Raw genomic sequence first — 224,957 nt, forward strand, 5'->3', positions numbered from 1 at the left:
GAACCGCAATCCGCGCAACTTCTTCGTCGAGATCGAGCAGGCCGCGTTCGAGCCGTCCAATATCGTGCCCGGCATCGGCTTCTCCCCGGACAAGATGCTGCTCGGCCGCGTCTTCGCCTACGCCGACGCCCACCGCTACCGCATCGGCACCAACTACGCGCAGCTGCCGCCCAACGCGCCGCGCGCCGCGGAGGTCAACACCTACTCCAAGGAAGGCGCGATGCGGTACCACTTCAACGAGCCGGAGGTGCCGGTCTACGCGCCGAACTCCTACGGTGGCCCGCACGCCGATCCGGAACTGGCCGGTGACGGCGGCGCCTGGGAATTCGACGGCAAGGCGGTGCGCGCCGGCTACATCCAGCACGCCGAGGACGGCGATTTCGTCCAGCCCGGCATCCTGGTGCGCGAGGTGCTCAATGACGAACAGCGCGACCGCCTGGTGAGCAATATCGTCGGCCATGTGCTCGGCGGTGTGCAGGAGCCGGTGCTGAGCCGGGTCTTCGAGTACTGGAAGAACGTCGACAGCGAGCTCGGCAAGCGCGTCGAGGAAGGCGTGCGCGCCGGCCTCAACGGCAACGGCTGATATCGCCGGAAAACATTCCGCCCCTGACCATTCCGGTCAGGGGCGGATTTTTCTGTCCAGCGGGTACCGCAGGGTCTTACAGCAGACCGAACCAGTAGATCACGCAGGCCAGCATCCAGACGACCACGGTTTCCATCGACGCTCTCCCAATCTCCTTGCCGTACTTCCATCATGGCGCGAAACGAGCACCCGCGCCGCAAACTGCTCCAGTTTCGCCGATCGCGGCCGCTCGAGCAGGGATTACACGGCTGCAAGTTCTTCTTAAGGGCGCGCCAAGCCGGGGGCGGCATTGTTTGTGTCAACACCGGAACACACCGGAAAGAACAGACCGAAACCCCGAACAGGACGTAATGACGATGATCGGCAAGCTGACCACCGCCCTCGCTCTCGCCACCACGACCACCGCCCTCGTCTTCGGCGCGGGTACCGCCGCGGCCGTCACCGAAGGCGTTCCGGGCGCCGCCGTCACCGGCCAGGCCACCTGCACCCACAAGGGCGACAAGATCCGGATCGAGATCGACTCGCCGGTCGTCTACGCCCAGCCCGGCTACCTGCCCGGTGAGAACCAGCAGATCCGCTACCGCACGGTCATCATCGACGCCGCCCAGGGCACCCTCGCCGGGGCCGGCGAGTGGGAGACCGGCAAGGCCACCGATACCAAGGCCGCCGACATGGACGACACCAAGATGGACGTCCTGCGCAACGATCCCAACGCCTACCTGGTGATCCAGGAGGTCGAGTGGCTCGCGCCGGACGGCGAGAACCCGGTCGCCAAGACCGACCTGCACGCGACCAGCTACCTGATCAAGGACGGTCGCACCGAGCTCGGCACCTTCGACTACTGCCAGTAGTCGCGAGGTCCGAAACGGGGGACGGTGATCGGGCCGGGGAGGGCCCGATCCACCGGACGAGCAGCCGATGCCACCGGGGAGGGGCGGACGCTGCCGGCACCGGACCGGGGAGATCCGGTGCCACCCGAGGCCGGGCCGAGGAGGGCCCGAGGGTATCCGAGCGGAGCAGGCCGGGGAGGACCTGACGGGGACGGATACCGGGGTGGGGCCTCGATCGGGGGATCGGGGGAACGCCGGGAGGGGTGACATCGAGTGCGGGGACTCGGTGTACGGGACCGGTGGGGGAATCGGTGTCCTCCTGACCGCCACGGGGGTGGGCGGTCAGGAGGGACCGAGGGGGATGACTGTGTATCGGCCGGACCGGTCTCGCGGGGTGATCGGTCCGGTCGATACGGGTCAACGCGAGAAGGAACGGCTCTTCCGGAAGCTGAGCAGCAGAGCGACTGCGGTCACGATCCATACGGTGAGCGCGACCCAGGCTTCGCCGCCGCCGAAGGTAACCATCCACTGCTCGCCGATGGCCGAGCCCAATTCCCGGGTGCCAACGCCGTACATGCCGACGGGGAACACGATGCTCCACAGGCCCGGTTCGTAGGCCAGGCGGATGTGCTGGACGAAATGTCGCCACACGCCCGCCACCAGCAGCAGCGGGATCAGCCAGCTGCCGAAGGCCCACAGCAGGACCGCCACCCCGATCAGCACGGGCCGCACCGACGTCAGCAAATGTATGCCGTCCAGGTGCAGCAGCTGGGCCGCGGCCAGCACGCTGATCGCGGTGGCGCCCATGAACACCCAGTAGGCGGGCACCAAGCGCGCGGCGGTGAGGTTGTCGGTGAACAATGTGGCCAGCACCAGCGTCGCGACCAGCAGATACAGCATGGTGCCCACCGACCAGCACAGTAGCGCCGGTACCGCGAAGCGCCCCGCCCAAGGTTGCGGGAGCGCGGTGGCCGCGACCGCCAGCGATTGGGTCGCGACCACCCAGATGAACCAGGTGCCATCGGCGCTCAGGCCGGCCGGACCGCGATGGTGCACCATCAGCAGGGCGGGGATGCCGTAGCCGAGCAGCAGCCAGGCCAGCACGGCCACCGCGAGCAGAATCAAGGCCGCGGCCAGGTGTTCTCGGCGAGACAGCCCGGTCGACATGACCGCGGCCGCGGCGACGAAGGTCAGATAGGTGAAGCCGGTGGCGGGGCTCATCGCGTCGGCGACCGCCGCGGCCCGGTATTTCACCAGGCGGACCAGGGTGGCCGCGATCAGCACCGCGAATCCCGCCAGCGCCAGGTACAGCATGATCGACGACAGGGTGTCCAAGCCGGCCGAGCCGACGGCCCGGGAGACGATGCCGGTCGCCATCACCGAGGCGAACCAGGCGGGCTTGAGATTCTCGACGGGGCTCGTGCGCACTTCGACCATGGCCGTCACCTGGGTCAGTGTGGCACGGCGGCAACCGCTTCGACCGCAACCGCGACCCACGACATGCCGACGCCGGCCACCTCGGTGACCGGCGACGGGAGATCAGCGCGTGGCAGCGGTGGCCGGATATTCGGGCAGGTCATAGGTTTCGGTCTTGGACAGCATCTTCATCATCAGCGGCTTCATGATGCGCGCCGTCATCAGCTTGCTGACCAGCAGTCCGGCCCGGATCCCGAACCGGGTCTTCGGCGTCATCGCGCGCAGGCCGCCGGGCTGCAATTCCTGGGCGAGCGCGACGAACGGACGCAACACCCGCTGGTAGTTCTCCAGGGCGGCCCGCGGATCGTCGCGGTGCGTGGCGATTTCACCGGCCAGCACATACGCGCCGACCAGCGCCATCGCGGTGCCCTGACCGGTGAGCGGGGACCCGCAGTAGCCGGCATCGCCGAGCAGCGCGACCCGGCCCTGAATCCAGCTCGGCATATCGATGCGGGCCAGCTCGTCGAAGTAGAAATCGTCGGCCTCGGGCATGGCAGCGGTGATGGCGGGTGCGGTCCAGCCGCCGCCGGCGAGCCGCTCGCGGATCAGCTGCTGCTGGGCCGCGACGTTGCGGCGCAACGCCGGATCGGCCTCGGCACGGATGACGACCAGGGCCTTGGACGTCGCCGGATCGGCGTCGGGCCGCATGCCGAGCCCGGTGGCGCCGGGTAGCGAATGCATGGTGAACCAGTGCGGTTCGATGCCGGCGGGGGTCGGCATGGTGAAGAAGGACATGTAGCCGCCGAGGTAGGTGCTGAACTGCTCTTCCGGGCCGAACACCAGCCGTCGGGTCGCCGAGTGCAGGCCGTCGGCGCCGATGACCAGGTCGAAGCGTTCGGTGCCGCCCGAGGCGAAGGTGACCACCACGCCGTCGTCGTCCTGGGTGAGCGCCTCGATCCATTCGCCGTAGCGGTAGTCGACGCCGCCGGCCGCCTCGATGGCGTCGAGCAACACCTGGTTCAGGTCGCCGCGGCTGATCTCGATCTCGGCCACGCCGCCCTTGCCGTCGAACATCTCGGCGGGCATGCGCAGCAGTTGCTTGCCGTCGGCGTCGACGTGCACCATGCCGCGCTCGTCGAGCCGGCGGGCGTTGATACCGGGCATCAGGCTCATCCGCTCCGCTACTTCGCGGCTGGGACCGCGCAGGTCGACGGCCTGGCCGCCGGGGCGGGGAGCGGCGGCGCGCTCCACCACCGTGACCGGGATGCCGTACCGGAGTAGTTGCAGCGCAACGGCATTGCCGCCGATGCCGCCGCCGGAGACGAGAACGCGGGGGCGGGTGGTCGGCTGCGAGGTGGGGGTGGCGGGCTGGGTGCTCATCGTTTCGTCCTTCGTTTGCTCGAACGTCTTAGACAAATGTCTAACAGAGCCTTGCACATCTGTCTAGTACAAATGTTCAAGACGTGCGTACAGTGGGGACATGGGAAACAAGGAGGACCTGCTCGCCGCCGCCCGGGCCTGCGTGTACGAGCGCGGATTCGCCGCGACCACGGCGCGCGATATCGCCAATGCGGCGGGGGTGAGCCTGGCCGCGATCGGCTACCACTTCGGGTCGAAGGAGCGGCTGCTGACCGAGGCGCTCACCGCGGAATCCGGCCGCGAGATCGGCGACGCGCTCGACGAGCGGATCAAGGCAGCGAGCAAGGACGGCCGGTCACCGGCGCAGGCCTTTCCACTGGTCTGGAACGACATCGCCGAGGTCTTCGCGCGCAACCGGCAGATGCTGGTGGCGAGTGTGGAGAACATCATCCGGATCCACCGCACGCCGAGCGAGGCGGCACATATGTCCGGGCTGCTCGCCGAGGCCGTCGCGGAAATGGCAGAACTGGTGGCGCAGTCGCACCCGGAGCTGAGCGAGGAGCAGGCGCGGGCGGTCGCGCGGTTGTACTTCGCATTGCTGAACGGGCTGGCGCTGCAATGGATTACCGAGCCCGAGGGGGAGTTGCCCAGCGGGGATGAGCTGGCGGTGGCGATAGCCGCGCTCGCGCCGCGGAATTGACCAGCGGTTATCGGAGTGCTGGTCAGGAGTCGGCCGGCGATCCGCGCGCCGCGACGTGATCAGCGGCGCGCGGATCAACTCAGTTCAGCTGCTCGAGGTACTTCTTCCACCCACCGAACTCGGTGATGTCGGTGGCCGCGACCGCCGCGTCGTAGGTGCAGGCGAAGCCGACGACGGTGCGGCCGTCTTCGAGTTCGATATTGGCCAGCGCCATCGGGGCCGGGAGGGCGGCGAGGAAGGAGCCGAGGCCGGCGGCCGACAAGCCGAACAGTTCGCCGACGATGGGCGCGCCCTGGCCGGGGCCGTGTCGCACCAGGCCGGGTTTGGGTGGGATGGTGTCCAGGGCGGTGAGGCGGTAGGCGTCGGTGGTGCGGATTTCGCCGGCGAAGCGGGCGCCAATCTGTTCCAACTGCCAGTGCAGTGGCTGTCCGCGCAGGTGCGCGCCGAAGACGGCGAGTTCGGCGTCATGGCCGAACAGGGCCGGGGTGGAGTCGGTGCCGACCAGCCGGGCCGCGAGGTCGATGGCGACTTGATCGGCGAAGGCGGGCACAACGACCATGACACCGAAGGGCTGACCGTCCGCGGTGGGCTGTCCGGGAACGGCGACCGCCGCCATATCGAGCAGGTTGCAGAAGTTGGTGAAGGTGCCCATCCGGCGGTTGATGGTGACCGGATCGGCCTGCACGGCGGCAATGCTCGGATGTTCGGTGGTGGTCGGGAGCAGCAGTCCGTCGTAGCCGTCGAGCAGCCGGGCCGCGGCCGCGCGGGCGGTGACGAGGGCGTCGAGATCGGCGGCGAAACCGGGTCCGGTGGTGTGCTCGGCGGCCCCGATGATGCTCGCGACGGTGGGATCGAGCGTCTCCGGCGGCGCGGTGGCGAGGAAGGCGCCGACCGAGGCGTAGCGCTCGGCGACGATTGCGCCGTCGTAGAGCAGCAGGGCAGCCTCGAGCAGGGCCGAGATGTCGATCTCGGTGATGGTCACGCCGGAATCTGCCAGTCCGGCAATGGTTCTGGTGAACGCTTCGCGATACGGCGCGCTCAGCGCGGTCAGGTCCTCGGCACGCGGGACCGCGACCGTCGGCCGCTGCGGCGCGGCGAGCAGCACATCGGCGGGCCGTTTCCGGCTGCGCGGGTCGCGGGAATCCGGACCGGCCATGATCGCGGCCGCCGCCACCGCCCGTTCGAGGTCGGCGGCGAACACCGTGACGGCGTCGAAGTCCGCGCAGGCCGGCACCACACCGTGCACAGGCACCACACCCAGGGTGGCCTTGATCCCGACGATGCCCTGCAAAGCCGCGGGCACCCGGCCGGAACCGGCGGTGTCGGTGCCGATTCCGATATCGGCGATGCCCAACGCCACTGCCACCGCCGAACCCGAGCTGGACCCGCCCGAGACCAACGCGGGATCGAAAGCATTACGCACCGGCCCGTACGGGCTGCGGGTGCCGACCAGGCCGGTGGCGAACTGATCGAGGTTCGTCTTGCCGAGCACGATCGCGCCCGCCGCGATCAGCCGCTCCACCGCGGCCGCGGTGACCTCCGGGGTGTAGGCGAAGGCCGGGCAGGCCGCCGTGGTCGGCAGCCCCGCGACGTCGACGTTGTCCTTGACCGCGACCAGCAACCCCGCCAGCGGCAGCATCTCACCTGCGGAGAGTCGCTGCTCGATCGCGGTGGCGTCGGCGGCGACCTCGCTCTCCGGACGCAGGGTGATCCACACCTCCGGCCGGTCCACCTCCGCGATCCGGCGGTAGGCGGCGGCGACGCGCGCGGTGGGCGAACCGGGGAGGGCGTTGCCGAGTGGGCCGGCGCTCATCTAGTCGACTCCGATCACTGCGAGAGGGGTTCCGGGTTCCACTTTGGCACCCGGGGTGGCCAGGACCTTCAGCACCGTGCCCGCGTCCGGGCACTGTACTGGCAGTTCGAGTTTCATCGCTTCCAGGACGGCGACCGTCGCACCGGCGGAAAGCCGTTGTCCTGCCTCGACTTCCACCCGCCAGACATTGCCGATCATCGGCGCCGTCACCACGGTGGCATTGTCCGGCATGCCCGCGAGCGGATCGTCGACGGTCTCGCTGACGATCTCGGCTCCCGTACCGCGATCGAATTCGCCGGCGGCCTGCCAGGCCTGCTTCTCTGCCTCGAACGCGGCCGCCTGCTTGGTCTCGAATTCGGCGATCGAATCGGCCTCCTCGCGCAGCAGCCGCAGGTGGTCGGCCAGGGCGAAGCTGCCCTCGCTGACCTCGGCGTCGAATCGTCCGGCGGTCGCGGCGGCGCGGTAGTCGAGGAGCTGGTCGGCGCTGACCGGCTCCCAGACGATGCGGTCGAAGAACCGGAACAGCCATGGCGTCCCGGATTCGAACGGGGCGCGCTGACGGTAGCTCGACCAGATCGGCACCGTCCGCCCGATGAGCTGGTAGCCGCCAGGGGAGGCCATGCCGTAAACGCACAGGTACTTGCCGCCGATGCCGACCGCGTCCGACGGCGTCCACGTGCGCGCCGGGTTGTACTTGGTGGTGACCAGCCGGTGCCGCGGGTCGAGCGGAACCGCCAGCGGCGCACCGAGATACACATCGCCGAGGCCGAGCACCAGGTATTCGGCGGCGAAGACGGTGGCGCGCACGTCGTCGACGCTGTCGAGGCCGTTGATGCGGCGGATGAATTCGGTATTGGACGGCAGCCAGGGCGCGCTGTCGCGCACACCGCTGCGATAGCGGTCGATGGCCTCCGTGATCGACGGATCGTCGAACGACAGCGGCAACCGGATGGTGCGGCTGGGCACCACCAGGTCCTGGGTGGCGGGCAGTTCGGCCTCCAGCTCGGCCAGCACGCCGAGCAGCCGATGCTGGGCCAGGACGTCGGGATCGAAGTGGATATGCAGTGAGCGCACGCCGGGCGTCACGTCGATGATGCCGGGCAGCCCGGCTCCGGCCAGGGCCGTGGACAGGGCGTGCACCCGCATCCGCAGACCGAGATCGAGCACCATCTCGCCGTACTCGACCAGCACATTGTCGTCGCCGCCGCGCAGATAGCGGACCGGTGGACGGTCGCCGGTGCCGTCGACGCCGCCGAGGATGCCGCGATCGCTCAGTCCGGCCAGCGGTTTCGGTACCGTCGTGCGGGCCCGCGCGGCGTTCGAGGCGCGCAGCTCGCCTGCGGTGGCGTCGTCCACCGGGACGAAGCGCACGCTGTCGCCCGGTCGCAGCTGGCCCAGTTTCCAGCGGTGCGCCGACACCACCGTCAGCGGGCAGGCGAAACCGCCCAGGCTCGGGCCGTCGGGACCGAGCAGGATCGGCGTATCACCGGAGACGTTGAGCGCGCCGACGCTGTACGGATTGTCGTGCAGGTTCGACGGATGCAGACCCGCCTCACCGCCGTCGGTGCGCGACCAGGTGGGTTTGGGACCTTCCAGCCGGATGCCGGTGCGGTTGGCGTGGCTGCCGACCCGCCACTCGTGGGTGTAGAACTGCGCCATATCGGCGTCGGTGAAGTAGGCGGGCGCGGTTTGCGGGCCCTCGCCGACGGCCAGCTCCCAGACATGACCGAAATCGGGGCGCTCGGCCGGTGGGATCGGGTGCGGTTCTTCCGTTGCGGCGTCGGCCAGGTGCAGTACATCGCCGGTGACCAGCGCTTTACCGGTCACGCCGCCGAAGCCGCCGAGGGTGAAGGTCGACGCGCTGCTGTGATACGACGGTGCGTCGATGCCGCCGCGCACCGCGATATAGGTGCGCAGGCCGGTGTCGGCAGGGGCGCCCACATCCAGCACGCTGCCCGCGGCGACCGTGATCGGCTCCCACATCGGCACCGGTTCGCCGTCCACCTCGACCGGTGCGCCGGCGCCGCTCACACACACCACGGCGGTATCGGAGAACCGCAGCCGCGGACCGTGCAGCGTGCACTCCAGCGCGGGCGCGCCGGCCGGATTGCCCACGGCGGTATTGGCGAGGGTGAACGACAGATCGTCCATCGGGCCGGACGGCGGAATACCGACCTCCCACAGGCCGATTCGGCCGGGATGGTCCTGGATGGTGGTCATGGTGCCCGGGCGTTCCACGTCGATCCGCGCGGCGGTGGGCCGGATATCGGCGAGGGTGGCGGTGATGTGGGCGGCGCGGCGGACCGTGGGGTCGCTCGCGGCGGCGAGAAGTTGCGGCAGGTTGGTCTGCACGCCGTGGACGTGGGTCTGGGTGAGCGCATCGGTCAGGGCGGTGAACGCCTCGTCGCGATCGGCGCCTTGGGTGATGACCTTGGCCAGCAGCGGGTCGTAGTAGGGGCTGACCTCGGTCCCGGTGCCGACCCAGGTATCCACGCGAGCCTGGTCAGGGAAGGTCGTCTCGGTGATCAAACCCGCGCTGGGCCGGTAGTCCTGGCCAGGATCTTCGGCATAGACGCGGGCTTCCACCGCCCAGCCTTCGATCGGTGGACCCGTCTCGGGCAGTTCGTCCAGCATCGCGGAATCGCCGCCCGCCAGCCGCAACATCCACTCGACGAGATCCACGCCGGTCACCGCCTCGGTCACCGGATGTTCCACCTGGAGCCGGGTATTCATCTCCAGGAACGACGCCGCGTCGCGGTCGGCGTCGTAGACGAATTCGACGGTGCCCGCCGAGCGGTAGCCGACCGATCGGGCCAGCTCGCGCGAGACCGACAGCAACTGCTGCGACAACTCGGTCGTGAGTCCGGGCGCCGGCGCCTCCTCGATCACCTTCTGATTGCGCCGCTGCAGCGAACAGTCCCGGGTACCGAGGCTGACCACCCGGCCGAGGCCGTCGCCGAACACCTGCACCTCGACGTGCCGGGCCCGCGCCACGAACCGTTCCAGGAACACACCGGAGGTGGCGAAGTTGGTGGCGGCCAGCCGCTGCACCCGCTGGAAAGCGGCTCGTACTTGGTCGGCGTCGTGGCAGGCCTGCATGCCGATACCGCCGCCCCCGCCCACGGCCTTGAGCATGACCGGGAATCCGATCCGCTCGGCCTCGGCGACCGCGTGATCGGCCGATTCCAGCAGTCCCGAGCCGGGCACCAGCGGCACCCCGACGGCGCGGGCTGCCTCCCTGGCGGTGTGTTTGTCGCCGAAGATCCGCAGCTGGTCCGGGGTGGGGCCGACGAAGGCGATACCGGCCTTGGTCACCTCCTCGGCGAATTCGGCCTTCTCGGACAGGAACCCGTAGCCGGGATGGATCGCCCCGGCCCCGGTGGCCAGTGCCGCCTCGATCACCCGATCGGTGCGCAGATAGGATTCCGCTGCCGCACTCGGACCGAGATATGCTGCCGCGTCCGCCATTTCGACGTGTGCGGCGCCGGCGTCGGCGTCGGAATAGACCGCGACGGTTTTGAGGCCGAGAGTGCGGGCGCTGCGCATGATGCGGCAGGCGATCTCGCCCCGATTGGCGACGAGGACGGTATCGAAATCCAGGCTCACGTCGGGCTCCTGTGTTCAGTTGGGATTAATCGGTGGCCAGTGACATGGCGGCGATCGCGCGGGTGACCCGGTCGAGCACGACATCGAGGGATTCGCCGATATGGGTGTGCAGCAGCCGGTAGGCCAGCGAAAGATCGTCGGCGAGAACGGCATCGAGAATGGCCAGGTGCTCGGAGATGGTGGTCTCGATGCGGTTGTTGACCATGAAGTCGTACATCCGCACATGCCGGATGCGGGAGTTCACCGAGCGCAGCGCCCGGACCATCTCGGCATTGCCGGACGCGGTCAGCAGGGTGACGTGGAATTCCTCGTCACGGACCACGAAACCCGGTTCCTGTTCGGGCGGGTCGGCCTGTAGCTCCAGCCAGGCCTTACGCTCGGCGGTCAGCAGCGCCTTGTCGTGCACCACGTCCGGGTTCTGCATGGCGCGCTGTAAACCGCCCAGCTCCAGGGTGATTCGCAGCTCGTAGAGATCACGCACCAGCGGAATGCTCGGGCGGACCGGCGAGAACCCGTACTCCTCGCGTTGCAGCAGTCCGTCCGAGCAGAGCACGGTGAGTGCCTCACGGACCGGTGTGCGCGAGATGCCGAAGCGTGCGGAGACCTTCGGTTCGGTGAGGCGTTCGCCGAACTTGATGTCGCCGTTCATCAGCTCCGCGCGCAGGGTTTCGTACACCACGTCCCGCAGCGGTTTTCCCGAGGTATCGGCCGGTGTGGCCACCCGTGTCGACATACCTGTATACGCTATGGACCTCGCGTTTCCGTCGAATCACCGTGCGTAACCGGTAGGTAAGCGTGTGCTCACCGCGGCGTTTGTCCGGCGGAGCGTTCCCGGATTTCCGCACGTCATCGCCATCGCACTCGACTGTAGACAAATATGCGATTCTGTCTTACCGTCGGAACATGTTGGCTGAAGAGTATCGCGCGGCTCCGGTGTTCGAACTGCGCTCCGGACCCACCTGGCGGGCGCCGTGGGCGATGTATGCCGCACTGCGCGAACATGATCCGGTGCACCGGGTGGTGCCCGCCGGGCAACCCGACCACGACTACTGGGTGCTGACCCGGCACGAGCACGTCTACGCCGCCGCCCGCGACACCGACACCTTCTCCTCCCGCGACGGGCTCACCGTCGAATACGGCGAGCTCGAGCAGATCGGATTGACCGCCAATCCGCCGATGGTCATGCAGGATCCGCCGCAGCACACCGAGTTCCGCAAGCTGGTCGCGCGCGGATTCACCCCGCGCCAGGTCGCCGACGTCGAGCCGGTGGTGCGCGCCTTCGTCCGCGAACGGCTGGACCGGCTGGCCGAGCAGGGCGGCGGCGATATCGTCAAAGACCTGTTCAAACCGCTGCCGAGCATGGTGGTGGCCTATTACCTGGGGGTGCCCGAGCAGGATCGGGACCGATTCGATGGCTGGACCGACGCCGTGGTCGCCGCCAGCACCGAACGCACCGCCGACGCCCAGCAGGCCTCGATGGAGATGCTCGGCTACTTCGCCGAGCTGATCAAACGCCGGCGCACCGATCCCGGCGACGACACGGTCTCGCTGCTGGTCCAGGCAGGCATGGCCGCCGATGACAGCGATGTCGACGGCCTGGTGCAGATCCTGGCCTACACCTGGACCATGGTCGCCGGCGGCAACGACACCACCACCGGCCTGCTCGGCGGCGCGGTGCAGTTGTTGCAGCAGCATCCCGAGCAGCGCGCCGCACTGGCCGCCGATCCCGCTCGGATCAAACTCGCGGTGGAAGAGTTCGCGCGGCTGACCTCGCCCGTACAAGGCCTGGCCCGCACCACCACTCGTGAGGTGGAGCTGGCCGGCGTCACCATACCCGCCGGACGCAAGGTGCTGCTGGTGTACGGGTCGGCGAATCGGGACGAGCAGGTCTTCGGCGCCGACGCCGCCGAACTCGATATCGAGCGGAACCCGCAGCGCATCATGACCTTCGGACACGGCCCGCACCACTGTCTCGGTGCGGCCGCCGCCCGCATGCAGGCGCGGGTGGCGCTGGAGGAACTGCTGGAACGGTTCCCGAACTATCGCGTGGACATCGATGCGGTGGCGTACGCGACCGGCCCGTACGTGCGCCGGCCCACCACCGTGCCGTTCCGGTGCGCGGGCTGAGAAGATCAGCCGATGAGTGACTGGCTGGCGGGTGGCCGGGCCGAACTGGCGGCCGAGCGGATCCTGGACGCGGTACGTGCCCTGTCGATGGACAAGGGTGTGACCGGCGTCGGGATGGCCGAGGTCGCCGAGGCCGCCGGTTGTTCGCGGGCGACGCTGTACCGCTATTTCGACAACCGGCAGTCGCTGTATGTCGCGTTCGCGGGCCGGGAGGCGCGACTGCTGGTGGAGCGGGTGTGGCGGGCCCACCGCTTCGACGGTCCCGATCTCGAGGGACAGCTGCTCGATGTGCTCACCGCGCTGCTGGCCGAGGTCCGTAAAACGCCGCATCTGGCGGTCTGGTTCGAGCCGGAGAACGCGGGCATCGTCGCGCAGTTGTCGCAGTCGCCGGGCGTCATCGACACCCTCACCGCCGCGTTCGTACACAACTTCCGCCCCGATCTCGACCCGGACGCGGCCGGGCGACTCGGCCAGTGGACCGTACGCACAATGGTGTCGCTGCTGACCCTGCCCGGCCCCGGCGAAGACGCCGAACGCGCGCTCCTGCGCAACTTCCTGCTGCCGTTCCTGCTCGACAACCACATCGAGATCACCTGAACCGGCCCGGAAAAGAAGGAAACCCTGACCAGCCGAGCTGATCAGGGTTCCCATCGTGTCTCAACCACACGAGTCGGGGTGGCGGGATTTGAACCCACGACCTCTTCGTCCCGAACGAAGCGCGCTACCAAGCTGCGCCACACCCCGTGAAGCGGACCTGAGGTAGCTTACAACAGGTCGGGGCCGGACGTTAAACCGGCAGGTCAGTCACCTTTTCAGGGGGCGGATGCTGCTCAGGATGCGCTTGGCGGTGGCGGGGTCGACGGCGTCGGGGACGCCGGTGTCGGCGGCCAGCACCAGCACGATGGTTCCGGTGCGGGCGGGGACGGCGTAGGTGTAGACGGAGAACTGGGCGGCGCAGCCGGGTTTGGCGGAGTCGAGCCGGCCCGTCGTTTCGACGAGCATGCCCTGCTGGGATCCGTCCGCGGAGGTGAGCGGCTGCGCGGCGCCCGGCTTCACGTCGCGGCTGCCGGTGTAGGCGATGGTGGCGGCCTTGGTGCCGGTGTCGGTGGCGGCCTTCGCCGGGTCGGTGGTGTCGGAGCCGGTGAGGAAGGCGACGGTGCGCGTCGAGCCCGGGCAGTAGTCCACCCCGTCGGTGGCCAGGCCGGTGCCGACAACGGCCTCCGGCGGCTGGCCGAACCCGCCGACGTTGCCCTCCGGCGCCACCCGCCACCCGGCAGGTACGTCGTAGGCCGCACTGCGATTGGGGACGGCGACCGGCTGGTACCCGGGCACGATCGGCCCGATTTCGGCGGCGCGCGTGGGTTCGCTCGACCGCGGGCGAGCAGACGTGGACCGCGGTGCCTTGGAGGGTGATTCGCCGGTCGTCAGCGCGCTGACCATGGACGGCGTGGACCCGTCGGAGGCCGAGGCTTCATCGGATCCACTGACGGTCACCGCAACCACCCCGACACCCACGGCAACCACCGCCATCGCCGCCGCACCGAAGGCGAGGAGCTTCCCGGGCCCGCCGCCGGGGGAGCTGTTGCCCGGCGGCGACCCGAACGGTTGAGCGCCCGGCCCGAAGTTCGATGCACCGGGATGCGGCTGAGCCGGCGCCATCCCGGCGTACTGTGCGCCTGCCGTCAGGTTCCCGGCCGCCCTCGCATCGAGTGGCTCCTGGGGTGCGAACGCTGCGTCCGGGCTCGTCCAACCCTGCCCAGCATCAGCGGGAGCGGTCCAGCCCGCCGAGCTACCCGGCCACTGTCCGCCCTGCGTGGGAGCCGCCTCGGGCGCAACAGTCGGCCCCGGCTGCGGGGCTCCCGACATGGTGTAGCTCGGTGTCGGCGCACCGAGCTGCGCCCAGTGACCGCCCTGCGTCGGCGCTGCTTCGGGAGCGACGGGAACGCCCGGTTGCGCCGCAGCTGGAGTGGGGCTCGGTGCAGCCTGTCCGATCTGGGTCGGGGCTGCTTCGGGCGCGATGGGCATCCCGGGCTGCGGTGCGCTCGGCAGCCCATAGGCCGGCTGTCCGGGCGCCGGTGCCCACTGGCCGACCTGCGTCGGCGCGGATGCGGGCCCCTGTGCTCCCGGTACAGCGCCTCTCGGTCCAGTGTCGGGCCCCCACTGCGGGGCGGCCGGATACGCCCCGTTGCTGGGGTCGAATGTGTTCACGGTCGTCCTCTTGCCTGACAGAAGTCTCGGCAAGCGACCCTAGCGGGCGACGGTCTCCGAGGTCGAAACGCCCTGCGCGGTATCGGAGTTGGGGCGCTTCGGCGGGGCGGCGACCAGCGTGAGCAGGGTGGCCTCCGGACGGCAGCAGAAGCGGTAGGGCGCCCACGGTGAGGTGCCCAGGCCGGCCGAGACGTGCAGTCGGGTGTGCTCACCCCACTTCGACGGGCCCTTGACCCGCGAGCGGTCGATATCGCAGTTGGTGACCAGCGCGCCGTAACCGGGCAGGCACAGCTGACCGCCGTGCGTGTGCCCGGCCATCACCAGGTCGTAGCCGTCTTCGGCGAACCGGTCGAGCACCCGCGGTTCGGGCGAATGGGTGAGCCCGATGCGCAGGTCGGCCAGCGGGTTGGGCGCGCCGGCGATGGTGTCGTAGCGGTCGCGGTGCAGGTGCGGATCGTCGACGCCCGCGCTGGCGATGCGGATGCCCGCCACCTCGAGGTCGCGGCGCACATGGGTCAGATCCAGCCAGCCGCGTTCGGTGAAGGCCGCGCGCAGATCCTTCCACGGCAGCGGCGCACCGTGGACGCGACGGTGATCGGTCTTGAAGTACTTGAGCGGGTTCTTCGGCACCGGCGCGAAGTAGTCGTTGCTGCCGAAGATGAAAAGTCCTGGGCGCGAAAGCAATCCGCCCAGCGCCTGCACCACGGCGGGCACCGACTTCTGATGTGAGAGGTTGTCGCCGGTGTTGACCACCAGGTCCGGTTCAAGCCGGTCGAGCTCGCGCAGCCACTGCTGCTTGAGTTTCTGGCCGGGCATCATGTGCAGATCGCTGATGTGCAGCACCCGAAGCGTCGCCGAGCCCGGCCGCAGCACCGGCATCGTCGCCTCACGCAGCACGAACGCATTGCGTTCGATGAGCGAGGCGTAGCCGACTCCGGCCACCGCGGCTCCGGCGGCGCCGAGCGCGGTTCGACGGACAGCGGAGGTCGAGATCACGGGCATTTGCCCAGCATAGGTGACGGTGGTCGCGAACGCGGCGTGTGTTCAGGCACAGATCGGACCGGCCGGGTAAATGTGGTGGGCCCGCTCCGGCGCAGCGGCTACCGTGTGGCTCATGTCGGAACTCAAATCGCAGCTGCGGACGGATATGACCGCCGCCATGAAATCCAAGGACACGCTGCGTCTGGCCACGTTGCGGATGCTGCTCGCCGCCATCCAGTCCGCCGAGGTGGCGGGCCCCGAGGCACGTGAGCTCTCCGACGCCGAGGTCGTCGCCGTGCTGGCCAAGGAATCCAAGAAGCGCAACGAGGCCGCCGAGGTGTACGCCCAAGCCGGCCGCGGTGAGCTGGCGGCCAACGAGCACGCCGAGGCCAGGATCATCGACGAATACCTGCCCACCCAGTTGACCGACGCCGAGGTCGCCGACATCGCCGATACCGCCATCGCGCAGATCGCCGAGCAGACCGGCCAGCGGCCCGGGATGCGCCAGATGGGGCAGGTCATGAAGATCGCCACCGCGCTGGCCGAGGGCAAGGCCGACGGCGCCCGGATCTCGGCCGCGGTCAAGGCCCGGCTGTAGTCGTTCGACCCGTAGACAACCGAAACGCCGACCCGGTCAGACCGGGTCGGCGTTGTCGTTACCGGGGGAACGGTAGCGGGATGGGGATCGGGATCGGTGGCAGCCGCGGCGGCGGCGGAAGCCCCGGCACGCCTGGCGGCGGTCCCTGCGGGCCCGGCGGTGGCGGGGTACGCACGGTGCCGTCGCTGACGTAGATCGTCACCAGCGAGCCCGGAATGGCCGAACCGTTCGGCGAGGACCCGGTGACGGTGCCCTTCGGCGCCGAGCCGGACGACTCCACCGGCGTGACTTTGAACCCGGCCGCGATCAGCGCGGCGGTCGCCTCACCCTGCTTCATCCCGACCACGTCGGGCACCTGGGCGTTGTTGGCGCCGCGCACGTATTTGTCGTCCAGTGGCGGCAACACCGGCGGCGGGAAGTTCCCGACCACGGGTTTGATCGCGTTGAACCAGGTGCGGGCGGGTTCGTTACCGCCGAACAGGCCGTTGGCGTCGCTGGCGCCGCAGTTGCGCAGTGGGAACGAGCAGATCTCGCCGGGCGTCGGGCTGTCGCCGTAGACGTAGACCGCGGCGGCCAGCGAGTTGGTGAAGCCGACGAACGCCGAGGAGCGGTGGCTTTCGGTGGTTCCGGTCTTACCCGACATCGGCAGCGTCCAGCCCGCGTTGGCGGCCGCGGCGAAGGCGGTACCGCCGGGCTGATCGTCCTTGCTCATGGCGTTGGCCAAGGTGTTGGCCAGGCCGGGCTCGACCACCTGCTCGCAGGCCTGCTGGGTGAGCGGGACCTGCTTGCCGTTGCGGTCGATCACTTCCTTGATCGGCGAGGGCGGGCACCACTTGCCGCCGGAGGCGAGGGTGGCGGCCACGTTGGACAGCTCGAGCGGATTGATCGGCACCGGGCCGAGGGTGAACGAGCCCAGGTTCTGGCTTTTGATCATGTCGGCCAGGCTCTGGTTGTTCTCCAGCCCCGAGCTGCCGGGCTCGGTGTAGGAGCGCATGCCAAGGCGCACCGCCATATCCACGGTCGGGGTGACGCCGACGGCCTGGATCAGCTTGACGAACGCGGTGTTGGGCGAGGTGGCCAGCGCCTCGGTCACCGACATCGGCGACTTGTAGCGGCCGGCGTTCTCGACGCAGTAGGTGGCCGGCGGGCAGCCGGGCGCGCCACCGTTACCCATGCCCTGGGCGTTGAACCGGCCGGGCACATCGAGCTGGGCATTGATGCCCATGCCCTTCTCCATGGCCGCGGCGGTGGTGAACAGCTTGAACACCGAGCCGGCACCGTCACCGACCATCGAGTACGGCTGGGCCAGCAGCGTTTCGTGCGCCTCCCGGTTGAGGCCGTAGGTGCGGCTGCTGGCCATGGCGAGGACCGGATGCGAATCCTGGCCGGGCCCGACCACCGACATGACCTCGGCGATGTTCTCCAGATCCGGCGGCGCGGCCTCGGAGACCGCGCGCTTGACCGAATCCTGCACGGCCGGGTCGAGGGTGGTGCGGATCAGGTAGCCGCCCTTGTCGATCTGCTCGCGGCTGATGCCGGCGTTGGCCAGATACTGCAGGGCGTAATCGCAGAAGAAACCACGGTCACCGGCGGCGATGCAGCCGCGCGGCAGACCCTTGGGCTCGGGCAGCACGCCCAGCGGCTCGGTCTTGGCCTTGCGGAATTCGTCGGCGCGGCTGGGGATGTTCTGGATCATGGTGTCCAGCACGGTGTTGCGCCGGGCCAGCACGCCCTCGGGGTTGGTGTAGGGGTTGAGCTTCGAGCTGCTCTGCACCATGCCGGCCAGCATCGCCGACTGCGGCACGTTCAGGTCGGCGGCGTCGATGCCGAAATAGGTCTGCGCGGCGTCCTGGATGCCGTAGGAGGAGTTACCGAACGGCACCAGATTCAGGTACCGGGTGAGGATCTCGTCCTTGGTCAGTTCCTTGTCCAGCGTCAGCGCCATCCGGATCTCGCGGATCTTGCGGGCCGGGGTGGTCTCGATGGCGGCGCGGCGTTCGGCGTCGGTCTTGGCCACCACCAGCAGCTGGAAGTTCTTCACATATTGCTGGTCGATGGTGGACGCGCCCTGCTGCACCTCACCGCTGGTGGTGTTGGTGAGGAACGCGCGTAGCGTGCCCTGCCAGTCGACGCCGTCGTGGTCGGCGAAGCGGCGGTCCTCGATGGAGACGATCGCCAGCTTCATGTCGTTGGAGATCCGGTCGCTGGGCACCTCGAAGCGGCGTTGTTCGTAGAGCCAGGCGATCGGATTGCCTGCCGCGTCGACCATCGTCGACACCGCGGGCACCGTGCCCTCGACCAACTCGGCGGAGACGTTGTCGACGGCGTCGGCGGCGCGGTTGGACACGAATCCGAAACCGCCTGCGAGCGGGAACAACAGCCCGGCGACGAGCACGGCGGCCAGCATGCAGCTAACGGCCAGCTTCGCGAGCGTATGTCTGATCGGCACGGGACCAGACTAAGGGGTGGGTCGGACGCTCTCGCGGGTGTGTTTGTTCCGAATTGCTCGATTGCAGGTCGGGCCGGGTTCCGGAGCGGAAATCCGGCGCTGACGGCGGGCCGGTGAGCGCGGCGTTCGATCGAACGCCGGATAACGGTCGATTCGATGGTGTGTCGCGATTGGGTCACTGGCGTGTCGCGTGGTCGCGGCACGGACGTACCAAAAAATCACAGCTCGGTCTTGCGCTCCCGGCATACCTTTACCTAGATTGAGAACCCAGTGTGATAGAGCTAACACTCAAAGTGGAATGTGGTGCACTTCGCAGCGGGGTTTGGGTTGCTGCGGGGCTGACACGCGATTCCGGAGCGCCGTTGACCCGGTGTTCGGACTGCAAAGGGGCACACCAAATGCACATGACAACCCCCATCGCTCGATTGGACGTAGAGCAGGCCGAAGCGAGGATCGCCTGGGTATCCCAGGCCCGATGCAAGGAAGTAGACCCCGATCAGCTGTTCGTTCGTGGCGCGGCGCAGCGCAAAGCGGCAACGATCTGCAGGCACTGCCCGGTACTGATGCAGTGCGGAGCCGACGCACTCGACAACCGAGTGGAGTTCGGTGTGTGGGGCGGGATGACCGAGCGGCAGCGGCGTGCGCTGCTCAAGCAGCACCCCGAAGTGACGTCATGGGCCGATTTCTTCCAGGCCCAGCGCCAGCATCAGGTGGCTATGTAACCGGCACGGCCGAGCCGGCCGGGGTCCGGGTGAGTTGATCGCCGACCGCGCGCAGCGCTTCGAGATCGGAGACCTCGAAGGGCAGCGCGGTCACCGGCACGATCGGCACCCGGGGGTGGGCTCCGGTGAAGCGCAGCAGCAGATGCTTTTCCCGTTTCGCCGTGGCCACCCGGTGGGCGTGGATGCGCAGCACCGCCGCCGTCAGCGGGTTGGATTCGGTCAACTGGTCGGCGGCGGTCAGCGCGTGATCGGCCGGTAGCGCACTGCGGACCGGGTGGGTCCGGTTCAGCACCAGCCCGGCCAGCGGCATCTTCTCGGTGGAGAGCCGGTCGACGAAGAACGAGGCCTCTCGCAGGGCATCCGGTTCGGGCGCGGCGACCACCAGGAAGTGGGTGCCCGGCTTGGACAGCATCGCGTAGGTCCGGTTGGCCCGGTCCTGGAATCCGCCGAACAGCGATTCCAGCGATTGCAGAAACAGCGAGGCGTCCTTGAGCATCTGGCCGCCGACGATCGTCGACACCCCGCGCACCGCCAGGCTCATGGCCCCGGTGACGAACCGGCCGACACCGCGTCCGGGCGCCATGATCACCCGGATCATCCGGCCGTTGAGGAAATTGCCGAGCCGCTTGGGCGCGTCGAGGAAGTCCAGCGCGTTACGCGAGGGGGGAGTGTCGACCACGATCAGATCCCACTCGCGCCGATTCGCCAGCTGGCCGAGCTTTTCCATCGCCATGTACTCCTGCGTCCCACCGAAGGACGAGGCGACGGTCTGATAGAAGGGATTGGCGAAGATCTGCTCGGCCTTGTCCGGGCTGGTGTGCTCGAGCACCATCTCGTCGAAGGTCCGGCGCATATTCAGCATCATCGCGTGCAGTTCGCCCTTGACCTCGGGGCCCAGCTCCACCCGCTGCGGGGTGTTGCCCAGATCGGCGACGCCCAGCGACTGGGCCAGCCTTCGGGCCGGGTCGATGGTCAGCACCACGACCTTGCGGCCGGACTCGGCCGCGCGCAGGGCGATGGCGGCGGCGGTGGTGGTCTTACCGACACCGCCGGACCCGCAGCACACCACGATGCGTGCGCTCGGGTCGCCGATGATCGTCGAGATGTCCAGCTCGGGGGCGCCTGCCTGCGGCGTGCTCATCGGACTCCCTGTGCGGTGAGGTGTTCGGCCAGCTCGTAGAGCCCGCCCAGATCCATGCCGTCGGTGAGCGCGGGCAACGAGATCCGGGAGACGTCGACCTTGGCGAGTTCGGTGGCGCTGTCGTCCTGGGCGCGCAAGGTGGCCGAATGCTCGACGGTCTCGGTGATCAGGCCCTGGAAGTCGTCCTCGGGCAGGGAGATTCCGGCGCTGTCGAGCCCGGCCCGGATGGTGTCGAGATCGAGATCGCCGGTGGCGGCGCGATTGCGCTGTTCGGCGGGTAGCTGGTCCTGGCTGGCACGGTTGACGATCACCGTGCCGATCCGCAGGTCGGCCTCGGTCAGTTCGGCGATGGCGTCGGCGGTTTCCTGCACCGGCAGCGCCTCGAGCAGGGTAACCAGATGGATCATCGTCTGGTCCGAATGCAGCAGTTTCGACACGCCCTCGGCCTGCGAGGCGATCGGGCCACCCTTGGCGACCTCGGCCATCGCCTGGGTGACGTCGAGGAAGCTCGCGATCCGGCCGGTCGGCGGGGAGTCCACCACGATCTCGTCGTAGACCTGTTTACCGGCCTTGTCGACGCGGACCGCGCACTCCTTGATCTTGCCGGTCAGGATGACGTCACGCAGGCCGGGCGCGATGGTGGTGACGAACTCGATGGCACCCATCCGGCGCATGGCGCGGCCGGCGAAGCCCAGGTTGTAGAACATCTCCAGGTATTCGAGGAAGGCGTGCTCGATATCGAGCGCGAGCGCGACCACCTCGCCACCACCGTCGGCGGTGGCGATCCTGGTCTCGGTGGGTGGCAGCGGCGGCAGGTCGAACAGCTGGGCGATGGACTGTCTGCTTTCCACCTCGACCAGCAGAACCCGGCGTCCACCCGCGGCCAGCGCCAAGGCCAGGGCCGCGGCGACGGTCGACTTCCCGGTCCCGCCCTTACCCGACACGTAGTGCAGGCGGGCCTTCGCCGCGCGTTCCGGCCAGCCGGTCGTCAGCCCCGGATCGGCCGAAACCGGCACTGTTGTTGGTGCTCCCACGTTCGCGAGCCTATAACCCGTTCTGGGATCGCGCCCTAGGGATCCGGATACCCGCGGTGTGGTGTATCAGACAGTGACGTGCGCCTCGCATCACCGGTGACCGGCCCGGCTGCGGTCGGAGCGGCCGGACCGCACCCATTAGGCTCCAGCCATGAGCGATGTGACCCTGTGGGAGTACGCGACCGTTCCGCTGCTCACCCATGCGACCAAGCAGATCCTCGACCAGTGGGGCGCCGACGGCTGGGAGCTGGTGACCGTGCTGCCCGGCCCGACCGGTGAACAGCACGTGGCCTACCTGAAGCGGCCGAAGCAGTAGGGCGGGCGGCCATGGCACTCGAAACGCCCGCTGCCGAGCCAGCAACCTCCTGGCAACGCAATCTGGACCGGCTCGGCCTGAGCCTGCCCGAGGTCGCCGCACCGGTCGCCGCCTACCTGCCCGCGGTCCGCACCGGATCGCTGGTCTACACCTCCGGCCAGTTGCCGTTCGTCTCCGGCGCGTTGTCGGCCACCGGCAAGGTCGGTGCCGAGGTGACGCTGGAGCAGGCCGCCGAGGCCGCGCGGCTGTGTGCGCTGAACGCGCTGGCCGCGGTGCACGATCTGGTCGGCCTGGACGAGGTCGTGCGGATCGTCAAGGTGGTCGGCTTCGTCGCGTCGGCGCCCGGCTTCACCGACCAGCCGCTGGTCATCAATGGCGCCTCGGAATTCCTCGGTGAGGTCTTCGGCGCCGCAGGCACGCACGCCCGCTCGGCGGTCGGGGTGTCGGAATTGCCGAAGAACACCCCGGTCGAGGTGGAACTCATCGCCGAGGTGCGTTGATCAGGAGGTAGGCCCATGACCCTGACCCATCCCGCCTATGGGCAGCTGCGGCAGGTCACGCCGACCGCGGCGGTGCTGCTGGCGGACAATCCGGGCCAGATGACGCTGGACGGGACCAATACCTGGATCCTGCGGGCCCCGGACGGCGCCGGTTACGTGGTGGTCGACCCGGGTCCCAAGCAGCGCGCGCATATCGAGGCGATTGCCGCGGCGACCGGTGGCGATATCGCGCTCACCCTGATCACGCACCGGCATTCCGATCACACCGGCGGCATCGACCGGCTGGTGAAGCTGACCGGGACGCCGGTGCGGGCGATGGACCGCGAGTTCCTGCGCGGCAGCGATGCGGTGCTGACCGACGGCGAGGTCATCGTCGCGGGCGGGCTGCGCATCACCGTGCTGCACACGCCGGGCCATACCGGGGATTCGGTGAGTTTCGTGCTGGATGACGCCGTGCTGACCGGTGACACCATCCTCGGTCGCGGCACCACCGTCCTCGAGTCGGCCGAGGGCGCGCTCGGCAACTACCTGCGGTCGCTGGATCGGCTGGTGGAGGTGGGCGCGGGGAAGGCCCTGCTGCCCGCGCACGGTCCTGATCATCCGGATCTCGAGCCGGTGGCGCGCTACTACATCGAGCACCGGCAGGAGCGGCTGGAGCAGGTGCGCGCGGCGCTGGCCGAACTCGGACCCGACGCCGGGCCGATGGCGGTGGTGCGCAAGGTATATGCCGATGTGGACAAGAAGCTGTGGCTGGCGGCCCGGAGTTCGGTCCAGGCTCAGCTGGAGTATCTGCGCTCGCAACCCTGACGAGGCCTGAGCGCACGTTCGAGGCCCGGTCCGCGCGATGCGGCCGGGCCTCGAACGATCAGCGGTAGGTACCCGGGATCAGCGCGCGCGCCGGGCGAGGCGCTCGGAATCGGAGATCAGCACGCTCTTGCCCTCGAGCCGCAGCCAGCCGCGGTGCGCGAAGTCGGCCAGGGCCTTGTTCACGGTCTCGCGGGAGGCGCCGACCAGCTGGGCGATCTCTTCCTGGGTGAGGTCGTGGGTGACCCGCAGCGCGCCGGCCTCCTGGGTGCCGAAGCGCTGGGCGAGCTGCAACAGCGCCTTCGCGACCCGGCCCGGGACGTCGGTGAAGATGAGGTCGGCGAGGTTGTTGTTGGTGCGGCGCAGACGACGGGCCAGCACGCGCAGCAACTGCTCGGCGATCTCGGGACGCTGGTCGATCCAGGACTTGAGCGCCTCACGGTCCATGGTGACCGCGCGAACCTCGGTGACCGTAGTGGCGGTGGAGGTACGCGGGCCGGGGTCGAAGATCGACAGCTCGCCGAACATGTCCGACGGGCCCATGATGGTCAGCAGGTTCTCCCGGCCGTCCGGGGAACGGCGACCGATCTTCACCTTGCCGGACGTGATGATGTACAGCCGATCGCCGGGCTCACCTTCGTTGAAGATGACATGGCCGCGCGGGAAATCCACGGGCTGCAGTTGTTTGGCGAGCGCGGCCACCGCGGTGGGCTCTACGCCTTGGAAGATGCCTGCTCTGGCGAGGGCCTCGTCCACGAATGTGCTCCTTATGGGAAATGGCTGTAAGTCCTGGACCGAAGTGGGTCGGCCGACAGTGCAGTCTACGCGGCATTCATTGCGCGTAGTGACAGACACCACGTAACGGCCGGATTGTGCGGTGTGAACTTCGCGTCGCGCGGGCTCAGCTGGCCCGGGCGATGTCCATTTCCTCAGCGCGGGAGCGGCGCTTGCGCATGCGGGCCACCGCCGCGGGCAGTCCGAGCTTGGTCAGCTCTTTCACCTCGGCGTTGCTGGCCTTGTCCAAGTACAGCTGAACTTCTTCGTCGGGTTCGAGAAGTTTGCGGAGCCGGTTCTCGACCCGCTCCATGCCCAGGGCGAAAAGCATCAACGCCACTGGGAAGAGCACCACAGCGAGTCCTTGCATGCCGAGCAGTAAACACTGTCGAGGTCTCAGATGGAACACGGCACCAGATCTGGGCAGGCAACGATGTCGGTGCGTTCCGTATGGTGGACAGGTGCGTGTCTCCCCCTCTTCCGCGGCCGGGATCGGACCTTCGGCCACCGCCGCGGCGGCTGATCCTGCGCCGGCGGCCGATGGCGCACCGCAGCGTAAAACCCGCGCTCGACCGGCGGAAACCCGCCTGGGACTGGTGCGCCGGGCGCGCCGGATGAACCGGCAACTGGCCCTGGCATTCCCGGATGCGCACTGCGAGTTGGATTTCACCACGCCACTGGAGTTGGCGGTCGCGACGATCCTGTCGGCCCAGTGCACCGACGTGCGAGTGAACCTCACCACGCCCGCGCTTTTTGCCAAGTACCCTGACGCGCGCGCATATGCCGAGGCCAACCGCGCCGAACTCGAGGAATACATCCGCCCCACCGGCTTCTACCGGAACAAGGCGAACGCCCTCATCGGCCTCGGGCAAGCCCTGCTGGAAAATTTCGATGGTGAGTTGCCTCACACCATGGACGAACTCGTCCGCTTGCCGGGCATCGGGCGCAAGACTGCCAACGTCATCCTCGGCAACGCGTTCGGGGTGCCGGGTATCACCGTCGACACCCACTTCGGCCGGCTGGTGCGCCGCTGGGGATGGACGACCGAAGAAGATCCGGTCAAGGTCGAACAGGCCGTCGGCGAGCTGATCGAGCGCAAGGAGTGGACACTGCTGTCCCATCGGGTGATCTTCCACGGGCGCCGGGTCTGCCATTCGCGCAAACCGGCGTGCGGGGTGTGCCTGCTGGCCAAGGACTGTCCCTCGTTCGGGATCGGGCCCACCGATCCGGATGCCGCCGCCGAGCTGGTGAAGGGGCCGGAAGCGGAGCATCTGCTCGAGCTGGTGGGCCGGTGAGCCGAGTTCCCGTCCGGTGGCGCTGGGTGCTGTCGATCCTGATCGTCGCCGTCGCGCTGGCCGTCGCGCTGTGGCCGCGCGGTGCGGACGAGACCACCCGGGTCGACGACCGTGTCACCACCGCCGCGCGTGTCGATCCGCAGGCGCGCGCTGCGGCCGGTCTCGCGGCGTGCCCGCGTCCGGCCGAGGGCGCGGTGGGTGCGGGCCCGCTGGCCGGCTTATCGCTGACCTGCCTGGCCGACGGTGCGCCCGTCGACCTGGCCGCGGCCCTGGCCGGTAAGCCGGCGGTCTTGAATCTGTGGGCCTACTGGTGCGAGCCGTGCCGCACCGAGCTGCCCATCCTCCAGGAGTACGCGAACCGGGCCGGTCCGGCGGTGACGGTGCTGACCGTGCACAGCGATCCCGCCGAGAACAAGGCCCTCGCCATGCTCGCCGCGCTGAACGACGAGCAGCGCGCCGCCGGAAAGGCGCCGCTGACCATGCCGGGCGTGCAGGATCCGGACGCCGCGGTGCGGGCGGCCGCGGGCGCGCCGACCGCGCTGCCGATCACCGTGCTGATCCGGCCGGACGGGTCGATCGCCGAGTACGTCGCGCGCCCGTTCCACGATGTCGACGACATCGCCGATACCGTTGCCGGGGCGCTGGGAGTGACCTCATGACCGATATTCCGCCCTGGCTGGCCGCTGCCACCCACACTCACGCCGACTTCTCCGACACGCTCTCGAAGGCGCGCGCGCTGCGCCGGGTCATGACGCTGACCTCCGAGCCGCGCCAGGCCGCGGTGCTGGTGCTGTTCGGCGGTTCCGAGGAGCCGGACCCCACCGCACCGGGCGGGCTGCCCGCCGACGCCGAGGTGCTGCTGACCCAGCGCGCCTCCACCATGCGCCAGCATCGCGGCCAGGTCGCTTTCCCCGGCGGCGCGGTCGATCCCGGTGACACCGGTCCGATCGATACCGCGCTGCGGGAGGCGTGGGAGGAAACCGGACTGGACCGCGACGGCGTGCAGCCGATCGCGGTGCTGCCGAAATTGTTCGTGCCGCCGTCCCGGTTCGATGTGACACCGGTGGTGGCGTATTGGCGCACGCCGAGCGAGGTGCGCGTGGTCGACCAGAGTGAAACCGAACGGGTGGTGCGCGTGTCGTTGTCCGATCTGCTCGATCCGGCGAACCGGTTCCTCGTCCGTGGCAGCCTGGGCTATCAGAGCCCGGCCTTCCAGGTGGACGGGATGCTGGTGTGGGGCCTGACCGGCGGCATCCTCGCCGGGCTGATCACCACGCTCGGCTGGGAGCGCGACTGGGACCGCACCGACGTCCGTGATCTGGAGAGCTCGCTGGCCGCGGTGGGGATGACGCTGTGAGCGCATCGACCTGGCTCGATATCGCGGTCGTCATCCTGGCCCTGCTGGCCGCCTCCTCGGGCTGGCGGCAGGGTGCGGTCGCCTCGGCGCTGGCCTTCCTCGGTGTGGTGCTCGGCGCCGTCGCCGGCATCCTGATCGCCCCGCATATCCTCATCCACATCGGTGAGGGGCGCAGCCGGGTGCTGGCCGGTGTGCTGCTGATCGTGGTGCTGGTGATCGTCGGCGAGGTCGCGGGCATGGTGCTCGGGCGGGCCGCGCGCGGCGGAATGCGCCACACCTTCACCCGGACTGTGGACAGCGTCGTCGGTGCGGTGCTGCAAGCGGTGGCCGTGCTGGTGACGGCGTGGCTGCTGGCCCTGCCGCTGGCCACCTCCTCGCAGCCGGCCATCGCGACCGCGATCAATGGCTCGCGGGTGCTGGCCGACGTCAACGATGTGGCGCCGAACTGGCTGCGCAAGCTGCCCAACGAGTTCTCCAAGCTGCTCAACACTTCCGGGCTGCCGGACGTCATCGGGCCGTTCGGCCGGGCGCCGATCGCCGCCGTCGAGCCGCCGGATCCGAGCGTGCTCTCCAGCCCCGTCGCGGCCCGGTTGCAGCAGAGCGTGCTGCGCATTCGCGGGGTGGCGCCGAGTTGCCAGCGGGCGCTGGAGGGTTCGGGCTTCGTCATCTCGCCCGAGCGGGTGATGACCAACGCGCACGTCGTCGCGGGCACGACCAGCGTCACGGTGGACACCGCCACCGGTCCGCTGGAGGCCGAGGTGGTGCTGTTCGATCCGTCCACCGACGTCGCGGTGCTGTCGGTGCCGGGTCTCACGGCGCCGGAGATCCCGGAAGCCGCGGCGCCGGCCCGGTCCGGTGACAGCGCGATCGTGCTCGGCTACCCGGGCGGCGGTCGCTACACCGCGAGCGCGGCCCGCGTGCGCGAGACGCTGGATCTGACCGGCCCGACCATCTACCGCGACGGCACCATCGAACGCGAGGTCTACACCGTGCGCGGACAGGTCCGGGCGGGCAACTCCGGTGGGCCGCTGGTGGATACCGAAGGCAACGTGCTCGGCGTGGTGTTCGGCGCCGCCGTCACCGACGACGACACCGGCTATGTGCTCACCCTGCAGGAGGTCCGGCGTCAGCTGGACTCGGCGGCGGGATCGAACGCGCCGGTCGCGACAGGGCCGTGCATGCTGAGCTGATCGGAGACGCACCCGGCGGCAATGGCGCCGCCGGTTGGACGAGCCGATAGCGATGCGGGACGTCGGCTGTCGCGGCAGGGCCGGTCCCTCGGCGGCTTACGGGAGCACCGCGGCTCGGGGAGTGCGGCGCTCAGCTCAGCAGTTTGGCCAACTCGGTCGTCACCGCTTCCGGGTTCTCCTGATGCGCGAAATGCCCGGCGCCGGCGATGGTGACCACGCTGCGGCGCGGGGAGAGCCGATGGCCGCGATGGATGGTCGTGGTGAGCACGTAGCGGTCCTGTTCGCCGCGCATGGACAGCACCGGAATGTCGATGGGCTTGCGCATGATGGCCATGAATCTGCGACCGTCCGGCCGCCACTGGCTACGGAACGCCCAGCGCTGATATTCCAGCGAGCAATGGGCCGCGCCGGGAATCTGGATGGCCGAACGCATCCGGCGTGCGGTGTCGGTGAATTCGCTGGTCCCGGACCAGGACGCACCCACCCGCTCGCGCAGCAGCCGCTCCACCTCGGCGCCGTCACCGCGGGTCAGCAGGTGTTCGGGGTAGCGGGGCAGCTGGTAGCGCAAGAAATTCGGCAGCCAGGTCCCGCGCTGGTTGCGGTCGCGCAGGATCGCGCTCTTGAGCGCGGCCGGATGCGGTGATCCGATCACCGCGATCGCCCGCACCAGGCGCGGATGCATGACCGCCGTCGCCCAGCACACCAGACCACCGTCAGCGTGTCCGACCAGGGTGGCTTCGGTATGGCCGAGCGCGCGGATGAGCCCGGCGATATCGCCGGCCAGGGTCCAGCCGTCGTAGCCGCGCGGTGGTTTGTCGCTGTCACCGTAACCGCGCAGATCCACTGCGACGGCGCGGTAACCGAGGGCGGACAGCCCGGTCAGCTGATGCCGCCAGGACCACCAGAAGTCGGCGAACCCGTGCAGCAGCACCACCAGCGGCGCGTCCGTGCGTTCGGCCGCGGCCTCCACGACGTGGAAGCGGATGCCGTTGGCGTGAACGTCGCGGTGGGTCCATGGACCCTCATAACGGACGCTGGACGGGTCCGGCAGGAAGTTCGACGCCACGCCGACCGAGCGTAGTAGGCCGGGGCCCGGCGTGTCTCAGCGGGCGGGCTTGTCCATGGCGATCTTGTCGGCGGTCAGCTCGTGCTTGCCGTGCGCGCCGAGCCCGCTGGGCAGCACCGAGCGGGTCTGCTTGAGCGAGTCGATGGTCTTCTCCGGTGCGCGCAGCTTCTTGACCTTGCGGTAGCCGAGGAAGGCGAAGGTGGCGGTGGCGATCACCATCAGCGCGAACACGATCCAGAACGCCGCCCACCGGTACAGCCAGATATCGAGGGTTTCGGCGACCGCGAAAAAGAAGAAGAAGCTGCTGAACAGCAGGATGGTCAGCGCGACGATGAAGAAGACGCTGCCCTGCAGGCCCTTCTTGATCTCGCCGGTGACCTCGGCCTTGGCCAGCTCCACCTCGGCGCGCACCAGCGTCGAGACCTGTTCGGTGGCATCGCGCACCAGGGTGCCGAAACTCGCCGTCGCGGTCGGGTCGACCTCGGACAGGGGGATCGCGGTCACGGTACGTCCGGGATCGTGCGGAGAGCCGTCTCGATGCGCGTCGCGTCCGTTACCGCCCTGTGTGACACTCACTTGGTCGACCCTTCTCCCTGTCCAGGCTTCATTGTTCTCGTTCTAGCGCACGCGCGTCTCGCCGCGCCTGGTGGACACGCCCACGCCGCAACAGTAGCGCCGAACCGGCCAGGGATGCCGCCATAGAGGTCACCAAGATCGCGGCCTTGGCCAATTCCACGGCGGCTTCGTCCTCCAGCGCGAGTTCCGCCACCAGCAGGCTAACGGTGAAGCCGATCGCGCCGAGCACCGACAGGGCGAACATATCGCGATATCCGAGGTGCGCGGGGCGTTTGGCGATGCCGAGCCGGATCGCCAGCCAGCTCGAGCCCATGATGCCGATGGTCTTGCCCAGCAGCAGTCCGGCGATGATGGCCAGCGGCAGCCGCTCGGTGAACAGGTCGCCGAAGACGCTGGAGTTCAACGGGACTCCGGAGGCGAACAGCGCGAACAGCGGCACGCACAGCCCCGCCGAGATCGGCTGCACCAGATGTTCCCATCGGGTGGCGGGCGCTTCGGATTCGCCGGGATCCTTGCGGACTCGCGTCAGCAGGCCCATACCCACCCCGGCCAGCGTCGGATGCACGCCCGCCTCGTGTAGCGCGTACCAGGCCACCAGGGCCAGCGGCAGGTACACCAGCGGGGTGCGGATGCGCCGGTGCTGGGCCAGCCACCAGCCGCCGAAGCAGGCCAGCGCGGCCAGCAGCCACAGCAGCGACAGCCCGGCGGTGAACAGCACCGCGATCAGGATGATGGCCAGCAGGTCGTCGACCACGGCCAGGCTCAGCAGGAAGACCCTGGCGCTGGCCGGCACTCGGGAGCCGGTCATGGCCAGTACCGCCAGCGCGAACGCGATATCGGTGGCGACCGGGATGGCCCAGCCGCGGTCCATGCCCGGCACGCCGTAGCCGATGGCGTAGGCGATGATCGCGGGGGTGACCACACCGCCGATGGCGGCGATGATCGGCAGGGCGGCGCGTTTGCGGTCGGCCAGCTCGCCAACCACGAGTTCGCGTTTGAGCTCGAGGCCGGCCACGAAGAAGAAGACCGCGAGCAGCCCGTCCTTGGTCCAGTCGGCCAGGGTGAGTTCCAGGTGCAGCGGCGGAATCGCCAGCACCGTGTCGGTCATCGTCTCGTAGGCGTGGCCCCACGGCGAGTTCACCCACAGCAACGCCACCGCGGCCGCGATGAGAAGCAGTGAGCCACCGACGGTTTCGGTGCGTAGATAGCGGGACAGCTCCGAGCGCGCCGCTGTGATCACGGGAAACCTCTCGACGGGTCGGTCAGGGACCGCAGACGCGCTGCGAACCGCGAGGGATCCGAAGGTCACGACCGCGCGCCGACCAGACTTCCCGGCACACCTTACGCAATTCTAACGGTTACACCCGGTGACAATCGAACCCACCGGGCGTAACCTGCCGGACTTCGTCTGGATTGCTCAGGTGCGCGAGGCCCGGATCGCCTCGAAGACGTTCGGATCCACCAGCGTCGAGGTGTCGCCCAGTTCGCGGCCTTCGGCCACATCGCGCAGCAGCCGGCGCATGATCTTGCCGCTGCGGGTCTTGGGCAGTTCGGGTACCACATGGATCTCTCGCGGCCGCGCGATCGGGCTGATCTCCCTGGCCACCTCGGCCTTGAGCTCGCTCACCAGTTCATCGCCGGTGTCCTTGGCTTCGGCGGTGAGGATGACGAACGCGACGATGCCCTGCCCGGTGGTCTCATCGCTGGCCCCGACCACCGCGGCCTCGGCCACACCGGCATGCCCGACCAGGGCGGATTCGACCTCGGCGGTGGAGATGCGGTGCCCGGAGACGTTCATGACGTCGTCGACGCGGCCGAGCACCCACAGGTCGCCGTCGGCGTCGAGCTTGGCGCCGTCACCGGCGAAGTACCAGCCCTGTTCGGCGTAGCGCTCCCAGTAGGTGGCCTTGTACCGCTCCATATCGCCCCAGATGCCGCGCAGCATGGACGGCCACGGCTGGTCGAGCACGAGATAGCCGACCACGGCCGAATCACCGGCGGGGCGCACGATGGCGCCCTCTTCGTCGACGACCTTCGCCGAGATCCCGGGCAGCGGGGTCATGGCAGCACCCGGCTTGGCCGCGGTGACGCCGGGCAGCGGCGAGATCATGATCGACCCGGTCTCGGTCTGCCACCAGGTGTCCACGATCGGCGCGCTACCGGAGCCGATGACCTCGCGGTACCACCGCCAGGCCTCCGGATTGATCGGCTCACCGACCGAACCCAGCACCCGGATCGAGGACAGATCGTGCGCGTCGGGGATCTCGCGACCCCACTTCATGAACGTGCGGATCAGCGTGGGCGCCGTGTAATAGATGGTGACGCCGTACTTTTCGATGATCTGCCAGTGCCGGTGCTCATCGGGGAAGTTCGGCGTGCCCTCGTAGACGACCTGGGTGGCGCGGTTGGCGAGGGGGCCGTAGACGATGTAGCTGTGGCCGGTGACCCAGCCGATGTCGGCGGTGCACCAGTAGACGTCGGCGCCGGGTTTGTGGTCGAAGACGTAGTGGTGGGTGTAGGCGGTCTGGGTGAGGTAGCCGCCGCTGGTGTGCAGGATGCCTTTGGGTTTTCCGGTGGTGCCGGAGGTGTAGAGGATGAACAGCGGGTGTTCGGCGTCGAATGCCTGGGCTTCGTGTTCGGGGGAGGCCTGCGCGACGGTCTCGTGCCACCACAGGTCCCGGCCCTCGGTCCACGGCACCTCGACGTTGGTGCGGCGCACCACCAGCACGTGCTCGACGCTGTGTGGTACATCGCCCTTGGCGTAGAGCGCCTCGTCGACGGCCTCCTTCAGCGGTGCGGGCTTACCGCGCCGCCACTGGCCGTCGGTGGTGATGATCAGCCGGGCCCTGGCGTCGTCGACGCGCTGGCGCAGCGCCGAGGGGGAGAAGCCGGCGAAGACCACCGAATGGGTGAGCCCGAGTCGCGCGCAGGCCAGCATCGACACGATGGCCTCGGGGATCATCGGCATGTAGATGGCGACCCGGTCACCGGCCTCGAGACCGAGTTCGGTGAGGTAGTTGGCCGCCCGGCCGACCTCGGCCAGCAGCTCGTTATAGGTGATGGCGCGGGAATCGCCCGGTTCGCCCTCCCAGTGGATGGCGACCTGATCGCCGTGGCCGTCGAGCACATGCCGGTCGAGGCAGTTGAAGGCCACATTGAGCTTGCCGTCGGCGAACCATTTGGCGACCGGAGCGTCCGACCAGTCCAGCACCTGGCTCCACGGCTGATGCCAATGCAGACGGCCGGCCTGCTCGGCCCAGAAGCCTTCGCGGTCGGCCTCGGCGCGGCGATAGATCTCGGCATCGGCGTTCGCGGCGGCGGCGAACTCCGCGCTGGGCGGGTACGAGTCCTGGTGATCGGCGGTGGTTTCGGTCATCTCGTCACTTCCTTCACATCACCTGCGCATGCGGCCGGTTCCGACAGTAGTCAACTGTGACCCTCGCCGCTGCCGTCCGGTCCATCGGGTGGGCACCGAGACGACTCGCCGCGAACGCCTGACAAACCGGTGCCGCGGTCGCTATCGTCAGGCTGCTGATCGGCGGGCGGGGGAAGTCCGCAGGGCCGGTTCGAAACACGGCGGCCGAAACCGCTGCCTTCGAGCCGCGAGACGACGATGATTCCGGGGGTGCGTATGCGGATTCCGGCCTGGCTCGCGACTGTGGTGCTGGCCCTGCTGTGCGTCGCGACCCTGCCCGCCTGCACCATCACCCCGGCCCTCGGCGATTCCATCGCGGTCAACGGCAGCGAACCGCAGAACCCGCTGGTGCCGTCGAATACCAATGAGAACGGCGGCGGCCGCATCGTCGACCGGCTCTTCGCCGGGTTGCGCCGCATCGACGCCGCGGGTCGGCTGCACGACGAGGTCGCCCAATCCATCGAGACCACCGACCAGCAGCACTACCTGATCAGGCTGAAGCCCGGCTGGACCTTCAGCGATGGTTCCCCGGTCACCGCGCACTCGTTCGTCGACGCGTGGAATTTCGGCGCACTGATCACCAACGCGCAGTTGCAGAGCTACACCTACGAGCCGATCGTCGGCTTCGACGACGTACAGGCCGATCCACCACGCGCGCAGACGATGTCGGGGCTGCGGGTGCTCGACGACCTCACCTTCACCGTCGATCTGAAGGCGCCGACCATCGACTTCCGCACCCGGCTGGCCTACGCGCCGTTCTATCCGCTGCCCGAGGTGGCGTTCGACGACATCGAGGCCTTCGGACAGCGCCCGATCGGCAATGGCCCGTACCGCTTCGCCGACGGCGACGCCTGGCAGCACGATGTGAAGCTGGACCTGGTGCCCAACGAGAGCTACCGGGGCGGGCGCCCGGCCAAGAACAAGGGCCTGACCTTCGTGTTCTACTCCAACTTCGACGCCGCCTATTCGGATCTGCTGGCCGGCAACCTCGATGTGCTCGATACCGTCCCGCCCAGTGCGCTCACCGTCGTCGACGACGATCTCGGCGAGCGCGCCGTCTCCGCGCCCACCGCGCAGAGCCAGTGGATCGGCACCCAGCCCGGCCTACCGCATTTCGACGGTGAGGAGGGCAGGTTGCGCCGCCACGCCATCTCCATGGCCATTCAGCGGGAACGCATCGGCGACAAGATCTTTCGCGGTACCCGCAAACCCGCGCGCGACTACACCTCGCGGGTGCTGCCCGGCTACAACCCGAATCTGCCCGGCTCCGAGGTCCTCGAATACAACCCCGAGCGAGCGCGTGAGTTGTGGGCGCAGGCCGATGAGATCTCGCCCTGGAGCGGACGATTCGAGATCGCCTACAACGCCGACGGCGGCCATCAGGCCTGGATCGACGCGGTGGCCAACAGCATCAAGAACACCCTGGGCATCGAAGCGGTCGGCGCCGCCCTGCCGACCTTCAAGCAGCTGCGCGACCACGTCACCGAGCGGACCATCGGCAAGGCGTTCCGGTCCGGCTGGCAGGGCGATTATCCGACCATGTTGCAGTTCCTCGAACCGGGCTTCCTCAGCAACTCCGCCACCAACGATTTCGACTATCACAACCCGGAATTCGACGCGCTGATCGCCGCCGCGGAGGCCGCGCCGTCCGAGGAGCGGTCCTGGGAGCTGGTCGGGCAGGCGCAGACGGTGCTGCTGCACGACCTGCCGACCATCCCGGTCTTCGACTACGTGAACTCCGCCGGGTACTCCGAGCGGGTGCGCAATGTCGCCTTCGCCTGGAACGGCCTGGCCGACTTCGAGAACATCGAACTGCGCCCAGCCGCCGGAGAATGAGGAGAGTCCATGGCCTGGTACGTCGTGCGGCGGCTGTTGCAGATGATCCCGGTGTTCTTCGGCGCGACCCTGCTCATCTACTTCCTGATCTTCAAGGTCTCCGGCGGCTCGGTCGCCGCCCTGGCCGGTGAGCGCACGCTGACGCCGGCGCTGGAAGCCCAGTTGCAGGCCCGCTACCACCTGGACCGGCCCTTCATCGTGCAGTACCTATACTACCTGAAGGGCATTTTCACCTTCGATCTCGGCACCTCGTTCTCCGGCCGTCCGGTCAGCGAAGAACTCGCGCGCGCCTTCCCGATCACCTTCCGGCTGGCCCTGCTCGCGGTGCTGTTCGAGGCGGTGTTCGGGGTGTTCTTCGGCGTTATCGCCGGATTGCGCAAGGGCAAGCTGTTCGATTCGACGATGCTGGTGGCCAGCCTGATCGTGATCGCGGTGCCGGTGTTCGTGCTCGCCTTCCTCGCCCAGTATCTGTTCGGCATCGAATGGGGGATCGCGCCGGTGACCGTCGGCGCCGATGCCAGTTTCACCCGGCTGATCGTGCCGGCGATGGTGCTCGGCGCACTGTCGTTCGCCTACGTCCTGCGCTTGACCCGCAGTTCGGTGGTGGAGAACCGGGACGCCGACTATGTGCGAACCGCCACCGCGAAAGGGTTGTCGCGCCGGCGCGTCGTGGTGGTGCACATTCTGCGCAATTCGCTGATCCCGGTGGTCACCTTCATCGGTGCCGACCTCGGCGCGCTGATGGGCGGGGCCATCGTCACCGAGGGCATCTTCAATATCCCCGGCGTCGGCGGCACGCTCTACCAGGCGGTGGTGCGCGGCGAGGCGCCGACGGTGGTCTCCTTCGTGACGGTGCTGATCGTGGTGTTCCTGCTGGCCAACCTGATCGTCGACCTGCTGTACGCGGCGCTCGATCCACGGATCCGCTATGCGTGAGAAGGGAGTGTGAGCATGGCCGACGAGGGTGCGCGAGCCCGTCCGGGGCAGCAGCGCTGGGTCGCGCCCGCCGACGAGGTCTCCGTCGATGCGGTCGACCGGGTGCGCGTGGCCGGCACGCCGCGCGGGTTCTGGGGTGAGGCCTGGCGCGGGCTGCGGCGCAATCCGCTGTTCCTGGTGTCGGTGGCGATCATCGTGCTGGTGGTGCTGCTGGCGCTGTTCCCCGGGCTGTTCACCGACCAGGACCCGCGCTACTGCGTGGTCGACAACAGTCTGCTGCCGCCCAGCTCCGAGCACTGGTTCGGGTTCGATCTGCAGGGCTGCGATATCTACGCGCGCACCGTCTACGGCGCGCGGGCGTCGGTGCTGACCGGCGTCGGCGCGTCGCTGCTGTTCGTCGCGATCGGAGCCACGCTCGGCGCGCTGGCCGGTTTCTACGGCGGGCTGCTGGACTCGATCATCTCCCGGATCTCGGAAATCGTGTACGCAGTGCCGCTGATGCTGGCCGCGATCGTCGTCATGCAACTGTCGCAGCGCCGGACCATCGCGCTGGTGATCGTCATCCTGGCCGGATTCACCTGGCCGCAGGTGGCGCGGATCGCGCGCGGTGCCGTCATCGCGGCCAAGAACAGCGAATACGTGCTGGCGGCGCGCGCGCTGGGAGTGTCGCGATTCCGGACGCTGCTGCGGCACGTGCTGCCGAACTCGCTGGGTCCGATCATCGTGGTGACCACCATCTGGCTGGGTGTTTTCATCGTCACCGAGGCGACCCTGTCGTTCCTCGGGGTCGGGTTGCCGCCCACGGAGGTGTCCTGGGGCGCCGATATCGCGACCGGCCAGCAGCAGTTGCGCGGCGGTTCGCTGATCCTGTTCTATCCCGCCACGGCGCTGGCACTGACGGTGCTCGGCTTCATCATGCTCGGCGACGCGCTCAGCGATGCCCTCGATCCGAAATCCCGCAGGAGGCGAGCATGAGTGCCGCAGTCGACACCGGCGAACCGCCTCTGCTCGAGATCCGTGATCTGCACGTGGCTTTCGGCTCCGGCGACGACCGCGTCGACGCCGTGCGCGGTGTCGATCTGACGGTCTATCCCGGCCAGACCGTGGCTATCGTCGGGGAGTCCGGATCCGGCAAATCGACCACCGCGCATGCGGTGATCGGGCTGCTGCCCAGCGGCGGCCGGGTGGTGTCGGGGGAGATCCGGTTCGACGGCCGAGACCTGGCGGCGGCGCCGGAATCGGAGCTGGTCGGCGTGCGCGGCAACGGCATCGGCTTCGTGCCACAGGATCCGATGTCGAATCTGAACCCGGTCTGGAAGATCGGCTTCCAGATCACCGAAACCCTGACCGCCAACGGGATCGCGCGAGGTACGCAGGCGCGCGAACGGGCCGCCGAACTATTGCGGGAGGCCGGAATTCCGGATCCGGAGCACCGGATGAACCAGTATCCGCACGAGCTGTCCGGTGGGCTGCGGCAGCGGGCGCTGATCGCCATCGGATTGTCCGGCCGGCCCGATCTGCTCATCGCCGACGAGCCGACCTCCGCGCTCGACGTCACCGTGCAGCGGCAGATCCTCGACCACATCGACGAGCTCACCGCGGAGCTGGGCACCGCGATGTTGTTGATCACCCACGACCTCGGCCTGGCCGCCGAACGGGCCGAGCATCTGGTGGTGATGTATCGCGGCCGGGTGGTGGAATCCGGTCCGGCGCTGGAGATCCTGCGCGATCCACGGCACGAATACACGCGCAGGCTGGTGGAGTCGGCGCCGTCGCTGGCGGTCGGGCGGCGGTCGGTGCGGGTGGCGCGGGCCCGGGTACGGGAGCAGGCCGTTGAAGTTGCCGAGCAGCCGGATGACGTTGTGGGCGAGGAGATCCTGGTGGTCGACAAGCTCACCAAGCGGTACCGGATCCGTGGCTCGGTGCCGTGGAAATCGACCGAACTGCTCGCCGCCGACGAGGTCGGCTTCCGGATGCGGCGCGGGACCACCACGGCCATCGTCGGTGAATCCGGCTCCGGCAAGTCCACCGTCGCCCAGATGGTGCTCGGGCTGCTCGAGCCGACGTCGGGGACGGTGACCTTCGACGGCGCCGATGTCGCCGAGCTGAGCCGCAAGTCGCCCTTGACGTTCCGTCGGCGGGTGCAGCCGATCTTCCAGAACCCGTACGGCTCGCTCGACCCCATGTACTCGATCCATCGCACCCTCACCGAACCGCTGCGCACCCATGGCATCGGCAACCGCGCCGAACGCGACGCCCGAGTGCGCGACCTGCTGGACAAGGTGGCGTTGCCGGCCGATGTGCTGACGCGGTATCCGAACGAGCTGTCCGGCGGTCAACGTCAACGGGTGGCCATCGCCCGCGCGCTCACCCTCGAGCCGGAGCTGGTGGTCTGCGACGAGGCGGTCTCGGCGCTGGACGTGCTGGTCCAGGCGCAGATCCTGGATCTGCTCAACGACCTGCAAGCCGAACTCGGGCTGTCGTATCTGTTCATCACCCACGATCTGGCCGTCGTCCGGCAGATCGCCGACGAGGTCCTGGTGATGTGCGCGGGCCGGGTCGTCGAGGCCGCACCCACCGACGCGGTGTTCGACAATCCGCGCGAGGACTACACCCGCCGCCTGCTCGACGCCATTCCCGGCCGGGGCCTGCTGGTGAGCTGACCGAGGCCGCGGCAGTAGCCTCGTAAGCCGTGACCGATCCGCTCCAGCCCCTCGTCGATCTGCCCGGAGTGCGCGCCGCCGCCGACAAGGCCCGCGACGCACTCGCCGCGGTGCACCGGCACAAGAGCAACCGCCGCGGCTGGCCGACCACCGCGGCCGAGGCGGCGGTGCGGGCCGCGCGCTCGTCGGCCGCCATCGACGGCGGCAGTGTCGAGCTGCCGGCCGACGGCAACGTCAGCGATCCGATCCTGGCCGGATCGCTGCGCGTCGGGCAGGCCCTCGACGGCGACGCCCTGCGCAACCTGGTCAGCACCTGGCAGCGCGCCCCACTGCAAGCCCTGGCCCGGCTGCATCTGCTGGCCGCGGCCGATCTGGTCTCCGACGAGGCCGAACTCGGCCGCCCACGCAGTGACGGCGGGGTCGCGCAGCGACTGGACCTGCTCGCACAGACCGTGCTCGGTTCCTCGGCGCCGGCCCCGGTGATCGCGGCGGTGGTGCACGGCGAGCTGCTGACGTTGAAGCCGTTCGGCACGGCCGACGGGATCGTGGCCAGGGCGGCCTCGCGGCTGGTCGCGGTGTCGAGCGGACTGGACCCGCACAGCCTCGGCGTACCCGAGGTGTTCTGGCTGCGCAGGCGGCAGGCCTACCTGGATGCCGCAGCGGAGTTCGGGACCGGAACCCCGGAGGGGGTCGGCGGCTGGGTGATCCTGTGCTGCGGTGCGCTGGAGGACGGCGCACGAGAGGCGACGTCGATCGCCGACGCCGCCTCTGGTTAGGGGAGCTTTGTTGGGTCTGTAGGGATCGGGGTGGACATATCGAAGCGGGCGGCGTTGCCGTCACCGACCTCACCGCCCGCTAGCACGGACAACCCGGTTACCAAGCGTGCTGAGTGGGTTGTGTTCTTCGGCCTCGGCGATTGATCCGAATCCACCGCGGCTCATCCCCGCAAATGTGCGAGGCGCTCGCCGTCGGCAGCTCGAATGTCGCAGGCCCACAACGCTTTTGCCCTTGTCGCGGCGCGCTCCGCGTGGGTGCCTGGCGTCCGTGCTGGGAAGGGTGGGATGGGGGGCTGAGCCTTCTCTTCCGACTCCGTCCTGGCCTTCCGTCCTTCCGTGCCTTCATTTGTACACTGTGATCGCACTCACATCAAGGGGTCGGAAAACATCGAATTATCGGCGTGTCTCCCGGCGTTTCGTGTTTGAATGCCAGGTCGCGGCGCACTTCGCGATCTTGTACGGGCGTACCGGCTCGGGGCCTGTGGAACCCTCGCGCAGCCCCGCTGCGGAGCCCCCGTCAGCGGCGCCGGCGCAGCAGCCGATAGCTGATCGCACCAGCAAGCACGGCACTCACACCCACCGCCGCCGTGGCCGCCACCGTGGTCGACGACGGTGCCTGGAACCGCGACCACAGCGACACCGGGTTGGAGAAGGTCAGGATCGGCCAGCTCCGGGCCACCGCCTCCCGGCGCAGCCCGCGATCGGGGTTCACCGCCGTCGGATGCCCGACCGCGGACAGCAGCGGCAGATCGGTGATCGAATCCGAATAGGCGTAGCAGCGCGACAGGTCGTATCCCTCGGCGGCGGCGAGCTTTTCGATCGCGGTGACCTTGCCCTCGCCGTAGCAGTAGAACTCGACCTCACCGGTGTACTTGCCGTCCTGCACCACCATCCGGGTGGCGGCGGTGTGATCGGCGCCCAGTGCTTCGGCGATCGGCGCGACGATCTCCTCGCCGGAGGCCGACACGATCACCACATCGTGGCCGCGGATCTTGTGATCGGCGATCAGATCGGCCGCCTCGGCGTACACCAGCGGGTCGACCAGCTCGTGCAAGGTCTCGGCCACAATGGATTTCACCTGTTCCACGTCCCAGCCGGCGCACATGCTGGTCAGATGCGCGCGCATGCGCTCCATCTGATCGTGGTCCGCGCCCGAGAGCAGGAACATGAAATGCGCGTAGCTGCTCTCCAGCACCGCGCGCCGGTTCAGCAGGCCCTGCGCGAAGAACGGTTTGCTGAACACGTAGGTACTCGACTTCGCGATCACGGTCTTGTCGAGATCGAAGAATGCCGCCACCCGTCCGGCCCGCTCAGCGCCGTGGTGCGGGTGTCCGGTCTGCTCGCCGTTCGCCGTCACGGGCTCAAGAATAGGCCGTGCCGCGACCGGTCCGGTGCGGCCGCCGGGGGCCGGAACGTGACGGCGAAACTTCTTCAACATTGGACTTGCGCTTTCGCCGGACCTTGGGTGTAGTATTGCTGGCACCTGGACATGTTCCAGGCGCGTTCAGCCCGACCCCCCGGGGCTGAACCCGACGGCCCCAGCCTCCTCCCCCCCCGGCTGGGGCCGTCCTCTATTTCGGGACCAGTTGGTTGTTGCTCAGCCGGGTCCGTTGCTGACCAGGCGTTTTCCTGAGTTGTCCACAGCAGGCGAGTTATCCACATTCCGGGAATCGGCGCTGTTGCCGGAAGCCGCACTCCGCGACGCTGACCTGCATGGACCTCGAAGCCGCCGACCGGCCACCCGCCGCACCCGCCCTCGCCATCATCGGCACAGCGGGCCTGCGCGAGGAAGTCAAACGCGTCGCCGCCGCGGCCGAACGGCAGATCGACGAACGCACGATGCCCGTCGGCAGGCACGCCTGGGCCGGTGCGCCACTGGTGATCCTCGACACTCCCGCCGCGGTGGCATGCGCGGAAGCCGGGTACCTACGGCGTGGCGGCGTGGTCACCGTCACCGACGGAGAACCGGAACTACTCGACTGGCAGGCCGCCGCCGCGATCGGCGCCGAACGTGTCATCGCGCTACCCGGCGCCGCGGTCGGGCTCATCGAGACCTTCGCCGAACGCGGTGAACACCGGGCGAGCGGCGGCGCGGTGGTCGCCGTCACCGGAGCATGCGGCGGCGCCGGCGCCTCGGTCCTGTCCGCCGCCGTGGCCCTGCGCTCGGCCGGTGCCGGGTTCCGCCGCCACACCTTGCTGGTCGACGGCGCACCACTCGGCGGCGGGCTCGACCTACTGCTCGGCATCGAGAAGACTCCAGGTCTGCGCTGGCCCGATCTCATCGTCGAAGACGGCCGGATATCGGCGGCCGCGCTGCATGGCGCGCTGCCCTCGGCAGCGCCCGGGCTCGCGGTGCTGTCCTGTGGCCGTGGCGCCAGTGCCCGGCCGGGCATCAGCAGCGGCGCCATGCACGCGGTGATCGAAGCCGGCCGCGCCGCAGGCGATCTCGTCGTCTGCGATCTGTCCGCCGATCGCTCGCCGCACGCCGATCAGGTACTAGACGCGGCAGACCTGGTGGTCCTCGTCGTCACCGCGGGCTTACGGGCGGTTGCCGCGGCGGAAGCGGTGTCGGCGCATATCGGACGGCGAAATCCGAACCGCGGGATCATTGTTCGCGGCCCGGCTCCCGGTGGGCTGCGCGGACCGGAGATCGCCGAGGTGCTCGACCTGCCGCTGCTAGCGGCCGTGCGCGCCCAACCTGGTCTGCCGGCGCGCCTGGAACGCCGTGGGCTCTCGGTCGGTCGTGGGCCCTTGCGCGAAGCCGCCGATGCCGTGCTCATGGTGCTCGGCGCTCCTGCGGAGGTCGCGAGATGAGCTGGGGGACAGGCGGTCACGTGAGATCGCACACGGTCTCTTCGCAGCGTGACGAGTACGTAGGCCAGAAGGGGGAACGATGGGTGCGCTGGTGACGGCGGAGCTGCTGGACCGGGTGCGGGAGCGGCTGGCAGGCGCGGCGGGAGATCCCGACCCTGCCGAGGTCGCTGCCGCGATCCGGGCCGAAGCCGGTGGGGTGCTCGGCGACACCGATCTGCTGCGTGCGCTGCGACTGCTACAGACCGAGCTGACCGGCGCGGGCGTGCTGGAACCGCTGCTGCACGACACCAAGGTGGCCGATGTACTGGTCACCGCGCCCGACGAGGTCTGGATCGACCGCGGGCGCGGCCTGGAGAAGACCTCGATCGCCTTCGCCGACGAGGCCTCGGTCCGCCGGCTGGCCCAGCGGCTGGCCTCGGCCGCCGGGCGCCGGCTCGACGATGCCCAGCCCTGGGTGGATGCCACCCTGCCCGGCCGCGACGCGGTGCTGGGCGAATCGTTCGGGGTGCGGCTGCACGCGGTGCTCGCGCCGGTGGCGCACGGCGGGACCTGCCTGTCGCTTCGAGTGCTGCGGCCTGCGACACAAGGACTGGACGCGCTGGTCGCGCTGGGCGCGGTTCCCGGCGTGGCGGAGGTGCTGCTGGAACACATAGTCGCCGCGCGGCTGGCGTTCCTGGTGGTCGGCGGCACTGGCGCGGGCAATACGGCATATGCAAAAAGACACACTTAGCTGCAAGGTAACCGGTGATAGCCAGTCGATAGCTTGACAACCGAATTGCACTGTTGTGCAGGCGTGTTCACGATTGCTAATGTGTGTGCATCGGCTCCAAGATTCCCCGGCCGACACGCAACGCTCCGCGCCGCAGTTCCCCCGGTTCTCCGGGCTCCGGTCCTGCACCCTGGCATCCCGCGCTATCAGCGCGCCGCCGCAACGCAACGCTCCGCAACGCCATTGGGGACCGGTTTCGAACCACGGGAGCGTTCATCTCATGTCCACCCGGACCCTCACCCTGCGCGAAGTCGCGGCCAAGTACGGAGTGCACGTCAACACCGCCCGCCGGTGGGCCGCGTGCGGCGAGCTGCCCGCGCAGCGCATCGGCAAGTGCTACTACGTCAACCCCGACGACCTGGATAACTGGCGCAAGCCCGCGCCGGAGCCCCCGGCCCATGTCTCCGCCCGCACCGATTACGCGGACTACATCGCGCGCGTAGTGGAGGCCGCGCCGCCGCTCAGCCCGGACCAGATCGCGCGGATCACCACGATTCTCAACAGCGGCAAGGCGGTGGCGTAGATGGCGACCACGACCACCGTGCACGGCCGCGAACACCAGCCCGATTACGACGCCGACGACCCGAGGTTCACCGCCGGTAGGGACGCGGCGGAGACGGCCAAGGACGGGGCCGAAGGCTCCCGCGTGAGCGCGGCATCCGACCGGTACGCCATGCTGCGGCACTACAGCGACGAGCCGACGACCGATTTCGACGCCGCCGTTGCCGGTGGCCTCGTCTACGGCGAGCGGCTGTTCTACAGCTGGTCCGCTCGCGGGAACGAGCTGCGCAAGCTCGGGCTCATCGAATGGTCGCGGCACGACACCGGGGCCGTTGTCACGCTCCTCAATTCGGTCACGCGCCGCCCGAACCGTGCGTCGGTTATCACCGCCGCCGGGCGGGCTGTGCTGGCCACGCTGGATTCCGCTGCCGCCTGAGCCATTACAACGCACGTAATCCGTTGCGTTGCAACGCCATTCACTCATTCACAACTGAAATGGCCCGGTGCGCCATCACTCGCACCGGGCCGGGAAAGGAACTCTCCATGAATTCTGGAGACAAGTTTACCGAAGGCGCTGCCGACGAGCGTGCCGATTCCCCTGCCGGGGAGGTATCCGGTGCCAACCTCGCGCGCCTCCTGGGCAAGCCCTGCACCACGCGGCTGGGAGAACTCCTCGGGTTCGAAGAGGCGGAGAGGCAAGTCGAGTGGAACCGGACGCACATCCGGCACGGGCGTCCGTTCCCCGGACCGACCGGCGGGGCGATCACGAACCCGGAGGCGGGAGACGTGCCCGTGATCCTGATGAGCCCGGCCGTGGTCGCGGTACTGGCGGAGCACGGCATCGCGCCGCCCACGCGCCCGGAAGTCGTCGCGCTCTGTGAGGCGGACCGTGAGGAGGGCGGAGACGGACTCGACCCGTTGTCCGAGCGACAGTGGGCAGAGTCCGGGGTGGATCTCGATCTCCCGTTCGCCGAAGACAAGAACGGAAAGCCGGAGGGGTGGATCTGCGGCGTGCCGCAGTCCGTCTACGACTACTTCGGCGCTCCTGGCGGCGATCCCGACAAGGCGCGCCCCCAGGATCAGAAGAGGATCAGCGACGGCAAGGTCATCCCCTCCCCGAACTCCCCGGACTCCGTGGCCCGGTGGCTGACCAGGCATCGGCTCACGAAGCGGCTCCCGTTGCCGGGACAAGGCCGTCGCCGTGCATGGATGCGCATGCTCATCCGGATAGATCAGACGTGGTACCACTACGACCGGCCCGCCGCCGGGGAGCCGCCGCGCTGGATCGCACGCACGGACCCGGAATGGATGCCCGGAATGCTCCGGGAGGCGCTGCGCGGGCATGCGTACGTCCACACGTTCCACTCGAAGAACGGGAACGACTACGAACTCCGGAACTGGAGTCCGAACATCAAGAACCTGGCCGAGGTGGAGGCGGCCCTGTCCGGCCTGCTGCGGGTCGAGGCCGTCGCCGACGAGGCGGGTACCGCCACGCGTGAGATTCCGGACGCATGGGGCACCGTGCACAACGCCTACCGGAGCACGAACGTGCTGTGCCGCAACGGTGTACTCGACCCCGCCACGGGGGCACTGTCCCTGAACACGCCGCTGTGGTTCTCCCTGACGATGATTCCGGTCGATTACCACCACGGCCTCGACCCGTACGCGGGTACCGAGTGGCTGCGGATGCTCCGTACCCAGTGGCCGGACGACCCCGGCGCGGTCATGTGCTTGCAGCAGTGGGCCGGGTACGTCGTGAGCGGCCGGACGGACCTCCAGAAGTGGATGCTCATCATCGGCCCGTCCGGGTCGGGGAAGTCGATCATCGCGGAAGTGCTCGGCGCGCTCACCGGTACCGTCGTCGCTACCCGGCTGGACACGCTCAACTCACAGTTCGGGCTCCAGTCGCTCTACGAGACCGGCGCGCAGCTCGCGCTGATGTCCGACATCCGGTTCGGCTCCCGAGATTCGTCCACGGCGGTCGGCACCCTTCTGGGCGTGACCGGTGAAGACGAGATGGTCGTCGAGCGGAAGCACAAGACGGCCGTTTCCGCGAAGCTCGGAGTCCGGTTCCACGGCTCCGCGAACGAGATGCCGCGCTGGAGTGACAACAGCGCCGCGCTCCAGCGCCGGGCGCTGATCCTGGAGACCACCAGGGGGTTCCGGGGTGCGGAGGACGAGGACCACGGCCTGAAGCAACGCATCCTCGACAACGAACTCGGCTCCGTGCTCCGGTGGGCTGTGGAGGGCCTGGCGCTGCTCAACGCGGCCGGGGGCACGTTCACCGTGTCCGCCCGCGCCGCCGAGCTGGCAGCGGACATGGATTCGCTGTCCTCGCCGCTCCGCACGTTCATCGAGGAGTGCTGCGTCATCGGCACGGCCGACGATTTCGTGGACCTCCGGGAGCTGTTCCGGGTCTGGGGCAGGTGGGCCGAGGTGAACAACACCGGCCGGGGCATGAGCCAGAACAAGTTCCGGGCCGCGCTCCGCTCGCTGTATCTCGAACCGATCCGGCCGGGCCAGAAGAAAGCACCGGACGGCAAGGCCGGTAAATGGCTGGTGGTGTGGGGCATCTCCGAGGCGAAGTTCACCTTTGCCGAACGGGACAGCTTCGGCGATGACCGGGTGCGCACCGTGGGCACCGGCGAACAGCCCGCCCGCGACCCTTACGACCGGTGAGGGGTGGGTTACAAATGGCCCAAAGTGGGTTACTGGGGGTGGGTTACCGGCGGGCGGCTGCGCTGCGCTGCCGCGCCGTGCTCGTCGGCGGCTGCCGGAAGTGGGTTACCGGCTGGGTAACCCGGCAGGTAACGCGGTCGCCGGGGGAACGGTGCGGCGGCGCATTTGTGCAGGCTGTGCAGTGTTTTCGCTCCCTTGGTAACCCAGGTAACCCAGGTAACCCATCAAAACTGTCTATCTCCGAAATCCATGCCACATGCCCTAAGAGCCATAGGGAACAAAGTTCTCGCGGAAATCCGGGTTATCGGGTTACCGGTGCCTCAGCACAGCCCGCGCAACGGCCGCCGTGCGGTCAACCAGGCACCTCAACCCATGTCGCAAACAGACCGTTCAAACCCGACCGATAGGAGAGCTGCGCATGCCCTTCGTCCCCGCCGCACCCGTATCCAGCCCTGAGCCCATAGCCGGGAACCCCTTCGCGCGGGACCCCCGGGTCGCCGTGTTCGTCCGGGATTCCGTGGCTGCGGAGTACGCCGTCCGGACCTCCGCGACGCAATCTCTCGGCCGGACCCTCCGCGAACTCACCGCCGATCCCATGGAGGCGCGGTGGTCGCCCCGCGAAGGGTGCTGGCGGGTCGCCTGCTACCTCTCCGGCCGGTTGGCGGAGCGGCTGCGTACGGACGGCTGGGTCGTCGCCGGTGACCCGACATGGTGAGCCGCCCGTCACCGGGGCCGCGCCGTACCCGGATTCCCGGCAGCACTCCGGAGGAGAGGGCGGAGGCAATCGGGAAAGAGCGGGGCCTCATCGGACCGCTGACGCCGAAACCCGAGCCGGAGGACCCCCGGCCTACCCCCTGAGCCCAGAGCGGCCCCTGGGCGGTCTGCGAACCGTCCAGGGGCCGGGGATCAACACCAGAGAAAGGAACCCCACCATCATGTCAGCCCTCACCTACACCCCACCGTCCCCCACAGAGATCGAGGACGCGCTCGGCGGGTACTTCATGCCCTCCCGCTGCCCCGCGTGTCCAGCGTCCGGCTACGGCCCCTTGTGCGATCACTACGAGGACCCGGCGGAACTGCACTGGCCCGGTGGTTCCGCGTCGGTGCGGTGCCGGTATCTCTGCACCGAGTGCGGCTGCGCATGGACCGACCGCTGGCCGCTGGTCTGGCTGTTCGGCCTCGACGAAATCCCGTGAGCTGCGCAAACAGCCAATTTTGACGATCCGGTCACATTTGGCAACCGGGACATCATTCGCACGGATTCCGTGCCTACACAACAGATTTGAGGAGAGATCACCATGTTCACGAACACCAACGAACTCGGCGTACCGATCACCGACCGCTCCGGACACTTCATCCCGCGCCGGGCGGTGGATATCCGGCCGCACGACCATTCCGCGGATTCCGTGGAGACCCAGCGGGAGCGGCGGCGCACGGGGCTGAGCGTCCACTACGACGAACGGCTCAGCCTGTCCACCGAGCTGGCCGACACGCTCTCCGGTATCCACGCACAGATCAATGCCGACACCATCCCCCGCCGCTGGACCGGTCGCGTCCGTGAAACCTCGGTGGCGATCACGGAGACTCTGGCCGATATCGCAGCGGCGGTGCATCGGCCCGCCCCGGCTGTACCGGAACCGGACCTGGACGCCACGCTGAGCGGCGCATGGGCGGTGGCCCTGGTGAATGCTGCCGGGACCCTGGATGAGGCGCTGAGCGGCGAATTACGGCGTCCGGGCCGGGTGGTAGCCGGTGAACCCATCGGGCTGTGGATTACGGAGCGGCTCCGGGATATCGACCGTGAGGTACGGGCGGTGCGCATTGGCCTCCGGGCTGCGGCTACCACCGACACCCCGGCACCGCGCAGCGCGGAGGGAAACGCATGGGCCGCGCTGAAACGACGCCACGCCGCCGAGGTCCGCGAACTCCGCGACCGCCACCGCGCGGAGACCGCAGCGTTCGGCGCTGCACGGCGCGGCCGGAAGATCGACGGAAAGAAGGAGGTAGCCGGATGAAACTGACCGATGAGCAATACGCACGGGCGGCGAACTGCATTCACGAGGCAGGGCACGCGGTAGCGGCTGTGCTGGCCGGTGCGCAGATCACCGAGTGCTGGGCATCGGCCACCGGTGGCCGCGTCGCGTTCACCGATGCCGCACCGCAGCACCACGCCGGTATCGGGTGGGCCGGGCCGTATGCCGAGCTGCTGTTCGTTCACGGAGGCACCCCTCCGCCAGATGCGCGGCGGGAAGCCTTCGCCAACGCCTCCGATGAGGACAAGGCACTGTTGGACGGCCGGATGGCCCGGCATATCGAGCGGGACGTCGAGTTCGCCATGCCCGCGATCCGGAGGCTGGCCGCGACGCTGTACCGGAAGGGATCGGCCCGGACTCCGGATATCTCCCTGGCTCTCGGGGTCCGGCCCGGCGTCGATCTCGACATGATCCGGCATCTACACCGGCAACGGGTCGCCCCTGGCACGATCCGGCCGGCAGCGGCATGAGCGGGCCGGATATCGCCCAGCCGGACGAGAGGCTGCGCCAGCATGAGGCATTGAAGCTCCGCCTGGCCGGGGTGGCGTATGCGCGCATTGCGGAGCAGCTGGGCTACTCCGATAAGTCCGGCGCGTTCCGAGCGGTGCAAGCCGTGCTCGACCGGCAGGAATCCCATGCGGCAGATGAGCTGCGCAAGCTCGAGGATGCGCGGCTCGATCTGCTGTGGCTGAAGGCGTTCCCCGGCGTCATGGCCGGAGACCTGAAGGCCATCGAGGTAGCCGCGAAGCTCCATGATCGGCGGGTGAAGTTGCACGGCCTCGCCGCGCCGCAACGTGTGGAGGTTCAGAACATCGGCCTGTCGTATGAGGAGTTCGAGACCACCGTGGACGAAGACATCCGCGCGCTGGGTTACCACCCGCGTAACGACGTACCGCTCAGCGACACAGACGACGGCTGGGCGAACACCTGACGGCTTTGTATCTGGGTTTGTACCTTTCTAACCGCCGGTAAGGGTCACTTATCGGCGGTTAGAAATCCGTGCTTTATGCCGTCCGGCGGGCGGCATATCGACCCCGGACACACCACCGCCCCCGACCATGGCAGCCGGGGGCGGTGGTGTGTGAGGTGGGCGTCAGGGCATGGTCAAGTCGATCACGCACCGGTCCGCGAGCTGTACCAGCTCGTCGCCCGGCGAGATGTCCAGTACGTCGGAAGCCTTCGGGAAGATCGAGCCGTGCCGCGCTCCGCCGGTGGAGGCGTACACAAGTCCGTCACGGATGATCCAGACATCCGACCGGTTGTCCATCCGGCCGTCCGGCTTCAGCGTGGTTGCGCCGAAGTAGGTGGTACCCGAGCTGCCGTCGACCACGGTCCCATTGGCCAGGGTGTGTCCGCTCTTGGTGAGCCCGGCCGAGACCAGGGCCACGAGAGTGTCACTCGCCGCCGCGCACCGATGATCGGAGTAGGTCCCGCCCGCAGCCTCCCGAACCGGCGGCGCTACGGGCTCGGTGGTGGGCTCGGGCTCGGTGGCGGGCGGCGCTACGGGCTCGGTGGTGGGCTCGGGCTCGGTGGCGGGCGGCGCTACAGGCTCGGGCTCGGGCGCCGGTTCGGGCGCTACGGGCTCGGTGGTGGGCGGCGCGGCGAACTGAGTGGTCCGCGCGGCGGATTCGTCGGCGGATTCGGTCGGTCCCACCAGAGCGCCGAGTCCGGCGCAGAGCAGGAAGCTTGCGAACAGTACGCCGATCACGATCAAGGTGTTCCGGTTCATACGCTTGCGGCGCGCCATATTCGCTGCCTGGTGCTCGTTCATCGGGTGTGTCTCCTCTGTTTCTGTAGTTACGATCAACGCGCGGAGGACACGGCCGGATAGGTCCCGGCCGTGCCCTTCGCCCTAACTCCCGCGCACGGCTGCGCGATGGGCCAGTCTCCGGCCGTGGTCCGGCGCGGCGCGGCTGCGCTACCGGTTCCGCGATACGGCGTGAGACTCCCCAGCAGGGCCGCCACGGGCAGCGCGACCACGGCCAGCGTGGCAAGCAGACTCAGCACGACCCACCGCCCGCAGCCGCACCGGCAATGGACCACCGGGCGAAGCTCAGGCGCGGATGTACCGTCTCCACGTCGGCAATCTCCATGACCCGGCTCAGCTCCAACGGGGCGATATGGTGCGGCGCGGGCATCAGCACCGTGTCCACGCCGAGGCTGTGGAGCTGCGCACTCACCGGGAGCACAGAAATCTCATCCGGCCAGACCAGCCGGTAGCCGAGACGCTGCGCCAACCGCTCCACCTGCGCCCGGTCCCATTCCGGCGCGGTGCTCGTGTCGTGGTCGATCCAGCCCAGCGCTCTGGGGCGCGTATCCAGCGGATGAACTCCGCCTATGTGTCTATCGGTCATCGGTCTCTCCCGTCTCGGTGACGTATTGGGCACGTATAAGTGTGCCCCTGAGGACACAAATTTGCACGTTTTCCGTTCCAATACAGTTCCCGCATGTATAGGTACGTGGACCTGGGATGACCGGGCAGGGACAGTCGAACGCATCATGTCTGATCCCCTGCGCGTCGTGGTCGGGCGCAATGTGCGCCGTATCCGGGTCGCGCGCGGCTACAGCCAGGAGGGGTTCGCCGACGAGGTTCTGAACGTCAACAGGACATATGCGGGCCGCATGGAGCGGGGGCAGACGAACCTCTCGCTGGACGCCCTCGACCGGCTGGCAAACACGCTGGGCGTCGACCCGCGCGTATTGCTGGACCCGGACATGGAGGTCAGTGTCGAGGTCCGGATTATCGGCCGCGAGTAGCCGCCGAGGTCTACGTCGAAACCCACAACTCCGGTCGTGGGTTTACCGTCCCGGCCAGTCGTACCCATAAGGGCACAACTGTCGGGCGTACGGCCGATCAACCGCACCCATAAGGGCATGGTTGCTACGGCGTAGCGCCGATCTGCACGGCCATGATGGCGCACTCATAGGCCACGGTCACTATGCGCTCGGACAAGCCGTAGACGCTGTTGTTGTGCTCCGGCGTCCCACTGCTCCCTGTGGTCACCACCTGTTCGAACGGCTCATAGCGCCAGACGAACAGCGGGCCGGTGGCAATGAGGACATCCCCGAGCGCGTCCGCATACCCGCCGCCGAACACGTACCCGTGATCCAGCGGGGAGCGGCGCAACGGGCCGGTCTGGTTGTTCCACCGGTACTCACTGAGCGGCGCAGCCCAGCGGCGCGCGGCGTGGATATAGCCCTGGTACCCCTGTTCGCCCAAGAACTCCTCGAGCATCCCCACAGCCGTCTCTACGTCCGGCACGACGGTCGGCGCTCCGGCATCGGCCAGTAGCCGGGCGGCGAAGGCGGATTCCACCAGCAAGGGCTCATGGAGGCGGCGGGTATGCGCAGCTCGGCCCATGACTTCCGCCTCCGTCTGATCCGGCGCGCACTCACTCGCCGCCCACACCACCAGCGGAGAGAACGTCAACGGTGCGCCGCGCTCTCCGGCCGCTTTCACTGCCGGGTCCGTGTCGCAGAGGTCTGTGGAGTACGTCCCGGCCCCGTCGTCGCAGTTGTACGGCCGAACGGTCACGCCGCCCAGTTGCCGCGCCGGGCCGGTCAGATCGAACACGGTGGCGGCGGTGTACAGCCCGTACCCGGACGGATTGAGCGGCGGTGCCTCGAAATCGACCGGGGGCAGCGGGTTCGTCATGGCTTCACGCTACGAACGGACCCGGCACCGGCCGGTGGTCGCGGGAAGACGGGCGGCATCAGCGACTACGCCCGGCGTCTGGGCAAGACCGGCGAGTACGTCGGCCAGCTCCGTAAGGCGGGGGAGGTCTACTCAGAAACGTCAAACTCCGGTTTGGGGTTTACCGACCTCGCCGACAAGCCGAAGGTTCTCTACGAGATCAGCAAGGCACCGCGCGAGAACTGGGCCGTAGAGCGCGCCCGGCAGCGGCCGGTGGTCGTGGGAAGACGGGCGGTATCAGCGACTACGCCCGGCGTCTGGGTAAGGACCACTCGAATGTGGCAAAGCTCCGCTACGACGCGGGGGTTTGGTCAGCAAACCTTGGTCCCGAGACCAAGGTTTCCGACCTCGCCGAGAAGCCGAACGTCCTCTACGAGATCAGCAAGGCACCGCGCGAGAACTGGGCCGTAGAGCGCGCCCGGCACCGGCCGGAGAGATGAGAACGGGCGCGGCCCGATACGCCAGAGGAGACGAACAGAGGGCCGCGCCCTGATATCGACGGTACGGCGCAGCTGCGCAACGGCTCCGGACATGGCGCGACCCCCAGACCGCGAGGGGCTGGGGGCCGTCCGGTAGTCGGACCGACTTGGATCCACTGCCGAGTCTAGGCGGTGGTCCGGAAGGCTGCGATAGAGCTATCGAAATGATAGGAACGGACAAATCGGGCGGCATCATTTCGATGCCGCCCGCTGAAACAGCGCCGAAACAGCCCAGCTAGACGAGGCTCTGCTTCCACGCTATGTCGATGAACTCCGGATCGAAGTACGCACCGGAGACCCGCCGCCCCTTCGGCGCGGGGAGCACTGTCACGGTCACCAGCATGTCCACGATGGCGCGGCGTGAGCCGAGACTCAGACCGTCGCTGCGGTCCTCCTTCGTCCCGAACCACGCCTTACGGATGTCCTTGCCCTTCAACTCATCCAGCGGGGAGCGCATACCGGCCGCCGCCAGTGCCGCGTCTATCTCCGCGATCTTCGCCTTCATCGTCCCGCTCGCCGTGGACAACTGGCGCGCGTCGATGTCTCCGGCGGCGAACAGATCGGCCAGCGAGTCGAGGCGCTGTCGTAGCGCCGTCTGTTCCAGCCGGAGGGCGGCGATATCCTCACCGCCGGAGTCCAGCCCGGCGGAGAGCTGCGCCAGGGCATCGGGCCGCTCCAACCGGGCGACGATGGTCTCCTCCACCAACGCATCCACCTGCCCCGCATCGCGGCTCACGTGCCCTTGACCGGTGGTCTCCCTGCTCCGGCAGCGGTAGGACGGTCTGCGTCCGCTCCCGGACACCCCGGCCCGCAGCTCCGCCTGTCCACACACGCCGCAGAGGTAGACGCCGGACCCCAACCACTTCGGGGTGTTTCCCGGTGTGGTGCGCCGCCCCGGATCACGGAGCACGCCAACCGCCGCCTGCCATGTCTCCTCGCTCACCAGCGCGGGCCACACGGCCTTACCCACGATCTGCCCGTTGTGCACGCTGTGCCCGGCATTACGCGGGTTCTTGATGATGCCGCCCACCGCTACGGAGGTCCAAGGGCCGCGTGCCCGCGCCGTGGGAATCTCCCGTGTGTTGAGGTCCCGGACGATCTGGCGCATGGACACCCCGGCGACGATCTGCTCGTACATGCGGACGATCTCCCGTGCTTCCGCTTGCCGCACCGTCACGCCGTCCGATTCGAACCCGTACGGCCGGATACCGCCGTGGAACCTTCCCTGTTGTGCCTGCTGCACTCTCGCCGCCTTGATCCGCTCGGACTTCAGTTCGCTCTCGTGCTGTGCCACCACGCCGCCGATCCGGGCTTGCATTCGCCCGCTCGCAGTCTTCAGGTCCCACCGCCCGGCCTTGCAGAAGTGAACTACGACGTGGCGGCTGTCGATGAGGTCGATGAAGTCCTCCAGCTCTCGCATCTGCCGGATGAGCCGCGTGTCGTGCCAGGCGACCACCACGTCTATCTCTCCACGCCCGATGGCATCGCACATCGCCCGGTACTCGGGCCGTTTCTTCCGGGTGTACGCGCTCGCAGAGATGTCGTTATCGGTGAACGGCACTATGTGCGCCACTGCTCCGGCCTGAGCTGCGATCTGTTCTGCGAGCTTCCGGCAGTCGTCCTCCTGCCGCGCGACGCCGAGCCCTTCGCCGCTCCGGTCCTGGGATATGCGCAGGTAGATGGCTATGCGAAGGATAGAGAGCTTGCCGGTGGTGGCCTTCTTGGTGGTCATGAAATAAGTGTGCCACAACCCATATGCGGGCAAGACCACGCTCTTGTCCGGATTGCTGGCAACTGTCGATCCCGCCGAACGCATCATCTGCGTCGAGGATGCGGCCGAGCTCGCGCCGCCGCATCCCCATGTGGTGCGGCTGGTGGCACGCACCGCCAATGTCGAGGGAGTCGGCCAGGTGACGGTGCGTGAGCTCGTCCGCCAAGCGCTGCGGATGCGCCCCGACCGGATCGTGGTGGGGGAGGTGCGCGGCGCCGAGGTCGTCGACCTGCTCACCGCCCTGAACACCGGGCACGACGGCGGAGCCGGCACCGTGCACGCCAACTCACCGGGCGAGGTGCCCGCCCGCCTGGAAGCGCTGGCGGCCCTCGGCGGCATGGACCGCGCCGCCCTGCACAGTCAGCTCGCCGCCGCCGTCCAGGTGATCCTGCACGTGCACCGCCGGGCCGACGGCACCCGCGGTCTCCAGGAAATCGGGCTGGTCCGCCGCGACGACACCGGCCACGTCCGCATCAGCGCGGCATGGCGTGCCGACGGCGCCGCCGCACCGGCCGCCGAGGAACTGAACCGGCTGCTGAGCGAGCGGCTCGGGCGATGATCGGCGCGCTGGTGTGTCTGGTGCTCGCGCTGCTGGTAGCGCCGGTGGCGGTGTCACGGCGGCGTTTCGCGGAGCTGTTCGGCGCGGCCGGGCAGCCGCGAATACCGAATCGCGACAGCATGTTCCGTGTCGTGGCCGTGCTGGCATGCGGATGTGCCGTCGTGCTCGGCATCGGTCCGCTGACGGCGGCCGTCCTGCTCGCGGCGACACTGATCTTCCGCGGGCGGCGCAGCGGGCGCGACCGCCGCCATGCCGCCGAATGCGGGTATCTGCTCGACGCGCTCGAATCGGTGATCGGCGAACTCCGAGTGGGCGCACACCCCAGCCTCGCCGCGGAAACCGCCTCCGGTGATGCGAAAGGCCTTGCCGCGCAAGCCTTCGCCATCGGCGCCGCGCGGAGCAGGCTGGGCGGCTCCGGGGCCGATGGTTTGCGCAGGCCGGATTCGGTGATCGCCGCGGAGCTCGACCGGGTCGCCGATGCCTGGCGCGTCGCCGAACATCACGGGCTCGCGCTCGCCGAACTCTTGGCCGCGGCCCGCGCGGATCTGATCGGCCGCATTCGCTTCCGTGGCCGGACAACGGCTGCGCTCGCCGGGGCCAGGGCGACGGCGACGGTGCTGGCCGGGCTGCCGCTGCTCGGCGTCGGTCTCGGCCAGCTCATGGGTGCGGCGCCGCTGGAGGTGCTGTTCACCGCGCCCGCCGGGACGATCCTGCTCCCGCTGGGCACGGCACTGGCCTGCGCCGGGCTGCTGTGGTCGGACGAGATCACTCGAAGGGTGTTGCTGTGAATCGGTCGAATTCCACTGTGTACCAGGAGGTCGGCGATGGGATCGCCCGCTGCGATCGCTTCGATGCTGTTGGCCGTCGCACTGTTGCTGCTACCGGGGCGGCTGGTCGTCACTCGCCGGCTGCGCCCGGCAGCGCAGCCCGAGACGAAGCGCCGGTTTGCCCGCTCCGGGCGCGGACGCGCAGTCGACCCACTGGCGGCGGCCTCGGTCTTCGATCTGCTGGCGGCCTGCCTGCGTGCGGGCATGCCGATCGCCTCGGCGGTGCACGCGGTGGTACCCGGCGCACCGGCCGTGCTGGCCGAACCGCTGCGCCGGGCCGCCGATCTGCTGGCCCTCGGTGCCGATGCGGCGACGGCGTGGGAGCGGGCAGCGCAGGAGGCGACCGACGCGTCCGGGGAGATCGCGGCGCTGGCGCGGCTGGCGCGGCGCTCGGCGCGCTCGGGGTCGTCGCTGGCGGTGGCCGTGGGCGAGCTGGCCGAACAGCGCCGCGGTGCCGTGGAGGATGCGGCCGCGGCGCGGGCCGAACGGGCCGGAGTGCTGATCGGCGGCCCGCTCGGGCTGTGCTTCCTGCCGGCGTTCATCTGCCTCGGCATCGTCCCGGTGATCATCGGCCTCGCCGGCCGCGTGCTCGGTGGTGGGCTGCTCTGACGGCACAGGCGTCGGCGCCGGTATCGGAAACGTTCCCGCGCGGACTCGCCGCGCGGGCTCGCAGGAGAGGGGAACAACATGCGAATCGAGAGGCCGGCGCGGCCGGAGATCGGCGCGGTGTGCTCGATCGGTGTCCACCGCATGCGTGCGGCGGGTGCGGTGATGCGGGCCCGGCTCTACCACCTGATGGCCGACGACCAGGGCATGAGCACCGCGGAATACGCCATCGGCACGATCGCCGCTGCGGCCTTCGGCGCCGTGCTGTACGCGGTGGTAACGGGGGACAGCATCGTCGACGCGTTGACCAAGATCATCGATCGCGCACTCAACACCAACGTCTAGCGATGCACGGGCGGCGTTGGAGCGCACCGATTCTCGGTGACGACACCGGCGCTGTCACGGTCGAGGCGGCGATCGCTTTGGCGGCGATCGTCGTGGCCGTAGTCGCCTGCATCGGCGCACTCCTGGCGGCCTCGACCCAGGTGCGCTGCATCGATGCTGCCCGTGAGGCCGCCCGCCTCACCGCCCGGGGCGACTCTACGGGCGCCATACCGGCCGCCCGCGCCATCGCCCCGCCGGGCGCCGAGATCGTCGTCCGCCGCGACGGCACGCGGATCCTTGCCACCGTCACCGCCGGGACGCCACTGTTGCCACTGCTGGAACTACGGGCCGAAGCCGTCGCGGCTCCGGAACCGGGTGCCGAATCATGAGCGGGCGTGAACCCCGATTCCGGGCGGGCCGCGCGCGAGCACCGCAGTCCCTGCGGGGCGAAGCCGGGGCCGCGACGGTCTTCGCTGCGCTGGCGCTGGCCGGCCTACTGGGGCTGACGGTGTTGGTGGGACAGGTCGGCGCGGCCGTCGTGGCTCGGCATCGGGCGCAGGCGGCGGCTGATCTGGCTGCCCTGGCGGCGGCCGGTGCCCTGGTCTACGGAGCGGCGGAGGCCTGTGCGGAAGGGGGTGAGATCGCGCGCCGGATGCGGATGACGATTCGCGGGTGCGAGGTCGCGGAGTGGGACGTCGTAGTAACCGTGGAAGGAAAAGTACCAATGGGTCTGCTGGGCGACCGAACAGTACGTGCGAGAGCACGCGCGGGACCGGTCGAAGAACTCCCGTGATGGCACCTCCGCCATTTTGTTAACGGCCAGTATTCCCATTTCTTATCGATGAATTAATACCGCGCCGCTGTTAATTCTCCGGGCGCGCGCGGAAAAGGGATGAATAGATCCGCATATGGATACATGAAAGGTCATGGCTATGCACCAGTTAACATGAGAACCGTCCTCTTTAATCGGACCCTGCAGGCGAACCCAGTTACTCGGTCCGCCGGCCGGGCTTCTGGCCCGCATCGTCGCCGGAGATGACCGCTCGGTCACGCCTCGGGCGCGGCGGGGTCACCGTTCGGGTGGGCGGCCGTCACCTGCGCCGATCGCAGCTCGGCCAGCACGGCGGTCAGCAGTCTGGCCGCGCCGGTCTTGTCCAGCGGGCTGTTGCCGTTACCGCACTTGGGTGACTGCACGCAGGACGGGCAGCCCGCCGTGCACGTGCACGTGTCGATGGTCGCCAGCGTCGCGGTCAACCAGCGCTCGAGCTGGGCAAAGCCCCGGTCGGCGAACCCGGCGCCGCCCGGCTGGCCGTCGTAGACGAACACGGTCGGCAGTCCGGTATCCGGGTGCCCGGCGATCGAGACGCCGCCGATGTCCCAGCGGTCGCAGGTAGCCACCAGCGGCAGCAGACCGATGGCGGCGTGCTCGGCCGCGTGCAGGGCGCCGGGGACCCGCGCCGCAGGTATGCCGGCGCGCTCGAGCAGTTCGGGCGTGACGGTGTACAGCACGGCTTTGGTGGGCAGGGTCTGCGGCGGCAGGTCGAGTTCCACCAGGTCGAGGACCTCGCCGGTGGGCAGGGTGCGCAGATACCCGACCACCTGGCTGGTCACGGTGACCTGCGCCGACGCGGTGGTGACAGAACCGTACGCGCGCCGGTCGAGGATCGCGTCGATGGTGAGCGAGGTGGTCTGGCGCGCGCTGGTGGTCCAGCCGGGGTCGCCGGCGTGGACGAAGGCGACCCCGCCGTCGAGGTCGAGTTCGTCCACCACGTAGGTCTCGCCTTGATGCAGGTGGACCGCACCCGCGTGCAGGGTCGCCATGGCGCGGCCGGCGTCCGCGGTGCCGAGCAGCCTGCCGGACTCGCCGTCGACGATCGCGACGGGCGCGCCGATCCCGCCGCGGACGTCCACCGCGTCATGCGGCTGCGTATCAGCGGTGACGTACCACCGCGCGGTATCCGGGCTGCCGTTCTCGCGGCGCCGGATCAGCCCCTGACCAGCGAGATCGGCCAGCACTGGGCCCGCGCCGAGCTCATCGGCTTCGCGGCTGGTCAGCGGCAGTTCGAGCGCCGCGCACAGCAGCTGTGGACCGAGCACGTACGGGTTGGTCGGATCGGTGATGGTGGCCTCGACCGGCTTGTCGAGCAGCGCTTCGGGGTGATGGACCAGGTAGGTATCGAGCGGATCGTCGCGGGCCACCAGCAGGACCAGCGAGCCCTGGGTTCGCCTGCCCGCACGTCCGGCCTGCTGCCAGAACGAGGCCACCGTGCCGGGAAATCCGGACATCACCACGGCGTCCAGCCCGGCGATATCGACACCGAGTTCGAGTGCGTTGGTGGTGGCCGCGGCCAGTAGCGTCCCGTCGGAGATGGCGGCCTCCAGCTCGCGCCGGTCCTCGGGCAGGTACCCGCCGCGGTAGGCCGCCACCCGCTCGACCAGGTCCGGATCGACCTCGGCCAGCAGTCGGCGGGCTTCCATCGCCGCCACTTCGGCGCCGCGACGGGACCGGACGAAGGTGAGCGTGCGCGCGCCCTCGACCACCAGATCGGCCATGATCCGGGCGGCCTCCGAGTTCGCGGCCCGCCGCACCGGCGCCCCGTTTTCGCCGGTCACGGCGGTCAGCAGCGGCGGCTCCCACAGCGCGACCGTGCGGGCACCGCGCGGCGAGCCGTCCTCGGTCACGGCCACGCACGGCGCGCCGACCAGCCGCGACGCCGCGTCGGCGGGATCGGCGGTAGTGGCCGAGCACAGCACGAACACCGGATCGGCGCCGTAGTGGGCCGCCAGTCGCCGCAACCGGCGCAGCACCAGCGCCACATGCGAGCCGAAGACGCCGCGGTAGGCGTGGCATTCGTCGACCACCACATAGCGCAGCCTGCGCAGCACCCTGGCCCAGCGCTTGTGCGAGCGCAGCATGCCCACGTGCAGCATGTCCGGGTTGGTGAAGATCCACCGGGCGTTGGCCCGCACCCACTGCCGGATCTCGCCGGGCGTATCGCCGTCATAGGTCGCGGCGTGGATATCGCGCAGCGGGCCGTCGTGGGTGAGTTCGCCGATGGCCCGCAGCTGATCGGCGCCCAGCGCCTTGGTCGGCGCTATATAGAGCGCGGTGGCCTTGGGATCGTCGAGCAGGTCGCTCAGCACCGGCAGCTGATATCCCAGCGATTTCCCGGACGCGGTGCCGGTCGCCACCACCACGTGCCGCCCGCCGGCGGCGAATTCGGCAGTGCTCACCTGATGCGACCACGGCGCGGTGATGCCGATGCCGCCGAGCGCGGCCACGACTTCCGGGCGCACCCACGCGGGCCAGTCGACGACGCGGGCCGCCCGGGCCGGCAGTTCGGCCACGTGGGTCAGCCGGGAGTCCCTCTCGGCGCCCTGCGTTCGGACACGATTCAGCAACGATCGCCCGTAGCTTTCGCCGTTCGCGGTCGCTGTACGGCTCGTCCGGTCTGCCGGATTCACGCGATCGGACCTCCGGCGTGTCGGGAAAGTGTGAAACGTGTGCGTCCGGAGAGCGTTACCTGCCAATTCGATACCCAATAGCGACCTGGGTCACAGCCCGGTAGCCAGATGCTCGCTCGGTTATCGGGGGGCAAACGTACCGGAAGTCTGGATTCCCCCAATGTGTCCCTCACCTGCGCATTCGCAAGATCAAGTTTTTTGCAAATTGTCGGTAACTCCGCTGTTGAATTGCGCAGAGACATGGTTCACTGGTTCCTGGTCGCAAGCTTCTGTGTTCGAGGGACGGATCCAAAGTCCAAACCGTCGGCAGGATCGATGTTGCGAACGATGTACTTGGTGCTTTCCTTGCAGGGGGAACCAACAGTACAGCGGTCGGAACGGGCCCGGTGGACGAACCCAGTTGTCCGCCGTTCCGGTAAGAAAAGAAGAGGAACAGAATGGCACAGGGAACTGTGAAGTGGTTCAACGCGGAGAAGGGGTTCGGCTTCATCGCGCCCGAGGACGGCTCCGCTGACGTCTTCGTCCACTACTCCGAGATCCAGGGTTCGGGCTTCCGCACCCTCGAGGAGAACCAGAAGGTCGAGTTCGAGGTCGGCCAGGGCACCAAGGGCCCGCAGGCCACCGGAGTTCGCGCGCTCAGCTGAGCTCGCATTCATCCACAGCTCGTCCCTCACCACCGGTAACGGCGGTGAGGGACGAGCTATATCTGGGGTAGGTTCCGCCGCCTGGGCCCCCGCCGCGCGGGACGGCCGGACCGGGGCACTGCATACTGAACCGCGATAGCGCGTACGCTCGGTGGTTCGATCGCAACCACTCGACCGCGCAGCGTCAAGGTATAAACGTGTCTGGTAGCGATATACGACATCGCCACCATTTGCCCTAGCCGTGCGAACGCGAACAGCGGCGCGCGGGTCGAGAAGGAAAGGTGTATTCGCCGGTGGCAACACGAGACCGCGGTGCAGCCGACCAGGGCCGTCCCCTGCGACGTCTCGTGATCGTCGAGTCCCCGACTAAGGCCCGCAAAATCGCGCCCTATCTGGGTCGCAATTACACGGTGGAGGCTTCTGTCGGTCATATCCGCGACCTGCCGCGTGGCGCGGCGGATGTGCCCGCCAAGTACAAGGGCCAGCCCTGGGCGCGTCTCGGCGTCGACGTCGATCACGATTTCGAGCCGATCTATGTCGTCAGCCCGGATAAGAAGGGCAAGGTCACCGAGCTCAAGAGCCTGCTCAAGGACGCCGACGAGCTCTATCTGGCCACCGACCCCGACCGCGAGGGCGAGGCCATCGCCTGGCACCTGCTGGAAACCCTCAAGCCGAAGATTCCGGTCCGGCGAATGGTGTTCCACGAGATCACCGAGCCCGCCATTCAGGCCGCGGCCGCCGACACCCGGGATCTGGACAGCGACCTGGTCGATGCGCAGGAGACCCGCCGCATCCTGGACCGGCTCTACGGCTACGAAGTCAGCCCGGTTTTGTGGAAGAAGGTCATGCCGCGGTTGTCGGCGGGCCGGGTGCAGTCCGTGGCGACCAGGGTGATCGTTCGCCGCGAGCGCGAGCGGATGGCGTTCCGGTCGGCCGAGTACTGGGATATCGCCGCCAAGCTGGACGCGGGCGAGACCGGCGAGGTGGGCAACCCGCGCACCTTCGGCGCCCGGCTGGTCAATGTCGACGGTGCCCGCGTTGCCTCCGGCCGCGATTTCGGTTCCGACGGCCAGCTGAAGGCCGACTCGGGTGTGGTCGTGCTGGACGAGGCCTACGCGCGGCGGCTCGCCGAAGCGCTCGACGGCGCCGACCTGGTGGTTTCCTCCGCCGAAGCCAAGCCGTACTCGCGCAAGCCGTACGCGCCGTTCATGACCTCCACGCTGCAACAGGAGGCCGGCCGCAAGCTGCGGTTCACCTCCGAACGCACCATGCGGGTGGCGCAGCGGCTGTACGAGAACGGCTACATCACCTACATGCGTACCGACTCGACCACGCTGTCGCAGTCGGCCATCAACGCGGCCCGCTCGCAGGCCACCCAGCTCTACGGTGCCGAATACGTGCATCCGACGGCCCGCCAGTACAACCGCAAGGTCAAGAACGCGCAGGAAGCGCACGAGGCGATCCGCCCGGCCGGCGATACCTTCGCCACCCCGGGTGAGCTGCACGCCCGCCTCGACAACGACGAGTTCCGGCTCTACGAGCTGATCTGGCAGCGCACCGTCGCCTCGCAGATGGCCGACGCCAAGGGCACCACGCTCACGCTGCGGATCACCGGCGTCGCGGGCACCGGCGAGGAATGCGTGTTCTCCGCTTCCGGCCGCACCATCACCTTCCCCGGCTTCCTCAAGGCCTATGTCGAGAGTGTGGACGAGGAGGCGGGCGGCCAATCCGACGACGCCGAATCACGCCTGCCCGCCCTCGCCGAGGGCCAGGGCGTCACCGCGGTCGAGTTGAACCCGGACGGGCACAGCACCAATCCGCCCGCCCGCTACACCGAAGCCTCGCTGATCAAGGCCTTGGAAGAACTCGGCATCGGCCGTCCGTCCACGTATTCCTCGATCATCAAGACGATCCTGGACCGCGGTTACGTCTACAAGCGCGGTAGTGCGCTGGTGCCGTCGTGGGTGGCGTTCGCGGTGGTCGGCCTGCTCGAGGAGCACTTCGGCCGGCTGGTCGACTTCGACTTCACCGCGGCCATGGAAGACGATCTCGACGCCATCGCCGGCGGTCGCGAGCAGCGCGGAAACTGGTTGTCCAGCTTCTATTTCGGCGGCGATCACGGTGCCGACGGCTCCGTCGCGCGCTCGGGTGGACTGAAGAAGATGGTCGGCGATCGGCTCGACGACATCGATGCCCGCGAGGTCAACTCGATCAAGCTGTTCACCGATGCCGAAAACCGTGACGTGGTGGTGCGAGTCGGCCGTTACGGCCCGTACCTGGAGCGGATGGTCACCAATCCCGATGATCCGGAAGGTGATTCGATCTCGCAGCGGGCCAACCTGCCCGACGATCTGCCGCCCGACGAGCTGACGCCCGAGGTTGCCGAGAAGCTGTTCGCGACGCCGCAAGAAGGCCGGTCGTTGGGCACCGATCCGGCCACCGGGCACGAAATCGTCGCCAAGGAAGGACGTTTCGGCCCATACGTCACCGAGATCTTGCCGGAACCTGCCGAAGAGCCCGCACCGGCGAAGAAGACCGCGAAGAAGGCGGCGGCCCCGAAGCCGCGCACCGGATCGCTGTTCAAATCCATGGATCTGGCCACCATCACCCTCGACGACGCGCTGAAACTGCTGTCGCTGCCGCGGGTGGTCGGCACCGATCCGGCCTCCGGTGAGGAGATCACCGCCCAGAACGGGCGGTACGGGCCGTACCTGAAGAAGGGCACCGACTCCCGTTCGCTGGCCGACGAGGACCAGATTTTCAACATCACGCTCGACGAGGCTTTGAAGATCTACGCCGAGCCCAAACGCCGTGGCAGGCAGGCCGCCAGCGCCGCACCGTTGCGCGAACTCGGCAACGATCCGGCCAGCGGTAAGCCGATGGTGATCAAGGACGGACGCTTCGGCCCCTACGTCACCGACGGTGAGACCAATGCCAGCCTGCGCAAGGGCGACGAGGTCGAGTCGATCACCGACGAGCGGGCGGCCGAGCTGCTGGCCGATCGCCGCGCGCGTGGGCCGGTGAAGAAGGCGGCGAAGAAGACCACCAAGAAGGCGGCCGCGAAGAAGACCGCCGCCAAGTCCACCGCCGCGAAGAAGACGGCGGCGAAGAAGACCCCTGCCAAGAAGGCGCCGGCTAAGAAGTCTGCGGCTAAGGCGGTTTCGGACTAGCGGAAGGGTGGTCTCGGGCCGGGGCTGGAAGCTCGGTGCCGGTCTGCCGCGGGTCGGCGATGTGTGGTGTTGCCGAGCGCGCTGAAATCGGGCACAGCCCCGTAGCGGCCGGTTGAATGCGTGACGGTCGGCGCTCGCCGCCGCCGACGCAGGGTCAGCCAGCGCCCGGCGACCCTGTCGGTGGCGGCCGCTAGGGTGTACGGCGTGGCGGGTGTCTTCGATCGGTTGGTCGGCCAGGATGCGGTCGAATCCGAGCTGACGGCTGCCGCGATCGCCGCGCGCGCCGGGTCCGTCGAGGGCGCGATGACGCATTCGTGGCTGTTCACCGGACCACCCGGTTCGGGCCGATCGGTCGCCGCCCTGTGTTTCGCCGCTGCGCTCCAATGCACCGATCCGGGCACGCCCGGCTGCGGCCACTGCCATGCCTGCACCACCACCATGGCAGGCACCCACGGTGACGTGCGCCGCGTCATTCCCGAAGGCTTGAGCATCAGCACCAAGGAGATGCGCGAGATCGTGCAGATCGCCGCGCGCCGCCCCAGTACCGGCCGCTGGCAGGTGGTGCTGATCGAAGACGCCGACCGGCTCACCGAAGCCGCGGGCAACGTGCTGCTCAAGGTGGTGGAGGAACCGCCGGACCGCACGGTGTTCCTGCTGTGCGCGCCCTCGGTGGATCCCGAGGACATCTCGGTCACCCTGCGGTCGCGGTGCAGGCACGTCCATCTGGTTACGCCCTCGGTGCCCGCGATCGCGCAGGTCCTGCGTGACCGCGACCAGCTCGATCCGGAGACCGCCGAATGGGCAGCCTCGGTCAGCGGTGGCCATGTGGGCCGCGCTCGTCGCCTCGCCACCGACGCCGAGGCCCGTGAACACCGCAAGCGCGCCCTCGCCCTGGTCTCCGCGGTGTCGCGGCCCGGCGCCGCCTACGCCGCCGCCGACGACCTGGTGAAGGCCGCCGACGACGAAGCCAAGCAGATGAGCGCCGACCGCGACGAGCGCGAACGCGAAGAACTCGCCACCGCCATGGGCGCGGGCGGCACCGGTAAGGGCGCCGCGAGCGCCACCCGCGGTTCGGCCGGTGTCCTGAAAGACCTCGAACGCCGTCAGAAATCCCGCGCCACCCGCACCGGCCGCGATGCCCTCGACCGCGCCCTGATCGACGTCGCCGGCGTCTACCGCGACGCCCTCGCCGTCCGCTTCGCCGCCGGAACCGCTGCGGGCCGTTCCCGCCGCAAACCCAGCGCCGACGGCGTCACCCTCACCCACCCCGACCTGGCCGACCAGATCACCGACCTGGCCGACCGCGTCCCGCCCGAGGGCCTGCTCCGCTCCCTCGAAGCCGTCCTGGCCTGCCGCGAAGCCCTCGACCTCAACGTCAAACCCCGCTTCGCCCTCGCAGCCATGGTCGCCGCGCTCATCGCGGCCCAGTCCGGCTAGTCGGTGGCGTCGGCCCCCGTTGTCCGGTCCTCCGAGCACCCGTTTTCGCGTTCCGCCGTTCGAGACGATAGACTCGCGACGCCGAAAGGCACGCCGCCTTAGCTCAGTCGGTAGAGCGCTTCACTCGTAATGAAATGGTCGGGGGTTCGATTCCCCCAGGCGGCTCAAAACCAAGCCCCTCACCTGCAACGACAGGTGAGGGGCTTTCTCGTTGGCGGCGTCGACCGGCCCGAATCCCTTACTTTCCCCTTACATTCCGGCCCTTACATTCCCGCGGCGTACCGATCCAAGGTCGCGCGCACGTCCGGCCCATGCGTCTGCCGCTGTAGGTAGTGCTGCTCGGTGGTCGACAGCTTCGCGTGCGACAGCTGCTGCTGCGCCCCGGCCGGGCCGAGCTCGTCGCGGATCACCGACGCCACCGTTCGGCGGAAGCTGTACGGCGTCACCCACCCGAGCCCGTCCTGATCGGCGAGCGCTGCCCGCAACGACCGGCGCAGGTTCGCCAAGCTGACCCACCCGCCGCCGCGGCTGGCGAACACCGGCCCATTGATCCCGGATTCACCGACCAGACCGGTAAGGGCCTCGACGGCGAGCCGGGGGAGCACCACGGTATGCGCGGGCGCCCCGCCCTTGCGAATGTCCTGCCGGTGCAGCGCCTTGCCCTTGACCCGGCCATGGTCGACGAGCGTCCCGGTAATCGTCGCGGTCGGCGGATCGGCAAGCAGATCGACGTCACTCCAGCGCAGCGCCAGCACCTCGTTCGGCCGCGCCCCGGTCGACGCCATGACATCCACGAACGCGGGCAGCAGTCGGCCCGGAACAGGTCCGCCGACACCCTCGCGTCGCGTGGCGTACGCGCGGACCGCAGCCCGCACCCGCGCAAACTCGTCTGGGGTGAGGGCACGGGCCGGAGTGCGCTCGCTGGCCGCTCGGGTTACTTCCCGGATCGGATTCACCGGCAGGACGTCATACCGGCAGGCGAGCGCGAACATGCCCAGCAGGATCACCCGCAGGTTCCGCGCCTGCGCGGGCGCCTTCGCCGCAACCTGTTCGATGTGCCGCTCGGCGCGGCTGGTGGGTAGCTCCCGGATGCGCAACGCGCCGATCTGCTGCTCTCCGTGCACCTTCCACACCTGCGCGTAGAGGTCGCGTGTCTGCTGCTTCGTCTTCTTCTTGGTGGCGAGCCACGTGGTGAACAGCTCCGCCAAGGTGGTCTTGTCGTTGACCGTCGCGGCCGCAGTCGGTGCGGTGCGGTCCTTCAACTCCCGCAGCAGGTTCCGGCGGGCATCCTCTTCGCTACGTCCGCTGCGCTCGACTTGGCGCCGCTTGCCGTCGGCATCGCGGACGTAGGTCGTCGCGGTGAACTTGCCGGGGCCGGCCGCGGCGGTCGTGATCTTCCCCCACTCGCCGGGGGCGAGTCGCTGTCTAGGCATCGCTGCCGCCTCTCATCATCTCGTCGATATCGCGAAACGACTGTTCGGCTGCTGCGCGTTGCCGGTCCATCACGGCGTCGATCCCGTCCCGGTCGATGATGGCCTGCACCTCGGCGAGCATCCCGCGGGTTGCGTGGCCACGTTTCGCCTGGGCTGACCGCGGGGGAGTGTCGGCCGTGATACCTGCGCGCTTGTCGCGCTCGGCGAGAAAGAACCGTGTCCCGAACGCTTCCTCGGACAGGTGGCGCAGCAGGTTCCGGTCAATGCCGATGCGGTTGCCGATGCGCTCGAGCTCGTCGGGGTCCTCTGCGCCGATCCGCTGCTCGACATAGGTCTCGGTCTTGATCTCAACCGAACTATATTGCCCGGCAAGGGCTTTGCGTATCTGGCTCAGGGGTGCGCGGTCGCCGTTCGGTAGGTCGATATCGTCGCCGCCATCGAGCAGGCTGCCGACGGGTAGGCCGAATATTGCGCACAATGACGCAACCTCGAGCAGGTGGTCGACGCGCTGGATACCCGCCTCGATGGCTCCCACTGTCGAGCGCGTCCATTGCAGACCTAGCGCGCGAGCGGCGACGGCGACCTGTGCCTGTGTCCACCCCCGTTCTTTTCGTAGCTGGATGAGTCGGGCGCGTATCACGTCGTCGAGTTTGGCCACCCCCGCACGATATCGCCGCCGCGCAAGATTTCCAACGCTTGACGCGTCCGGGTGGCTCGTCTACCGTCCATATCAGGTGCAAGATCCCTTGCGCTTGAAAGAAAGGACGGGCTGCAATGTCTCACCAGCAAGAACGACTCCACCGAATCCCGGAAGCCTGCGGCCGGCTCGGCATCGGCCGCAGCTACCTCTACGAGCTCATGGGCGCCGGCCGGATTCGGTCGGTCAAGGTCGGCCGCCGCCGCCTGGTCCCCGAAAGCGCGATCCGGGAGTTCATCGAGCAGCTTGACGCCGAGGTCGCCTGATGGTCGACGACAACAACGAGAACGGCCCGGGAGCGGTGGCCGCCGCTCACCGGGCCAATCAGAACCGCATCCAGTCACAGGAGGATTCCTTGCACCACGATAACCCGACCGCCGCGTTCCGTCCCGGCGACCGCTGGCGCGTCCGCAGCACCCGCGAGCGCGTGACCGTCAGCCGCGTGGAAATCGTCGCGTGGATCGACGGCCTGGCCGACTCGCACACGTTCGCTCCCGACGACCTCGAGCTGATCGACGAGGCTGCCGACTACGCCGCCGGGGTCGCCGCGCGCATCGCTGGCGACGTAGCCGCGTCCGGGCGCACCGACGCCGATCTTGCCGAGCGCTTGGGCATCGACCCGCATGAGTTCCGGCGACTCGTTGACGGTCGGCTCGACTGGACGGTGCCCAGAGCGATCCGGCTGGCGCACGTGCTCGGCGTGCCGTGGCAACGGTGGTTCGACGACGAGCCGCCGGTCGACCGCATCGCGCGCCGAGCCGCGGAATGGGTGCCGGTGGTGCGGACCATGCGCGAGATCCCGGACGGCGAACACCCGGTTTCCTGCGACGACTGCGGCCGTCTGGTCGCCGTCAGTCCGTATCCCGTGCCGCCCTTGACCATCCACTGCCGCGACTGCGCCTGACCAATGCGAAAGGGCGCCCCGTGTGGTGGGGCGCCCTTCGGAAAGGAGGTCACGCAGTGACCAACACGCACGTACAGCCTATCGTCCAGCGGCTTATCCAAGCCGGGCTGATCGAAGCGGCGCCCGAGGGATTGGAGTTCACCGGCGGCACGCTCGGCGCCCACGCGCTCGAGTACACCCGGGCCGGGCTCGAGGTGCTGCCGCTGCGGGCACAGCAAAAGATCCCGCTTTCCGCGCACGGTTTGAAGGACGCGACCTCCGACGCCGAGCAGGTGGTCGCGTGGTGGCGACGCTGGCCGAACGCGAACATCGGGATACGCCCACCCGCCGGTGTGGTCGTGGTCGATATCGACCCGCGCGACGGTGGCGACACCAACTTCGCCGAGCTGGTCGGCGATCGTGGCATGCCCGAGACGTGGACGGCCGTTACCGGCTCCGGTGGCCTGCATATCTGGCTGCGCCAGCCGGGGCCGCTGCGCGGGAAGCTGTGCGCCGGTGTGGATCTGAAGTCGCGCGGCGGGTATCTGGTCGTGCCGCCGTCGCTGCATCCCAATGGCGCGACCTACGAGTGGATCAACGCCGCGCCGATCGCCTACGCCCCGCGGTGGTTACGGCCGTTGCTGGCGCCGCCGGTCCGCCGTCCCGCCGCGCTGACCAACCACGGCCGCGGTGACCGTGGTTCCGGCCTGGTGCGCACCGTGGCCACCGCTGCTTCGGGCAACAGGAACTCGGTCCTGTTCTGGGCCGCGTGCACCGCGGCGGCTGAGGGGATCTTGCCCGAGATCCGCGCCGACCTTGCCGCGGCCGCCGAATCGGCCGGCCTGCACGCGATCGAGGTCGAACGGACCATTGCCAGCGCCGAAAGGAAGGCGACCCCATGACCGAACGCCCGTCGATCTACGCGAACGCGGCCGAGGTTCCACCCGATCCGATCGAGGAGTTCTGGTCAGCGCGCCCGATTCTCGACCACATCCGCACCTACGCCCGCGCCCGTCGAGCAGGCCCGTGGGCCGTACTCGGTGCCGTGCTGGCGCGTGCGATCGCGGCAACCGAGCCGAATCTGATGCTGCCCGACCTGACCGGCGTTCCGGCGTCGCTGAATCTGTTCGTGGTCCTGGTCGGAAAGTCCGGGGGTGGCAAGGGCGTCGCCGAAGGCGTGGCCCGGCACGCGGTCCAGTTCGCCGACGGGCTCGGCGCCATCGTCACAGATGAGTACCCCATCGGAAGCGGCGAAGGTCTCGCCCGCACCTACATGCCATCGGCGAAGGAGTCGGACCCGCCCCCGCCGACGCGGGCAATCCTGTCCGCGCCCGAGATAGACACCCTGGTCGCGCTCGGCGGCAGGCAGGGCAGCACGCTGATGGCCGAGTTGCGCAAGGTGTACTCCGGCGAGGCCATCGGGTTTGCCAACGCCAACCGCGCTACCCGGACGATCGTCGCGGCGCATGCGTATCGGGCCTGCCTGATCATGGGCGCCCAACCACTCCGGTCGGGGCCGCTGTTCGGCGATGCGGCGGGCGGCACACCGCAACGGTGCCTCTACCTGACCGTGTACGACCACGACGCCCCGGAGGATGCTCCGGCGACACCGGCACCCGTTGAGGTGAAGGTGAAGCGGTACACCGCCGAGCAGGTGCATATGGGATTCCCGCCCGAGGTGCGCGAGGAGTTCAACCGCTACCACTGGGCGCGTGTCCGCGAGGACGACATCGATGAACTCGACGGGCACAAGATGCTGACCCGCGCCAAGGTCGCCGCCGCCCTGGCGATCCTTGAGGAACGCCCCGAGGTGACCACGGAAGACTGGAAGCTCGCCGGAACCATCATCCGGGCATCCGACCGCACCCGCGACGAGATGGTCGCCGCCGTCGCCGAGCAGGCCCGCGAAGCCGCACGAGCGCGCGCCGAGGTGAAAGCAACCGAGGCCGCAATCCTCGAGGACCGCGCCGAGGACCGCGACCGCGACCGCATCAGGGGATCAGTACTGCGGTGCCTCGACCGCCGCGGGTCGGCCACCCGGAAAGACCTCCGCAACAACCTGCGGGCCGCCCTTCGTGACCGGCTCGACGCCGAACTCGCCGAGCTTGAATCCGAGGGGGTGATCACCCATGACGGAACGTCCTACCGACGCGCGTAGGGGTAGGACGGTAGGACAATCGGTCCTACCTGCTGACCAGGGCGAACCGGGTAGGACCGGCGTCCTACCGTCCTACCCCACCGCCGCCGACATCCTGCGCCGCCACTGGTGCACGCCCGGATGCATCGCCGCGGTGTCGGGGCCGCGCGGGTGCCGGTGCGCCTGCCGCGGCCGGTACCACGGGCAGGCCGCAACCATGTTGCTCACCAACATGACCGGGGGTGCGTCATGAGCAAGGGCAAGTGGCCGGTCGCGGTCGAGTGGTTGGCCGGCCTGTTCGACGAGCGGCTCGTCGGCGCCGCGTGCGTCGGCCGGCCGGAGCTGTTCGACGACCACCGCAGCGGCGAGAGCGATCGGCAGGCCACCGCGCGGCATGAGGTCGCGGCGCGGATCTGTCGCCTCTGCCCGGTCCTGGTGCAGTGCGATGCCGCGGCCGCGGAACTCGACGGCGCGGCGAGTGGCGTATGGGCGGGTGTGGTGCGCAATCCGGCGCTGCCGGTCGGCCGCCCGAAACGGGCGAGGAAGGCGAGCGCATGACCGACGACGAGATCCGCGCCGCGCTCTACTGCGCGTCCGAGGTGATCCGTACCCGGCAGCAGCATGCGCAGCCGGTGCCCGATTGGCTACACCGTCACCGCGCGGCACTCACAGCGGCGGTGGAGCAGTCCGTAACCGGACAGGACGCCAGCGGCGCCGGATCACACTCGGAGACAGCCGAAAACCTTATCGGTACCCGTGAAGCGGCAGCGATCCTCGGATGCTCCAAACGGCAGGCCCAACGCCTCGCGGCCGACCTCGATGGCTGGCTCGTCGGGGGCCGGTGGGTGTTCCGGCGGACCGATGTCGACCGATACAGACAGGAGGTAGGGACGTGGCCGATCTGACGATCCTGCGTGAAGCCGCCGCAGCCTACTGCGCGTCTATGACCGTGCCGGAGTGGGAAGCGTTTGCCGCGTCGGTGCGCGAACCATCCGAAATACGAGAGCCGAGCCCGGACGCGAAGAAGGAGCGAGCGGCGCGGATGCTGCGTAACGGCATGAGGCAGGGGATGGGCGTATGAACAGCGCAGCGCAGCTGTGGGAGAGCGTCGCCGCGCATCGCAGCGCGGTCGAACTGTGCAAACAGCTCGAGATCCGGAAAGTAACCCTCCCTGCAAATGTGGTCGAGGCTCGGGAGCGGCTGGACGCGCTCGCAGCCCGCAAGCCCGAGGCGCCCGCGCCCGACCTGGTGTCCACCCTGTACGCGGCAGGCGTCGGCGATGCCGAGATCAATGCCGCGGCCACCGATCGCGTCATCGCCAAGGAGAAGCTGTCGGGGTGGACCGCCGCGCACAATGTGGCCGGCCGCGGTCTGCGCAAGGCCCTGCACGCCGCGTGCGATGACCTGACCGAACAGCTCGCCGCCCTTGCCGAGCCGCTGATCGACGACCTGCACGCCGTCGCCGAGGCAGGGCAGGGTCAGGGCGACCTATCGGCGCTGGTGCTCGACGGCCGCCACGAGGAGGCCGAGCGCATCGCTCGCCTCGACCGCAGCGCGCTGGAACTGAAAGCCCTGTACGACCTGCGGCTCAAGCTCACCCCGCCCGGCTGCGGGTACGCCGTCGGCGTCATCGACTGCGGCATCTGGCGCGATCCGCGGCCGGTCCGCAACGGGCTGGGAGAGCATCGGCCCGAAGGGCTGGCCGAGTTCTACCTCGCCGGTATCCGAGCCGGTGGGCAACTGTGGTTCCCGCACCACCAGGAAGCGGCCGACATGGCGACCGCCATCTACAAGGCCGAGGAAGAGAAGAAGCCCAAGCGGCAGGAGGTCAGCCGCGGCGGCGTGGCCTTCACCTAACCCAACAGGCTCCGGTGCCCGGCTTCCTCTCCGTAGCTCGGGGCACCGGACAGGCAAGCCCGGCGCCGATCTCCGGCGCGCGTGAAATATCCGGCGCCGGGCCTGTCTGATCGACCCCGAGGGGTGGGGGAGGCCCCCTTAGGCTGAGCCGCCCCTCGGCTGGCTTAGGCAACACCCCCCACTTTGGAAAAAACGGTTTGGAACGGAAGTAGGGCGATATGGCCACGATCCGCGATGCCGCGCAGGGCTCCGAACTCGACCTACTGTGCGCGCTGCGCGACAAGATCGCCGCCGACCTCGACGACGGCGTGCCGCCCCATGCGGTCGCGCGTCTGGTCGGCGAACTGCGCAGCATCGACCAGCGCATCCGCGAACTCGGCACCCTCGACCAGGGCAGCGTGATCGCCGAGACCCCCGACGAAGCATGGGACGGAACCGGGTATTGACCAGGCCGTCACGGTGACGTTTCCGCCCCGGCCTGCCGCATCATGTCCAGCGACCAGGACGTGCCGCGGTGCCCCTCCGGCAGGCCCGCGTATCCCTGTTCGGCCGTCCGCACCGCGTCGGCACCCCGCCCCATCGCCGCCAGCACGACCGCACCTTGCAGCGCGAAGAACGGGCGGGTGTACCAGTAGCCGAAGCTCGGCAACGCGATCCCGTCGGCGGCATCGGCGGCCCGGTCGGCCCGATGCAGCGCCCGCGCCGCTGCCTGGTGCTCGCCTTGCAGCGCCAGCAGCTCGGCGCGCTGGTATCGGTCATAGACGCCCAGGATCGGATGCGCGCCCGTGACCGCGATCGCCGCCTCGGTGAGGTCGACAGCGAGCCGGAAGTCGCCGCGGTGCCGCGCGGTGTAGGCGCGGAAGCTGTGCGCGTGCGCCAGCTGATCGCGGTTGCCTGCCTGCTCGGCGAGCCGGGCCGCATCACCGAGCACCCGGTCGGCAAGGTGCGGCCGGTCGGTCGCATGCTCCAACCACCCGCGATATCGGGCCACTTCCGACGCCAGACTCGCCCCGGCGCCGTGGTGGCCGGCCACTGCCCGCGCCGCGCCGTCCATCCCGCGGACGAGTTGCACCACCAGGGCCGGGCCGACCACATCCTCGAGGTGCCGGGTCCGGTCCAGGATCACCGCGATATCGTCCAGGCTCCCCGCACCCGCCCCGGCTGGATCTCGCACCGTGGCCTGTAGCCGTTCCACGTCCACGCCCTCGAGGCCGAGCACCGGATCGGCGAGCACCGACCGATACGCCTCGACCACCGCGGCCGTCACCGGCTTGCACCCGGTCTCGACCAGCGACAGATACCCCGGCGTGAACGCCGTCCGCGCCGCCATCGCCCGCAACCCGATACCGGCGACCGTGCGCAGCTCGCGCAACAGCCCACCCGTCACCGCCCCATCGGTAAACACAGGTAAACGGTAGAGCCCTGCCGTATTCCCTGCTGCCCGAACACGATTACCAGCATGCGAAACGACCCGACAGCGCTCGGCTACCTGCGCCGCGACATCTCCGGCGCCCGCCAATCGTGGGATGAGATCCGGTTACGCAGCCTCGCCAAGCGGTACGGGTACAACCTGCGCAAAACGATCGTGTTCGGGCCGTCGGTGGCCGAACCGCTCGAGCGGCTGGTCGCCGTCGCGTCCGGCCTCACCGTCGACGCCGTGATCGTGCCGAACGTCGACCACTTCGGCGGCGAAGTGCCGGCCGAATTGGTGCGCATCAGCGACGTGATCACCGTCGACGACGAGCGCACGTTCGCGCGCTGGTCGACCGGGCAACTGCCCGGCGGGGTGGGGTAGATCCGAGCTACCCCACCGCTGGGTTGATTCCGAATCATCGCGAGGGGTATCAGTCGGATTGACGCCCTCGACCCAGTGCGGGGGTGTCGGTCTGGCCGACGCCCTCCATCGGTGATCCCGCTGGGTACTCACATCCGAGCACCCCACCACCGATCCATGGCAAGGGTGTGCGAGATTCGCAGCCCGTCGGGAACCGTGCTGCGGAGCAAGGGGGGACCGTCTGGTGGACACCCTTGCCGAGCCGGAATCCCTTACTTTCCCCGTACAAACGCCGCCGAATACTGCCGGATTTGAGCGGACAACGGTCCAGCCGGCGACCGTCTGAATCCGTTGCAGCGCAACACATTTACGGACGCGTTCGGACGTTGGCGAACAGTCGAAAATCGGCCCGAATGTAAGAAAAGGTCAGGGGTTCGATTCCCCTAGGCGGCTCCAGGTCAGAGGGTATTTCCGCTCTCCGCGAGGCGGTTCCGGGCAGGCCAACTTGCCAAGAACTTGCCAACGTGCGGGGAGCGGTTCCATTTACAGCCGAAGAGAGCGGCCCGCCGCCGCCTTCAGCTGTTCGGCGTGGGTGTCGGAGTAGACCGACAGCGACATGGCTGGATCGTGGCGTGCCGGCCCGCGACGATGTGCATCGGGATACCGAGCGCCGGCATCAACGACACCGACGTGTTCCGAAGGTGCTTCAGCGGTAGAGTCCGGCCGACTGGTCCCATCGAACTACTGGCGCGTGTCCGAAGTGGTCTCGGGATAGAGGGCCGGGACACACCGGATGCGGCCATGGTGCGCGAAGCGTTCCGCGACACCTACCGGTTGGCTTAGTGGTCAACGGCGCCTGTCAGCGGCCACTGAAGTTCCCCGGCGTGTGCCAGTTGCGGTCATCTGGCACACGGCCGACACCTTGCCCGTGCGTGCGCTCATGCGGAGTTGAGCGCGTAGCCAATTCTGGTGTCGAATCCGGTGGCACCCAGCCTGCGATGGCACCTTGAAACAAGGTCTGACAGGCTGCCCTGATGACGCATGAAGTCCTTCGTGGTGTGGCGTGGCCATATCCAGACGGTCAATTCCCGCAGCATTTGGGGATCGTGGTCCACCGGACAGTGCTGGAGGGGGAAGAGCCTGCCCGGCTCGTTACCCACTGGGACGACGGCGATTGGACCATGGCCGACGGCGTGAACGATCCGAACGGAAACGCCGCGCTGGTATGTGTGGAGCACATGGTGGCGATGGATGACACCCTTGCGCCTTTGGCGACGATGCCGCCTGGCACCCAGGCATGGCGATGGAAATCGAGTGATCCTTGGACCATCGAGCCTCACGAAATCGAAGCGCAAGCCTAGTGCGGATGTCCGCTGTTGGCCGCACCAACCGATGGTGGGTTTCCGCTGGTCCCGCCGTCCCAGCGTGCCAAGAGCTTGCCAGGACGTACGCGAACACAGTGGACCGGTTGTCACTGCCTGTCACGTCGCCGTCTGCCGTACAACTGGAACGGTGGACATGAGCAACGCTACCGAGCAGGCCGCGCAGACTGCCGAACCGCTGCAATACGTTTCAGACCTCATCGACTCCATCGCGGACCCGAATCCCGAGGCGCGCACGATCACCGATCCGGCCGAAGCCGCCGGGCTGATCGCTGACGAGACCCGGTCGCGGATCGGCGCGGTCCTCGAACGGTTCGGTGGTACCCCGGCGGTGCTGCTGAGCGGTGGGGTCGACTCGATCTACGTGGCGGCTGTGGCTGTCGCGCTGGGCGGCGAACCGGTGGCGGTCACCGTCGTCACCGAGGGTGGGCACGAGGAAACGAACGCGGCGGTGGCCGCGGCGGCGCTCGGACTGCGCCATGACGTCATCCAGCTCGGCGCGGATGACGTCGTCCGGTTCGCCCGCGAGGTGATGGGCCGGCTCGGCACCTCGGAACTGTGGGAGGTGACGGCGGGGATTCCACTCCTCGCGGCCCGCCGAACCTTCGACACGATTCCGGGCCTCGGCGCGATCCTGGGCGGCAGCGGCGCCGACGCCATCTTCGGCGGCGGCCGGAAACTCACCCTCCCGCCCGCCGCACCCGAAGCGCGCATCGAGCTCGATCAGCTGATCAGGGCCGAATCCGCTGCGAACTTCCGCTACCAACGCCTCGTCCCGCACTTCTACCCAGCCTTGCTGGACGAATACGCCGACCGCCTGATTCACGTCTACCAAACTGTCCGCTGGTGGCAGCTAGCCGAAACCTTCGCCCCACCCGCCCTCTTCGGCACCCACGACGGCCGCCCGTTCGACAAGCTCGCCCTACGCCTTGCCTGCGACGCTGCCCTGCCCGCGGATTCGAAACACCTGGCCTGGTCCGCGAAATCACCCATCCAGCGCTCTTCCGGATTGATGGGCGCGCTCGCAGCGGCCGCCAGGACCTACGCCGCCGACCTCCCCGGCGCCCGAACCTACTCCGACCCGATGACCGAAGACGCCGAAGCCGTCGCCACGCGGCTGTATTCGGCGGCCATCGAGAAGGGATAGCGGACGTTCAACCGTTGCACCGCCCTCCCTGTGCGACTCTCGATGTATGCGAAGCGACCGGAAATGGGCCATCGGCATGGCGGTTGCCCCTATCGCCCTGACTGCCGTGTCGATCCTCTCGACCTTTCTTCTCGGTGAGCTGGTCAACAGCTCCATGGCCGCAGACATCGCCGGCTACTGGATGTTCGTCATGTTCTTCCTCGGCCCGTTGTTCATTCCCGGCATCGTCATCACCCTCATCGGCGCGGCAATCCTCGGTCGCCGAGCCGGAGCTGTGCTGACTCTGCTCGGGCTGTTGCTGAACGCGCTGGTCGCAATCCTGCTCGGATACGCAGGCATCGAGGACGCCCTCACACCCAGATACCCGTACGAGCCCAGCTGGACAGCGGACCTCACTCTTACCGGGGCAACCATCTACGCCATCCCTTTCCTGCTCCTGGCAGTGGGCAGCGCCTACGCCATGTGGATCGTCTGGACCGAGTTCGCCGGCAGAGCCGCGACCGCCTCAGCGCGCCGATACTCGTCTGAGACGAGCAAGCCGAGGTAGATACCGCCGAGGCCGCGCCACTGGTAGCGCATCCGGCGGCTGCTGGCCAGCGAGGCGACACTGCTCAACGCCACCCGCTCTCATCCGCAGCGGCCGACCAGCGGTGCCCGCGACGGTAGAACCTCACCGGCGTGATCAGGGCGGCGTGTTCGGTGATGATCAGGCGGTACGGCTCGGCGTGCTCGAAGGTCGGGACGACCACAGCTGTGGCCCGGTGATCGCCCAGATGTTGCGCGAGTGCCATCGCCGCCAGCAGCGGCCGGAGATCGAGCCCGACCGTGAAAACCAGCCGATACCCGTGCCGTTCGGCGAGTGCATTCAAATCGGCCCCGTCCCCGCCGGGTGCTCCGCGCCTCACCAATCCGATTGCCCTCGGCATGCAGTCCATTCCCAACCGCCCCTCTGTTGTGTAGTGGCTCGCTCCCGCCGCCGGGGATTGGTCACCCGGCGGCGGGGCGTGCTGTCGACACTGCTCGCTCGGCGATGTCCGGACGACGACGTGGCGGGCGTCTTCTGGTCGGCAAATAGGGCGACATTTCGGCGTCATTCGAGCTACCGTGGCAGCCATGCGAACGACACCGAACACCGCGCTGCGGGCCGCTCGTACCGCCCGTTTGATGAGTCAAGACGATTTGGCGCGGGCGCTGCGTGAGGCCGGATGCGTCAGTGCCACCAAGCGGCTGGTGCAGCGGTGGGAGTCCGGGGCGACGGCCTACCCGCGGCCGAGTCACGCTCAGGCGCTCGAACGGGTGATGAAGTTGCCGATCGAGTCACTTGGGTTCGGGGCGGTGCGGGCGGGGCGCGGAATCGGCGGCCTCAACGACAACAGCCGCGATGTCGAATCGCCGGTCGGCACATTCGACAGCGCCCCCGCTGCGGCGGCTCGGGTGAACGGCGATCATTCGGGAGTGTGGCTGAGCCGGTACGAGTACTACTCGACCGGGCGCGACGCAACGTTCACCGTCGCCCACTACGCCGTGGTCTTGCATCACGACACCCAGATCACCGTGCGCAGTCTGCCCGGATCCTCGCCCTCGGTCACCGAAATGGATCTGACGGTGGACGGAAACATCGCGACCGGCACCTGGTCCGAACGCACCGCCGTCGACGGGTACTACCGTGGCGCCCGCTATCACGGTGCGGTGCATCTGCTCATCGACCCGACCGGCAACCGGATGGCGGGTAAATGGATCGGTTTCGGGAAGGACTTCGAAATCAACTCAGGGCCATGGGAGTTGGTGCTCCAGGAGTCGAATACCAGCAAGTCGACTCTGGACGCGTATCAGAGACCCGTGGAGCTGTAGTGTGGGTGTTTACCCCGCGAATCCACGTCGGCTACCGCGCCGCGACGCCGTTACTCCATTCGCCTGAGCGTTCGACATACTCGGTACGTTTGGCAAGCATCCTGTCGTGCAACTCGTTGCAGGTCGTGTTCAAAGCCTCGCGGCGCGTTGTCCGCACGCCGGCGGCCCACCAAGCGTCGATGTGGTTCGAGTAGTCGCACATAGCCTCGTATAGCTGCTTCAGTGGTTCGCGCAGTTCTGCGGGACCCGCTAACTCGGGGCCGCCGTGGCCCTCGGTGAACTTGGTCCATGTGTCGAGGTACTCGATGTGCAACCGTGTCAGCGTATCCTCGTTGTCACGTCCGTACAGCGCGTTGACGAGTGCCCGCGCGGCTTCATCAAACCGGTCGAGCCGCACCACGTGATGGCGATGTTCTGCGTACTGGCGATCGCGAAGGTGATGATCTCTCGCGGCGATCGCAAGTTCCTTCTGGTTTCGCGTGGTGACGAGTGTGACGAGAAGTGTTCCGCCCCCGCCGATCAGCGCGCCCGCAAGAGTGAACAACCCTGTTGTGACTTCAGATGGCATGTTGCACAAGGTAACTGATGTTCGAGACAGTCGCTGGAAATTCTGGTGTCCAGACTGCGGGCGCACTGATCACACGGCTGCTCGGTCCGTGCTGGCGAGGCGTGGGGTCACGGCGTCGCGCGTGCGGCGGGTGTGCAGCAGGCGGCGTCGGCTTCGGCGGCGGCTGTGCCGCAACAACGGGCCTCGTCGTCGGTGAGCGATTCCGGTGCCTTGCCGAAGGTTTCGCTGTCGGCGAGGACGGTGTACACCTCCCAGCGCTCCTGGTCGGGGGCGGTGACCCAGACCTTGTCCTGGGTGGCGAAGCAGCAGGTGGTGTTCATTTCTTCCTCGGTGAACAGGCCGGCCTCGGCGAGGCGGGTGATTTCGGTGTGGACGGTGTCGGTGGACTGCACCTCGACGCCGAGATGGTTGACCGAACCGCCGTGGCCTGGATTTTCGATGAGGACGAGCTTCAACGGGGGTTCGGCGACCGCGAAGTTGGCGTAGCCGGGCTTGCGCTTGGCCGGTTCGGTGCCGAACAGGGTCGAATAGAACTGCACCGAGGCCTCGAGGTCGTCGACGTTGAGGGCGAGTTGGATGCGGGACATGGCTGAACCTCCACCTGTGAGACATATATCGAAGAGCTGACACGCATCAGCCTGCTCACCTTTTCGACATATGTCAATACCCGGCGTAGGGTGGGTTCGTGCCGAAAACTTTGCCTCTGGTGGATATGTCGGCGCCGGTGTGCTGTGCGCCGGTGGCCGCCGGGCCTGTCGACGATGCGGCCGCGCTGGAAGTGGCGCTGCGACTGAAGGCGCTCGCGGACCCGGCGCGGGTCAAACTGATGTCACTGCTGCTGACGACCGACGACGGCGCGGAGAGTACCGGCGCGCTGGCCCGCACGCTCGGGCTGGCCGAATCGACCGTCAGTCATCACCTCGGCCAGCTGCGCAAGGCCGGGTTGGTCAGCTCGGGTCGGCGCGGGATGAGCGTGTTCCATCAGGCCCGCCGCGATGCGCTGGCGGCGCTGTGCGTGGTGCTCGATCCGAACTGCTGCTGAACCGCGCGTGAGACCAGAGCTCACCGAGACCGGGCACCGTTGACCGGATCTCGGTGAACCTCCGCTCAGCCCGCGGCTGCCGCGCGCAGGCCGGTGCGGCGGATGACCCGAGCCAGTTCCGCGTTGAACCGGTCGGCCGCTTCGATATTGGTGAGGTGCCCGGTGGGCCAGACGTGGTAGTCGGCGAGGTGGCCGGCACGGTCGAGATGGTCGGCGATGATGCGGGACATGCGTTCGGGCAGCAGATGATCGTGGCTGCCCGCGATGACCGTGGTCGGGACGGTGAGTTTGGTTGCGGCGTCGCCGAGTTCGAGGTCGGCGAGCGCGGCGGCGTGGCGGCCGCGGGCCAGCGGACGGCAGGACCGGACGATGCCGAGCGCGAAGTCCACCTGGTCGGCGGTGGCGGTGGGCGACATGATCCGCGCCTTGAGCACGGCGCGGGCCGCCCATCCGCCGGGGAACGGGACCGGTGCGGTGAGCAGCGTCTCCGCGAAGACGATCGGCATTCGTACGCCCGCGCCGAAGACGGTGATGGGGCGCTCGGCGACGGTCAGCGGCTTGTTCAGCAGCGGCAGCAGGTCGGTGTCGTAGCGGATATTGCCGGAGGTGGTGTTCACCAGCACGGCGGCCCGCGCGCGGCGAGCGACCTGGTCGGGATGGCGGGCGGCCCAGGCCTGCAGGGTGATGCCGCCCATGCTGTGGCCGACCAGCACCGCGCGCTGACCGGGACGCAGCGTGGCGTCGAGAACGGCGGCGAGATCGTCGGCCATGGTGTCGGCGCTGGGGAACAGCGTGCCGGCCTGGCTTTCGCCGTGACCGCGCTGGTCGTAGCTGATCACCCGGTGGGTGTCGGCAAAGGCGTTGATCTGCGGATTCCAGTACTCGATGCTGCAACTCCAGCCGTGCACCAGCACGATCGGGTCGCCGTCGGCGGGACCGTAGGCGTGCACCCGCAAGCGGGCGCCGTCGACAGTGGTGACGGGGATGACCTCGTGGGGTGCGGTGGGCGCGTTCAGCGACGCCGTCTCGAACGTGCGCGACCGCAGTCCGGCGCGAAAGGGGGCGGTCAGGGCGCCGTGGCGGACCTGCGCCAGCGTCTTCATCGACTTCACCAGCATCAGAGCACTCCTTTGTGTCTACCGTCACGGTAAATGCAAGCTGGGGTGCTTGCAAGTGCAAGCGCCGCTTACCGGAAACTCTGACCGCGACGGTCCGCTACACCGGGTGTCGGTCCGGTGCGTAATGCCGTTACCGGGAAAATGCCCGAAATGGGGCCGAAGTATGCCTGCTGTTTGCTGATGTGTGCGTGTCGTTACCGACCGTTGATGTCGGTGCCGGCTGCGATTCGCCCAGCCGGAGTGAGCCGGTGTCGATGGCGGCATCGCGGCGCGCCCCGCTACGGTGAGATTCGTGGACATCACGCAGTCGGAACCGATGGCGCAGCAGCCGCCGCAGGCCGGGTGGCGGGCGTTGGCGTTGCCTGCGGCGGTGGCAGGGGCCGGGGTGGTCGCGGTCGCGGCGGTGCATCTGCGAGATCCGCATGTGGAGGGGTCCTGGGGGATCTGCCCGGTGTACGCGTTGCTGGGGGTGTATTGCCCGGGATGCGGTGGTATGCGGGCAGTACACAACCTCACCGACGGGCAGGTGCTCGATTCGCTGCACAGCAACCTGATCGCGTTGCCGCTGCTGGTGTTGTTCGCGCTGTGGGTCGGCGATTGGGCGATCCGGGCGTGGCGCGGGAAGCCGATGCGGCACTTCGGCATCAATGCCCTCACCATGTGGTCGATCTTCGGCTTCCTCGCGGTGTTCACGGTGTTGCGCAATACGCCGTGGGGTAGCTGGTTGACGCCGGTCTGAGCAGCCCGAACGCCCCCGCTCCCCGGCGAAACGGGGCAAGCTGGAAATAGGGCACCGGCCGGAAAGGACACAGCGCATGATCGACTCACTCAAGGCGCGGGTACGTGCCAAGCTGCTGCGTCAGCTCACCGAGGACGGACCCACCGACTCCGAGCAGGACGATCCCCGGCTGATCTCGGTGGAGAACGATCTCGATGCCCTCGACAGCGTCGCCGAGGACGACCCGCTGATCGAGGAACTCGCCAGCCGCTACCTGGTCTTCTGAACCACAACCGTCAGGCGCCGGTCGAGATCCCACCCGACGGCGGCAGCTGCGGCAACGGCGCGGCCAGCAGCCAGCTGTCCCACAGTGCACGCAACGGCAAGAGGCTGTAGTGCCCGGCCAGATCGGTGAACTCCTCGGTGGTCACCGACGAGTGGCGATAGCGGCGGGTCCATTCGCGCAGCATGTCGAAGAACGCGCTGTCGCCGAGCTCGAGCCGCAATGAATGCAGGCACAGCGCGCCACGTTTGTAGACGCGGTCGTCGAACATCCCGGCCGGCCCCGGATCACCGACGACGATGTCCTGCGGCTCCCGGGCCAGATTGTGCCGCGCGGCCCTGGCCATCTGGTCGGCGGTCGGCCCGCCGGAGGCCTCGGACCAGATCCATTCCGCGTAGCAGGCGAAGCCCTCGTGCAGCCAGATATCGCGCCACTGCCGGATGGTCAGGCTGTTGCCGAACCACTGATGGGCCAGTTCGTGGGCGACGAGGCGTTCGGCGCCGCGGCGGCCGTCGCAGTGGTTGGCGCCGAAGATCGAGATGCCCTGCGCCTCGATCGGGATCTCCAGCTCGTCATCGGTGACGACCACCGTGTACGCCTCGAACGGGTACGGTCCGAATTTGTCGATGAACACCGCGAGCATCTGCGGCTGCCGGGCGAAATCGTGGTCGAAGTTCGCGCGCAGCCGGACAGGAACCAGGGCATGCATGGGAACCGGCCCGCGCGCCGGGGCGATCCGATGTTTGCGGTACTGCCCGATCTGGATCGTCGCCAGATAACTCGACATCGGTTCGGACTGCTCGTAGACCCAGGTGGTCTGGCTGGCCTTGGTCTGTTTGCGCAGCAGTGTGCCGTTGGCGAGGGCGTAGTAGGGCGTGTCGGTGGTGATCGAAATGCGGTAGCTGGCTTTGGAACTCGGGTGATCGTCGCAGGGGAACCAGGATGCGGCGCCGTTGGGCTGGCTGGCGACCAGCGCGCCGTCGGTGAGTTCCTCCCAGCCCACCTCACCCCACGGGCCGCGCACCGGGCGCGGGGTGCCGGCGTACTGCACGGTGATCGCGAGCAGCCCACCGGCCGGGATCCGCTGCTGCGGGGTGATCACGAGTTTGCCGCGCTGATGGCTGTATTTCGCCACCTTGGCGCCGTTGACCAGCACCTTCGACACGGTCAGCGTCTGCGATAGGTCGAGCGCGAAGCGCGGGCGCACCTCGGTCGTGACGGCGGTGATGTCGGCGCGGGCGGCGAGCCGGTTGCTGGCGACCTTGTAGGTGAGGTCGAGTTCGTACCGTGAGACGCGGTAGCCCCGGTTTCCGTTCTGCGGCAGGTACTCGTCGATGGGGGCGTCGTAGAACTTGCCGCTCATCGGCCGGCGGCTCCGGGGTCGGAGGCCGCGGCCCAGGGCGCGATGGGATTGCCCCACCAGCGCGTCGACGGCGGCACGGTGTCACCGCGCATCACCAGCGAGGCCGGTCCGATGGTGGCGCCCGCGCCGATGGTGGCGGCGGGCAGCGCGACGCAGTGCGGGCCGAGGGTGGCGCCCGGCTCCAGGGTGACGGTGTCCATGGACATGATCCGATCGTGGAACAGATGGGTCTGCACCACACAACCGCGTTCCACCGTCGCGCCGTCGCCGAGGGTCACCAAATCCGCCTCCGGTAGCCAATAGGACTCGCACCACACACCGCGACCGATACGGGCACCGAGACCACGCAGCCACAGATTCAGAACGGGAGTACCCGTCGCGGCGCGCGCGAACCATGGTGCGGCAACCGTTTCGACGAAGCTGTCGGAGACCTCGTTGCGCCAGACGAACGAACTCCACAGCGGATGCTCCTCCGCGCCGATCCGGCCGATCAGCAGCCATTTGGCGGTGATCGCGCTCGCACAGGCCAGCGCGCCGGCGACCATCAGCACCACACCGGACAGCAGTGCGGCGCCCGGATAGCCGATGGTCTGCGCCAGCCAGGCCAGGGTGAACAGCACGCCGAGCCCGATCGCGAAGGTCACCAGCACCGGCAGTAACCGGCAGGTCTCCACCACGCCACGGAAGACCCGCAGCCGCAGCGGCGGATCGAAAGTGCGCTCGGTATCGGCGTTCTCGGCGGCGCGGCGCAGCCGCACGGGCGGGCTGCCCAGCCACGACGAGCCCGCCTTGGCCTTGCTCGGGGCCGCCGAGAGGACCGCGACCAGCCCGTTCTTCGGCACCCGGCGGCCCGGCGCGGTCATCCCGGAATTGCCGAGGAAGGCGCGTTTGCCGACCTTCGCCTCGCCGATGCGCAGCCAGCCGCCGCCGAGTTCGTAACTGGCGATCATGGTGTCGTCGGCCAGGAACGCGCCGTCGGCGACGGTGGTGAACTTCGGCAGCAGCAGCACCGTCGACGCCTCCACCCGCTTGCCGATCTTGGCGCCGAGCAGCCGCAACCAGATCGGGGTGAGCAGGCTGGCGTAGAGCGGGAACAGGAAGTTGCGCGCGCCGTCGAGCAAGCGTTCGGTGGCCCACACCTGCCAGCCGACACGGCTGCGGACCGGGTGGTAGCCCTCGGTGAGGCCGAGGCTGAGCACCCGCACCGCGAGCACCGTGGCCACCGCGTAGACGAGCAGGCTCAGCAGGGTGGCCACCGGCAGCATCAGCAGCCCGCGGCCGAGCGCACCGGCGATGGTGGTGGTGTCGCGGACCCACCAGACGATCAGGGCGCCACCGGCCGCCAAGCCGAGGATCGGCATCGCGGCCAGCCCCATCGAGCTGATCGCGAAGGCCAGCACCCAGTGCACCGCCCGCTTCGGAGTGTCGGCGGGCCAGCGATGGCGCGCCTTACCGACCTTCACCGCGGGCGAGCCGGCCCATTCCTGATCCGGCTTGACCTTCCCGGCCACCGCCGAACCGGGGGCGATCTCGGCGTCGCGGCCGATCTTGGTGCCGGGCAGCAGGATCGAGCGGGCGCCGATCACCGCGCCGCGACCGATCACGATGGGCCCGATGTGGACCACGTCGCCGTCGATCCAGTAGCCGGACAGGTCCACTTCGGGTTCCACGCTGCATCCGTCACCGAGTTCGAGCATGCCCGTCACCGGCGGCAGGGTGTGCAGGTCGACGCCCTTGCCGATCTTCGCGCCCAGCGCCCGCGCGAACGGCACCATCCACGGTGCGCCGGACAGGTTCTCGGCGCCACTGGCCTCCGACAACCGCACCGCCGCCCACAACCGCAGATGCACCGAACCGCCGCGCGGATAACTGCCGGGTTCCACACCGCGCAACAGCAGCCGGGCCCCGGCGACGCAGATGCTCATCCGGCCCAGCGGGGTGATGAAGACGACGAACAGCAGCAGCGTCCACCACCACGACAGCTGTGGCAGCCAGGGCAGCGCGCCGGCCCAGCCGGCGAGATTGCCCGCGATGGCCAGCCAGGTCAGCCATTGCAGGCCGGTCAGCGTGGTCAGCGGGATGGTGGCGAGCACCTGGGCGCATTGCGCGGACCGCGGCGTCGGGCGGACGGTTCGTTCGGCGACGGCGGCCGCGGGCGCGGTCTCGTCGAGCAGTTCGGCCAGCGCGCCCAGGCGGGGGTGGTCGTACAGGTCGGCGACGGCGATGCGCGGATACCGTTCGCGCAGCGCGGTGACCAGCTGGGCCGCCGACAGCGAGCCGCCGCCCAGGTCGAAGAAATCGGCGTCGGCGCCGGTGATCTCGGCGCCCAGGATCGAACTCCACAGCTCGGCCACCCACGCTGCCGTACCGGTGAGCCCGTGGTCGACGGTTTCGTCGCTGCCGGCCAGCGGCCAGGGCAGGGCGTCGCGGTCGACCTTGCCGGAGGTCCGGGTGGGCAGTCCGGGCACCACCACCAGGCGGGGGACCAGCGGCGCGGGCAGCTGTTCGGCGAGCTGCGCGCGGGCGGCCTTGAGGTCGTAGTCGGGCGGGGTGCCGGTGAGGTAGCCGACCAGGATCTGATTGCCCGCAGCGGTGGTGCGCACGGCGGCGGCCGCACCGCTCACCCCAGGCAGGTGTTGCAGGGCATTGTCGAGTTCGCCGAGTTCGATGCGGCGCCCGCCCACCTTGACCTGATCGTCGGCACGGCCGATGAAGACCAGTCCGGCCCGGTCGTTGCGCACCAGATCGCCACTGCGATAGGCGCGTTCCCAGCCGAGTGCTGCCAGCGGTGCGTACTTTTCGGCGTCCTTGGCCGGATCGAGGTAGCGGGCCAGGCCGACGCCGCCGATCACCAGTTCGCCGGATTCGCCCTCGCCCACCGGATTTCCGGCGGCATCGACCACGGCCAGATCCCAGCCGTCCAGCGGCAGGCCGATGCGCACCGGCCAGTTCCCGTCCAGCAGCGCCGCGCAGGCGACGACCGTGGTTTCGGTGGGGCCGTAGGTGTTCCACACCTCGCGTTCGGATTCCGGGTCGCCCGCCAGCCGTTCGGCCAGTTCCGGTGGTACGGCCTCGCCGCCGAAGATGAGCAGCCGCACCGGTTCCAGCGCCTCGGCCGGCCAGGTGGCGGCGAGCGTGGGCACCGTGGAGACGACGGTGATCTCGTGCCGCACCAGCCACGGCCCGAGGTCCGCGCCGGTGCGCACCAGCGCGCGCGGCGCCGGCACCAGGCAGCCGCCGTGCCGCCAGGCCAGCCACATCTCCTCGCAGGAGGCGTCGAAGGCGACCGACAATCCGGCCAGCACTCGGTCGCCGGGGCCGATCGGGGCGCCCTGGAGGAACAGCCGGGCCTCGGCGTCGACCAGGGCGGCGGCGTTGCGATGGGTGACCGCAACGCCTTTCGGGGTGCCGGTGGAACCGGAGGTGAAGATGATCCAGGCGTCGTCGGCGGGGGTGGGGAGCTGCGGTCCGCCGGGTTGCCCGTCGGTTGCCGGGCGGGCGTGTTCGGTGGCTGCGATCCCGTCGGCCGTCACGATGGCGGTGACGCGGGCCTCGCCGAACACCAGGCGGGCGCGTTCATCGGGGTCGTCGGCGTCGACCGGCACATAAGCCGCGCCCGCGTGCAGGACCGCGAGAATCGTGACGTAGAGCTCACGGGTGCCCGACGGCATCCGCACGCCGACCCGGTCGCCGCGTCGCACACCGGCCGCGCCGAGGCGTTCGACGGTCGCGTCGATCTCGGCCAGTAGTTCGGTGTAGGTGAGGGCGGTGTCGCCGTCGTCGATGGCGGGAGCGTCCGGGTGGGCGCGGGCGCTCTCTGCGAGGATGTCGACCAGCGTTCGCGCAGGTGGGGCGAGGGATGACCGTAGCAGCGGATCGAGCTCCGGGACCGAACCATCGGTGTCGATCTGCGGCTGGAGCATCACGTCCGGCCCACCTTCCTCAGCACTGTCCGGCAGTAGCCCTGTTCGGCGGTACGGCCTCACCAACTAATTCTCGAAGACGGTTGTTTCATACGAGGGTTACCAGTGGGCAAACGGAAAATGCCCCGGTGACCAGTAGTCAACGGTACCCGCAGGGCACGACGGGTTGACAGCGGCGCGGCCGGTCTGTCAATCTCGCCACAGGTCATGAGTGCCAGCGTCAAGCCCCGGCTTGCTGGCCGGCAACCCTCCTCCGCGGTGGGGTGCTCCGGGTGACGACCGGGCCGCCGCCCGACCGGGCGCGGCAAGCGCGGACTCGACGAATCTCTTGCCTTTCGCGAGTCCCTCAGCCGATGGGATGACGTGATGACCGCTGTGTTCGATCAGACCTGTGCCGCCCTCGCCCGGGTCTCCGGAGACGATCTCCATGTACCCCTCGTCCAGGGCGGGACCTGCACCTATGCCAATTTCGACTACGCCGCGAGCGCACCCGCACTGGCCCAGGTGACCGACCGGGTGCAGCGACTGCTGCCGTATTACGCCAGCGTGCACCGGGGCGCGGGCTATGCCTCGCGGATCTCCACCGAATGCTACGAAGCCGCCCGCGGTTCGGTTGCCCGTTTCCTGGACGCGGCCGACGACCAGGTGGTGGTCTTCACCCGCAACACCACCGATTCGCTCAACCTGCTCGCCGCCTGCGTGCCCGGTGACACGGTGGTGCTCGATGTCGAACATCACGCCAATTTCCTGCCCTGGCAACGGCATGGCCGGCGCGTGGTGCGCGCGGCCGACACGATCGAGGAGACCGTGCGCCGCCTGGTCGCCGAGCTCTGCTCGAAACCGGCTGCGCTGCTTGCGGTTACCGGCGCCTCCAATGTGACCGGCGAGGTGCTGCCGCTGGCCCGGCTGGCCGAGATCGCCCACCAGTGCGGCGCCCGCATCCTGGTCGACGCGGCGCAGCTGGCGCCGCATCGGCGAATCAGCCTGCGCGAGTGCGGGATCGACTATCTGGTGTTCTCCGGGCACAAGCTGTACGCGCCGTTCGGCGCGGGTGTGCTCGTCGGCAAGCGCGATTGGCTCGACGCGGCACCGCCGTATCTGGCCGGTGGTGGTGCGGTGCGCGAGGTGCGCGTCGACGGCACCGAATGGGCGCCCGCGCCGCAGCGGCACGAGGCCGGATCGCCGAATGTGCTCGGTGTGGCGGCGTTGGCTGCGGCCTGCGAGGCGCTGTCGGAGATCGACGCCGAGCGGGTGATCGCGCACGAGCGGCTGCTGGCCGACCGCTTGCGCGACGGGCTGAGCGCGATTGCGGGTGTGCGGCTGTTGCGGCTGTGGTCCGACAGCCCCGACGTCGTCGGGATCGTCGCGTTCACGCTGGACGGTTTCGCTCCCGGACAGGTGGCGGCGTATCTGTCGGCCGAACACGGGATCGGGGTGCGTGACGGTCGATTCTGCGCGCATCCACTGCTCGCGCGGCTCGGGCTCGACGGTGCGCTGCGCGCGAGCATCGGGCTGGGGACCTGCTCGGCGGACGTGGACCGGCTGGTTTCGGCGATCGCCGCGCTCGTGCACGACGGGCCGCGGTGGGACTACGCCTGCACCGACGGGCTGTGGAATCCCGCTCCGGAAACCCGGGCATTCACCGGTGCCGACACCGTCGGCGCGGCGCCCTGCGAGATCGGCTGAGCCTTAGTCCTCATCCAGCGGAGTAGGCCGGTGGTAGCGCCCGTTGTGATACAGCAGCGGCGCGGCCGCCGGCTTCTCCTCGGTGGCGTCGTGCACCCGGGTCACCCGGCCGACGATGAAGGTGTGGTCGCCGATGGGAATGCGCTGTTCGACGGTGGTGCGCAGCCAGATCGGGGTGCCGTGCAGGACCGGCTCGCCGGTGTCGAGCGTGGTCCACAGCGATCGGTCGGTGAACCGTTCCTCGGCGCTGCGCGCGAACCGCTGCGCGATATGCCGCTGGTGTTCGCCGAGGAAGTGGATCACCACCGACTCCGCCTCGCTCATCGCCGCCAGGCTCGACGAGGTGTGCGCGATATTGAACGACACCAGCGGCGGCTCCAGCGACAGCGAGGCGAACGAGGTCGCGGTGAACCCGACCGGGCCCGCCGGCGAACTCAACGTCACCACCGTCACCCCCGACGGATAGTGCCGCATCGAGGACCGGTACTGCTCGGCGGTGATCCCGCTCAGGTCGTCGGGCACCCGCAGGCCGGTGTCCGGTGCGGTCGGTTCCTTCGCGTCGCTCACCGTGTCGATTGTGCCGCTGGGGTCAGTCCACGTCGATCGGCAGCCCCGCCGTGATCCGCACCAATTCGCGGAAGGTGGTGCGGAACACCGCATCCGGATGACCGCCCGCCGCCCACAGTTCGCGGTGGCGGGACAGGGCGTTGTCGACCCAGGTGGGGATATTGGTCGGATGGCCGACGGGGGCGACGGCGTCCAAGGGGTGGCCGGTGACTTCGAGGACGAGTTCGTCCGAGGCGGGGGTGAGGGTGCCTTCCAGGCGGGCGCCGGTGCGGTCCAGGTCCACCTCGTGCGCGCCGGAGACCAGCAGTAGCACCGGATCGTCGTCGAGCAAGTACAGCCGGGCCAGGGTGATGGCGCCGATGTCGACGCCGAGGGCGCGGGCGGCGTCGGCGGCCGCGGTCGGACGATCCGGGTGAGTGACGATGACGCCGTGGTGGCCGCGGGCGATCAGGGTGTCCGCGACCCGGCAGGCGACCGGAGGTAGTGACCTGCGCATGAATCCAGGGTAGAGCGAACCGGTGGCGAGTGCCGGGTGAGTGATAACAGGTTCCCTCCCACACGGTATCACCGCCGTTACCGGCGTGTATACGCTGTACAGATGACTGAATGGCAGGCCTTCACCGTCGAAACCAGCGACCACGTAGCGCAGGTGACCCTGACCGGTCCCGGCAAGGGCAACGCGATGGGCCCGGACTTCTGGCGTGAGCTCCCGGAGATCTTCCACGCCCTCGACGCCGACCCCGAGGTCCGGGCGATCGTGCTGACCGGCTCCGGCAAGCACTTCTCCTACGGCCTGGATCTCCCCGCGATGAGCGGCACCTTCGGCCCGCTGCTGGCCGACAAGGCGCTGGCCGCTCCGCGCACCGACTTCCTGAACGAGATCCGGCGCATGCAGGCCGCGGTGACGGCGGTGGCCGACTGCCGCAAGCCCGTCATCGCCGCGGTGTCGGGCTGGTGCATCGGCGGCGGCCTGGACCTGATCGCCGCCGTCGACATCCGCTACGCCAGCGCCGACGCCAAGTTCAGCCTGCGCGAGGCCAAGGTCGCCATCGTCGCCGACATCGGCTCGCTGCACCGGCTGCCCGCCATCATCGGCGAGGGCCACCTGCGTGAGCTCGCCTACACCGGTAAGGACATCGACGCCGCGCGGGCGGAGAAGATCGGCCTGGTCAACGACGTCTTCGACGATCAGCAGGCCGCCCTGGAGGCCGCGCACGCGACCGCACGGGAGATCGCCGCCAACCCGCCGCTGGTGGTGCAGGGCGCCAAGGACGTGATGTACCAGCGCAATGCCTCCGAGGTAGCCGAAGGGCTGCGCTACGTCTCGGCCTGGAACGCGGCCTTCCTGCCGTCGGAGGACCTGACCGAGGCCATCCAGGCTGTCTTCGAGAAGCGCGCCCCGCAGTTCAAGGGGCGCTGAGCGAGTCGACCCTCAGCGCCGTCGGACCGGCGCCGGTAGCGCTCGCGGGCGGACGCCGCCGGGCACCGTGGACCGATACCGGTAGCGCCCGCGCACTCAGTCAGTCAGCCGGCAGACACCCAGCGCACAAACGCTGAGCGGCACATCACCGAGACCGAGCCCGTCGCAGGCTCTCGGTGATGTGCCGCTCGATCGTTCTCCGGCTACCGCCTGGCGGATCGGCCGTCGATCAGGAACTGTGGCTCAGTGCCCGCCCTGGTCCTTCAGACGCTGAATGGACGCCTCGACCTCGGCTTCGGCCTCGGCGCGGCCGACCCACTCCGAACCCTTGACGTACTTGCCGGGCTCGAGGTCCTTGTAGCGCTCGAAGAAGTGCTTGATCGCGGCCAGCTCGAACTCCGGGACGTCCTTCAGGTCCTGGATGTGGTCCCAGCGCGGGTCGCCGGCGGGCACGCACAGCACCTTGTCGTCGCCGCCTGCCTCGTCGGTCATCTTGTACATGGCGACCGGGCGGGCCTCCACGATGACGCCGGGGAACACCGAATCCGGCAGCAGGACCAGCGCGTCCAGCGGGTCACCGTCTTCGCCGAGGGTGTTCTCGATGTAGCCGTAGTCGGCCGGGTACACCATGGAGGTGTAGAGGAAACGATCGAGCCGGACCCGTCCGGTCTCGTGGTCCACCTCGTACTTGTTGCGCGAACCCTTGGGGATCTCGATGGTGACGTCGAACTCCACGCCAACTCCTTCTTCCGTTGCCTCTGGTGTACTGCTGCTGTTCAGCGGGCCGACGGCCGCCGACGCGCCAGGTCGTTCGGGGGAACGGTAGCCGAACGAGGATAGTCTGGGCCAAGCGGATGTGGCGGGCGTGAGGAGACGGCGGACAACGTGGTGGGTAAGAACATCGGCGGGCTGGCCTCGCGGCGACGGCGCCGGATGTGGATCGGACTGATCACCACGCTGGTGGTGCTGCTCGCGGTCGGTACCGGCGTCGCGGTGACGCTGAAGCCCTGGACCGAGGAGTTCCGCCACGGCGGGCTGACCATCGCCGAGCCGCCGGTACCGGTGCGTCCGTTCCCCGCGGTCGCGCCCGCCCCCGATGACGCACCCGTCCCGAGTGCGGCGGGTCTGGCCGCGGCGCTGGCCCCGGTGGTGTCGAATCCGGATCTGGGCGGTTTCGCCGGTTCGGTGACCGACGCCGACACCGGGACGGTGCTGTGGAGCGCCGATGCGGCCAAGCCGATGGTGCCGTCATCGACCGCCAAGATCCTGACCACCGCGGCCGCCCTGCTCACCCTGCCCGAAGACCAGCGGGTGCAGACCACGGTGGTCGCCGGTTCGGCGCCGGGGGAGATCGTGCTGGTCGGCGGCGGCGATCCGACGCTGACCGCGCAGCCCGACGGCAAGGGCTACTACCCGGGCGGGCCGAAACTGTCGGATCTGGTCGCCCAGATCCGCGCGGCGCAGATCCCGATCGAATCCATCGTCGTCGACACCTCGATGTACTCCGGCCCGGCGATGGCGCAGGGCTGGGATCCGATCGATATTCCTGGTGGTTCCATCGCGCCGATCGAGCCGCTGATGCTCGACGGCGGGCGGCTCGATCCACTGGTCGAATACGCGCCGCGCTCCGATTCGCCGGGCCTGGACGTCGGCCGTCGGCTGGCGGCCGAACTCGGCCTCGGCGCCGAACGGGTGCGGCTCGGTACCGCGCCCACTGGGTCGAAGCAGATCGCGAGCGTGTCCTCGGCCCCGCTGTCGCAGCGGCTGCACGCGATGATGGTGCATTCCGACAACGTGCTCGCCGAGACCATCGGCCGCGAGATCGCCCAGGCCACCGGCCGGCCCGCCTCGTTCGCCGGTGCGGCCGCCGCGGTACGGGCGACGCTCGAGCAGGCAGGCTTCGATATGACCGGCGTCAGCATGCACGACACCAGCGGCCTGTCGGTCGACGACCGCATCTCCGCGCAGGTGCTCGACCGGATCTTGGCCACGGCCGCGCGTGACGACGAGGTCACCGAACAGGCGAGCGCCACCGCCACGACCCGGCCGGGGTTGCGGCCCGGCGGCGTCGTGCGCCCGGGAGCGTCGCCCGCCCAGGGTTCCGGCGCCGAACCGTCGCTGTCGGCCAAGCTCGCGCCGCTGCTCGATGATCTGCCCGTCGCGGGCGCTACCGGCTCGCTGACCAGCCGTTATGTGGTGCGCGACCGGGACGGCGCGGGCTGGGTGCGGGCCAAGACCGGAACTCTGTCGGTGGCCAGCACGTTGGTCGGGTATGTGCTGGACAGTGATGGCCGGGTCCTCACCTTCGCGTTGATGTCGAGCGATCGGCCGCCGGAGGTGAGCAGACCCGCCTTGGATGCCATCGCGGCCACACTGCGTAATTGCGGATGCTCCTGACGGGTGGGTGAGAAATGACGACCGAACAACGCCCCGGCGATTCCGGCGCCGCCGAATCGGGCGGTGCTGCCGTCGACACCGCCAAGCCCGGCGGGCGTACCCGGTTGTCCGGCGCCGTGGACTGGCGGGTCGCCGCCCGCACCGGTGCCGCCCTCGTCCCGTCCGGTCCGCGGACCAGCAGGTATTCCGCCGAACAGGTCGTCAGTGAACTCGCCGACGCCTCGGTGCGCGCCGAAGCGCCGGTGCGGCAGGTCACCGGGATGCTCGACGACGAGCCGGTCCCGCAGGCGCGCATCGTCGACCGGCCGGGCTGGATCGGCGCGGCGGCCGACTCGATGGCCCAGCTCACCGGCACCGGCGTCGGCGAGGGCCGCGGCATGCTCACCGGGAAACCGGCGGGCGTGCAGGCCGGGGCCATGCTGGCATTCCTGTCCACCGCAATCCTCGGCCAATACGACCCGTTCACCGGCCGCGACGGCACCTTGCTGCTGGTGGCGCCCAACATCATGTCGGTGGAGCGCGCCCTCGGCGTGCAGCCCAGCGATTTCCGGTTCTGGGTGTGCCTGCACGAGGTGACCCATCGCGTGCAGTTCTCCTCGGCGCCCTGGCTGTCGGAGTACATGCGCACCAACGTCGACATCCTCGGCGAGGTCGGCGACGAACCGATGGCCGATATGCTCGCCCGCCTGGTGTCGGAGGTGCGCGAACGCCGCCGCAGCGGCACACCCGACGATCCGGCCGCCCGCGGTGTGGTCGGCCTGCTGCGCGCCACTCAACCCGAACCGCAGCGGGAGGCGCTGGACCGGCTGCTGATGCTCGGCACCCTGCTCGAAGGCCACGCCGACCACGTCATGGACGCCGTCGGCCCCTCGGTCATCCCGACCGTCGAGCAGATCCGCGCCGCCTTCGACCAGCGCCGCAAACGCCCCACCAACCCGGTGCAGCGGCTGCTGCGCGCGCTGCTCGGCGTCGACGCGAAGGTGGCGCAGTACGTGCGCGGCAAGGCCTTCGTCGACCACGTCGTCGGCGCCGTCGGCATGGAGCGGTTCAACACCGTCTGGACCGACGCCGGCACCCTGCCCCGCCCGGACGAGATCGAAGACCCGCAACGGTGGATCAGCCGCGTCCTGGGATGAGTGGGGCGGCGACTCCGGCGGCCGGTACGACCCGTCTCGCTGAGACCGAGGCCGTGCTGGAGCTGCGTCACGCCGTACGCGCCTGGCTCACCCAACATGACCTCGGAGCCGAAGTCGCCGTGGCACTGTCCGGCGGCGCGGATTCGCTGGCGTTGACCGCGGCAGCGGTGGTCGAATGCGCGGCGGTCGACGCGCTGATCGTGGACCACGGCCTGCAACCCGGATCTGCGGCGGTGGCGGCGACGGCCGCGGCGACGGCGTTGAAGCTGGGTTGCCGGTCGGCCCACGTGCTGCCGGTGGAGGTCGGCCGCGACGGCGGCATGGAGGCGGCCGCCCGGAAGGCGCGCTACGCCGCGCTCGACGCCGCCCGCGACGGGCTGCCGGTCCTGCTCGGGCACACCCTCGACGACCAAGCCGAGACCGTCCTGCTCGGCCTGGCGCGTGGTTCGGGCCCGCGCTCGATCCAGGGCATGGCGCCCTACACCCCGCCGTGGGGCCGGCCGCTTCTCGGCGTGCGGCGCGGCGTCACCCGGCAGTGCTGCGACGACCTCGGACTCACCCCGCACGAGGACCCGCACAACGATTCGCCGGAGTTCACCCGGGTCAGGCTGCGCACCGAGGTACTGCCCCTGCTCGAAGACGTGCTCGGCGGCGGCGTCACCGAGGCGCTGGGCCGCACGGCCGCCCAGCTGCGCGAGGACAACGCGGTGCTGGACGAGCTGGCCCACGACCTGCTGCGGGTCGCGAGCCACCAGCCCGGCCAGGCGCCCGGCGGCCCTCATGAGGTGACGCTGTCGTGCGAGACCCTCGCCACTGCCCCCGCCGCCCTGCGCCGCCGGGCCATCCGTGCCTGGCTGCTCGACGGCGGCGCGAAAGCACTGACCGGCAAACATTTACACGCGGTCGATCAGCTCGTCACCGCCTGGCGCGGCCAGGGCGCGGTCGCGGTCGGTGGCGGCGAACCGGGGACGAGGTTGGTTGCCGGGCGCGAACATGGCAGGCTGACACTCGCGCAGACCGATCGGGTTCGCCCGGGCGAGCGCGAGTGACGGGCCCCGAGGCGACGGCGCGGCGTGACCACGGACGGCCCGCAGGAGCACCGCGGATCAACGCAGGGAAGGGAACCAGCGCACGTGTACGGGGACGACATCGCGTCGGTGCTGATCACCGAGGAACAAATCGCCGACAAGACCAGGGAACTGGCCGAACTGATCGCCAAGCGCTATCCGCCCGACGCCCCCGAGGGCGATCTGCTGCTGATCGGCGTGCTCAAGGGCGCGATCTTCTTCATGACCGATCTGGCCAAGGCACTGCCCATCCCGACCCAGCTGGAATTCATGGCCGTGTCCTCCTACGGTTCGTCGACCTCGTCCTCGGGCGTGGTGCGGATCATGAAGGACCTGGACAAGGACATCGCCGGCCGCAATGTGCTGATCGTCGAGGACATCATCGACTCCGGCCTCACCCTGTCGTGGCTGATGCGCAACCTGTCCACCCGCAACCCGGCCTCGCTCGAGGTGGTCACCCTGCTGCGCAAGCCCGACGCGCTGCGCACTCAGGTCGAGGTCGCGCACGTCGGTTTCGACATCCCGAACGAATTCGTCGTCGGCTACGGCCTCGACTACGCCGAGCGCTACCGCGACCTGCCCTACATCGGCACCCTGCACCCGAAGGTCTACGGCGGCGAATCCTGAGCTAGGCGGCCGCGAGCCGTTTGGTCACCGGATCGCCGGGCGACACCACGCGTTCCAGCGCGCGCAGATCGGCTTCGAGCGCGCGGAACACCACATAGGTGCCGACGAAGGCGATGATGCCGCCCACGCACAGCACCCGCACCGCGACGATCACCGCCGCGATATCGGTCGGCGGCAGGAACGTCACCCCGGCCACGGCCAGCAGCGGCACCGAGGCGGCCACCGCGAGATAGCCGTTGCAGCGTTTGTCCAGGTTGCGTAGCCAGCCGGCGTCCTCACTGCTGACGTCGCCGTGCCGCAAAAAGATCGGATAGACACAGCGCACAAGGTAGAAGGTGGCCAGGAAGAACGGGTAGGCCACCGCGATGGCGCCGCACACCGCCTGCGAGGCCAGGAAATGCCAGACCCCGCGCGCGGGCAGATCATCGGTGGTCAGCCGCAAGGCGATGGGGAAGGTGAATCCCGCGACCACCCACAGCGTGAACGCCACGATCACCGCCTGATCGCCCAGTCGTAGCGTGTCGCGTCTGGCGCGGCGCAGGGTGTCCGGGTCGTAGCGTTTGCCCTTGCGCAGACCGCGCGTCACCCGCAGCACGTAGCGCGCCATATACAGCACCACCGCGATGCCCACCGGAAACAGCACGGAATTGACGATCCCGGTGATGATGACGAAATTGCGCTGCGCCTCCTCCGACAGCCTGCTGACGATGAGCTGGTGATTGTGCTCGATGTTGTACAGCGAGGCCAGCGCGTTGGGCACACCCAGCGCCAGCAACAGCACCGGCACCATCCAGGCGCGCAACCGCAGCCGCCAGCTGTCCGGCGCCGGATCCACAAGTTCGCGCGCCCTCGGGTCCAGGCAGGTGTCGAACTGCCTGGCCAGCGTCGCGCCATTGGGCCAGCGCCGGTCCCGGTCGGGGTCGAGGCAGGTGAGCAGCACCCGGCGCAGGGCCGCGGGGCAGTCGGGTGGCAGCCGTTCCAGCGCGGTCTCGTCGACGCCGGTGGCGCGCCGCTCCAGCATGGCTTCCAGGGTGGTGTCGTCGCCCTGGTCGCCTGCGCCCGCGGTGGTGTCGTCGAACGGTTTCGCGCCGGTCAGCAGCTCCCACAGCAGCACGCCGAGGGAGTAGATATCGGCGCGGGTATCGAGATCGCCGGCACCGCGGGTGCGGCCGGGATGGCAGGCCTCGAGTTGTTCGGGCGACATGTAGGTCAGCGAGCCGCCGAAGTACGAGACCGGGCTGGTGCCTTCCACATTGCGGCTGAAACTGATGTTGAAATCGGCGAGTTTGGGCACGCCCTCGGCGGTGAGCAGCACATTGGCCGGTTTGACGTCGCGGTGCAGCACGCCGTGCGAGGCGGCGTAGTCCAGTGCCTCGGCCAGCCGCCTGCCCAGCCAGGCCACCGTCTCCGGCCAGCTGAGCGTGGCGATCTCGGCGCGCACGCTGGAATCGGTCGGGCGGATCTCGCCCTTTTCCTCCATCGCGGTGTCGACCGCGTCCAGCAGCAGCCTGCCATTGCGTTCCTCGGGCGGGGTGGCGCGCACCCAGCGCAGCGCGCCGAGCAGGGTGCCGCCGGGCAGGAACTGCATGTACAGGAACCGCAGCCGGCGCGAGCCGCGGGCCCGGCCGGATTCGAGCAGTTGCTGATCGAATACCCGCACGATGTAGTCGTGGTCGAGCTGGGCCAGCGTCTGCGGTTCGGTGCCGTGATCGGCGGAGACCTTCACCGCCACCAGCCGTTGCAGGGAACGCTGCCGGGCCAGGAAGACGCGGGCGAAGGCGCCGCTGCCGAGGCCGGTGAGCAGGTCGAAATCGCCGATGCTGGTGCCCACCTCGATCCGGTCCAGCGCCTCGTCGGTGCCGGGACCACTGCCCGGTCCGGTGTCGAACTCGGTGGCCATGTCGAAGGGCGCGGCGGTGGTGCGGGTGGGCAGATCGGCCTGGGTGGTCGCCTCGCCGTCGAAATCCGGCGAGGCCGCTGCCGCAACGGAATCCGCTGCGGACGGGGGGTCGGGGGTGGTCTCCGGTTCGGCGCTCATGATCCCAAGGGGTTGCTGGGTGGATGCCGTAAAAACGTGCACTGGTCGGCCGACGGGGTTGCCGATAAACTCCGCCACACCCGACGCCATCGAGGCGACCGGTAATCGGAATGATACGTCCACTCGCGGGGTGTCTCACCTGGTTTCGGCAACGTTGCGTCGGGCTACGAGCTGGATGAACGCGGCCGGGCCCGACCACGGGCAGGCCACGGTAGGAGGGCACCGATGGGGGCAAACGAGCCCGCGAATTCGCATGCGGGCAATGACACGATCACTCCACCCGGGCCGGTCGTGACGACCGCGGCGCGGGTGCGCGAGGGCGCGACGACACCGACGGCGGAGGTGGACGCCGCACTGGCCCGGATCGACGCGGGTAATGCCGCGGTCTACGCCTTCGACGTGGTGCGCACCGAGCAGGCGCGCGCGGAGGCGGCCGAACTGGAGAAGCAGGACCTGGACGCGTTGCCGCTGGCCGGTGTGCCGGTGGCGATCAAACACAATGTCGCCGTGACCGGCGAGACCGTGCTGGATGGATCGCTGGCCACCGATCCCACATCCGCCACCAATGATCACCCGGTGGTGGCCCGGCTGCGGGAAGCCGGCGCGGTGGTCGTCGGGCTGACCACGGTGCCGGAACTGAGCCTGTGGGGCATGACCGACGGCCCCGACGGCATCACCCGTAACCCCTGGAATCCCGAGCGCACCTGCGGTGGCTCCTCGGGTGGAGCCGCGGCGGCGGTCGCGTCCGGGCTGGTTCCGGTCGCGCACGGCAACGACGGCCTGGGTTCGGTGCGGATTCCGGCGGCCTGCTGCGGCGTCGTCGGGATCAAGCCGGGCCGCGGGGTGGTTCCCGCCGAGGTCGGCCCCGACTCGTGGGGCGGGATGACCGAAAACGGTGTGTTGGCAACGACTGTCGCGGATGCGGCGCTGGCCCTGTCGGTGATGGCGGGCCGGCCGGAACTGGCCGAGGTGGACGCGCCCGCGCCGTTGCGGGTGGCGCTCGCCGTCGATGCGCCGAGTCCGCTGGTGAAGGTGGACCGGCACTGGACCGCCGCCGCCCGCACCGCCGGATCCGCCGCGGCCGCCGCGGGTCACGCCGTCGATACCGCGAAGCTGCCCTACGGCGACGCGGTGACGGCGGTGATGCTGCGCTGGCCGATGCTGGCGATCCCGGAGGCCGACGAGCTACCGCATCCGGAGCGGTTGCAGAAGCGGACCCGCCGCCATCTCGCGCTCGGCCGGATGCTGGTGCGGCTGAACATGGTGAAGCCCGCGCAGGTGGAGCGGGTGGAGGCGCGGCTGGTCGAGTTCTTCGAGAACTACGACGTGGTGATCACCCCGGCGCTGGCCCTGCCGCCGCCGGCGGCCACGGCCTGGCATGCCAAGGGCTGGCTGACGAATTTCATCAACAGCCCGCGCTATTCGCCGTTCACCCCGATGTGGAATCTGGTCGGCTGGCCGGCGATGTCGGTGCCGATGGGGCTGCATCCGGAGTCCGGGACGCCGGTGGCCGCGCAGCTGGCGGGTCCGCCGGGCAGCGAATCGACGCTGCTGCGGCTGGCGGCCCAGTTGGAGCAGCACCATCCCTGGCCCCGGACGACCGCGGATCGGCCGTCCGGGCAGGACTAGCCCGGCCGGGCCAGGTGGCTCAGACCGCCAGGGCGGGTTTGCTCGCGAACCCGCCCTCGGCGGCGCGGCCGGCGAATTCCAGGATGGTCGGCCGGTTGTCGTCGGCGCGCCAGGCCACCGCCAGCTCGCACGGCGCGAGCCCGGTGACGCGGCGCGCGGTCAGGCCCGGCCACCGGTACATCGGGACGTTGTTCTCGGCCAGCAGGCACACGCCAAGGCCCAGGCTCACCGCTTCCAGCTTGTCTTCCGGGGTGGCGGCCTCGGCGCCGATCTTGGGCTGACGTCCGCCGCGGCCGTCGTTGCCGAGCCAGAACTCCCGGACCGCGCCGGCCTCGGGCGGCAGCGCCACGAACGGCTCGTCCAGCAGGTCGGCGAAGTCGATGCTGTCCTGATCGGCCAGCCGGTGGTTCTCCGGCAGCAGTACCCAGCGGTCCTCGGTGCGCAGCACCTCCCAGCGGTACCGGTTCGGATCCGGTAACGGCAGCCAGACCAGCGCCAGATCGGCCTGGCGGCCGGCCAGACCGCTGGACGGGTCGGTCCAGGAGGCGGCGTGCAGGGCGAGCCGATGCCCGCTCGCGCTCTCCAGATCGTTGAGCAGGCCGCGGCCGAGGGTGGACTGGATGCCGACGCGCAGCACCTCACCGGCCTCTTGCAGCGAGGAGTTGGTGACCTCCCACAGCTCCAGGATTTTGCGGGCGCCGTCGAGCAGTTCCTTGCCCGCGACGGTCAGTGCCACACTGCGCTGATTGCGATCGAACAGGACCACGTCGAGCTGGCGTTCCAGCTGCCGGATCTGGCGCGAGAGGGTGGGTTGTGCGATGTGCAGCCGCTGGGCGGCGTTGGTGAAATGCAGTTCCTCAGCGACGGCGACGAAATACCGCAGGTCGCGCAAATGCGGGTCCATAGCCTATTGCTATCAGAATCGGTGCCGGATTTCCAGCCTAATCAAACCGGGAAGTTCGGAATCTGGGCCCGAAACGGTCAACAGGTTTGTTAGTCACAGCATATGGCCTGTCATGGTCTTGCGCACTATCGGATTCGAGGAGGCTGCGGCGGGCTCGGCTCGCCGCGTCGCAGGGGAGCGGTCGAGGCTCGATGACCAGGGCTGATGCGATCGAGGTCAACGCCGATCGATGTACGCGAGTGTTTCTCCTCGGGACGCCGGATCGGGCGGCTCGCGCGCCCGGGGCGAACCCATTCAGAGGGTAGTGATGTTGCTCACAATCAGGTTTGCCGGGCGTTGAAAACGACCCAGCGCTGGGAACGCGAAACGGCGCCGCGGCCGTCCCGGGGACGGTCACGGCGCCGTAGCGCGCGCCACACTCACACGTTGCGGGCCCGGTCCTCGTAGGCCTTGCGCTGCGCCGAATCGACGTCGTCGAGGAAGGCGCGGTTGGACCCGAGCGCCCGCGCCAGCCCGTCACCCCAGGACTCCGGCAGTAGATTCACCACCTGGGCGATCGCACCGGCCACGGCCGTCACCCGGACCTTCGACTTCGGCGCCGCGATCAGCTCCACGATGGCGTCGGCGATCTCCTCCGGCTCGGCCGGCCGCAGGATCTTCGGCGTGCTGACCCCGGACCCGAGTTCGGTCTTGGTCAGCGTCGGCAGCACCGAGGAGAAGTGCACGCCGGTCTCGCGGTACTCCTCGCGCAGCGTGTCGGTGAATCCGAGCACCGCGTGTTTGCTGGCGTTGTAGGTGGCCAGGCCCGGAATGTGGGTCTCACCGGCCAGCGACGCGATATTGATGACGTGGCCGCTGCGCCGCGGCAGCATCCGCGCCAGCGCCAGCTTCGACCCGAGAATCACGCCGTAGACATTGATGTCGAGGATGCGGCGGGTCAGCGCGTCCGGTTCGTCGACCAGCCGGCCCGTCGGCATGATGCCTGCGTTGTTGATCAGCACGTCGATCGGGCCGAGGGTGCGCTCGACCTCGTCGAGGAAGCCCTCGAACGAGCTCTGATCGGTGACGTCCAACCGGCCGTACACCTCGAAATCGCGGCTGGTGCCCGACTCCTTGACCGTCACCTCATCGATGTCGCCGATGGCGATCTTGGCCCCCAGCGCCTGCAACGCCGTCGCGGTGGCCAGGCCGATCCCGCGCGCGCCGCCGGTGATGACGACGACCTTGCCGCGGATCTTCATCGCGTCTGCCATTTACTTCGCACCCTTCGAATCGCCCTTGAGTCGCAGCAGCGCCGGCACATCGAGCCGGCGCAGACCGCGCGCACCCGCCGCCCGCATCGCGCCGAGCGCGAACAGGATCTTGGGCACCTGATACGGGAACCAGATCAGTTCCTTTTCCTGCGTGGGCAGGATCGGTTTGGTAATCGCCTGTGCCCGGCAGTATTTGCGCACGCCGTTCGGTCCGCCCCAGCGCGCGCCGACCCCGGACTTGCCCCAGCCGCCCATCGGCAGGGCGAAGCTGAACATATTGGAGAAGACGTCGTTGATGTTCACCGCGCCCGCCGTCAGCTGCCGGGCCACCCGCTCGCCGCGCTCCTTGTCGCCGGTCCACACCGACGCCGACAGCCCGTAGATGGAGTCGTTGGCCAGCCGGATCGCCTCGTCCTCGTCGGCCACCTTCATCACCGGCAGGGTCGGGCCGAAGGTCTCCTCGGCCACACATGACATGGAGTGATCGACATCGACCAGCACAGTCGGCTCGAAGAAGGTGCCCACTCCGGTGCGCTTACCGCCGGTGGTCACCCGGGCGCCCGCGGCGACGGCCTCGTCCACGTGCCGCGCGACGATGTTCACCTGGTTCTCATTGGCCAGCGCGCCCACATCGTGATTGGGCGTGCGATCGTCGAGACCCTGCCGCAGCGCGGCGACATTGGCGGTCAGCTTGGCGACGAATTCGTCGTAGACCGGCGCCTCCACGTAGACCCGTTCCACCGAGATGCAGACCTGGCCGGCATTGAACATGCCGCCGAAGGCGATGCCGTGCGCGGCCCGGTCGATATCGGCGTCGGCCAGCACGATCGCCGGATCCTTGCCGCCGAGTTCGAGGCTGTAGGGGATCATCCGCTCGACGCAGGCGGCGGCGATCTTGCGGCCGGTGGCGGTGGAGCCGGTGAACTGGATGTAGTCGGCGTTGTCCACCACCGCCGCACCCGTCGCGCCTGCCCCGGTCACCACGGCCAGCACCGGCGGCGCGCCGATCTCGGCCCAGCCGCGGGCCAGCTCGAGCGCCGACAGCGGCGTCACCTCCGACGGCTTGAGGATCACCGCGGCACCGGCGGCCAGCGCGGGGATCACGTCGACCACCGGCATGGCCAGCGGGAAGTTCCACGGCGTGATCACGCCGACCACCGGATACGGCTTGAACGCGACCGTCAGCTTCTTGGTCCGGGCCAGCGGGCTGTGCGGCGACGGGTTCTCATCGGCGAGGAACTTCGCCGCGCGCCGGGCGTAGTAACCGGTCAGATCGACTGAGAATGCCGGGTCGATGAGGGCGTCCACCCGCGGCTTGCCGGTCTCCGACTGCAACACATCGGCCAGGCGCTCGGTGTTGTCGATGAGCCAGTCCTGCAGCTTCAGCAACCATTCCTTGCGGCCCTCGGGCCCGATGGCCTCCCACTCCGGCTGGTACAGCCGCAGTTCGCGGACCTTGGCGGCGACGTCGTCGGCGGAGACCTCGGGCACGGTGCCGACGACCTCGCCGGTGGCGGGATTGCGCACCTCGATCGCGGCGGGCCCGGCAGCGGCCGGCTTCTTGCGGGTGGTCGTTCGCTTCGTCGGGCGGGCGGATTCGGTGTCGGTCACGGGCTTCTCCCACTGCGTCGTGGCTCTGGCTGTCCGCGGCTGCTGTGAAGCAGCTCACTGAACTATGATCGTGGCACAATCGACGCCGACATTCTTGGCTTTGTTTGTCAACCGACCCGGGACGCTTTGTGCTCTCGATACAATTTCGGCGATCGCGAGGTAGCTGATGACGAACCCGGTCCCGGCACCGGTCGATCCGCCCGCGCCCGACCACGCCGGCGGTGCGGCTGCGCCCACCGAGCAGGTCCGCTACTGGCTGGCCCAGTTCGTCTTCGAGACGATGCGCAGCGAGACCCTGGACCAGGTGGTCGACCGGCTCGACAACGCCATCGTCGCCCGCATCCCCGAACTCGCCGACCGCGATATCCGCCGCGATCTCGGTGCCAGCACCCGCGCCCACGCCCGCGTCGTGCTCAGCGGCCTGACCAGCGACACCGTCGACCCGGTGCTGCCCGAAGAAGCGCACGCCTTCGCCCGCACCCTGGCCCGCCGTGGCTTCGAGCTCAAGACGCTGCTGCGCACCTACAACGCCGGACTGGCGGCGGTGCTCGACTACTTCACCGAAGCCCTCGATCAACGCCGCACGCCCTATCCCATCGAACGCGTGGTCATGATGCGCATGTTCGAACGGGCCACCCAGTGGGTCGGCGCCTCGGTGGTAACGCTGACCGAGACCTACCTGGCCGAGCGCGAGCACGTGCTGCGGGCCGCGCTCAACCGCCGCACCGAAACCGTGCGGGCCCTGCTCGCCGGCGACGACGTCGACCTGGAACAGTCCTCGACCCGGCTCGGCTACCGGCTCAACCAGCAGCATCTGGGCGTAGTGCTGTGGGCCGACGAACCCGCCGAGGCCGGCGGCGACGGCGAGATGGGCGGGGTGCTCGACCGCGTCTGCGCCCGGCTGGCCGCCGAACTCGGCAGCAACCGGGTACTCACCGTGGCCTCCGGCGCCAGCGGCATGTGGGCCTGGATCGGGCTCGACGGTGACCGGGCACCGGCGGCCGACCGGCTCGCGCACCTGGTCGAGGCGCCGGTGCGGGTCGCGCTCGGCGTCCCGGGCGATCGGGTGGCGGGGTTCCGGCGCAGCCATGAAGAGGCGATGGCCGCGCGCCACGTCGCCGAACGCGGCCCGGCCGACGGGCCGCGGCTCACCGCCTACCGCGAGGTGGAGATCGCGTATCTGGCCGGCGTCGACGAGACCGCCATGCGCGCCTTGATCGCGCGCGAACTGCGGGCGCTGGCCCGCCGCGACGCCGGCTCGGCCCGGCTGCGCGAGACGCTACGCGCCTACCTGACCTGCCAGCACAGTCCGGAGGCTGCGGCGAAACTGCTCGGCGTGCACAAGAACACCGTCCGCTACCGCATCCAGCGCATCGAGGAGCTACTCGGGCACCGCATCGACGAGCGCGCGCTGCCGTTGCAGACCGCCCTCGCCTGCGTCGCGGCCTACGGCACCGAGGTATTGCCCCGCGATCGCTGACGCCGTCGCACGTTGTCGCCCGGGATATTCACCCCGGCCGTTCGCTAGCCCTGGGCTTCGCGGGCGGCGATGCGGCGCAGCGGTGGTTCGGTGCTCGGCGGCACCCGGCGGTCGGGTAGCTCGGCCAGCAATTGGGTGGTCGCGGCGGCGATCGCGGCGACGGCCTTGTCGACCGCCGGTTTGGTGGTGGAGCTCAGGCCGGTCAAGCCACCGACCTTGCGCACGTATTGCAATGCGGCGGCATAGATTTCCTGCTCGGTAGCGGCAGGCTCCAGGCCACGCAAGACGGTGATGTTTCTACACATGAATGCACATTAGCTCCCCGGCAGCGCCCTCGGCAGGCCAAGAATTCGATGATCTGAAAAACCTGTGAACGCGCTCGGCGAACCCGCCTCCGAGCGGGCGTGGGCACCTACACTCGCCCTATGCCTGCCCGCGGTCTACCCACGTTGACAACATTCCCGTACAAGGAGCTCGATCAGCGCGAGGACGACCATTGGTCCGGTGCGCAGATCTCCGATGATCAATTGCGCGCGCTGGCACTCGGTGCGTTCTATTCCGCCCGCTGGGACGCCTTTCACGACGAATTGCTGCTCGGCCCCGAACGTGAGCACCCGCTCGGCGACCGCCGCGAACTGGCCATCGACACCCTTACCGGCGCCTGGGGCATCACCGACGGCACCGAGGCGCGCGCCTCGATGGAACAACTGCTCGACGGCATGCACGCGCCGCTGTACGCGCTGGTGCATCCGCTGGTGATGGCCTCGATCAATGCCAGCGAGCGCGACCGTTTCGGTGAGCGCGCCGATCGCCACCGCGCTTTCCTGCGCCAGGTCGGTTCGTTTCGGGGGATGGACAATCCGGAGGCGCTGGTCCGCGATTACGACATCTGGTCCCAGGCCATCAAAATCGGGTTCACCGAACATCTGTCCCGGCCGTTGCCAGGCGATATCTACGCCTGGGATCTGGCCCGGGTGGTCGCGGTGGCGCGGATGGCGTTCACCGCGGGATATCTGGACGACGAGATCGCCTGGAGTTATCTGGCGCGGGCGCTGCCGCTGGCCCGACGGCGCTACCGCAATTGGCGCCAATTCGGTGACGCGTATCTGACCGGCTGGACCTACTGGCAGGCCACCGAGGATCTGGCCGTGCTCAAGGACGGTGGCGTGGACCGCAGGATGGAACTGCTGCGACTGTGGACCCGCCCCACCAGTCCATGGCGGCGCATCGGCCTGAACTGACCGCCGACGCGGGCCCCGCCGCAGCCGGGCCCGCGTCACCGCGTCGCGCTACACCCCGGGTAGCGAGCGCAGGATGCCGCGCCCGTAGCGCTGGAACTGGGTGTCGTCGACCATGCCCAGCGAATGCCGCTCCACCAGCAGTTCCCACTCCGCGTACAGCTGTGCGGTGCCCGGATCGGCAGGCCCGGCCATGCCGTCGGCCGATTCCAGCCGGATCGCGAAGTTCACCGCGCAGGTGACGCGCTGGGTGTCGGCCCGATCGAGTCCGGTGAAGTGCAGCGTCTGGTTGCCGTCGTGCACGTCGATGCCGGTATCGGTGCTGGTGCCGATCTCGCCCGGTGCGCTCGCGGCCCCGTCGGTGCTGCGCGCCCACATGATGGCGGCGATGGCCATTTCGTGGGCGTAGCGCTCGCCGGTGCCGATGGAGATGAACAGCAACCGCGCGGTGGTGGCGGCGAGTAGTCCCTGACCGTGCCCAGCCGGCGGATGGGCCACCGCCAGCGCCGTCTCCAGCACGTATTCATCGGCCGAGGCCAGCTTGTGCAGGGCGCTGATGGCGGATTTCGCTTCCCGCCGCGGCGCCATCCGGCGCACCGCGCGCTCCACATCGGCGCGCACCGGGCCGCCGGAATTCCATTCGGGTGCCGGCGGCGTCAGATCCGGGGCCGCCACGTCGATGCGCTGGAAATCCAGGATCTGATCATTGATCCGGTCCACGATCTCGACCGCGGCGGGCACATCGTGCTCGGCGATCAGCACCGGTAGCGGCGTGCGGTCGGCGGGCACACCGGTCAGCACGGGGGTGGGATATCGGAGGTAGATCTCGATGACGACCGCGTCGTCGGCGCGCCGGTTCAGGCGGACCTTCAGCAGGTCGGTCACCGGGACGTCGAGCACGCGCTCGCCGTCGATCTTCTCGCCGTCACCGCCGGGTCGTAGGACGATCAGCCGCCCCCGGCCGTGGCGCACTATCGCTGTGGGTGTCCGTAGCTCGACTATGTCCATACCCCCTGCGCTCTATGTGGTTGGGGTGCTCTCGGCGGGGCACCGCACTGTGCCGTCGCTCACGATAGGCCGAACATGCCATGATTGTGACCACTCGGCACAAACCCGGCCGGAGAGATCGGGAACCACGGGCGTTGTCCGGCCGTTTACCTGTTGAACTCCCATCACCGGCCGAACTGCGCGATGTATCGGGTAGACCGTACGCGGTAACGTGGCATGTCCGCATCCGTTCGCATCGCTAGGCAAAAACCGGAGACACCGGAAAGGACTGGCCGCCCGGCCGACGCTCTATGAACCGCAAGACTGTGTTTCGCACCCTGGCGATAGTCTCGGGCATTCTGCTCGTGATCTATCTGTTCAGCTATTTCGGCAACGACACGCGCGGCTGGAAGAACGTCGACACCTCGGTGGCGTTGAGCCAGCTCCAGGAACAGGGCAACGTCAAGAACGTCCAGATCGATGACCGCGAGCAGCAGCTGCGCATCGAGCTGAACAACGGCAACGAGGCCACCGGCGGCGAGACCAAGATCATCGCCAAGTACCCGGGTGGCAGCCAGACCGCCGCGCAGATCTTCGACGCGGTGCAGAAGTCCGGCGCCCCGTACAACACGGTGGTCAAACAGGACAGCTGGCTCACCCAGATCCTGCTGTTCGTGCTGCCGATGATCATCCTGCTCGGCCTGTTCATCTTCGTGATGTCGCGGATGCAGGGCGGTGGTCGCGGCGGCATGATGGGCTTCGGTAAATCGAAGGCCAAACAGCTGTCCAAGGACATGCCCAAGACCACCTTCGCCGATGTGGCCGGTGCCGACGAGGCCGTCGAAGAGCTCTACGAGATCAAGGACTTCCTCCAGAACCCGGTGCGTTACCAGGCCCTCGGCGCGAAGATCCCCAAGGGCGTGCTGCTCTACGGCCCGCCCGGTACCGGTAAGACGCTGCTGGCGCGCGCCGTCGCGGGCGAGGCCGGGGTGCCGTTCTTCACCATCTCCGGTTCCGACTTCGTCGAGATGTTCGTCGGTGTCGGCGCCTCCCGCGTGCGCGACCTGTTCGAGCAGGCCAAGCAGAACAGCCCCTGCATCATCTTCGTCGACGAGATCGATGCGGTCGGCCGTCAGCGTGGCGCCGGCCTCGGCGGTGGGCACGACGAACGCGAGCAGACCCTCAACCAGCTGCTGGTCGAGATGGACGGCTTCGGCGATCGCACCGGCATCATCCTGATCGCGGCCACCAACCGGCCCGACATCCTCGACCCGGCGCTGCTGCGGCCCGGCCGCTTCGACCGCCAGATCCCGGTCGGCAACCCCGACCTGGCCGGCCGTCGCGCCATCCTGCGGGTGCATTCGCAGGGCAAGCCGATCTCCCCGGACGCCGATCTGGACGGGCTGGCCAAGCGCACCGTCGGCATGTCCGGCGCCGATCTGGCCAACGTCATCAACGAGGCCGCGCTGCTCACCGCCCGCGAGAACGGCTCGATGATCACCGGTGAGTCGCTGGAGGAATCGGTCGACCGCGTCATCGGCGGTCCGCGCCGCAAGAGCCGCATCATCAGCGAGCACGAGAAGAAGATCACCGCCTACCACGAGGGCGGCCATACCCTCGCGGCCTGGGCGATGCCCGATATCGAGCCGGTCTACAAGGTCACCATCCTGGCCCGCGGCCGCACCGGCGGTCACGCGATGACGGTGCCCGAGGACGACAAGGGCCTGATGACCCGCTCGGAGATGATCGCCCGCCTGGTGATGGCCATGGGTGGCCGCGCCGCCGAGGAGCTGGTCTTCCACGAGCCAACCACGGGCGCGTCCTCCGATATCGATCAGGCCACCAAGATCGCCCGCGCGATGGTCACCGAATACGGCATGAGCGCGCGCCTGGGTGCGGTGCGCTACGGCCAGGAGGCCGGCGATCCGTTCCTGGGCCGCTCGATGGGCCAGGGCTCGGATTACTCGCACGAGGTCGCCGGCGCCATCGACGAGGAGGTGCGCAACCTCATCGAGGCCGCGCACACCGAGGCCTGGTCGATCCTCAACGACTACCGCGACGTCCTCGACGATCTGGCCACCGCGCTGCTCGAGCGCGAGACCCTGCACCGCAAGGATCTCGAGCAGATCCTCGCCGCGGTGGAGAAGCGTCCGCGGATCACCGCGTTCAACGACTTCGGCGACCGCGTGCCCTCGGACAAGCCCCCGGTGAAGACCCCGGGCGAACTGGCCGCCGAGCGCGGCGAGCCCTGGCCGCCGGAGCCGGTGGCGCCGTCGCTGCCCGCCGCTGCGACCGCCGCCCGCGAACCCGCCCCGGCCAACGGGTACCCGCCCGCCGGTGGGTATCAGCCGGCCCCACAGCACGGGCGTCCGGCCCAGCCACCGGCGGGCTATCCGATGCCGCCGCAACAGCCGGGCTACCAGCGTCCCCCCACGCACGGCTCGCGGCCCGATTACGGTGCCCCCGCCGGCTGGTCGGCTCCCGGCTGGCCGCCGCGTGAGGAAGCGCAGGAGCAGCCCGGCGAACGTGGTTTCGGTGGCTGGCCCGATCCCGCCGAGGGCCGGCCGCGGCACGGCTACCAGCCCGAACGTGGTTACGACGACCGCGGCGGGTACGACGATCGCGGCGCCTACCCCGACAGCTCCGGTACCGAGGGCGGCACTCGGGACTGGGATGGACCGAACGGCAGGGGTTGACCAGCGCCGATTACGCTCGATCCTCGGGGCCGGGCACTGCGCCCGCACCCTGAGAATTTGGAGGTGTCCTCGATTGTCGGCCAACGATCACAGCAACGGCCAAGCTCCCACCGTGCCCAATCGGGCGGTGCTGGACGACCCGGGGCCGGAGTTGAGCGACTCCGAGCTCATCGCGCTGCACACCGGTAAGCCCTTCGACCAGGCGCGCGCCGAGGCCGCGATCCGGGAACTGCTGATCGCCGTCGGCGAGGACCCGGATCGGCCCGGCCTGGTCGACACCCCGGCCCGCGTCGCCCGCGCCTATCGGGAGATGTTCGCCGGGCTCTACCTCGAGCCGGACGCGGTGCTCAACACCACCTTCGACGAGGAGCACCAGGAGCTGGTGCTGGTGCGTGATATCCCGCTGTACTCCACCTGCGAACACCATCTGGTTTCCTTCCACGGCGTCGCGCACGTGGGCTACATCCCCGGCACGCACGGCCGGGTGACGGGCCTGTCCAAGCTGGCCCGGCTGGTCGATCTGTACGCCAAGCGCCCGCAGGTGCAGGAGCGGCTGACCAGTCAGATCGCCGACGCCGTCATGCGCAAGCTGGATCCGCGCGGCGCCATCGTGGTGGTGGAGGCCGAGCATCTGTGCATGGCCATGCGCGGTATCCGCAAGCCGGGCGCGAGCACCACCACCTCGGCGGTGCGCGGCCTGTTGCAGACCAATGCCGCCTCGCGCGCCGAGGCGCTCGATCTGATCCTGCGCAAGTGAGCCACACACCGCAGCCAGGGGTGCGCCCGCGCGCGGGCCGTTCGTGCGTGGTGATGGGCGTGGTGAACGTGACCGCCGATTCGTTCTCCGACGGCGGCCGCTACCTCGATCCCGACCTCGCCATCCGGCACGGCATCGAACTGTTCGAAGCCGGCGCCGACATCATCGACGTCGGTGGTGAATCCACCCGGCCCGGCGCCATCCGGGTGGATGCCGAGACCGAGTCGGCCCGGGTGGTCCCGGTGATCCGCGGACTCGTCGCCTCGGGTGTGCCGGTCAGCGTCGACACCATGCGCGCCCAGGTCGCCGAGGCGGCCATCGCGGCGGGCGCTTCGGTGGTCAACGACGTCTCCGGTGGCCGCGCCGACGCCGATATGGTCAAGGTCATCGCGGGCGCGGACATCCCGTGGATCCTCATGCACTGGCGCGCGAGCGCCGACTACCGCCACACAGGCCCGGCCGACCACTATGACGATGTGATCGCCGAGGTGCGCGCGGAACTGGACGCCCAGGTGCGGGCCGCGGTCGCGGCCGGAGTGGATCCGGCGCGGCTGATCCTGGACCCGGGTCTCGGTTTCGCCAAGAACGCCGAACACAATTGGGCCCTGCTCGGCGCGCTGCCACAGTTCGTTGCCGACGGTTTCCCGGTGTTGATCGGCGCGTCCCGCAAGCGTTTCCTCGGCTCGCTGCTGGCCGACGATTCCGGTCCGCGTCCGCCCGACGGCCGCGAGACCGCCACCGCGACAATCTCGGCGCTGGCCGCACTGCACGGCGCCTGGGGCGTGCGGGTGCACGATGTGCGCGCCTCCCTTGACGCCATCGCGGTCACCGACGCCTGGCAGCGCGCGGCGGGAGTGGTGCGGTGAACGAGCGGGCCGGCCGGGCGCCGTCGCGGCCTGCGCAGGACCGGATCGAGCTGCGCGGGCTGCGGGTCTTCGGCCACCACGGCGTATTCGACCACGAGAAGCACGACGGCCAGGAGTTCATCGTCGACCTGACGGTGCAGGTCGATTTCACCGCCGCCGCGGCCTCCGACGATCTGGTCGACACCGTCGATTACGGCGCGCTCGCCGATCTCGCCGTGAGCATTGTCGCGGGCCCGCCGCGGGATCTGATCGAGACCGTGGTCAGCGAGATCGCCGATGCGGTGATGGCGGCCGACCCGCGCATCGACGCCGTGGAAGTGGTGCTGCACAAGCCCTCCGCGCCGATCCCGCACACCTTCGCCGACGTCCGCGTGGTCACCGCCCGCCAGCGTGAACGGGCGGCCGGATGAGTCGCGCGGTCCTGTCCATCGGCTCCAATCTGGGTGACCGGCTCGGCTATCTGCGCAGCGTGATCGAGGGTTTCGGCCCGCGGGTAGTGGCGGTGTCGCCGGTGTTCTCGACCGCGCCGTGGGGCGGTGTCGAACAGGACGATTTCTTGAATTCCATTGTGGTGGTGGAAGATCCGGACTTCGAGTGCATCGACTGGCTGCGCCGCGGGCAGGAATTGGAGCGGGCGGCCGACCGGGTGCGTGAAGTCCGTTGGGGTGCGCGCACTCTCGACGTCGACGTGATCTGGTGCTCCGACGACGGCCTGCGCCCCTGTCGCAGTGAGGATCCCGAGCTCACGCTGCCGCATCCGCAGGCGCATCGCCGGGCGTTCGTGCTGGTGCCGTGGCTCGAGGTGGAGCCGGACGCCGAACTCGAGGTCGACGGCCGCATTCGCCGGGTGCGCGATCTGCTGGCCGAACTCGATGCCGCCGAACGCGACGGCGTGCACCGCACCACCCTGACTCTGACCCGCGGGGGAGCCGACCAGTGCAGCAGCTGAAACCCACCCGCGTCGTCGATCTCACCGCCAATCTGGTGATCGCCGCGGCGCTGGCCTGGGCCGCCACCCGCATCGCCTACGGCAGCTTCCCGCCGATCTCCAGTTTCGCCGGGGCCTCGCTGTATCCGGTGGCCGCGATCGAGGTGGCGCTCGGGTTCATCATCCGGGCCCGGGTCAACGAGCATCGCATCGGTGACGGGCCGCATCAGCTGCATCCGATCACCGCGGCCCGGGCGGTCGCGCTGGCCAAGGCCTCGGCTCAGGTCGGGTCGCTGGCCGCCGGCGTCTGGCTCGGATTCCTCATCTGGGTGTTCCCGCAGCGCGGCGATCTGCGCGCGGCCGACGCCGATGTGCCGGGTGCGCTGATCGGGCTGGGTGCCGCGGTGGCGCTGGTGGCGGCGGCGCTGTGGCTCGAATATTGCTGCCGCGCGCCCGACGATCCAACCGACGATCCAGCTACTACATAGCTAACATGGTCGGGTGGATCACCACCCCGGAACCTGGGCCGTCGCGGCCATCCGAGCTACCCTGGCGGGCATGGTTTCACCCTCCCGTACCAGCAGCTCCCCCCGACGGCGGGACTATGCGGGAAAATTGTTCATCGGTGCACTGATTCTGCTCGGCCTGGTTGCCAGTATTTTCCTGATTTTCAGCGATAGTGTGCAATTTATTCGGATCGGCTTGGTCGCCGCGCTCTGGGCGGCCGTGCTCGGCGCGCTGGCCGCGACCAAGTACCGCAAGGAGTCGACCGTCGACAAGGCGAAGGTCCGTGACCTGCAAAAGGTCTACGAACTCCAGCTCGACCGCGAGATCTCGGCCCGGCGCGAATACGAGCTCGGCGTCGAGGCCCGCGTCCGGCAGGAAGTCGGCGCCGACGCCGCCGAGATGGCCGCCCTGCGCGCCGAGCTGACGGTGCTGCGCCAGAGCCTGCAACGGCTCTTCGACGGCGATCTGCCGATGGATCGCCCCGCCCTGCGCGCCGACGCCGTGCGCGTCCAAGAACTCACCGGCCGACCGACCGGTTCGGCGAACGTTAACTCGGCGAATGCCGACGGCTGGGCCGGCCCGCAGCTGCCCCGCGATTCGGTGACCCCCGTCTACGACACCGATCATCCGCAGCCCCCGGTCTTCGCCAGCCCCTTCGACGACCCGGTCACGGCCGAGACCTCGATCATCACCCTCGACCGCGACGAGGACGGCGCCGCCGCGAGCTCCGCCACCAACGGCAAGCCCGTCGATCCGTTCGGCACGACGACCGGCTGGGCCGACGCGTTCGCCGAGACTCCACCCGAGCCCGACGACGACGTCCCCTGGGCCGCCTCGGCTGCTGGGCAGTCACCGCTGGTCGGGCCGCCTGCCCCCGCCGACGCCACCGCGCCGTGGGGCGCCTCGGCCGCTGCGGGACCGCTGGTCGGGCCGCCCGCGCCCGACGACGCCACCGCTCCCTTGGTCGCCTCGGCGAGCACGCAACAGCCGCTGGTCGGCCCGCCCACCCCGCCCGAGTTCGCCGAACGGGACATCGTCGGCCCGCCCGCCCCGCCGGTATCCGGCACACAGTGGTCCTCGGAGTGGTTTCCGGCTGCGCCGGCCTCCGCTGAATCGGCGCCGGCTCAGGAGGCGACGTCCACAGTCCAAGCGGCGACTCCCGCAACCGCCCCACCGGCTCCCGCCCCCGAGTCCGCAGAGCCCGCCGCCGCATCCGCGCAGTCCGCGGATTCCGGCTCGGCCGGCGATCCCGCATCGGCAACCACCGGCTCGTCCAGCCGGCCCGCCCAATCCGGCCCGACGTTCGGTTCGGCCAGCTCACGGCGTCGCCGGCGGGCCGAATCGGAGTCCGGTGACTCCTCGTCCAAGCGTCTGTCGGTGGCCGAGATCATGGCGAATCTGCAATCGGAGCAGGCCGACCGGTCGAGCTGACTGCGGTGTAGATCACGGGGCCCGGCCATGGCGCATGGCGGGGGTTGCCCATATTCTCGTGACGTAACGTCTGGTACCCGCCGAGCGGGACTGGAACGACATCCGAGAGGACACTGTTGACCTCGCCAAGCGTGAATTCTGGCAACGCCGCGTCGGGACCCGATCCCGCGCCTGCACGACTGACGGTAGGAATCGTCTCGGCGGGACGCGTGGGTTCGGCCTTCGGCGTCGCGTTGGAACGCGCCGGACATGTGGTGTTCGGTGTGTCCGCGATCTCCGACGCGTCGGTGCATCGCGCGCGCACCCGCCTGCCCGAGTCCAGGATCCTGCCGGTCGAAGAGGTCGCCGCCAGCAGCGAACTGCTGATCCTCGCCGTGCCCGACAGCGAACTGGCCGGCCTGGTCCGCGGCCTGGCCTCCGCCGCAGTCGTGCGGCCCGGCACCCTCGTCGCGCACACCTCCGGCGCGAACGGCGTCGGCGTGCTGGCGCCGCTGACCGAACTCGGCGCCCGCCCGCTCGCCATTCACCCGGCCATGACCTTCACCGGCCACGACGAGGATCTGGCCCGGCTGGCCAACTCCTGTTTCGGTATCACCGCCGCCGACGAGATCGGCTACGCCATCGCGCAGTCGCTGGTCATCGAGATGGGCGGGGAGCCGGTGCGGGTCGCCGAGGAGCACCGCACGCTCTATCACGCCGCCCTCGCGCACGGCAGCAATCACCTGGTCACGGTGATCGTCGACGCCGTCGCCGCGCTGCGCGCCGCCCTGGACGGGCCCGGTCTGCTCGGCCAGCAGCTGGTCGACGATCAGCCCGGCGGCTTGGCCGAACGGCTGCTGGCCCCGCTGGCCTCGGCCGCCCTCGACAATGCCCTGCGCCGCGGCCAGTCCGCGCTGACCGGTCCGGTCGCCCGGGGTGACGCCGACGCCGTCGCCGCGCACCTGCGCACACTCGACGAGCTCGATCCGCGCCTCGCCGCGAGCTATCGCGCGCTGTCGTTGCGCACCGCCGAGCGGGTCGATTCCGATGCCGCCCTGATCGAACTGCTGGAGGAGCGTCGATGATGGATCCGAAACTTCGCGGCGCTTATAAGCCCGGCGAATTGAATGTGCTGCACGACCCGGCAGTGGTCGGCGCGGTGGCCAAGGCACTGCGCGGTGTCGGCCGTTCGGTCGGGCTGGTGCCGACCATGGGCGCGCTGCACGAGGGCCATCTCGAGCTGGTGCGCCGCGCCAAGCACACCAACACCGTGGTGATCGTCTCGATCTTCGTCAACCCGTTGCAATTCGGCGCGAACGAGGATCTGGACAAGTACCCGCGCACCCTCGACGCCGATGTGGAACTGCTGCGCGCCGAGGGCGTCGACATCGTCTTCGCGCCGAGCGTGGCGGAAATGTATCCCGACGGCCCGCGCACCACCGTCCACCCCGGCCCGCTCGGCGCCGAACTCGAGGGCGGCACTCGCCCCACCCATTTCGCCGGCATGCTGACCGTGGTGGCCAAGCTGCTCCAGATCGCCAAGCCGAACGAGGCGTTCTTCGGCGAGAAGGACTATCAGCAGCTCACCCTCATCCGGCAGATGGTGCGCGATCTGAACTTCGACGTCTCCATCGTCGCCGTGCCCACCGTGCGCGAAGCCGACGGACTGGCGCTGTCCTCGCGCAACCGCTACCTCGATCCGCAGCAGCGCGAAACCGCCACGGCCCTGTCGGCGGCCCTGATCGCGGGCGCCCGCGCCGCCGGGGCCGGTCCCGAATCGGTGCTGGCCGCCGCCCGCGCGGTCCTCGACGCGGTGCCCGGCCTCGACCTCGACTATCTCGAACTGCGTTCGTCGAACCTCGATGTCGCCCCCGCCGCCGGCAATGCCCGGTTGCTGATCGCGGCCAAGGTCGGCGCCACCCGGCTGATCGACAACATGCCGGTGGTCCTCGGCGCCACGATCGACGGCCACCCCAACCCCAGCACCCCGCCCGCCCAGGTATCGGTATAGGAAGGCGACGACGATGTTGCGCACCATGATGAAGTCGAAGATCCACCGCGCCACGGTGACCCACGCCGATCTGCACTACGTCGGCTCGGTGACCGTCGACCAGGATCTGCTCGACGCCGCCGATCTGCTCGAAGGCGAGCAGGTCTGCATCGTCGACATCGACAACGGCGCCCGCCTCGAGACCTACGTGATCGCCGGTGAGCGCGGTTCGGGCGTCATCGGGATCAACGGCGCGGCGGCCCACCTCGTGCATCCCGGCGATCTGGTCATCCTGATCGCCTACGGGATGATGGACGAGCAGGAGCTGAAGGAGTACTCGCCGAAGGTCGTCTTCGTCGACGACCGTAACCGTCCGGTCGATCTCGGTTCCGATCCGGCGCACGCCCCCGAGGGCTCGGGCCTCCTCACCCCGCGCGACCTGTCGTTCGTCTGACGAGCGCGGGGGAGGAGAAGGATCGGCACATGCTGCTGACGATCGACGTCCGCACCACCAGCATCGAGCTCGGGCTGTTCTCCGGCAGCGGCGCGCACGCGAAACTGGCGCGGCACTGGCGCATTCACACCAATCCGCTGCTGACCGCCGACGAATTCGCCATGCAGGTGCGCGGGCTGGTCGGCGCTCATGTGGACGAGGTGATCGGCGTCGCGGCGCTGTCCACCGTGCCGCCGGTGCTGCGCGAGCTGCGGCTGATGCTGGAGCGGTACTGGAATCACGTTCCGCATGTGGTGGTGGAACCCGGTGTGCGGACCGGCATTCCGCTGCTGGTCGACAATCCGAAGGAAGTCGGCGCGGACCGGATCGTGAACAGCCTCGCCGCCTACGACAAGTTCGCCACCGCCGCCATCGTCATCGATTTCGGCGTCTCGACCTGCGTCGACCTGGTCTCGGCCAAGGGCGAGTTCCTCGGCGGCGTGCTCGCGCCGGGTGTGGAGATCTCCACCGAGGCGCTCATCGAACGGGCCGCGCTGCGCCGGGTTGAGCTGGCCCGCCCACGTTCGGTGGTCGGCAAGAACACCGTGGAGTGCATTCAGTCCGGCGCCGTGTTCGGCTTCGCCGGTCTGGTGGACGGCCTGGTCGACCGCATCCGCGACGACGTGGACGCCTTCGCAGGCGATGACGTCGCGGTGGTGGCCACCGGTGCCGGCGCCCCGCTGATCGTGCCGGAATCGGAGACCATCGACCATCACGAACCCCGGCTGACGCTGACCGGCCTGCGCCTGGTCTACGAACGCAATCAGCGCAACCGCCGGAGCTGAGCACTGTGGGGCAGGTCATCGGCCCGTCGCCGATGCGCCTGCTACACTCATCGACGTGTATTCCCGCGTGAGCACCCAGGAGTGTTGTCGAGGCTAACCTGCCTCGACCGTTCGAGGCATTCGTCAAGTCCTCGACCGTTGCACACCTCCTGGAGATTCGCTCATGCGTTCTTCTGTTCTTTCCCTTCCTTCCGCACGTGACGCCCGCACGCTGAGCGCGCGCGCCGCCAACCCGGTACCGACCCGTCCGGTCGCGCCCGCGCTGCCCACCCGGCTGCGCCCGGCCGATCTGCTCCGGCTCACCGACGAGGGCGCCGAAGACGTGCTGGCCGGCCGCTACGACCACCTGCTGCCCGCCGACGGGCGGTGGCCGACCGAGGAACGCTGGGCCACTCGCCTGCTGTCCGACGACGAGGTCGATGTGTGGCTGATCAGCTGGACCCCGGACCGCCACACCGAACTGCACGACCACGCCGGTTCCATCGGCGCGCTCACCGTCCTGAGCGGTGCGCTGTCGGAATACCGTTGGAACGGAACCGAATTGCGCCACCGCACGCTGGTGGCGGGCGATCAGGCCTCGTTCCCGATCGGCTGGGTGCACGACGTGGTACGCGCGCCCGAGCCGCCCGCGGGCATCGACGTGCCGGTCTCGGTCGCCGACTCGGTCGGGCCGCTGGACCCGACGCTGAGCGTGCACGCCTACTCCCCGCCGCTGACGGCCATGTCCTATTACGAACTCACCGGCCACGGCGGCCTGCGCCGTACCCGCACCGTCCTCACCGACCAGCCCGAAGGTGATATGTGATGAGCCCGCAGACCATCGACCAGATGCTCGACACCGCGCGCTCGCAGTTGCGCCGGCTGTACGCCTTCGAATTGCCACAGGCGCTCGAGCGCGGCGCGATTCTGGTCGACATCCGCCCGCAAGCGCAGCGAATTCGCGAAGGCACCATGCCCGGCGCCCTGGTGATCGAACGCAATGTCCTGGAATGGCGGCTGGACCCGTCCAGCTCGGCCCGGCTGGCGCTGGCCACCGACCACGACGTGGAATGGATCGTGCTGTGCTCGGAGGGCTACACCTCCAGCCTGGCCGCCGCCTCATTGCAGCAATTGGGCCTGCACCGGGCCACCGACCTGGTCGGCGGCTACCAGGCGCTCAAGGCGGCCGGAATGCTCACCGTGGCCTCGCGCGCCCCGCATTTCGCTCGCGAGGTCGCCGCGCTCGCCTCGCTGTAGAAATACCCACCTCAGCCGGGCCGGGAGCAGCGGGTCAACTGGGCCGGGCGGGACGCGAAACGGTTTCCGGTGCACGCTAGGGTAGTTCAACGTGAGCACCCCCAACTCCCCTTCCACCGGCAGCTCCGCGGCCTCGGCTCCCGCGGGCCGCGCCAATCGCCCCGTCGACGTCGACGACGTGCCGGAGCAGATGCGGATTCGCCGGGAGAAGCGGGAGCGCCTGCTGGCCGAGGGCGGGCAGGCGTATCCGGTGGTGGTGCCGCGCACCCATACGCTGGCCGAGATCCGCGCCGAATATCCGGACCTGGCGCCCGATACCCAGACCGGCGCCATCGTCGGCGTGGCAGGCCGGGTGATCTTCATGCGCAATACCGGCAAGCTGTGCTTTGCCACCCTCCAGGAGGGCGACGGCACCAAATTGCAGGCCATGATCAGCCTCAACGGTGTCGGCGCCGACGCGCTCGCGGCCTGGAAGTCCGATGTCGACCTCGGCGATTTCGTCTTCGTGCACGGCGAGGTCATCTCCTCGCGGACCGGCGAATTGAGCGTGATGGCCGACGAGTGGAGCATGGCGGCCAAGTCGCTGCGCCCGCTGCCGGTCGCGCACAAGGAGATGAACGAGGAATCGCGGGTCCGCCAGCGCTACGTCGACCTGATCGTGCGCCCGGAGGCCCGGCAGATGGCCCGCACCAGGGTCGCGGTGGTGCGCGCGCTGCGCAACGCGCTGGAAAAGCGCGGATTCCTCGAGGTCGAGACGCCCATGTTGCAGACCCTGCACGGCGGCGCCGCGGCCCGGCCGTTCGTCACCCATTCCAATGCCCTCGATATGGACTTGTTCCTGCGTATTGCGCCGGAGTTGTTCCTCAAGCGCTGCGTCGTCGGCGGGCTCGAGCGGGTGTTCGAGATCAATCGCAACTTCCGCAACGAGGGCGCCGACTCCACGCATTCGCCGGAGTTCGCGATGCTGGAGACGTATCAGGCATACGGCACCTATGACGACTCGGCGCGCATGATCCGGGAATTGATCCAAGAAGTCGCCGAGGAAGCCTTCGGCACCCAGGTGGTGACCCTCGCCGACGGCACCGAATATGACCTTCGGGGCGAGTGGGCGACCGTTGAGATGTATCCCTCGCTGTCGGACTCTCTGGGTGTGGAGGTCACGCCGGAAACAACGATTCCGGAATTACTGGCGCTGGCCGAACGGGTCGGTTTGGAAATTCCGGAAGGCAAGGGCTACGGCCACGGCAAACTGGTCGAGGAACTATGGGAGCACCAGTACGGCGACAAGTTGTACGCGCCCACATTCGTGCGTGACTTCCCGGTCGAGACTTCTCCGCTGACCAGGCAGCATCGCGACAAGTCCGGTGTCACCGAGAAGTGGGACCTGTATGTGCGCGGGTTCGAGTTGGCCACCGGCTATTCGGAGTTGGTGGATCCGGTGATTCAGCGCGAACGCTTCGTCGACCAGGCCCGGCTGGCCGCGGCCGGTGACGACGAGGCCATGGTGCTCGACGAGGACTTCCTCGCCGCGATGGAACACGGTATGCCGCCGACCACCGGAACCGGTATGGGAATCGATCGCTTGTTGATGGCCCTCACCGGTTTGGGAATCCGGGAAACGATACTCTTCCCAATTGTGCGTCCGGCCGCTCGCTGAGCGGTCGATTGCACGCCTGTAGCTCGTCTTGGAATTTTTCGAATTAGAGGTATTCTTGCCTCGGGCAATCGGCCTAGTATGCGGGTCGCACGATTTCGAGAGGACGTTCATCTCATGGCAAAGAAGGTCACCGTAAGCCTGATCGACGATGTCGACGGTGAGTCCATCGCGGACGAGACCATCGAGTTCGGTATCGATGGTGTGTCGTACGAGATCGACCTGTCGGCGGCAAATGCGGCCAAGCTGCGGGAAGAGATGGAGCAGTGGGTTGCCAACGCTCGGCGGGTGAGTGGCCGGCGTCGGGTGAAGGCCGCGTCCACCACCGGGGGTACCACCAAGAGCCGTGTTCCGATGGACCGCGAACAAACCGCGGCAATTCGTGAGTGGGCTCGCCGTAATGGGCACAAGGTGCACGCCCGGGGGCGTATCTCGGCCGACATCACCGAGGCTTACAACAAAGCCGCCAAGAGCTAGTCGCAATTTTCGGCTGCCGCCGGGCGAATCGTGCGACGCCCCGGCGGCAGCCTTGTTCGTAGTGGCCGAGGCACGGCACCATGGATCTGTGCGCAGCGCCGTATCCAGCCCAGTCGTGTCATCCCGTCGAGCTGGGGTCATGACGTCGTGACAGCTTTCGTCGGATCAATTCTGCGGTACACCGACGCCGAGGGGCATCGGCACGAGCTCATGCTCGATCCCGGTCATCCACGCGTCACCATCGGCCGCTCCACCCATGCCGATCTGTCCCTGCGCTGGGATGCCGAGGTGTCCCGGCTGCACGCCGCCGTCGAATACCTGGGCGCCCAGTGGACCATCGTCGACGACGGCCTGTCCCGCAACGGCACCTTCGTCAACGGCGAACGCCTGGTCGGCCGGCGTCGGCTGATGGCGGGCGACCGCATCCGGGTCGGCACCTCGCTGGTCGCCTTCCACGAATTCGGCGCCGTCGCCGACGACGCCACCCGCGCCTCCACCGGAACCATTCCCACCGCCCGCTCGCTCACCGAGACCCAGCGCGCGGTGCTGGTCGCGCTGTGCCGGCCCTACAAACACGGCGCCGGCTTCGCCACCCCGGCCTCCAATCAGCAGATCGCCGAGGAATTGTTTCTCAGCGTCGACGCGATCAAGACCCATCTGCGCGCGCTGTTCGCCAAATTCGGGGTCGAGGATCTGCCGCAGAACCAGAAACGCGTCCGGCTGGCCGCCTTGGCCATGCAGAGCGGGCTCATCTCCGATCGCGACCTGTAGGCGGGCGGTAGACGCTCGCTGATGGGCGTGAGCGTCTCAGCGATGGTTCCGGCGGCCCGCGCGCTGTTGACTCGAAGGGGTCAACGGAGCGCGATGCTCCAACCCCTCGGGTCCACGCCCAGGGGCTATGCACCGCCGAGGCGGTCGACGGATGGGAGCGGATCATGTCGGTTGGGCGAATCGCCGCACTGGTGCTGGCAACGGTGGCGACCGGGCTGATCGCGGGTGTGTTCTACGCGTACGCGATCTCGGTGATGCCCGCGCTGGCCCGGATGGACGACCGCGCGCTGATCGAGACCATGCAGAAGATCAATGTCGTGATCATCAACCCCGCCTTCATGATCGGGTTCCTCGGCACGGTGGGCTTCACCGCGCTGGCGGCGCTGCTGCATCTGGGCGCGGACCGGCGGATGACGCTGCTGTGGATCGCAATCGGATTGGTACTCAACGTGATTGCGTTTGCGGTCACGATCGCGCTCAACGTCCCGCTCAACGATCAGCTGATGGCTGCGGGTGATCCGGCCGCCATCGCCGATCCGGCGGCGGTGCGCGCGGAGTTCGAATCCGCTTGGGTGCGTTGGAATATCGTGCGCGCCGTGCTGCACACGCTGGCGTTCGTGGTGCTGACGGGCGCGCTGTTCACCGCGGGGTTGCAGCAGGGCCGCGACGATGCCGCCGCCCTGCCCGCGCAGCCGGGTGTCGCGGTGGCCCAGGCGCCGGCCTGAGTGGAACTCGTTTCATAACTTACCCGTCAGTAACGACCCCATCGGCCCTGGTCGCTACGTACCCTCCTGTAACGCGTTTCAGAAATGGGAGGGGATATGCGCCGAGCACCCGCCACCGCCGTCATCGTCGCCGTCCTCGCCGCGCTGTGGATCAGCTCGGCGGGAGCGGCCCAGGCCGAGCGGTATCCGATCGTCTACAACTTCTTCGCAGGCATCCCGGGCGAACTGACCAACCCCGGCGGTTCGCTGCCCGGCTCCAACGACTGGTCCTGCCGGCCCAGCGCCGAGCATCCGAACCCGGTGGTGCTGGCCCACGGCACCGGCGGCGGGGCGCAGACCAACTGGGGCACCTACGTCGCGCTGCTGGCCAACGAGGGCTACTGCGTCTACTCGCTCACTTACGGCGCCTATGACCTGCCCTGGCCGCTGTCGGCGCTCGGCGGCATGATGCCGATCCCGGACAACGCCGCCGAGTTCGGTGCCTTCGTCGACCGGGTGCTCGCCGCCACCGGTGCCGAGCGGGTCGACATCGTCGCCCACTCGCAGGGCGGGCTGGTCGGCAACTACTTCGTCAAGCGCCTCGGCGGCGCCGCCAAGGTCGACAAGCTCGTCTCCCTCGCGGTGCCCTGGCTCGGCACCACCGCCTTCGGCATGGCCGACGTCGCCGCCTTCGCCCGCGCGATGGGGCTGGGCGAGGCCTGGAACTCGATCCCGTGCCTGGCCTGCGCGCAGATGCCCGCGGGCGGCCCGTTCCTGGCCGAACTCAACGCCGACGGGATCTACCACCCGGACGTCACCTACACCAATATTGTGGGCAATCTGGAGGAGATCGTGGTGCCCTATACCTCGGCGGTGGCACCGGGGCCGGGCGTCACCAATATCGTCGTCCAGGACGGCTGCGCCCAGGACTACTCCGAACACCTCGGCATCGCGGGCAGCCCGCGGGCCGCGGCGCACGTGCTCAACGCCCTCGACCCTGCCCATCCCCGGGAAGTTCCGTGCCATTTCGTGGCGCCGTTCACCGGCTGAGCCCGGTATCGGCCGCCGATCAGCGGTGTTCGCTCAGGGCAAAACCGCATCGGAAACGAAACCTGGAACAGCCACGTTATGAGTGAATGACCGTGCTGCCACCGGTCGGCAATAAGGTGGACCGGCGGCGGCGGAATCCTCCGCCAACTAGAGTGGAGGCGGGGGCCGCAACCCCCGGGCTTCATGGCAGGCTGACGGCTAGGTTCGTCGGGTTCGGCGCCCAGTTTGTTCGACAGCACACTGCGGCGTCTGTTGCCAGAATGTCGGAGCAGGAGAGTGAGGGAGCGATGTTCGAGAGGTTCACCGACCGCGCGAGGCGTGTCGTTGTCCTGGCCCAAGAAGAGGCCCGGATGCTCAACCACAACTACATCGGCACCGAGCACATCCTGCTGGGGCTGATCCACGAGGGTGAGGGCGTCGCGGCCAAGTCGCTGGAGTCGCTCGGCATTTCGCTGGAAGGCGTGCGCAGCCAGGTGGAGGAGATCATCGGCCAGGGTCAGCAGGCCCCGTCCGGTCATATCCCGTTCACCCCGCGCGCCAAGAAGGTGCTGGAGCTGAGCCTGCGCGAGGCCCTGCAACTAGGCCACAACTACATCGGCACCGAGCACATCCTGCTCGGCCTCATCCGCGAGGGTGAGGGCGTGGCAGCGCAGGTGCTGGTCAAGCTGGGTGCCGATCTCAACCGGGTGCGTCAGCAGGTCATCCAGCTGCTGTCGGGTTACCAGGGCAAGGAGCCGGTGGAATCCGGCGCCCGCGGTGAGACGGGCACCCCGTCCACCTCGCTGGTGCTCGACCAGTTCGGCCGCAACCTCACCCAGGCCGCGCTCGAGGGCAAGCTCGACCCGGTCATCGGCCGCTCGAAGGAGATCGAGCGGGTCATGCAGGTGCTGTCGCGCCGCACCAAGAACAACCCGGTGCTGATCGGCGAGCCCGGTGTCGGTAAGACCGCCGTGGTGGAGGGCCTGGCCCAGGCCATCGTCAACGGCGAGGTCCCCGAAACGCTCAAGGACAAGCAGCTCTACACCCTCGACCTGGGTTCCCTGGTCGCGGGCAGCCGCTACCGCGGTGACTTCGAAGAGCGCCTGAAGAAGGTGCTCAAGGAGATCAACACCCGCGGCGACATCATCCTGTTCATCGACGAGCTGCACACGCTGGTCGGTGCGGGTGCCGCCGAGGGCGCCATCGACGCGGCCTCGATCCTGAAGCCGAAGCTGGCCCGCGGTGAACTGCAGACCATCGGCGCCACCACCCTCGACGAGTACCGCAAGTACATCGAGAAGGACGCCGCCCTGGAGCGCCGGTTCCAGCCGGTCCAGGTGGGCGAGCCGACCGTCGAGCACACCATCAACATCCTCAAGGGTCTGCGCGACCGCTACGAGGCGCACCACCGGGTCTCCATCACCGACGGTGCCCTGGTGGCCGCCGCCACGCTGGCCGACCGCTACATCAACGACCGGTTCCTGCCGGACAAGGCGATCGACCTCATCGACGAGGCGGGCGCGCGCATGCGCATCCGCCGGATGACGGCGCCGCCCGACCTGCGTGAGTTCGACGACAAGATCGCCGACGCCCGCCGGGAGAAGGAAAGCGCCATCGACGCGCAGGACTTCGAGAAGGCCGCGCGCCTGCGCGACAAGGAGAAGCAGCTCGTCGCCAAGCGGGCCGAGCGCGAGAAGCAGTGGCGCTCCGGTGATCTGGACGTCGTGGCCGAGGTCGACGACGAGCAGATCGCCGAGGTGCTGGCCAACTGGACCGGTATCCCCGTCTTCAAGCTCACCGAGGAGGAGACCACCCGTCTGCTCCGCATGGAGGACGAGCTGCACAAGCGGATCATCGGCCAGGAAGACGCGGTCAAGGCCGTGTCCAAGGCGATCCGCCGCACTCGCGCCGGCCTGAAGGACCCGAAGCGTCCGTCCGGCTCGTTCATCTTCGCCGGCCCGTCCGGTGTCGGTAAGACCGAGCTGTCCAAGGCGCTGGCGAACTTCCTGTTCGGCGACGACGACGCGCTCATCCAGATCGACATGGGCGAGTTCCACGACCGCTTCACCGCCTCGCGGCTGTTCGGTGCCCCTCCGGGCTACGTCGGCTACGAGGAGGGCGGCCAGCTCACCGAGAAGGTGCGCCGCAAGCCGTTCTCGGTGGTGCTGTTCGACGAGATCGAGAAGGCGCACCAGGAGATCTACAACACCCTGTTGCAGGTCCTGGAGGACGGTCGTCTCACCGACGGCCAGGGTCGCACCGTCGACTTCAAGAACACGGTGCTGATCTTCACCTCGAACCTGGGTACCTCCGACATCTCCAAGGCCGTGGGCCTGGGCTTCTCCCAGTCCAACGCCGAGGGCTCGAACTACGAGCGGATGAAGCTCAAGGTCAACGACGAGCTGAAGAAGCACTTCCGGCCCGAGTTCCTCAACCGCATCGACGACGTCATCGTCTTCCACCAGCTCACCACCGAGCAGATCGTGGAGATGGTGGATCTGATGATCGCCCGTGTCGAGAAGCAGCTGAAGAACAAGGACATGGCGCTGGAGCTGTCCGCGAACGCCAAGTCGCTGCTGGCCAAGCGTGGTTTCGACCCCGTGCTCGGTGCCCGGCCGCTGCGCCGCACCATCCAGCGCGAGATCGAGGACCAGCTCTCGGAGAAGATCCTCTTCGGCGAGATCGGCCCCGGCCAGACCGTCTCGGTCGACGTCGAGGGCTGGGACGGCGAGGGCTCCGGCGAGGACGCCAAGTTCACCTTCGCCGGTAAGGCGAAGCTGACCAAGGGCGATGCCGAGGCCAAGCCCGAGGTCGTGCTGACCGGCGCCGCCGAAGGCACCACCGAGGCCGCCTCCGGCGAGTAATACGCGAGTCGAGAAACGGGCCCGTCCCCTTAGGGGCGGGCCCGTTCCGTTTGTCCCGGCCCTCAGCCGAGTATCGCCGCCTTCAGCCGAGCCGGAGGGCCGCGGCCGATCCGGTCGATTCCGCGTGCCGGAAGAACTCCACCAGGTTCGTGTAGTGGTGGCGTAGGTAGTCGAGTGCGTCCGGGTCGGTTGACCACATGCCCGACGGGTAGATGCCCGTGCCGTCCATGAGTGCCGGATCGAACCGTTCGGCCAGCGTGCTGAACGAGGTCTCGCGCAGGCCGCGGGCGGTGCTGGCGACCCGTTCGGCGGACCACGCATACAGCCCGTCGGTGGAATCGAGCACGTCGTCGCGGTAGAGCAGGTCCACGTCGCTGCATGCCTGCAGGAGCAGGAATTGCAGTGCGGCCCAGGACTTGTCGATATAGCCGCTGGGCTCGCCGGCGCGCGGTAGATCGGACAGGTAGTCGAATTTATCGTCCGCGGTTGCGGCCTGGCGCAACTGCGTGAGTTCGGCTGGGCTCAGCCGGGTGAATGATGCGATCATGCCCATCGGGCAACCCCCTTGTTCGAATGTCTCCCTCCGAACGCGAGGTTAGCACCGGTCGCCGACAGGTTTCATTGCCAGCCCGGACGCACCAGGCCGGATTCGTATGCCAGGACTACCAATTGGGTGCGATCGCGGGCATTGAGCTTGGTGAGGATGCGGCTGACGTGGGTGCGTGCGGTGGCGGGGCTCATGTAGAGCCGTTCACCGATTTCGGCATTGGTGAGGCCCTCGGCCACCAGGGTGAGTACTTCGCGTTCGCGGTCGGTGAGTTCGGAAAACGTCGCGGGCGGTGGCTGTTTGGCGTGCTCGGAGAATTCGGCGATCAGCCGGCGGGTGACGCCGGGGGACAGCAGCGCGTCACCGGCCGCGACCACCCGGACCGCACGCACCAGGTCCGCGGGCTCGGTGTGCTTGACCAGGAAACCGGTGGCGCCCGAACGCATTGCCTCGAAGACGTATTCGTCCAGTTCGAAGGTGGTCAGCACGACCACCTTCACCTCCGCCAGTTTCGGGTCGTCGGCGATCATGCGGGTCGCGGCGAGACCGTCCAGAATCGGCATCCGGATATCCATCAGCACCACATCGGGCGCGAGTGCCCGGGTCATCCGCACGGCCTGCTCACCGTTATCGGCTTCGCCGACCACCTCGATCCCGTCCTGTGCATCGAGCAGCGCCACGAACCCGCCACGGACCAGGGCCTGATCATCGGCGACGAGCACCCGGATCGTCATCGGGGCTCCGTTCCGCCCGGGGCGCCGGAGGCGTCGGTGCGGCCATTGGTGGCTGCCCGGCCGGCGGTTGCCGCTGCCGAGCGCTCGGCCGCGCCTGCCGCCGTGACCTGCCCGGGCGATCGAGCAGGAGCCGGCTCGGTCTGGTCGTTCGTGTCGCTCTCGTCGGCCCTCGGCGGCAGGGAGCCGTTGCGTGCAGGTCGGCTGGTGGGCGTCCCTTGGGGTTCGGCATCTGGTCCGCCGATCTGGGCCTTATTCCGTCCGCGGCCCCGGGCATTGGCGGAATTCATGGCGCTGCGCGGCCCAACGGGCGGTGTCGCTCCCACGGGCGAGGATCCAGGGTCCGACGCGTCATCGCCCCGCGACCCCGCAACGTCGGGCTCCGAACGCGCAGGGCTCGCCGCCGGACCTGCGGTGTTGCCCGTCGGACCCGCGGTGTTGCGCGCTGAACCGGACTCGGCTGCGGACCGCTCCGCCGCGCGTCCAGCGGCAAAATCAGCCCGGCCCCCCGCACGTCCGTTGGCCGCACGCTCGCTCGACGCCACTGGTCGCACCGGCAGTCGCGCCGCTACGCGGAACCCTCCGCTGGGGCGGGGCCCGGCCGTCAGCGCGCCGCCGAGTGCGTGGGCCCGTTCCCGCATTCCGATGATTCCGTTGCCGCCGGTGGTGCCGGTGCGCACGGGGGCGCTGGTGGGGCGGGTGTTGTCGATGGTGAAGTCGATCGAGTCGGAGGTGTAGCGGATGGTGACGGTGGCGTCGGCGCCGGGCGCGTGCCGGACGACGTTGGTCAGCGATTCCTGGATGATCCGGGCGGCCGCCACATCGATGACGCTGGGCAGCGGCGCGACGGTACCGAGTACACGGGTGTGCACCGTCAGGCCCGCTTCGCGGATGCGGTGTAGCAGGTCGTCCAGGTCGGCGATGCTCGGTGCCGGGCTGCGCGGGGCGGCGGGCTGTTCGGGCGTCTCGGTGGCCTCGGGTTCGGCCGGGCTCTGCTCGCGGCCGTCGACCGTGGAAGCCTCCGAACGAGGCGTCGGCACAGCTCCCGGCATCGTGGTGCGGCGGCGCCTGGCCCGCGCGCGGCGCCGGCGACCCCGGCTCGCGCGTTGATCCGGATCCGGCGTCGCCTCCGGCTCGGTGTCGACGTCTTCGCCGCCGACCGGGCTTCCGGTGCGGATGGTGTGCAGCAGCGTATGCACCTCGGCCAGCGCGTCCTTGCTCGCGCCCTTGATCGCGGTGAGTGCGGACGCGGCTTGGTCCGGTTTCTTGTCGAACAGTTCCAGCGCCACCGAGGCCTGCACATTGATCAGCGACAGGCTGTGGGCAAGCACATCGTGCAGTTCCCGCGCGATGGCCAGCCGTTCCTCACTGGCCTGGCGCCTGCGCTGGGCTTCCTCGTCGCGCCGGGCGGCTTCGGCCCGCTGTCTGCGCGCCTCCAGCACCGCCTCGCGCTGGCGAATGCCTTCGGCCAGGCCCACCAGCACCGTCAGCCACGCCATCAGCCCGAAGATCTGCCAGCCCTCGGTGGGGCGGCCGAGCAGCGCGGGCAGTGGCCAGACCATCAACAGGTAGCCCAGCAGCACCAGCGGATAGGTCCACCATCGCGATCCGCGGGTGGCGGCGGTGATGAAGGCGATGATCAGCGACAGGAAGATCGGCCCGTACCCGTAGTCCAGCGACAGGTAGCTCACGCAGACAGCGAGCGTGATCAGCAGGACCGGATACGGCTGATATCGGCGAAACAGCAGCGCGACCGGCCCCGCCAGCAACAGCGTGTAGCCGAGGACATCGAGGGTGCGTACTCCGGTCTGTCCGAAGTTGGCCCCGCGCCCGCCGATCACCTGCACCACGGCGACGACAAGCGCCACCCCCCAGTCCCATCCGACCAGGCCCCGACCCGCCATCCCGAACTCCCGCACCTTATGCACCCTATTCGCCCAGTAGCCGGAATCCATCCGTACCGACACGTATTTCCCGGATACGCGCCGTGCACACCCTCGCATCCGGCCTGGATCCGTACGACACCGGACGTACCCGAAGCCGCGTCGCGCGACGGATGTGACCGGCGGGCGGGGCGAGGAGGGTTTGGGTCATGACGGATTCGATCGTGCGGACCACGGAGCTGACCAAGCGCTACGGCACCCATCTCGCGGTGGATCGGGTGGATATGCGGGTGCGGCCGGGCGAGATCTACGGCTTCCTCGGGCCCAACGGGGCAGGTAAGACGACGACGTTGCGGATGCTCGTCGGATTGATCGCACCGAGCGCGGGCTCGGCCACCGTGCTGGGCCATGCGCCCGGCGATCCCGCGGTGGTCCGCCGCATCGGTGTGCTGATCGAGGGCCCGGGCTTCTACCCGTACCTGTCCGGCCGGGACAACCTGCTGGTCATGGCCCGTTATCGCGGGCTCGGCCGCGCCGAGGTGGACGAAGCGCTGGAGCGGGTGGGTCTGGCGGCCCGCGCCGCCGACCGCTATCGCACCTATTCGCTCGGTATGAAGCAGCGACTAGGCGTGGGTACGGCCCTGCTCGGCCGCCCGGACCTGCTGATTCTGGACGAGCCGACCAATGGCCTCGACCCGGCCGGCATGGCGGAAATGCGGTCGCTGATCACCGATCTGGCCGCCGACGGGCACACCGTGCTGCTGTCGAGCCACATGCTCAGCGAGGTACAGGAGATCTGCCACCGGGTCGGCGTCATTTCCGGCGGCCGATTACTGGCCGAATCGACGGTAACCGAACTGCGTGGCGCCGCATCGCTATTGGTGCGCGCCGAACCGGCCGACCTGGCCTTCCCGGCGATCCGCGCCGTGGTCGGTGAGCCGACGATGCTGACCGCGGCCGGTATCCGGGTGGAAGCGAGCGCCGACGCGGCGCCCAAGATCGCCAGGGCGGTCGTCGAATCAGGCGCGGACCTGCTCGAACTTCGCGTCGACGAGAAATCCCTCGAGGAAGTGTTCTTCGAAATGACCGGTCTGGAGGCCGTGCAATGAGTATGCGCATCATGCCGATGACGGATCTGCTGGCCAGTGTGCGGGCCGAACGGCTGCGGCTGACGAAATGGCCCGCGTTCTGGATCATCCTGGGCACCTGGATCCTGTTGAACCTCACCTTCGCCTACCTGTTCAACTACCTGGCCTACCGGTCCGGCGAACAAACGGCGATGTCGGACGGATTGCCGAAAGACCAACTGCTCCAGCAACTACTGCCCGCGGCGGTGCCGGAGGTCTTCACCCAGGGCATGGCCATGTTCGGTGGCGCATTGATGCTGATTCTCGGCGCGCTCACCATCGGCAGCGGCTACGGGTGGGGCACCTGGAAGACCGTGCTCACCCAGGGCCCGTCGCGGATCGTCGCGATCACCGGGACGATGATCTGCCTGGCCGTCGTGGTGGTGGGGCTGGTGGTGGTCGCGTTCGTGGTGGACCTGGGGGTGGCTTCGCTGATCGCGACTAGTGAATCGCAACCGCTGGTGCTGCCGTCGGTGCGGCATTCGCTGGACGGAATCGTCAGCGGCAGCCTGATTCTGGGCATGTGGACGCTGGCCGGCGCGCTGATCGGTGCCATCGCTCGCGGTCCGGCGCTGGCCGTCGGTCTCGGGCTGGTCTGGGTGCTGGTGGTGGAAAACCTGCTGCGCGGGGTTGCGGGCATCTTCGCGCCGATCGAGGCGTTCACCGATCTGCTACCCGGCACCGCGGCGGGCTCGCTGGCGGGCGCGATGCGCAGTACCGATGCGGCGCCCACGCCCGGCGTGCTCGACATCCTGACCCGCACCGAATCCGTCATCGCACTCGTGAGTTACACAGCGGTCTTCGTACTCGCCACCATCTGGCTGATCCGCCGCCGCGATCTGGTGTGAAGCCTCACTGCCCGAGCACGGTGTGTGAGCTGCCGCTGAGCCCCGGCGACCTGTGCCGGGGCCAAGCCGCTCGAGGGGCCACCGCGATCGAATTGGTGTCGGGATAGCGGGATACAGCGTGCCGCTAACCGGTCGGCACCGACCAAGCGGTCCGCATCGGAATCGGCGACGCCGCCGCGATCGTGCTCGGCATCCTCGTGCATCGTGATCCGTTGAGCGCGGGACGATTTGTGGCATCGGCGCTGATCGTCACCGCAATCGTGCAAGCCGAGGTGACCGATCCCGGGTAATCGGATCACCGCTTCGGCAAACCGTCCGACGGGCCGGTGCGCGCGGGTAAGGTCGGTCTGATGGTCGATCAGCATGTGCGTTATCCGGACCTGTCGGCACGGCCTCACGAACTCACCGTCGAGCGGGTCATGACGGCATCGCCGTCGTTGTTGTACCTGGCCTGGACCCAGGGCTTCGACATCTGGTTCGCGATCCCCGAATCGGTCCGCATGCGCCCGCAGGTGGGTGAACCCTTCTACTTCGAAGCCGACAATCAGGGCACGCCGGTCCCGCATTACGGGCGTTTCCTGCGGCTCGAGCCCGAGCGGTGCCTCGAGCTCACCTGGGTCACCGGCGCGGGCGGCACCGAAGGCGCGGAGACCCTCGTCCGGGTGGATTTCGTCAAGCAGCCGCGAGGTATTCGAATCAAGTTGCGGCACAGTGGTTTTCCGAACCGGGAAGCCTGCGATCGGCATCGCGCCGCCTGGCCGGCCGTGCTGGAGCAGCTGGACAAGCGAACCGCTGCCGCGGGCTGAGCGAGGCGGGTAGGTTCGAACGGAGAAACCTCTCGTCAACCGATCGTGGAAAGGACTGTGATGCCCACACGTACCGCGCGCACCGCATGGACCGGCGGCCTGCAGGACGGCACCGGACAGGTCGAGCTGGCCAGCTCGGGTGCAGGCAAGTACGACGTGTCGTTCCCGAAGCGGGCCGCCGACAATGCCGAGGGCGCCACCAGCCCGGAGGAACTGATCGCGGCCGCGCATTCGTCCTGCTACGCGATGGCCCTGTCGGCCGAGATCGGCAATGCCGGTGCCACCCCGCGCAGCCTCGACGTCACCGCCGACGTCACCCTCGCTCCCGACCCGGCGGGCGGGTTCCGCATCAGCGGAATCAAGATCACCGTCCGCGGCCGCGTCGACGGCCTCGACGACGCCGCTTTCCGCACCGCCGCCGAAGCCGCCAAGTCCGGCTGCCCGGTCAGCAAGGCCCTGGCCGGCGTCGACAACATCACCCTGGACGCCGCACTGGAGTCCTGAGCGCACGCCCGGGTCCACCGGCTATCGGGGACCCGGGCGTTTCCGTGCGGTCTTCATCGTCGCGCCGCCCCCGCATCCCGGTGGATCCGGTATCGACGAGAAAGGCAGTGCCGGTCATGGAAACCGACACTGCCCATGGATTTCTCGATGCGGATCAGCCCGCGGAAACAGCCGCCGGCACCGGGGTACGAGACCGGTCGGCGAACTCGGTGAGCACCGCGTAGCCGAGACCCAGGCAGGCCCACAGCGTCGTCGAGACCGCGAGCGAGGAGATCCGGAACTCCCACAGCAGGCTCGCCGGGAAGTCGGCGCCGACCTCGTTCACTCCCGGCAGGACGATGTAACCGATTGCGGTGAGCAGCACGAACGCGCCCACCCCGGCGGTCAGCCGGAGCGTTTCCGGCCGCTCGGCGAGCAGCTTCCACACGTAGACGCCCGCGCCGACGGCGACTATCCCGAGCAGCACCGCCGCCAGCCACAGCAGCGTCCGGTCGTTGATCGTCTCCGGATCGCCGACCGCGGGCGGATTGGCCGGGTACTTGAAGAACGGCACCGCGACGATGCCCGCCCAGCCGCCCACGCCGAGCCCGAGCGCGAGCTTCGGCCCGGACAGTGCGGTGTAGTGGCGCGCGACATGCGCGGCGGCGCCGAAGATCGCGCCGAACGCCATCCCGGCCAGGCCGAGCGCGAGGAACTGGCCCGCCTTCTGGCCGGAGCGGCTGACCAGCGGTTCTTCCTCGTCGCCGTGGCTGTGCCCGCCGGATGCCTGCTCGCCATGCGTATGCCCATCGGCACCTGCGTCGGCGGCCGCACCGGCTTCCTCGATGGCGATCGCCGCCTCCACCTTGGGCTCGCCGACGAAATATCCGACGGTGCCCGCCAGCAGACCGGCGACCAGGCCGGCCAGCAGACCACGAAGTAACAGGGTGCGCAGAGTTCCGGTCAGTGGCACGGAAGACCCAGCAGGTGACGTCCGTCGTGCATCAGCTCATGCATGAACATCCCGCTGCGCGAGATGGCGCCCTGATCGAATCCGACCAGGTACAGGGTGAGCAGTGCGAGCAGAACGACACCAACCGTGATGAGCACGGTAGCCAGGGAATCGGTGACCCGGGCGGATACGCCGGGGGTGTGCACGAAGGCCATTGCCAGTCCTCCTTGGGATAAACGCGTCCCGTCGAGTGGTCGCGAAGGTGCCGGTGTCTGGCTTTCCGGCACCGAACCCGGTGGCTGGAACACAGTGGCGCGACCGCTCCGGAATTGCACCGGATTACCGCGTCACCTACGCGTTTGTCCCTCGAACTGTGACACCCCACAGCCGCCGTCGTCAATATCGGGTGGCGACGGCTGCCGGGTGCGTAAAGGCCTCAGCCCGCGGAAGCCGCCTTGCCCGCGACGTCGAGCACGACCTCGAATTCGAGCAGCGAGGCACCGGTGGCGACCGGCTTCTGCTGCTGGCCGGCATGCGCTTCGCGGGCCGGGCCATCACGCCAGGCGGCGAAGGATTCTTCCGAATCCCATTGCGTCACCACGAAGTACCGGTTCTCTCCGGCGGTCGGCCGCAGCAGCTGGAAGCCGAGGAAGCCCGGCGAGTTCTCCACCGCGTGCGCCCGGTGGGCGAAGCGCTTCTCCAGCTCGGGGCCGGCGCCCTCGGGAACCTCGATCGCATTGATCTTCACAACAGACATGCCTCGATTCTGCCCCCTCGGACCGCGAGGGCAGGCAGGTGCGACGGTTATCACCGACGGGTGCGGCACAATCGCGGACGTGTTGTACGACGAAGGCGGGACGGGCACGCCGCTGCTGCTGTTGCACGGCCTGATGGGCAGCGCGCGCACCTGGCGCGATCACCTGGACTGGCTGCGCGGCTTCGGCCACGTCTACACCTTCGACGCCGCCGGCCACGGCAGACCGGCCCCCGCCGAGTTGAGCACCGAGGCCTTCGTCGCCGATCTGGCCGCCGCGACCGCGTCCATCGCCGAACCCATGGTGGTGATCGGCCATTCGATGGGCGGGCTGCACGCCTGGATGTTCGCCGCGCAGTTCCCGGAACGGGTGAAAGCGCTGGTGGTCGAGGATATGGCCCCCGATTTCACCGGCCGCACCGCCGCGCACTGGGCCGCCATGATCGAGGCCTGGCCGCAGCCGTTCCCCGACGAGGCCGCGGTGCTCGACTTCTTCGGCCCGGTCGCCGGACGCTACTTCCTCGCCTCCTTCGACCACGGCCCCGACGGCTACCGGCTACACGGCTCGGTGTCGACGTTCCGCGACATCTCCGAGGAGTGGGGGACCAGGGACTTCTGGACGCAGTGGCGCACCATCGAGGTGCCCGCGCTGCTGATCGAAGGCGAACACACCATCACCCCGCCGGGCCAGATGCGCGCGATGGCGGAGGTCCATCCCGGCGCCGAATACGTGCTGGTGCCCGATGCCGGTCACCTGGTGCACGACGATCAGCCCGAGCGTTATCGGGCGGAGGTGAGCGGGTTCCTGGGCCGTGTGCTCGGCGGTGAGCCGATCGGCGATGACCCGCGCCCGGGTCTCGCTCGCACGTTGCCTGATACTCCGGCGCCCGCAGCGGCATCGGATGAGGGACCGGCTGACTGATTCGAGCGCGGATCCACAGACAGCGGCCGCCGCGAACTCTGGCTGAGCCGAGCGATACCGAACCGCGCTTACCGCCGGCGCGGCCGGTGCTGCGCGAAGGATCCGGGCGAGCTGCTGACGTACCCCGAGGTCAGCTCCCGGGTTCGACGTGCCCGGCCTCGCCCGCCAGCGCGAACAACCCGTCGGCCGTCTGCTCGATGAGCCCGTCCACCAACAGCGAGTCCAGCGCCCGGTCCCGCTGACCCGGGTCGCGGGTCCACGCCATATCCAGCCGCACCCGCTCGACCGGACCGGACGCGTCCCGGAGCACATCCATCAGCCGCCCTCTGGCCTGCCGGTCGGTGCCCTCGTACTTCTGCGTCCGTCGCACTACCTGCGAGGCGGGCCGGCCTGCCTCGTTCCAGGCACAGCGGGGCAGCGGACAGTTGTCGCAGGAGGGGGAGCGGGCGGTGCAGATCAGCGCGCCGAGCTCCATCAGGGCGGCGGAGAAAGTCGCGGCGCGCGGCACCGACGCCGGCAGCAGGGCCTCCGTCTCGCGAAGACCCTTCGCCGACGGATTACCGGCATCCGCCTTCCCGTGCACCGCTCGGGCAACCACGCGGCGAACATTGGTGTCCACCACCGGAACTCGCTGCCCGTAGGCGAAACACGCGACGGCGCGGGCGGTGTACGCGCCGATCCCGGGCAGGCCGAGCAGCACCTCGACGTCCTCGGGCACCCGATCCCCGTGCTCGCTCGCAAGCACCCGCGCGCATTCGTGCAGTCGCAGCGCGCGGCGCGGATATCCGAGCTTGCCCCACGCCCGCAGCACCTCTGCCTGCGAGGACGCCGCCATGGCCGACGGCACCGGCCAGCGCGCCACCCATTCCCGCCAGATTGGTTCCACCCGCACCACCGGCGTCTGCTGGAGCATGATCTCGCTCATCAGGATCTGCCACGCGCTCACGCCCGGCCGGCGCCAGGGCAGATCGCGGGCGGTGACCCGGTACCAGTCGAGCAGGGCATCCGGGTCAACCGTGGCTGTCAATGTCGTCCTCACCTGCTGCTCACCGCGTTGGATCGGGCCTGGCCAGACGGTGTTAGCGGCCTCGTAACCGGAACCGACTCGTCGGTAACACTCAATCTGTGCAAAATGGACACATGCCTCAGTCGAACCCGATCAGCGCCTGGAAATCCCTCCGCGACGGTAACGACCGTTTCGTCAACGGCACGTTGCTGCATCCTAATCAGGGCGCCGCGGATCGAGCCAAGCTCGTCGGCGGTCAGCACCCCACCGCCATTCTGTTCGGTTGCGGAGACTCCCGCGTCGCCGCCGAACTCATCTTCGACCAGGGCCTCGGCGACATGTTCGTGGTCCGGACCGCCGGCCACGTGGTCGACTCCTCGGTGCTCGGCTCCATCGAATACGGCGTGCAGATCCTCAACGTGCCGCTGATCGTGGTGTTCGGCCACGACAGCTGCGGCGCGGTGAAGGCCACCCTCGACGCCCTCGACGGCGGCGAGGTTCCCGGCGGCTTCATCCGCAGCCTGGTCGAGCGCGTCACCCCGTCGGTGCTGATCGGCCGCCGCGAGGGCCTGTCCACCGTTGACGAGTTCGAAGCCCGCCACGTCCAGGAGACCGCCGAGCTACTGCGTCAGCGCTCCTCGATCATCGCCGACCGGGTAACCAACGGGCAGCTCGCGATCGCCTGTGTCACCTACACCCTGGCCGACGGTAAGGCCAAGCTGCACAGCTCGATCGGTGACATCGGCGAGGTCGCCTGAGCCTCGAACGCTCGCATACGCCCAGCTCTCGACGGGTGCGCGGGGCGTCGCCGACACGGTTGACGCCCCGACACGCCGTGCCCCTGAGTTGCTGTGCCGAGCGGTGCGCTTACCGTTGAGTCGTGCTGGAACCGAATGGACCGCTGCCTCCGGAGATCTATTGGCGGCGACGTGTTTTTGCCATCGGCGTGCTGGTCGTCGCGCTCGTGCTGGTGATCTGGCTGGTGGTCGCGGTATCGCGGGGCGGCGATTCGCCCGGCGATACCCAGGCGGCGGCGAATTCGTCGACCGAGACGAACAAGCCGGCCGGTCAGGCGTCGACCAAGAAAGAGTCCGCCGCCGAATCGTCCCAGCCGTCCGGCTCCGCCACCTCCAGCAGTGCCACGCCGGTGGCCGCGGGCCAATGCTCGGACCAGTCGCTGGCGGTGAAGGTGACCGTCGCCCAGCCCACCTACCGGGTGGGTGAGCAGCCGGTCTTCGGCATCGTCATCACCAATATCTCCGCCGACGCCTGCACCCGCGATATGGGTTCGGGCCTCCAGCAGGTCTCCGTGCACACCCTCGACGGTCAGCGCCGGCTGTGGGCCAGCACCGATTGCTATCCGGACGGCGAACCCGATGTGCGCACCTTGCAGCCGGGTGAGCAGGCCGCCTTCACCGTCACCTGGACCGGTGCGACCTCGCAGCCGGAATGCGCGGGGGAGCGGGTGCAGGTTCCGGCCGGTGCCTACAACGTCGTTGCCCAGCTGGGCGCGATCCGCAGCGCGCCGGAGCCGTTCAACATCGCCTAGCGCTTCGGGCCGCGGCCGCCCGCGCCCGCCAGCCAGGCCGGTTCAGCCGCGACGAGTCGGTCTTTGCCGCCAGGTCTCAGCCCTTGCCCTTGCTGAGCCCGGCCATCCGGATGGCCCCGCGCAGTGACGTCGCCTCGATCAGTTTCATCGGCGTCGACTTCGCATCGGTGCCCGGCGGCACGATCGCGGTGGTGAACCCGAGCCGTTCCGCCTCGGCCAGCCGCCGCGCGGTCGCGGTGACCCGGCGGACCTCACCGGCCAGCCCCACCTCGCCGAGGATCACCCAGCCCGGCTCCAGGGCGGTATTACGAGCGGAACTGGCGATGGCCAAGGCCACCGCCAGATCCGCGGCCGGCTCCACCAGCCGCATCCCCCCGACGGTGGCTGCATAGATATCTTGCTTGCCCACATAGAACCCGCAGCGGCTCTGCAAGACCGCCAGAATCATCGCCACCCGGTTGTAGTCCAGCCCGCTCACCGCACGCCGCGGCGCAGGCACCTGGGTGTCGACGGTCAGGCCCTGGACCTCACCGACCAGCGGACGTTTACCGTCCAACGCCACGGTGACCGCGGTGCCCGGCACCGAATCGGTGCGGTGATGCAGGAACAACCCCGACGGATCGGCCACTCCGGTGATGCCGTCGTCGTGCAGTTCGAAACAGCCCACCTCGTCGGCGCTGCCGAAGCGGTTCTTGATCCCGCGCACCATGCGCAGCGTGGAGTTCTTGTCGCCTTCGAACTGCAACACCACGTCCACCAGATGTTCCAGGGTGCGCGGACCGGCGACCGCGCCGTCCTTGGTGACGTGCCCGACCAGCAGCACCGCGATCCCGCTGGATTTCGCCAGCGCGGTGAGCGCCGCCGTCACCGCGCGCACCTGGGTGACCCCACCGATGACGCCGTCGGTATCCGGCGCGAGCATGGTCTGCACCGAATCGACCACCAGCAGCGTCGGCCGCACCTGCTCGACATGCCCGAGCACCATCGACAGATCCGATTCCGCCGCCAGGTACACCCGCTCGTGCACCGCCCCGGTGCGGTCGGCTCGCAGGCGCACCTGCCCCGCCGACTCCTCGGCCGTCACGTACAGGGCGCGTTCGTCGCGGGCCGCCGCCCAGCGGTGGGCGACCTCGAGCAACAGCGTCGACTTGCCGACCCCCGGTTCACCCGACAGCAACACCACCGACCCGGCGACCACACCACCGCCGAGCACCCGATCCAACTCCGGCACGCCCGTGGACCTGGCCGCGGTGAGCTGGGAATCGATCTGTGAGATCGGCGCGGCGGCGGTACTCGGCAGCATGGCCCGCCGCCCCGCAGGCGCCGCTACCGAGGGCGCGATCTCCTCCACGGTGCCCCACGCACCGCAGTCGGGACATTTACCCACCCATTTGGCGACCTCGTGCCCGCACGCGGAGCACTGGAACACCGGCTTGCTTTTCGCCACACGCGCACCCTACGCAGCCGCACCGACACCGCCGCCCCGCAACGCGAACGGCCGCCGCATCCGGGGATGCGACGGCCGTTGCGCGAAAACTCAGCGAGCTCAGTGCCCGCCCTTGGCCCCACCTTCGCTCGCGCGCGACAGGTCCGATTCGTGGCGCTCGGCCACGGTGCCCGCGTCGACCGGCACCTGCATCTGCACGGTGCCGTTCTCCTTGAAGTCGAAGGTCACCGTGTAGGTCAGGCCCGGGGTGATGTCCTTGGTCAGGCCGGTGATCTCGATGCGCGCGGGATCGGCCTCGGGGTCCTCGCCCGCACCGGCGGCGGGCGCCGCGGTGGTGGTGGGCGCGGCGGTGGTGGTCTCGGTGCCGTGCTGCTCATCGGAGGTGCCGTGCTCGTCCGAGGAGCCGTGCTCACCGGCGGCGGCGGTGGTGTCGGCGCCGGCGGCCACGACGGTCTGCTGCGGCTTCAGCGTCAGCGTGGAGCCGCCGCCGGGGGCGGTGATCTTCACGTCGCCCAGATCGGTGCTGATCTTGGTGAGCTCGTCGGCGGTGGTCTCGCTGGTGTTGACGATCGACAGCGCCAGCACGGCCTGGCCGCCGGTGGCGTTGGTGTGCTCACCGCTGGGCGGGTAGACGATGTGCACGTTGCGCAGCGAGATCTTGCCGACGTCGGCGTGGTTGCCGTTGATCGCGGCCACCTGGTCGGCGGTCTGCGAGATCTGGCCGGCGCTGCAGCCGGTCAGGGCGAGCGCCGCGCCGGCCGCGAGGGCCGCAACCATCGTCATGCGACGCCGCGGGGTCGTACCTGCCGCCGGGGCGGTCACAGCTGTCAGGGCAGTCACGGGTTGTCCTCCATGTCGAGCGGGCTCACTCCAACTAGGGACTGTAGTAGTTGGCCGGGAGTACCGGGCGCGCGGGGAGTATGTGTCGGGCCGGATCGCCCGGCCGCGCCGACGGGTGCGCCGGGCGCGCAAAGGTACGTGCGGTGCTCCGCCCGGCCGCGCGCGACCCTCCGCTCCCCAAGCGGAAGGTCGCCGGTTCGAGGTGCGTCCCGGCCGCGCGGGTGCGCGAGGGGCGACGCGCGCGAGGGTTGTTTCGGGCTGATCACGATTCGCGGTTGTGCGCGCGGCTGTGCGCAGTGCTACTGTCCCGCTGGGTTTCCCGGCGCTGGAAGTGCCAGGAGGTAACTCGTTCTGGCACAACGCAATGCACATCTCGCAGATTCTGTCAAGCCCCGAGGTAGCCCCGTTGTGGCCCTGACCTGCACAGTTGATCGCGCCGTTATCGAGCCGCATGTTAAACTGTGAACATCGAAAGGGGCACGGGACACATGATTTTTAAGGTCGGAGACACCGTCGTTTACCCCCACCACGGAGCGGCGCTGATCGAAGCTATCGAGACTCGCACCATCAAGGGTGAGCAGAAAGAGTATCTGGTCCTGAAGGTCGCCCAGGGTGACCTGACTGTTCGGGTTCCCGCAGAGAACGCGGAATACGTCGGCGTGCGCGACGTCGTCGGGCAGGAAGGTCTCGATCGGGTTTTCCAGGTGCTACGTGCGCCGCATACGGAAGAGCCGACCAACTGGTCCCGCCGCTACAAGGCCAACCTGGAGAAGCTCGCCTCCGGCGATGTGAACAAGGTGGCCGAGGTCGTCCGCGATCTGTGGCGTCGGGAGCAGGACCGCGGTCTGTCCGCGGGCGAGAAGCGGATGCTGGCGAAGGCCCGGCAGATCCTCGTCGGTGAGCTCGCGCTCGCCGAGGGAACCGATGACGGCAAGGCCGAGACGCTGCTCGACGAGGTTCTCGCAGCGGCTTCCTGACCGTGAACAGCTCTAACGGCCGTGTGGTCGCGTTGGTGCCTGCCGCCGGTCGTGGCGTGCGCCTGGGTGGATCGACACCCAAGGCGTTCGTCGCGGTCGGCGGTACACCCATGCTCAGATACGCCGTCGATGGGCTGCTCGCATCCGATGCCGTAGACGAGATAATTGTCATGGTTCCGGCCGAACTGGTGCAGATCGCAGTTGCCCTGCTGCCGTCCGCCGCGCCGGTTCGCGTCGTCGTCGGCGGGGCCGAGCGCACCGATTCGGTCCGCGCCGGCATCGCGGCCGCACCGCGGGCCGATTACTACCTCGTCCACGACGCCGCCCGCGCGCTCACCCCACCCGAGCTGATCGCCCGGGTGGCCGCCGAGCTGCGCGCGGGGCATCCGGCCGTGGTGCCCGCGCTCCCGGTCGTCGACACCGTGAAATCGGTGGACGAGCGCGGGATCGTCACCGGAACCCCGGACCGGTCGGCCCTGCGCGCCATCCAGACCCCGCAGGGATTCGCGGCCGATTTGCTGCGCGCCGCCTACGCCACCGAGGTCGCCGCCACCGACGACGCGGGCCTGGTCGAACGCCTGGGCCACCCGGTCCGCACGGTGCCCGGCGACCCGCTCGCCTTCAAGATCACCACCCCGCTCGACCTGCACCTGGCCGAGGCCGTCCTGGCCGGCGCCGAACTGCCCGCGGCGGGTGTCCGATGACCATGCGCGTCGGCATCGGCAGCGATGTCCATCCGATCGAACCCGGCCGCCCGTGCTGGATGGCCGGGCTGCTCTTCGACGGCGACGACGGTTGCGCCGGCCACTCAGACGGCGACGTCGCCGCGCACGCGCTCTGCGACGCCCTCCTCTCGGCCGCGGGCCTCGGCGACGTCGGCGCCGTCTTCGGCACCGGCCGCCCGGAATGGGCGAACGTCTCCGGCGCCGCCATGCTGAAAGAAGTGCGCCGATTGCTCGACGAGGCCGGATACGACGTGGTCAACGCGGCGGTCCAGGTGATCGGCAACCGCCCCAAGATCGGCCCGCGCCGGGCCGAAGCGCAGCAGGTCCTCGGCGATCTGCTGGGCGCGCCGGTGTCGGTGTCGGGCACCACCACCGACGGTCTCGGGCTCACCGGGCGCGGTGAAGGGGTCGCCGCCATGGCGACCGCCCTGCTGCACTGTCGGTAGTCCAGCCCCGCCGACCCGCGCCGATCCGGCCGCGGACCTGTCGGAATTTCGAGACTCCGCCCGCAGCGCAACCCCATATACCAGCTAGGATCGACTGCCGTGACTCTGCGCCTATTCGACACCGAGACGCGGACCATGCGTGATTTCACGCCACTGGTCCCCGGCCATGCCTCGGTGTACCTGTGTGGCGCCACCGTGCAGGGTGAACCGCACATCGGGCATGTGCGCAGCGGCGTCGCGTTCGACGTGCTGCGCCGCTGGCTGACCGTCAACGGCCACGATGTCGCGTTCATCCGCAATGTCACCGATATCGACGACAAGATCCTGAACAAGGCCGCCGCCGCCGGACGGCCGTGGTGGGAGTGGGCCGCGACCCATGAGCGCGCCTTCGACGAGGCCTACCGGCAGCTCGGTGTGCTGCCGCCGTCGGCCGAACCGCGCGCCACCGGCCACATCACTCAGATGGTCGAGCTCATGCAGCGGTTGATCGACCGCGGGCACGCCTACGCCTCGGCGGGCAATGTCTACTTCGACGTGGTGAGTTACCCCGAGTACGGCGCGCTGTCCGGGCATCGTCTCGATGACGTGCACCAGGGCGAAAGCGCGGGCGAGGGCAAACGCGATCCGCGCGATTTCACCCTGTGGAAGGCCGCCAAGCCAGGCGAGCCCACTTGGCCGTCGCCGTGGGGTCCGGGCCGGCCGGGCTGGCATCTGGAATGCTCGGCGATGGCGGAGTTCTATCTCGGTTCGTCGTTCGATATCCATTGCGGCGGAATGGATCTGGTCTTCCCGCACCACGAGAACGAGATCGCCCAGTCCAAGGCGGCCGGGCACGGTTTCGCGCAGTACTGGCTGCACAATGGCTGGGTCACCCTCGGCGGCGAGAAGATGGCGAAGTCGCTCGGCAATGTGTTGTCGGTGCCCAATGTGTTGAAGCAGGTCCGGGCGGTCGAGCTGCGGTTCTACCTCGGTGGCGCGCATTACCGTTCGATGCTCGAGTACTCCGACAAGGCCCTGCAGGATGCCGCGCAGACCTATCAGCGCATCGAGGCGTTCGTGCATCGGGTGGTCGAACGCGGTGGTGACGTGCCGGTGGGCAAGTGGACCGACGCCTTCGCCGCCGCCCTCGACGAGGACCTCGCGGTGCCCAAGGCGCTCGCCGAAATCCACCATGTGGTGCACGAGGGCAACAAGGCGCTCGACGCCGGCGTGCTCGACACCGCGCGCGAGCATGCCGGCCAGGTGCGTGGCATGCTGGCCATCCTCGGTGTCGATCCACTGGACCCGCAGTGGCACACCCCCGGTGATTCCACCGCCGCGACCGCCGCGCTCGATGTGCTGGTCAATGCCGAACTCGAACGGCGCCAGCAAGCGCGGGCCGACAAGGACTGGGCGACCGCCGACGCGGTGCGCGACCGGTTGCACGCCGCGGGTGTCGAGGTCACCGATACCCCCAACGGCCCGGAATGGTCGCTGGTCACCCCACAGCCAGGAAAGGCCGACTGATGGCAGGCAATTCGCAGCGCCGAGGCGCTGTCCGCAAGGGCGGAACCAAGAAGGGCCAGGTTGTCGGATCCGGCGGCAAGCGCAGGCGTGGACTCGAGGGCCGGGGTGCGACTCCGCCCGCCGAGATGCGTAAGTACCATCCGGCCGCCAAGCGTGCTGCCGCGAAAGCCAAAGCGGCGCAGGCAGGTTCGGGTGGACGCCAGAATCGTCCGGCCGGTCGCAAGACCGACGACGGGCCGGAGATGGTGCTCGGGCGTAACCCGGTCGTGGAATGCCTGCGCGCCGGTGTGCCCGCCAGCGCGCTGTATGTCGCCGTCGGCACCGAGAACGACGAGCGGCTGACCGAGAGCGTCCGGATCGCCGCCGACACCGGCATTTCCATCCTGGAAGTTCCGCGTACCGATCTGGACCGGCTCAGCGCCAACGGGTTGCATCAGGGCCTCGCGCTCCAGGTGCCGCCGTACCGCTACGCCCACCCCGACGATCTGGCCGAGCGCGTGCGGGATTCGGGGCAGCCGGCGCTGATCGTCGCGCTGGACAACATCTCCGATCCGCGCAACCTCGGCGCGGTGATCCGCTCGGTGGCCGCGTTCGGTGGTCAGGGTGTGGTGATTCCGCAGCGCCGCAGCGCCAGCGTCACCGCGGTGGCCTGGCGCACCAGTGCGGGCGCGGCGGCCCGGCTGCCCGTCGCGCGGGCCACGAATCTGACCCGCACGCTGAAGGATTTCGCCGCCAAGGGCTATCAGATCGTCGGCCTGGACGCCGGTGGCGACACCACCCTCGACGAGTTCGATGGCACCGCACCGACGGTGATCGTGGTCGGCTCCGAAGGCAAGGGCCTGTCGCGGCTGGTCCGCGAGACCTGCGATGCCATTCTGAGCATTCCGATGGCGGGTCCGGTGGAATCGCTCAACGCCTCGGTCGCCGCGGGTGTCGTGCTCGCCGAAGTGGCCCGTCAGCGCCGCATCTGAGATCGCCGCACGCCCGGACGGTGGGGCTCGTCCGTGCGCGTGAGCGAAACGCCGCACGGCCGCGACACTCGGTAAAGAACGCGCAAAGGCGGCCTACCCCCGTACAATTCGGCTCGTGGTGATACCCAATCAGCCCATCGGTCAGACGATCGAGCACCCGCGGGCAACCCTGGTGCTGGTGCTCGGCGCCGTGAGTTTGATGTGCTGCGGGGTCCTCGGGCCGGTGGCCTGGGCGCTGGGCAAACAGGCGCTCGACCAGATCAACGATTCCCACGGTGCGTTGAGTGGGCGCGCGCAGGTGATGGTGGGCTACATCCTCGGGGTCATCGGCACCATCATGATGATCATCTGGGCGCTGCTGTTCCTGCTGATCCTGCTGGGCGGCAACGCCTAGCGAACTGTCGCTCGGTGCGGACTCGGTCGCGTTCCGCTGAATGCCGCTTCGGCCGCCCAGTCGGCGAGGGCGCTCACCGCCGCTCAGTGCAGGCTCGGCCGCTCCGGTTCGTCCGGGTGGTCCCAGGCCGGCCACTCTTCGGAGATCGACCCGGACCAGTCGGGCTGACGCCGTTCCCGGAACGCCGTCATCGCCTCCCCGCCGTCGATGCTCTTGGCCACGTGCTGGTTCAGCTCGCTCTCCAGCCGTCCCACCACCGACGGCGCCATATCCATGCTTTCCCACAGCAGCCGCTTGGACAGCGCGGCTGTCAGCGGGGCCGAGCCGTTGGCGATATCGTGCGCCACCGCCAGCGCGGTCGGCAGCACCTCGCCGCCGGGTAGGCAGGCATTGGCCAGGCCCATCGCCTTGGCCTCCGCGCCGTCGAAGGTGCGGCCGGTGAGCAGGATGTCGGCGGCGTTGGCCAGGCCCGCCAGTCGCGGCAGCGTCCAGTGCGCGTACCCGTCGGCGAGCACGCCGCGGCGCACCTGGCTCAGCCCGTACACCGCGTCGTCGGCCAGATAGCGCAGATCGCATTGCAGCGCCAGCGCCAGTCCGATCCCGACGGCGTGCCCGTTGACGGCGGCGATCACCGGCTTGCGCACCCGGAACGGCGGCGGGTCGATGGTGCCGGTGACCTCGCCGACCCGGTCGGACAGGTCGGCGCCGGCGCAGAACGCGGGCGGGGTGCCGGTGATGACGACGACGCGAATGGCATCCTCGGCATCGCAGCGCTGCAAGGCCGCGCTGAGCTCGGCGATCATGGCCGGCGTGAAGGCGTTCTGCTGGGCGGGGCGATTCAGGGTGAGGACGGCGATGCCCGCGGAGACATCGACGAGCAGTTCCGAACTCATGCCTTGGATCGTAGACGACCCCGCCCCGCCCGGTGGGCGCTCGGGCGAGTGCTCAGGGACGCAGGATCTGGCGGCCGATGGCGTACTTGTGCACCTCGGTCGGGCCGTCGTAGAGCCGGAAGGCGCGCATATCGCGGAAGATCATCTCCACCACGGTCTCGTCGCTGATGCCGATGCCGCCGAGTACCTGCACACAGCGGTCGGTGACCTTGAACAGCTCCTCGGAGACGAAGGCCTTGGCCACCGAGCTCTCGTGCCGGGCCTTCTCGCCCTGATCCATCAGCCAGCAGGCGTGCCAGATCGTCAATCGGCACTGGTGCAGTGCGATCTCGTTGTCGGCCAACATGAACGACACACCCTGGTGTTCGCCGATGGTCTTGCCGAACGCGGTCCTGGTCTTGGCGTGCTCGACCGCGATGCTGTGCGCGCGTTCGGCCGCACCCAGCCAGCGCATGCAGTGGGTGAGCCGGGCCGGGGCCAGCCGCAGCTGGGCGTAGCGCAGCGCCTGGCCGGCCTCGCCGAGCAGCGCCTCCTTGGGGAGGGTGAGCTGGTCGAAGCGCACCACGCCGTGTCCGGCGACGTAGTTGCGGTCCATGGTGTTCATGGTGCGTTCGATGACGATGCCCGGCTGATCGCCGTCGGTGAGGAATAGTGTCGGCCCCGCCGGCAGATGCGGGTTCTCCGCGAGCCGCGCCATGATGATCCAGGTCTTGGCCCCATTGGCGCCGGTGATCAGCCATTTGCGGCCGTTGATGGTGAAGTTCTCGCCGTCGAAGGTGGCGGTGGTGGCCAGCTGGTTGGGGTCCGAGCCGGCGCCGCCCGGTTCGGTCATGGCGAAGACCGAACGCTGGTGGCCGTTGATCACCGGCATCAGGTAGCGCTCGGTCTGTTCCGGGTTCGCGATCTTGGACAGCAGGAACATATTGCCCTCGTCGGGCGCCGCGCAGTTCATCGCGATGGGGCCGAGTGTCGACCAGCCCGCCGCCTCGTACAGCACCGCCTGCTCGACATGGGTGAGCCCGCGCCCGCCCAGCGCCTCCGGGGCCTGAATGGTCAGCAGCTTCTCCGCCCGCGCCAGCTCCACCATCTCCTGGCGCAGCTCATCGGTCGGCCCGTGCGCGGTGAGCCGCGGATCGCGCTCGAACGGCACGATCTTCTCGGTGACGAACCGGCGGATCCGATCGCGTTCGGCGGCGAGGTCGGCGGGAATGCTGAAGTCGATCATCAGTGGTCACCTTCGTTAGGGGGTGCGTTCGATGAGCATACGAAACCCGCGCGCACCTACTGAAGGCACATGCCATCAAACGGTATCGCGCGGGTGTTCGGCCGGGTTCGCGCAGGCGACGGGCGGTGCTGTGATCGAGCGGGTTTCACCGGGACGCGACTCCCGCTGCCGTGTCAGTCGCGGGCCCGGCTGCGGGCCTGTTCGACCTCGTTGATGTGGTTCTCCGCCCACTGCCGTAGCGCCGTGATGGGCTCGGCCAGGCTGCGCCCGAGTGCGGTGAGGTCGTAGTCGACGCGGGGCGGGATGGTGGGGTAGACGGTGCGGGTGATGAACCCGTCGGCCTCGAGGCTGCGCAGAGTCTGGGTCAGCATCTTCTGTGAGACACCTTCGATCCGCCGGCTCAGGTCGGTGTAGCGCATGGTGCCCCCGAGCAGGGCATCCACTACGAGGACCGTCCACTTGCCTGCGATGTGATCGAGCACCTGGCGGGTCGGGCACTTCGCCGAGAACGCGTCGGCCGGCAAGCCCGAGGACTCAACGATCGTCTCCATAGATGGAGAGTAACGCACTAATTAGTGCCTTCTTCTGAAAAGTGAGTCACTCTCCGATAGTTAGTGGCATGACTCCCCACAGCATGTCCGTCGCCGAAGCCATCCGCACTCGCCGCACCGTCCGCCACTACCGCCCCGACGCGATCTCCCCGACCGTGATCGACGAACTGCTCGACCTCGCCATCGAGGCGCCCACCAGCTGGAATTTCCAGGACCGGTCCATCGTCGTCGTCACCGGTGACGAAGGCCGTGCGGGTCTGGCCTGGGCCACCGGTGGGCAGCCACAGCCACAGGAAGCGCCGCTCATGCTCGTGTTCGTCGCCGAGCCACTGGCCTGGCGCGAGGACCGCAGCGACGTCTACGAGCAGGCCCGCCGCAATGGCGCGTGGAACGACGAGTTCGTCACGATGTTCTCCGGGGCGTCGCAAGCCTTCCAAGCCGACCTGGAAGAACGTGGCCTGCTGCGGGAGTACGCGATCAAGGACGCGATGATCGCCGCCGCTTACGTGATGCTCACCGCCACGGAGATGGGCCTCGCCTCCTCACCGATGAACGGCTGGGACGAGGCCGCGGTGAAGCAGGTGATCGGCGTCGCCCGAAGGGGAGACGCCCGCCGGCCACAGGTCTCCAGCCCACGCCGCGCGCATGGAGCAGCGGGCCGAGCGCCCGATCGATCGACCCTCAGACCGCCGAACGTACCCGCGCCGCTTGCCGGCGACGGGTCCCGATCACGCGGCAGACGATGTAGATCAGGAACGACAGTCCGGTGACGAAGGTCGACACCGGCACGCCGGGCGCCAGGGAGAGCAGGATGCCGCCGACGGCCGCGATTTCGGCGAACACCACCGTCAGCACGGTGGCGCGGGCGGGGCTGGCGGTGAGCTGGGCGGCGGCGGCCGCGGGGGTGATCAGTAGGGCGAGCACGAGCAGGGCGCCGACGATCTGGACGCCGAAGGCCGCGGTGATGCCCAGCAGCACCGCGAAGACGATCGACAGCGCGCGCACCGGGACTCCGCGCGCCACGGCGACTTCCGGATCGGAGCTGGCGAACAGCAACGGCCGGTAGACGAACGCCAGTACCGCCAGCACGCCGACGGTGCAGAACGCGAGCAATCCGAGCCCACTGTTGCCGACGCTGACGACCTGCCCGGTCAGCAGCGAGAACTTCGATCCGGCGCGGTCGGGCCCCAACCACAAGAACAGCACCGAGAGTCCGAGTCCGAACGAGAGCACCACCGCGATCACCGAATCACGTTCGCGCGCTTTGGTACCCAGCACCCCGAACAGCACCGCCGCAACCACCGATCCGGCGATGGCGCCGAGCCCGACACCGATCCCGGCCAGCAGCGCCGCCGCCGCACCGGTCAGCGACAGCTCGCTGGTGCCGTGCACCGCGAACGACATCTGCCTGCTGATGATCAGCGGCCCGATCACGCCGGCCAGCAGCCCGAGCAGCGCCGCGGCGAGCACCGCCTGCTGCACGAAGTCGTAGGTCAGCAGGTTCGCGGTGGTGGAGAAGTCGAACATCTTCGACACCACGTCGGCGAGTTTGTCGTTCACGCGCGTGCCTCACTGTCGCGCGGCGCCGAGTGCGGCGTCCCCGGCTCGCCGTGGCAGTGCGCCCCGGCAGCGCCGAGCGCGTCCATCGTGTCGCCGGTCCCGACGACCACCAGCCGCCCGCGCACCCGCAGCACATCCACCTCGGTCTGGTACAGCTCCGACAGCACCTCCGAGGTCATCACCTCGTCGGGGGTGCCGATCCGGAATTTGCCGTCCACCAGGTACAGCACCCGGTCCACCAGCGGCAGGATCGGATTGATCTCGTGGGTCACGAACAGCACGGCGGTGTCGTGGGTGCGGCGGCGCCGGTCGATCAGTTCCGACACCAGGCGCTGGTTGGCCAGATCGAGGCTCAGCAGCGGTTCGTCGCACAGCAGCACGCGCGGATCGCCGACCAACGCCTGCGCCACCCGCAGCCGCTGCTGTTCACCACCGGACATGCTCTCCAAGGGCGCGTCCGCGAAAGCCTGTGCCCCCACATCGGCCACCGCCGCGGCCACCTTGCGCTTGCGTTCGCGCCGCGTGCGCCAGCCGAGCCCCCACCGGTGCCCGTCCACCCCGAGCCCCACCAGATCGGTCCCACGCAACTGCACGCCCGCGTCGATCGTCTTCTGCTGCGGGATGTAGCCGATATCCGGATGCCCCGCCCGCGCGGGCGCCCCGGCGATCTCGGCGCTACCCGAACTCAACCCGAGCTGCCCCAGCAGAACCTTCAGCAGCGAGGTCTTCCCGGACCCGTTCGGCCCCAGAATCGCGATGAACTCACCCGGGGCGACCTCCAGATCGAGGCCCTGCCACAGCGTCCGCTCCCCGAACGACAGCCGGGCGGATTCGAGTTTGATGGCGGGTGTGCTCGCGGCCGGCGCCGCCGCCGTGCCTCTGCGGGACGGGGACCGATCGACCGGCCCAGCCTGGCCGGGCGCGACCGGCACACCAGCCCCGCCTACCGCATCACCCTGCGACGACCCGGTCACCTCCGGCTCGCCCAGCTCCACCCGATCAGCCTCATCGACCCGACGTTCGGCGCGCATAACGATCAGTCCAGTGCCGCGGCGATGGCGCGTGCGTTATTGGTCTGCCAGGTGACGTAATCGACCCCGGCCGGCAGCGTTTCGGTCACCTCGACCACCGGGATTCCGGCCGTTTCGGCCTGGGCGCGCAGTTCCTTGCTGGTTTTGTCCTCGGTCTGCACGTTGTAGATCATGGCGCGCACCTGCTTGCCGGTGATCAGGTCGCGGGTGGCGGCGACGGCGGCGGGCGCGGGGTCGGTTTCCTGCTCGATCGCTTCCTGGTACTCGTGCGGGGTCACGTCGTTGGCGCCGGCGTCGAGCAGCAGGTAGTGCGCGAGCGGTTCGGTCTGCATGATCGGCGCGCCGGGGTCGGAGGTGCGAGCGGGCGCGGTGTAGGAGCGGACGCCGTTGAGGCTGTCCTTGAACGCGGCCGCGCGGTCGGTGTAGCCGGTGGCGTGGTCGGGGTCGATCTCGCCGAGCGCTTCGGCGATCCGGTCGGCGACCACCGCGGCGGTGTCGACGTCGTACCAGACGTGCTCGTTCTCGTCGTCGCGGATGTCCTCGGCGCGCGAGGCGAAGGCGTCGACGGCGCGTTTGCCGGTGCCCTCGATGGCCTTCTCCATGAACTCGTCGTAGCCGCCGCCGTTGAGCACCACCAGGTCGGCGTCGGAGATCTTGGCCGATTCGACGGCCGAGGTTTCGTGCGAGTGCGGGTCGGCGGCGGGGTCGGTGATGATCGATTCGACCGTCGCGTCGGGCCCGGCAATGGTTGCCGCGATATTGCCCCAGACATTGGTCGAGGCGACCACCGACGGCTTGCCCGAGTCGTCGGAGCCGGTGCCGCAGGCGGCGAGGCCCAGCATGGACGCCAGCCCCACCGCGACGGTTGCGAAGGTGGTGGCAGATCTGGTTCTCACGCGGGCTCCCAAAGCTTAATGGAAATCGTTTCCGTTTTACTTTATCAGGGCGTTTCTGCGGATACGAACCGAATCCGTGTGATCTGTGTTCCCCGGGCGCGCCACGGCCCACGTCGGCGACCAGTGGATGGCCGGCCGTCGACGTGGGCCGTGTACGAGAATCAGCTGACCAGTGCGTTCACCGGCTGACTCAACAGCTGAGCACACCGCAGCAGGCCGAGATGGCTGTAGGCCTGCGGATGGTTGCCCAGCGAACGCTCGGCCACCGGGTCGTACTCCTCGCTGAGCAGACCGGTCGGCCCGGCCACATCCACCAGCTGGGCGAACAGCGCCTCGGCATCGGAGCGCTTGCCGATCAGCAGGTACGCCTCCACCAGCCACGCCGCGCACAGGTGGAACCCGCCCTCGCCGCCGGGCAGGCCGTCGTCGTGGTGGTAGCGGTACACGGTGGATCCGCTGCGCAGCTCGGCCTCGGTCGCGACGACGGTGGCCGCGAAACGCGGATCGGACGGGTCGATCAGTCCGCTCAACCCGATGTGCAGGGTCGCAGCGTCCAGATCGGTGCCGTCGTAGGCGGCGGTGAACGACTGCACTTCCTCGTTCCAGCCCTTGGTCTTGACCTCGTCGGCGATCTGGTCGCGCAGCGCGGCCCATTCCGGGTGGATCGGGCGGTCGAACTTCTGCGCCAGGGTGAGTGCGCGGTCGATGGTCAGCCAGCCCATCACCTTGGAGTACACGTGGTGGCGCGGGTTGCCGCGGATCTCCCAGATGCCGTGGTCGGGCTCGTGCCAGCGTCGCTGCACCGCCGAAACCATGGCGTGCACCAGTTCCCAGTCCTGGTCCGGCAGCGCCGAGCGCGGATCGCCGATGCCCTGGGTCTCCCGTGCGTGTGCCAGCGTGGCGATCAGGTCGACGATCGGACCGAAGACGTCCAGCTGGACCTGCATGTTCGCCGCGTTGCCGACGCGCACCGGCCGCGATCCGGCGTAACCGGGCAGCTGGTCGATGACGGCCTCGGGTGGCAGGGTCTCGCCGTAGAGCGTGTACAGCGGGTGCAGCCGCTCGGGGCCGGGCAGCGTCTCCAGCACCCGGTGCACCCAGCCGAGGAAGTCCTCGGCCTCGCCCAGCGAGCCGAGCGAGACCAGCGCGGACGCGGTGAGCGCGGCGTCGCGCAGCCAGCAGTAGCGGTAGTCCCAGTTGCGCACGCCGCCGATGTCCTCGGGCAGCGAGGTGGTGGCCGCGGCCAGGATCGAGCCGGACGGCGCGTGCACGAGTCCGCGCAACGTCAGCGCCGAGCGCTTCATCAGGTCCGGCTTGAGCGGCGGCAGGTCCAGCCCGGCCGCCCACGACGACCAGTAGGTCTCCGCGATCCGCCTGCGCTCCGGTTCGGGCGTCATGGCGGGCGCGAGATCCGGTGTGCCGCAGCGCAGTTCCAGCACCACCGGACCCTCGGTCGGATCGATGACGGCCGTCGCGGAGGAGTGCACACCATCGCTCTGGATGGTCCATTCGACGCCGGGGGAGCGCAGCACCGTCGGATCGTTGGTGCCGCGCACCCGCAGCCCGTTCGGCTCGGCCTCGATGGTTACCGGCACCTGGCCGAATTCCGGTCGCGGCGCGAAGGTCACCACGGCGCGTGTGTCACCGGTGATGACGCGGGTCAGATCGGTGCGGTCGGGTGCCACGTCGTGCGGCAGGTAATCGACCACTTGCAGCTTGGCCCAACGGGTTTCGACGGTCATGGTGCCGTCGATGTAGCGCTGCGACAGCGGCAGGCCGGGGCGTTCCGGTGCGATGCTGAAATGCCCGGCCTGCGGCCCGCCGAGCAGATGGGCGAACACCGCCGCCGAATCCGGTTCCGGATGGCAGAACCAGGTGACGGTGGCGTCGGGGGTCAGCAGCGCCACCGAACGCGGGCTGGCCAGCATGCTCAGCCGCTCGATCCGGGGCGCGCTGGCACCGGCCAGCCAGGTGCGCCGCTCCTCGAGCAGGAAGGCCAGCGCGCACGACACGGCCTCGGTATTGGGCACCCGGTACTTGGCCAGGCTCTCGCCCTCGCCGACCTTGATGCCGACGTCCGGCCCCGACAGCATCCGGAACGCCTTCTCATCGGTGACGTCGTCGCCGAAGAACACCGCCGCCGACGCGCCCTCCTGATGCCGGATGGTGTCGAGGGCGCTGCCCTTGTCGGTGGGGATGACAGCCAGCTCGATGACGGCCTTGCCCTCGGTGACCTGCACCCCGACCCAGCAGGCCGGGCCTTGGCGGACCTGGTTCAGCGCGCGCCGCCCGATCTCCGGCCCGGCGTTGCGCACATGCAGCGCGATGCTGGCCGGCTTGGTCTCGACCGTCACGCCCGGATTCTCCGCGGCGATCTGGTTCAGCGCGGTGGTCAGTTCTTGCAGCAGCTGCTTGGCGTCGTTGTCGATGGCGTGCACGAAGCCGACATCGAACTCCGAGCCGTGGCTGCCGATCAGCTGCACCTCGACGGGCAGCCGCGACAGCGCCGCGAGATCACGCAGCGCCCGGCCGGAGATGACGGCGGCCGTGGTGCCCGACAGCCCGGCCAGCGCGCGTAAGGCGCGCACCGACTCGCCGTGCGGGTACGCCTTGGCCGGATCGGACACGATGGGTGCGATCGTCCCGTCGTAATCCGATGCGACCAACAGGCGTGGGACCCGCGCGACCGTCGACAGGGCACGACGAAGTTCCAGTGGGAGATCCTGTGCGCTCACGCATCCAACCTTATGGATCGGAGGAGTTTTTTCAGGGGGCGCGCATGACAATACTGTGTTGAATTCTCATCACCGACATGCGGCGATGCCCGCGAACCGCCCCTGCGCCTAGGAGTTGTTGCCCAGCAGCAGGTCGACGGTCAATTCCAGCCGTTCGGTGACGTCGGTCGCGGAGGCGCGACGGGTGAGCCAGGCCACCAGGTTCGACAGCCACACGTCGCTGATGACGCGGGCGATGGCCAGCTGACGTTCGGTCGGCTCGCCGTCGTTCATGGCGCGGGCGAAGACCCGGTCCATCACCTTGCCCACCCGGTCTACCTCGGCGGCAGCAGAGGCGTCGGCGAACATGAACGCGCGGGTCATGGCCTCGGTGAGCAGCGGGTCGCGCTGCATCATCCGGGTGATCTGGGTGAGCAGCAGATGCATGCGTTCGCGCGGGGTCTGCCCGGCCAGCGGCTTGCGTTTGCCCTCGATCTGCTCGAATTCGCGCGAGAGCGCCGACACCAGCAGGTGCACCTTCGAGGGGAAGTAGCGGTACAGAGTGCCGACGGCGACGTCCGCGCGTTCGGCGACCGCGCGCATCTGCACCGCGTCGTATCCGCCCTTGGAGGCCAGTGCCAGCGTCGCGTCGAGGATGCGCTTGCGGCGTTCGCGCTGCGCGGTGGAACTCAGCTCGTCCTCGCTGAGCGTGGTCACGGCGGCTCGGGTGCCCGCGGTGGGCGCCCCGTTCGAGTCGGCCGGCTGCGAACGGGAGGGGCTGGCCATTGGTGCTGGTCCTTTCGTGTCGGGTCGCGGCGGAGTGTGCGCGGCCCGCGTGGATTCGCGGGGTGCCACTCGCGCCGGACCCGCTCGGTCGGTGGGTCGTACGCGTTCGATCCTGTGGACGAAAGCATCGCTTGACTTCCGCCCGGCCAGGATATTAGAACATGTTCTAGGTGTGGGAGTCACGCCGGAAAGGCGGTATGTACTGTGACCATCGCCACCACTGACGAGCATAAAGCCGTTCAGGAGTCGATGAGCGGATGGGCTGCAGCGGTACGTCCGATTGCAACAATGCGGGACGACAAGACCGGCTTCTGGCGCACGTACTGGGATCAGCTGACCGAACTCGGGATCTTCCGGGTGGCCGTCGACGAGCAGGCGGGCGGCGCGGGTGGATCGATCACCGATCTCGCCGTCCTGGTGGAGCAGGCCGCGCATGATCTGGTGGGCGGGCCGGTGCTCACCACCGCGGTGGCCGGCGTGGTGACCGGCGGGCGACTGGACGAACAGCAGCCGTGTGGTGTCGCGCTCGACACCGTTGTCGAGTCGGCGAGCAGCTTATCGGCTGTGGATCGTGCGGTGCAGACCGAAGCCGGTGAGCTGGTGCTCAGCGGGGTCTGGGAGAGCGTGCTCGGCGCCGCGCCCGGCACCGCGGTCCTGCTGCCGGTGCGGGTTGCCGAGGGTTCGCGCTGGTGTCTGGTTCCCGCTGACGCTGCCGGCCTGACCATCGAACCGCTGGACCCGCTCGACCCGAGCACCCCGCTGGCCCGGGTGCGCTGTGCCGATGTGCCGGTGCCCGCCGCGGACGTGTTCGCTCCCGCCTTCGCCGTCGAAGACCTGCTCGTGCTGCTGGTCACCGCCGAGCTGGCCGGTGTCGCCGGGTGGTGCCTGGAGACCGCGGTCGAATACGCCAAGGTGCGTGAGCAATTCGGCAAGCCGATCGGCAGTTTCCAGGCCGTCAAGCACATCTGCGCCTGGATGCTGTGCCGAACCGAACTGATCCGCGCGGTCGCCGCAGACGCGGCCGCGGCGGCCGACGACGCCCGTGCGGGAGCCGGCGCCGAACTCCCGATCGCGACCGCCGTCGCCGCCGCCATCTCCCTCGACGCCGCGGTCGACACCGCCAAGGACTGCATCCAGGTCCTCGGTGGCATCGGCTTCACCTGGGAACACGACGCGCACTTCTACCTGCGCCGCGCGGTCGCGCTACGGCAGCTGCTCGGCAGTGGCGGCTACTGGCGCGCCCGCGTGACCGAACTGACCAGGGCGGGTGCGCGTCGCACCACCGGTGCCGACCGGATCCTCGCCGACGTCGCCGCCGACACCGGATCCTCCGGCGAAGGGGTGGGCGCGGCTGTGGGTGTGGCGGCCGCGGTCGGCAATGTCGCCGCGGTGTCGCTCGAGGTCGGCGAGGCCGCAACCGGATTGGCCGCCGAGGTCGCGAAGATCGCTGCCCTGCCCGTCGATCAACAGCGCAAGGCGCTGGTCGAGGCCGGTCTGGTCATGCCGCATTGGCCCAAGCCGTACGGCCGCGGCGCCGATCCGATGACGGGTCTGGTGATCTCCGAGGAACTCGCCCGCGCCGGGCTGGAGGTGCCGGACCTGGCCATCGGCGGCTGGGCCGTACCGACCCTGCTGCAACACGGCACCCCGGAGCAGATCGAACGGTTCGTCTGGCCGACGCTGCACGAAGAGGTCATCTGGTGCCAGCTGTTCAGCGAGCCGGGCGCCGGTTCCGATCTGGCCGCCCTGCGCACCACCGCCACCAAGGTCGACGGCGGCTGGATGCTGCGCGGGCAGAAGGTGTGGACCTCCCTCGCCGACGCCGCCAACTGGGGCATCTGCCTGGCGCGCACCGATCCGGAGGCGCCCAAGCACAAGGGCATCAGCTACTTCCTGGTCGATATGCGCAGCGCCGGCATCGAGATCCGTCCGCTGGTGCAGATCACCGGGGAGGCCCGCTTCAGCGAGGTCTTCCTCGACGACGTCTTCGTGCCCGACGACTGCGTGGTCGGCGCGCTCGGCAACGGCTGGAAGATCTCCCGGTCCACCCTGTCCGCCGAGCGGATCGCCATGGGCGGCAAGGGGATCGGTCAGGTGCTGGAGGAATTGGTCGACAAACTGCCCGCGACCGGTCCGGGCGCCGAGCTGATCAGTGACCGCCTCGGCCGGTTCGTCGCCGATGCGACGGCCGGTCTGCTGCTGGAGCAGCGCGGCGCTGCCCGGATCCTGGCCGGTGCCGATGCTGGTCCGCAGAGCAGCGTGCGCAAGCTCGTCGGTGTGCGGCATCGGCAGGAGGTCGCCGAGTTCGCGGTCGAAGTGACGGGCACGGCGGGTGCGCTGGAGACCGAGGCGACCAAGGAGTTCCTGCTCACCCGCTGCCTGTCGATCGCGGGTGGCACCGAGCAGATCCTGCTCACCCTGGCCGGTGAGCGGATCCTCGGGCTGCCCAGGGACGGCAGCTGAATGCGTGCACAGGACACGGGGCCGGTGGCTTCGAGGAACGACTGGAGATAAGCGTGGACTTCACCAGAGACGAGGCCCAAGACGCCGTGGCCGAGGTCGTCGTGAGCTTGCTGGAACGGGAATCGGCCCGCGAGGCCGACCTGTGGCAGCCGTTCGTCGACACCGGACTGCCCGCGGTGGCGCTGCCGGAACGCTTCGGCGGTGACGAGATGGGCGTGTCCGCGGTCTCGGTGCTGCTGACCGAACTGGCCATCGACGCCGTCGCGATCCCGGCGCTGCCGACCTTCGGCTTCGGCGTGCTAGCCCTGCTCGGTGCGCCGGATTCAGTGGCGGAGAAGGTATTCCCCGCTGTTGCCGAGGGCGCCGTGCTCACCGCCGCGCTGCACGAACTCGGCGACCCGTTCACCACCAAACCGGCCACCAAGGCCGTCGCCGAGGGCGACAAGGTGCGCATCACCGGCCACAAGGTGGCGGTGCCCTACGCCGAGCAGGCCCGCTGGATCCTGGTGCCCACCGAAGCCGGCGTGGCCGTGGTCGACGCGGCCGCCGCAGGCATCACCCGCACCGCCTCGCCGGTCTCGGGGGCGATGCCGGAGTACACGCTGCATTTCGATTCGGTCGAGATCCCGGCCGACTGGCTGCTGCCCGACGCGCTCGCCGAACTGCACCGCGCGGCGCTGGCGTCGATCGGCGCCGCCGCCGACGGCTTGCTCGAGGGTGCGCTGAAGCTCACCGCCGAGCATGTGCGCACCCGGCATCAGTTCGGCAGGCCGCTGGCCGAGTTCCAGGCGGTGGCCCAGCAGATCGCCGACCTCTACGTGGTCTCGCGCACCCTGCACGCCGCCGCTGTCTCCGCGAACTGGGCGCTCGCTCAGGAGGATTCGAGCCCCGATCACCAGTCCAGGATCGACGACGATCTGGACGTACTCGCCTACACCGTGGCCGCGGAACTGCCGCGCGCCATGCAGAAGTGCCATCACCTGCACGGTGGCATCGGCGTCGACGTGACGCATGCGATGCACCGCTACTACTCCCAGGCCAAAGACCTCGCCCGCTGGCTGGGCGGCGAGTCGCTGCGCCTCGACCGATTGGGGGCCAGATGTTCATCGATCTGACCATCGAGCAGCGCAAGCTGCGTGACGAATTACGTTCCTACTTCGCCGATCTCGTCACGCCCGAAGAAGAGGCCGCGATGGCGGTCAACCGGCACGGCGACGCCTACCGCGAGGTGGTGCGCCGGATGGGCCGCGACGGGTGGCTCGGCGTCGGCTGGCCCAAGGAATACGGCGGCCAGGGTTTCGGCCCGGTCGAGCAGCAGATCTTCTTCAACGAGGCCGTGCGCGCCGACGTGCCGTTGCCGCTGGTCACCCTGCTCACCGTGGGCCCGACCCTGCAACAGTTCGGTACCGAGGAGCAGAAGCAGAAGTTCCTGCCCGGCATCCTGTCCGGCGATATCCACTTCGCCATCGGCTACTCCGAACCGGAGGCGGGCACCGACCTGGCGGCCTTGCGCACCAGCGCGGTGCGCGACGAATCCGGCGACTGGATCGTCAACGGGCAGAAGATCTTCACCACCGGCGCGCACGAGGCCGATTACGTCTGGCTGGCCTGCCGCACCGGTTCGGTGGAATCGCGGCACCGCGGCATCACCATCCTGATCGCCGACACCAAAGATCCCGGCTACTCCTGGACGCCGATCATCACCTGCGACGGCGCCCACCACACCAACGCGACCTACTTCGACAATGTCCGGGTCCCGGCGAACATGCTGGTCGGCGAGGAGAACCGGGGCTGGAAGCTGATCACCACCCAGCTCAACCACGAGCGGGTCAGCCTCGGGCCGTCCGGCAAGATCGAACAGCTCTACGACAAGGCCGTCACCTGGGCGCGCCCCCGCGGCCTGCTCGACGAGCCCGATGTGTGCCGCTCCCTGGGCCGCGTCCACGCCATGGTGCGGTTGAACGAGCTGCTGAACTGGCAGGTCGCCGCCACCCACGGCAGCGGTGACGAATCCCAGGTGATCGCCGATGCCTCCGCCACCAAGGTCTTCTCCACCGAATCGCTGCAAGAGGCGGGCCGGCTGGTCGAGGAGATCGTCGGCCGCTACGGCGATCCGGCCGATCCGGCCACCGCCGAACTGCTGACCTGGCTGGATCGGCGCACCAAACAGAACCTGGTGGTCACCTTCGGCGGCGGCGTCAACGAGGTCATGCGCGAGCTCGTCGCCACCGCAGGCCTGCGCTTGCCGCGCGTGCCCCGATAGCCAGCAACGAACCAACGAAGGAGCAGCGCGTGCCGGAAACACTCACTCCGGAAGCGATCGTCGCGGCCGGCGAGAAGATCATCGCGGCGGGCGAATCCTCGCACCGCGCGGGCCGCGACCCGGTCAACCAGCCGATGATCAACAACTGGCTGGAGGCGATCGGCGACAAGAACCCGGTCTACGTCGACGAGGAGGCCGCCCGCGCCGCCGGTTTCGCCGGCATCGTCGCCCCGCCCGCGATGGCGCAGGTGTGGACCATGCCGGGCCTGCACGGGCAGCGGTCGCCGGACGATCCGATGAACGCCACCATGGCGCTGCTCGACGACGCCGGCTACACCTCGGTCGTCGGTACCAACTGCGAGCAGACCTACTACCGGTACCTGGTGCCTGGCGAGCAGGTCACCGTCACCAGCGCGCTCACCGACATCACCGGGCCCAAGCGCACCGGGCTGGGGGAGGGCTGGTTCATCACCTTCGCCACCCGCTGGTACGTCGGTGACGAGCTGGTCACCGAAATGCTGTTCCGCATGCTGAAATTCGCGCCCGGCACCGGCAAGCCGGCCGCCGAGCCCGAGCCCGATCTGTCGGCCCGGGTGCGTCCGCTGGTCTCGCGCGACACCGAATTCTTCTGGGCCGGAACGCGTGCCGGTGAACTGCGCATCCAGCGCATGCCCGACGGGACCCTGCGCCATCCGCCGGTGCCCGCGATCTGGCAGGACAAATCCGAACCCGTCGACTACCAGGTCGCTTCCGGGCGCGGCACGGTGTTCAGCTACGTCGTCCATCACGCGCCGAAGGTGCCCGGCCGTCAGCTGCCGTTCGTAGTGGCGCTGGTTGAACTGGAGGAAGGGGTGCGCATGCTCGGCGAACTGCGCGGCATCGAACCCGACAAGGTCGAGGTCGGGCTGCCGGTGCAGGTGGACTTCGAGAAGCTCGACGACGAGACGGCGCTGCCGTTCTGGAAGGTGATCGCGTGACTGCCACGATCGAACCGGCGACCATCGCGGTCGGGACCGAATTGCCGGAGCTGGTGATCCACGCCGATCCCACCTTCGTCATCAGTTCCGCGCTGGCCACCCGGGATTTCCAGGATGTGCACCACGATCGTGACAAGGCGGTCGAGCGCGGCTCCAAGGACATCTTCGTCAATATCCTCACCGATACCGGCCTGGTGCAGCGGTTCGTCACCGATTGGTCGGGGCCGCGCACGATCGTCAAGAAGATCGCGCTGCGCCTCGGTGTTCCGCTCTACGCCGGCGACACCCTCACCCTCACCGGCAAGGTCTCCGCGATCGAGGGCGACGACATCCACATCGCCGTCACCGGGCGCGACAGCCTGGGCGACCACATCGTCGCCACCGCCGTGATCGCCATTCGTTCTTCGGAAGCAGGTGCCTAGATGAGTGCACAGTCGGCCCTGTCCGGCCGGGCGGCGATCGCCGGGATCGGCGCCACCGATTTCTCCAAGGATTCCGGGCGCAGTGAATTGCGGCTGGCCGCCGAGGCCGTCACCGCGGCCCTCGCCGACGCGGGCCTCACACCCGCCGACGTCGACGGCCTGACCACCTTCACCATGGACACCAACACCCAGGCCGCGGTCGCGCGGTCGGTGGGCATTCCGGAGCTGAAGTTCTTCAGCGACATCCGCTACGGCGGCGGCGCTGCGTGCGCGACGGTCCAGCACGCGGCCATGGCCGTGGCGACCGGCGTCGCCGATGTGGTGGTGGCGTACCGAGCGTTCAACGAGCGCTCGGAATCGCGGTTCGGCCAGTTCTCCACCGCGTTGGCGACCGCGCCGACTTCCTCGGGTGTGGACGCGGGCTGGTCGTATCCGCAGGGTCTGGGCACGCCCGCCGCGCAGGTCGCGATGGTCGCGCGCCGGTACATGCACGTATACGGCGCCACCAGTGCCGATTTCGGCCGCGTCGCCGTGGCCGACCGCAAGCATGCGGCGGTGAATCCGAACGCCTTCTTCTACGGCAAGCCGATCACCCTCGAAGATCATCAGAATTCGCGCTGGATCGCCGAGCCGCTGCATTTGCTGGATTGCTGCCAGGAGTCCGACGGCGGCGTCGCCATTGTGGTCACCAGCGTCGAGCGGGCCAAGGATCTGCCCAACCCGCCCGCCGTCATCACCGCCGCCGCCCAGGGCAGCGGCGCCGACCAATACGTGATGACCAGCTACTACCGCGACGCCATGACCGGCCTCCCGGAAATGGGCCTGGTCGGCGACCAGCTGTGGGCCCAGAGCGGCCTGCGCCCCGACGACATGCAAGCGGCCATCCTCTACGACCACTTCACCCCGTTCGTCCTGATGCAGCTGGAAGAACTCGGCTTCTGCCCCCGCGGCGAAGCCAAGAACTTCATCGCCGACGGCGCCATCGAACTCGGCGGCCGCCTCCCGCTCAACACCCACGGCGGCCAACTCGGCGAGGCCTACATCCACGGCATGAACGGCATCGCCGAAGCCGTCCGCCAAATCCGCGGCACCTCGGTCAACCAGGTAGAAGACCTCACCAACATCCTCGTCACCGCGGGCACCGGCGTCCCGACCTCCGGCCTCGTCCTCAGCGCGGCCTGAACGCCGAGAGCTACATGGCCGAGAGGTCCTCTCGACGTTTGCCTCGGCCATGTAGCTCTCGGTGCATCGCTGCTGGGTCGAGCGGCGTACAAAGCGCCCCGCCTAGGTAGTTTCGGAGCACGCCGGCCAGCTGGGCGGCGCTTTGCGGGGTGCCCGCGGGGAGGTCGGCGCGGGCACCGGCGAAGCGGTCGAAGGTGATGCCTTCGATGACGGCGATGAAGTCGGCGGCCGCGGTGTCCGGTTCGTCGGCGCCCAACTGCTCGAGCAGGGTCTTGGCGCGGGCGTGGGAGAAGAGGCTGCCGACCAGTCGAGCGTGCAGCTCGGGATCGGCGCTCAGTTCGATGGTGAGGGCGTAGCGGACCACGAGGTGTGCGCGGCGGTGCGCCAGCATCCGGTCCAGCCAGGCGCCGATGCCGGCGGCCAGCTCATCGAGTATCTCCTGGCGTGGGCGGTGCGTCGGAGGAGGTTCGGTGAACGTCGTGGTGAAGTCGGCCCGGGTGACTTCGGTGATATGGGTGATCATCGCTTCCAGCAGGGCGCGTTTCGTGCGGAAGTAGTACGAGGTCGACCCGGGGGGCAGCGCCATCGCGCTATCGACAGCGCGGTGGGTGAGCGCGCGAATACCTTCGGCGGCAACGAGTTCGATGGCTGCATCGGCAATCAACAAGCGCCGGTCCGCTGTGCGATGTTCCGTGCGTGCCTGCATCCCGCTCCCTCTCTGTCCCGGTCTGTGGCCGAGATAACCACGACGTGGCGGCGCATCGTCCGTACTCTACAACTGTAGAGGGAGAAACGGGAGGCGCGATGGAAACCGAAGCGATCCGACTCGACGAAGACCAGCAGCGCGCTGCGGCCCGCCTGGACGACCTACTCGACCGCCGCCACCGTCCGCTGAAACACCATCGCGGCATCTACCTGCACGGTCGTCCGGGCCGCGGCAAGACCATGGTGATGGACCGATTCTTCGCCTCCGTCGACCCGAAACATAAGCGCCGCTTCCACTTCCACACCTTCTTCACCAGCCTGCACGCCGAGACCCACGCCCACGGCTCCATCGACAAGGCCATCGACACCCTGCTCGGCAAGGCTCGCCTGGTGTGCTTCGACGAATTCCACGTCCACGACATCGGCGATGCCATGCTCATCACCCGCATGCTCGACGCCCTCTTCGCCCGCCACCTGACGCTCGTCGTCACCTCGAACTACGCCCCGGCCGAACTGCTCCCGAACCCGCTGTTCCACGACCTGTTCGTGCCCACCATCGACCGCATCGTCGCCGAACTCGACGTCGTCTCCCTCGACGGCCCGCTCGACTACCGCACCGTCGCCCACAGTCACGCGACGGGTTTCCGTGCCGGCCGCTACATCGTCGGCCCAGCGCCGGGCTTCGGCAGCGACGCTGAGTTCGGCGATGCTGCGCCCGGTTCTTCTCCGGGCACCGTATCCGCCGACGAGAACCCTGACGGGGGAGCAGCAGTCCACGGTTCGCCGGGCATTCCCGGCCCGCGAGTCGAGATAGCAGTGGGTGGCCGGACCGTGCGGGCGCTCGCCGTCGACGCCACGACCATCACTCTCGATTTCGCCGACCTCTGTGCAACTCCCACTTCCGCCGCCGACTACGTCGACCTCGCCGAGCGCTTCCACACCTGGACCCTCTGCGGCGTCCCGAGGTTGCGCGACGTCCCTCCGGACTGGGCCATGCGGCTGGTCAACCTCGTCGACGTCCTCTACGACGCCGATCGAACCCTCACGGTCTACGCGCAAGCCCCGGTCTCCGAGCTCGTCGTCGGTGTACGGGCCGTCCCCGATATCGCAAGAGCCGCCAGCCGTCTTGGTGAGTTGTCACAAACCGATGCGGTGGCTGTCAGTTAGCTGAGCCAACTCCGGGCGCCCCCGCCGCGACCTGGGACGAGGCAGTTAAAACGGACGTTCTCCGAAGTAATCGATTCCCTCCCGAGCGGACCGTTCGGCATGTAACTATGTGGCTGTTTTGGGCAGTACACAACTATGGGGTAACGCAGTGGTCCGGTCGCGAGCGCCGATATCGCGCGTGATCGTGGTGATCACGCTGCTCGTCTGCGCCGTCGTCGCGTTGCGCGGCTATCTCCCCGGTGTCGCCGAATCCGAGGACGACGGCCCCTCGGCCATGTCCGCCATCGCCGTGGCGCTCATGCCGGTTCTGCTGACGGTCTCGGTGGTGATCCTGCTGGCCGGTGTCATCGCCAGCCAGCACCGTCTGCCGCTGGCCATGCCCGAACCCGATCCGGATACTGATCGCGAACCGTGGCGGCTGGGCCGGGCCGGGCTGATCGTGCTCGGCATCCTCACCGCGCTGGCCCTGTTGTTCGCCCTCGCCTCGGCCGTCTACTTCGTCGGCGTGCAACCCGACGCCGACACCTCCGTCGCACCCCAGACGGGAACCGCTACCCCCAGCCCCACCGCGGACCGGACCCAGCCCAACGACCCGGCCGCAGGCTCCGAACCGGCCGAACTCGCGGGCACCGCGCTGGTGCTGGCCATCGTCGCCGCCGTCACCCTGGTCGTGGTGGCCATCGCGGGCCTGGTGGTCGTCGCGATCACCACCCGCCGCAAGCCCGCCCCGGAACCCGAACCGGAAGCTCCCGTGGTGCAGACGGCCGCCGATTCGCTGGCCCGCGCCGCCGAAATGGGCCTGGCCGCCATGGCCGCACCCGGTCAGGACCCACGCACCGCCATCATCGCCTGCTATGTCGCGATGGAGCGCGGCCTGTCGGCGGCCCGTTCGGCAGCGCCGCTGGCCTCCGACACCCCGATGGAGGTGCTCGCCCGCGCCTTCGAGCACGGCGCCCTGCACGACGCGTCGGCGCGCGAGCTGGTGGCGTTGTTCGAAGAGGCCCGGTTCAGCCCCCATTCCATGATGGAATGGCAACGCATGCGCGCCGAACAGTTGCTACGCATCGTGCTCGCCGACCTGCAAGGGGAGGTGGTGACCGCATGACACGCCTCGGCATGGTGGTGACGGCGGTGCTGGTCGTCGTCGTGATCGAGCTGGTCACTCTCGGCCGCGCCCGCGAGGCGACGCTGGCCGCCGCCGGTGTGCCGGTGGCGGTGGCGCTGGCCTGGCTGGTGTGGTCGCTGCTGGGCCGGTCCGGCCCGCGCGAGCCCGAGCTGCCCGATGAGATCGAGAACGGTCCCGCCGAAATGCTGCACCGCTGGCATGCCAGGGCGCAGATGCTCGCCGACCGCGCGGACGGCACCCGCGCGGATTGGGACCGCTACCTACGTCCCCTGTTGGCCAAGGAGTTCGAATTGTCGGCCGGAGTGCGGGTCGCCAAGAACCGCAGGGCGATCGAGGCCGCCGGTATCCACCAGTTCGGTCCCGAACTGTGGCGTTGGGTGGATCCGGCGAACTCGGAACTGCGTGACCAGGTCGGTCGCGCACCGGGTCGGGAGGCGTTGGACGAGATCCTGCGCCGACTACAGAGAATGTGAAACGGGTTGAGCAAGTGCGGGTAGACAAATGACGATGCCTTTGGACGTGACCGTCCAACGCAGTGAGGCCGTGTTACGGGAGCTGTCCCGTGTCGTGGTCGGCAAACGAGACGAGTTGCAGCTCATCTTGATCGCGGTGCTCTCCAGTGGGCACGTGTTGATCGAGGACCTGCCCGGCCTCGGCAAGACCCTCATCGCCAGGTCGTTCGCCGCCGCGCTGGGCCTGGATTTCGCCAGGGTGCAGTTCACCCCGGATCTGCTGCCCGCGGATCTGCTCGGGTCGACCATCTACGACATGTCGACCGGGCGGTTCACCTTCCGCCGCGGCCCGGTGTTCACCAATATGCTGCTGGCCGACGAGATCAACCGCACCCCGCCCAAGACGCAGGCCGCGCTGCTGGAGGCCATGGCCGAGGGGCAGGTCAGCATCGATGGCGAAACCTTCCCGCTGCCACAGCCTTTCATCGTGCTGGCCACCGACAATCCGATCGAGTACGAGGGCACCTATCCGCTGCCGGAGGCGCAGCTGGACCGGTTCGCCATCCAGCTGCGGCTGGGTTATCTGTCCGAGCGCGACGAGACCCAGATGATCCGGCGCAGGCTCGAACGCGGCGCCACCACCCCGCAGGTGAATCAGGTGGTCGATGCGAACGGGCTGATGGAGATGCGGCATTCGGTCGAGTTCGTCACCGTGCACCCGGACGTCGTCGGCTACGTCGTCGCGCTCGCCGCCGCGACCCGTGGTCATCCGCAGGTGGAGGTGGGTGCCAGCCCGCGCGCGGAGCTGGACCTGGTGCAGATGTCGCGGGCCAGGGCGCTGCTGCTGGGCCGCGATTACGTCATCCCCGAGGACGTGAAGGCGCTGGCGGTTCCGGCCATGGCGCACCGGATCACGCTGCGGCCGGAGATGTGGGTGCGCCGGATCCGGGGTGAGGACGTGATCTCCGAACTGCTGCGTCGACTGCCCGTCCCGCGCGCCGCCACGCCATGAGGCATCGCGACTCGAGCACCGCGCTCGAGGCCGAATTACAGTGGCGCCCCGCGCCATTGGTGTACATGCTGGCCGGGTGCGCCGCCGTCGCGCTGGTGCTGGCGATCGCGGTGAACAGCTGGCAGCTGGTGGTGTTCGCGGCGCCGCTGCTCGGCGTGCTGGCGACGGCGCCGTGGCAGCAGTCGCGCACCCGCATCCAGGTCGACGGCGGCCCTACCCAGCGCTGCTTCGAGACCGAGGAAGTGGTGTTGACGGTCGCCGCGTTCGTCGAGGAGGGCCATGCGCTGCTGCGCTGCACCCCGGAGCCGACCACCGGCCTGGAGACCGTGATCGAGGAGGCCAGCGATTCCGGTGCCGCGCCGGCCGGGTTGCGGTTGGCGTTGTCGGCCAAGCGCTGGGGTCGGTATCCGGTGCGGGTGCGGGTGTCGGCGCTGAGCCCGGCCGGGCTGGCGGTGGCCACCGTGCGCCTGCCCGCCGGGCAGCTGTTCGTCTACCCGATCACCGATCCGCAGCGAATGCGGTTGCCGCGCACCGAACTTCCCGAACGCCTCGGCGTGCACCTGACCCGCAAGCACGGCCCCGGCGTGGAGTACGCCGATATCCGCGCCTACGCACCGGGTGATCAGCTGCGCATCGTGAACTGGCCGGTCAGCGCGCGCCGCGGCCGCCTCTACGTCACCGAGCGGCTCACCAACCGTTCCGCCGACGTCGTCGTGCTGATCGACACCTCGTTGCAGGCACCCGGCCCCGCCACCGATTCCCTCGAGCTGTCGGTGCGCGGCGCGGCCCAGGTGGTCCAGTCGACGTTGCAGGCAGGCGACCGCACCGCCGTGGTCTGCCTCGGCCAGGACCCGCGCTGGCTGCGCCCCGATATCGGCCGCCGCCAGTTCTACCGCATCGTCGACACCGTCCTCGATGTCGGCGACGAGCACATCCCGACCACCGGCACCCTGGCCCCGCACGCCGCCGTGCCGCTGGGCGCCATCGTCATCGCGTTCTCCACGCTGCTCGACACCCAGTTCGCGCTCGCCCTCATCGACCTGCGCAAACGCGGCCATGTCGTGGTGGTGGTCGACGTCCTGCGCGGCACCCCGTTCGCCGAGGGCCTCGACCCGACGCTGGCCCGCATGTGGCAGCTCGAACGCGCCACCATGTACCGCGATATGGGCACCGTCGGCGTCGACATCGTGTCCTGGCCCGAGGACGCCCGTTTGGATCAGATCATGCGCCTGCTGCCCGAACACCGCCGAACCGTCCGGGTGCGCCGATGATTCGTTTCCTCGCCGTCCTGTCCGGCATCCTGCTCATCGGTTCGATCACCCTGATGATCCCGTGGGCAGGCCTGCCCGCCATCGCCCTGGTCGCCGCGGGCTGGTGGTTCCGCCCCGCCGCGGTCGCCGCCGTCCTGCTCGCGATCGGCGTGCTCGCCTGGGCCGACACCGGCATACTCGCCGCCGCCGCAACAGGTTTGGTCGCCACGGCCTACCTGCTCAACACCGCCACCGTCACCGCCCCGGTCGGCGTCGTCCCCACCACGATCCCCTCGGTCACCGGCGCCGTGGCCTTCACCGTCCTAGCCGCCACCGCCGCCCTCCTACCCCTCCACCTCCCCTGGGCCCCCGCCCTCGCCCCCCTCCTGGTCATCCCGCTCTTCGCCCTCCTCATCCACAACCTCGCCCCCCGCCGGGTGAGCTCGACGAAGGAGACATGAGACCGGCCGAACCGGCGTGTCGCTAGTCTCATGTCGCCCTCAGCGCTCTGCCCGGGACGCCGGAGGTATCCTTACTTTGCCGTCGAAGTAAGGAGCGATCATGGACGCGCTGGCGCGGTTGACGTCGAAGGGGCAGATCACGGTCCCGAAGGCCGTGCGCGACGCTCTCGAACTCCAGGCCGGCGATAACGTGCATTTCCGAGTGGAGGGGGAGGTCGTGGTGCTGGCCAAAACACCGGATCTATTGGATCTGGCGGGCAGTGTTCCGGTCCCGCCGCAGGTCAAGGGGCGGTCGTGGGAGGAGATTCGAGACGCTGCGTGGGCGCGGCAGTGGCAGGACCGGGAGTCGTGACCGTCTACCTCGACACCAATATCCTCATTCGCCACTTCACCCAGGACCCGCCGGAGATGGGTCGTCGCGCAACCGCGTTTCTGGCCGAATCGGAGACCCTCTTCCTGCCCGACCTGATCCTGGCGGAAACGGTGTACGTGTTGCAGAGCGTTTATCAGGTCCCAAGACCTCAGGTGGCCGCGCTGTCCCGGGCTCTCATCGGCTCTCGCAATATCGCCACCGACGACCTGGCCCTGCTGATTCGCGCCGTCGACGTCTACGAACACCATCGCCTCTCCTTCGCCGACGCCTACCTCGTCGCGCTGGCCGAGTCCGATCCGGGATCGGCGGTCGCCTCGTTCGACAAGGGGATCGGCAAGGTGGGCACTGCCCGGCGGATCGAGCCGGTGCCGTGAGACGGCCTCGCACGCAAGCCTGACGAGGGGGACATGAGACCGGCTGACTCGGCGTGTCGCCGGTCTCATGTCCCCCTCGTCGCCCAGGGCCTTGGCGTTTGGGTCGAGGGGGTTGGCGTTTTGGTCGCGTCGGGGCGGAGGGCCGGGCGTTGCAGGGGGTATGACAACGACTCTCACCGTGGCTGCCTCGGCGCCGGATACGGCGCGGCGGGTGTGGCCGGCTTTGTTCACCATGTTCCTCGGCAGCTTCACTCTCGTGACCGCGGAGTTCCTGCCGCCGGGCGTTTTGACCGCCCTCGCGAATGATCTGCATGTCCGCGAAGGCGTGGTCGGGCTGTCGGTGAGCGCGACCGCTCTGACCGCGCTACTGGCCGGGCTCGGGCTGAGTTCGCTGTTCCCCCGCACCGATCGCCGCACCCTGCTGATGGTGCTCACCATCGCCGCGGCGGTCTCCAATCTGGTGGTGGCCCTGGCCCCGAACATCGTCGTGCTGCTGATCGCCCGGCTGCTGCTCGGTGTGGCGGTGGGCGGTTACTGGTCGATGGCGCTGGTGATCGCCACGCAGCTGGTGGCCGCCGAGCGGCTCGGCAAGGCCATGATGATCGTCAACGGCGGCACCACCGTCGCCACCGTCGCCGGTGTTCCGCTCGGCGTTCTGTTGAGCACGGTCGCCGGCTGGCGGGTGGTGTTCGTGGTCGCCGCCCTGCTGACGGTCGCCGCGGCGATCGCGGTTCAGGTGGCCTTGCCGCCGATCGCGCCGACGCCCGGTGTGGGCTGGTCGGCCATGGGCAGCGCGCTGCGTACCCCGGGTGTGGCGCTCGGGCTGGCCGGCGTCATCGCCGTCATCGGCGGACATTTCGCCGGCTACACCTACATCCGCCCGGCCCTGTCCGAGCTGCTCGGCGCCAGCACCGCCGCGATCCCGGTGCTGCTGGCGCTGTTCGGCATCGGCGGCCTGATCGGCAATATCGTGCTCGGCTCACTCGCCGACCGACGGCTGAACGTGCTGCTGGTCGCGGTCCCGGTGGCCATCGGAGTCTCCCTGCTCGCCATCATCGGCTCCACGGCCGTCGCCGCGCTGGCCTACGTCGCAGTGGTGATCTGGGGCGGTGCCTTCGGCGGCATCCTCAACGTGGTGCAGGTGTGGGTCTCGCGGGTGCTGCCGGATCGCGTCGAGGCCGGAAGTGGGCTGCTGGTCGGCGGTTTCCAGCTCGCGATCATCCTCGGTTCAGCGGTCGGCGGCCGCGGCGTGGACGGCATCGGCCTGGCCGCGACCTACGGGGTAGCCGCCGCCGCGGCCATCCTCGGCGCGATCACCCTGCGGCTGTCGCTCACCGCGCGCTGACCGCTACGACGACGCCCGGGCCGCACGTCGCCACTCCGACGGCGTGCGGCCGGTATGCCTGCGAAACGCCCGGCCGAACGCCGTTTCCGACCGATACCCCAGCCGCCGCGCCACCGCCCCGACCGAGGCATCCTGTTCGATCAGGAATTGCTGCGCCCGCTCGACCCGCAGCTGCGTCAGATAACGTCCCGGCGTGCGCCCGGTCGCCGCCTGGAACCGTGCCGCGAACCCCGACCGCGAGGCCAGCGCCACCCGCGCCAGCGCCTCGACCGTCCAGTCGTTACCCGGGTCGGCGTGCATCGCCGCCACCGCCCGCGCCACCCCCGGCTCGTTCACCCGCAGCAGCCACCGCTTCGGCGCGCACCCGCGCTGGTGCCAGGACTCGATCGCCATCGACGCGATCAACGTCGCGACCCGATCGCCCTGCACCCCATCCGGATCCGCGCATTCCTCGATCAGATACCGCATCATGGTCGCCGCCAGCGGCGTGTGCCGGGCGAACTCGGTGAGCAGCACCCGCTGCGGCAGCGCGTCCATGGCGCTGCCGGTGCGCGCCGGGGCGAGCTGGATGCGCAGCACGGTGGCTTCGGACAGCGCGTGCAGCGCGAAACGATCCCGGTGCGGCACGAACAGGAAGTCGCCGGGCGTCAGATCCTCGGCGTCGCCGAGTCCTTCGATCCGGATCAGCCCGTCGACCACCAGCAGCGCGTTCGGCTCGCCCGACAGATACTCCCACTGACCGGCCGCCCGCTCGAACACATCGCGTCCGACGAACCGCCACTGCAATCCGGCCAGAACTTCATCGAGCCCACTCCGGCCCGCATCGACCAGCGCCATCGTGTTCTTCCCTCATGCCGAACTCTTGCCTGATCACGGTACCAAGCGGTGGGTCGTCGAGGTCTGGTCACGGTGGCTGTTCACGCCTGGTTCACGGCGCCCCGGGTAACCGCCGCCGCCCCGTGTCGAGCTCGGCCGCGAGATCGTCGTACCCGATGGCCAATTCGGCCAACCGCTCCCAGGCATCGCCGAGATCGTCTGTCGCACCGGCCAGCGCCGCGTACGCATCGGCGGTGTAGCGAGCCAGCCGGTCGACGATGGCGCCGAGGGTTTCGGTGTGCATCCGGGCCGACCCGGGCGCCGGCGGCAGCTGACCGATGACCCAGCTGTCGATCGCGCGAATGTGGCGTCGCCGTTCGGCATCGAGGTCGTCGATGGCCATGCGGCCGTCCAGAGTGTCGCGCGCACTGCACAGCCGCCGTTCGTGCAGCGCGGTGAGCTGGTAGGCCAGCCGCAGCATCGGATGGTCGGTGTACATCTCGGTGCGGCACGCGTGCAGCAGACGATGTTTCTCGGGGAGCGGATGATTCGGCATCGGAGTCAACGAAACACCCCGCGCTGCTGCCTGGTCCGTCGTCCGGGGAAGGTCTGTGGGGAATCCCAGCGCGGCTTCCGCGACGTCGCTCGCGCGGATTTCATTGGTGCGGGCTGGAACTGACGGTCGCGGTGGTCGAGCAGATGGCACCTGCGGCAGGCGCAGTGACCCAGGCGGCCCGCACCTCTGCCACCGGGAGACCAACTCCTGGCCTACCGCCCCTACCGACGCGACCGCAGGTATTCGTCGTGGTCCCGGTCCTCCCGGTAGAACCGCTGCGTGATCGAGATCAATCGCCCGATCTCATTGCTCAGCGCCGCCGGGCTCGCCGGTTTGGCGACGATCGGGTCGCCGGTTTTCACGTAGTAGCGCCCGTCGTCGTAGTCCATCCACCAGAAGCTGCGGCCGAACGCGGGCCGCGCGTCGACGGCGGGCCCGGGAAACACCATGATCTCGCCGAACGAGCGCCGGGTGCGTTTGAACACCCGGTCCAGCTGCTGGGTGGGCCCGCCGCCGTGCCCGCGCAGATGACGGGAAGCATCGAGTTCCGCACGCCGCACCTCGACCGGCGGCGCCGTCCCCGCCTGCGCCTGCGGCAGCGCCGCGAGCGCGCGAGCGGGAACCTGATCCGCCGCGCACGCGGTGACGATCACATCCCCGCCGATATCCGCGGCCGTCCCTTCCAGCTGCACCAGCGCCGCACCCGAATAGCCGTTCACCGCACCGTGGAACCGGTAGGTCCGACCAGACCCCTTCTCGCCGAAACCCTTGATCTCCACCCGCGCCTCGGGTTCGCGCAACACCTCGAGCACCCGCATCAACTCGATCGAATAGAACCCGTCGAGCAGCTGCGCCACCGCCGCCTCACGCTGGGTCCGCAGATCCTCGAAGCTGTCGGCCACCGGCCGGTACCGCAGCGGATAGGGCAGCCGGTCCGAACCGTAGGCCGACCACAGGATCTGGAATTGCAGTCCGGTGAAACGCCATTCGCTCATCGGTCACCCCTCGCCGAGCACCGGCGGCACGGTCTTGGGTACCGAATCCAACCCGGTGAGTTCCTCGCCGTTCTGCTGGTTGATCAGGTAATCCTTGATCGCCGACTGCCCGGACTTCTCCTCGTCCTGCCCGCCGCCCCTGGCGCCACCCATACCGCCCATCGGCATGCCACCCATGCCCATCCGGCCGGCTCCGGCCGCACCGCCACGTCCGGCCGCGGCCGCCGCCGGCGCTGCCCCCGACTGCGGTTGCCCACCGCCTGGCAGGCTGCGTCCCGCCCCGGGCGTATTGCCGCCACCGGCCGAGCCGCCGCCACCCGATCCGCCACCGCGCCCGGGGAATCCGGAACCCGAACCCGACCTCCCCGACCCGCCGGGCACGTAGCCGGTGCCGGTCGGTGTACCGGACGTCCCCGTCGACGTCGCCTGCCCGGTACCCGTCGGAGTGCTGGTGGTCTGTGGTGTGCTCGGCGTCTCCGTGCTCGCCGCGGTGGTGCTGGTGTCGTCGTCGTCCGGTTCCGTGCTGGTCCCGCCGCCGGTCTCCTCGCCCCCGCCGGTCTCGCCCTGGGTGCCGCCGCCGTTTTCTCCGCCACCGTTCTCTTCGCCCCCGCCGCCTTCTTCGCCGCCGCCTTCACCTGGCGGAATGTAGGGCTCGTTCGGCCCGTCGTCGATGACCTTCGGCGCGGCAGGCAGCACGGGAACATTGTGGTCGGTCTGATGCGCGACCTGCCCGTAGACGGTGCGCAGAATCCGCCGCCCCTCGTCCTCGGCCTCTTCGGCGGTGTAATCGCCTTCCTTCATGATCCCGTCGGGCGGAAGAACCTTGCCGTCCATATCTTTCGGCGGTTCGGCCGTCGGCATCAGCGCCTTCGTCTGATGCAGGCCGGTCACCATTTCTTTCAGCTTGTTACCGACCAGGTGCGCGGCGATGTGCAGCGATTCCGTGCGCGTCGTGTAGTCATTCACGGCCTTCACGGCTGCGGGGCCAGAAGCGCCGGACCAGGCGGTCTTCCCATCCGCACCGGCGGTGACAGTCTTCTCGAACTCGGTATTGAACGCTGTGGCAGCGGCTTCGATGTCATTGCTGATCTGCCACCAGGCCTCTCCCGCGGCATCAACGATTTCTGGCTTCATATCGTTGACCTTCTGAACCATCTGGGCGAGGGTCATCGAATCGTAGTCATCCGGCCCCTGAATCCGCGGATCCTCGTAGTCGCCGTCGAAGTTGGAGGCAACGATCGCCGTCCCCAAATAGATCGCCGACCGGTCGTAATTCCACTGCCGCTGCGCATCGATGACTTTGCGCCGGTACTCCTCGTAGTCGTCGCTCATCCCACCCCGCCCTGTCGTGCACTGGTCGATCCACGCTACCAACCGGGCTCGGTGCCTCGCACACCTTGTGGTGACCTCGCACAGGATTTGGTGGCACACCATGTGCGAGGTCCACCACGGACCGAAGCAGTGGGGTTGTTGGGGGTAGGGGCGGACGGTAGCGTGCTGGGGAAATGCGTCGCCTCGACCGTCCGGCGACGGCCGGGCCCGACGGCCCGAGTGGGTACAGAAGGGGGCTACGTGTCCGTGCACAACAGAAGGTTCCGCCGCGCCCCACGCGTACGCGGTGCCGTACTCCTCGCGGCCGCGGTGCTGGGGGTCGCCGGATGCTCCGGGTCCACCGAGGGTTCGCCGACGGCGGTGGAGAGTACGGCGGCGAGCCAGGGGAGTGGGGAGCGGTCGGGTACTGGCACCGCCGCGGCCAGTACCAGCGCGAAACCCGACGAGGCCGCGCTGTGGGATCCGTGCACGCTGCCGGAATCGGCGATCAGTGGCGCCGGAATGGACCCTGCCTCCAAGGAAGCAGGTATCGCCAATACCGACTTCAGCGATGCGGGCTGGGAGGCCTGTAAGTGGCGGGCTGCCGATGGTTGGTACTGGTTGACCGTCTTCTCTGGGACTCCGACCCTGGAAGAGGTCAAGGCACGTCCAGGTTTCACAGACTTCGAATCTCTGACCGTCGGTTCACACCAAGCGGTCCAGTATCGTCCAGAGGGTTCCGGCCGTGACCTGAGATGTACTGTCGCCGTTGAGTTGAAGCAGGGTGTGGCGATGTTCGCCGCGACGGCGCGAGCTTCTGTCGGCGCCAAGGAAGATATGTGCGCCGTGGCGGGCCGTCACGCGGCCGGCCTGGTCGACCAGTTGCCCGAGTGATGGCGGAAGTGCAATGAGTGTTGTTGATCTGGGCGGCGTCGACCCTGGCGTATGGCGTGGCCTTCTGGACCAAGCGAATTCAGGTGACCTGACGCTGGACCCGGAGGTCGGCGCAGCTCTGAACACGGCCTGCGAAAACTACCTGCTCAAGCTGGATGACATTTACACGAAGACCTTCGACGTCAGAGAAGTGGAGGGTTTCGGGGGATTCGACTCCGGTGCTGAACTCCAGTCGAAATTCAGGGATAAGGCGACCGGAACTACCCAGTCCATCGACTCGGTCATCCAGGAGCACATCGAGACTGTGAAGTTGATCCAGCAGGTCGTCGCCAAGTCCATTGCCAACCTGACCGAGACCGATCAGAACACGGGCCAGCAGGTCACGAAGACAGGGCAGGACATTCCACAGGGCTAGAACCCAGCGTGCTTTCGGCCGTGCTGAAATTGGATTGCGTCTGGCCTCGTCAGGTCTCGGCTTCTGGGAGGGACGAAAGCAAAGGGTCTGCGGGTTGAAGCACAGCGCGAGCCCTGGACGAACTGTCGGTCCAGGGCTCAACGCTTGCGCCTACCGGCGGTCGAACTTCCCGCCCGCCACCCGGGCAATGAAGGCGGCCCACTCACCCGAACCGAAGACCAATGCCCCACCCGCCGGGTTCTTGGAGTCGCGGACGCCCACCAGGCCCGCATCCAGGAACGCGACTTCCACGCAATCCTTGGAGGCGTCGCTACGGCTGCTCTTGAACCAACGGGCGCCGGACAGGTCAACGTTCATGTCAGAAACTCCTTTGCTACCTGCCTGAGCAGGCCCCTGCTGTCCACGGCATCCAGCGAAACATCTTGGAATGCCTTGTAAATCCGATCGTACCGGTCGACTACCTTGGGTTTCTCCAAATACATGTCCCCGGTGTAGCCGGGCACGTAGACCACAGGTGGCTCAGCCGGCCGCCCTGGCCGTGCGGGGGCGAAGTGGAGAATCGTGAACTGGCCCGTGCTGTGCCCACCGGGCATTCCGGCGCTGTTGGGCAGGACGCGCACCGTGACGTTCGGTCGTGTGCCTATGTCGGCGATGTGCTTGAGCTGGGTCGCCATGATCTTCGGGCTGCCGATCACGCGACGGAGCAGCGCTTCGTGCAGCACCAAATCGACCTCAACGGGGCTTCGTTTCCGCGTCACGATCATCTGCCGGTACTGCCGCATCTGTACGCGCCGTTCATGTTCGGCGGGCGATTCGTTCGGGTGCCCTTCCTGCACCAACGCCCGCGTGTAGTCCGCGGTCTGCACAATCCCCGGCACCACCTCCACATGGAACGAAATGAACTTCTGCGCCGCCGCTTCCATCCCCATGTACACGTCGAACGTCTCGGGGATCAGATCCCCGAACTCATGCCACCAGCTCTTCTCACTCGCCTGCTTGGCGAGGCCGATGTAGGCGGCGGCGAGGTGGTCGGGGACTCCGTACAGCTCGCAGGCCGCTTGGATGTGGTCGATGTTGACCCTGTCGTTGTGTCCGTGTTCGAGCCGCCACAGCGTGGTGGAGCCGATGCCGAGTAGCGATGCTGCTTGTGGCTGGCTGAGTCCGGCGCGGGAGCGCCAGTCCATGAGATAGCTGCCGAGTCGGCGGCGCGGCAAAGTGGTGTCCTGCATGGATTCCTCCCCATCGAGGGCGGGCCGGTCGACCCGCAAACGGGTAGAGCAATGACCCTGCGGTGGAAGCCATGCTGGGCGTTTACACGACCCGGACCGTACGGCCCTCAGCCCGGCACGACACACCCACCGCAGGTGGTTCGCTGTTCAACACCAGATACCGCCCCAACAACCCCGAACCAACTATAGCATCCCTACATTAATCGGAAACCGTTCTTCCACAACAGGATTGGAGTTCAAGGCTGAAATATTCAACCGTTGAATATTCCGCCACGTTCGCTGTAACCGGCTGTCATGAACAACTATTCGGCGACGGACGTGCGCCCGGAACTTGTCGTACCCACCCGATAGAGTCGGGATCACGAACGGCGCACCACAGCACCAGTTCGCCGATAGCTAACCGATGAGTTAGGAGCCGCGGGGTGGGATACGGGATCATGGCGTACACGGTCGAGGTGAAGCATCTGCTCGCACCGTCCACATTCACCTCCGAGCCGGAGGAGTTCTTCGACTGGATGACGCAAGTGCACGCGCATTCCCTCGACCGGCCCGAAATCCGCACGGCCCTACGCGAGCTGTTCTTCTCCCAGAGCCCCACCTCGTCCGAAGGCTGGGCCTACGGTTACGCCCTGAAGGTGCTGTGCGAACGATTCGGCGGATGGCTACCCAACAGTCACTGGTACCCGTTCGGCAGCGGCGCCTTCGATGCGGCTCGAGCCGCGCTGCGTTCCCTCGACATCGACTTCGACCCCGAGAGCCTCATCTACTCCGGCTCCCCGGTCGACCTACCCCCGATCGACGACTTTCCCTGCATCGGCCACCTCACCCTGGCCGAACTGAAGCCCCTGGCCGAATCCTTCAACGCCGCCGACTTGTCGGCCATCGAGGAGACCTCCCTGGTCGATTCCATCGCCGAACTACGCGGCTGGGTCAACACCTGCGTGGAAGGCGACAGCGACCTGGTCTGCTTCTACCACTGACCCGCGGGCGGCGTGAGAGGGCCGCCACAGGACCTGCTCATGGTCGCCGACGGCTTCGGTAGGACGTCGTTGCGGCGCGCCCCACCCGGCCGCGCCGCAGCGTAGGCGTTCCAGATCCGGTGAAACGGCTGCGCCCGTTCAGGATTCCGGCGGCAGAATCGGCGGCGCGAACACATCCTCGAGCGGCGTGGGCCCGGTATAGCGCTGGCAGTTGCAGCTCACCCACTCCCGCATCCCGTGCATGCCCCGGCGGGAGATCTCCGCGTGGCATTTACCGGTCGCGCGATCGTGCAGCGCCAGGTCATGCCCGCAGCCGCAGCGCGGGCTGATCTGCTTCGCCTGCCGAGGCCGCCGCTGCGCGAACCGGCCGACGGCCCAGCCGACCAGCACCAGCCCACCACCGACCGCGAGGCTCAGGGGATCCAACACCCTTGCAGTATATGTATACGCATAGCCGCCGTCACTGCCCTGGATTCGAGGGCGCAGGTGCCGTGCGCGCCGACTACCATGAGCCCCAGCACGGAGGAGGGAGTTGTCATGACGGTGCTGCGTCCGGTGGGCATATTCCGGGAGATGTACAGCGGAGGCCACGACGATCTGCCGTCTCTGTTCGGCTCGTTCACCCAGCGCCCCATCGAGGACCGCGCCCGCGTCATCGACTACCTGCGCGCCGCCCCACCCGTCCTCGATGTGCTCGACGTCGAGCGCGACCTCATCGACAACACCCAGCAGATCACCAGCGCCGCCACCCTGCACTCCGACGGCACCTGGATCTGGCGGGTCGACTCCATCCACTACCTCGGCCGCTATGCCATCGATATCCCCGACGAATTCCTCACCCACGTCCGCGAACTCGACTACCGCTCGCCCGCGACGGTCCCCGACACCGAAGAATTCGACGCCGCGTTGATGACCTACTTCTGAAGTTCCCGGCCCCGTACCCACGGCCAGGTCATCAACGCCCACACCGCCAGCAGGATCACCGCCACCGTGCCCAGATACCACGGCCACGGCCCCAGCACATCCAGCAGCGACGGCGTCGACGGCTTCCGATTCACGAACCCGTAATTGGTGTCGGCCAGCGTATTGAACACAAACGTCACCGCCACCCACACCACCGTCGCCCCCACCGCAATCCGATAACTACCCCAATCCGGCCGCATCCCCACACCCCACGTCAGGTAGATCGCCGCCCACACCACCAGCAGGTGAATAGCCCAGAACCCCAAGAACTCATAATGCGGAAAGTCCTGACTCTCCAACGCCGGCGACACCAACGCCTGCGTACTCAACGTCAGACACCAGTAATAAGTCAACGCATAAGCCCACCCCCACTGCGTCACCAACGCCACCCCCGCCACAACCGTCGCCAAATCCGTCAACCGCAACGGCACCGACTGCCCCACCGTCGGCGGAAACATAGTCGCCCCCAGGACCACCGAGTAAATCCCGAGCGTCACCACCCCGAACGCCCGACTGAACCCGCCCGGAGCATCTCCTCCGCGACCCCGCCGCCCAATCACCACCACCACGACCGCCCCCACCAAGAACACCGCGAGCACGACCAAGTGCGACAGACCGTACGCGGAAAACTCCCTGGCCATCGGGGTCACATCGTTCAGGGTAGTTGTTACCGGCCCCCGAACCGGGCGATTACGCCGCCCTGGCTATGCCGCTCCCTCCGGCCGACCGATTCAAGTAGGAAGTTGATCAATTGAGCCCGACAGCCGGCCCCAACGCCCGCCTTGCGTACGCGATCCGGCCATACTGACACCCCGGCGGTGCGACGGTGCAAGGCGTAGGCCCGCTCGGGAGCAGCGACACTGGGTAAGGGGAGGAGTAGCAGTGCCAGCCGTATCAGGATGTGCACGACGAGTCCGGCGACGTTCGACGACGAAAACCATCACCATTCATAATGTCCCGTTGGTTCGGATACATGCCGCTTCGATCACGGGTTGTGTCGGTCCAGGGTTGAATCAGAGGCGCTGATCGCAAATGCGCCACCTCCGCGTCGCAGCAATCGGACCGACTTTGTCGACCGGTACAGCCGCACAGGAGGGTGCACTGCCCGGAGGTCGAACAGATGGCAACTGTCATCTGGCAAATTGCCGATTTGGTCGAGCGTTGCGCGGTCGAACAGGTGGCGGGCCTGCTTACCTTCGACGTATCCAATGACCGGGACGTTTCCGCTCCAAGGTGCATAGGAGTTCGAAAATGCTGGATTGTTGTCCAAAAAACTGCCCAGGTCCTCGAAATCGCATGAACAGGGTGTGGAGCATCCACATTGCTCGTCATCGTCGATTTGGTAATCGTAACGATCTTGCAGAATTCGTCCGTTATTGATTTCAACGAGCAGGGACTTCGCGATCTCATTCCACCAATCGATAACCGATCGAGCCAGGAAGCTCATCTCGCAGGAGCCGCCGTAGTCGGGTGAGTCGCCGAACACCCCACCCCAACGCCCGGAACTCGCATCGACATCGACATAGAAGCGTTCGGCCGCATCGTTGGTATGGAGCAGGATCGCGAGGTCGCCAGGGACCGTATGCCAGATGTTGCTGAACTGCCCAGAGAGCAACGGCGTATGCTCGGGTTCCTTCGGGCCCGGGTCACCTGGATCCACTGTTGAACCCGGGCCGAAGAACATTCGGTAGGAGCCGCCCGGATCGATCGTGAGCACGAACCCGCGGAACCGCTGCAGAAGATCCCGTTCGGGTTCCGGGACCGGCAGTGGGAATGTGTTGAGTTCGGCGTCGGTGAGACCGGGCAGGAGTTCGAGGACCCATGGTGCTCGTTCGGTGATCTCCCGGAACCGGGCAACGAGGGTGTTCAAATCGTTCTCGGGGTGGAGCAATTGGCGTAATCCTGTCTAGACGCAGCTATTTCGGGCTGACTTGTTCGCGTGCGGCTTGCTGGACCTCGTTGGAGATCGGTGGAACAACATAATCGCTGGCCCGTATGTGATTGAGAAGGTCCGGCTCAGGAGGCACGCCGTAGTGGCGGAGGTAGTACGGCACTGAACCCATCCAGACCCATGAGCCATCGGTTTGTCAACGCCGACAACGCCCCGTCATCGTTGCCGAGTTTCTTCCAGAACGCCTCGATCGCATCAGCGCTCTGCCCATCTAAAGCAGCCAGCAGCTGGTTGACCTGGCGTTGGGCATCGTCGCCGAGGTCGTCGAGGGTGGTGGCGGCGGTGTTGTAGGCGTCGGCCATGCGCCGCATGGCGGTCTCATCGCCCTCGGGCCAGTCACCGGCCCCGACGACGTACTTCGCGGCCCACTGCAACGCCTCGGGAATCTCGATACCCACCCCAGAACCCTTCACTCCGCCCGGCCGGGCCAAAACATACCTACGCCCTCTTAGACGCAGCCAACCGGGCCGCGGTTCCACCGGATGCGGCCCGAATTCGGATGACGGAGGCACACTCTCGGCGCGTCGCCCCGGAATGTCGCGCCTATCTCCGGATAAGTCGCGCAACCCTGGCAACGGCATCGACCACTGGCTACGCTCGGTAGTGCCGACGGGGATGGGAGGAACCGGTGGCACACACAGGGGAAATGGCCCGGCGGGCACGGTCGATGGTGATCGCGGCGCTCGTCGGGATCGTCGCGACCGCATGCTTCTCCGCACCCGCGCCGTGCGCATGCCAACCGCCTGAACCGGACTGGGCTGCGTTGCCGCCGCCGCAACCCGAGCCACCGCTACCGGCAGGGCATTATCCGGTGGTGGTGCACGATTGCGCGTCAACAGTGTCGGAGGAGAAGACCTCACATTCGGACCGATTCGCCGACGTGCACGCGATCAGCATCAATCGAGCCGACGAATCCGCACCCAGCGCGGCTGACGTCTACCTGCACGCGACCCAACGCCCCCTCGTCCTGGTGCTGACCGATCGCACATCCATGTCCTGGCGCCTGCATGCCGACCCGGGCGTGCGGATCGCGTTGGTCGTCATGTCCACCGACATGTGGCACGAGCTCGACACCGATGGTCTCACCCAGGTCGACGAGCCGCGGATCACCGACCAGGATGACTGGCCCGAGTTGTCCGACCCGGCTCTGGCCGCCCTCGCCGGCACCCCGCCGAGCAGCCGAACCCACTGCGGCACCGCGAGCCTGTTCTCGATTCGCGCCGGACCCTAGCGCGAACGAGAAAGCCACCGGCGCCGCGCAATACGACACCGGTGGCTCGGAGGCGAAAAGATCAGCCCTGGAACGTCAACCGCACATCGGCGAGCACCGGTGCGTTATCGCGCTCCACCACGCTCGCGCCGATGATCAGCTCACCTTCACCGCGCCAGATTCGGGTGCGGATGGTTTCGCCGGGGTACAGCACGCCGGCGAAGCGGGCCCGGAATCCGGTGACGCGGGAGGCATCCGAATCGAGCACCGTGTCGGTCGCCGTCTTGCAGACGATGCCGTAGGTGCACAGGCCGTGCAGGATCGGGTTGGGGAAGCCTGCGGCGCGGGCGAATTCGGGGTCGGAGTGCAGCGGGTTGCGGTCGCCGAGCATCCGGTAGAGCAGGGCCTGCTGCGGCAGCGTCGGCGTGGTTACGTCGAAATCCGGTGCACGATCCGGCAATTCGGACTTCGTGCTCGGGCCGCGTTCGCCGCCGAAACCGCCCTCGCCCTTGGCGAAGATGGAGGAGCGGGCCGTCCACAACGGGGCGCCGTCGGAACCGGTGATGGTGTGTTCCTGCACCACGACCGCCGCCGAACCCTTGTCCCAGATCTCGCTGATCCGGCCGGTGCTGGTCGCCTTACCCGCGGCGGGGATGGGGCGATGCACCTCGATCTCCTGGTGGCCGTGCACCACTTTCGCCAGATCGATGTCGATGCCGGGGAAGCTGACCTTCGGCGGCTCGGTCTCGTGCAGAGTCTGCGCGACGGTCGCGAACGTCGGCAGCACCTGCGGGGTGCGGTCGTCGAGGTAGCGCAGTTCGGCGGGATCGGTCCAGCGCGCGCCCGCGCCGAGGCCGAGCTGATACAGCTGGACGTCGGACGCGGTCCACGCGAACTCCCGGCTCGGCAGTTCGGCGCCGAGCGCGATCTTCGGATCGATGGGCATCAGTTCTCCTTGTGCATGATTGTGGACGAATGGGTGCCGCCGTCTCCGTCATCGTGCCGAGCGGGAGCGCGCAACGGCACCGGATCGCCCGCTTCGTGGGACGCGCGCTTCGCCCGGAACTCGCGAGCCGGCCGAATACGGGCAGGGTTTCCGAGGGCGAGGGCCGAACGCCGTGCCCGCACCAGCCGAGACCCCACCCGCCCGTCATTACGCCTCAGCCGACGCTTCCGCAGCCTCCGCCTTCTTCCGCTCGGCAATATCCAGCACCGCCAGGTACCCGAAGGTGATCGCGGGCCCGATGGTCGCGCCCGGCCCGGCATAGGTATGCCCCATCACCGGCGTCGAGCAGTTACCCGAGGCATACAACCCCTCGATCGGCGTGCCGTCCTCACGCAGCACCCGCCCGGCCGTATCCGCCACCAGACCACCCTTGGTCCCCAGATCACCCGGCACGATCTTGGCCGCGTAGAACGGCCCCTGGACCAGCGCCGCAAGGCACGGGTTGGGCTTGACCGTCGGGTCGCCGTAGTAGCGGTCGTAGTGGCTGTCGCCGCGGCCGAAGTCCTCGTCCTTGCCGGATTCGGCGAAGGTGTTGAACCGCGCGACGGTGGCGGTCAGGTTGTCGACGGGCACGCCCAGCTTCTCGGCCAGCTCCTCGATGGTGTCGGCCTTGACGATGAAATCGTTTTCCATCCAGCGGGACGGGAACCGCTGGCCGGGCTGCAGCCCGGCGAAGATGTAGCGGTTCCGATAGCGCTGGTCGAACACCAGCCAGGCGGGGATGTTCTCGCCCGGACCCTCACCCTGACCGTATTCGCCGCCGTACATGGTGTGCACAGCCTCGACGTAAGGAGCGGACTCATTACCGAAACGCTTACCGTCGGCGTTCACCATGATGGCGCCGGGCAGATTCCGTTCGGCCAGCGCGAACCACGGCTTGCCGCCCTTGAAGACCGTCGGACCCCACCAGGCATCCTCCATGAAGCCGATCGCCGCGCCCGCGTCCATACCGGCGACGATGCCGTCACCGGTGTTGGCCGCCGCGCCCGTGGTCCACTCGGTGGTGATGGGCTGGCGCTGGTACTTCGTGCGCATCTCGGCGTTGTGCTCGAAACCGCCACTGCCGAGGACGACGCCGTGGCGCGCAGTGAAGGTGACGGTCTTGCCCTCGTGCAGCGCCTCGACGCCGGTGACGACGCCGTCGGTCACCACGAGCTTGGTCATCGGGGTGTTCAGCAGCAGCGGGACGTTCGCGTCCATGAGCCCCTTGCGCATCGCGGCCATGATCGCCTGGCCCATGACCAGCAGATGCTTGCGGGTGAACTTGGCCCAGTAGGTGCGCGCGCCCACGCGCATCGCGCGCATCATGCCCTTGGGGTGGCGCTTGATCAGGTTCAGCCGCACGAAGTCTTCCTGCATGACGGCGACGTTCAGCGGTGCCTTGGCGTACGGCGGTTCCAGGTTGAACCGCTCCTCGCCGAGCACCATTGCGTTGAACGGGCGGGGTTCGCACGAGCGGCCCTCACCCTTACCGCCCGGCGCCTCGGGGTAGTAGTCGGAGTAGCCCGGAACCCACTTCAGCTTCAGCGGGGTGTGATCGAGCACGAAGTCCAGCGCTTCCGGCCCGCGATCGATGTAGGTGTCGATCCGCTCCTTCGGCACCACGTCGCCGATGATGCTGTGCAGGTACTTGCGCGCCTGCTCGCGGTCGTCCGGCCGGCCCGAGGCCAGCAGTGCCTTGTTCCCGGGAACCCACACTCCACCACCGGAGCGAGCGGTGGATCCACCGTAGTGTGCGGCCTTTTCCAGGACCACCACGCTGAGCCCGTGATGGGCGGCCGTCAGGGCGGCGGTCATTCCGGCGGCGCCACTACCGACCACCACCACATCGTATTCCCGATCAGTCATGTAGAACACGTTATAGAATGTTCGGTTGTTAATCCATTGCTTGGTGCGTATACCTTGCTAATCAGGGGTAAACGCAGCAGTCTTGTCGTCAAGGAAACTCGTTCCAGTTTAGTGGCGAGTTCCGAAGTGGAGCGGAACCGGAGTGGAGTACATGAGCCTCGATTGGGACCTGACCGCCGACGTGGTCGTCGTCGGTTTCGGGGCGGCCGGTGCATGTGCGGCGCTGGAAGCGGCGGCCGACGGGGCGCAGGTGCTGGTGCTGGAACGGTTCACCGGCGGCGGCGCGACGGCGTTGTCGGGCGGGATCATCTACGCCGGAGGCGGTACCTCCGTGCAGCGTGAAGCCGGTGTGCACGACACTCCCGAGGCGATGCTGGCCTACCTCGAACGCGAGGTGGGCGATGCGGTGCGCCCGGAGACGCTGCGGCGATTCGTGGACGAGAGCCCCGCGATGATCGATTGGCTGAAGGGCCACGGCGTCCCGTTCGAGGCCTCGCTGTGCCCGTACAAGACCTCCTACCCCAACGACGACTACTACCTCTACTACTCCGGCAGCGAGATCTCCGGCGCGTTCTCCGACATCCCCGCAGCTCAGCGCGGCCATCGAGTGCACGGGCGCGGTGTGTCCGGCAAGCAGCTGTCCGGCCCGCTGACGGCCGCCGCCTCGCGCGCCGGGGTCCGGGTCGAGACGCTCACCCAGGTCACCGACCTCATCACCGATGCCACCGGTGCCGTCATCGGCGTCGAATGCCGCACCCTGCGCGAGGCGCCCGGCCGCATCCGCGACCGCTACACCCGCATGGCCAAGCTCGCCGCCAAGCCCGGCATCTACTACCCGCCGCTGCGCAAGGCGCTGGAGAAGCAGCTGGCCAAGATGGACGAGCGTTACCGCACCACCATCCGGGTGCTGGCCCGGCGCGGCGTGATCGTCAGCGCGGGCGGTTTCATCGCCAACCGCGCGATGGTCGCCGAGCACGCCCCCGCCTACAAGGGCGGCATGGCGCTGGGCACCACCGGCGACGACGGCAGCGGCATCACGCTCGCGCAGCGCGTCGGCGCGGCCACCGACCGGATGGGCAATGTCTCGGCCTGGCGATTCCTGCTGCCGCCGAGCGTGTTCACCGGCGCCATCCTGGTCGACGGACAGGGCCGCCGCGTCATCGACGAAACCCGCTACGGCGCCGCCGTCGGCAACAAGCTGGTCAACGAGCACGGCGGCATCGGCTGGCTGCTCGCCGACGAACCGATGATGCGCACCGCCATCGGCCAGATCGGCGCCCAGGGCACCTGGTTCCAGCGCGCTCAGTTCGAACCGTTGCGGCGCAGCGCCAAACGCGGCGCCACCATCGAACAGGTCGCGGCCAAGGCCGGCATCGATCCCGCCGGACTGCGCGCCACCGTCGACGCCTACAACCATGCGATCGACACCGGCGCACCCGACCCGGTCGGCAAACCGGCCGAGTACACCACCCCACTGCGCACCGGCCCGTTCTGGCTGCTCAACGTCTCGATCCGGCCGAGCGTGATCAATCCCTGCCCGATGCTCACCCTCGGCGGCGTGGTCGTCGACGAGGAGACCGGCGCTGTGCGGTCCACCGACGGGACCGATATCCCGGGCCTGTACGCGGCCGGCCGCACCGCCGTCGGGATCTGCTCGGACTCCTACGTCAGCGGGCTGTCGCTGGCCGACTGCGTGTTCTCCGGACGTCGCGCGGGCCGGTCGGCGGCCGGTGTGCGCACCGCGCAGCGCGATCCGGCGACGGCGGAAAGGAGCCCCTCATGAGCGGGCGAGCTTTGGTGACAAGCGAGCGTGGTCCCGAGGTCGATCGCCGGCGACGGCAGCGGAGCAGCGCTCTGCCGTGCCGGCCGCGGAGGTGCCGGCCGGCCGCAACCGCCGCGGCTCCGAGATGGCAGCCGGCAACCGCCAAGTGGCAGCGGCGATCGGCCCCGAGCCGGCAGCCGAGGGCAACCGCGACGTGGCAGCGGCGAAACGTAACCGCGGAGGAATCCGCTCATCAGAGAAAGGAACACTGACGTGCTGTCCGATGCGGTACGAACGCAACTGGCCGACGAACTCGAGCGCGCCGAACGCGACCGGGTCGCCATCGACCCGCTGGTCGCCCGGTATCCCGATATCGACGTCGTCGACGCCTACGAGATCCAGCTGATCAATATCCGGCGCAGGCTCGACACCGGCGCCCGGGTGGTCGGGCACAAGGTGGGCCTGTCGTCGAAGGCGATGCAGGAGATGATGGGCGTCGACGAACCCGACTACGGGCATCTGCTCGCGGAAATGGAAGTCTACGAAGACGTTCCGGTCGAGGCCGATCGCTACCTGTTCCCCCGCGTGGAGGTCGAGGTCGGGTTCATCCTCGGCGCCGACCTGCCCGGCGAAGACTGCACCGAAGACGACGTGCTCGCCGCGACCGTCGCCTACGCGCCGTCCATCGAGCTCATCGACTCGCGGATCAAGGACTGGAACATCGGCCTGGCCGACACCATCTCCGACAACGCCTCCTCGGCCGGGTTCGTGCTCGGCAAGGAGCGGGTCGCGCCGAAGGATATCGACATCAAGGCAATCGACGCGGTGCTCACCCGCAACGGTGAGGTCATCGCCGAAGGCCGCAGCGATGCGGTGCTCGGCGATCCCGTCATCGCGGTGGCGTGGCTGGCCCGCAAGGTCGCGAGCTTCGGAGTGCGGTTGAAGGCGGGCGATGTGGTCCTGCCCGGTTCCTGCACGCGCGCCATCGACGCGCGTCCCGGAGATGCTTTCCATGCCGAGTTCGCCGGACTCGGTTCTGTCCGTTTGCAATTCACGTAGGAGGTACGTCGTGTCCGAAGGGACCGTCACCGCCGCGATCGTCGGGTCCGGCAACATCAGCACCGATCTGCTGTACAAACTGCTCCGCTCCGAGCACATCGAGCCGCGCTGGATGATCGGCATCGATCCCGACAGCGAAGGCCTCAAGCGCGCCCGCGGGCTGGGGCTGGAGACCTCGCACGAGGGTGTGGACTGGCTGCTCGGCCAGTCCGAACTGCCCGACATGGTCTTCGAAGCCACCTCGGCGTACGTGCACCGCGATGCGGCGCCGAAGTACGCGGAGAAGGGGATTCGCGCCGTCGACCTCACCCCGGCCGCCGTCGGGCCCGCCGTGGTTCCGCCGGTGAACCTGGGTGCCAACATCGATGCGCCGAACGTCAACATGATCACCTGCGGTGGGCAGGCGACCATTCCGATCGTCGCGGCCGTCTCGCGCGTGGTTCCGGTGCCCTACGCGGAAATCGTGGCGTCGGTGTCGTCGGTGAGTGCCGGGCCCGGCACGCGCGCCAATATCGACGAATTCACTAAGACCACCAGCCGTGGCGTGCAGACCATCGGCGGCGCCGAACGCGGTAAGGCCATCATCATCCTGAACCCGGCCGAACCGCCGATGATCATGCGCGACACCATCTTCTGCGCCATCCCCGACGACGCCGACACCGACGCGATCGCCGACTCCATCCACCGGATGGTCGCCGACATCCAGCAGTACGTGCCCGGTTACCGGCTGCTCAACGAGCCCCAGTTCGACGAGCCGTCGGTGGTGTCCGGCGGCATGGCGAAGGTCTCGGTCTTCGTCGAGGTCGAAGGCGCGGGCGACTTCCTGCCGCCCTACGCGGGCAACCTCGACATCATGACCGCCGCCGCCACCAGGGTCGGCGAGGTCATGGCCAAGCAGATCGCCTCGGCACGGGTGTAAGGAGCGTTTCCCATGGCTTTTTCCGCTGAACTCGACATTCGGGTCACCGACACCTCGCTGCGTGACGGTTCCCATCACAAGCGCCACCAGTTCACCGCCACCGAAGTACGCGATATCGTCACCGCGCTCGACGGTGCAGGCGTGCCGGTCATCGAGGTCACCCACGGTGACGGGCTCGGTGGTTCCTCGTTCAACTACGGGTTCTCCAAAACCCCTGAGCAGGAACTGATCACCATCGCGGCAGAGACCGCGAAGCAGGCCAAGATCGCGGTGCTCATGCTGCCCGGCGTCGGCGTCAAGGAAGACATCAAGATCTCCCAGGACAACGGCGCGAGCATCTGCCGCATCGCCACCCACTGCACCGAGGCCGACGTCTCCATCCAGCACTTCGGGCTCGCCCGCGACCTGGGCCTGGAAACCGTCGGCTTCCTGATGATGTCGCACACCCAGCCGCCGGAAGCGCTGGCCAAGCAGGCCAGGATCATGGCCGACGCCGGCTGCCAGTGCGTGTACGTGGTGGACTCGGCCGGTGCGCTCGTGCTCGAGCAGGTCGCCGACCGGGTCTCCGCGCTGGTCGCCGAACTGGGCAACGACGCCCAGGTCGGCTTCCACGGCCACGAGAACCTCGACCTCGCCGTCGCGAACTCGATCTACGCCATCCGCGCGGGCGCCACCCAGATCGACGGCAGCGCCCGCCGCTTCGGCGCCGGCGCCGGCAACACCCCCGTCGAAGCCCTCGTCGGCGTCTGCGACAAGCTCGACATCAAGACCGGCATCGACTTCTTCGCCATCGCCGACGCCGCCGAAGACGTCGTCCGCCCGGCCATGCCGCACGAATGCCTGCTCGACCGCCAGTCCCTGATGATGGGCTACGCGGGCGTCTACTCCAGCTTCCTGCGCCACGCCGAACGCCAGGCCGAACGCTACGGAGTCTCGGCCGCCGAAATGCTCGTCCGCGCAGGCAAGCGCAAGCTCGTCGGCGGACAGGAAGACCAGCTCATCGACATTGCGCTGGAACTCCAGCGGGAACAGGCGCCAGTCACCGCCTGACCCCGCCGCACCGGGCCGCGAACGATCCAACCCCTGTCGTTCGCGGCCCGTTCGCGTTGTGGTGTCGGCGGTGGCGGTCGCCTCGGCATCGCCGACCGTGTCATGCCCCTCTCAGGCGATGGTGCCAGGCGGGGCAATCCATTGGGTCGGTTGACCAGTAGCCTTGGCGACGGTCTCAAAATCGCGGTCATAGTGCAGGATCGTCAGCTTGTTCGCCTCGGCGGTGGCCGCGATCAGCAGGTCGGCTACGCCTGCGCTGCGATGGTGGCCGTGTTCGGTGAGAAGCTGTTGTACTTGATGGGCTCGCGACCACGCGTTGTCCGGGGTCGCGGCCCAGCCGAACAACTCGACCAGAATTTCCTTCTTCCGTAATCGGTCGGCCAGTGATCGGGCGGTGAACAGCAGCTCGAGCTCGACGGGATCGCACAGCGCGACCACACCTGCTGTCACGGTCTCGTGCCACGCTTTCCGGACCGTCGGATTGATGAGCAGACGCGCCGCTGCCGAAGTATCGATGAGGTAGCTGATCACCGCCGGTATGCGTCCTTGTCGAGCAGCATGTCGAAGTCGCCCTGCTCGGCCATCTCGGTTAGCTCATTCAGTGCTTTGACACGCTTGAGCCGCTGCGCAATCTCGACCAGCGCAGCGTTCACGGTGTCTTTCTTGGTTGCTGTGCCGAGAAGCTGTTGTGCTTCGGCGAGCGCTTGGTCGTCGACGTCGATCAGAAGCTTGGACATGTCCACCTCGATATATGAGATATTCAGCTCAGATATACAGAATATTCAAGGGATGGCCTGTGGGCAAGCGCAGGACCGGGTTGCCATGGCAGATCTCGGGATCCGCGGTGAACCGATTGAGGTGCGGATATTGCGAACGCTATCTCTGCCGGAGCACGAGGATCCCCGGCGTCGAGCGGACGTAGTCGAGGAAGGGGGTGTCGACGACCTTGTTGTCGGCGGCCAGGGATGAGGCGTTGCGGAAGACGGGGCCGTTCGGGGTGGAGACGAAGATGCCGACATGGGTGACGTCGAGGCCGGGTTGGTCGGTGTAGGCGCCGATGTAGTCGCCGGTGCGGAGGTTGGCGATGACGCTTTGGTCGACGGCGGAGCTGGGGATGTGCGTGATGGGGCGGTCGACCACCGGGAGGCCGGGGAGGTAGGGGGTGCCGTCGGCCTTCGCGTTGAGGCGTTTGGTCGTGGTGACCGCCGCGGGGGTGAGGGATGCAGTGATGTCGGTGGCGGCGGTGCGGTCGGTGTGCGCCCAGTCGGTGAAGAAGTGTTTGCGGTGGGTGAATTCGACGCGTCCGCCGGTGTAGCGGGTCTGGATCAGGTTGGTGAGGAACTCGTCGCGGGTGGTGGAACGGCTGAGCGCTTCGACGTAGTCGAGGTAGGTGAAGCAGTCGACGCGGCGGAAGTCGACCACCAGCTGTTCGGGTTCGATCGCCGAACCGATGAGCATGTTCGCCCCGTACGGCGTCCCGAGGAACTGCCGCGACAGCAGCTCGATCAACTCGCCCTTGCTCTGCGTGGCCGCACCGGCCCGCACCGCCAGCAGTTCATCGATGCGGCGAGCGGTGACGTCATCGAGGGCGGGTGCGGCGGCCGCGCCGGGAATCAGCACCGCCGGTCCGCAGGCGAGCGCCAGCACAACCAGCAACGCGCGGACGATGATGCGCACTACGCCTCCCGGGTCGGTTCAGCACGAGGTCGATACTCACGGTAGCCCCGGCTCAGCTGCTTGCGCCGAGCTCCGTCATGATCCGCCGCAACTGATTGTCGCGCTGTGCTTGCGTCCGGCATTTCATCAACCGCAGCAGCAGCGCGTATTGCCCGGTGCGATCCAGGGCATCGAATCGTTTCCGTGCTGCCGGCTCCCGGTCCAATGCTCGTGCGAGATCATCGGGAACGGTCGCGTCGCGCTGCGCAGCGTAGGCCGCCTCCCATCGCCCATCCGCCCGCGCCGCCTCGACCGCCGCCAGCCCGGGCGCCCGCATCCGCCCCGCCGCCAGCAAGGCCTCCACCTTCGCCACATTGACCTGTGACCAGGGACTGCGCGGCCGGCGCGGCGAATACCGCTGGACGTAATGATGCTCGTCGAAGCCGCGCCGAACGCTGTCGATCCACCCGTAGCAGAGCGCACCGTCGAGCGCCTCGCTCAGCGTGATCGTGGTGTCCGGCGCGCCCTTCTTGGCGATCTTCACCCAGACCTCCGTCGCGCGATCGTGATTCGCGGCCAGCCAGGATTCCCACTCGTCGGCGTCGGTGCAGGTCAGCACGGTGTCGTTCATGTCGTCTCCCGGGTCCGTCGTTCGCTGGTGAACCCATCCTCCGCCGATAAGTGCTCAACAACTGAGCACTTATTTCGGCATCGTGCGAGCGATCCCCCGAACACGACAAAGCCCGGCCGGTTGCTGCGAGTCCGGCCGGGCTGGACGCGGAACGGTTCCGCGTGGTCGTGGACCTACAACCAGGTATCCAACGTGGTCGTGGTCAAGAAATGCTCCAGATCCGCCCGCCACGGCGCCGGCACCGTCTTCTCCGGTTCGATGGCGGTGTACTGGCCGCGGTAGAACAACAGCGGCCTGCCGGAGGTGGTCGACTCCGACAGGGCCAGCACTCGGCCGATCACGATGTGGTGATCGCCGCCGTCGACGACGCGGTCCACCGAGCACTGGATGGTGGCCAGGGCGTCGTCCAGGAGCGGTAGCTCCAGATCCGAGGTGTGCCAGCTGGTTCCGGCGAACTTGTCGGGTTCGCGGGAACCGAAGCGGGCGCACAGTTGCTGCTGTTCTTCGGCGAGGACGTTGGCGCAGAAACGTCCGTTGCGTTCGATCGCGGCCCAGGACCGCGAGCCCTTGGTCGGGCAGAACAGCACCAGCGGCGGGTCGAGGGACAGGGCGGCGAACGACTGGCAGGCGAACCCGATCGGCGCGCCCTCGTCATCCATGGTGGTGATGACGGTGATGCCGGTGCAGAACTGCCCCAGCACATTCCGGAACTGGCGCCCGTCGATCTCCGGGTATTCCTGCGTGGTCACTTCCGCCCCGTCACTCATCGCTATTTCATCCCAACCGTGAAGTCGTGGCCCCACAGCGAGACCGCGGTGGATTCCCGGGCGATCCACGAGTGATCGTCGACTTCCAAACCCTCGCAACCGAATTCGACATCGAATCCGCCGGGCGTCTTCATGTAGAACGACAGCATCTTGTCGTTGATGTGGCGCCCGAGGGTGGCCGACATCTTCACCTTCTTGCGCATCGCGCGATCCAGGCACAGGCCCACATCGTCGGAGTTCTCCACCTCGAGCATGAGATGGACGATGCCGGTGGAGTTGGGCAGCGGCAGGAACGCCAGCGAGTGGTGACGCGGGTTGCAGCCGTAGAACCGCAGCCACGCGGGATCGCCGTCGGCCGGCCGGCCCACCATCTGCGGGGGCAGGCGCATCGAGTCACGCAACCGGAAGCCGAGCACGTCCTGGTAGAACGCTTGCGCGGCGGCGTCGTCGGTGCAGGTCAGCACCACATGCCCGAGGCCCTGCTCTTCGGTGACGAATTTGTGCCCGTACGGGCTGACGAACCGGCGCGCGAGGTACTGCGCCCCGTGGAACGCCTCGAGGGTATTACCGGAGGGATCGTCGAACCGGATCATGTTCTCGACCCGGCGCTCGGCGAGCTCCTCCTTGGTGGCCTCCTTGAACGGCACCCCGGCCGCGGACAACGTCTCGCGCAGCTCTTGCAGCGCGGGCGCGTCGGTGACTTCCCAGCCGGAGACCTGCAAGCGGTCCTTCTCGCCCGGAACGATCACCAGCCGGGCCGGGAAATCGTCCATCCGCAGGTAGAGGTTGTCCGGGTTGGGGCCCGGCGCCTCCATCATGCCGAGCACCTTCAGGCCGTACTCGCGCCAGGCCGCCATATCGGTGGCCTCGATGCGCATATAACCGAGTGCGCGAATGCCCATGGCTATTTCACCCCGTTCAGGAAATCGGTGGCGAGCCGGTTGAATTCAGCGAACTTCTCCAGCTGGGCCCAGTGCCCGCAGCCGCCGAACACGTGCAGCTGCGCGCGCGGGATCTGCTTCAACGCCACCAGCGCGCCGTCGAGGGGGTTGACCCGGTCCTCCCGGCCCCAGATCAGCAGCACCGGCTGACGCAGCTTGTAGGCGTCGCGCCAGAGCATGCCCTTCTCGAAATCGGCACTGGCGAACGATTTGCCCATCGCCTTCATCGCTGCCAGCGACTCCGGAGTGCCGGCCGCGGCGAACCGCTCGTCGATCAGCTCATCGGTGACCAGCGACTGATCGAACACCATGATCCGGATGAACGCCTCGATGTTCTCGCGCGTCGGCTCATAGGTGAACTTCGACAGCAGCCGCACACCCTCGGTGGGATCGGGCGCGAACAGGTTGGTGCTCAGCCCGCCCGGGCCCATCAGAATGAGCTTGCCCGCGCGGTCCGGATAGTCGAGCGCGAACCGCACCGAGGTGCCGCCGCCGAGCGAATTGCCCAGCAGATGCACCCGATCGGTGATGCCGAGGGTGTCGAGCAGATCCTTCAACGCCGAGGCACTGTGCACGAAGTACTGCGGATGCTCGGTCGGCTTGTCGGACTTGCCGTATCCGGGCTGGTCCACGGCGATGACGTGGAAGTTCTGCGCCAGCACCGGGATATTGCGGGAGAAGTTCGACCACGACGAGGCGCCGGGCCCGCCGCCGTGCAGCAGCACGATCGTCGGGCCGTTGCCGACGCCTGCCTCGTGGTAGTGCAGTTTCAGATCCGGCCGCACCTGGGCGAACCGGGATGTGGATTCGTAGGTGAGTTCCACGGTCGAGGTCACGATGTCTCCTGTGGTCGTCACACCATGGTGTCGGTGACGGGCAGCCCGAATTCGCCCGCGCCGTACACCATGTAGGCCCGCTCCGGATCGTTGGCGGCGTGCACGCGGCCCGCGTGCGCGTCGCGCCAGAACCGTTGCAGCGGCGTGCCGTTGGCCAGTGCGGTGGCGCCGGAGCTCTCGAACAGCTTGTCGATCGAGGCGATCGCGCGACCGGTGGCGCGCACCTGGTCGCGGCGGGCGCGCAGGCGCAGATCGAACGGGATCTCCTCGCCGGCCAGCAGATGCGCGTACTCCTCGGCGACATTGCCCGACAGCTGCCGCCAGGCGGCGTCGATATCGCTGGAGGCTTCCGCGATGCGGACCTTGGCGAACGGATCGTCCTTGGCCTTCTCGCCCGCGTAGGCCGCGCGCACCCGCTTGCCCTGATGCTCGACGTGCGCTTCGTAGGCGCCGTAGGCCATGCCGACGATGGGGGTGGAGATGGTGGTGGGATGGATGGTGCCCCACGGCATCTTGTACACCGGGTCGGTGTTCTGCTCGAGCCCGGGCGAGGCCAGGTCGTTCATGGTCTTGTAGCTGAGGAACCGGTGCCGCGGCACGAAGACATCCTCCACGACCAGGGTGTTGGAGCCGGTGCCGCGCAGGCCGACGACGTTCCAGACGTCGTCGATGCGGTATTCCGAGCGCGGGATCAGGAAGCTGCCGAAGTCGACCGGGCGCCCGTCCTTGATGACCGGTCCGCCGACGAAGGTCCAGTCGGCGTGATCCGAGCCCGAGGACCAGGCCCATGAGCCGCTGACCCGGTAGCCGCCCTCGACCACGGTGCCCGCACCCATCGGGGCGTAGGAGGAGGAGATGCGCACATCGGTGTCCTCGCCCCACACCTCCTGCTGGGCTTCCTGGGAGAACAGCGCGAGGTGCCAGTTGTGCACGCCGATGATGCCGGCCACCCAGCCGGTGGAGCCGCAGGCGCTGGCGAGCTTGCGCACGGAGTCGTAGAAGATCACCGGATCGGCGGCGTACCCGCCCCACTGCTTGGGCTGCAACAGCTTGAAGAAGCCGGTCTCCTGCAGCGCCTTCATCGTTTCGTCGGGGATCCGCCGCAGGTCCTCGGCCTCTTGCGCGCGCTCGCGCAACATCGGCAACAGCGCGTCGACCCGTTCGGTCACTTCTTGCGTCATTTCCGGACCTGCTCCTGCCTTGGTTGGTAACCGGTACTCATTTGTCTCTGAGACTAGAACACGTTCTTATTTCTGTCGAGAACTGGTGTTCATTAGCGCGTTCGACACGGCATCCGCAGGAAGTCGGCGCTATCGCTGGCGCCTAACCCGACATTTTTGTAACGTGTTCTAGTACAGAAGGAGGAGGATTCGCGATGGCAGATACCCCACCCGGGAGCGGTGCGAAGGTCAGAGAGCTGGATGTCGGCTCGGCGCCCACCCGTTACGCGCGGGGATGGCATTGTCTGGGTCTGGCCAAGACGTTCCGCGACGGCAAGCCGCATTCGGTCAACGCGTTCGGCACCAAGCTCGTCGTCTGGGCCGATACCGCAGGCGAACTGCGGGTGCTCGACGCCTACTGCCGGCACATGGGCGGCGACCTGAGCATGGGCGAGATCAAGGGCGACGACATCGCCTGCCCCTTCCACGACTGGCGCTGGGGTGCCAGCGGCAAATGCACCTCGATCCCGTACGCGCGTCGAGTGCCGCCGCTGGCCCGGACCCGCAAGTGGACCACTCTCGAGCGCAACGGCCAGCTGTTCGTCTGGCACGACCACGAGGGCAACCCGCCGCCGCCGGAAGTCACCATCCCCTACATCAAGGGCCCCTACACCGACGCCGGCGGCAACCCGGTCGAGGAACTGAACCCCGACTGGACCGAGTGGACCTGGAACTCGCTGCTGATCGAGGGCGCCAACTGCCGCGAGATCATCGACAACGTGGTCGACATGGCGCACTTCTTCTACATCCACTTCGCCTTCCCGACCTACTTCAAGAACGTCTTCGAAGGTCACGTCGCGACCCAGTTCCTGGAGACCAAGGGCCGCCCGGATGTCGGGATCGCGGCCAAGTACGGCGGGGACAACCTGCTGAAGTCGGAAGCGTCGTACTTCGGCCCGTCCTACATGATCAACCCGCTGGTCAACATCTACGGCGGGTACGAGATCACGGTCAATCTGATCAACTGCCATTATCCGGTCGACCACGACTCGTTCGTGCTGCAATGGGGCCTGAGTGTCGAAAAGCCCAAGGGCCTCGACGACGCCACGGCGGCCAAGCTCGCCAAGAGCATGACCACCTTCTTCGGCGACGGCTTCCTGCAGGACGTGGAGATCTGGAAGCACAAGTCCAAGGTCGACAACCCGCTGCTGTGCGAGGAAGACGGGCCGGTCTACCAGCTGCGCCGCTGGTACGAGCAGTTCTACGTCGACGTCGCCGACGTCACCGAGAAGATGACCCAGCGCTTCGAGTTCGAGGTCGACACCACCAAGGCCAACGAGGCCTGGGAGGCCGAAGTCGCCGAGAACCTGCGGCGCAAGCGCGAGGCCGAAGCCGCCGAAGCCGATTCGGCCGCCGCGGAGGCGGGTGTGTAATGACCGCGACCTGGGCGAAAGCACCCGACTTCGCCGACCAGCCGGCGCGGCGTGCCGCGGTGGCCGCCCAGACGGTCGTCGACAAGTCGCGGTACCTGGAGGAGGGGCTGACTCCACTGCGGTGCCGCGCCTGTCAGAGCGAGGTGCTGGTGCGCAAGAGCAGTTCGCATCAGACCTCGATCCAGTGGACCGGTGACCCCGCCGCCCACTGCCCGGTCTACGCCAAACTCGCCGAGGAAGGCGCCGGACCGGGCCGGCCCGAATCCTGCGCCGATCTCGAACGCACCATCAAATGGGCGGTCGACGAAGGGGTGATCGACATCGCCGAGTAGTGGTCGGTGATGCGACGGGGCGAGGAGAGTTACTCCTCGCCCCGTCCTCGTTTCCGCGTCGCCTACCGTGCCCCGCAGCACCGTCGCCGTCGGTGGACGGGTTGACTGCCTCGTGGCCGGGCGACCAGGCGCGGTTGTGTCCGGCGTCGCTCAGCAGCACCGTCGTTGCCGGTGGACGGTAGCCGCCTCGTCGCTGGGCGACCGGGTTTTTGTGTCCGGCGTCCGCTCAGCTGAACGGGGTCTGCGGCCGCTCCTGCAACTCCCCGTCGAGGTAGATATCGACCTTCTCGTTGTAGAAGCAGGCCAGGCCCGCGATCTTCTGGCTCTCCGCGACCGGGGTGCGATAGATCCACACCAGGTCGCGGTGCTCGGTATCGCCGATGCGGATGTTCCAGTAGTCGGCGGTGCCCTTGTACGGGCAGCGGCTGTGGGTGTCGGACGGGTGCAGCAGATCCATCCGGACATCGGTCAGCGGCAGGTAATACCGTGCGGGCAGGCCGGTTTCGAACAGGATGCGCGGTGCCGTCGAATCGGCGACGGTGACGCCGTCGACTTCGACGCGGATATGGCGCGAACTGCTCAGGATGTCGACGCGGGAGTACGGGTCGCGCGGGTGGACGTAGATCGGCTCGTCCTCTTCGAACCATTCGTCCATCGCGTTCCAGTCCAGCCGCACCAGCTCGCTCAGCTCCGGTGTGTTCAGGTAGCGCGTCGCGGCGCCGGGCACGATCGCACCGTCGACGACCACGTCGTAACCGGTGCCCTCACCGCGGTGGATGGACTCGCGGACACTGCCGTTGGGCTCGAGTTTCGCGCGTAGATCGGCGACCGGAATGTAGTAGGTGGGGTAGTAGGGGATCTCCCAGACCAGGGACGGCCGAGTGGTATCGGCAACCAGCTTGCCGCCGACATACACCCGCACCCGCTTGTGACACGGCTCGATCCTGACCTGTTCCCGCTGCGCTTCGGTCATATCTGTCGACGTTACGCCGATTGCTCGAGCCGCATCGAGACCGATGCGGTTGATCCGGCCCACTGCGCGAACCGGCCCCGCCGGGTGGGCGGGGCCGGTGGGTCGGGCGAGCCGAGGGCGTCAGTCGCCGATGGTGATCGCTTGCGCCTCTTCGACGCTGTGCGGTGCGGGATCGTGGTCGTCGATGTGGGCCAGTGCGGACCGTCCGCCGAGTAGGACCAGCACGGCGACGGCGGTGCAGGCCGCGCCCACCCAGAACGGCAGGGCGGTGTTGTGCTCGCCGAGCTTGCCCGCCAGCCACGGGGCCGCGGCGCCGCCGGCGAAGCGGACGAAGCTGTAGGCGGCCGACGCGGTGGAGCGTTCCACCGGGGCGGAGATCATCACGGCCTCGGTGATCAGCGTGTTGTTCACGCCGAGGAACAGGCCGGCGAGCACGACGCCGACGATCAGCACGGGCTTGTGCTCGGCGAATACGGCCATCATCGCGAGATCGGCGGCGAACAAGGCCAGCGCCAGGCCCATCATCGGCAGGGTGCCGAAGCGGCGTTGTAAGACCGGGGCGAAGTACACCGACGCCACCGCCAGCATCAGGCCCCAGCCGAAGAAGATGAACCCGATCGCGTAGGTGCCCATATCCAGCGGGAACGGGGTGTAGGCGAGCAGGGTGAAGAAGCCGAAGTTGTAGAACAGCGCGGTCAGGCTCACCGTCAGCAGGCCGCGGTGGCGCAGCGCCTTGAACGGCGCGGTGATCGAGGTCGCCTTGGCCGGTTTCGGGGCTTCCGGCAGCAGCACCACCAGCGAGATGAACGCGACCGCCATCAGCACCGAGACGCCGAAGAACGGTCCGCGCCAGCTGATTCCGCCCAGCAGGCCGCCGACCAGCGGTCCGGTCGCGATGCCGATGCCGAGTGCCGCCTCGTACAGGATGATGGCGCGGGCGACGCCGCCGCTGGCCGCACCGACGATGGTGGCCAGCGCCGTCGCGATGAACAGCGCGTTACCCAGGCCCCAGCCGGCGCGGAACCCGACGATCTGCTCGACCGTGTTCGACATACCGGCCAGTGCCGCGAACACCACGATGATGGCCAGGCCGGCCAGCAGCGTCTTCTTCGCGCCGAACCGGCTCGACACCACACCCGTGATCAGCATGGCCACACCGGTGACCAGCATGTAGCTGGTGAACAGCAGCGACACCTGCGACGGCGAGGCGTGCAGCTGCTCACCGATCGGCTTGAGGATCGGGTCGACCAGGCCGATACCCATGAACGCGATGACGCTGGCGAAGGCGACGGCCCATACCGCCTTGGGTTGCTTGGTCTTTTCCGGTGTCGCGGACGCGGCGCTGTGCGTCGTTGTCATGGTTGTCATCACGGATTCCCTCGGTGTCGGTCAGTGCCGGGACGCCTCGTCGGTGGCCTTGAGCGCGTCCAGCAGTTCGGTGAGTTCGGCCTCCAGCCGGATCAGTCGGTCGGTGTCGTAGCCGGGCAGTCGCGCGGCGAGCGCGGTCCCGAAGGCTCGGCGGGATTCGGCCAGCCGGTTTCGTCCGGCCGGGGTGAGGGCGACGACCACGGCCCGGGCATCGTCCGGGTCCTTGGCTCGGGTGGCGTATCCGTCCGCGACCAGCTTGCCGATCAGCGCCGTTGCCGCCGGTTGTGAACATCGATCGATGCGGGCGAATTCGCTGACCCGGAGTTCCCCGTGCTCGTCGAGCACCGACAGTGCCCGCAGCTCCGCACGCGGTGGCAGATCGTCCCCACTGATCACCCCGGCCAGCCGAGTCAGCCGAGCGGCGTTGACCACGAGATCGACGACGATGTCCTCCGCGGAAACCAGGTCGCTCTGCTGCACCCGAATATTATTACATAGGCTAACTATCTATTGGCGGTGAAATGAGTCACCGGCGAAAACGCGACTGCCCGGCCGCGCAGCGAACGCGACCGGGCAGTCGGGGGAGGGTTCGACTACGCCGTCTCGAGCAGCGGCCGGTGCCGCGGCTTGCCGAACAGCAGCGCGTCACCGTGCGCCCGCTTGAAGTGCAGGTGCGCGTCGTGCTCCCAGGTGATGGCGATACCGCCGTGCAACTGGATCATCTCGGCGGCCACCGTGGAGTATGCCTCGGAGCAGTGGCGGCGGGCCACCCAGACGTCCTCGGCGGCCGACGAGCTGTCGGCGCCGACGGCGAGGGTGGCGGCGTAGGAGGTGGACTTGGCGGATTCCACCAGCACGTACATGTCCGCCATCCGGTGCTTGAGGGCCTGGAAGCTGCCGATCGGGCGGCCGAACTGGACCCGGGATTTCGCGTATTCGACCGTCATCTCCAGGCACTGTTCGGCCGCGCCGACCTGCTCGGCCGCCAGCGCCGCCCAGGCGATCTCGCGCAGACGAGTGATGATCGGCGCCGGATCGCCGGTGCCGAGCCCGCGGGCGGACACGTCCGTGAAGGTGATTTCGCCGAGCTTGCGGGTCGGGTCCATGGTGGCCGAGGCGCGTCGCTGCACGCCTGCGGCCGCCGGATCGACCTCGAACAGGCCGGTCTCGGTCACCACGATCAGGGTGGCGGCGTTGGCGGCATCGAGGACGTAGTGCGCGGTACCGCTGAGGGTTTCACCCGTGTCCCGCACACCGAAGCTGTCCCAGCCGTCCGACCCGGCCCAGCACACAGCCAGCGTCCTGGCGCCTTCGGCAACCTCGGGTAGCAGCCGCTCACACGCTTCCGCATCGCCGGACAGCAACACCGCCTGCGCGCCGAGAACGGCCGATCCGAGCATCGGCACACCCGCCAATGAGCGACCCAATTCGCCGACCACCAGCAGTGATTCGGCCAGGCTCGCGCCGAATCCGCCGTACTCCTCGGGAATGGCCAGCGCCGCCACCCCGACCTGCTCGCACAGCGTCCGCCAGAGTGCGGCGTCATAGCCGAGGTCGCTGTCGAGGGCTTGCCGGTCGACCGCGGGTCCACCCCTCTTGGCCACCGCTGCGCGTACGGCGGCGACGAGTTCTTGCTGTTCTGGGGTGATCACACGATTTCTCCGTTCCGGGTGGTCGGCCGGTGCACCGATACGTGTGTGACGTCTGAGGCGAGCGACCGGACGACACCCGATCCCTGATCGCCGCGGGCACCCACCGGTGCGACGGTGGCGGTCGTCATGCGGTTGCTCCGGCGGACGAGCCGGAACGCAGCGCCTCGGCGATCCGCGCGCGATGGAAATCCGCCGTGCCCCAGGCCGAGCGCAACGCGGTGACCTTGGTGAGCAGCAGCGACAGGTCGTATTCGGCGGTGTAGCCGATGGCACCGTGCACCTGCAGGCCGGTGCGGGCAGCGAGGTGGGCGGCATTGCCGCAGGCCACCAGGGCCGCGGAGACGTCACGGGCGCGGTCGGGGCCGGCGGCGGTCAGGGCCGCGCGGTGCAGCAGCGGTTCGGCCAGGTCGAGGGCGATGAGCACATCGGCCAGCTTCTGCTTCACGGCCTGGAACTCGCCGATCGGGCGCCCGAACTGCTTGCGCTGCTTGGCGTATTCGGTCGCCGCGTCCAGCAGGCCACTGCCCGCGCCGAGCAACTGGGCGGCAGCAGCCAGCGCTCCGGCGTCGAAACCGGCGGCGATGGCGTCGGCCACCTGCGCACCCTCGGCGATCAGCTCATCGGGCACCACGGTGAACAACCGCCGCGCCGGATCCACCGACCGCACCTGTTGGCCGACCGTGCCGGTGTGCAGCCGATCGCCGTCCGCGATCAGGATCAGATCGGCGACATCGGCATCGAGGGCTACCGCCCCACGCCCCGGCGTCGCGAAGGCGATCGTCCCGAGCGTGGTGCCCGCCGCGATCCCCGGCAACCACCGTGCCGCCGCAGCACCAGAATCCGCACCCGCGAGCGCCTGCAGCAGCGCCGGAATCGCCGCAGCCGACTCCACTACCGGCCCGGGCACTGCCGAGCGCCCGAGTTCCCCGAACGCCACCACCAGGTCGATCGGTTCGGCACCGATCCCGTCGAACTCCTCGGCTACCGCGAGTCCGAACACCCCGGCACCGGCCAACTGTTCGAGCAGCGCGCGTCCGGCGGCGTGCTCACCGGCAGCCCAGGAACGAACCGCGGCGGGCGTCTTACCGGCGTCGAGCAGTTTGCGCACACTGGCGGCGAAGTCGACGTGTTCCGGGCTGAGTGCGAACCTCATCGGCTGCCTCCTCTCGGTAGGCCGAGGAGCCGCTCGGCGATGATGTTGCGTTGGATCTCGTTGGTACCGGCGTAGATCGGGCCGGACAGCGAGAACAGGTAGCCGTCGGTCCACGCCCCGGCCTGTTCGGCGGTGTCGCCGAGCAGATCCAGCGCCGTTTCGTGCATGGCGATATCGAGCTCGGACCAGAACACCTTGGTGATCGAGGATTCCGCGCCGAGCTTGCCGCCCTCGTTCAACCGGGTCACGGTGCCGAAGGTGTGCAGCCGGTAGGCCTCGCTGCCGATCCAGGCGTCCACCACCTTGTCGCGCGCGGCGGTCCCGGTGTCCTCGCCGCTCGCCCACAGGTCGATGAGTCGCTGAGCGGTGGCGCTGAAACGGCCCGGGCTGCGCAGCGACAGGCCGCGTTCGTTGCTGGAGGTGCTCATCGCGACTCGCCAGCCCTCGTTCGGTGCCCCGATGACGTCGGCGTCGGGCACGAACACCTCGTCGAGGAAGATCTCCGCGAAGCCGGGCTCACCGTCGAGCTGCGGGATCGGCCGCACCGTGACACCCTCGGCGTCCAGCGGGAACATCACGTAGGTGAGCCCGCGATGCCGTTCGGCCTCCGGGTCGCTACGGAACAGCCCGAACGCGCGATCGGCGTAGGCCGCGCGTGAACTCCACGTCTTCTGCCCGCTCAGCAGCCAGCCGCCCTCGGTGCGGCGCGCGGTCGAACGGATACCGGCGAGGTCGCTGCCGGCTTCGGGCTCCGACCAGGCCTGCGCCCAGATGTCGTCGGCACGGGCCATGCGCGGCATGATCCGCGCCAGCTGCTCGGGGGTGCCGTGCTCGAATAGCGTGGGTGCCAGTAGGAAGATGCCGTTCTGGCTCACCCGGCCCGGCGCACCGGCCGCGTAGTACTCCTGCTCGAACAGCACCCATTCCAGCAGCGAGGCGTCGCGCCCGCCGTACTCCTGCGGCCACGACACCACCGAGTACCGCGCCTCGGCGAGGGTGTGCTCCCACTCTCGATGCGCCTCGAAACCGGCCTTGGTGTCCATCGACGGCAGCGGCTGCGCCGGCTTGTTCGCGGCCAGCCAGTCACGCACCTCCAGTTGGAAGTCGCGGGTGGCCTGATCCAGATCCAGATCCACTTATTTCGTCCCGTTCTGCGTGGCGTCGACGTCGGCGGACGCCGTACTCGCCGTGGCTTTCATCGTTGTGGCGTTCATGCCGCCCAGGGAATCGGCGCCGACCTCGGCATTGTGGGCGTGCGCGAAATGGTGCAGGCCGAACACCGAATCCATGCCCGACCGCATGCCCATCAGATCCTCGGCCTGATTGACCGCCTTCTTGGTGAGCGCGAGCCCGAACTGCGGCATGGTGGCGATCTTGTCGGCCAGCGCGAAGGTCTCGGCCTCGAGCTGATCGCGCGGCACCACCCGGTTGACCATGCCCCATTCCTTGGCCTGAGCGGCGCTGAACCGGTCGCCGGTGAACAGGAACTCCTTGGCCACGCGCGGACCGAGCACCCACGGGTGGGCGAAGTACTCCACGCCCGGAATGCCCATCCGGACAACGGGATCGGAGAAGAAGGCGTCCTCGGAGGCGACGATCAGATCGCACACCCACGCCAGCATCAGCCCGCCCGCGATGCAGGCGCCCTGCACCATCGCGATGGTCGGCTTGGGGATCTCCCGCCAGCGCCGGCACATGCCCAGATAGACCTCGGTCTCGCGGGCGAAGCGCTGATCGCCGCCGGCGCGGTCCACATGGTCCCACCACAGGGCGGCCTTGTTCGGATAACGCACGTGATGGTCGCGGCCCGGCGTGCCGATATCGTGCCCGGCGCTGAAATGCTTGCCGTTACCGGCCAGCACGATGACGCCGACCTCGGGATCTTCCACCGCCCGCTCGAAGGCGGCGTCCAGGGCGTAGGTCATCACCGAGTTCTGGGCATTGCGGTAGTCCGGCCGGTTCATGGTGATCACCGCGACCGCCCCGCGGCGCTCATAGGTCACCACATCCGGTTCGAACGGCACCGCTGCTTCTTCGGCAGGCATTTACGACTTCTCCTCACGTAGTTGACGTTTGAGCACCTTCCCGGCGGCGCTGTAGGGCAGCTGGTCGCGGAACTCGACGATGCGCGGCACCTTGAAATTGGCCAGCACGGTGGTGGCGTAGGCGATCACGTCCTCCTGGGTGAGCGTCGAGCCGGGTTTGCGCACCACATAGGCCTTGCCGATCTCGCCCATCCGGGTGTCGGGCACCCCGATGACGGCCGATTCCGCGACGCCGTCCAGTCGGGCCAGGGCCTGCTCGATCTCGGCGGGATAGACGTTGAAGCCGCCGCTGATGTACATGTCCTTGAGCCGGTCGGTGATCTTGAGATAGCCGCGCTCGTCGATGGTGCCGATATCGCCGGTGTGCAACCAGCCATCGGCGTCGATGGTTTCGGCGGTGGCCTTCGGATCGTCGAGGTAGCCCAGCATCACGTTGGGTCCGCGCAGCAGCACCTCACCGGTGGTGTCGAGGCGCAGTTCGAAATCGGCGATGGGGCGACCGCAGGTGTTGGCGACGGTTTCGGCGTCGTCGTCGGGACGGCACATGGTGCCGAAGCCGGCCGATTCGGACAGCCCGTACGCGGTGACGACCACGTCGAAGGCCAGTTCCGAACGCATCCGCTCGATCAGCACCACCGGCACCGTCGCGGCGCCGGTGACCGCGACGCGCAGCGTGCTCAGATCGAAGTCGTCGCGGTTGGGGAAGTCGAGGATGGTCTGGTAGATCGTCGGCGGACCGGTGAGGACGGTGATCTTCTCCTCGCCGACCATCCGCATGGTCTGCGGCACGTCGAACACGATCTGCGGCACGATCGTCGCACCCGCCACCAGGCAGGCGAGGAAGCCGGCTTTGTAGCCAAAGTTGTGGAAGAACGGGTTGATCAGCAGATAGCGGTCGGTGCTGGTGAGCGTCGAGCATTCGATCCAGGCCCGCACCACCGACAGCGCCTGCCGATGCGCCACCAGCGTGCCCTTGCTGCGGCCGGTGGTGCCGGAGGTGAACAGGATGTCGGAGACGTCCTCGGGGCTCACCGATTCGGCCCGCTCCCTGGCCTGTTCGCGGGTCACCGACTCGGCGACCTCGGGCAGCTGCTCCCAGTGCAGGATCCGGGGGTCGGCCGATGACGACTCGACTGTCATCGGCCCCTCCACCGGAATGACCACGATGGTCGCGATATCGAGGTCGGGCGCGGCCGCCAGCAGTTCGGTGAGCCGCTCGCGCCGCAGGAAAGGTCCGGAGATGAACAGTGCCGTGGGCTTTACCCGGCGCAGCACATCGGCCGCTTCTTCGGCCACATACCGGGTGTTGAGCGGCACCAGCGCCGCACCGCAGTAGTGCGCGGCCAGCGCGGCGGTGACCCAGTGATGGGTATTGGGCGACCACATCGCGACCCGGTCGCCCCGCCGCACGCCACGCGCGATCAGCGCCCGCGCCACGTCCTGCACCGCTTCCAGCAGCTGTGTCCAATCCAGGCGGGTTTCGCCGTCGGCGATGGCGGGTGCGGTGCCGAAGGTGTGCGCCGCGTCGTGCAGCGCCATCGGGGTGGTCTGTGCAGGGGTTGTCACGGGTTGTCCTCACCGTCGGTGCGGTCGGTAAGACCGGAGTCTTACAAAGCAAGTGCTTGGTAGGTTATCGTATCGGCGTGGGTGCGATCCAGACCTCAGAATCCGACACCGGTCCGGCCGGTGGGCGCAGTTCGGCGATTTCGGCGGCCGACGCGGCGAATCCGGCGGCTACCACGGCAAACGAGGCGGTCATGACGGCAAACGATGCGAACGGCCACGACGCCGACGCGACCTTCCGCGCCGAGATCCGCGCCTGGCTCGCGGAGAACCTGAACGGCGAGTACAAGGACCTGCGCGGGCTCGGCGGCCCCGGCCGCGAGCACGAGGCGTTCGACGAGCGGCTGGCCTGGGACCGTCATCTGGCGGCGTCGGGCTGGACTTGTCTGGGCTGGCCGAAGCAGTACGGCGGCCGCGAAGCCAGCGTGCGGCAGCAGATCATCTTCCACGAGGAATACGCCAAGGCCGACGCCCCCGCGCGGGTCTCGCACGTCGGTGAGGAACTGCTGGGCCCGACCGTGCTGGCCTTCGGCACCGAGGCGCAGAAGCAGCGCTTCCTGCCCGGCATCCGCACCGTCAGCGAACTGTGGTGCCAGGGCTATTCCGAACCCGGCGCCGGCTCCGACCTCGCCGCGGTCTCCACCTCGGCGCGCCTCGACGGCGACGAATGGTCGATCAACGGCCAGAAGATCTGGACCTCACTGGCTCATGTGGCCGACTGGTGCTTCGTGGTGGCGCGCACCGAACCCGGTTCCAAACGCCATAAGGGCCTGTCCTATCTGCTGGTTCCGATGGATCAGCCGGGCGTCACGGTGCGGCCGATCAATCAGCTCACCGGCACCTCGGAATTCAACGAGGTGTTCTTCGACGATGCCCGCACCAGCGCCGACCTCGTCGTCGGCGAGCCGGGCGACGGCTGGCGCATCGCCATGGGCACGCTGACCTTCGAACGCGGCATCTCCACCCTCGGCCAGCAGATCCGCTTCGAACGCGAACTGGCAGGCATCGAGGAGCTGGCCCAACGTAACGGCGCCATCGACGACCCGCTGCTCGCCGACCAGATCGACCAGGCCTGGGTCGGCCTGCGGGTGCTGCGCGCACACGCCATGCGCACCATGGAGGGCGCGGGCGCCGATGACGGCGGCGGCCAGGCCTCGGTGGCAAAGCTGCTGTGGGCCAACTGGCATCGCGGCCTCGGCGAACTCGCCATGGCCGTGCGCGGTGCGGCGGGCCTGGTGGCCGCCGCCGACGATCTCGACGAATGGCAGCGGCTGTATCTGTTCACCCGCGCCGACACCATCTACGGAGGTTCGAACGAAGTGCAGCGCAACATCATCTCCGAGCGTGTGCTCGGCCTGCCCCGGGAGGCCCGTCCGTCATGAGTGAGAACACCGTGTCGCTGTCGGTCGCGCCTGCCCTCGTGGCCGGTCACGGCCTGCTGACCGACCGCAAGGCCGTGGTGACCGCCGCCGCCGGGACCGGCATCGGTTCGGCCACCGCGCGCAGGCTGCTCTCGGAGGGCGCCGACGTCGTCGTCTCGGACTGGCACGAACGCCGGCTGGGGGAGACCCGCGCCGAGCTGAGCGCCGAATTCCCGGACCGCAAGGTCGAGGCCATCGTCTGCGATGTGTGCAGCACCGAACAGGTCGACGAACTGGTGCGCGGCGCGGCCGCCGCGATGGGCCGGATCGACATCTTCGTCAACAATGCCGGCCTCGGTGGCGAGACCCCGGTGGTCGATATGACCGACGAGCAGTGGAACCGCGTGCTCGACGTGACACTCAACGGCACCTTCCGCTGCACCCGCGCCGAACTGGCCTACTTCCGCGAGGCCGGCCACGGCGGTGTGGTGGTCAACAATGCCAGCGTGCTCGGCTGGCGCGCGCAGTACGGCCAGGCCCACTACGCCGCCGCCAAGGCCGGCGTGATGGCGCTGACCCGGTGCAGCGCGGTCGAGGCGGCGGAGCTGGGCGTGCGCATCAATGCGGTCGCGCCGAGCATCGCCAGGCACGCGTTCCTGGACAAGGTCAGCTCGCCGGAACTGCTGGACCGCCTCTCCGAGCGGGAAGCCTTCGGCCGGGCCGCCGAACCGTGGGAGGTCGCGGCCACGATCGCCATGCTGGCCAGCGATTACACCACCTACCTCACCGGCGAGATCGTCTCCATCAGCAGCCAGCGCGCGTGAGCTGAGGACGAAAAAAGCTGGAGCCGTCGCGGCCCGCGTGTGCGATGCTGGTGGAGGTCGGGATCGCACACCCGGAGGGGCGATGGCTATGGGCCTGGGCCGCCGATCTGCCCGAGAACAGCCCACACGCGAACAACTCGAACTCGAGTTGGTGCGTGATGTCGTGCTCGCCAGACGCAGACAGGAAAGCCTGGTCCTGGCCGCGTTGACCTTCGGCGCCGAACTCCTGGACGTCGGCCGCAGATCGGCGGCCACCCGGGCCGGGCGCATTCTCGAGTCCTACGCCGTCGACGAGAACGACATCGCCCGCGATCCCCGCGCGGCACTGCGGGCCGATATGGCGCGCGAGCGGGCGCGGGCCCGCCGGATCGGGCTGGGCACCGGCGCGGACGGCGGCGAGGCGCAGCGGCGCCGGACCCACCAGATCGAATTGCTCTACGAGGTGCGCGCCGACCTGCTCGATGTGGTGCGCCGCTCGCGCAAATACCGTTTCGACCGCGACACCTTCTCCGAGCAGATCGCGCAAGGCCTGTGCGCGGTCACCGACAAGCTCATCGGCAGCGCCGACATGGACACCTATCACGCGTGGCAGCGCGGGATGGTGCTGAAGTTGATCGAGGAACCCACCCGCTTCGGGCCGCCGCGCGTGCTCGCCACCGTCGACGCCGGTCCCGGCCGCCAACCCCTCACCGTCGAATGGGACAGCTGCGAACGCCGCCTGGCGCTGGTGATGCGGATGATGCGGGCCGGCATCTCGCCGGTGGTGATCTGTGAGCGTCTGCTCGCCGACCTGTCGAGATCGTCGCCGCTGCGGTACTCGGAGCGGTGAAAACCCTGACCCACTATCCCAAGCAAATGCTTGGTTGTATTATGGCCGGGTGACCGCACCCGACCCGTCCAAATCAGCCCGGCGCAATGAACTGCTCGGATTGGCGGCCGACCTGTTCGCCGAGCGGGGTTTGCGCGCCACCACCGTCCGCGATATCGCCGATGCGGCCGGAATCCTATCGGGCAGCCTGTATCACCATTTCGATTCCAAGGAATCGATGGTCGACGAAATCCTGCGCGGGTTCCTCGACGATCTGTTCGGCCGCTACCGCGACATCGTCGCCTCCGGCCTGAGCTCGCGCGACACCCTCGAGGCGCTGGTGCTGGCCTCCTACGAATCGTTCGACCGCTACCACGCGGCCGTGGCCATCTACCAGGCCGAGGCCAAACGCCTGCGCGGCGTCGAGCGCTTCACCTACATCGACGAATACAACAAGGAATTTCGCGCCCTCTGGCACCAGGTGCTCACCAACGGCGTGCGCGACGGCAGCTTCCGGGCCGAACTCGATATCGAACTGGCCTACCGGTTCCTGCGCGACACCGTCTGGGTGGCGGTGCGCTGGTACACCCCGGGCGGCCCGATCACCGTAGACAACCTCGCCAAGCAATATCTGACCATCGTGCTCGACGGGCTCACCGTGCCCGGGCACACCACGTAGGAGTCATTTCATGTCAACACCTTCCGGCTCGCGCCGCCCCTACACCCCGCTGCGCGAGGCGTACGTGATCGACGCGGTGCGCACCCCGGTCGGCAAGCGCGGCGGCGCCCTGGCCGGTGTGCACCCGGCCGATCTCGGTGCCGCCGCCCTGCGTGGTCTGCTCGATCGCAACCCGCTCGATCCCGGTGTGGTCGACGACGTCATCGTCGGCTGTGTCGACAACATCGGCCCGCAGGCGGGCAATATCGGCCGCACCGCGTGGCTGGTGGCCGGCTACCCGGAGGACGTTCCCGGCGTCACCGTCGACCGGCAGTGCGGTTCCAGCCAGCAGGCGATCAACTTCGGCGCGCAGGCCATCATGAGCGGCACCGCCGAGGTGATCGTCGCCGGCGGTGTGCAGAACATGAGCGCCATCCCGATCTCGGCGGCCATGCTGGCGGGCAAGGAGTACGGCTACGATTCGCCGTTCGTCGGCGCGCAGGGCTGGGATCACCGCTACGGCACCGGCGAGGTTTCCCAGTTCCACGGCGCGCAGCTGATCGCCGAGAAGTGGGGCATCAGCCGCGAGGACATGGAGCGCTGGGCGCTGCGCAGTCACGAGCGCGCCCGCCGCGCCATCAAGGAGGGCCGTTTCGATCGCGAGATCGTGCCGGTCGGCGACTTCTGGATCGACCAGGGCCCGCGCGAGACCAGCCTGGAGAAGATGGCCTCGCTGCCCGCACTCGCCGAAGGCAGCCCGCTCACCGCGGCGGTGGCGTCGCAGATCTCCGACGGCGCCAGCGCCACCCTGCTCGCCTCCGACTGGGCGGTGCAGGAATACGGGCTGACCCCGCGCGCCCGCATCCATCACGTCAGCGCACGCGGCGCCGACCCGATCTTCATGCTCAGCGCGCCGATCCCGGCCACCAAGTGGGCCCTGGAGAAGACCGGCCTGACCATCGACGACATCGACGTCATCGAGATCAACGAGGCCTTCGCCCCGGTGGTGCTGGCCTGGTTGAAGGAGACCGGCGCGGATCCGGAGAAGGTGAACGTCAACGGTGGCGCCATCGCCCTCGGCCACCCACTCGGCGCCACCGGCGCCAAGCTGTTCGCCACCCTGCTCAACGAGTTGGAGCGGATCAACGGGCGCTACGGTCTGCTCACCATCTGCGAGGGTGGCGGCACGGCCAACGTCACGATCATCGAGCGACTGGCTCGCTGACCCACTCGGGCCGGCGGCCGCTTTGTCAGGCCGACACGTCCGGCACCCGAACCGGCCGCCCACCCTCCGCGAGCGAATGCGCACCGGCCACCCCGACCAGCGACGCGGCAACCGCCGAACGCACGGGAATCAACGGTGCCGCACCGTGTTCCATGGTGGCGCGGAACCCCTCGAGCAGCACGACGGTGCCCTCGGCCATCCGGTCCACCGGATGGCCGTTCACCAGGTGGGGGCGGGGCTGACGGATGTCCTCATGCGGACGCCCGTCGGGCCGGGTCCAGCCTTCCGTGCGTACCCGGACCGACCAGGCGCCGTCCCCGCCGGCACGCAGCGATTCGGCCAGGCCGTGCGCGCCGCGCACCGATATCCAGCTCCAGTGGCTGTCGGGTTCGCCGGCGAGGAAGCCGTGCCGGGCCAGCGCCAGCGTGCCATCCGAGAGCCGGATGACCAGCACGACAGCGGCAGGACGTGCACCGTCCGGGCCTACCGGGAAGGCACTGACCTCGACCGGCCACGCCCTGGTGAGACTCAGCAGCGGCGATACCGTGTGCGTGCAGTACGCCGTCGCCGCAATGCGTCCACGCCAGTGCGCCGGGTCGCCGATGAGCCCGTCGATATCCTGCGGCGACAGGCTGTGCAGATAGTCGGCCTCCACCGCCACCACAGCACCGATCTCGCCGGACTCGATCGACTCACGCACCAGCCGCGCATGCGGATGGAAGACATAGTTTTCGGCGAACGAGTAAGTAGCCGTGGACCGCTCGGCGGCGGCGATGAGTTCACGCCCCTCCTGCTCGGACACGCAGGCCGCCGTCTCCGACAGCACGTGGGCCCCACGATCGAGGAACGCCACGGCGAGCTCGGCGTGGGCGTCGAAATCATTCGCGAGGATCACACTGTCGAGTCCCGCGTCGACTAGATCGGCCCACTCCCGGCTCGCCAGGGCGCCCGGGAACCTCGCGCGAGCTGCTGCCAGGCGTTCGGTGTCGCGATCACAGATCGCCGCTACCTCGAGTCCGATCCGTTCGGCCCACTCGGCCATATACAGGCCGCGCAGCAACCCGACGATTCCGATACGCATGGGTTTCGTTGTATCGGCGGTCCCGGTGAACGCACAATCGGTTTTCGCTCCCGCGCCGAGCATCACGCGTCGACCCGAAACGAGGTCAGGCGGCCTCCCGCGAAGGGAGACCGCCTGACCGGTGACCGAGCAGACTCGGTTACGAGGACGCGCCGGGGGTCGCCCGGGCGTCGTGGGTGAGCGCGGCGATTGTGTCTATCCGCGCGACCGCATCGCGCACGATGCGGTCGATGAGTTCCTGGCAGGTGGGCAGGTCGTCGATGATGCCGGTGACCTGGCCTGCGGCGAGCACACCCGCCTCGGTATTACCTTCTACCAGACCGGCTTTGAGCAGCATCGGGGTGTTGGCGGCCATGATGACCTGCGACCAGGTGAGGTCCTTGGCCTTGCGCATGGCCAGGCCGTCGCGGATCATCGTCGACCACTTCATACCGGTCATCGACTTGAACTTCGCGGCATTGGCGACGGCGGCGGTGAGGCCACGCCAGTTGCCCGAATGTTCCAGCCGCTGCACCAATTCGGTGTTCAGCACGCGATGCGGCATGCCGTCGACCTTGAGCGAGACGACGGTGTCCTGCAGGTGCCGGTTCAGGTATTCCTGCTTCACGGCGTCGGGGACCTGGCTTTCCTGGGTCAGCAGGAAGCGGGTGCCCATGGCGATACCGGCCGCACCGTAGGCGAGAGCGGCGGCAAGTCCACGGCCGTCGAAAAAGCCGCCGGCGGCGACCACCGGGATATCGACCGCATCGAGCACCGACGGCAACAGCAGCGTGGTCGCGACCGGACCGGTGTGCCCACCGCCTTCGCCGCCCTGCACGATCACCGCATCGGCACCCCACGACGCCACCTTCACCGCATGCTTGGCGGCGCCGATCGACGGAATCACCACCACACCGGCGTCTTTGAGCTTGGCGATCAGCTCCTGCTTGGGTGCCAGCGCGAACGACGCCACCGCCACCTTCTCCCGGATCAGCAGGTCGATGCGTTCACCGGCATCGGAGGCGTCGGCGCGAATGTTCACACCGAACGGCTTCGAGGTGTGCGATTTGGTCTTCGCGATCGCGACCTCGAGTTCCTCGTAGGTCATGGTGGCCGAGGCCAGGATGCCCAGGCCGCCCGCTTCGGCGGTGGCCGCGACCAGCCGTGGACCGGCCACCCAGCCCATACCGGTCTGCACGATCGGATGCTCGATGCCGACCAGTTCGGTCAGCGGAGTCCGCAGCCGTGGCGTCACGAGGTCACCTCCTTCTCGCGAATGCCCTTCGGATCGAGGACGGTGCGAATGATCCGCAGCTCTTCCTCGGTCGGCAGCCGGGTCTCGCCGGCCTCGCCCAGCTCGGCGATCTCGAACGAGGTGTTCTCGGCAACCTCCTCGGCGGTGACTCCGGGATGCAGCGACAGCGCCCGCATGGTGTGGCCGGGCCCGCCGAAATCGAAGACGCCGAGGTTGCTCACCACCCGGTGCAGATGGTGGAACCGGTAGGCCGGATTGTCCGGATCGATCTTGTCGTAGCCGATGCCGGAGACGATGTCGACGTTCTCGCAGAACACCCGCTTGTTGTGCCGGGGCACGAAATAGCTGGTCGCGTGGTTGATGGTGTTGCCCGGCGCCCCGCGCACACCGAACATCTGCCGGGTGGGCTGTTGCAGCGGGCCGAACGCCGACAGGTTCTGATTGCCGTACCGGTCCAGCTGGTTCGCGCCCATCACCACGTGCCGTCGCCCGGAGGCGACCACGTCGAAGACCCGGGAGAACGGAATCCAGCCCTCGATCGGCGCCTTCCCGCCGATCGCCGGGATCTCGGCGAACAGCAGCGCCTCACCGTCGGACAGCAGCAGATCCGGTTCGAAGGTCAGCCGCGCCAGCCGCGCGCCGATGGTGGTGATGGTGGACATCGGGCTGGCCATGATCTCGCCCGCGCCACGGAAGATCTCGGCCGCGGCGACGACGCAGACCTCGGCCCGCGTGATGGTGCTGGTTTCGGTCATTACTTCTGCTCCTCGGCGAAAGCGCGGACAGCGGCCTGGTATTCGTCCTCGGACACATCCAGGTAGCGCGCCGTGAACTCGGCCCACGATTCGGGCGTCTTGGCGGCCTCCACATAGTGACGCTGGAACTTCTCGTCGCGGCCGTAGCTGCCGGAGAAGGTGAAGTGCGCGCCGCCGGGGGCCTCCACCACGCCGTCGACCATCATCCGGTTGAGGATGATCGACTGCTGCGGAACGGCTTTCACCAGCTCCTCGGTCTCCACCAGCCGGTCCACCGTCAGGTAGCGGCGTTTGGCCGCCAGGCAGTACAGGTCGTCGAAGTAGGGGTCGACGCCGGTGTAGGCGGCATTGCCGTGCTTATCGCCCAGGTCCAGGTGCACGAAGGCGGCATCCAGATTCAGCGCGGGCATGGCGATCAGCGTTTCGGTCTTGCCGTCGGTGGGGTAGGGGGACTGCACCGTCTTCAGCTCGCCCTCCCAGAAATCCACCACGGCCGAACCCAATCCGGCGCGGATCGGCAGGAACGGCAGCCGGGCGGCGGCGGCCTGCAGACCGCACTTGACCATGCCCTCGTCCATCTCCCGCACGGTGATGGCACCCTCAGTGCGCGCCTTGGCGAACCACGGGTCGTAGAACGGCGCCGAATCCAGCGACACGAAACCGTAGTAGGCCTTGCGTACCTTGCCTGCCGAGCACAGCAGACCCAGATCCGGGCCGCCGTAGGCGACCACGGTCAGGTCGGTGATATCGGACCGCAGCAGGGCCCGGACCAGCGCCATCGGCTTACGCCGGGAACCCCAGCCGCCCAGGCCGATGGTCATTCCGCTGCGCAGTTCGCCGACGACCTCGTCGAGCGTCATGGTTTTGTCGCGCATCTACTTCCCTTTCTTCTGCGCGGCCAGATCGTCGTCGAAACGCGCGCGGATCTCATCGGCCACGCCGGCGAGGTTGAGTTCCATGGTGAAGCCCTGCTCATAGCGGTAGGAGCGGTGCACGTCCTGCACATCGATGCCGTTGAGCGCGCGTTTGGCGGCGCGGATCACCCGGCCGTCCTTGTTCGCGATGTTCTTGGCGACCTCCATCGCCGCGGCGTCGAGTTCGGCCCGCGGGACGACCTGGAGGACCGAACCGTAGTGGTGCAGCTGCTGGGCGGTGAGGGTGCCCGCGGTATAGAACATGGCCCGCATCAGGTGCTGGGGGATCAGCCGGGCGAGGTGGGTGGCCGCGCCGAGCGCGCCGCGGTCGACTTCGGGCAGGCCGAAGGTGGCGTCATCGGAGGCGATGACGATGTCGGAGTTGCCGACCAGGCCGATGCCGCCGCCCAGGCAGAAGCCGTTGACCGCGGCGATCACCGGCACCTGGCAGTCGTAGACGGCGGCGAAGGCCTCGAAGCAGCCGTGGTTGGCCCGGATCAGGGCGGTGTGCCCGGTGTCGGCATTCATCTCCTTGATGTCCACGCCCGCGTTGAACCCGCGGCCCTCCGCGCGCAGCACCACCACCTTGGTCTCCGGATCGCGGCCTGCCTCGCGCAGTGCGTCGGCGAGAGCGAACCAGCCGTCCGAGGGTATGGCGTTGACCGGCGGATAGTCGACCGTGATGACGGCGATGCCGGTTGATTCGGTGTGACGGTTGATCCCCATCGCAGTTCCCATCGTGAGCGAACCTTGGCTAAGCAAGCAATTGCTTGGTAGGTTAGCACGGTGGCACTCGAAATCGATCTGTCCGGACGCGTCGTTCTGGTAACCGGCGGTGTTCGCGGTGTGGGCGCGGGCGTCAGCCGGGCCCTGCTCGCCGCGGGCGCGACCGTGCTGGCCTGCGCGCGCCGTCCCGGCGACGCCCCGGTGGAGTACGAGGGACGGCAGGCCGAATTCCTGCCCTGCGATGTGCGCGACGGCGACGCGGTGCGCGAGCTGATCGACACCGTCATCGCCCGGCACGGCCGCCTCGACCACGTGGTCAACAACGCCGGCGGCGCCCCCTTCGCCCTGGCCGCCGATGCCAGCAAGAACTTCCACGCCAAGATCGTGGAGCTGAATCTGCTCGCGCCGCTGCTGGTTTCGCAGCTGGCCAACGCGGTGATGCAGGCTCAGCCCGACGGTGGCTCGATCATCAATATCTCCAGCGTCAGCGCGCACCGCCCGTCGCCGGGCACCGCCGCCTACGGCGCGGCCAAGGCGGGCGTGGACAGCCTCACCGCCTCGCTCGCGGTCGAGTGGGCGCCGAAGGTCCGGGTGAACTCGGTGGTCGTCGGGCCGGTGGAGACCGAGCTGAGCCTGCTGCATTACGGCGACGCCGACGGGGTCGCCGCGGTGGGTGCGACCATCCCGCTGGGCCGGTTGGCCCGGCCCGAGGACGTCGGCCGCTGCGTGGCTTTCCTCGCCTCACCGCTGGCCGGATACGTCAGCGGGGCGACGCTCGAGGTGCACGGCGGCGGCGAACGCCCGGCCTTCCTGGACGCCGCCACTGTCAACGCGACCCCGAACGGCGCCCCCAAGCCCTAGCCGACAGACCTGATCAGCGCCTCGACCGGCCTGATCGTCCACCCCGACCACTGAGCAAGACGATAGGAACACGATGGAAACCGATGGGATCTGTGCCGGACGTACCGTGATCATCACCGGCGCCGGCCGCGGCATCGGCCGCGCGCACGCCCTGGCCTTCGCCGCCGCCGGTGCGAAGGTGGTCGTCAACGACCTGGGCTCCGCGCTCAACGGCGCCGACACCGGGGAGACTCCGGCCGAGCAGGTCGTCGCCGAGATCCGGGCGCAGGGCGGCGAGGCCGTGGCCAATGGTGACGACGTCGCCGACTGGGAGGGCGCGCGCCGGCTCATCCGCCAGGCCATCGACACCTTCGGCGGGCTGGACGTGCTGGTCAACAATGCCGGCTTCGTCCGCGACCGGATGCTGGTCAACCTCTCCGAAGAGGAATGGGACGCCGTGATCCGCGTCCACCTCAAGGGCCACTTCGCCACCATGCGCCATGCCATCGAGTACTGGCGCGGCGAGTCGAAGGCCGGACGTCCGGTGGACGCGCGGGTGATCAACACCAGCTCCGGCGCCGGCTTGCAGGGCAGCGTCGGCCAGGGCAATTACGGCGCCGCCAAGGCCGGTATCGCGGGTCTGACCCTCACCGCGTCGGCGGAATTCGGGCGCTACGGCGTCACCGTCAACGCGATCGCCCCCGCCGCCCGCACCCGGATGACCGAGACGGTCTTCGCCGAAGACATGGCCGCCCCCGAGGAAGGCTTCGACGCGATGGCGCCGGAAAACGTCTCGCCGCTGGTGGTCTGGCTGGGCAGCGCCGAATCGGCGGGCGTGACCGGCCGCATGTTCGAGGTCGAAGGCGGCAAGATCGCCGTCGCCGAGGGCTGGCGCCACGGCATTCCGGTCGACAAGGGCGCCCGCTGGAACCCGGCCGAACTCGGCCCGGTGGTGGCGGACCTGCTCGCCAAGGCGAAGACCCCGGAACCCGTCTACGGGGCGTAAAGGTCGAACTGGCCTATCGACAACCAGGCGGCGGCGCGAGTCGGATGACTCGCGCCGCCGTTTTGTTCGTCCGAGGGCAGGCCGGGTGCGTGCACTCCTGCCGGTGATGTGTCCGACTTCACTTCACTGCTGGATCGATGGCCGAGTGAGGGTTTGCCAGCAAACCGACCGCCAGGTCACCCAGGTCCGGCTGTGTGCGGGCAGCGCGCAGACCTCGGCGGACGCGGTTTACGCCGTCCAGGCGAGGGGAATGCCCGGTCGATCGCCGGTGGTGAGCGGACGGTACGGCTGCGGGGTCGGGAGCCGACGGTTTACTATGGGCAACCGTTGTTGGAGTCCGGGTGTGCGTATGGCCGGGCGAGGATTTGCGCAGTCTCTATGAGGGGAAGGCCGTCGCATGGCCAGTGGTCGCTTCACCCGTGTGCTCGCGGTAGCGGGGGCCGTCGGCTGCCTCGGACTACTCGGGCCGGTAGCGGCCGAAGCCCAGCCGGGCGGTTCCGGCCAGGGCGGCAACAGCGCGCCGAATCCCGGCAACGGCAATCCCCATCCGCCGATCATCGGCAACGGTGGCTTGCTGAACACCGGCAGTGGTGGCGGCGCGAATTCCGGTCACGGGCCGGGCGCGAACGCGGGCAACGGGCCGGGCGCGAACGCAGGCCGCGGCCCTGATGCCAACGCAGGCAACAGCCCGGGCGCCAACGCGGGCAACGGACCCGGCGCGAATGTGGGCAGCGGCCCCGGCGCCAACGCGAGCAACGGCGTACCCCCGAACCCCGCCAACGGCGCGAACACGAACGCGGGCAACGGCGTTGGAGCGCCCGGCAACAATCCTGGCGCACAAGGCCCCGGCGTCGTACCCGTCAAGGACGACGCCGACGAATGGCAGCCCCTGACCATCCCCGGCCGCGGGACACAGATCGACGCGGGCATCGAACCGTCGGACGTCGCCGGCCCGGGCACCGGTTCGGCCGGCGCCGGATCGGCGGCCGCTGGCTCCGCGGCCGCCGGCTCCGCCGGACTCGGCGCCGCTTTGGGTACCGGATCATCCGCTCTCGGAATCATTCTCGGCACGGGCTCGGCTGGGCTCGGTGCGGCACTCGGCACTGGCTCGGCCGCCGTGGGCTCTGCGGGCGTCGGCGCGCTCGGAACAGGCTCCGCCGCAGTGGGTTCCGCTGGTGTCGGCGCCCTGGGTACCGGCTCGGCGGCTCTCGGCACGGGTTCGGCCGCGCTCGGCGCCGCCGGCGTGGGCGCCCTCGCCACGGGCTCGGCTGCGCTGGGCACTGGCTCGGCCGCCGTGGGTTCGGCCGGTGCAGGCGTCCTCGGCACCGGTTCGGCGGCGGTCGGCTCGGCCGCCCTCGGTTCTGCCGGAATCGGCTCGGCCGCAACGGGTTCGGCAGCGGTCGGTTCCGCCTCGCCGCTGCTGTTACTGCTGCTCCCCATCCCGCCGGTTCCTCCGGCACCAGCCCTTCCGCCCTTGGCCATCCCGCCGGTTCCCGCTCCGCCGGTGATCGCGCCGGTCGTCCCGGGTGTTCCGGGTGTTCCGGCCCTGCCGGTGGTCGCCCCACCGGCTCCGGCGGCTGCTCCGGCCGCCCCCGCGCCGGCAGCGCCCGCCCCGGCTCCCTCCGCACCGCCCGCCATGGCCGCGCCGTCGGATCCCGACGTGCGCAACACCAGTGCCGAGGACGGGCTGCCCGAGCCGAAGCTGCTGACGGTGATCGGTGGCCTGATCGCGCTCACCCTCGCCGGTGCGGGGTCGGGTGCGGTGAGCTTCCAGAGTGCCTCGGCGGCGCAGGCGCGCATCGATGCCGCGCGCGCCGAATTCTTCGGAACGGGTCGGTGATCGGCGATGACACAGAGTAAGGCGCAGAGCGGTTCGCGGTCCTACCGCCGGGTGGCCGCGGCCGTGGACGCGGTCTGCGCGGTCGCCGCCGATTTCGACGCGACCACCCTCGACGAGGTAGTGCTCGCCATCGCCGCCGAGCGCAAACGGATGATCGAGATCGCCGACGCCGACCTCGGCCCCGGCGTCTGCGGTCAGCGCCGCTTCTACCCGGACAAAGACGTGATCGTGCTGGCCACCGCGCTGCCCAGCCGCGAGCACACCCTCGCCCACGAACTCGGGCACATCGTGTTCGATCACGAAGGTGCGCCCGCACCGGAGGTGACGCTCGAGGCCAGCGACGATCTGATCGCCTACATGCTGAGCCAGCGCGCCCATCAGCAGATCGTCGACGACGGCGCGGACGAGCAGGCCGAATGGGAGGCCGAGACCTTCGCCGCGATGCTGATGACGCGGCTGCGCGTATTCAACAACCGGGGCGCCGGCGTCTCGGTCCTTCGATTCGATGAGGCTCTCGGATGACCTTCTGGTTGACGGCCATGCTGGTCTGGGTGGCAGCCGGTGCGCGGGTGGGTCGTGTGCTGGTCAAGCCCGCGACGACCGCCCGGGTCGCGATCGTGATCGCGGTCGCCGCCGTCGCGCTCGCGTCCACGGTCGCGATTCCGGACGTGGGGCTCGCGGTCGACAACCTGCTACCGGAGGGCCTGCCCTCGGGCCTGCTGTCCGACGGCGTCGTGGTCGCGGCCTGGCTGTTGTTCACCACGGCCACGTCGGTGGTGGCGTCGGCCGCGTGGCCCGTGGTCTCGCGGCGCAATCTGCGCCAGATCGCCTGGGCGATCTATGCCGTCGGTGCGGCCGCTGCGGCGGCGACGCTGGCCTGGACGCATGTGTTCGGATGGGTGATCGTCGCGCTCGGTGGGGTTTTCATCGTCGTCACCGGTCTGCGCAATCTGGACTGGACCGCCCTCGGCCGTGGTATCGCGATCTACACCGCGGGCACTGCGCTGGTGGCGGTCATGGCGGTGCTCGAGATCCGGCGCGCCGCCATCGATGCCCCGCGCGCGGAACCCGGTGCGGCGGATTGGGGTTGGCCGGCCTGGCAGATCGCGAGCCTGTTGATCGCGTTCGGCGCGGTGTGGATCGTCATCGAACTGTGGGTGCGGGCGCGGCTGCTGTTGCGGCGGATCGAGCTGCTGCATCGGGTGCTGGTGAAACGCTTCCCCGAAGTGGTGGCCCATGAGCAGGGCGGAACCTCCACCCAGCTGAAGGCCTCGGATCGGGTCGCGCAGATCATGGATGCGCTCTACCTCCAGTCCGGCGGCGGCGTGGAGATCGTCTCGGCCGGTGATCCGCCGACCTCGGTGACTCAGCGCGCCGATCGGGTCGCGCGGTGGGCCCGCCATCCGCTCGGCGATGTGGTGGTCGACGCCCGCTGGATCGCACCGCCCGAGGGCGTGAGTCCGCGCGGCTGGGTCAGTGCGATCGCGCAGGCCTTCGACACCACCGCACGCGAGCAGCAGAAGAAGCCGGCCGCCGCCCAGCCGCGGCCCTGATTCCGGATCCCACCGCTGTCCCGGCGCGGCTCACGCTCTCGGGCAGCGGTTTTCGGCCATGCTTGACGACGGAGTTCGCTGCGCAGTGGCGCCGATCACATAACACAACACAGTGCGACCCATCGGGCCGCACTGTGTTGTGGTGTGCGAGAGTCTATTCGGTCCCGTCCGGAGGAACTTCGGGCAGCCCTTCGCTGGCCCGGAGTTTCTCCGCCATGGACGTGAGTAGATTCTGAGATTCTTCGGACAGGTCGAAAGCCCGGCTGGACAAGCGGCGCAGCCCGTAACCCTGCAACTGAGACAGCAGTTCCAGATCGTGGTCGATCTTGGCGGCGTAGATGTCGTTGAAGAAGTAGTCGGGCTTGACCTTGAAGAACTTCGCCAACGCGGCCACCGTCTCGTCCGACGGATTGGTCCGCTGCCCGGACCGCAACTGCGACAGGTACGGTTTCGAGATCGGATGTCCTGAAGCCGTCAGCGCGGCTGCGACCTCCGCGTTCGTGTGCGGCTTACGCCCCGGGGGATGCACGGTTTCGAACAGCTTGTTCAGCCGCGCCGCGAAATCAGCCATTGTGAGCCGCCCAATTCCCTTCGCTGTACTAACAGTCGTTATCTCGGATACGTATCATTGATATTAGCGGCTCAGTAACTGAAAACCTACGCCTGATTCCGAATTTCCTTGAAGCTTCCAGGTCGGTGTCCAGTGCAGAGGCTCCGAGCGTGGCGTTTGCGGGTTACACCAACGGCTCTTGTGGAGCCGTCCGGCCAGCAAGTTCTAGCCCGTCGCGGGGGTCTTGCCCGTTGGACGTGGGGTAGCCGCAAGTTAGCTGACATCTCATCTAGTCGTCTGTACCGAACTTTGTGTGGCGTACGACACGTTTTGCCGCCTCCGAGATGAACGTTCAAGTTACACCGGGGAATTGGTTGAAAGCCTTACAACCTCTCGATGATGGTGCCTGTCGCTAGTGCGCCACCGGCACACATGAGCACCATTGCGATGCTCTTGTCGGAGCGTTCCAGCTCGTGCAAAGCCGTTGTGATGAGACGAGATCCGGTGGAACCGACCGGATGGCCGAGCGCGATGGCGCCACCGTTGACGTTCACCTTGTCCATGTCCGGCTTGTGCACCGACGCCCACGACAGCGGCACCGACGCGAACGCCTCGTTGATCTCGAACAGATCGATATCGCTCATGCTCATGCCCGACCGCTCCAGCAGCCGGGTGGTGGCCTGCACCGGGCCGTCGAGATGGAACTCGGGTTCCGAGCCGACCAGGCACTGGGTGACGATGCGGGCGCGCGGAGTCAAACCCTCACGGCGCGCGGCCTTTTCGTCCATCAGCAGCACCGCGGCGGCGCCGTCGGAGATCTGCGAGGAGGTGCCGGCGGTGTGAATGCCGCCCTCGAGCACCGGCTTCAGTCCGGCCAGGCTCTCGGCGGTGGTCTCGCGCAGGCCCTGGTCCCGGCTCACCTCCATCTTCTCGCCGGTGAGGTTGCCCTCCTTGTCGGCGACCGGCGCGGTCACGGTGAGCACCTCGCGGTCGAAGCGGCCCTCGGCCCAGGCCTGGGCGGCCAGCTTCTGCGAGCGCACGCCGAGCCCGTCGACGTCGGCGCGGGTGATGCCGCGCCGCTTGGCGATTCGCTCGGCGGCCTCGAACTGATTGGGCATATCGATATCCCAGGACGCCGGCCGGCGCGGGCCCGCGTGCTCACCGACGTTGGCGCCGAGCGGAACCCGGCTCATCGCCTCCACGCCGCAGGCCATGCCGATCTCGATGGCATCGGTGGCGATGAGGCCGGCGATCAGGTGGTTGGCCTGCTGGGCCGAACCGCACTGCGCGTCGATGGTGGTGCAGCCGACCTGCCAGGGTAGTCCCGCGTGCAGCCAGCCGACCCGGGTGACGTTGTTGGACTGCTCGCCGGCCTGGGTGACGCAGCCGCCGATGACCTGCTCCACGAGGGCGGGGTCCAGATGGGCGCGTTCGAGCAGGCCGCGCTGGGCCAGGCCGATGAGTTCGGCCGCGTGCAGGCCGGACAGCCAGCCGCGGCGCTTGCCGATGGGGGTGCGGGCGGCTTCGACAATGACGGGTGTACCCATCTCCAACCTTTCCTCATGGACAGAACTGAAACGTGTTCTTGACACTTGTCACGGGCGGATCTGTCCACTTTCTTTCCTCGTTTTCCCGCCTGTGCTTCAATAATTGTAGAACGTGTTCCAGTGTTGTCGACGGATGCATCTGGTACTCGGCTCGGCTTGGTTGCGCATTCTCTGAAGGAGGCCACTGGTGGTAGCCCCTCGAACGGTCCGGCCCGATCTGCCGGACGGATTCGACGTCACCGATCCCGAAATCTATGCCCACCGCGTCCCGGTCGAGGAATTCGCCGAGCTGCGCCGGGCCGCGCCGATCTGGTGGAATCCGCAGCCACCGGAAGTGGGCGGATTCCACGACGACGGCTTCTGGGTGGTGAGCAAGCACGCCGACGTCAAAGAGGTCTCGCGCCGCAGCGATGTGTTCTCCACCCATGAGAACACCGCGATTCCGCGATTCAACGACGACATCACCCGCGAGCAGATCGAGCTGCAACGCTTCGTCCTCATCAACAAGGACGCCCCCGAGCACACCAAACTCCGCAAGATCATCTCGCGCGGCTTCACCCCGCGCGCGATCAACAGCCTGCGCGCGGAGTTGTCGGCGCGGGCCGAGGGCATCGTGAAGGCGGCCGCCGAGGCCGGTTCCGGTGATTTCGTCACCCAGATCGCGTGCGAACTGCCGTTGCAGGCGATCGCCGAGCTGATCGGGGTGCCGCAGGAAGACCGGATGAAGGTCTTCCGCTGGTCCAATGAGATGACCGGCTACGACGACCCCGACAACGACGCCGATCCGGTGGTGGCGTCGGCGGAAATTCTCGGCTACGCCTACCAGATGGCCGCCGATCGCAAGAAATGTCCGGCCGACGACATCGTCACCACGTTGATCGAGGCCGATATCGATGGCGACAAGCTCTCCGAAGAGGAATTCGGCTTCTTCGTCATCATGCTGGCGGTGGCGGGTAACGAGACCACCCGCAATGCCATCACCCACGGCATGATGGCGTTCTTGGACCACCCCGATCAGTGGGAGCTGTTCAAAAAGGAACGCCCGGCCACCGCCGCCGACGAAATCATCCGCTGGGCCACCCCGGTCACCTCGTTCCAGCGCACCGCGCTCGAGGATGTGGAACTGGGCGGCGTGCAGATCAAGAAGGGCCAGCGGGTGGTGATGTTGTATCGCTCGGCCAACTTCGACGAGGACGTCTTCGAGAATCCGGAGAAGTTCGACATCATGCGCCAGGACAACCAGCATCTGTCCTTCGGCGGCACCGGCGCGCATTTCTGTATCGGGGCGAATCTGGCCCGGCTCGAGGTCGATCTGATCTTCAACGCGATCGCCGATCATCTGCCCGATATCAGCAAGCTCGGTGATGCGAAGCGGCTGCGTTCGGGCTGGCTCAACGGCATCAAGGAATTCCCGGTCGACTACAAGACCTGCCCGGTCACCGGGTAGCGCGATAAATCCAGCAACGACGAGGCCCTTCGATCCGCGGATCGAAGGGCCTCGTCGTGATCGGCTCCGGTGTCTCAGCCGGCCGGGCGTGCGGTCTTCATGGCCCGATCGACTTCCCAGTACGCCCGCAGTGCGGCGATCTTGCCCGCGTCATCGACGCGATAGGTGAACACGCCCTCCGCATCGATGACGTGCCCGCCGACGGTGCTGCGGATGACGCCGGTGAAGGCGACCTCCGAACCACAGGCGAACGAGTCGCCGAACAGGAATTCGATCGATTCGGTCGCCGCGATCGCTTTGTCCCAGAAGGCGGCGATGGCCTCGCGGCCGCGGTGGCCGCGACCCTCGGGATCGAAACCCGACGGCCCGATCGGATCTTCGACGATGCCGTCCGCGGCGAACAGCTCCACCCAGGCGTTCTTGTCCCTGGCGCGCACCGCCGCCTGGGAGGCCAGGCCCGCGGCGCGCGCCGGATGATCGGTGATGGGGGAGGACTCGACGGTCATGGTTGTCCTTCCGGCTCAGACGATCGGATCGGCGATATTGGCCGCCGCGAACTTGCGCAGCGACTCCTGCTTGGCCGCCAGCTCACCGTCGAAACCGATGCCATCCATCAGCCACGGCACCACGATCGCATCGGTGACGCCGGCGTTCGCCAGATCCTGATATCCGGATCGGCCGAACTTGTCGATGCAGACCGCCTGGATTTCGAACGGTTCCTCGGCCCGGCCGTACTCGGCGCGCAA

228 protein-coding genes, 2 tRNA genes, 2 pseudogenes and 2 riboswitches (2 of these 234 only partly in view) are annotated in these 224,957 nt (G+C 68.6%); of the genes and pseudogenes, 136 read left to right on the forward strand and 96 right to left on the reverse strand.

The window, feature by feature from the left end; genetic code table 11:
* Positions 1-583: the 3' end of a catalase gene (locus NOCYR_RS01545; RefSeq protein ID WP_014348598.1), read on the forward strand. It extends 887 nt beyond the left edge of the window; the window shows 583 of its 1,470 coding nt (coding positions 888-1,470); the start codon falls outside the window, past its left edge; it ends in the stop codon at positions 581-583.
* Positions 584-939: 356 nt separating this feature from the next.
* Positions 940-1,434, forward strand: coding sequence for a hypothetical protein (locus NOCYR_RS01550; protein WP_014348599.1), 495 nt, complete (start codon positions 940-942; stop codon positions 1,432-1,434).
* A gap of 396 nt (positions 1,435-1,830) precedes the next feature.
* Here NOCYR_RS01550 and NOCYR_RS01555 read toward each other — a convergent pair whose 3' ends face one another.
* Together NOCYR_RS01555 and NOCYR_RS01560 are read right to left on the reverse strand one after the other, a co-directional pair.
* On the reverse strand, positions 1,831-2,850 hold the full coding sequence (locus NOCYR_RS01555; protein WP_014348600.1) for a tellurite resistance/C4-dicarboxylate transporter family protein: 1,020 nt from the start codon (positions 2,848-2,850) through the stop codon (positions 1,831-1,833).
* 102 nt (positions 2,851-2,952) lie between these two features.
* Positions 2,953-4,209 (reverse strand): FAD-dependent monooxygenase, encoded by a 1,257-nt coding sequence (locus NOCYR_RS01560; protein ID WP_014348601.1) that lies wholly within the window; start codon positions 4,207-4,209, stop codon positions 2,953-2,955.
* Positions 4,210-4,309: 100 nt separating this feature from the next.
* On the opposite strand from NOCYR_RS01560, the gene NOCYR_RS01565 reads away from it, so the two are divergent.
* Complete coding sequence (locus tag NOCYR_RS01565; protein WP_014348602.1) at positions 4,310-4,888, forward strand: TetR/AcrR family transcriptional regulator; 579 nt, start codon at positions 4,310-4,312, stop codon at positions 4,886-4,888.
* A gap of 79 nt (positions 4,889-4,967) precedes the next feature.
* On the opposite strand, the gene atzF is transcribed toward NOCYR_RS01565, so the two are convergent.
* The 3 genes from atzF to NOCYR_RS01580 all read right to left on the reverse strand — a co-directional run bounded on the left by atzF (position 4,968) and on the right by NOCYR_RS01580 (position 11,040).
* Positions 4,968-6,701 carry an allophanate hydrolase gene (gene atzF / locus NOCYR_RS01570; protein ID WP_014348603.1) on the reverse strand — a complete coding sequence of 578 codons (1,734 nt, stop codon included), beginning with the start codon at positions 6,699-6,701 and terminating at the stop codon, positions 4,968-4,970.
* Positions 6,702-10,247, reverse strand: coding sequence for an urea carboxylase (uca, locus tag NOCYR_RS01575; protein WP_231856081.1), 3,546 nt, complete (start codon positions 10,245-10,247; stop codon positions 6,702-6,704).
* Between the two features lie 85 nt (positions 10,248-10,332).
* Entirely contained in the window at positions 10,333-11,040 is a 708-nt protein-coding gene (locus tag NOCYR_RS01580; protein ID WP_048832591.1) for a GntR family transcriptional regulator, read from the reverse strand.
* Between the two features lie 170 nt (positions 11,041-11,210).
* On the opposite strand from NOCYR_RS01580, the gene NOCYR_RS01585 reads away from it, so the two are divergent.
* Complete coding sequence (locus NOCYR_RS01585) at positions 11,211-12,434, forward strand: cytochrome P450 (RefSeq protein WP_048832593.1); 1,224 nt, start codon at positions 11,211-11,213, stop codon at positions 12,432-12,434.
* A gap of 12 nt (positions 12,435-12,446) precedes the next feature.
* Entirely contained in the window at positions 12,447-13,031 is a 585-nt protein-coding gene (locus tag NOCYR_RS01590; protein WP_014348607.1) for a TetR/AcrR family transcriptional regulator, read from the forward strand.
* Between the two features lie 73 nt (positions 13,032-13,104).
* On the opposite strand, the gene NOCYR_RS01595 is transcribed toward NOCYR_RS01590, so the two are convergent.
* Both NOCYR_RS01595 and NOCYR_RS30690 read right to left on the reverse strand, forming a co-directional pair.
* Positions 13,105-13,178: transfer RNA gene (locus NOCYR_RS01595), tRNA-Pro, on the reverse strand.
* A 60-nt stretch (positions 13,179-13,238) separates the two neighbouring features.
* On the reverse strand, positions 13,239-13,766 hold the full coding sequence (locus NOCYR_RS30690) for a hypothetical protein (protein ID WP_014348608.1): 528 nt from the start codon (positions 13,764-13,766) through the stop codon (positions 13,239-13,241).
* Positions 13,767-13,791: 25 nt separating this feature from the next.
* Between NOCYR_RS30690 and NOCYR_RS01605 the strand changes: the two genes are divergently transcribed.
* Positions 13,792-14,043 carry a hypothetical protein gene (locus NOCYR_RS01605; protein WP_148280500.1) on the forward strand — a complete coding sequence of 84 codons (252 nt, stop codon included), beginning with the start codon at positions 13,792-13,794 and terminating at the stop codon, positions 14,041-14,043.
* A gap of 638 nt (positions 14,044-14,681) precedes the next feature.
* Here the strand turns inward: NOCYR_RS01605 and NOCYR_RS01610 are convergent.
* The gene (locus NOCYR_RS01610) at positions 14,682-15,644 is read right to left on the reverse strand and encodes a metallophosphoesterase (protein ID WP_014348610.1); all 963 of its coding nucleotides are present in this window, start codon (positions 15,642-15,644) and stop codon (positions 14,682-14,684) included.
* Positions 15,645-15,756: 112 nt separating this feature from the next.
* Here NOCYR_RS01610 and NOCYR_RS01615 point away from each other — a divergent pair, with 112 nt between their 5' ends.
* Positions 15,757-16,221, forward strand: coding sequence for a GatB/YqeY domain-containing protein (locus tag NOCYR_RS01615; protein WP_014348611.1), 465 nt, complete (start codon positions 15,757-15,759; stop codon positions 16,219-16,221).
* A gap of 58 nt (positions 16,222-16,279) precedes the next feature.
* Here NOCYR_RS01615 and NOCYR_RS01620 read toward each other — a convergent pair whose 3' ends face one another.
* On the reverse strand, positions 16,280-18,628 hold the full coding sequence (locus NOCYR_RS01620) for a penicillin-binding protein (RefSeq protein ID WP_014348612.1): 2,349 nt from the start codon (positions 18,626-18,628) through the stop codon (positions 16,280-16,282).
* A gap of 440 nt (positions 18,629-19,068) precedes the next feature.
* Here NOCYR_RS01620 and NOCYR_RS01625 point away from each other — a divergent pair, with 440 nt between their 5' ends.
* Positions 19,069-19,392, forward strand: coding sequence for a WhiB family transcriptional regulator (locus tag NOCYR_RS01625; protein WP_011206869.1), 324 nt, complete (start codon positions 19,069-19,071; stop codon positions 19,390-19,392).
* On the opposite strand, the gene NOCYR_RS01630 is transcribed toward NOCYR_RS01625, so the two are convergent.
* Together NOCYR_RS01630 and NOCYR_RS01635 are read right to left on the reverse strand one after the other, a co-directional pair.
* Positions 19,385-20,533, reverse strand: coding sequence for an ArsA family ATPase (locus NOCYR_RS01630; RefSeq protein ID WP_014348614.1), 1,149 nt, complete (start codon positions 20,531-20,533; stop codon positions 19,385-19,387). The two genes, NOCYR_RS01625 and NOCYR_RS01630, sit on opposite strands and share 8 nt — an antisense overlap.
* A complete protein-coding gene (locus tag NOCYR_RS01635) occupies positions 20,530-21,549 on the reverse strand; it encodes an ArsA family ATPase (RefSeq protein ID WP_014348615.1) in 1,020 nt (339 codons plus the stop codon). Before NOCYR_RS01635 ends, NOCYR_RS01630 begins: the two co-directional genes overlap by 4 nt.
* A gap of 169 nt (positions 21,550-21,718) precedes the next feature.
* Here NOCYR_RS01635 and NOCYR_RS28760 point away from each other — a divergent pair, with 169 nt between their 5' ends.
* Genes NOCYR_RS28760 through NOCYR_RS01645 form a run of 3 tightly spaced genes read left to right on the forward strand, consistent with a single transcriptional unit; the run spans position 21,719 to position 23,190 of the window.
* The gene (locus tag NOCYR_RS28760) at positions 21,719-21,883 is read left to right on the forward strand and encodes a DUF4177 domain-containing protein (protein WP_014348616.1); all 165 of its coding nucleotides are present in this window, start codon (positions 21,719-21,721) and stop codon (positions 21,881-21,883) included.
* Between the two features lie 11 nt (positions 21,884-21,894).
* Positions 21,895-22,383: a RidA family protein gene (locus NOCYR_RS01640; RefSeq protein ID WP_014348617.1), complete on the forward strand. Its 489-nt coding sequence runs from the start codon at positions 21,895-21,897 to the stop codon at positions 22,381-22,383.
* Positions 22,384-22,398: 15 nt separating this feature from the next.
* Positions 22,399-23,190, forward strand: coding sequence for an MBL fold metallo-hydrolase (locus NOCYR_RS01645; RefSeq protein ID WP_014348618.1), 792 nt, complete (start codon positions 22,399-22,401; stop codon positions 23,188-23,190).
* A gap of 78 nt (positions 23,191-23,268) precedes the next feature.
* On the opposite strand, the gene NOCYR_RS01650 is transcribed toward NOCYR_RS01645, so the two are convergent.
* Both NOCYR_RS01650 and NOCYR_RS01655 read right to left on the reverse strand, forming a co-directional pair.
* Positions 23,269-23,943, reverse strand: a complete 675-nt coding sequence (locus NOCYR_RS01650; RefSeq protein WP_014348619.1) for a Crp/Fnr family transcriptional regulator — start codon at positions 23,941-23,943, stop codon at positions 23,269-23,271.
* Positions 23,944-24,088: 145 nt separating this feature from the next.
* Entirely contained in the window at positions 24,089-24,316 is a 228-nt protein-coding gene (locus NOCYR_RS01655; protein ID WP_014348620.1) for a hypothetical protein, read from the reverse strand.
* A 232-nt stretch (positions 24,317-24,548) separates the two neighbouring features.
* Between NOCYR_RS01655 and nth the strand changes: the two genes are divergently transcribed.
* Genes nth through NOCYR_RS01675 form a run of 4 tightly spaced genes read left to right on the forward strand, consistent with a single transcriptional unit; the run spans position 24,549 to position 27,803 of the window.
* Positions 24,549-25,256 carry an endonuclease III gene (gene nth, locus NOCYR_RS01660; RefSeq protein WP_048833841.1) on the forward strand — a complete coding sequence of 236 codons (708 nt, stop codon included), beginning with the start codon at positions 24,549-24,551 and terminating at the stop codon, positions 25,254-25,256.
* Complete coding sequence (locus NOCYR_RS01665) at positions 25,253-25,915, forward strand: TlpA family protein disulfide reductase (RefSeq protein WP_148280501.1); 663 nt, start codon at positions 25,253-25,255, stop codon at positions 25,913-25,915. Before nth ends, NOCYR_RS01665 begins: the two co-directional genes overlap by 4 nt.
* Entirely contained in the window at positions 25,912-26,613 is a 702-nt protein-coding gene (locus tag NOCYR_RS01670; RefSeq protein ID WP_014348623.1) for an NUDIX hydrolase, read from the forward strand. The genes NOCYR_RS01665 and NOCYR_RS01670 overlap by 4 nt, the downstream gene beginning before the upstream one ends.
* The gene (locus NOCYR_RS01675) at positions 26,610-27,803 is read left to right on the forward strand and encodes a MarP family serine protease (protein WP_014348624.1); all 1,194 of its coding nucleotides are present in this window, start codon (positions 26,610-26,612) and stop codon (positions 27,801-27,803) included. The genes NOCYR_RS01670 and NOCYR_RS01675 overlap by 4 nt, the downstream gene beginning before the upstream one ends.
* A gap of 130 nt (positions 27,804-27,933) precedes the next feature.
* Here NOCYR_RS01675 and NOCYR_RS01680 read toward each other — a convergent pair whose 3' ends face one another.
* The 4 genes from NOCYR_RS01680 to acs form a co-directional block, all read right to left on the reverse strand.
* Complete coding sequence (locus NOCYR_RS01680) at positions 27,934-28,869, reverse strand: alpha/beta fold hydrolase (protein ID WP_014348625.1); 936 nt, start codon at positions 28,867-28,869, stop codon at positions 27,934-27,936.
* Between the two features lie 36 nt (positions 28,870-28,905).
* Positions 28,906-29,445, reverse strand: a complete 540-nt coding sequence (locus NOCYR_RS01685; protein WP_048832601.1) for a phage holin family protein — start codon at positions 29,443-29,445, stop codon at positions 28,906-28,908.
* 28 nt (positions 29,446-29,473) lie between these two features.
* Positions 29,474-30,685, reverse strand: a complete 1,212-nt coding sequence (gene nhaA, locus NOCYR_RS01690; protein WP_014348627.1) for a Na+/H+ antiporter NhaA — start codon at positions 30,683-30,685, stop codon at positions 29,474-29,476.
* Positions 30,686-30,862: 177 nt separating this feature from the next.
* Positions 30,863-32,821 (reverse strand): acetate--CoA ligase, encoded by a 1,959-nt coding sequence (gene acs / locus NOCYR_RS01695; RefSeq protein ID WP_014348628.1) that lies wholly within the window; start codon positions 32,819-32,821, stop codon positions 30,863-30,865.
* A 255-nt stretch (positions 32,822-33,076) separates the two neighbouring features.
* Between acs and NOCYR_RS01700 the strand changes: the two genes are divergently transcribed.
* The 5 genes from NOCYR_RS01700 to NOCYR_RS01720 are packed head-to-tail and all read left to right on the forward strand — an operon-like array spanning position 33,077 to position 39,071.
* Positions 33,077-34,696: a peptide ABC transporter substrate-binding protein gene (locus NOCYR_RS01700; protein WP_014348629.1), complete on the forward strand. Its 1,620-nt coding sequence runs from the start codon at positions 33,077-33,079 to the stop codon at positions 34,694-34,696.
* Between the two features lie 9 nt (positions 34,697-34,705).
* A complete protein-coding gene (locus NOCYR_RS01705; protein WP_014348630.1) occupies positions 34,706-35,632 on the forward strand; it encodes an ABC transporter permease in 927 nt (308 codons plus the stop codon).
* A gap of 15 nt (positions 35,633-35,647) precedes the next feature.
* A complete protein-coding gene (locus NOCYR_RS01710) occupies positions 35,648-36,607 on the forward strand; it encodes an ABC transporter permease (protein WP_014348631.1) in 960 nt (319 codons plus the stop codon).
* Positions 36,604-38,295 (forward strand): ABC transporter ATP-binding protein, encoded by a 1,692-nt coding sequence (locus tag NOCYR_RS01715; protein WP_014348632.1) that lies wholly within the window; start codon positions 36,604-36,606, stop codon positions 38,293-38,295. Before NOCYR_RS01710 ends, NOCYR_RS01715 begins: the two co-directional genes overlap by 4 nt.
* 29 nt (positions 38,296-38,324) lie before the next feature.
* Complete coding sequence (locus NOCYR_RS01720) at positions 38,325-39,071, forward strand: hypothetical protein (RefSeq protein ID WP_014348633.1); 747 nt, start codon at positions 38,325-38,327, stop codon at positions 39,069-39,071.
* Between the two features lie 517 nt (positions 39,072-39,588).
* On the opposite strand, the gene NOCYR_RS01725 is transcribed toward NOCYR_RS01720, so the two are convergent.
* Positions 39,589-40,428 carry an HAD-IB family hydrolase gene (locus tag NOCYR_RS01725; protein ID WP_014348634.1) on the reverse strand — a complete coding sequence of 280 codons (840 nt, stop codon included), beginning with the start codon at positions 40,426-40,428 and terminating at the stop codon, positions 39,589-39,591.
* Positions 40,429-40,784: 356 nt separating this feature from the next.
* Here NOCYR_RS01725 and ssd point away from each other — a divergent pair, with 356 nt between their 5' ends.
* The 9 genes and pseudogenes from ssd (at position 40,785) to NOCYR_RS01770 (ending at position 48,798) form a co-directional block, all read left to right on the forward strand.
* Positions 40,785-41,885 carry a septum site-determining protein Ssd gene (ssd, locus tag NOCYR_RS01730; protein ID WP_014348635.1) on the forward strand — a complete coding sequence of 367 codons (1,101 nt, stop codon included), beginning with the start codon at positions 40,785-40,787 and terminating at the stop codon, positions 41,883-41,885.
* A 79-nt stretch (positions 41,886-41,964) separates the two neighbouring features.
* Positions 41,965-42,591 (forward strand): annotated as a pseudogene (locus tag NOCYR_RS01735) (ATPase, T2SS/T4P/T4SS family); the annotation flags it as partial.
* Between the two features lie 283 nt (positions 42,592-42,874).
* Positions 42,875-43,177, forward strand: coding sequence for a helix-turn-helix domain-containing protein (locus tag NOCYR_RS29575; RefSeq protein ID WP_014348637.1), 303 nt, complete (start codon positions 42,875-42,877; stop codon positions 43,175-43,177).
* Positions 43,178-43,591 (forward strand): hypothetical protein, encoded by a 414-nt coding sequence (locus tag NOCYR_RS29580; protein ID WP_014348638.1) that lies wholly within the window; start codon positions 43,178-43,180, stop codon positions 43,589-43,591.
* A 107-nt stretch (positions 43,592-43,698) separates the two neighbouring features.
* Positions 43,699-45,834, forward strand: coding sequence for a DNA primase family protein (locus tag NOCYR_RS01750; RefSeq protein ID WP_014348639.1), 2,136 nt, complete (start codon positions 43,699-43,701; stop codon positions 45,832-45,834).
* Positions 45,835-46,769: 935 nt separating this feature from the next.
* Complete coding sequence (locus NOCYR_RS28980) at positions 46,770-47,030, forward strand: hypothetical protein (RefSeq protein ID WP_014348640.1); 261 nt, start codon at positions 46,770-46,772, stop codon at positions 47,028-47,030.
* A gap of 102 nt (positions 47,031-47,132) precedes the next feature.
* Entirely contained in the window at positions 47,133-47,849 is a 717-nt protein-coding gene (locus NOCYR_RS01760) for a hypothetical protein (RefSeq protein WP_014348641.1), read from the forward strand.
* Positions 47,846-48,337, forward strand: coding sequence for a hypothetical protein (locus tag NOCYR_RS01765; RefSeq protein ID WP_014348642.1), 492 nt, complete (start codon positions 47,846-47,848; stop codon positions 48,335-48,337). The genes NOCYR_RS01760 and NOCYR_RS01765 overlap by 4 nt, the downstream gene beginning before the upstream one ends.
* Complete coding sequence (locus NOCYR_RS01770) at positions 48,334-48,798, forward strand: hypothetical protein (protein WP_014348643.1); 465 nt, start codon at positions 48,334-48,336, stop codon at positions 48,796-48,798. The genes NOCYR_RS01765 and NOCYR_RS01770 overlap by 4 nt, the downstream gene beginning before the upstream one ends.
* A gap of 162 nt (positions 48,799-48,960) precedes the next feature.
* Here the strand turns inward: NOCYR_RS01770 and NOCYR_RS30005 are convergent, their stop codons facing one another.
* Together NOCYR_RS30005 and NOCYR_RS01780 are read right to left on the reverse strand one after the other, a co-directional pair.
* Complete coding sequence (locus tag NOCYR_RS30005) at positions 48,961-49,638, reverse strand: hypothetical protein (RefSeq protein WP_014348644.1); 678 nt, start codon at positions 49,636-49,638, stop codon at positions 48,961-48,963.
* 229 nt (positions 49,639-49,867) lie between these two features.
* Positions 49,868-50,221 (reverse strand): hypothetical protein, encoded by a 354-nt coding sequence (locus NOCYR_RS01780; protein WP_014348645.1) that lies wholly within the window; start codon positions 50,219-50,221, stop codon positions 49,868-49,870.
* A gap of 145 nt (positions 50,222-50,366) precedes the next feature.
* On the opposite strand from NOCYR_RS01780, the gene NOCYR_RS01785 reads away from it, so the two are divergent.
* Complete coding sequence (locus tag NOCYR_RS01785) at positions 50,367-50,624, forward strand: helix-turn-helix domain-containing protein (protein ID WP_014348646.1); 258 nt, start codon at positions 50,367-50,369, stop codon at positions 50,622-50,624.
* Between the two features lie 124 nt (positions 50,625-50,748).
* Here the strand turns inward: NOCYR_RS01785 and NOCYR_RS01790 are convergent, their stop codons facing one another.
* A complete protein-coding gene (locus NOCYR_RS01790) occupies positions 50,749-51,522 on the reverse strand; it encodes a putative Gp13 (protein ID WP_014348647.1) in 774 nt (257 codons plus the stop codon).
* A gap of 753 nt (positions 51,523-52,275) precedes the next feature.
* Positions 52,276-53,772 (reverse strand): recombinase family protein, encoded by a 1,497-nt coding sequence (locus tag NOCYR_RS01795; RefSeq protein ID WP_048832609.1) that lies wholly within the window; start codon positions 53,770-53,772, stop codon positions 52,276-52,278.
* A 25-nt stretch (positions 53,773-53,797) separates the two neighbouring features.
* On the opposite strand from NOCYR_RS01795, the pseudogene NOCYR_RS01800 reads away from it, so the two are divergent.
* From NOCYR_RS01800 to NOCYR_RS28080, 6 genes and pseudogenes are all read left to right on the forward strand, one after another.
* A pseudogene (locus NOCYR_RS01800) lies at positions 53,798-54,370 on the forward strand (ATPase, T2SS/T4P/T4SS family); the annotation flags it as partial.
* On the forward strand, positions 54,367-55,158 hold the full coding sequence (locus NOCYR_RS01805) for a hypothetical protein (protein ID WP_014348651.1): 792 nt from the start codon (positions 54,367-54,369) through the stop codon (positions 55,156-55,158). The pseudogene NOCYR_RS01800 and the gene NOCYR_RS01805, both read left to right, overlap by 4 nt.
* 36 nt (positions 55,159-55,194) lie before the next feature.
* Positions 55,195-55,806 (forward strand): type II secretion system F family protein, encoded by a 612-nt coding sequence (locus NOCYR_RS01810; RefSeq protein ID WP_014348652.1) that lies wholly within the window; start codon positions 55,195-55,197, stop codon positions 55,804-55,806.
* A gap of 141 nt (positions 55,807-55,947) precedes the next feature.
* Positions 55,948-56,148: a DUF4244 domain-containing protein gene (locus NOCYR_RS01815; protein ID WP_048833846.1), complete on the forward strand. Its 201-nt coding sequence runs from the start codon at positions 55,948-55,950 to the stop codon at positions 56,146-56,148.
* A 2-nt stretch (positions 56,149-56,150) separates the two neighbouring features.
* Entirely contained in the window at positions 56,151-56,516 is a 366-nt protein-coding gene (locus NOCYR_RS01820; protein ID WP_014348654.1) for a TadE family type IV pilus minor pilin, read from the forward strand.
* Positions 56,513-56,920 carry an Rv3654c family TadE-like protein gene (locus NOCYR_RS28080; RefSeq protein WP_014348655.1) on the forward strand — a complete coding sequence of 136 codons (408 nt, stop codon included), beginning with the start codon at positions 56,513-56,515 and terminating at the stop codon, positions 56,918-56,920. Before NOCYR_RS01820 ends, NOCYR_RS28080 begins: the two co-directional genes overlap by 4 nt.
* Before the next feature lie 254 nt (positions 56,921-57,174).
* On the opposite strand, the gene NOCYR_RS01830 is transcribed toward NOCYR_RS28080, so the two are convergent.
* Complete coding sequence (locus NOCYR_RS01830; protein WP_048833847.1) at positions 57,175-59,529, reverse strand: DEAD/DEAH box helicase; 2,355 nt, start codon at positions 59,527-59,529, stop codon at positions 57,175-57,177.
* 500 nt (positions 59,530-60,029) lie between these two features.
* Between NOCYR_RS01830 and NOCYR_RS01835 the strand changes: the two genes are divergently transcribed.
* The 4 genes from NOCYR_RS01835 to NOCYR_RS01850 all read left to right on the forward strand — a co-directional run bounded on the left by NOCYR_RS01835 (position 60,030) and on the right by NOCYR_RS01850 (position 65,008).
* Positions 60,030-60,236: a cold-shock protein gene (locus tag NOCYR_RS01835; protein WP_011206895.1), complete on the forward strand. Its 207-nt coding sequence runs from the start codon at positions 60,030-60,032 to the stop codon at positions 60,234-60,236.
* Between the two features lie 347 nt (positions 60,237-60,583).
* On the forward strand, positions 60,584-63,406 hold the full coding sequence (gene topA, locus NOCYR_RS01840; protein ID WP_014348657.1) for a type I DNA topoisomerase: 2,823 nt from the start codon (positions 60,584-60,586) through the stop codon (positions 63,404-63,406).
* A 204-nt stretch (positions 63,407-63,610) separates the two neighbouring features.
* Positions 63,611-64,843, forward strand: coding sequence for a DNA polymerase III subunit delta' (locus NOCYR_RS01845; protein ID WP_014348658.1), 1,233 nt, complete (start codon positions 63,611-63,613; stop codon positions 64,841-64,843).
* Positions 64,844-64,935: 92 nt separating this feature from the next.
* Positions 64,936-65,008, forward strand: a tRNA-Thr gene (locus NOCYR_RS01850).
* A 98-nt stretch (positions 65,009-65,106) separates the two neighbouring features.
* Here the strand turns inward: NOCYR_RS01850 and NOCYR_RS01855 are convergent.
* Together NOCYR_RS01855 and NOCYR_RS01860 are read right to left on the reverse strand one after the other, a co-directional pair.
* A complete protein-coding gene (locus NOCYR_RS01855; protein WP_014348659.1) occupies positions 65,107-66,276 on the reverse strand; it encodes a site-specific integrase in 1,170 nt (389 codons plus the stop codon).
* A complete protein-coding gene (locus NOCYR_RS01860) occupies positions 66,269-66,934 on the reverse strand; it encodes a helix-turn-helix domain-containing protein (RefSeq protein WP_081505275.1) in 666 nt (221 codons plus the stop codon). The genes NOCYR_RS01855 and NOCYR_RS01860 overlap by 8 nt, the downstream gene beginning before the upstream one ends.
* Positions 66,935-67,050: 116 nt before the next feature.
* Between NOCYR_RS01860 and NOCYR_RS01865 the strand changes: the two genes are divergently transcribed.
* The 9 genes from NOCYR_RS01865 to NOCYR_RS01905 all read left to right on the forward strand — a co-directional run bounded on the left by NOCYR_RS01865 (position 67,051) and on the right by NOCYR_RS01905 (position 72,296).
* Positions 67,051-67,239 carry a helix-turn-helix transcriptional regulator gene (locus NOCYR_RS01865; RefSeq protein ID WP_014348661.1) on the forward strand — a complete coding sequence of 63 codons (189 nt, stop codon included), beginning with the start codon at positions 67,051-67,053 and terminating at the stop codon, positions 67,237-67,239.
* Complete coding sequence (locus NOCYR_RS30235; protein ID WP_014348662.1) at positions 67,239-67,877, forward strand: hypothetical protein; 639 nt, start codon at positions 67,239-67,241, stop codon at positions 67,875-67,877. Before NOCYR_RS01865 ends, NOCYR_RS30235 begins: the two co-directional genes overlap by 1 nt.
* Before the next feature lie 56 nt (positions 67,878-67,933).
* Positions 67,934-68,758, forward strand: coding sequence for a bifunctional DNA primase/polymerase (locus NOCYR_RS01875; protein ID WP_014348663.1), 825 nt, complete (start codon positions 67,934-67,936; stop codon positions 68,756-68,758).
* Positions 68,755-70,014 carry a hypothetical protein gene (locus NOCYR_RS01880; protein WP_014348664.1) on the forward strand — a complete coding sequence of 420 codons (1,260 nt, stop codon included), beginning with the start codon at positions 68,755-68,757 and terminating at the stop codon, positions 70,012-70,014. Before NOCYR_RS01875 ends, NOCYR_RS01880 begins: the two co-directional genes overlap by 4 nt.
* Positions 70,015-70,242: 228 nt before the next feature.
* Positions 70,243-70,551: a WhiB family transcriptional regulator gene (locus tag NOCYR_RS01885; RefSeq protein ID WP_014348665.1), complete on the forward strand. Its 309-nt coding sequence runs from the start codon at positions 70,243-70,245 to the stop codon at positions 70,549-70,551.
* A complete protein-coding gene (locus tag NOCYR_RS30105; protein ID WP_014348666.1) occupies positions 70,548-70,898 on the forward strand; it encodes a helix-turn-helix domain-containing protein in 351 nt (116 codons plus the stop codon). Before NOCYR_RS01885 ends, NOCYR_RS30105 begins: the two co-directional genes overlap by 4 nt.
* The gene (locus NOCYR_RS01895; protein ID WP_048832616.1) at positions 70,886-71,074 is read left to right on the forward strand and encodes a hypothetical protein; all 189 of its coding nucleotides are present in this window, start codon (positions 70,886-70,888) and stop codon (positions 71,072-71,074) included. The genes NOCYR_RS30105 and NOCYR_RS01895 overlap by 13 nt, the downstream gene beginning before the upstream one ends.
* A complete protein-coding gene (locus NOCYR_RS01900; RefSeq protein WP_014348667.1) occupies positions 71,071-71,850 on the forward strand; it encodes a hypothetical protein in 780 nt (259 codons plus the stop codon). The genes NOCYR_RS01895 and NOCYR_RS01900 overlap by 4 nt, the downstream gene beginning before the upstream one ends.
* A 218-nt stretch (positions 71,851-72,068) precedes the next feature.
* Positions 72,069-72,296, forward strand: coding sequence for a hypothetical protein (locus NOCYR_RS01905; RefSeq protein ID WP_014348668.1), 228 nt, complete (start codon positions 72,069-72,071; stop codon positions 72,294-72,296).
* 8 nt (positions 72,297-72,304) lie between these two features.
* On the opposite strand, the gene NOCYR_RS01910 is transcribed toward NOCYR_RS01905, so the two are convergent.
* Positions 72,305-73,255 carry a helix-turn-helix domain-containing protein gene (locus NOCYR_RS01910; protein WP_148280503.1) on the reverse strand — a complete coding sequence of 317 codons (951 nt, stop codon included), beginning with the start codon at positions 73,253-73,255 and terminating at the stop codon, positions 72,305-72,307.
* Positions 73,256-73,309: 54 nt separating this feature from the next.
* Here NOCYR_RS01910 and NOCYR_RS01915 point away from each other — a divergent pair, with 54 nt between their 5' ends.
* From NOCYR_RS01915 to NOCYR_RS01930, 4 genes are all read left to right on the forward strand, one after another.
* Entirely contained in the window at positions 73,310-73,645 is a 336-nt protein-coding gene (locus NOCYR_RS01915; RefSeq protein WP_014348670.1) for a hypothetical protein, read from the forward strand.
* A 1,013-nt stretch (positions 73,646-74,658) separates the two neighbouring features.
* A complete protein-coding gene (locus NOCYR_RS28990) occupies positions 74,659-74,985 on the forward strand; it encodes a putative integron gene cassette protein (Fragment) (RefSeq protein WP_014348671.1) in 327 nt (108 codons plus the stop codon).
* A gap of 157 nt (positions 74,986-75,142) precedes the next feature.
* The gene (locus NOCYR_RS01925) at positions 75,143-76,153 is read left to right on the forward strand and encodes an asparagine synthase-related protein (RefSeq protein ID WP_014348672.1); all 1,011 of its coding nucleotides are present in this window, start codon (positions 75,143-75,145) and stop codon (positions 76,151-76,153) included.
* A 46-nt stretch (positions 76,154-76,199) separates the two neighbouring features.
* Entirely contained in the window at positions 76,200-76,700 is a 501-nt protein-coding gene (locus NOCYR_RS01930) for a hypothetical protein (protein WP_014348673.1), read from the forward strand.
* 64 nt (positions 76,701-76,764) lie between these two features.
* On the opposite strand, the gene NOCYR_RS01935 is transcribed toward NOCYR_RS01930, so the two are convergent.
* Complete coding sequence (locus NOCYR_RS01935; protein ID WP_014348674.1) at positions 76,765-77,022, reverse strand: hypothetical protein; 258 nt, start codon at positions 77,020-77,022, stop codon at positions 76,765-76,767.
* Between the two features lie 244 nt (positions 77,023-77,266).
* On the opposite strand from NOCYR_RS01935, the gene NOCYR_RS01940 reads away from it, so the two are divergent.
* Complete coding sequence (locus NOCYR_RS01940) at positions 77,267-78,004, forward strand: helix-turn-helix domain-containing protein (protein WP_048832624.1); 738 nt, start codon at positions 77,267-77,269, stop codon at positions 78,002-78,004.
* 31 nt (positions 78,005-78,035) lie between these two features.
* Here the strand turns inward: NOCYR_RS01940 and NOCYR_RS01945 are convergent, their stop codons facing one another.
* Complete coding sequence (locus tag NOCYR_RS01945) at positions 78,036-78,572, reverse strand: hypothetical protein (RefSeq protein ID WP_148280504.1); 537 nt, start codon at positions 78,570-78,572, stop codon at positions 78,036-78,038.
* 107 nt (positions 78,573-78,679) lie between these two features.
* Complete coding sequence (locus NOCYR_RS01950) at positions 78,680-79,159, reverse strand: ArsI/CadI family heavy metal resistance metalloenzyme (protein ID WP_014348677.1); 480 nt, start codon at positions 79,157-79,159, stop codon at positions 78,680-78,682.
* A 98-nt stretch (positions 79,160-79,257) separates the two neighbouring features.
* On the opposite strand from NOCYR_RS01950, the gene NOCYR_RS01955 reads away from it, so the two are divergent.
* Positions 79,258-79,614, forward strand: a complete 357-nt coding sequence (locus NOCYR_RS01955) for an Rv2640c family ArsR-like transcriptional regulator (protein WP_048832628.1) — start codon at positions 79,258-79,260, stop codon at positions 79,612-79,614.
* A 65-nt stretch (positions 79,615-79,679) separates the two neighbouring features.
* Here NOCYR_RS01955 and NOCYR_RS01960 read toward each other — a convergent pair whose 3' ends face one another.
* A complete protein-coding gene (locus NOCYR_RS01960) occupies positions 79,680-80,732 on the reverse strand; it encodes an alpha/beta fold hydrolase (protein WP_014348679.1) in 1,053 nt (350 codons plus the stop codon).
* A gap of 316 nt (positions 80,733-81,048) precedes the next feature.
* Between NOCYR_RS01960 and NOCYR_RS01965 the strand changes: the two genes are divergently transcribed.
* Together NOCYR_RS01965 and NOCYR_RS01970 are read left to right on the forward strand one after the other, a co-directional pair.
* Positions 81,049-81,471 (forward strand): DUF2752 domain-containing protein, encoded by a 423-nt coding sequence (locus tag NOCYR_RS01965; RefSeq protein WP_048833849.1) that lies wholly within the window; start codon positions 81,049-81,051, stop codon positions 81,469-81,471.
* A 76-nt stretch (positions 81,472-81,547) separates the two neighbouring features.
* A complete protein-coding gene (locus NOCYR_RS01970; protein WP_014348681.1) occupies positions 81,548-81,736 on the forward strand; it encodes a hypothetical protein in 189 nt (62 codons plus the stop codon).
* A gap of 10 nt (positions 81,737-81,746) precedes the next feature.
* On the opposite strand, the gene NOCYR_RS01975 is transcribed toward NOCYR_RS01970, so the two are convergent.
* Both NOCYR_RS01975 and NOCYR_RS01980 read right to left on the reverse strand, forming a co-directional pair.
* Positions 81,747-83,096: a M1 family metallopeptidase gene (locus NOCYR_RS01975; protein ID WP_014348682.1), complete on the reverse strand. Its 1,350-nt coding sequence runs from the start codon at positions 83,094-83,096 to the stop codon at positions 81,747-81,749.
* Positions 83,093-87,022, reverse strand: coding sequence for a Pls/PosA family non-ribosomal peptide synthetase (locus NOCYR_RS01980; RefSeq protein ID WP_014348683.1), 3,930 nt, complete (start codon positions 87,020-87,022; stop codon positions 83,093-83,095). Before NOCYR_RS01980 ends, NOCYR_RS01975 begins: the two co-directional genes overlap by 4 nt.
* Before the next feature lie 200 nt (positions 87,023-87,222).
* A riboswitch (SAM riboswitch) is annotated at positions 87,223-87,336 on the forward strand.
* Between the two features lie 49 nt (positions 87,337-87,385).
* On the opposite strand from NOCYR_RS01980, the gene NOCYR_RS01985 reads away from it, so the two are divergent.
* Positions 87,386-88,705 carry an aminotransferase class V-fold PLP-dependent enzyme gene (locus NOCYR_RS01985; RefSeq protein ID WP_014348684.1) on the forward strand — a complete coding sequence of 440 codons (1,320 nt, stop codon included), beginning with the start codon at positions 87,386-87,388 and terminating at the stop codon, positions 88,703-88,705.
* A 3-nt stretch (positions 88,706-88,708) separates the two neighbouring features.
* Here the strand turns inward: NOCYR_RS01985 and NOCYR_RS01990 are convergent, their stop codons facing one another.
* On the reverse strand, positions 88,709-89,272 hold the full coding sequence (locus NOCYR_RS01990; protein ID WP_014348685.1) for a flavin reductase family protein: 564 nt from the start codon (positions 89,270-89,272) through the stop codon (positions 88,709-88,711).
* Between the two features lie 22 nt (positions 89,273-89,294).
* Positions 89,295-89,768, reverse strand: coding sequence for a YbaK/EbsC family protein (locus NOCYR_RS01995; RefSeq protein WP_014348686.1), 474 nt, complete (start codon positions 89,766-89,768; stop codon positions 89,295-89,297).
* A 102-nt stretch (positions 89,769-89,870) separates the two neighbouring features.
* Between NOCYR_RS01995 and NOCYR_RS02000 the strand changes: the two genes are divergently transcribed.
* Positions 89,871-90,692 carry a crotonase/enoyl-CoA hydratase family protein gene (locus NOCYR_RS02000; RefSeq protein WP_014348687.1) on the forward strand — a complete coding sequence of 274 codons (822 nt, stop codon included), beginning with the start codon at positions 89,871-89,873 and terminating at the stop codon, positions 90,690-90,692.
* Between the two features lie 243 nt (positions 90,693-90,935).
* Here NOCYR_RS02000 and NOCYR_RS02005 read toward each other — a convergent pair whose 3' ends face one another.
* Positions 90,936-91,427, reverse strand: coding sequence for an inorganic diphosphatase (locus tag NOCYR_RS02005; protein WP_014348688.1), 492 nt, complete (start codon positions 91,425-91,427; stop codon positions 90,936-90,938).
* Positions 91,428-91,625: 198 nt separating this feature from the next.
* Between NOCYR_RS02005 and NOCYR_RS02010 the strand changes: the two genes are divergently transcribed.
* The 4 genes from NOCYR_RS02010 to hpt all read left to right on the forward strand — a co-directional run bounded on the left by NOCYR_RS02010 (position 91,626) and on the right by hpt (position 95,919).
* Positions 91,626-93,089 (forward strand): D-alanyl-D-alanine carboxypeptidase/D-alanyl-D-alanine-endopeptidase, encoded by a 1,464-nt coding sequence (locus NOCYR_RS02010; RefSeq protein WP_081505282.1) that lies wholly within the window; start codon positions 91,626-91,628, stop codon positions 93,087-93,089.
* Positions 93,090-93,103: 14 nt separating this feature from the next.
* A complete protein-coding gene (locus tag NOCYR_RS02015; protein ID WP_014348690.1) occupies positions 93,104-94,225 on the forward strand; it encodes a zinc-dependent metalloprotease in 1,122 nt (373 codons plus the stop codon).
* Entirely contained in the window at positions 94,222-95,274 is a 1,053-nt protein-coding gene (gene tilS / locus NOCYR_RS02020) for a tRNA lysidine(34) synthetase TilS (protein ID WP_014348691.1), read from the forward strand. The genes NOCYR_RS02015 and tilS overlap by 4 nt, the downstream gene beginning before the upstream one ends.
* 84 nt (positions 95,275-95,358) lie before the next feature.
* Positions 95,359-95,919, forward strand: a complete 561-nt coding sequence (gene hpt / locus NOCYR_RS02025) for a hypoxanthine phosphoribosyltransferase (RefSeq protein WP_014348692.1) — start codon at positions 95,359-95,361, stop codon at positions 95,917-95,919.
* Between the two features lies 1 nt (position 95,920).
* On the opposite strand, the gene NOCYR_RS02030 is transcribed toward hpt, so the two are convergent.
* Positions 95,921-97,957, reverse strand: coding sequence for a serine/threonine-protein kinase (locus NOCYR_RS02030; protein ID WP_014348693.1), 2,037 nt, complete (start codon positions 97,955-97,957; stop codon positions 95,921-95,923).
* Between the two features lie 225 nt (positions 97,958-98,182).
* Here NOCYR_RS02030 and NOCYR_RS02035 point away from each other — a divergent pair, with 225 nt between their 5' ends.
* Positions 98,183-99,586, forward strand: a complete 1,404-nt coding sequence (locus NOCYR_RS02035) for an amidase (RefSeq protein WP_014348694.1) — start codon at positions 98,183-98,185, stop codon at positions 99,584-99,586.
* Positions 99,587-99,605: 19 nt separating this feature from the next.
* Here NOCYR_RS02035 and NOCYR_RS02040 read toward each other — a convergent pair whose 3' ends face one another.
* The 3 genes from NOCYR_RS02040 to NOCYR_RS02050 all read right to left on the reverse strand — a co-directional run bounded on the left by NOCYR_RS02040 (position 99,606) and on the right by NOCYR_RS02050 (position 103,354).
* The gene (locus NOCYR_RS02040; protein ID WP_014348695.1) at positions 99,606-100,490 is read right to left on the reverse strand and encodes a LysR family transcriptional regulator; all 885 of its coding nucleotides are present in this window, start codon (positions 100,488-100,490) and stop codon (positions 99,606-99,608) included.
* Positions 100,491-100,909: 419 nt separating this feature from the next.
* Positions 100,910-101,743 carry an SDR family oxidoreductase gene (locus NOCYR_RS02045; protein WP_048832634.1) on the reverse strand — a complete coding sequence of 278 codons (834 nt, stop codon included), beginning with the start codon at positions 101,741-101,743 and terminating at the stop codon, positions 100,910-100,912.
* Positions 101,744-103,354 carry an aldehyde dehydrogenase family protein gene (locus NOCYR_RS02050; protein WP_014348697.1) on the reverse strand — a complete coding sequence of 537 codons (1,611 nt, stop codon included), beginning with the start codon at positions 103,352-103,354 and terminating at the stop codon, positions 101,744-101,746. It lies immediately after the preceding gene.
* A gap of 166 nt (positions 103,355-103,520) precedes the next feature.
* Between NOCYR_RS02050 and NOCYR_RS02055 the strand changes: the two genes are divergently transcribed.
* Complete coding sequence (locus NOCYR_RS02055; RefSeq protein ID WP_014348698.1) at positions 103,521-104,834, forward strand: PucR family transcriptional regulator; 1,314 nt, start codon at positions 103,521-103,523, stop codon at positions 104,832-104,834.
* A 44-nt stretch (positions 104,835-104,878) separates the two neighbouring features.
* Here the strand turns inward: NOCYR_RS02055 and NOCYR_RS02060 are convergent, their stop codons facing one another.
* On the reverse strand, positions 104,879-105,139 hold the full coding sequence (locus NOCYR_RS02060) for a DUF2277 domain-containing protein (protein WP_048832637.1): 261 nt from the start codon (positions 105,137-105,139) through the stop codon (positions 104,879-104,881).
* Positions 105,140-105,259: 120 nt separating this feature from the next.
* Here NOCYR_RS02060 and NOCYR_RS02065 point away from each other — a divergent pair, with 120 nt between their 5' ends.
* Positions 105,260-106,075 carry a DUF1266 domain-containing protein gene (locus NOCYR_RS02065; protein WP_048832639.1) on the forward strand — a complete coding sequence of 272 codons (816 nt, stop codon included), beginning with the start codon at positions 105,260-105,262 and terminating at the stop codon, positions 106,073-106,075.
* 48 nt (positions 106,076-106,123) lie between these two features.
* Here the strand turns inward: NOCYR_RS02065 and NOCYR_RS02070 are convergent, their stop codons facing one another.
* Positions 106,124-107,080 (reverse strand): hypothetical protein, encoded by a 957-nt coding sequence (locus NOCYR_RS02070; protein ID WP_048832640.1) that lies wholly within the window; start codon positions 107,078-107,080, stop codon positions 106,124-106,126.
* 290 nt (positions 107,081-107,370) lie between these two features.
* Here NOCYR_RS02070 and ftsH point away from each other — a divergent pair, with 290 nt between their 5' ends.
* The 19 genes from ftsH (at position 107,371) to NOCYR_RS02165 (ending at position 126,226) form a co-directional block, all read left to right on the forward strand.
* Positions 107,371-109,755, forward strand: a complete 2,385-nt coding sequence (gene ftsH, locus NOCYR_RS02075) for an ATP-dependent zinc metalloprotease FtsH (RefSeq protein WP_014348702.1) — start codon at positions 107,371-107,373, stop codon at positions 109,753-109,755.
* Between the two features lie 130 nt (positions 109,756-109,885).
* The gene (folE, locus tag NOCYR_RS02080; protein WP_370012175.1) at positions 109,886-110,512 is read left to right on the forward strand and encodes a GTP cyclohydrolase I FolE; all 627 of its coding nucleotides are present in this window, start codon (positions 109,886-109,888) and stop codon (positions 110,510-110,512) included.
* Between the two features lie 53 nt (positions 110,513-110,565).
* Positions 110,566-111,378 carry a dihydropteroate synthase gene (gene folP, locus NOCYR_RS02085; protein ID WP_048832642.1) on the forward strand — a complete coding sequence of 271 codons (813 nt, stop codon included), beginning with the start codon at positions 110,566-110,568 and terminating at the stop codon, positions 111,376-111,378.
* The gene (gene folB, locus NOCYR_RS02090; RefSeq protein WP_014348705.1) at positions 111,375-111,788 is read left to right on the forward strand and encodes a dihydroneopterin aldolase; all 414 of its coding nucleotides are present in this window, start codon (positions 111,375-111,377) and stop codon (positions 111,786-111,788) included. The genes folP and folB overlap by 4 nt, the downstream gene beginning before the upstream one ends.
* Positions 111,785-112,327, forward strand: coding sequence for a 2-amino-4-hydroxy-6-hydroxymethyldihydropteridine diphosphokinase (folK, locus tag NOCYR_RS02095; RefSeq protein WP_014348706.1), 543 nt, complete (start codon positions 111,785-111,787; stop codon positions 112,325-112,327). The genes folB and folK overlap by 4 nt, the downstream gene beginning before the upstream one ends.
* Positions 112,324-112,794 (forward strand): DUF3180 domain-containing protein, encoded by a 471-nt coding sequence (locus NOCYR_RS02100; protein WP_048833852.1) that lies wholly within the window; start codon positions 112,324-112,326, stop codon positions 112,792-112,794. Before folK ends, NOCYR_RS02100 begins: the two co-directional genes overlap by 4 nt.
* Positions 112,795-113,008: 214 nt before the next feature.
* Positions 113,009-114,244 carry a DUF6779 domain-containing protein gene (locus NOCYR_RS27845; protein WP_014348708.1) on the forward strand — a complete coding sequence of 412 codons (1,236 nt, stop codon included), beginning with the start codon at positions 113,009-113,011 and terminating at the stop codon, positions 114,242-114,244.
* A gap of 131 nt (positions 114,245-114,375) precedes the next feature.
* Positions 114,376-115,308 (forward strand): Rossmann-like and DUF2520 domain-containing protein, encoded by a 933-nt coding sequence (locus tag NOCYR_RS02110; RefSeq protein ID WP_048832644.1) that lies wholly within the window; start codon positions 114,376-114,378, stop codon positions 115,306-115,308.
* A complete protein-coding gene (gene panC / locus NOCYR_RS02115) occupies positions 115,305-116,234 on the forward strand; it encodes a pantoate--beta-alanine ligase (protein WP_014348710.1) in 930 nt (309 codons plus the stop codon). Before NOCYR_RS02110 ends, panC begins: the two co-directional genes overlap by 4 nt.
* A 13-nt stretch (positions 116,235-116,247) precedes the next feature.
* Entirely contained in the window at positions 116,248-116,667 is a 420-nt protein-coding gene (gene panD / locus NOCYR_RS02120; protein WP_014348711.1) for an aspartate 1-decarboxylase, read from the forward strand.
* A gap of 29 nt (positions 116,668-116,696) precedes the next feature.
* Positions 116,697-117,491 (forward strand): type III pantothenate kinase, encoded by a 795-nt coding sequence (locus tag NOCYR_RS02125; protein ID WP_014348712.1) that lies wholly within the window; start codon positions 116,697-116,699, stop codon positions 117,489-117,491.
* Between the two features lie 163 nt (positions 117,492-117,654).
* The gene (locus NOCYR_RS02130; protein WP_014348713.1) at positions 117,655-118,296 is read left to right on the forward strand and encodes a cysteine dioxygenase; all 642 of its coding nucleotides are present in this window, start codon (positions 117,655-117,657) and stop codon (positions 118,294-118,296) included.
* Positions 118,296-118,727 (forward strand): rhodanese-like domain-containing protein, encoded by a 432-nt coding sequence (locus NOCYR_RS02135; RefSeq protein ID WP_014348714.1) that lies wholly within the window; start codon positions 118,296-118,298, stop codon positions 118,725-118,727. Before NOCYR_RS02130 ends, NOCYR_RS02135 begins: the two co-directional genes overlap by 1 nt.
* 190 nt (positions 118,728-118,917) lie before the next feature.
* Entirely contained in the window at positions 118,918-120,384 is a 1,467-nt protein-coding gene (gene lysS, locus NOCYR_RS02140) for a lysine--tRNA ligase (protein WP_048833855.1), read from the forward strand.
* 114 nt (positions 120,385-120,498) lie between these two features.
* Positions 120,499-120,858 (forward strand): histone-like nucleoid-structuring protein Lsr2, encoded by a 360-nt coding sequence (locus NOCYR_RS02145; RefSeq protein WP_014348716.1) that lies wholly within the window; start codon positions 120,499-120,501, stop codon positions 120,856-120,858.
* A gap of 147 nt (positions 120,859-121,005) precedes the next feature.
* Complete coding sequence (locus NOCYR_RS02150; protein ID WP_048832646.1) at positions 121,006-121,629, forward strand: FHA domain-containing protein; 624 nt, start codon at positions 121,006-121,008, stop codon at positions 121,627-121,629.
* A gap of 164 nt (positions 121,630-121,793) precedes the next feature.
* The gene (locus tag NOCYR_RS02155; protein WP_014348718.1) at positions 121,794-122,354 is read left to right on the forward strand and encodes a DUF1772 domain-containing protein; all 561 of its coding nucleotides are present in this window, start codon (positions 121,794-121,796) and stop codon (positions 122,352-122,354) included.
* Between the two features lie 96 nt (positions 122,355-122,450).
* Positions 122,451-123,383 (forward strand): esterase/lipase family protein, encoded by a 933-nt coding sequence (locus NOCYR_RS02160; RefSeq protein WP_014348719.1) that lies wholly within the window; start codon positions 122,451-122,453, stop codon positions 123,381-123,383.
* Positions 123,384-123,670: 287 nt separating this feature from the next.
* Positions 123,671-126,226: an ATP-dependent Clp protease ATP-binding subunit gene (locus NOCYR_RS02165; RefSeq protein WP_048833856.1), complete on the forward strand. Its 2,556-nt coding sequence runs from the start codon at positions 123,671-123,673 to the stop codon at positions 126,224-126,226.
* Between the two features lie 82 nt (positions 126,227-126,308).
* Here the strand turns inward: NOCYR_RS02165 and NOCYR_RS02170 are convergent, their stop codons facing one another.
* The 3 genes from NOCYR_RS02170 to NOCYR_RS02180 all read right to left on the reverse strand — a co-directional run bounded on the left by NOCYR_RS02170 (position 126,309) and on the right by NOCYR_RS02180 (position 129,408).
* Positions 126,309-126,779 carry a YfbM family protein gene (locus NOCYR_RS02170; protein WP_014348721.1) on the reverse strand — a complete coding sequence of 157 codons (471 nt, stop codon included), beginning with the start codon at positions 126,777-126,779 and terminating at the stop codon, positions 126,309-126,311.
* Between the two features lie 65 nt (positions 126,780-126,844).
* Positions 126,845-127,507 carry a response regulator transcription factor gene (locus NOCYR_RS02175; protein ID WP_014348722.1) on the reverse strand — a complete coding sequence of 221 codons (663 nt, stop codon included), beginning with the start codon at positions 127,505-127,507 and terminating at the stop codon, positions 126,845-126,847.
* Entirely contained in the window at positions 127,504-129,408 is a 1,905-nt protein-coding gene (locus NOCYR_RS02180) for a histidine kinase (protein ID WP_148280505.1), read from the reverse strand. Before NOCYR_RS02180 ends, NOCYR_RS02175 begins: the two co-directional genes overlap by 4 nt.
* 188 nt (positions 129,409-129,596) lie before the next feature.
* Here NOCYR_RS02180 and NOCYR_RS02185 point away from each other — a divergent pair, with 188 nt between their 5' ends.
* The 4 genes from NOCYR_RS02185 to NOCYR_RS02205 all read left to right on the forward strand — a co-directional run bounded on the left by NOCYR_RS02185 (position 129,597) and on the right by NOCYR_RS02205 (position 132,672).
* A complete protein-coding gene (locus NOCYR_RS02185; protein WP_014348724.1) occupies positions 129,597-130,496 on the forward strand; it encodes an ABC transporter ATP-binding protein in 900 nt (299 codons plus the stop codon).
* Positions 130,493-131,362, forward strand: coding sequence for an ABC transporter permease subunit (locus NOCYR_RS02190; protein ID WP_014348725.1), 870 nt, complete (start codon positions 130,493-130,495; stop codon positions 131,360-131,362). Before NOCYR_RS02185 ends, NOCYR_RS02190 begins: the two co-directional genes overlap by 4 nt.
* Before the next feature lie 350 nt (positions 131,363-131,712).
* The gene (locus tag NOCYR_RS02200) at positions 131,713-132,168 is read left to right on the forward strand and encodes an SRPBCC family protein (protein WP_048833859.1); all 456 of its coding nucleotides are present in this window, start codon (positions 131,713-131,715) and stop codon (positions 132,166-132,168) included.
* Between the two features lie 60 nt (positions 132,169-132,228).
* A complete protein-coding gene (locus tag NOCYR_RS02205) occupies positions 132,229-132,672 on the forward strand; it encodes an OsmC family peroxiredoxin (RefSeq protein WP_014348727.1) in 444 nt (147 codons plus the stop codon).
* A gap of 154 nt (positions 132,673-132,826) precedes the next feature.
* Here the strand turns inward: NOCYR_RS02205 and NOCYR_RS02210 are convergent, their stop codons facing one another.
* The 3 genes from NOCYR_RS02210 to NOCYR_RS02220 all read right to left on the reverse strand — a co-directional run bounded on the left by NOCYR_RS02210 (position 132,827) and on the right by NOCYR_RS02220 (position 134,360).
* The gene (locus NOCYR_RS02210) at positions 132,827-133,624 is read right to left on the reverse strand and encodes a CbtA family protein (protein ID WP_014348728.1); all 798 of its coding nucleotides are present in this window, start codon (positions 133,622-133,624) and stop codon (positions 132,827-132,829) included.
* Positions 133,615-133,818, reverse strand: a complete 204-nt coding sequence (locus NOCYR_RS02215) for a CbtB domain-containing protein (protein WP_014348729.1) — start codon at positions 133,816-133,818, stop codon at positions 133,615-133,617. Before NOCYR_RS02215 ends, NOCYR_RS02210 begins: the two co-directional genes overlap by 10 nt.
* Positions 133,819-133,848: 30 nt before the next feature.
* Positions 133,849-134,000: riboswitch (cobalamin riboswitch) on the reverse strand.
* 39 nt (positions 134,001-134,039) lie between these two features.
* Complete coding sequence (locus tag NOCYR_RS02220; RefSeq protein WP_048832649.1) at positions 134,040-134,360, reverse strand: antibiotic biosynthesis monooxygenase family protein; 321 nt, start codon at positions 134,358-134,360, stop codon at positions 134,040-134,042.
* A gap of 79 nt (positions 134,361-134,439) precedes the next feature.
* Between NOCYR_RS02220 and NOCYR_RS02225 the strand changes: the two genes are divergently transcribed.
* A complete protein-coding gene (locus NOCYR_RS02225; protein WP_014348731.1) occupies positions 134,440-135,279 on the forward strand; it encodes an alpha/beta fold hydrolase in 840 nt (279 codons plus the stop codon).
* 130 nt (positions 135,280-135,409) lie between these two features.
* Here the strand turns inward: NOCYR_RS02225 and NOCYR_RS02230 are convergent, their stop codons facing one another.
* On the reverse strand, positions 135,410-136,306 hold the full coding sequence (locus tag NOCYR_RS02230) for an A/G-specific adenine glycosylase (RefSeq protein ID WP_014348732.1): 897 nt from the start codon (positions 136,304-136,306) through the stop codon (positions 135,410-135,412).
* Positions 136,307-136,419: 113 nt separating this feature from the next.
* Between NOCYR_RS02230 and NOCYR_RS02235 the strand changes: the two genes are divergently transcribed.
* Together NOCYR_RS02235 and NOCYR_RS02240 are read left to right on the forward strand one after the other, a co-directional pair.
* Positions 136,420-137,043: a carbonic anhydrase gene (locus NOCYR_RS02235; RefSeq protein ID WP_014348733.1), complete on the forward strand. Its 624-nt coding sequence runs from the start codon at positions 136,420-136,422 to the stop codon at positions 137,041-137,043.
* A gap of 122 nt (positions 137,044-137,165) precedes the next feature.
* The gene (locus tag NOCYR_RS02240) at positions 137,166-137,834 is read left to right on the forward strand and encodes a hypothetical protein (RefSeq protein ID WP_048832651.1); all 669 of its coding nucleotides are present in this window, start codon (positions 137,166-137,168) and stop codon (positions 137,832-137,834) included.
* Between the two features lie 76 nt (positions 137,835-137,910).
* Here the strand turns inward: NOCYR_RS02240 and radA are convergent, their stop codons facing one another.
* On the reverse strand, positions 137,911-139,281 hold the full coding sequence (gene radA, locus NOCYR_RS02245; protein ID WP_014348735.1) for a DNA repair protein RadA: 1,371 nt from the start codon (positions 139,279-139,281) through the stop codon (positions 137,911-137,913).
* A 99-nt stretch (positions 139,282-139,380) separates the two neighbouring features.
* Positions 139,381-140,064, reverse strand: a complete 684-nt coding sequence (locus NOCYR_RS02250; RefSeq protein WP_014348736.1) for a hypothetical protein — start codon at positions 140,062-140,064, stop codon at positions 139,381-139,383.
* A 545-nt stretch (positions 140,065-140,609) separates the two neighbouring features.
* Here NOCYR_RS02250 and carD point away from each other — a divergent pair.
* The 6 genes from carD (at position 140,610) to NOCYR_RS02280 (ending at position 145,140) form a co-directional block, all read left to right on the forward strand.
* Positions 140,610-141,098, forward strand: coding sequence for an RNA polymerase-binding transcription factor CarD (gene carD, locus NOCYR_RS02255; protein WP_011206964.1), 489 nt, complete (start codon positions 140,610-140,612; stop codon positions 141,096-141,098).
* Between the two features lie 2 nt (positions 141,099-141,100).
* The gene (gene ispD / locus NOCYR_RS02260) at positions 141,101-141,802 is read left to right on the forward strand and encodes a 2-C-methyl-D-erythritol 4-phosphate cytidylyltransferase (RefSeq protein WP_081505283.1); all 702 of its coding nucleotides are present in this window, start codon (positions 141,101-141,103) and stop codon (positions 141,800-141,802) included.
* 2 nt (positions 141,803-141,804) lie between these two features.
* Positions 141,805-142,269, forward strand: coding sequence for a 2-C-methyl-D-erythritol 2,4-cyclodiphosphate synthase (ispF, locus tag NOCYR_RS02265; RefSeq protein ID WP_048833862.1), 465 nt, complete (start codon positions 141,805-141,807; stop codon positions 142,267-142,269).
* 99 nt (positions 142,270-142,368) lie between these two features.
* Entirely contained in the window at positions 142,369-143,775 is a 1,407-nt protein-coding gene (cysS, locus tag NOCYR_RS02270) for a cysteine--tRNA ligase (protein WP_014348739.1), read from the forward strand.
* A complete protein-coding gene (rlmB, locus tag NOCYR_RS02275) occupies positions 143,775-144,746 on the forward strand; it encodes a 23S rRNA (guanosine(2251)-2'-O)-methyltransferase RlmB (RefSeq protein WP_014348740.1) in 972 nt (323 codons plus the stop codon). Before cysS ends, rlmB begins: the two co-directional genes overlap by 1 nt.
* Before the next feature lie 115 nt (positions 144,747-144,861).
* Positions 144,862-145,140 (forward strand): DUF4190 domain-containing protein, encoded by a 279-nt coding sequence (locus NOCYR_RS02280; RefSeq protein ID WP_014348741.1) that lies wholly within the window; start codon positions 144,862-144,864, stop codon positions 145,138-145,140.
* A gap of 83 nt (positions 145,141-145,223) precedes the next feature.
* On the opposite strand, the gene NOCYR_RS02285 is transcribed toward NOCYR_RS02280, so the two are convergent.
* From NOCYR_RS02285 to NOCYR_RS02295, 3 genes are all read right to left on the reverse strand, one after another.
* Positions 145,224-146,033 (reverse strand): enoyl-CoA hydratase/isomerase family protein, encoded by an 810-nt coding sequence (locus NOCYR_RS02285; protein ID WP_014348742.1) that lies wholly within the window; start codon positions 146,031-146,033, stop codon positions 145,224-145,226.
* Between the two features lie 52 nt (positions 146,034-146,085).
* Entirely contained in the window at positions 146,086-147,258 is a 1,173-nt protein-coding gene (locus NOCYR_RS02290) for an acyl-CoA dehydrogenase family protein (protein WP_014348743.1), read from the reverse strand.
* Between the two features lie 173 nt (positions 147,259-147,431).
* A complete protein-coding gene (locus NOCYR_RS02295) occupies positions 147,432-147,809 on the reverse strand; it encodes a winged helix-turn-helix transcriptional regulator (RefSeq protein ID WP_014348744.1) in 378 nt (125 codons plus the stop codon).
* Positions 147,810-147,877: 68 nt separating this feature from the next.
* Between NOCYR_RS02295 and NOCYR_RS02300 the strand changes: the two genes are divergently transcribed.
* Positions 147,878-148,579, forward strand: coding sequence for a nitroreductase family protein (locus tag NOCYR_RS02300; protein WP_148280506.1), 702 nt, complete (start codon positions 147,878-147,880; stop codon positions 148,577-148,579).
* On the opposite strand, the gene NOCYR_RS02305 is transcribed toward NOCYR_RS02300, so the two are convergent.
* The 5 genes from NOCYR_RS02305 to kstR all read right to left on the reverse strand — a co-directional run bounded on the left by NOCYR_RS02305 (position 148,491) and on the right by kstR (position 154,796).
* Entirely contained in the window at positions 148,491-149,369 is an 879-nt protein-coding gene (locus NOCYR_RS02305; RefSeq protein WP_014348746.1) for a metal ABC transporter permease, read from the reverse strand. The two genes, NOCYR_RS02300 and NOCYR_RS02305, sit on opposite strands and share 89 nt — an antisense overlap.
* Positions 149,366-150,400 carry a metal ABC transporter ATP-binding protein gene (locus NOCYR_RS02310; RefSeq protein ID WP_014348747.1) on the reverse strand — a complete coding sequence of 345 codons (1,035 nt, stop codon included), beginning with the start codon at positions 150,398-150,400 and terminating at the stop codon, positions 149,366-149,368. Before NOCYR_RS02310 ends, NOCYR_RS02305 begins: the two co-directional genes overlap by 4 nt.
* Positions 150,401-150,405: 5 nt before the next feature.
* On the reverse strand, positions 150,406-151,296 hold the full coding sequence (locus tag NOCYR_RS02315; RefSeq protein WP_231856015.1) for a metal ABC transporter solute-binding protein, Zn/Mn family: 891 nt from the start codon (positions 151,294-151,296) through the stop codon (positions 150,406-150,408).
* Positions 151,297-151,457: 161 nt separating this feature from the next.
* Positions 151,458-154,031, reverse strand: a complete 2,574-nt coding sequence (gene otsB / locus NOCYR_RS02320; RefSeq protein WP_014348749.1) for a trehalose-phosphatase — start codon at positions 154,029-154,031, stop codon at positions 151,458-151,460.
* A 108-nt stretch (positions 154,032-154,139) separates the two neighbouring features.
* Positions 154,140-154,796 (reverse strand): cholesterol catabolism transcriptional regulator KstR, encoded by a 657-nt coding sequence (kstR, locus tag NOCYR_RS02325; RefSeq protein ID WP_014348750.1) that lies wholly within the window; start codon positions 154,794-154,796, stop codon positions 154,140-154,142.
* Positions 154,797-155,000: 204 nt separating this feature from the next.
* On the opposite strand from kstR, the gene NOCYR_RS02330 reads away from it, so the two are divergent.
* From NOCYR_RS02330 to NOCYR_RS02355, 6 genes are read left to right on the forward strand one after another with little or no spacing between them, the layout of a single operon-like run.
* Complete coding sequence (locus NOCYR_RS02330; protein WP_081505284.1) at positions 155,001-157,259, forward strand: acyl-CoA dehydrogenase; 2,259 nt, start codon at positions 155,001-155,003, stop codon at positions 157,257-157,259.
* Between the two features lie 53 nt (positions 157,260-157,312).
* The gene (locus NOCYR_RS02335) at positions 157,313-158,374 is read left to right on the forward strand and encodes an acyl-CoA dehydrogenase family protein (RefSeq protein ID WP_014348752.1); all 1,062 of its coding nucleotides are present in this window, start codon (positions 157,313-157,315) and stop codon (positions 158,372-158,374) included.
* On the forward strand, positions 158,359-159,522 hold the full coding sequence (locus tag NOCYR_RS02340) for an acyl-CoA dehydrogenase family protein (protein WP_014348753.1): 1,164 nt from the start codon (positions 158,359-158,361) through the stop codon (positions 159,520-159,522). Before NOCYR_RS02335 ends, NOCYR_RS02340 begins: the two co-directional genes overlap by 16 nt.
* A 29-nt stretch (positions 159,523-159,551) precedes the next feature.
* The gene (locus NOCYR_RS02345; RefSeq protein ID WP_014348754.1) at positions 159,552-160,499 is read left to right on the forward strand and encodes a bifunctional MaoC family dehydratase N-terminal/OB-fold nucleic acid binding domain-containing protein; all 948 of its coding nucleotides are present in this window, start codon (positions 159,552-159,554) and stop codon (positions 160,497-160,499) included.
* Positions 160,496-160,921, forward strand: coding sequence for a MaoC family dehydratase (locus NOCYR_RS02350; RefSeq protein WP_014348755.1), 426 nt, complete (start codon positions 160,496-160,498; stop codon positions 160,919-160,921). Before NOCYR_RS02345 ends, NOCYR_RS02350 begins: the two co-directional genes overlap by 4 nt.
* Positions 160,922-162,103 carry a lipid-transfer protein gene (locus tag NOCYR_RS02355; RefSeq protein ID WP_014348756.1) on the forward strand — a complete coding sequence of 394 codons (1,182 nt, stop codon included), beginning with the start codon at positions 160,922-160,924 and terminating at the stop codon, positions 162,101-162,103. It abuts the gene before it with no gap.
* Positions 162,104-162,113: 10 nt separating this feature from the next.
* On the opposite strand, the gene NOCYR_RS02360 is transcribed toward NOCYR_RS02355, so the two are convergent.
* Positions 162,114-162,770 carry a TetR/AcrR family transcriptional regulator gene (locus NOCYR_RS02360; RefSeq protein WP_231856016.1) on the reverse strand — a complete coding sequence of 219 codons (657 nt, stop codon included), beginning with the start codon at positions 162,768-162,770 and terminating at the stop codon, positions 162,114-162,116.
* A gap of 137 nt (positions 162,771-162,907) precedes the next feature.
* On the opposite strand from NOCYR_RS02360, the gene zapE reads away from it, so the two are divergent.
* The 9 genes from zapE to NOCYR_RS02405 all read left to right on the forward strand — a co-directional run bounded on the left by zapE (position 162,908) and on the right by NOCYR_RS02405 (position 170,368).
* A complete protein-coding gene (gene zapE / locus NOCYR_RS02365) occupies positions 162,908-163,975 on the forward strand; it encodes a cell division protein ZapE (protein ID WP_014348758.1) in 1,068 nt (355 codons plus the stop codon).
* Positions 163,976-164,153: 178 nt separating this feature from the next.
* Positions 164,154-165,080 (forward strand): DUF4129 domain-containing protein, encoded by a 927-nt coding sequence (locus NOCYR_RS02370; RefSeq protein WP_014348759.1) that lies wholly within the window; start codon positions 164,154-164,156, stop codon positions 165,078-165,080.
* Positions 165,077-165,574 (forward strand): hypothetical protein, encoded by a 498-nt coding sequence (locus tag NOCYR_RS02375; protein ID WP_014348760.1) that lies wholly within the window; start codon positions 165,077-165,079, stop codon positions 165,572-165,574. Before NOCYR_RS02370 ends, NOCYR_RS02375 begins: the two co-directional genes overlap by 4 nt.
* A gap of 28 nt (positions 165,575-165,602) precedes the next feature.
* Positions 165,603-166,565 carry an AAA family ATPase gene (locus tag NOCYR_RS02380; protein WP_048832655.1) on the forward strand — a complete coding sequence of 321 codons (963 nt, stop codon included), beginning with the start codon at positions 165,603-165,605 and terminating at the stop codon, positions 166,563-166,565.
* Positions 166,562-167,836 carry a DUF58 domain-containing protein gene (locus NOCYR_RS02385; RefSeq protein ID WP_014348762.1) on the forward strand — a complete coding sequence of 425 codons (1,275 nt, stop codon included), beginning with the start codon at positions 166,562-166,564 and terminating at the stop codon, positions 167,834-167,836. The genes NOCYR_RS02380 and NOCYR_RS02385 overlap by 4 nt, the downstream gene beginning before the upstream one ends.
* On the forward strand, positions 167,833-168,276 hold the full coding sequence (locus tag NOCYR_RS02390; protein WP_014348763.1) for a hypothetical protein: 444 nt from the start codon (positions 167,833-167,835) through the stop codon (positions 168,274-168,276). The genes NOCYR_RS02385 and NOCYR_RS02390 overlap by 4 nt, the downstream gene beginning before the upstream one ends.
* Positions 168,277-168,376: 100 nt before the next feature.
* The gene (locus NOCYR_RS02395) at positions 168,377-168,628 is read left to right on the forward strand and encodes an AbrB/MazE/SpoVT family DNA-binding domain-containing protein (protein WP_014348764.1); all 252 of its coding nucleotides are present in this window, start codon (positions 168,377-168,379) and stop codon (positions 168,626-168,628) included.
* Entirely contained in the window at positions 168,625-169,023 is a 399-nt protein-coding gene (locus NOCYR_RS02400; RefSeq protein WP_014348765.1) for a PIN domain-containing protein, read from the forward strand. Before NOCYR_RS02395 ends, NOCYR_RS02400 begins: the two co-directional genes overlap by 4 nt.
* A gap of 160 nt (positions 169,024-169,183) precedes the next feature.
* Complete coding sequence (locus tag NOCYR_RS02405) at positions 169,184-170,368, forward strand: MFS transporter (RefSeq protein WP_048832657.1); 1,185 nt, start codon at positions 169,184-169,186, stop codon at positions 170,366-170,368.
* Positions 170,369-170,371: 3 nt separating this feature from the next.
* On the opposite strand, the gene NOCYR_RS27850 is transcribed toward NOCYR_RS02405, so the two are convergent.
* From NOCYR_RS27850 to NOCYR_RS29585, 4 genes are all read right to left on the reverse strand, one after another.
* Positions 170,372-171,205 (reverse strand): helix-turn-helix domain-containing protein, encoded by an 834-nt coding sequence (locus tag NOCYR_RS27850; protein WP_014348767.1) that lies wholly within the window; start codon positions 171,203-171,205, stop codon positions 170,372-170,374.
* A 91-nt stretch (positions 171,206-171,296) separates the two neighbouring features.
* Positions 171,297-171,740, reverse strand: coding sequence for a DUF4254 domain-containing protein (locus tag NOCYR_RS02415; protein ID WP_014348768.1), 444 nt, complete (start codon positions 171,738-171,740; stop codon positions 171,297-171,299).
* Positions 171,741-171,961: 221 nt separating this feature from the next.
* Entirely contained in the window at positions 171,962-172,735 is a 774-nt protein-coding gene (locus NOCYR_RS02420) for an ESX secretion-associated protein EspG (RefSeq protein WP_014348769.1), read from the reverse strand.
* A gap of 3 nt (positions 172,736-172,738) precedes the next feature.
* The gene (locus NOCYR_RS29585) at positions 172,739-174,319 is read right to left on the reverse strand and encodes a hypothetical protein (protein WP_158430105.1); all 1,581 of its coding nucleotides are present in this window, start codon (positions 174,317-174,319) and stop codon (positions 172,739-172,741) included.
* A 57-nt stretch (positions 174,320-174,376) separates the two neighbouring features.
* On the opposite strand from NOCYR_RS29585, the gene NOCYR_RS29590 reads away from it, so the two are divergent.
* Positions 174,377-174,940: a DUF3558 domain-containing protein gene (locus tag NOCYR_RS29590; RefSeq protein WP_158430107.1), complete on the forward strand. Its 564-nt coding sequence runs from the start codon at positions 174,377-174,379 to the stop codon at positions 174,938-174,940.
* 13 nt (positions 174,941-174,953) lie between these two features.
* Complete coding sequence (locus NOCYR_RS02435; RefSeq protein ID WP_048832661.1) at positions 174,954-175,355, forward strand: hypothetical protein; 402 nt, start codon at positions 174,954-174,956, stop codon at positions 175,353-175,355.
* A gap of 150 nt (positions 175,356-175,505) precedes the next feature.
* Here NOCYR_RS02435 and NOCYR_RS02440 read toward each other — a convergent pair whose 3' ends face one another.
* Both NOCYR_RS02440 and NOCYR_RS02445 read right to left on the reverse strand, forming a co-directional pair.
* Entirely contained in the window at positions 175,506-175,712 is a 207-nt protein-coding gene (locus NOCYR_RS02440) for a DUF397 domain-containing protein (protein WP_014348772.1), read from the reverse strand.
* Positions 175,709-176,584 (reverse strand): helix-turn-helix domain-containing protein, encoded by an 876-nt coding sequence (locus NOCYR_RS02445; protein ID WP_014348773.1) that lies wholly within the window; start codon positions 176,582-176,584, stop codon positions 175,709-175,711. The genes NOCYR_RS02440 and NOCYR_RS02445 overlap by 4 nt, the downstream gene beginning before the upstream one ends.
* Before the next feature lie 437 nt (positions 176,585-177,021).
* Here NOCYR_RS02445 and NOCYR_RS02450 point away from each other — a divergent pair, with 437 nt between their 5' ends.
* Positions 177,022-177,564 (forward strand): DUF7691 family protein, encoded by a 543-nt coding sequence (locus NOCYR_RS02450; protein WP_148280510.1) that lies wholly within the window; start codon positions 177,022-177,024, stop codon positions 177,562-177,564.
* Positions 177,565-177,702: 138 nt separating this feature from the next.
* Here NOCYR_RS02450 and NOCYR_RS02455 read toward each other — a convergent pair whose 3' ends face one another.
* Complete coding sequence (locus tag NOCYR_RS02455; RefSeq protein WP_231856017.1) at positions 177,703-177,993, reverse strand: hypothetical protein; 291 nt, start codon at positions 177,991-177,993, stop codon at positions 177,703-177,705.
* Between the two features lie 108 nt (positions 177,994-178,101).
* Here NOCYR_RS02455 and NOCYR_RS02460 point away from each other — a divergent pair, with 108 nt between their 5' ends.
* Complete coding sequence (locus NOCYR_RS02460) at positions 178,102-178,488, forward strand: hypothetical protein (protein WP_014348776.1); 387 nt, start codon at positions 178,102-178,104, stop codon at positions 178,486-178,488.
* On the opposite strand, the gene NOCYR_RS02465 is transcribed toward NOCYR_RS02460, so the two are convergent.
* From NOCYR_RS02465 to NOCYR_RS02475, 3 genes are all read right to left on the reverse strand, one after another.
* Entirely contained in the window at positions 178,479-179,168 is a 690-nt protein-coding gene (locus NOCYR_RS02465) for a TIGR02206 family membrane protein (RefSeq protein WP_048832663.1), read from the reverse strand. The genes NOCYR_RS02460 and NOCYR_RS02465 overlap by 10 nt on opposite strands.
* A gap of 344 nt (positions 179,169-179,512) precedes the next feature.
* Positions 179,513-180,418 carry a hypothetical protein gene (locus NOCYR_RS02470; RefSeq protein WP_014348778.1) on the reverse strand — a complete coding sequence of 302 codons (906 nt, stop codon included), beginning with the start codon at positions 180,416-180,418 and terminating at the stop codon, positions 179,513-179,515.
* A gap of 125 nt (positions 180,419-180,543) precedes the next feature.
* The gene (locus NOCYR_RS02475) at positions 180,544-180,876 is read right to left on the reverse strand and encodes a WXG100 family type VII secretion target (protein ID WP_014348779.1); all 333 of its coding nucleotides are present in this window, start codon (positions 180,874-180,876) and stop codon (positions 180,544-180,546) included.
* A gap of 416 nt (positions 180,877-181,292) precedes the next feature.
* Here NOCYR_RS02475 and NOCYR_RS02480 point away from each other — a divergent pair, with 416 nt between their 5' ends.
* Complete coding sequence (locus NOCYR_RS02480) at positions 181,293-181,709, forward strand: hypothetical protein (protein WP_148280511.1); 417 nt, start codon at positions 181,293-181,295, stop codon at positions 181,707-181,709.
* A gap of 61 nt (positions 181,710-181,770) precedes the next feature.
* Here NOCYR_RS02480 and NOCYR_RS02485 read toward each other — a convergent pair whose 3' ends face one another.
* Positions 181,771-182,634: a MaoC/PaaZ C-terminal domain-containing protein gene (locus NOCYR_RS02485; RefSeq protein WP_014348781.1), complete on the reverse strand. Its 864-nt coding sequence runs from the start codon at positions 182,632-182,634 to the stop codon at positions 181,771-181,773.
* 207 nt (positions 182,635-182,841) lie between these two features.
* Complete coding sequence (gene kstD / locus NOCYR_RS02490; protein ID WP_048832665.1) at positions 182,842-184,551, reverse strand: 3-oxosteroid 1-dehydrogenase; 1,710 nt, start codon at positions 184,549-184,551, stop codon at positions 182,842-182,844.
* 142 nt (positions 184,552-184,693) lie between these two features.
* Here kstD and NOCYR_RS02495 point away from each other — a divergent pair, with 142 nt between their 5' ends.
* From NOCYR_RS02495 to dmpG, 4 genes are all read left to right on the forward strand, one after another.
* A complete protein-coding gene (locus tag NOCYR_RS02495; protein ID WP_048833868.1) occupies positions 184,694-186,325 on the forward strand; it encodes an FAD-binding protein in 1,632 nt (543 codons plus the stop codon).
* 252 nt (positions 186,326-186,577) lie between these two features.
* Complete coding sequence (locus tag NOCYR_RS02500) at positions 186,578-187,363, forward strand: 2-keto-4-pentenoate hydratase (protein ID WP_014348784.1); 786 nt, start codon at positions 186,578-186,580, stop codon at positions 187,361-187,363.
* Positions 187,364-187,373: 10 nt separating this feature from the next.
* Positions 187,374-188,282, forward strand: coding sequence for an acetaldehyde dehydrogenase (acetylating) (locus tag NOCYR_RS02505; protein WP_014348785.1), 909 nt, complete (start codon positions 187,374-187,376; stop codon positions 188,280-188,282).
* 12 nt (positions 188,283-188,294) lie between these two features.
* A complete protein-coding gene (dmpG, locus tag NOCYR_RS02510; RefSeq protein WP_014348786.1) occupies positions 188,295-189,332 on the forward strand; it encodes a 4-hydroxy-2-oxovalerate aldolase in 1,038 nt (345 codons plus the stop codon).
* Between the two features lie 111 nt (positions 189,333-189,443).
* Here dmpG and NOCYR_RS02515 read toward each other — a convergent pair whose 3' ends face one another.
* The 8 genes from NOCYR_RS02515 to hsaA all read right to left on the reverse strand — a co-directional run bounded on the left by NOCYR_RS02515 (position 189,444) and on the right by hsaA (position 195,344).
* The gene (locus NOCYR_RS02515; RefSeq protein WP_014348787.1) at positions 189,444-189,863 is read right to left on the reverse strand and encodes a PIN domain nuclease; all 420 of its coding nucleotides are present in this window, start codon (positions 189,861-189,863) and stop codon (positions 189,444-189,446) included.
* Positions 189,860-190,069 carry a type II toxin-antitoxin system VapB family antitoxin gene (locus NOCYR_RS02520; RefSeq protein ID WP_014348788.1) on the reverse strand — a complete coding sequence of 70 codons (210 nt, stop codon included), beginning with the start codon at positions 190,067-190,069 and terminating at the stop codon, positions 189,860-189,862. Before NOCYR_RS02520 ends, NOCYR_RS02515 begins: the two co-directional genes overlap by 4 nt.
* A 139-nt stretch (positions 190,070-190,208) precedes the next feature.
* A complete protein-coding gene (locus tag NOCYR_RS02525; protein ID WP_014348789.1) occupies positions 190,209-191,009 on the reverse strand; it encodes a DUF1460 domain-containing protein in 801 nt (266 codons plus the stop codon).
* A gap of 52 nt (positions 191,010-191,061) precedes the next feature.
* Positions 191,062-191,619 (reverse strand): YdeI/OmpD-associated family protein, encoded by a 558-nt coding sequence (locus NOCYR_RS02530; RefSeq protein WP_014348790.1) that lies wholly within the window; start codon positions 191,617-191,619, stop codon positions 191,062-191,064.
* A 173-nt stretch (positions 191,620-191,792) separates the two neighbouring features.
* Complete coding sequence (gene hsaB / locus NOCYR_RS02535) at positions 191,793-192,386, reverse strand: 3-hydroxy-9,10-secoandrosta-1,3,5(10)-triene-9,17-dione monooxygenase reductase subunit (protein WP_014348791.1); 594 nt, start codon at positions 192,384-192,386, stop codon at positions 191,793-191,795.
* Between the two features lie 2 nt (positions 192,387-192,388).
* Positions 192,389-193,288, reverse strand: coding sequence for an iron-dependent extradiol dioxygenase HsaC (gene hsaC / locus NOCYR_RS02540; protein ID WP_014348792.1), 900 nt, complete (start codon positions 193,286-193,288; stop codon positions 192,389-192,391).
* A gap of 2 nt (positions 193,289-193,290) precedes the next feature.
* Positions 193,291-194,163 (reverse strand): 4,5:9,10-diseco-3-hydroxy-5,9,17-trioxoandrosta-1(10),2-diene-4-oate hydrolase, encoded by an 873-nt coding sequence (hsaD, locus tag NOCYR_RS02545; protein ID WP_014348793.1) that lies wholly within the window; start codon positions 194,161-194,163, stop codon positions 193,291-193,293.
* A gap of 17 nt (positions 194,164-194,180) precedes the next feature.
* On the reverse strand, positions 194,181-195,344 hold the full coding sequence (gene hsaA, locus NOCYR_RS02550; protein ID WP_014348794.1) for a 3-hydroxy-9,10-secoandrosta-1,3,5(10)-triene-9,17-dione monooxygenase oxygenase subunit: 1,164 nt from the start codon (positions 195,342-195,344) through the stop codon (positions 194,181-194,183).
* A 194-nt stretch (positions 195,345-195,538) separates the two neighbouring features.
* Between hsaA and NOCYR_RS02555 the strand changes: the two genes are divergently transcribed.
* Positions 195,539-196,756, forward strand: coding sequence for a Rieske 2Fe-2S domain-containing protein (locus tag NOCYR_RS02555; RefSeq protein WP_014348795.1), 1,218 nt, complete (start codon positions 195,539-195,541; stop codon positions 196,754-196,756).
* On the forward strand, positions 196,756-197,088 hold the full coding sequence (locus tag NOCYR_RS02560) for a hypothetical protein (protein ID WP_014348796.1): 333 nt from the start codon (positions 196,756-196,758) through the stop codon (positions 197,086-197,088). The genes NOCYR_RS02555 and NOCYR_RS02560 overlap by 1 nt, the downstream gene beginning before the upstream one ends.
* 226 nt (positions 197,089-197,314) lie before the next feature.
* On the opposite strand, the gene NOCYR_RS02565 is transcribed toward NOCYR_RS02560, so the two are convergent.
* The 8 genes from NOCYR_RS02565 to NOCYR_RS02600 form a co-directional block, all read right to left on the reverse strand.
* Complete coding sequence (locus tag NOCYR_RS02565) at positions 197,315-198,061, reverse strand: DUF427 domain-containing protein (RefSeq protein WP_014348797.1); 747 nt, start codon at positions 198,059-198,061, stop codon at positions 197,315-197,317.
* 120 nt (positions 198,062-198,181) lie between these two features.
* Positions 198,182-199,429 (reverse strand): MFS transporter, encoded by a 1,248-nt coding sequence (locus tag NOCYR_RS02570; protein ID WP_048832669.1) that lies wholly within the window; start codon positions 199,427-199,429, stop codon positions 198,182-198,184.
* A gap of 21 nt (positions 199,430-199,450) precedes the next feature.
* Positions 199,451-199,909, reverse strand: coding sequence for a MarR family winged helix-turn-helix transcriptional regulator (locus NOCYR_RS02575; RefSeq protein ID WP_014348799.1), 459 nt, complete (start codon positions 199,907-199,909; stop codon positions 199,451-199,453).
* A 113-nt stretch (positions 199,910-200,022) separates the two neighbouring features.
* Positions 200,023-201,081, reverse strand: a complete 1,059-nt coding sequence (locus tag NOCYR_RS02580; RefSeq protein WP_014348800.1) for an acyl-CoA dehydrogenase family protein — start codon at positions 201,079-201,081, stop codon at positions 200,023-200,025.
* Between the two features lie 124 nt (positions 201,082-201,205).
* Complete coding sequence (locus NOCYR_RS02585) at positions 201,206-202,234, reverse strand: acyl-CoA dehydrogenase family protein (protein WP_014348801.1); 1,029 nt, start codon at positions 202,232-202,234, stop codon at positions 201,206-201,208.
* Entirely contained in the window at positions 202,231-203,370 is a 1,140-nt protein-coding gene (locus NOCYR_RS02590; RefSeq protein WP_014348802.1) for an acyl-CoA dehydrogenase family protein, read from the reverse strand. The genes NOCYR_RS02585 and NOCYR_RS02590 overlap by 4 nt, the downstream gene beginning before the upstream one ends.
* Complete coding sequence (locus tag NOCYR_RS02595) at positions 203,371-204,279, reverse strand: enoyl-CoA hydratase (RefSeq protein WP_048832671.1); 909 nt, start codon at positions 204,277-204,279, stop codon at positions 203,371-203,373. It abuts the gene before it with no gap.
* Positions 204,280-205,845 (reverse strand): FadD3 family acyl-CoA ligase, encoded by a 1,566-nt coding sequence (locus tag NOCYR_RS02600; protein ID WP_269147599.1) that lies wholly within the window; start codon positions 205,843-205,845, stop codon positions 204,280-204,282.
* 191 nt (positions 205,846-206,036) lie between these two features.
* Between NOCYR_RS02600 and NOCYR_RS02605 the strand changes: the two genes are divergently transcribed.
* The 5 genes from NOCYR_RS02605 (at position 206,037) to NOCYR_RS02625 (ending at position 210,718) form a co-directional block, all read left to right on the forward strand.
* Positions 206,037-207,224, forward strand: coding sequence for an acyl-CoA dehydrogenase family protein (locus NOCYR_RS02605; RefSeq protein WP_014348805.1), 1,188 nt, complete (start codon positions 206,037-206,039; stop codon positions 207,222-207,224).
* Positions 207,221-208,027 (forward strand): SDR family oxidoreductase, encoded by an 807-nt coding sequence (locus NOCYR_RS02610; RefSeq protein WP_014348806.1) that lies wholly within the window; start codon positions 207,221-207,223, stop codon positions 208,025-208,027. The genes NOCYR_RS02605 and NOCYR_RS02610 overlap by 4 nt, the downstream gene beginning before the upstream one ends.
* Positions 208,028-208,109: 82 nt before the next feature.
* On the forward strand, positions 208,110-208,856 hold the full coding sequence (locus tag NOCYR_RS02615) for a hypothetical protein (RefSeq protein WP_231856018.1): 747 nt from the start codon (positions 208,110-208,112) through the stop codon (positions 208,854-208,856).
* A gap of 49 nt (positions 208,857-208,905) precedes the next feature.
* Positions 208,906-209,514 carry a TetR/AcrR family transcriptional regulator gene (locus NOCYR_RS02620; RefSeq protein WP_014348808.1) on the forward strand — a complete coding sequence of 203 codons (609 nt, stop codon included), beginning with the start codon at positions 208,906-208,908 and terminating at the stop codon, positions 209,512-209,514.
* Between the two features lie 49 nt (positions 209,515-209,563).
* On the forward strand, positions 209,564-210,718 hold the full coding sequence (locus NOCYR_RS02625; RefSeq protein ID WP_086008247.1) for an acetyl-CoA C-acetyltransferase: 1,155 nt from the start codon (positions 209,564-209,566) through the stop codon (positions 210,716-210,718).
* A 25-nt stretch (positions 210,719-210,743) separates the two neighbouring features.
* Here the strand turns inward: NOCYR_RS02625 and NOCYR_RS02630 are convergent, their stop codons facing one another.
* The 5 genes from NOCYR_RS02630 to NOCYR_RS02650 form a co-directional block, all read right to left on the reverse strand.
* Complete coding sequence (locus NOCYR_RS02630) at positions 210,744-211,799, reverse strand: Gfo/Idh/MocA family protein (RefSeq protein WP_014348810.1); 1,056 nt, start codon at positions 211,797-211,799, stop codon at positions 210,744-210,746.
* A gap of 139 nt (positions 211,800-211,938) precedes the next feature.
* On the reverse strand, positions 211,939-213,033 hold the full coding sequence (locus tag NOCYR_RS02635; protein WP_014348811.1) for an NAD(P)H-dependent flavin oxidoreductase: 1,095 nt from the start codon (positions 213,031-213,033) through the stop codon (positions 211,939-211,941).
* Positions 213,030-213,788, reverse strand: a complete 759-nt coding sequence (locus NOCYR_RS02640; protein WP_014348812.1) for a CoA-transferase subunit beta — start codon at positions 213,786-213,788, stop codon at positions 213,030-213,032. Before NOCYR_RS02640 ends, NOCYR_RS02635 begins: the two co-directional genes overlap by 4 nt.
* Entirely contained in the window at positions 213,788-214,663 is an 876-nt protein-coding gene (locus NOCYR_RS02645; RefSeq protein ID WP_014348813.1) for a CoA transferase subunit A, read from the reverse strand. The genes NOCYR_RS02640 and NOCYR_RS02645 overlap by 1 nt, the downstream gene beginning before the upstream one ends.
* The gene (locus NOCYR_RS02650; protein ID WP_014348814.1) at positions 214,664-215,428 is read right to left on the reverse strand and encodes an enoyl-CoA hydratase family protein; all 765 of its coding nucleotides are present in this window, start codon (positions 215,426-215,428) and stop codon (positions 214,664-214,666) included.
* A gap of 60 nt (positions 215,429-215,488) precedes the next feature.
* Between NOCYR_RS02650 and NOCYR_RS02655 the strand changes: the two genes are divergently transcribed.
* The 5 genes from NOCYR_RS02655 to NOCYR_RS02675 all read left to right on the forward strand — a co-directional run bounded on the left by NOCYR_RS02655 (position 215,489) and on the right by NOCYR_RS02675 (position 220,667).
* The gene (locus NOCYR_RS02655; protein ID WP_014348815.1) at positions 215,489-216,289 is read left to right on the forward strand and encodes an SDR family oxidoreductase; all 801 of its coding nucleotides are present in this window, start codon (positions 215,489-215,491) and stop codon (positions 216,287-216,289) included.
* A gap of 73 nt (positions 216,290-216,362) precedes the next feature.
* Complete coding sequence (locus tag NOCYR_RS02660; RefSeq protein ID WP_014348816.1) at positions 216,363-217,274, forward strand: SDR family oxidoreductase; 912 nt, start codon at positions 216,363-216,365, stop codon at positions 217,272-217,274.
* 397 nt (positions 217,275-217,671) lie between these two features.
* Entirely contained in the window at positions 217,672-219,114 is a 1,443-nt protein-coding gene (locus tag NOCYR_RS02665) for a hypothetical protein (RefSeq protein WP_014348817.1), read from the forward strand.
* A 6-nt stretch (positions 219,115-219,120) separates the two neighbouring features.
* Positions 219,121-219,636 (forward strand): ImmA/IrrE family metallo-endopeptidase, encoded by a 516-nt coding sequence (locus NOCYR_RS02670; protein ID WP_014348818.1) that lies wholly within the window; start codon positions 219,121-219,123, stop codon positions 219,634-219,636.
* A complete protein-coding gene (locus tag NOCYR_RS02675; RefSeq protein WP_014348819.1) occupies positions 219,633-220,667 on the forward strand; it encodes a hypothetical protein in 1,035 nt (344 codons plus the stop codon). The genes NOCYR_RS02670 and NOCYR_RS02675 overlap by 4 nt, the downstream gene beginning before the upstream one ends.
* 154 nt (positions 220,668-220,821) lie before the next feature.
* Here NOCYR_RS02675 and NOCYR_RS02680 read toward each other — a convergent pair whose 3' ends face one another.
* Positions 220,822-221,238, reverse strand: a complete 417-nt coding sequence (locus NOCYR_RS02680) for a helix-turn-helix domain-containing protein (protein WP_014348820.1) — start codon at positions 221,236-221,238, stop codon at positions 220,822-220,824.
* A 362-nt stretch (positions 221,239-221,600) separates the two neighbouring features.
* Positions 221,601-222,764 carry a steroid 3-ketoacyl-CoA thiolase gene (locus tag NOCYR_RS02685; protein ID WP_014348821.1) on the reverse strand — a complete coding sequence of 388 codons (1,164 nt, stop codon included), beginning with the start codon at positions 222,762-222,764 and terminating at the stop codon, positions 221,601-221,603.
* Positions 222,765-222,951: 187 nt separating this feature from the next.
* Here NOCYR_RS02685 and NOCYR_RS02690 point away from each other — a divergent pair, with 187 nt between their 5' ends.
* Positions 222,952-224,211 carry a cytochrome P450 gene (locus NOCYR_RS02690; RefSeq protein ID WP_014348822.1) on the forward strand — a complete coding sequence of 420 codons (1,260 nt, stop codon included), beginning with the start codon at positions 222,952-222,954 and terminating at the stop codon, positions 224,209-224,211.
* Positions 224,212-224,285: 74 nt separating this feature from the next.
* On the opposite strand, the gene NOCYR_RS02695 is transcribed toward NOCYR_RS02690, so the two are convergent.
* Both NOCYR_RS02695 and NOCYR_RS02700 read right to left on the reverse strand, forming a co-directional pair.
* Complete coding sequence (locus NOCYR_RS02695; RefSeq protein WP_014348823.1) at positions 224,286-224,717, reverse strand: nuclear transport factor 2 family protein; 432 nt, start codon at positions 224,715-224,717, stop codon at positions 224,286-224,288.
* Between the two features lie 15 nt (positions 224,718-224,732).
* Positions 224,733-224,957, reverse strand: partial view of a TIGR03619 family F420-dependent LLM class oxidoreductase gene (locus tag NOCYR_RS02700; RefSeq protein ID WP_014348824.1) — the 3' portion only. The gene runs 651 nt beyond the window's last position; the window shows 225 of its 876 coding nt (coding positions 652-876); its start codon lies beyond the right edge, outside the window; the stop codon is at positions 224,733-224,735.

This window comes from Nocardia cyriacigeorgica GUH-2 (genome assembly GCF_000284035.1).
Taxonomy (GTDB): domain Bacteria; phylum Actinomycetota; class Actinomycetes; order Mycobacteriales; family Mycobacteriaceae; genus Nocardia; species Nocardia cyriacigeorgica_B.

Excerpts from the sequence above, each read along its gene's own strand:
- NOCYR_RS02445 (WP_014348773.1), bottom strand. The coding sequence starts at position 176,584 with ATGCAGGACACCACTTTGCCGCGCCGCCGACTCGGCAGCTATCTCATG.
- NOCYR_RS02595 (WP_048832671.1), bottom strand. The coding sequence starts at position 204,279 with ATGCCTGCCGAAGAAGCAGCGGTGCCGTTCGAACCGGATGTGGTGACC.
- NOCYR_RS01785 (WP_014348646.1), top strand. The coding sequence starts at position 50,367 with ATGTCTGATCCCCTGCGCGTCGTGGTCGGGCGCAATGTGCGCCGTATC.
- NOCYR_RS02460 (WP_014348776.1), top strand. The coding sequence starts at position 178,102 with ATGACGGTGCTGCGTCCGGTGGGCATATTCCGGGAGATGTACAGCGGA.
- NOCYR_RS02435 (WP_048832661.1), top strand. The coding sequence starts at position 174,954 with ATGAGTGTTGTTGATCTGGGCGGCGTCGACCCTGGCGTATGGCGTGGC.
- NOCYR_RS01550 (WP_014348599.1), top strand. The coding sequence starts at position 940 with ATGATCGGCAAGCTGACCACCGCCCTCGCTCTCGCCACCACGACCACC.
- NOCYR_RS02055 (WP_014348698.1), top strand. The coding sequence starts at position 103,521 with ATGACGAACCCGGTCCCGGCACCGGTCGATCCGCCCGCGCCCGACCAC.
- hsaB (WP_014348791.1), bottom strand. The coding sequence starts at position 192,386 with ATGAGTGACGGGGCGGAAGTGACCACGCAGGAATACCCGGAGATCGAC.
- atzF (WP_014348603.1), bottom strand. The coding sequence starts at position 6,701 with ATGAGCGCCGGCCCACTCGGCAACGCCCTCCCCGGTTCGCCCACCGCG.
- NOCYR_RS02440 (WP_014348772.1), bottom strand. The coding sequence starts at position 175,712 with ATGAACGTTGACCTGTCCGGCGCCCGTTGGTTCAAGAGCAGCCGTAGC.
- NOCYR_RS01615 (WP_014348611.1), top strand. The coding sequence starts at position 15,757 with ATGTCGGAACTCAAATCGCAGCTGCGGACGGATATGACCGCCGCCATG.
- NOCYR_RS01995 (WP_014348686.1), bottom strand. The coding sequence starts at position 89,768 with ATGCGCAGGTCACTACCTCCGGTCGCCTGCCGGGTCGCGGACACCCTG.
- NOCYR_RS02520 (WP_014348788.1), bottom strand. The coding sequence starts at position 190,069 with ATGTCCAAGCTTCTGATCGACGTCGACGACCAAGCGCTCGCCGAAGCA.
- NOCYR_RS02605 (WP_014348805.1), top strand. The coding sequence starts at position 206,037 with ATGACGGCAAACGATGCGAACGGCCACGACGCCGACGCGACCTTCCGC.
- NOCYR_RS02340 (WP_014348753.1), top strand. The coding sequence starts at position 158,359 with ATGTTCATCGATCTGACCATCGAGCAGCGCAAGCTGCGTGACGAATTA.
- NOCYR_RS02565 (WP_014348797.1), bottom strand. The coding sequence starts at position 198,061 with ATGACCGAAGCGCAGCGGGAACAGGTCAGGATCGAGCCGTGTCACAAG.
- NOCYR_RS02155 (WP_014348718.1), top strand. The coding sequence starts at position 121,794 with ATGTCGGTTGGGCGAATCGCCGCACTGGTGCTGGCAACGGTGGCGACC.
- NOCYR_RS02615 (WP_231856018.1), top strand. The coding sequence starts at position 208,110 with ATGGCTATGGGCCTGGGCCGCCGATCTGCCCGAGAACAGCCCACACGC.
- NOCYR_RS02235 (WP_014348733.1), top strand. The coding sequence starts at position 136,420 with ATGCCTCAGTCGAACCCGATCAGCGCCTGGAAATCCCTCCGCGACGGT.
- NOCYR_RS01975 (WP_014348682.1), bottom strand. The coding sequence starts at position 83,096 with ATGAGCGGCAAGTTCTACGACGCCCCCATCGACGAGTACCTGCCGCAG.
- NOCYR_RS02165 (WP_048833856.1), top strand. The coding sequence starts at position 123,671 with ATGTTCGAGAGGTTCACCGACCGCGCGAGGCGTGTCGTTGTCCTGGCC.
- NOCYR_RS01940 (WP_048832624.1), top strand. The coding sequence starts at position 77,267 with ATGCGAACGACACCGAACACCGCGCTGCGGGCCGCTCGTACCGCCCGT.
- hsaC (WP_014348792.1), bottom strand. The coding sequence starts at position 193,288 with ATGGGCATTCGCGCACTCGGTTATATGCGCATCGAGGCCACCGATATG.
- NOCYR_RS01770 (WP_014348643.1), top strand. The coding sequence starts at position 48,334 with ATGAGCGGGCCGGATATCGCCCAGCCGGACGAGAGGCTGCGCCAGCAT.
- acs (WP_014348628.1), bottom strand. The coding sequence starts at position 32,821 with ATGACCGAAACCACCGCCGATCACCAGGACTCGTACCCGCCCAGCGCG.
- NOCYR_RS01810 (WP_014348652.1), top strand. The coding sequence starts at position 55,195 with ATGGGATCGCCCGCTGCGATCGCTTCGATGCTGTTGGCCGTCGCACTG.
- hsaA (WP_014348794.1), bottom strand. The coding sequence starts at position 195,344 with ATGACGCAAGAAGTGACCGAACGGGTCGACGCGCTGTTGCCGATGTTG.
- NOCYR_RS02290 (WP_014348743.1), bottom strand. The coding sequence starts at position 147,258 with ATGATCGACTTCAGCATTCCCGCCGACCTCGCCGCCGAACGCGATCGG.
- lysS (WP_048833855.1), top strand. The coding sequence starts at position 118,918 with ATGCGGATTCGCCGGGAGAAGCGGGAGCGCCTGCTGGCCGAGGGCGGG.
- NOCYR_RS02300 (WP_148280506.1), top strand. The coding sequence starts at position 147,878 with ATGACTCCCCACAGCATGTCCGTCGCCGAAGCCATCCGCACTCGCCGC.
- NOCYR_RS01565 (WP_014348602.1), top strand. The coding sequence starts at position 4,310 with ATGGGAAACAAGGAGGACCTGCTCGCCGCCGCCCGGGCCTGCGTGTAC.
- NOCYR_RS01630 (WP_014348614.1), bottom strand. The coding sequence starts at position 20,533 with ATGAGCACGCCGCAGGCAGGCGCCCCCGAGCTGGACATCTCGACGATC.
- zapE (WP_014348758.1), top strand. The coding sequence starts at position 162,908 with ATGGAAACCGAAGCGATCCGACTCGACGAAGACCAGCAGCGCGCTGCG.
- NOCYR_RS01925 (WP_014348672.1), top strand. The coding sequence starts at position 75,143 with ATGAGCAACGCTACCGAGCAGGCCGCGCAGACTGCCGAACCGCTGCAA.
- NOCYR_RS01590 (WP_014348607.1), top strand. The coding sequence starts at position 12,447 with ATGAGTGACTGGCTGGCGGGTGGCCGGGCCGAACTGGCGGCCGAGCGG.
- NOCYR_RS01705 (WP_014348630.1), top strand. The coding sequence starts at position 34,706 with ATGGCCTGGTACGTCGTGCGGCGGCTGTTGCAGATGATCCCGGTGTTC.
- NOCYR_RS02060 (WP_048832637.1), bottom strand. The coding sequence starts at position 105,139 with ATGTGTAGAAACATCACCGTCTTGCGTGGCCTGGAGCCTGCCGCTACC.
- NOCYR_RS01670 (WP_014348623.1), top strand. The coding sequence starts at position 25,912 with ATGACCGATATTCCGCCCTGGCTGGCCGCTGCCACCCACACTCACGCC.
- NOCYR_RS01930 (WP_014348673.1), top strand. The coding sequence starts at position 76,200 with ATGCGAAGCGACCGGAAATGGGCCATCGGCATGGCGGTTGCCCCTATC.
- NOCYR_RS02170 (WP_014348721.1), bottom strand. The coding sequence starts at position 126,779 with ATGGGCATGATCGCATCATTCACCCGGCTGAGCCCAGCCGAACTCACG.
- NOCYR_RS29575 (WP_014348637.1), top strand. The coding sequence starts at position 42,875 with ATGTCCACCCGGACCCTCACCCTGCGCGAAGTCGCGGCCAAGTACGGA.
- NOCYR_RS02145 (WP_014348716.1), top strand. The coding sequence starts at position 120,499 with ATGGCAAAGAAGGTCACCGTAAGCCTGATCGACGATGTCGACGGTGAG.
- NOCYR_RS02285 (WP_014348742.1), bottom strand. The coding sequence starts at position 146,033 with ATGAGTTCGGAACTGCTCGTCGATGTCTCCGCGGGCATCGCCGTCCTC.
- NOCYR_RS01700 (WP_014348629.1), top strand. The coding sequence starts at position 33,077 with ATGCGGATTCCGGCCTGGCTCGCGACTGTGGTGCTGGCCCTGCTGTGC.
- NOCYR_RS02205 (WP_014348727.1), top strand. The coding sequence starts at position 132,229 with ATGCCCACACGTACCGCGCGCACCGCATGGACCGGCGGCCTGCAGGAC.
- NOCYR_RS02630 (WP_014348810.1), bottom strand. The coding sequence starts at position 211,799 with ATGCGTATCGGAATCGTCGGGTTGCTGCGCGGCCTGTATATGGCCGAG.
- uca (WP_231856081.1), bottom strand. The coding sequence starts at position 10,247 with ATGCGCAGCGCCCGCACTCTCGGCCTCAAAACCGTCGCGGTCTATTCC.
- NOCYR_RS02680 (WP_014348820.1), bottom strand. The coding sequence starts at position 221,238 with ATGGCTGATTTCGCGGCGCGGCTGAACAAGCTGTTCGAAACCGTGCAT.
- NOCYR_RS02405 (WP_048832657.1), top strand. The coding sequence starts at position 169,184 with ATGACAACGACTCTCACCGTGGCTGCCTCGGCGCCGGATACGGCGCGG.
- NOCYR_RS27850 (WP_014348767.1), bottom strand. The coding sequence starts at position 171,205 with ATGGCGCTGGTCGATGCGGGCCGGAGTGGGCTCGATGAAGTTCTGGCC.
- NOCYR_RS02375 (WP_014348760.1), top strand. The coding sequence starts at position 165,077 with ATGACACGCCTCGGCATGGTGGTGACGGCGGTGCTGGTCGTCGTCGTG.
- ssd (WP_014348635.1), top strand. The coding sequence starts at position 40,785 with ATGGACCTCGAAGCCGCCGACCGGCCACCCGCCGCACCCGCCCTCGCC.
- NOCYR_RS02015 (WP_014348690.1), top strand. The coding sequence starts at position 93,104 with ATGACGACCGAACAACGCCCCGGCGATTCCGGCGCCGCCGAATCGGGC.
- NOCYR_RS02530 (WP_014348790.1), bottom strand. The coding sequence starts at position 191,619 with ATGAACGACACCGTGCTGACCTGCACCGACGCCGACGAGTGGGAATCC.
- NOCYR_RS02125 (WP_014348712.1), top strand. The coding sequence starts at position 116,697 with ATGCTGCTGACGATCGACGTCCGCACCACCAGCATCGAGCTCGGGCTG.
- NOCYR_RS02295 (WP_014348744.1), bottom strand. The coding sequence starts at position 147,809 with ATGGAGACGATCGTTGAGTCCTCGGGCTTGCCGGCCGACGCGTTCTCG.
- NOCYR_RS01620 (WP_014348612.1), bottom strand. The coding sequence starts at position 18,628 with ATGCTGGCCGCCGTGCTCGTCGCCGGGCTGTTGTTCCCGCTCGCAGGC.
- NOCYR_RS28980 (WP_014348640.1), top strand. The coding sequence starts at position 46,770 with ATGTCAGCCCTCACCTACACCCCACCGTCCCCCACAGAGATCGAGGAC.
- NOCYR_RS02465 (WP_048832663.1), bottom strand. The coding sequence starts at position 179,168 with ATGGCCAGGGAGTTTTCCGCGTACGGTCTGTCGCACTTGGTCGTGCTC.
- NOCYR_RS01915 (WP_014348670.1), top strand. The coding sequence starts at position 73,310 with ATGCGAAACGACCCGACAGCGCTCGGCTACCTGCGCCGCGACATCTCC.
- NOCYR_RS02070 (WP_048832640.1), bottom strand. The coding sequence starts at position 107,080 with ATGGACATAGTCGAGCTACGGACACCCACAGCGATAGTGCGCCACGGC.
- panC (WP_014348710.1), top strand. The coding sequence starts at position 115,305 with ATGATGGATCCGAAACTTCGCGGCGCTTATAAGCCCGGCGAATTGAAT.
- NOCYR_RS02420 (WP_014348769.1), bottom strand. The coding sequence starts at position 172,735 with ATGAGCGAATGGCGTTTCACCGGACTGCAATTCCAGATCCTGTGGTCG.
- NOCYR_RS01780 (WP_014348645.1), bottom strand. The coding sequence starts at position 50,221 with ATGACCGATAGACACATAGGCGGAGTTCATCCGCTGGATACGCGCCCC.
- NOCYR_RS02685 (WP_014348821.1), bottom strand. The coding sequence starts at position 222,764 with ATGGGTACACCCGTCATTGTCGAAGCCGCCCGCACCCCCATCGGCAAG.
- NOCYR_RS02570 (WP_048832669.1), bottom strand. The coding sequence starts at position 199,429 with ATGACAACCATGACAACGACGCACAGCGCCGCGTCCGCGACACCGGAA.
- tilS (WP_014348691.1), top strand. The coding sequence starts at position 94,222 with ATGAGTGGGGCGGCGACTCCGGCGGCCGGTACGACCCGTCTCGCTGAG.
- NOCYR_RS02000 (WP_014348687.1), top strand. The coding sequence starts at position 89,871 with ATGACTGAATGGCAGGCCTTCACCGTCGAAACCAGCGACCACGTAGCG.
- NOCYR_RS01580 (WP_048832591.1), bottom strand. The coding sequence starts at position 11,040 with ATGTCGACACGGGTGGCCACACCGGCCGATACCTCGGGAAAACCGCTG.
- NOCYR_RS02010 (WP_081505282.1), top strand. The coding sequence starts at position 91,626 with ATGTGGATCGGACTGATCACCACGCTGGTGGTGCTGCTCGCGGTCGGT.
- NOCYR_RS02485 (WP_014348781.1), bottom strand. The coding sequence starts at position 182,634 with ATGCCCATCGATCCGAAGATCGCGCTCGGCGCCGAACTGCCGAGCCGG.
- NOCYR_RS02045 (WP_048832634.1), bottom strand. The coding sequence starts at position 101,743 with ATGGCAGACGCGATGAAGATCCGCGGCAAGGTCGTCGTCATCACCGGC.
- NOCYR_RS02180 (WP_148280505.1), bottom strand. The coding sequence starts at position 129,408 with ATGGCGGGTCGGGGCCTGGTCGGATGGGACTGGGGGGTGGCGCTTGTC.
- NOCYR_RS01905 (WP_014348668.1), top strand. The coding sequence starts at position 72,069 with ATGGCCACGATCCGCGATGCCGCGCAGGGCTCCGAACTCGACCTACTG.
- NOCYR_RS02650 (WP_014348814.1), bottom strand. The coding sequence starts at position 215,428 with ATGGGGATCAACCGTCACACCGAATCAACCGGCATCGCCGTCATCACG.
- NOCYR_RS01865 (WP_014348661.1), top strand. The coding sequence starts at position 67,051 with ATGTCTCACCAGCAAGAACGACTCCACCGAATCCCGGAAGCCTGCGGC.
- NOCYR_RS02560 (WP_014348796.1), top strand. The coding sequence starts at position 196,756 with ATGACCGCGACCTGGGCGAAAGCACCCGACTTCGCCGACCAGCCGGCG.
- NOCYR_RS02555 (WP_014348795.1), top strand. The coding sequence starts at position 195,539 with ATGGCAGATACCCCACCCGGGAGCGGTGCGAAGGTCAGAGAGCTGGAT.
- NOCYR_RS02450 (WP_148280510.1), top strand. The coding sequence starts at position 177,022 with ATGGCGTACACGGTCGAGGTGAAGCATCTGCTCGCACCGTCCACATTC.
- NOCYR_RS01900 (WP_014348667.1), top strand. The coding sequence starts at position 71,071 with ATGAACAGCGCAGCGCAGCTGTGGGAGAGCGTCGCCGCGCATCGCAGC.
- NOCYR_RS02175 (WP_014348722.1), bottom strand. The coding sequence starts at position 127,507 with ATGACGATCCGGGTGCTCGTCGCCGATGATCAGGCCCTGGTCCGTGGC.
- NOCYR_RS02395 (WP_014348764.1), top strand. The coding sequence starts at position 168,377 with ATGGACGCGCTGGCGCGGTTGACGTCGAAGGGGCAGATCACGGTCCCG.
- NOCYR_RS30235 (WP_014348662.1), top strand. The coding sequence starts at position 67,239 with ATGGTCGACGACAACAACGAGAACGGCCCGGGAGCGGTGGCCGCCGCT.
- kstR (WP_014348750.1), bottom strand. The coding sequence starts at position 154,796 with ATGGCCAGCCCCTCCCGTTCGCAGCCGGCCGACTCGAACGGGGCGCCC.
- NOCYR_RS28990 (WP_014348671.1), top strand. The coding sequence starts at position 74,659 with ATGACGCATGAAGTCCTTCGTGGTGTGGCGTGGCCATATCCAGACGGT.
- NOCYR_RS01960 (WP_014348679.1), bottom strand. The coding sequence starts at position 80,732 with ATGCTGGTGAAGTCGATGAAGACGCTGGCGCAGGTCCGCCACGGCGCC.
- NOCYR_RS01855 (WP_014348659.1), bottom strand. The coding sequence starts at position 66,276 with ATGCCTAGACAGCGACTCGCCCCCGGCGAGTGGGGGAAGATCACGACC.
- NOCYR_RS01765 (WP_014348642.1), top strand. The coding sequence starts at position 47,846 with ATGAAACTGACCGATGAGCAATACGCACGGGCGGCGAACTGCATTCAC.
- NOCYR_RS02355 (WP_014348756.1), top strand. The coding sequence starts at position 160,922 with ATGAGTGCACAGTCGGCCCTGTCCGGCCGGGCGGCGATCGCCGGGATC.
- NOCYR_RS02200 (WP_048833859.1), top strand. The coding sequence starts at position 131,713 with ATGGTCGATCAGCATGTGCGTTATCCGGACCTGTCGGCACGGCCTCAC.
- NOCYR_RS02310 (WP_014348747.1), bottom strand. The coding sequence starts at position 150,400 with ATGCGCGCCGAACGTCGGGTCGATGAGGCTGATCGGGTGGAGCTGGGC.
- NOCYR_RS02380 (WP_048832655.1), top strand. The coding sequence starts at position 165,603 with ATGACGATGCCTTTGGACGTGACCGTCCAACGCAGTGAGGCCGTGTTA.
- NOCYR_RS01795 (WP_048832609.1), bottom strand. The coding sequence starts at position 53,772 with ATGACCACCAAGAAGGCCACCACCGGCAAGCTCTCTATCCTTCGCATA.
- NOCYR_RS01790 (WP_014348647.1), bottom strand. The coding sequence starts at position 51,522 with ATGACGAACCCGCTGCCCCCGGTCGATTTCGAGGCACCGCCGCTCAAT.
- NOCYR_RS01750 (WP_014348639.1), top strand. The coding sequence starts at position 43,699 with ATGAATTCTGGAGACAAGTTTACCGAAGGCGCTGCCGACGAGCGTGCC.
- NOCYR_RS01625 (WP_011206869.1), top strand. The coding sequence starts at position 19,069 with ATGCACATGACAACCCCCATCGCTCGATTGGACGTAGAGCAGGCCGAA.
- NOCYR_RS02640 (WP_014348812.1), bottom strand. The coding sequence starts at position 213,788 with ATGACCGAAACCAGCACCATCACGCGGGCCGAGGTCTGCGTCGTCGCC.
- folP (WP_048832642.1), top strand. The coding sequence starts at position 110,566 with ATGGGCGTGGTGAACGTGACCGCCGATTCGTTCTCCGACGGCGGCCGC.
- NOCYR_RS02660 (WP_014348816.1), top strand. The coding sequence starts at position 216,363 with ATGGAAACCGATGGGATCTGTGCCGGACGTACCGTGATCATCACCGGC.
- NOCYR_RS02250 (WP_014348736.1), bottom strand. The coding sequence starts at position 140,064 with ATGACGATGGTTGCGGCCCTCGCGGCCGGCGCGGCGCTCGCCCTGACC.
- dmpG (WP_014348786.1), top strand. The coding sequence starts at position 188,295 with ATGGCTTTTTCCGCTGAACTCGACATTCGGGTCACCGACACCTCGCTG.
- NOCYR_RS01835 (WP_011206895.1), top strand. The coding sequence starts at position 60,030 with ATGGCACAGGGAACTGTGAAGTGGTTCAACGCGGAGAAGGGGTTCGGC.
- NOCYR_RS02190 (WP_014348725.1), top strand. The coding sequence starts at position 130,493 with ATGAGTATGCGCATCATGCCGATGACGGATCTGCTGGCCAGTGTGCGG.
- NOCYR_RS02695 (WP_014348823.1), bottom strand. The coding sequence starts at position 224,717 with ATGACCGTCGAGTCCTCCCCCATCACCGATCATCCGGCGCGCGCCGCG.
- NOCYR_RS02495 (WP_048833868.1), top strand. The coding sequence starts at position 184,694 with ATGAGCCTCGATTGGGACCTGACCGCCGACGTGGTCGTCGTCGGTTTC.
- NOCYR_RS01885 (WP_014348665.1), top strand. The coding sequence starts at position 70,243 with ATGAGCAAGGGCAAGTGGCCGGTCGCGGTCGAGTGGTTGGCCGGCCTG.
- NOCYR_RS01985 (WP_014348684.1), top strand. The coding sequence starts at position 87,386 with ATGACCGCTGTGTTCGATCAGACCTGTGCCGCCCTCGCCCGGGTCTCC.
- NOCYR_RS01950 (WP_014348677.1), bottom strand. The coding sequence starts at position 79,159 with ATGTCCCGCATCCAACTCGCCCTCAACGTCGACGACCTCGAGGCCTCG.
- rlmB (WP_014348740.1), top strand. The coding sequence starts at position 143,775 with ATGGCAGGCAATTCGCAGCGCCGAGGCGCTGTCCGCAAGGGCGGAACC.
- NOCYR_RS01945 (WP_148280504.1), bottom strand. The coding sequence starts at position 78,572 with ATGCCATCTGAAGTCACAACAGGGTTGTTCACTCTTGCGGGCGCGCTG.
- ftsH (WP_014348702.1), top strand. The coding sequence starts at position 107,371 with ATGAACCGCAAGACTGTGTTTCGCACCCTGGCGATAGTCTCGGGCATT.
- NOCYR_RS01610 (WP_014348610.1), bottom strand. The coding sequence starts at position 15,644 with ATGCCCGTGATCTCGACCTCCGCTGTCCGTCGAACCGCGCTCGGCGCC.
- NOCYR_RS02675 (WP_014348819.1), top strand. The coding sequence starts at position 219,633 with ATGACCTTCTGGTTGACGGCCATGCTGGTCTGGGTGGCAGCCGGTGCG.
- NOCYR_RS01640 (WP_014348617.1), top strand. The coding sequence starts at position 21,895 with ATGGCACTCGAAACGCCCGCTGCCGAGCCAGCAACCTCCTGGCAACGC.
- NOCYR_RS02645 (WP_014348813.1), bottom strand. The coding sequence starts at position 214,663 with ATGCGCGACAAAACCATGACGCTCGACGAGGTCGTCGGCGAACTGCGC.
- NOCYR_RS01965 (WP_048833849.1), top strand. The coding sequence starts at position 81,049 with ATGGCGCAGCAGCCGCCGCAGGCCGGGTGGCGGGCGTTGGCGTTGCCT.
- NOCYR_RS28080 (WP_014348655.1), top strand. The coding sequence starts at position 56,513 with ATGAGCGGGCGTGAACCCCGATTCCGGGCGGGCCGCGCGCGAGCACCG.
- NOCYR_RS01760 (WP_014348641.1), top strand. The coding sequence starts at position 47,133 with ATGTTCACGAACACCAACGAACTCGGCGTACCGATCACCGACCGCTCC.
- NOCYR_RS02220 (WP_048832649.1), bottom strand. The coding sequence starts at position 134,360 with ATGTCTGTTGTGAAGATCAATGCGATCGAGGTTCCCGAGGGCGCCGGC.
- NOCYR_RS01715 (WP_014348632.1), top strand. The coding sequence starts at position 36,604 with ATGAGTGCCGCAGTCGACACCGGCGAACCGCCTCTGCTCGAGATCCGT.
- NOCYR_RS01555 (WP_014348600.1), bottom strand. The coding sequence starts at position 2,850 with ATGGTCGAAGTGCGCACGAGCCCCGTCGAGAATCTCAAGCCCGCCTGG.
- folK (WP_014348706.1), top strand. The coding sequence starts at position 111,785 with ATGAGTCGCGCGGTCCTGTCCATCGGCTCCAATCTGGGTGACCGGCTC.
- NOCYR_RS02185 (WP_014348724.1), top strand. The coding sequence starts at position 129,597 with ATGACGGATTCGATCGTGCGGACCACGGAGCTGACCAAGCGCTACGGC.
- NOCYR_RS02610 (WP_014348806.1), top strand. The coding sequence starts at position 207,221 with ATGAGTGAGAACACCGTGTCGCTGTCGGTCGCGCCTGCCCTCGTGGCC.
- NOCYR_RS02135 (WP_014348714.1), top strand. The coding sequence starts at position 118,296 with ATGAGCCCGCAGACCATCGACCAGATGCTCGACACCGCGCGCTCGCAG.
- NOCYR_RS02390 (WP_014348763.1), top strand. The coding sequence starts at position 167,833 with ATGATTCGTTTCCTCGCCGTCCTGTCCGGCATCCTGCTCATCGGTTCG.
- NOCYR_RS02585 (WP_014348801.1), bottom strand. The coding sequence starts at position 202,234 with ATGAGGTTCGCACTCAGCCCGGAACACGTCGACTTCGCCGCCAGTGTG.
- NOCYR_RS02670 (WP_014348818.1), top strand. The coding sequence starts at position 219,121 with ATGACACAGAGTAAGGCGCAGAGCGGTTCGCGGTCCTACCGCCGGGTG.
- NOCYR_RS02385 (WP_014348762.1), top strand. The coding sequence starts at position 166,562 with ATGAGGCATCGCGACTCGAGCACCGCGCTCGAGGCCGAATTACAGTGG.
- ispF (WP_048833862.1), top strand. The coding sequence starts at position 141,805 with ATGCGCGTCGGCATCGGCAGCGATGTCCATCCGATCGAACCCGGCCGC.
- NOCYR_RS01815 (WP_048833846.1), top strand. The coding sequence starts at position 55,948 with ATGCGTGCGGCGGGTGCGGTGATGCGGGCCCGGCTCTACCACCTGATG.
- NOCYR_RS01880 (WP_014348664.1), top strand. The coding sequence starts at position 68,755 with ATGACCGAACGCCCGTCGATCTACGCGAACGCGGCCGAGGTTCCACCC.
- NOCYR_RS29580 (WP_014348638.1), top strand. The coding sequence starts at position 43,178 with ATGGCGACCACGACCACCGTGCACGGCCGCGAACACCAGCCCGATTAC.
- NOCYR_RS01710 (WP_014348631.1), top strand. The coding sequence starts at position 35,648 with ATGGCCGACGAGGGTGCGCGAGCCCGTCCGGGGCAGCAGCGCTGGGTC.
- NOCYR_RS02030 (WP_014348693.1), bottom strand. The coding sequence starts at position 97,957 with ATGAGCGCCGAACCGGAGACCACCCCCGACCCCCCGTCCGCAGCGGAT.
- NOCYR_RS02065 (WP_048832639.1), top strand. The coding sequence starts at position 105,260 with ATGCCTGCCCGCGGTCTACCCACGTTGACAACATTCCCGTACAAGGAG.
- NOCYR_RS02040 (WP_014348695.1), bottom strand. The coding sequence starts at position 100,490 with ATGGACCCGCATTTGCGCGACCTGCGGTATTTCGTCGCCGTCGCTGAG.
- NOCYR_RS28760 (WP_014348616.1), top strand. The coding sequence starts at position 21,719 with ATGAGCGATGTGACCCTGTGGGAGTACGCGACCGTTCCGCTGCTCACC.
- NOCYR_RS01585 (WP_048832593.1), top strand. The coding sequence starts at position 11,211 with ATGTTGGCTGAAGAGTATCGCGCGGCTCCGGTGTTCGAACTGCGCTCC.
- carD (WP_011206964.1), top strand. The coding sequence starts at position 140,610 with ATGATTTTTAAGGTCGGAGACACCGTCGTTTACCCCCACCACGGAGCG.
- panD (WP_014348711.1), top strand. The coding sequence starts at position 116,248 with ATGTTGCGCACCATGATGAAGTCGAAGATCCACCGCGCCACGGTGACC.
- NOCYR_RS02160 (WP_014348719.1), top strand. The coding sequence starts at position 122,451 with ATGCGCCGAGCACCCGCCACCGCCGTCATCGTCGCCGTCCTCGCCGCG.
- NOCYR_RS01820 (WP_014348654.1), top strand. The coding sequence starts at position 56,151 with ATGCACGGGCGGCGTTGGAGCGCACCGATTCTCGGTGACGACACCGGC.
- NOCYR_RS02665 (WP_014348817.1), top strand. The coding sequence starts at position 217,672 with ATGGCCAGTGGTCGCTTCACCCGTGTGCTCGCGGTAGCGGGGGCCGTC.
- NOCYR_RS01560 (WP_014348601.1), bottom strand. The coding sequence starts at position 4,209 with ATGAGCACCCAGCCCGCCACCCCCACCTCGCAGCCGACCACCCGCCCC.
- NOCYR_RS02035 (WP_014348694.1), top strand. The coding sequence starts at position 98,183 with ATGGGGGCAAACGAGCCCGCGAATTCGCATGCGGGCAATGACACGATC.
- NOCYR_RS01645 (WP_014348618.1), top strand. The coding sequence starts at position 22,399 with ATGACCCTGACCCATCCCGCCTATGGGCAGCTGCGGCAGGTCACGCCG.
- NOCYR_RS01970 (WP_014348681.1), top strand. The coding sequence starts at position 81,548 with ATGATCGACTCACTCAAGGCGCGGGTACGTGCCAAGCTGCTGCGTCAG.
- NOCYR_RS30005 (WP_014348644.1), bottom strand. The coding sequence starts at position 49,638 with ATGAACGAGCACCAGGCAGCGAATATGGCGCGCCGCAAGCGTATGAAC.
- NOCYR_RS01805 (WP_014348651.1), top strand. The coding sequence starts at position 54,367 with ATGATCGGCGCGCTGGTGTGTCTGGTGCTCGCGCTGCTGGTAGCGCCG.
- NOCYR_RS02215 (WP_014348729.1), bottom strand. The coding sequence starts at position 133,818 with ATGGCCTTCGTGCACACCCCCGGCGTATCCGCCCGGGTCACCGATTCC.
- NOCYR_RS02130 (WP_014348713.1), top strand. The coding sequence starts at position 117,655 with ATGCGTTCTTCTGTTCTTTCCCTTCCTTCCGCACGTGACGCCCGCACG.
- NOCYR_RS02415 (WP_014348768.1), bottom strand. The coding sequence starts at position 171,740 with ATGCCGAATCATCCGCTCCCCGAGAAACATCGTCTGCTGCACGCGTGC.
- NOCYR_RS30105 (WP_014348666.1), top strand. The coding sequence starts at position 70,548 with ATGACCGACGACGAGATCCGCGCCGCGCTCTACTGCGCGTCCGAGGTG.